Source organism: Ensifer sp. Root127, from assembly GCF_001425225.1.
Classification (GTDB): domain Bacteria; phylum Pseudomonadota; class Alphaproteobacteria; order Rhizobiales; family Rhizobiaceae; genus Ensifer; species Ensifer canadensis.
In genome coordinates this window covers 114756-342908 of the sequence record NZ_LMDX01000001.1, presented here as the reverse complement: position 1 = coordinate 342908, position 228153 = coordinate 114756, and the positions used below count along the sequence as shown (strand labels likewise).

The window sequence follows — 228153 nt, the reverse complement described above, 5'->3', positions numbered from 1 at the left end:
ACATGTGGGACGATACGATGAAGACGATCTCGATGATCTTCGTCTGTACCGTGCTGTCGATCGCCATCGGCATACCGCTCGGCATCGTCATGTCGCGCTCGGACCGAGTCCAGAATGTCGTCAATCCGATTCTCGACGTGATGCAGACCATGCCGAGCTTCGTCTATCTGATTCCGGTGGTCATGCTGCTCGGGATCGGCAAGGTTCCGGGGCTGATTGCGGTGGTGATCTACGCCATCCCGCCGATGATCAGGCTCACCAACCTCGGCATCCGCCTCGTCGACAAGGATGTGCTGGAGGCGGCAGACGCCTTCGGCTCCTCGGGCTGGCAGAAACTGAAGAATGTGCAGATGCCCTTGGCGCTACCGACGATCATGGCCGGCATTAACCAGACGATCATGATGGCGCTGGCCATGGTGGTCATCGCCTCGATGATCGGGGTTCAAGGGCTCGGGCAGCCGGTGCTGAAGGCGATCGCCAACCAGTACTTCACGCTCGGCATCTTCAACGGCCTGGCCATCGTCGGCATCGCCATCATCTTCGACCGCGTCAGCCAGGCCTATGGCCACCGGCTGCAGAAGCATCGCGAGATCGTTCACGGCTGAAAATGACGGTACCAAGCAACAGAGTGGCCCGGAAGCTTTCGCTTCCGGGCCATTTTCCGTTCTGATCCTTCACGCCTTGCGCGGTGAAAGGATGCCGGTCGAGAGCGCCACGCCGACCGCCGTGACAATGGCGGCGACAATTTCGAACGGGCCGATCTGTTCACCGAGAAGAATTGCGCCGCCGAACATTGCCAGTACCGGGGTCAGCGCGGTGAAGGCGGCGGCCTGAGTTCCGCCGAGGCTGCGAACGGCCACGCCATAGGCGACCATCGCGACGAGGCCCGAGAGCAGGCCCTGGCTGGTGATTTGCAGCGCGATCTCCTTCAGCGGAACGCTTGCAAGCGTGCTGCCGAAGATGCCGGCAAGCAGCAGGTGGATAAGAAAAGACCAGACGGCGATCAGTGCACTGCCTTCGAGCGGGCTGAGGCCGGAGCGCCGGAAGGCGTGGGTATAGATCGCCCAGAGCGTGGCTGCCGCCGGAAGGAGGGCGTAGCCGGTCCAGCCGGTGCCAGTGGTGCCGGCAAGGCTGCGGGCGAGCAGAAGGGCAACGCCCGCAACGATGGCGGCAAAGCCGACGATGCGCATCCGGTCTGGACGCTCTCCGAAGAGGGTGATGCCGATCAGCGCCGTCGCCAGCGGCATCGAGCCCCCGAGCAGCACGCCGACCGAAGAGGCGGGCGTCGCATGGATGGCGAAGGCCGCGACCTGAAAGAACAGCGCGCCGGAACCAGCCACCATCAGGAGAAGCAGGAGCAGCGGAAGCTTGCGCGGCAGGAGCCCGATCTTGAGCCAAACCGGTGCAAGAACCAGCGCAGGAACGCCGTAGCGGATGAGGCCGAGATCGATTGTGCCGAGTGCGGTGCCGGCGGTATGCCGTGTCGCAAGAATCCACCCCGCCCAGATCAGGACGGTGACGAAGGCGCCGGCATAGCCGGCGGCGACAGGCGTGGCGTTGCCGCGATCGAGTGTGAGCGCAACCATCTGATTTTCCTTCCCGATTTAAATGCCCACAATCGCTTGGGCCTGGGAAGAAGATTACTGCCTGGGGGCGGGGCATGTCCTTGCGATTTATGCTTCAAATGGCCCATGGTGCGCAATCATATGCCAATACGGCCTCACTGGATTATCAACTATGCCAAGTCTAGATAAATTCGATCTCGCGATTCTCAAGATCTTACAGGAGGACGCGCGGGCAACGAACGTGGAGATTGCCGAACGTGTCAATCTGTCGCCGTCGCCATGCCTGCGGCGCATCCGCAATCTGGAGAAATCGGGGATCCTGCGCGGTTATCGGGCCGACATCGATCGCAAGGAAGTCGGGCTCGGCCTGACCGTTTTCGTGGAAATCAAGGTCGGCCAGCACAGCCGCGAGAATGCCCAGCGTCAGCAAGAGGCGCTGCTTGCCATTCCCGAAGTTGTCTCCTGCTTCCTGATCTCCGGAAATGCCGATTTTCTTGCTGAGGTCGTCGTCGAAGATCTCTCCGCCTATGAGACGCTGCTGACGGAGACATTGCTGGCCATGCCCGGCGTGACTGACATCCGTTCCAACTTCGCCATCCGCTCGATCAAGACAGGTGGTCCGCTCAAGCTGCCGGAGTGACGCCGAAGCAGGTCGGCGACGTTGCCGCCCTGCAGACAAAGGTGGGCAGCGACGGTGAATTCGAGCGCCCGCCGACGCGGGTTCAAGGTTAAGTTTTGGTAAGGCTCTGGAAACGGCGCCGATTGCGATTATCTCATCGCAGTGGACGCCCGTGTGCCACGGCAATGGAGCCTGTAAGCCTTTCATGAAAATCAAAGCTATCTTCAATCGGGATGGTGGGACCTTCCGAACGACGGACATGGCGGCCTATGGCAACAGGGTTGAGGCGGTCTTTCGCGATGCGGGTCACCAGATCGAGATCGCGACCGTCTCGGGCGCCGAGATGCAGGAGACCCTGGAAAAGACCTGCCGGCGCGACGATCTCGACGCAATCGTGGCGGGTGGCGGCGACGGTACGATTTCGGCAGCCGCGGGCGTTGCCTGGAAAACCGGCATGCCGCTTGGGGTCGTTCCTGCGGGGACGATGAACCTTTTTGCGCGCACGCTGAAATTGCCGCTCGATATCTGGAAGGTGCCGGAAGTTCTGGCGCAGGGCACGATCATCGACGGCGATATCGGCAGCGCCGATGGCCGAGCCTTCGTCCACCAGTTCTCGATGGGTCTGCATGCTCGCATGGTGCGCTACCGCGAATCGTTCAGTTTTCGATCGCGCCTGGGCAAGATCACGGCGAGCACACGCGCTGCGGTCGGGGTCATTCTCAATCCGCCGGATTTCGAGATCGAGTTCGACGTGGATGGTCACCATGAAAGCCGGCACGTTTCGGCTGTGTCCGTGTCGAACAACCCGTTCGGGCGCGATACGCTGATGTATGCTGATGACGTGACCGCCGGCCATCTCGGCTTCTACACGGCACCGCCGTTGAGCCCGCCCGGCGTTGCCAAGCTTGCGCTCGACGTGCTGCGCGGCAAGTTCCGCGACAATCCGGTTATTACCGAGATGAGCGGCCATGCTTTGGACCTGCATTTCCCCAAGGTCGACCGGAAGATCAACTGCGTTATCGATGGCGAACTTCTGCCAATGGGCCGCGACGTCGCGTTGAGGATCCATCCCGGCGAACTCAAACTGCTCGTCGGCGCCGACCGGTCTAGTTCGTGACCCCGGGTCAGTCCCTGACCCAGAGGTAGCCGAAAGTGTACCGGTCTTCAGCCTTGCCGTGCAGGTAGGGCAGGGACAGAACCTGTGGCGTTGCCGACGTCGTCGAAAATCCACGCGTTTTCATGGCGTTTGCCAGCGCCTCGGGCAGGATTGGCTCCGCCTTGCCGTCATCGCTCCAGACGACGAGCAGCGGCAACGATGCGCTGGCCGTCCCTGCGTCAAGATAGCCGGGGGTGAGCACGGGAGCATCGTGAAGGTGCGTGCGAAGGTTGCCACCGATCAACCTGTCTTTCGCAAGGATCAGGGCCGGTTCGCGACCCCCGAGCTTAACGACCGCTTCGGCCAGCGTGGCGTAGGGAATGCTCAATCGCGAATATTTGCCGAAGAGCGGCCGCACGATTGCGCGGGCGGAAACCACCATCAGCGTAGTGAGCACGATGAAGGCCACGAGCCACAGGAACGGTCGAAGTTTAAACGCGGCATCGACGCCAGCCGCTTCGACCTTGAGGCAGAGATAGAGCGGCAGGAGAATCAGGAAGAGCACGAGCCACTTTTCCCGGATATGCGTGGCTCCGACCCCCAGAACAATCAATAGGACTGCCACGAGGCAGATTGCAAGCATACGGCCGACAACGCGAGTCCATTGGCTTTGCGCCGACCAAATCGCAGGAATGCTCTTGCGGAATATGAGTCCGAACACGATCAGCGGCACGATACCGCCGCGGATCGTGGCGGCAATGAGCGAAACCACGCCGCCGAACGCCTGTGCGAGGCGGCCTTCGGAATGGGCCTCGCGCATCTCAAGAAAGGTGTTGTTTGAGGCGGAGCCGAGGTTTTCGAGGATCCACCAGCCATGCGGCAAAGCGATCAGTGCCGCAACCAACAGCGAGACCAGGATACGCCAGTCGAAAAGGCGCTCGCGTAGCTTGGGTTCCGGCAGAATGGCAAGGACGGCAGCGGCGGGTACAAGCGCAAAATTGTACTTGGAGATGAAGCCGATGCCGACAGCAAGGCCGGTCAGCAGATAGGCCGCGAGACTCGGCCGGACCAATGTCCGCAGGAAGCCGTAGAGAAACAGTGATACGGCGAACAGTGCCGCGACCGTATGGGAAAGGTCACGCTGCGCAAGTAGGAAAATCGGCGGCAGTGTCAGCACGCCGAGCATGGCAATCAGCGCCAGGCGCTTTTCTGCAAGGACTTCGCGCGCGGCGAAGCCATAGAAGAGACAGCAAAGAAACAGAAGCAGGTTCTTGAGCACCGTCATCGTCGCGAGAGACGGTCCGAAAACGGATGCAAGCCCGTATTGCAGCCAGTTGTAGAAGGGCGGTTGCGCGCCGTAACCGAGCCGCAGGAACTGCGACACGAATGCCTGCTCCGCCTCGTCGATTTCGAGCGAATTCGAAACGGCGAGACGCAGGCTGATGCAGAGCAGGAAATAGCCGGCGAGTAGGGCGGTGACGAGGTTGGGTCGCCGCTCGACGAACTCAAACATTCGTTTGATCCCGTACAAAGACCTCACGCACGATATAGCTGGTGGTTTCGTCGTCGCGGAAATAGGCACGCGCCATCATCTCGGCGAGAATGCCTGTTGTCACGAGTTGCACCGACGACAGAAACAGCATCACGCCAACGATCAGCATCGGGCGGGTGCCGATGTCGTTGCCGAGAAGGAACTTGTCGAAGGCAAGATAGAGCAGGATGAGGACGCTCGCCGCCCCGGCTGCAAGCCCGATCGAGCCGAAGAAGTGGCCCGGGCGCGCCTTGTAGCGCATGAAGAACAGAACCGAAAGCAGATCGAGGATCACGCGGAAGGTGCGCGAGATACCGTATTTCGAGTGGCCATGCTGGCGCGCGTGGTGGGTCACCGGCATTTCGCCGATGCGGCTGCTGGGTACGACCCCTGCGACCCAGGCGGGGATGAAGCGATGCATCTCGCCCATCAGCTTGACCTGCTTGATGATCGAGGCGCGGTAAACCTTCAGGCTGCAACCATAGTCGTGCAGCCGGACGCCGGTGATCTTGCCGATTAGCCGGTTGGCGCACCAGGACGGGATTTTTCTGAGCAACAGCCCATCTTGACGATTCTTGCGCCAGCCGACGAGCAGGTCGAGTTGCCGCTCCTCGATTGCTTTGACCATAGCGGGAATATCGACCGGGTCGTTCTGCAGATCACCGTCGAGTGTGGCGATCAACCGGCCGGACGCCGCGTCGATGCCGGATTGCATGGCGGCGGTCTGCCCGAAGTTCTTCTGCAGTTCGATGATTTTCAGCTGAAGATCGGGGCGACAGAGCGCCTTCCTTGCATTGGTGAGCGTGCGATCGGTGCTGCCGTCATCGACCAGGATCAGCTCCCAAGGGGCTGAAAAATTCACCATGGCGTCACTGACGCGCGTGATGAGCGGCTCAATGCTGTCCTCTTCGTTGAAGACTGGGATGACGACGGATAGCTCGATGGGCAGCATGGGATCGCTCGTGCATTCGGCGCGCCTTGCACGAGCCGGAAGAATAGGGGTGCGCTTACATAATCATTTTCTTGCACAGTTATCGGTGATAACCAACGTGCAAAGTTGTGTTTCAACACGGGAAATCGGCGTCTGATGAATTCTGGCTGCGAGTTCGAGCGGCGATCGTGGCTGGCGCGCAACCGTGTGACGCTGATATCGGCCGCGGCGATTGTCGCCTATGCGGTTTTTGTCCAGTGGATCTGGGGCTGGCGAACGCTGCTCGATCAATGGACGAAAATCGGCGTCGGTTCCGGGCTCGCGGCCCTGATACTTCTTGTCGCCACCTATTTCATTCGCTGCTATCGCATCTATGATTATTTCCCGGCGGAAACGTCAGGCCGGTTTCTGGCGCTGTTTCGCGTCACCCAAGTCCACAATCTCCTGAACATCATGTTGCCTTTTCGCGCCGGAGAGACGAGCTTTCCACTGTTGATGCGGTCGGAATTCTCCATCCCGCTGGCGCGGGGGACCGCGGCACTTCTGGTCATGCGGCTGCTCGACCTGCATGCCCTGTTGACGGTCGCCGCAGTCGGCCTGGTTTTTGGCCGCGGATCAGGCGTCGCCTGGGCGCTCTGGATCGCGGCGCTGGTCGCGCCACTTCCGTTCTTTCTGTTGAAGGATCGCGTTGTCGCCCTGGCGCGGCGGTTGCTGCCGGCAAGACTGGAATCGATCGTCGAAGAGCTGGATACAGGTCTGCCCGGCACGACAAAGGCATTCCTCAGGGCCTGGGCGATGACCATTCTGAATTGGGCGGTCAAGGTGGTGGTTCTCGCCTGGGTTCTGGCGATCATGGGTGTCGCGCCGCTTGCTGCCTGTTTTGGCGGGGCTCTTGGCGGCGAACTCTCCTCCGTCTTGCCGATGCACGCGCCGGCGGGCGTCGGCACTTATCCCGCAGCGATCGCCGCCGGCGCCGTTTCTTTCGGAGCAGGGGCGGACCGCGCAGCGCTGGAGCAATTGGCCGGCGCCGGCGTCAACGCGCATCTGCTGATCATCGTGTCCGCTGTCGCGGGCACGATGCTGTCGATGCTTCTGCAGAGAAAGCCGTAGGCGCCGTCACGGTTACTGGAACGACGTCTCGTAGAAGCTTCTGAGCTTGCGGGAGTGCAGCTTCTCAGGCGGCATCGCCGCAAGTTTCTGCAAAGCGAGGATCCCGATCTTCAGATGCTGGCTGACCTGTGTCCGGTAGAAGGCTGTTGCCATGCCCGGAAGCTTCAACTCGCCGTGAAGCGGCTTGTCTGAAACGCAAAGCAGCGTGCCGTAGGGCACGCGGAAGCGGAAGCCGTTGGCCGCGATCGTCGCCGATTCCATGTCGAGTGCGATCGCGCGCGCCTGCGACAGGCGCTTGACCGGTCCGCGCTGGTCGCGCAGTTCCCAGTTGCGGTTGTCGATGGTGGCAACGGTGCCGGTGCGCATGATCTGCTTGAGATCATAGTCGCGGTAGCCGGTGACCTCCGCCACGGCGTCCTGCAACGCCACCTGCACTTCGGCAAGTGCCGGCAGGGGGATCCAGACCGGCAGGTCGTCGTCCAGCACATGGTCTTCGCGCATATAGGCATGGGCAAGAACATAGTCGCCGAGGCGCTGGCTGTTCCTGAGCCCGGCGCAGTGCCCGAGCATCAGCCAGACATGCGGGCGCAGCACGGCGATATGGTCGGTGATCGTCTTGGCGTTCGATGGGCCAACGCCGATATTGACCATGGTGATGCCGCCGTGGCCCTTCTTCTTCAGGTGGTAGGCGGGCATCTGCGGCAGGCGGGCGAGCGTATAGTCCGTTTCCGGCTTGTCGGAACCGGCAGGCGTGATGATGTTGCCGGGCTCGACGAAGGCCGTGTAGCCGTTGCCGCCCTCCGCCATCTGCTGGCGCGCCCAGGCGCAGAACTCGTCGATGTAGAACTGATAGTTGGTGAACAGTACGAAGTTCTGGAAATGCGTCGCACTCGTGGCCGTGTAGTGGCTGAGGCGGGCAAGCGAATAGTCGATGCGCTGCGCGGTGAACGGTGCAAGCGGGGAGGGTTCGCCCGGGCCAGGTTCGTAGGAGCCGTTGGCGATCTCGTCGTCGGTCGTCGTCAGATCAGGTGCGTCGAACAGGTCGCGTAGCGGAATATCGATGGCTTCGCCCGCCGACGCTTCGACGTGGGCGCCTTCGCCGAAGGCGAAATGCAGCGGGACCGGGGTGGAGGATTCGGACACGGTAATGCCGAGGCCGTGATTACGCATCAGGTGCCCCAACTGTTCCTTCAGATAGTGCCGAAACAGTTTTGGTCGCGTGATCGTCGTGGTGTAGACGCCCGGTGCGCTGACATAACCGTAGGACAGGCGGGAATCGACATGGCCGAAGCTGCTGGTCTCGATGCTGACCTGCGGGTAGCAGGCGCGGTAGCGCGTCAGGGTCACGCCGTTCTTGCCCAGCCCCTCGAAAGCCTCTGTGAGGAACCGGGTATTGCGATCGTAGAGCGCCTCCAGGCAATCGACTGCCGCCGCCGGATCATCGAAGAACTGCGGCTCGAACGGATCGGGTGTGGAGACGGAAAGGACGGAGTGTGAAGAGATTCGCTTGTTCATGTCGCATTATAGGCTGAGGCCTCTGACAAGCAAACGACAAGATGCTGGCATGCACAACCGCGTCTGGCAGAACAACTTTACAGCGTTGCGCGTCAGATATGACGCGCAAAGGACGCTGTAAAGCTTTAAACTCTCTGCATAAATGCCTTTAAGGCATTATGCAGAAGCGGTCTTAGCGTGGTCCAGCAAGGATGAGGGCGCTGCCTATGAGCGCGACGACCATTCCGGTCAGATCCCAGCGATCGGGCCGCACGCCTTCGGCAAGCCACAGCCAGATGAGTGACGCGGCGATATAGACCCCGCCGTAGGCCGCATAGGCTCGGCCGGCTGCCGAGCTGTCGATCAGTGTCAGCAGCCAGGCAAACAGTGCCAGCGACGCCATGCCCGGGATCAGCCACCAGATCGGCTTGTCGAGTTTCAGCCAGGCCCAGAAGGCGAAACATCCTGCGATCTCGGCAAGGGCGGCAAGGGAATAGACGGCATAGGCTGGCATCGATAGCAGATCCTTTCAGCCGTGAAAGGACAGGAAGGCGCTCGGCGATGCAAGAGAGACAGGCAAATTAAAAGGCGCCGGTGGCGCCTTCGGTCAGCTCATGGATTGACGCTGCAGCGTCACGAAGAGAACGAGGCCGGCGCCCTGCTTGCCGATGCCGAGGCCATTGGCCTTGCTATAGGCGAGCGCCCCAACCGGCGCCATCAGCAGGCTGGCAAGTGCAAGAACACGCAGCGAGAGAAAGGCGGATGTGGAAAGGGCGGCCAGCATGTCGGTTTCTCCCTTAGAGCTTGGCTTGGCAGTATTGCGCTGTATGCGCTGTGCAATCCGTCAGCGAGCCGAGATAAGTGTTGCTGCGGCGACGTTCGGTATCTGCGCTGACTGCGGCCGCGAGGGTCATCGCAAAAACAACCATAAGAAGGCTGATAATAGTGAGGCGCCGAGCAAGAATGTCCATGGTTCTGTCCGTTGGTCTGGAGGCGGTTCAAATCGATTGAGCGTGTTTTCGCACAACCAAACTGAACTCTTGCTGATACGGTCGTTCATCTGGCGTTCATCTTGCGATTGAAATAGCCGCCGTTCTCGCGGGGCAGGGCGCGCGCCCAAGCCAACGATGCGGCAGATGGGCGGTCTTTGGCAGGCGGCTGGATGCGCCTGACATTTCAAAAACAAAACCCACCGAAAATATCGGCGGGTTTGTCAACGCTCTGGGAGCGACCCCGATGGCCACCCTTTTGTATCGATCTTAAAGCGCGTCGCGATCTCGCGATTTAAGTTCTTGTTTTACGCATGCCGTTATCGCAAACGCGCGGCACACTTTTGCGCGACATGCTCTAGCTAGAGGCGCGACCAGGTCTGCGATTTGCAGAGAATCTTGAGCACGCAGCCCTTCATCTTCAGCGAGTTGCCGCTGACTGCACCCGAGCCGCTATAGGTCTTGTCGGTTTCGGGATCGGTGATCTCTCCGGAATAGCTGCCATCCGTGCCGGACAGGTTGCCGATCCGCTTGCCGGCGTGTTTGCCAGTCTTCAGCGTGACGCAGAAAGCGCCGCCGCAAGGGGCAATCTCGGCCGTAGCGCCGGTTGCGGTCTTCCAGTTGCCGACGATCGGTTCGGCGGCAACGGCCGTTCCGACGACGCCAAGAGCGAGAGCCGCGGTCATGAACAGGGTACGGTACATTCATTCCTCCAGATAGAAGTTGCCGGCGCGGTCCGCTTCGCCGGCATCTCTGCAGATATCCTCGTTTGAAAGGCAGTCTCCTCACCGCCGCGCGCACGATAGCTTACGCGTACGTAAAGGTAAACTGGCTTGAACAAGGCCGTTTATGCTTTTTCTTTGCCGGGTTCAGGCGGAGAAAAATCGAGGAAGGACGGCGTTGGCAGGCCGGGTGCTTGTTTCGTGGTTACCGTTTGGTTGAAATCGGCAGTTGAATATTTCGTAAATTTTTATTCGAATGCGCCGGATTTCCGGCCTTTCGATGTTTAACAAAAACTCAAGTTTACCAAGTGTTTGGACTTTGTTTGTCGCAAATTAATCATGCATTTTAAGCGCGTATTGAAGGCCGTGCTGCATAGTAAGACCCATAAGACGAGCGGAGAAATTCACCCCGCCAAATGACCGAAGACGACGCTGCAAAAGATGGCGCGGTTCGGAAAGGCCCACAAAGAGGCGCGGTCGAACAGGGACCAAAAACGAATGCTGATCTGGAGCATGGTCCGCCTCCAAAGGGCGGGCCGCTTCGGAAAACCAACCAGGCAAAACAGGGACAAGACAATGGCACGCTTTGATATGCAGGTTGCTTCGAATACCGCGATGGGTGGTGAAAACCAGGCGGACGTGTTCTGCGAAATGGGTCTGGCCTATGCGACCGGCCGCGGTCGGCCGGTCGATCTGGTGGCCGCCCACAAATGGCTGAACATTGCCGCGATCAAGGGCTGCGACCGCGCCGTTGATCTGCGCGCTGACCTCTCGATGACCATGAGCAAATCCGACCTCGCAGCCGCGCTTCGTGCCGCCCGCGAATGGATGACCGTTCACTGAACGACAAGGCGGGAGCAAGCTCCCGTCCAGCGGCGCCCGCCAGCGCGCAGGCGCCGGAGATGAAGGCCTATTGGCCGCCTGCCAGTTTGGCCAGAACCTGCGGCAGGGCAGCTTCAAGCAGATCCATCTCCGCTTCCGGCCCGGTGCTGACGCGAATGCAGCGATTGAGCGGGGCTACGCCGGGCATGCGGATGAAGATGCCGTGGTCGCTCATCAGTGTATCGACGATCGCACGCGCATAGACCGCGTCCCGTCCACAATCGATCGCAACGAAATTGGTCGCAGAAACGAGCGGCGACAATCCGTTGCGCCTGGCGATCTCTGCGATGCGTTCGCGCGAATGCGCGATCCTTGCCGTTACCGAGTTCAGATAATCCTGATCCGCAAGCGCCGCCACCGCCGCCGCCACGCCGATCCGGTTCATCCCGAAATGATTGCGGATCTTGTCGAATGCCTGGGCAGTCCCGGGCGTGGTGATGACGTAACCAACCCGTGACCCGGCAAGGCCATAGGCCTTGGAGAAGGTCCGAGTCCTCACGACATTTGGCATGTCGATCAAGCTGTTGATGGCGGGTAGGGCCTCAGCAGGAGCGGTTTCGCAATAGGCTTCGTCAAGAATGAAGAGCGTTGTTTCGGGCAAGGCCCTGGCGAACTCGACGATGCGCTCGGCGTCCCACCAGCTTCCCATCGGATTGTCAGGATTGGCGAAATAGACGAGCGGGGCGTTTTCCTTTTCGACGGCTGCAAGCAAGCCATCGAGGTCCTCGCGATCGCCGACATACGGCACCGTCACCAGCCGGCCCCCGTGACCGACGACGTGATAGTTGAAGGTCGGATAGGCACCGAGCGATGTGACGACCGGCATGCCGGGTTCGATGACGAGCCGCACGATCTGCCCGAGCAGGCCATCGATGCCTTCGCCGATCGCAATGTTGGCGGCAGGGACACCAAGCCGGGCAGCCAGCGCCTGCTTCAGATCATGGTTTTCCGGGTCCGCATATTTCCACGTTCCCGTTGCCGCCTCTCGCATCGCCTGCACGACGCTTTCAGCAGGTCCGAACCCGCTTTCGTTGGCGCCAATACGGGCCGCGATGGCGCGCCCGCGCTGGCGCTCAATGGCCTCAGGCCCGACGAAGGGAATGGTGGAGGGCAGGGATTGGATGAGCGGCGTGAAGCGAGAGAATGCGGACATGCTTTATATAAGGCCCCGTTCGAACAAAGTTCGCGGAACTTAACCCATGCTTCGGCAATGCGGAATCGCCTTGATGAGAAAGCCGTCGCGAATTGTTGCGTTTTGACGCCCGTTGCGCCGGCCGCAGAGGCATCAGCGGCGCTTGGGCGTTTTTGCGTTCTGGCCGGTAAAGAATTCCTGGCGGATGATCTCGCGCAGCAGGCTCTGTTCGATCGGCTTGATGAATTGCACGCCGACGCGATCGCCGTTGCGATAGACCTCGGCGCAGCCGATGCGGAGTGCTGTGCCGATGATATGGAGATAATAATGCTGCGGCAGGCCGATGGTGGTCTGCACGGCAAAGCTGGCGCCACCGCGGGAAATGTCGATCATCCGACAGGTCCTGACAGACACGCTGCCAAGGCCCGGCTGCACCGTCGTCAGGGTGGCGGCATGGCCGATGGAAAAGCGTTCGTAGCGACGCTCGTAGAACGGCGAGGGCACGCAGGAATACATCGTCTGCTGCATCTGTCATTCTCCGCCAACGCCGGATCGCGAAATGCGATCATTGCCAAACTCGGCCTTCGATCGTGGGCAACTCATTCGCCCACGCTTAATCCTCGCGTGAATGCCGAGGTAAGTCGAGTGCAGTTTCGGTTGAGAAGTTTGCAATCCCCTGAAGGAGTTCGATAAAAATCTAACATCGGTCATTTTCCGTGTACCGGAGCCGGCCACAATCAAAAGCCACCGCTTGAAAATTGCATGCGGATCAACCGGCTGATGAAATCGGGCGCCAGCAGCATGTTGAAGCGCACGCCGAGTTCCGCGCCGCTGCGGTGGACCTGGGAACAGCCGATCTCTTCCTTGAATCCGTCGATCTCGAGGAAGAAGTGTTTCGGCACGATCAGTGCGGCATTGAAATCGAGCATGGCGCCGGCGATCGAAATGTGCCGCAGCAGGCATTGATATTTGGTCTTTGCCTTGAGGTGCTGGCCAATGATGAGAATCCGGCAGGGACGCTCAATAAAGTAGTGTTGATACGTCGTTGCCAGCTGTCCTGGCTTCGCTTCCGCGACGTGCATTTTCATCGACATGGCAAACTCCGAGAACGCATAGCCTTTCATTGGCGCAGGAAACGCATCAGGCTCGGCCGGAATCACCCGGAGCAAGCGATGCGGCGTCCGGGTTAAGATCGCCTGCTTGCTTCGACCTTGCGGCGGCGCAGACGACGAGCCACCTCAAAAAATATGGCGATCGGAGACATTGAAAGCCCCTGGCTCATACGTAATAGTTTCATTTGGGCATGATTGTGGGGCGTTGGCATCGTCCCGAAGTGCCGTCATTGGGGTTGTGCGCCTCCTCAATCCTGCTCCCGAGGAGTTGGTGGATAAGGGGTGACGCCGGAGGGAAGAGCATGTTTTCGGGGCATTCGTCGCGCTGGCGGTCGTTCGTCATTCTTTTGGTGGCGGTGTCGGCGTTTGCGCCGGCCGAGGTCTTGGCCGCAAAGCGCGTTGCCCTGTTGATCGGCAACGAAAAGTACGAAGCGACCTCGCAACTCAACAATCCCGCCAATGACGTCGAACTGATGAAGGCTTCGTTCGAGGAGGCCGGCTTCGATTCCGTCACCACCGTTCATGACCTCGGGCGCCAGGACATGGTCAAGGCGCTGCGCGATTTTGAAGATCTGGCGACGGGCGCCGACGTGGCGATCGTCTACTATTCCGGCCACGGCATGGAAATGAACGGCCAGAACTTCCTGCTGCCGACCGATGTGCAATTGAAGACGGACAAGGATATCGAGGACGAGGCGATTGGCCTTGATCGGGTTCAGCGCTCGCTCGAGGGCGCAACGAAGCTCAAGCTGGTGATACTCGACGCCTGTCGCAACAATCCGTTCGAGCAAAGCATGACGCGCTCGATCTCGACGCGCGCAGTTTCGCGGGGCCTGGCGCGTGTCGAGCCGGAATCGGCCGACCTGCTTGTCGCTTTCGCTTCCAAGGCCGGAACAGTGGCGCTTGATGGCGAGGGCAAGAACAGCCCGTTTGCCACCGCACTTGCCAAATATCTCACCGAGCCGGGTGTCGATGTGCGAATCGCCTTGGGCAAGGTCCGCGATGAGGTGGTTTCGGTCACAAACCGCGGTCAGGAGCCCTTTGTCTATGGGTCGCTTGGCGGTGCGCAGATCTTCCTGAATATAAAGGAAGTGAACATCAACATCACGAATAACGGCGAGCAGCTCTCGCCGAACAGCCAGTCGGCTGCCGCTGCCGACTGGCAGAACATCCGCGATCTCGCCGACAAAGACCTGATCGATGCCTTTCTCGCCAAGCATGGGTCCGATCCCGTCTACAAGATGTTGGCGGAGAAGAAGCTGAAGCTCCTGGCCGAGGCGGAGCAGATGTCGAGCGTGACCCCTGACGAGATCGCCTGGGATGCCCTCAAGCAATCGACCGATGCCGCCGCGCTGACGCGGTTCCTCGAGCGCTATCCCGACAGCAAGCATAAGGCAGAGGCCGAGCAGCAGATCGCCGCCCTCGAACCACAAAAGGGCCTCAACATCTCGCAGACCGGCAAGGACACGCAGGCTTCGCGCGACTGCTATCTGCTGGCAGGTGAACCTCAGTCGATGCCCGGCTTCGTTGGTGTGAATTTCTTGAAGCTTGATTCCGCCCGCGCACTGACGGCCTGCGCCCAGGCGGTCAACGAAAACCCGGATGACATGATGCTCGTCAATATGTTGGGCCGGGCACAGGATGCCGGACGCGACTATGTCGAGGCACGCCACAATTATCAAAAGGCCGCCGACGGCGGCAATATGTACGCGTTGACCAATCTGGCATGGTTCTCCGTTTACGGCACCGATGGCGCCGTCGATGTCGACCAGGGCCGCCGGATGTTCGAGCAAGCAGCCAAGGCCGGCAATGCCTATGGCCAGGCATCGCTCGGCTGGCTCTATCGCGAGGGCTATGGCGGCATCGCCCAGGATTATGATGAAGCGGCCAGATGGTACCAACTGGCCGCCAACCAGGGTTACGCCAACGCGATGGCGACGGTGGCCTGGTTCTACAGAGAGGGCCTCGGCCTGCCCAAGGACCTGACGCAGTCGCTGTCGTGGTACAAGAAGGCCGCCGAAGGTGGCGACGTCAACGCGATGTCGTCGCTCGGTTGGGCCTACCAGAACGGGCTCGGCACCGAGCAGAACTATGTCGAAGCCAAGACCTGGTATGAAAAGGCGGCCAATGTCGGGGATTCCTATTCCATGGCATTGCTCGGCTGGTTCTACGATATCGGCACCGGCGTCACCCAGGACTATGCTCAGGCCCGCACCTGGTACGAGATGGCGGCGAATGCCGGCAGCGCCTACGCCATGGGAAATCTGAGCCGCCTTTATGACTATGGCCTGGGCACCAAGGCGGATGCGAAGGAGGCGGTGCGCTGGGCGGCAGCCAGCATCGAGGGCGGCGATCCGGCCAAGCTTCAGGAGTTGAAGTCCCAGCCGAGCAATTTCACGCCGGCCTTCCGCAAGGAAATGCAGGCGCTATTGAAGGATCGCGGTTTTTACAGTGGTCCTGTCGACGGGGACTTTGGCGCGGCAACGCTCGATGCGATCGATAGGCTTTCGCGAAAGTCATAGAAACGTGCTGGTGAAAGCTACAGCGCCACGCGTCTTATTAGACGCGCAAAGGTCGCTGTCGCACTTTGGATTGCTGCATGTTTTTATCCTTAAATCGAATACGATCTAAGGAAACATGCAGTAGGCTCGGTCCTGTTCGTCTCGCATTGCTGCCGCTCTCGACCACAGTCGAACCGCTGCTTCCCGTGAGTCTTCGGCCGCGTGAGGGGCTTGGTTCCCCCGGTGCCCACATGAAAATGCGATCATTTCCCGGAAACCGACAAAAAAATCTTGCATTGCCTGCGGTCTGACACTAGTCAGGCGCTAACGGAGAGGTGGCCGAGTGGTCGAAGGCGCTCCCCTGCTAAGGGAGTATACCCGGAAGGGTATCGAGGGTTCGAATCCCTTCCTCTCCGCCATTTCCCGTTTGTTGATTTCATTGAGTCTTCTGACGCCTCGGTTCGGGTTCGTACCCACCCATGTACCCGGGGCTATTCATGTATCTCACCCGTCGCGACAACGGTTTTCGCTTCCAGCGCCGTATCCCGAAACACTTGGTGCCGATTCTCGGTGCGTCTCCGATCCGCCTTCATCTCGGTAGGATTCCCGCCCGCAAGGCGGCGCTGATCGCCCGTTTACTTGTCAGTCATTCCGACCGGCTATTCCACGGCCTCGTTCGAAACGGGTGCCGATCCATGCCAGACAATACCGATCCCAGAGATGCGATTATCGCCGAGCTGCAGCGGCAACTAGCCGAAGTCATGGACGAAGCACGCAAGGCAGTGGAGGCCACCGAGCAGGCGATACAGGTGCAGGAGAGCTTCCATGCCGCCGAACTGGAGCAACAGGCGAGCGAGATGAGGGTCGCCGCTCTCGAACGCGAGAACACGCTACGGCGCGACGTGAATGCGGTCTACACCTCGTTCATGGACACGCAGGCCACGGTTCTGCAAACTCTTGAAAAGGCAAAGGCCGAACGGAACGCCGCCTCAGTCACTCCCAAACTGGAAAGTCTGTCGGAGAAGATCGTATCCCTGAATGCCGCGGTGGCAACGAGCCTAGACGGCGGATATGTTCGGCCGCTCATGTCGGTTGCGCTGGACCAGTGGCACCGTGAGATTCGTGTCAATCAGGGGATCGCCGAGAAAAAGACCGATACGGATTATAACCGTCTCAAGGATTTCGTGGCTTTCGCCGGCGACAAGCCGGTCAACAAGTATCGGTTCTTCGACTTCCAGAAGTTCGCGAATCTGCTGGCGATCGTTCCCTCGAACTACAACAAGATTCCTGAACTGCGCAGCAAGACGCGGGAAGAAGCCGCAGCCTACAATGCCAGCCTGTCTCCGGATCAGCGACTGGAAACTCTGTCTATCACGACCATCGAGACGAACTATTTTTCGCCGTTGCAGGTGTTCTTTCTGGACGTCGCCGCCGAATACGAATTCCGTTCTCCGCTGGTCGACGTCAAAATCCGCATCCCCAAGTTCGTCAAGGGCAAGACGGTACGCCGCCCGTTTACGATCGAGGAATTGAACCAGTGGTTCCCTATCGCAGCCATCGAGAAGAGGGCGGATATGAAATGGATACCCTTGCTTGGGGCGATTCTGGGGGCGCGTGTCGGCGAACTCGTACCGTTGCAGGGCAAAGACGTCTATCGTGTCGAAGGGGATGTATGGGTCATCGACCTGACCACGGACCTGACCGACGACGGAGGGGAATCCGAGGAGCGCCAGGTCAAGAACGCGAGCAGCCGGCGCATCATCGCGCTTCCAGATATCATCGTTCGCACCGGCTTTATCGATTACGTGAATACCCGCCGGCCCGAGGACAACCTTTTCCCCGCCTGTTTCTACCATGGCAAGAAGCGGGTCGAAGACCCCGCGGGCGCAGCGTCGAAGCGGCTGAACGGACAATTGCGGAAGGTCGGAATTCATCGCGCGATTGAAACCACCTTCCACTCGACGCGCCATACCGCCAAGGACATCATGCGCCTTGCCAAGATCGACGAGCGCATTCACGACAAGCAGACGGGACACGCGAACAAGACGGTTTCGCGGGGCTACGGCGCGAAGACACTGCTGCGCGAGGAGATCGAGGTCTTGCGGGCGTTGTCCCTTCCGGAAGGGCTGGACCTTTCTCCCTATTTCGTTCGCTGAACACTCCATTGGCGCTTGCGTCATGCGCCGCCGGCTCCGAGCATAGAAAAAGCCGCGGGTCACAGGGCTGGAACCCTACCGCGGCTTTCTCGGAGATTGTTCAATGAAAGTAAACGGCGGCGACGCAATTGTAAAGATAACTGACCCTACGCAGACAGGTGCGGGGCAATCGACTTATCGGAACCCAGAACTTACGGGGCAACCCCTGCTCGGTTTCGAAACACGCTACGCAGAGGCCCGGCGCAAGGCCGCCGAAGCTAGGATGAAGCGGAAAACCGCAAGTAAGCCCTCCCGCATTGTCGCGGGCGAACCCGACACGAACCGCGCCCGACAGGAGGCCATCGAACTTCGGCGGGCCGTACAACGGCGGCTGGAAGAGGGATTCGAGCTACCTTTCGGTAAACAGGTCGCCGGCCGTTGGCGTGATCCGTTTACGGAAGAGGGCCTGCGCTCGGAAGACAACCCGGTCCTGAAACTGTTCGTTTCGCTGGTGCCGAAGGGCGGCGCGGCGCGGGCCTCGAATGAAAAGGCAACGTTGGCGGTACAGACGCGGTCGAAACTGCTCACGCTCGACTATCCCTACATCGAACTCAACAAGACGTTCCTTGGCGCGCTGCGCATCGATTGCGACGGCGTCTTCGTCTCCCCGGACCATCTGTTGTATGCGCTTGAAGAACTGGTCGAGGCCGGCGCGATTCCCTGTTTGCCGCATATCATCGTCGGCGACCGCCTTGCGGACGGCAGCTATCATCGACCGCACCTGATCTTTCTCCTGCCGCCCGGAAGCGCTGTGTGGAAATCGTCGGACAAGCGCTGCCGCGGCGCTGTCGTGCAGCTGTTCCTCGGCGTCTATCACGGCCTTGTCAAGGCGTTGCTCGGACTAGGTGCCGATCCGGCCGCGCCGGCGGCAACCATGCGCATGAAAAATCCGCTTTCACCGTTCTGGCACACGCTGACACCGAACCGGCACACCATGCCGACGCTCTCTGACTATGCCGACTGGGTCGATACTCGGACGGGCCGCGAGGCGCTTGTCCGTCATGCCGCGTCGATCCAGTCGGCGATGGACCTTACGCCCTCGAACCTGGCGTTCAACACACTGCGCGATCGGGCGAAGGCGCTGCTGATCGAATGGCATTTCGCCGCGGACGCCCGCATGACCGGTTCGAGGGCGGCGCTTGCCGATCATCTTCATGCCGCGCTCGACGATCATGCCCGGACGATGGACCTCGACGATACCAGGCTGCCCTATATCGTCGCCAAGGTCGCCGACCATCTGGCCCTCGATTTCGACGCTACGAAGCTGCAGGGCAAAAAGAACCGTAAGCGCCTGCTGCACGTCGTCGAAGGCATGAGGCGCGTCCAGGATCGGCAGAAGGCCGGCGCGGACTATTCGAACGGCGTGCGCCGCGAGCGGAGTCTCGAAAAACTGGTCGCGGCCTATGCCGTCATGCTGGAGCGGTCGGAAACGCTCAGCCCGGAGAAGCTGGCGTCTAGGGCCGGCGTGTCCCGATCGACCGCCTATCGGCACTTTGCGGCCTGTCAGCAAATTTGTGCGATCGGGTGTATAGATAAAAAGGTAGGCGACGCCCCGTGCGCCGATCATCGTGAAAAGGCGCAGGGCGAAACGGCCAATGGTGAAACGCCATACGGGAACGCCGACCCTGAAGGCACCTTCAGAGAGGACGGCCTGGTTTGTGATCAACCGGAGACCGAAGACGACGATCTCCGGTTGATCGAGGAGCACGAGACCTGGATCGCGGTGCAGGAAGGGCGGAATTCGGGCCGCCAGATGCCCTTCGGCAGCTCGGATGTATCCGACATCGTTTTTGACGATCACTCCCATCTGGCGGTCACGGAAACCGCAAATTCGGCCATGGTGCAGGAAGTGTGGCGCTCATTGGCGCTGGCCTAGTCCCGGCCATGAGTCTCATGTCGGGGGGCGGGATCGTTGGGGGCGCTCCGATCCGTCCAGTCCCGCCTTCGCAGCCCGAGGCTCGGCTATGCCTGCGCCCGCGCCAGCCGGAACCGGACGGCTCTCCACGCCGGAAGAGGATGGTTCGAAAGTCGAAGTGAACGCCTCGAAACTCGAAAGGCCGATCGTTCGGGGTTCGAACCATCGGCGATGTTGAACGCCGCGGCATCACGGACTTGTTCGTGACGACGGGGACCACGTTGGCGATCGTGAGCCCTGCGCCCAACAGTTCGAAATTCGAGGCGTTTACTTCGAATTCCGAATTATGCGACCGTTTGAGCTTCGAACGGATCGTTTCGAGTTTCGAAGCATCGGATGGACGGAGTTCGAAATCGGCGGCGGTCGATCCCGGATCGCGGCGAACGCGACCTCCTGCGGCAGCCTGCTTCCCGATTTCGTCACGCGCGAATTCCCGAAGTCCCGCCAGATCGGCGGCGCTATGCTGACTTCTCCGATACGCTCATCATCATAGAGGCTTCGATATCGAAGACGACGCCGGTGGCGATCGTGCGAACGTCGAATTGAAGACTTCGAAAGTCGAGACATCTTCGAATGGTTCGAAACCCGAACCATCGATGTTTTCGAGACACCCCGCCCGGTCGGAAAAGGGCGGAATCGGTCGTTAAAATTCGAGATGTAACGTTAGGAACTGGTCCGGGGTAAATCCGGACGTTCCTGGGCTCGATTCTGGCTTTGCAATAAACTCATGCCATTGAAGTGGCGGGAGAAAGGCGCGCGGAAATGAGGTCGAAGTCGACAGTCATCGAAGGACCGGCATTCCGCTTCATTGTCGAAGAGGTTAATGAAACCGATCGCGCCGGAGGCGTTCTGATGTATGTGGCGTCCATGTATCTGCAGGTCCGTGGATCGTCCAAGCTGCACCTCATTCGCCGTTCCCGCGTTCCCGGTTCAGCCGCAGACCTCGTCCGCGACGCCCGGCTTGGCCGGGTGGATGTTGGCGTCCTGATTGCGCCTGCCGCCTGAAACCAGCCTGCCATTTGCGCCGGCGGAATTCCGAACCCAAAATTCCAGAAGACAATGAGGGAAGCCAGCAATGCCTTGTGCCCACACAAGGCGACTGGTCAGGGGGAGAAACCTCCCCCGTGAACCCCCTCGACGGCATGCCGATTAAGGGAATTGGACTTCGATGCGCGACAGGATCATTCGTATTCGAACGACGACGGAGGAACTGGCTCGAATTCAGGACCTGGCCCGATCGCGCGGTCTGTCGATTTCCGAAATGCTCCGCCGTGCGGCCCTTGGTGTCCGGATGCCTGCCCGAGGATTCGATCAGACCAACATAGTGTTACTCACCCAGACGCTCGGCGAGCTTGGCCGGATCGGCGGTAACCTCAATCAGATTGCCCGGCGAGCGAATACTGGAAGGCTTGCAGGACACGACGCCGAACTCACCCAGACGCTTGCAGGAATTGACGGACTGCGCGACCGAATTCGCGAGATCGTCCGATGATTGTCCAGAGCACCCGCATCGGTCGGAAGGGCGGTGTTCGATATCTCGCCCGGCATTTGCTCGACAAGTTCGAGGAGAACGATCGCATCGAGGTTCTGGCTGGCGACAGGAGCGCGCTTCACGACGCCCAAGCGCTCGCCGAGGTCAAGCAATGCAAGTTCAGCGTCCGCCATTTATCGGTTTCGCCCGAACGCGAGATGACGCCCGTAGAATTGTCGGAGTTCATCCGGGCGATTGATGCCGAGTTCCGCATTGGCCCGGATCGACCGCGCCTTGTGGTTCGGCACGTGAAGAAAGGCCGATCCCACTTTCACGTCGCCGTTGCCGAAGTCGACCCGACGACGTTGCGCGTGCTGGATTGCCGGCACGATTACGCCAGGCTGGAAGACCTCGCCCGTCGCTACGAAGAAGACCATGGCGAGACCGCGCAGCCGTCGCGCGCCGAGCGCCGCGCCAGGCGCACGGAAGGGTTTTCCGATGTATCGCGGAAACGCGCCGAGAGAGTCGCGCCGAAGTTCGACCGTGCAAGACTTCGCCAGGCTGCTGCGCGCGGCTACGCGGCGTTCGTCCAGGAAATCGGCCACCAAGGTCTTCAGATAGCAGACGGCGACAAGGGACTGATCCTGATCACGCCGGCCGGCGCAGTCGTGGCGGCGGCCAATCGCGCCGCCGGCATGAAGCGCGGCGAATTCCAGAGTTTTCTACAGGGAGGAATCGAGAATGAACGACTTATCGGAAGTCAGACCAGGGTACCTGAGCGCCCTCGCGACGGTGGAAAGCAACACAGCGCGCCTGCTGCCGCTTCTCTCGCTGCTGGAGACGCCGGAACAATCCGACCGGATCGGTCAATTGCTGGAATTGCTCGGCCTGATCCTGGACGCCCAGCACCAGCAAGCGAACGCATTGAAAGACCTCACCACAAGGATCGATCGGCTGCCGCGGCGATAGGGCGGCTTTCCCGGGAGGCGCTGTTTCTGCACCGCCTGACCAGGCTGGACCTCGATGATCTTCTCCGGCGTGCGCGGGAATTCGCGGCGTCGATCCGTTCAATGTTCGAACCCGAACGGGATCGCCTTGCGCGGCAGATCGTCGAGGCGAAACGAACGCGGAAATCATTTCCGCCGGCGGAGGCCCCGCGACCTTCTACTCCGAGCTATGATTTCCGATGGAGGGTGACACCATGAACAAACCTGATCTGAAGACGCCGAGGAGGAAGAGACGTCGTACCTGTTACGACCGGCTGCGCGCCCGGATCATTAGCGCCCGTCGTGCGCGTCGGGCCAATCCGGCGACATCGGCAGCCGCGCAGTTGCTGGCGATCTTTACCGTCATGGTGGGGCGGACGCCACTCACGCCACCGGCATCCGTCAGGTATGCCGCCCCTTCTGTCTCTCCGGCGTGGGCGGAGCGGAAGCAATTGGCCCAACACCTTGGAGTGCCTATCCGCTACGTCGAGATCACGATGGCACGCGGCGAAGTTCCGTATTCCGTACTTTTCCATCACATCCGGGGCGGCGGCGCGTTGCGGCGCGACGCTATGCGGGTCCTGCGCACCCGTGCACCGGAGGCATCGATCGACTGGCTCGACCACGTGGAAGTCACGGGCCGCTGGTCCGACCTTCTGTTGTGCTTCGTCCGCAGCGAGTACGAAGAAGACACCGACATCAAGCTTTTGCAGTCAACGATCGCCTGGCTCGACACACTTTCCCCCCACCGAGACATTGTCGGGCCGGCGGAAACCGGAACAGGCATGGGCAGCGGCCTTGCCCCCAGCCCCAGCGGCAAGGACTCTGACCCGACGAACGATGAGGGCGGGCCGAAGGGGCGCAGGCCGTGAGCCCACCGCCATATCCACGAAATCCATATCAGGAGAACCTACGAGTGTCTAAAACTAAGCCGAACTGGAAACTGATCGAGCCCTTTATAAAGGCTGTGCACGATCTCGAATCCGCGATTGCCGAAGCCGACCGCATCGGAGATCGGGCGTGGGATTTCGAATGTAGCGCCGGCGAAGAAGGACTTGGGCCATCTGGCAACATGGCATTTCAGCATTTACACGATGCCCTTGCAGAGCTTCATCAGGCCCGCAAGGCGGTTGCTGCCGCCCAAGATCATCTTAGAAAGATCGCATCGAAGCCCTGAATTTCCCTGCGTCATTGTTCGCACATGACGACTCAACTTCCGTCCGCTATTGATTGACCCAAACAATCTCCGATCCATCGACTTGGAACCGGAACAAGAACGGGCATGGGGAAGACGTCGCATGAATGCCGTCGAGATCGAAGAAGCGGTATCCGAACTTGCAGGTAAGCCGTTCGACGCAGGCGAGTTCCCGTTCGCCTTCCTCGCCGCGTTTGGCAATAAGGAAGTCACGATCAAGCGGCTGAGGACTCCGTCGGCGAATTCCTCCGACGTCCTTGGTGGTGTCCTCCAGAAGAGCAACATTCACGTCGCGACCTGTGCCGCGGGGGCGGTCGGCGAGACCCTGGTTGCGCTGCGCGACAGCCCCAAGACGACCTCGAACAAGGCAAAGTTCATCCTGGCAACGGACGGCGTCTGGTTCGAAGCCGAAGACCTGACCAGCGGGGAAACGGTTGCCTGCGCCTATCTTGAGTTCCCGGACCATTTCGGTTTCTTCCTGCCCTTGGCGGGTATCACCACGGTCAAGCAAATACGGGAAAGCTCGTTTGACATCCGCGCCACCGGCCGATTGAACAAGCTCTATGTGGAACTTTTGAAGGACAACCCAGATTGGGCTACGGCGGCGCGTCGTCCAGACATGAACCATTTCATGGCGCGGCTGATCTTTTGTTTCTTCGCCGAGGACACGGATATCTTCAACGGCGAAGGGGTATTTACCGCAACCATCAATCAGATGAGCGACCGTGACTCCTCGAATACCCATGAGGTCATCAGCACGCTTTTCCAGGCCATGAATACGAGGATCGAGAAGCGCTCATCGGAGAAATTGCCACGGTGGGCCGACGTCTTCCCATATGTGAATGGCGGCCTGTTCTCCGGCAGCACCGAAGTGCCGCGCTTCAGCAAGATTGCCCGTTCCTACCTGATCCATATCGGCGGCCTGAACTGGAAGATGATCAATCCCGACATCTTTGGCTCAATGATCCAGGCGGTCGCGGACGACGAGGAGCGCGGCGCGCTGGGGATGCACTACACCAGCGTGCCGAACATCCTGAAGGTCTTGAATCCGCTATTTTTGGACGACTTGCGCGACAAGCTTGCGGAAGCTGGTGAAAACTCACGGAAGCTCCTTAACCTACGCAATCGCATGTCCCGCATCAGGGTTTTCGATCCAGCCTGCGGTTCCGGGAACTTCTTGGTGATATCCTACAAGCAGATGCGGGAGATCGAGGCCGAGATCAACAAACGTCGAGGTGAGACGGACCGGCGGACCGAAATTCCTCTTACGAATTTCCGAGGAATAGAATTGCGTGATTTCCCTGCGGAAATCGCACGCCTTGCTCTTATCATAGCTGAATATCAATGTGACGTTCTGTATCGTGGCCAGAAGGAAGCCTTGGCCGAGTTCTTGCCTCTTGATGCCGAGAACTGGATAGTATCAGGCAATGCACTGAGGCTCGACTGGCGGAGTATTTGCCCTCCGACTGGAGCAGGAGTGAAGCTGCATGCCGAAGATTTGTTTCATACTCCTCTCGATCAGTCCCAAATAGACTTCGATAATGAGGGAGGTGAAACCTACATTTGTGGAAATCCTCCTTATAGGGGGAATGCCAAAAAATCTGATGAGCAGAAAGACGACCTCCAATTTCTGTTCTCGGGGAAAATAGAAAAGTGGGGTCTGTTGGACTATGTGTGCGGATGGTTCTTCAAGGCACATGAGTACGCCAAGGTCACCGAAGCGAAGTTTGCTTTCGTAGCAACGAACAGCGTCGTCCAAGGCCAACATATCACGAGCTTCTGGAAACCGCTTTTTGAGCAGGGTCTAAAATTTGTATTTGCTGTTCGGTCTTTCAGGTGGAGCAACCTGGCGACCAATGATGCTGGTGTTACTGTCGTTTGTATCGGAGCAGGCCGCGACGCGCCATCGCCCGTAATCTTTGATGGCGACATCAAGATGAGTGTCGTCAATATCAATGCGTATCTTTTACCCCAGGATAACTATTGGGTGGAAGGTAGCTCCAAACCCATTTCCAGCGTCTCGACAATGATTAAGGGAAATTATTATGGCGTTTCTGACCATTTAATATTCGATACATTTACGAGAGGCGAGTTCGTAAAGTTGGGCTTGGATTCGGATTACCTTCGCAAATTCTACGGCTCGACAGAGGTAATCAACGCCAAGCCACGGCATTGCCTTTGGTTTGAGGAAGCGCCTCATCGAAGCGTTCTCGAAACCGGGGATATCGCGAAACGTATAGAAGTGGGAGCACAAGTACGGTCTAAGTCAAAAGATGCCGTCGCGAACGGAATGGTTAAGCGACCCCATCAATTTAGGGAAATGTACAGCGCGAAACAGCATGTTTTGGCCGTTCCTGTGGTGTCATCGGAGAACCGAGATTACCTGCCGATAGACCTTCTTGATAAAGGCTCCGTGCTGTCGAACAAATGCTTTGCGCTGTACGACGCTCCTTCTTGGAACATGGCGATCATCGCTTCGCGCCTCCATTGGGTATGGATAGGCACGGTTTGCGTTCGGATGAGAACCGATTTCTCATATTCAAACACGCTTGGTTGGAACACCTTCCCGGTGCCTCCACTCACCGAGAAGAACAAAGCCGACCTTACCTGCTGTGCAGAGAACATACTTTTAGCTCGTGAAGCACATTTTCCGGCAACCATTGCCGATCTTTATGACCCTAACACGATGCCGGCCGATCTGCGTGACGCCCATGAACGCAATGACGAGGTCCTGGAGCGCATCTATATCGGCCGTCGGTTCCGGAACGACACGGAACGGCTCGAAAAGTTGTTCGAGCTCTATACAAAAATGACCGCTAGTGACGGCAGGAACCGCAAGGCGGCTCGCAAATGAGCGGCGGAACGAACTACAAGCCGGGCGGTGATGCGCAGGCAATTGCGCGGGTCGCTAAGGAGTATTACGGCAGCTTCCGCAATATGTTCGAGGTTCACAATTGGTCAGAGCGTGGCAATCATATGATGACTGCCCAGCAGTCGCGCGTCGTCGAAGCATACGGTTCAGTTCGGGCCTTCGAGGAGTCGCACCGCCGAACGACAGGTCTGATGTTTCCGATGGAAGCGATATATTCAGACCCGCCGAATGTCTGGCTGACCAGCTTTTACGGCTTCGGTCCATGGAACTGGGGCTTTCTGGGTTTTACACAGGAGAACGCTCGGCGCAGCTTCATTGAAAGCAGCGCACCTGGGGCGTTGGTCGTGATCTACGGGGCGAGCAAAGCTGCGGATGATGAGCGCTACAACGTCATTGGAGTCTTGCAATGCTCCCACGTGACCGGTCACGCGCAGCAGTTTATGCCCCCGGAGGAATGGCAAAAAAAGGAAACCAATCCCGATAGCAAGGGAAAGTGGAACTATGCGGTCAAGGTGGAACGCGCCTGGCGAGTGACGCCCGAGACCCGTATGCCGGTCAGGGAGTTTGCACCGGATGCCACTGCCAATGAGGCGTGGCAACACATTGGTGCCCGCGGCGAAAAATTAAATCGAAAAGAGGCGGACCATATTCTGAAGCTCGATCTTCAGGAGGTGGACGTCTACGGCCAAACTGCGCTCTTGCACGCCGCTCCAGGGAGTGCGCGGGAGATACTCGCGCCCAGCAGAGCCGGTCCGGTTTCACAGAGCGCCTATACGGTGCGCGAGGCCGAGGGGCCGAAACATCTCTACATTCTGAGTTTGTCGGGTGATGCGAACGCCTTTCTGGGAGAGCCGGCAAGGGGGCACCTTATCGTGAAGGCTGGATTTTCACGCAGCCCCAAGTCCAGACGTGACTCGCTCAATTCTGCCTTTCCGAATCTCGCCTTCAAATGGGAGGTCTTGCATTCCGGTCTCGAACGTGGGCTAGACGCATATCCCACATCGGCGCACGCCTTGGCTGGCGAGAAAGCGATGCAGAGGGTGCTATGCGAGGCACCTCACGCGCGATCGCTCGGCGGAGAGTTCTTTCTGGCAGACCCGCATCAGGTTGCCAAAGCATGGGAGGCAGGAAACAAGGCTGCCAGGGAGTTCAAGCAATGAATAGAAAGACTATCCCTTCAGTTTCGATGAAGACGGCCGGGACGGGGGCTTCGACCAAGGCCAATGAACTTGGCATGCGGACGATGCAGGAGCGTGCTTATGAGCGCCGTGGTGAGCAATACCTGTTGATTAAGTCGCCGCCAGCATCAGGCAAATCCCGTGCATTGATGTTTATCGCACTCGACAAGCTTCATAATCAAAATGTCCGAAAAGCCATCATTGTCGTTCCCGAACGGTCGATTGGCGGCAGCTTTGCCGATGAGCCACTTTCGAGCTACGGCTTCTGGGCCGACTGGACGGTGAAGCCCCAGTGGAATCTCTGCAACGTCGCCGGCATCGAAAACACGTCCGTCGCCAAATCGAAGGTCAAGGCCGTTGGTCAGTTCCTTGAAAGCGAAGATCGGGTCTTGGTTTGCACCCACGCGACGTTTCGATTTTCTGTCGAAGAACTCGGAATCGAAGCCTTTGATGACTGCCTGATCGCGGTTGATGAGTTCCACCATGTCAGCTCCAACCCGGACAACAAGCTCGGCTCGCAGTTGGGGCAGTTTCTTTCCCGGGATAAGGTGCACCTCGTCGCCATGACGGGGAGTTACTTTCGTGGCGACGCCGAGGCCGTACTAGCCCCCCAGGACGAGTCCAAGTTCGTGACCGTGACGTACACGTACTATGAACAGCTGAATGGCTACGATCATCTGAAGTCTCTGGATATCGGCTATTTCTTCTATTCCGGCCGCTATCTCGATGCGATTACCAAAGTTCTCGACGCCGCCCTCAAGACCATCGTGCACATCCCCAATGTCAACTCGCGCGAGAGCACAAAGGACAAGGTGAAAGAGGTCAACGAGATCATGGATGCGCTCGGCACCTGGGAAGGCGAAGAGCCCAAAACCGGGTTCCACCTTGTTCGCCTGCCCGACGGACGTCTCATCAAGGTCGCCGATCTCGTCGATGACGAGCCGGCACGGCGCGATAAGGTCGTGTCCGCGCTGAAGGACCCCAACCATAAGAATGACCGCGATCACGTCGACATTATCATTGCGCTCGGCATGGCTAAGGAAGGCTTTGATTGGATTTGGTGCGAGCATGCGTTGACTGTCGGCTATCGCGCCAGCCTCACCGAGATCATCCAGATTATCGGTCGCGCCACCCGCGACGCTCCCGGCAAGACGTCTGCGCGCTTCACCAACCTGATCGCCGAGCCGGATGCGAGCGAAGAGGCCGTCGTCGATGCCGTTAACGATACACTCAAGGCCATCGCAGCAAGCCTCCTGATGGAGCAGGTGCTCGCGCCGCGCTTCAACTTTACGCCAAAGAACGCCGAAAGCGGGCCGCTGCCAGACTTCGATTATGGCGAAAAAGGTTATGATCCCAAGGGTACGAATGTCGGCTTCAATGAGGCGACCGGCCAGTTCCATTTCGAGATCGGCGGCCTCGTGACGCCGCAGAGCAACGAAGCCAAGCGCATCTGCCAGGAAGACCTCAACGAGGTCATCACGGCGTTCGTTCAGGACAAGCCCGCCCTAGAGAAGGGATTGTTCGATGACGAGACAGTGCCGGAGGAGCTGACCCAGGTCCGTATGGGCAAGATCGTCAAGGATCGCTATCCGGAACTCAGCGACGTCGATCAGGAAGCCATTCGGCAGCATGCCATCGCCGCTCTGAACCTGACGCAGAAGGCCAAAGCCGTCGCCGCAGAATTGGAAGAATCCGGGCAGTTGACGGGCGGTTCCGCGCTCATCGACGGAGTTCGGAAATTCGCCATGGACGTCCGCAATCTCGATATCGACATGATCGACCGGATCAATCCTTTCGAGGCTGCCTATTCAATCCTGGCGAAGTCGATGAGCGAGCAGACCTTGAAACAGGTCGCCGCCGTGATCGCCAGCAAGAAGATCAGCATTCCCTACGAGGAAGCTCGCGACCTGGCATTGCGCGCCAGGAAGTTCATGCAGGATCGCGGTCGCGCACCCGACATCACATCGGCTGACGCCTGGGAAAAGCGTATGGCGGAAGGGGTTGTCGCCCTGAAGCGGCATGTAGAGCAGCAGAAGAATGGTTGATATTTCCGACGACGACCTCCTTGCCGAACTCGGGGCGGCACCGGAAGCCAAGAAGCAAAGCGCGAGGACGCCACGCGAAGAACGGATCATCGCCGGATTTGAAGACATCGTCCGGTTCCGCGAGGAGCATGGCCGTGTGCCTCAGCACGGAGAATCGCGCGACATATTCGAACGCCTCTATGCCGTCCGGCTCGATCGGCTGCGCGAACAGGAGGATTGCCGATCGCTGCTTCGGTCATTCGACCGGTACGGTCTGATGGCCGCAGCCGCCCCACCCAAGGATGAAATCGAGGACCTCGATGACGACGCCCTGCTTGCCGAACTCGGGGTCGAGCCGTTGGGTGACGTCGATCTTACCGAACTCACTCACGTGAAGCCTCGCGCAGAAGTCCGCGCTGCCGAGGAAGTAGCAAACCGGACGCCTTGCGATGACTTCGACAAGTTCAAGCCGCTGTTCGCCCAAGTGCAAAGGGAAATTGAATCCGGCAATCGCCAGACACGTCCCTTCGAGTTGAAGGCTGAAATTCGCCCTGGTGCTTGGTTCATCGTCGGCGGACAGAAGGTATATGTCGCGGAAATGGGAGAGCAGTTTACAACCGAGCATGGGCGAACAGACGCCCGGTTGCGCGTCATTTTCGACAACGGAACCGAGAGCAACATGCTCATGCGCTCGCTTCAGCGTTCGCTGAACAAGGACGAAGCCGGCCGCAGAATAACAGACCCCGTTGCAGGACCGCTCTTCTCCGGTGAGCAGACAGATGGGGATATGGAGAGCGGCACTATCTATGTGCTCCGGAGCAAATCAGACCATCCGGTCGTCACCGCGAACCGGGACCTGGTCCACAAGATCGGCGTTACCAACATGTCCGTCGAGCAGCGGATCGCTGGCGCTCGGCTTCAATCGACATATCTGTTAGCTGACGTCGAAATCGTGGCCACCTACAGGCTGTTCAACATCAACCGGTCCAAGCTGGAACACGTGCTGCACCGCGCCCTGTCTCCTGCCAGGCTGGACCTTACCGTCAAGGACCGCTTCGGCAACCCGGTAAAGCCGGAGGAATGGTATCTGGTGCCGCTGCACGTCATCGATGAGGTGGTCGAGAGGGTTAAGGACGGATCGATTACGGGGTATGAGTACGATCCGACCGAGGCGCAGTTGAAGGCAGTTGGGTAGTGAGTTCAAGTCGCAGCGGAGTCGTGGTGAAAGGGGCGATGTCATGAACTCAATCGACGCACATTGCTTTTCATGCGGCTACGATACTTTGTTGCTGATTGGTGGCCTGATGTCGAATCATCATGTGTATTCGTCTGGGCCGATAAGATGCGACGGATGCCAAGCCATAACGACGGCAAACTACAAAGCCCTGCCGTTGACCTGCGGGGTCTGCAAATCGTCAAACGTGTCACCTATGCGCGACCCCGCGAACTGGTTAGGTGACGATGATCCGGATGCTGGAGCATGGGCCGGGAGCTTGTTGCCCGCGTTGGGGTCCCGCGGCCATGACCACCTAGACTTGCCCGGTCACTACAAGTGCCCCCAATGCGGCAAGTTTGAACTGCGTTTTGGGACGAACTATTCCGGGCACGGCTATATGAGTACCGATTAAATTTTCGCATCCGGCGGTCATCCCTTCAGCGCCAATGAGGACCTGAAGCAACGTGGGGCCGCCTTGTGGGAGGGGAAATGGCTTTTAATTCCGGAGTATATGATCCACACCGTAAGCCCGATAAGGTCACCGAGAACAAAAAGCGAGAGAAAGAACGGCAAGAGTTCTTCAATGAACTCTCGGAGGAGAATCCGAGCGGGAACCCCATATTTAAAGAAGGAGAACGGCCGTTCACTCTAATATTCACAGAACGCGTCGGAAAGAAGAAAAAAACAAAAAAATTGAATAAAAAGAATATGTTGAAACAGAGCGTGAAGCGATCAAAACGGAGGGGATAGATCGATGACTAAGCAGTCACCCTGAGGAGTTCAGTACGAATCGGCGGACATCGGATGGCGCTCGGGTTGAAGGCGAGACTAACGGCAGAGGACGGCTCATGAATAGATTGAAAAAGGAAGCGCTGAAGCGTTACCACGAGGCTAGGAAGGGCCTGACGCCCGAGGAGATCGCAGTGGTGGACGCCCACGAGGCTGCGGAAAAGGCCCTCGCCGAGGACGTGCAACAAATGCACCGGCGTCTTTTCCCCGAAGAGTATGATTTCTTTTACGACGATAGCGTCGACGCAAAGCGACGTGCTTGCCCGTCACCCATGGCGAATCGGAATTGAGATCAGTCTTTCGCCGCTTAGCTCAGTCTCGCCATCCCAACGATACGCGCAGGGTTGATGGTGGTAATCGAGGCACAGCGCATTTGACGTTTCCAGCACCGGTTGACCAAGGCGCTTGTAGTGCCCAAAGAAGACGGGCTTTTGGTCAGCTTTGTAGAAGTCGATTTTCATGACTTCTGTCACCGGCGTATCAGGCAGGTCAGTTGGGTTCGGAACCGAAAGGGCTGCCGCGCGCCATGTTTCCGCACCGGGCTGCCACCAACTCAAACGTACAGCGCTGCGTTCGTGGTTCTTGATGTCGCGGAATCTATATGGTGAGGGCAGTTCCGCCTCTGGTCCTTTCAGGGCCGTCAGCACGGCCTTCGCAAACGGCGTTGCCTGATCTTCGAATGCCAGTTCCTGCAGATCGGATCGCTGCAATCGCCCATCGGGGTTTCTCTTCCGAATCGTTTCAATGTTTTCGCTATCCCAGCAAGCGTGGATCAGTCTCAAACCTGGTAAATCCAGGAACACTGGAAGAGTGAGGAACCATTCAAGAACATCCCGTGTCTGGGAATGGCCCAGAGGAAACTCGTCCAGAAACGTCTGGTGCTGCAGTGTGTTCTTGGCGTTATGCGCCCGCATATACCCGTCATTCGTCCCATCGGAGTTTGCGCCCGGCTCATGGTAGAGCAGGGCATTCAGTTCGTGATTGCCCAAGATCGCCACGGCGTGACCACGTTGTTCCATCGCACGGACCAACGAAATGACCGCAGCGTTCTGTGTTCCCATGTCGATGAAGTCGCCGAGGAAAGCAGCAATACGTCCTTCGGGATGAGCCCAGGCTTGTTCTGTTTCCCGATACCCCAGATGGACAAGTGTTCGGGTGAGGCGATCGATATCAGCGTGAATGTCGGGAATGATGTCGATGCTATGGGCATGCGCGGACAAAGTATGCCTCCAAAACAATCTGCGTTCGAACATAAGTGAAAATGCCGGGCAGCCAAGGTCAATCCAGGCTGCGCGTCACCCGTGTCGCACCTAAACAAATTTCGTTGACGGAGGGAAGGCGGGCCCTTAATTTCACGGCGTACCCACGAATGTACCCAAACCGGCGTTTTGGCGACTCGTGAATCAATGGGTTACGGCCAACTTGGCGGGGACTCCCTTCTTCTCCGCCATCACCTTCCAAGGTTGAATTTTCCCACTCGTCGCATCTCGGTCATCGGCTGATGGGTCTCGTCTTTACCCATGTGACATCGGTCTAGTCGCGAGCGGGAAAACACTCGCAGCGCCATTCGCGCCAATGTTCATGAATCTCCTCGGCTTTTCTCCGCTCAGAATCAGGCGCTGCGCACGATCAACTGCGAATCTCGCAAATTGATTCTGGTGATTCCCGCTGTCGGAGGGGCAACCCGCAATGTCGATTCTGAGAAATGTGGCGATGCAGCACGTCGCTCCTTCCAAGGAATTTGGCAGCCGGACCGGCGTTTCCCCCCAATTTGGGCCGCTTTCTGCCTCTTTCTGAAACAGGAGATGCCACTTGTCCTTACGCTAAGCTCAAGGGAATAAAGGCTTTTCTTAATCCTTTGTTAATTTTCTCGGGCCGCATGCGGCGATTTTGTGTCGTTTCAGCAACAGGGTTCGGCGAAGGGCGAGGCAAAGCACGCGATCTCATCAGTTGGACGTTGCGCCGATGACCGCGTCTTGTATTTTCAAATCCGGAAGCAAGGGCGGTTGATCGTCCGACTTCTTGAACGTTGGGGATGGGGCAGGGAACGCTGTCCTTCAGCAAAATACCCAGACCCGTTTGAAACTTTTGACTGGAGGTCAGAAATGAACATCAAGAGCCTTCTTCTCGGCTCCGCTGCAGCTCTCGCAGCAGTATCCGGCGCACAGGCAGCCGACGCAATCGTCGCCGCCGAGCCGGAGCCCATGGAATACGTTCGCGTTTGCGACGCTTTCGGCACTGGCTACTTCTACATCCCGGGCACCGAAACCTGCCTGAAGCTCAGCGGCTTCATCCGCGTTCAGGGCTCGTTCGGTTCTGAGGCATCGCAGAGCCGTTACAACCAGGCGAACCATGACTTCGACGGTGACGGCTTCAACGATCAGTCCACGTCGGACTGGGATGTCTTCTCGCGCGCTTACGTCGCATGGGATGCCAAGAGCGACACCGAGTACGGCACGCTCACCGGCTTCTTCGCTGCTGAATTCAATGCCGACAACGACACCGACTCTGGCGATAGCGACTTCATCGACGTTGATGAAGCCTACATCCAGCTCGGTGGCCTGAAGGCCGGTTTCTTCTACAACTGGTGGGATAAGGGCATCAACGGCGAAACCGACACGCTCGGCAACGTCACCGAGTTCAACTCGATTGCCTACCTCTATGACGGCGGCACCTTCCAGGCCGGTATCTCGATCGACGAGCTCGAAGGCTGGTCCACCAAGGCAAACGGCGTTGGCATCTCCGGTATCGTTTCGGCTTCGCTCGGCGGCGTTTCCTTCGACTTGCTCGGCGGCTACGACACCGAGTGGGAAGAAGGCGCGATCCGCGGCTTGCTCTCTGCAGACCTCGGCCCGGGCGTCTTCCAGCTTGCTGGTATCTGGGCTTCGAACCCGAACACCTACTGGGCTCAGTCTGAGTGGAGCGTTGCTGCTTCGTACCGCTTCAACGCAACCGACAAGCTGGCGATCACTCCTGGCGCTCAGTACTTCGGTAGCCTGCAGGATTCCGTCAACAGCTTCGGCGGCGACGATGCATGGCGCGCTGGCGTAACGGTTGACTACAAGATCACCGAAGGCCTCGCTACCCGCGTATCGGTTCAGTACGAAGATGAAGACAACGGCGACGACCAGGTATTCGGCTTCGTCCGCCTGCAGCGCGACTTCTAATCTGATCTGACCTCGGTCAGTTTAGAGAAGCCCGGCTTTCGAGCCGGGCTTTTTCGTTTGGCGCTTTCCATAAAGGAAATGCGATCTCAGGCGGGAGCGCAGGCGCGCGTTCGCTGCTACAGCGCCGCGCGTCCTATTAGACGCGCAAAGGTCGCCGTAGCACTTTGAATTGCTGCATGTTTTTATCCTTAAATCGAATAGGATTTAAGGAAACATGCAGTGGTGAACAAAGGCGGCTATGGCATGCCTGGGGCCGTCGAGATGCAGCAGCGGTGCATGGCCTTGTCCGGCGGCTGTCACGGTCGTCAAGTTGGGATGCCTGCTCTTCATCTCATCGACCGTGGTGCTTGACAGCAGCTTGGAATGTTCGCCGCGAACGACCATCATCGGAAGCCCGGTAAAGGCGTGGAACTGGGGCCAAAGATCCGGCAGCAACATGTCCGACGTCAGCGCCTGCAGTTGTGCCGCAATTGCTGGATCGAAGTCGACGACAGGAATGCCGCCTTCGTCGCGATAGATCGCCCTTGCCATCTGCAGCCATTCGACCTCGTGAAGGATCGGGAAATCGTCTCCGTGTATGGCTTTCAGGTAGTTGGGCGCTGCGGTCCAACTTACCGGTCCGGTCCCTGTGTTGAGATAGTCCCGGATCCCGAGCAATCCCCCGATTTCGATGACAGGCCCGATGTCATTGAGCACGGCCCCTGCTATCAAGCCGGGGGCCAGGCCGATCAAATGGTGCAGGATCAGCCCACCACGTGAGGTGCCGATAAAAATTGCCTTTTCAATAGCGAAATATGCGCACGCGGTGATGACGTCGGACGTTTCGACTGCAACCGTATAGCGACTCTTATCGCCGTCGCGTTCCGAATTCCCGCGGCCACGGTAGTCCAATGAGATAACGGGGTGCCCGCCTCCCGACGACGATGCAAGAAAGGTGGCAAGTTGGTGAAAGTCTCGGCTGTTGCGCGTGAGCCCTGGCAGGCAGATAACCGGAGTTGCCGCTCGTGGCTGAGGCCCAGGTCCGTAGGCCCGCGCGTAGAGCTGCAATCCGCCAACCCCGGGGAAGCGATGTTCCCGAAACGCATCCGCCCCATACTCGTTCATTTCAGCCTCGCCCTCCATCTGCACCCGGGCGGATCGTAGCCATTGAAACGGAAACGGCAAGCAGGCGGTCCGGCGTTCAGGGAATGAAAGGACTCGCCGCTCGCGCTACCTTTTGGACCGCGAGATCGCCGGTCACAGGCTTTAAAACCACGTTTTCGCGCCGATACCGGAGCAGCGGAAACATTGGGAGGGTGCGAGGGGCCGCCGCCCCATCCAGTCTTTTCAGTAGGGCGAATTGCACTGCCGCCGCGGACCACCATAAGGCTGATACGTGTTGTCCCAGGCTCGATAGGACCGATATCGGGCGTAGCACCAGCTGGTATGTGAGCTGCCGCCGGCAACTCCCGGACGGTTGTAGTATCTTGGCTGGCTCAACAAGCCGCCTATGATCGCACCGGCCGCAAGTCCGCCGATGAACGCGCCGGCATCATTATCGTGGTCCCGATAGTATCCGCGGTAACCATCGCGATAATGGCCATGTCTGTCGCCGTAGTAACCGTGCCGGTTGTACCGATAGCCACGGCCGCAATAGGGGAAACCACATCCGCTAGCACTCTTCCGCGCTTCACCGCGCTCGTACGGGAATTGCGCCGGTTGGACATCGGTGGCTTGAGACGCAATCTTCGGGGCGATCGGAAATGCTTGTGCTGGCGGAACGCCACTCATTACTGTCACCACCGACAGGGCGATAACTGTTAACGTCTTCATTGCCTTCACCATTTTCTTCGGGGAGGATGGAACCTTCAAGAAGGGAAATGCGTGACATCGTACTTTGTGCCGCCTTCTGCTATCACGATTATTTGATCATCTCCATTTGTCAACGATAACGACGAACAACCAATCTGAACCTACAGCGCCGCGGGTCTTATCAGACGCGCAAAGGTCGCTGTAGCACTGTGAATTGCTGCATGTTTTATCCTTGAATCGCATACGATCTAACGAAACATGCAGTAGCGTTTCCCGTTGGCACGGGTTCATAGAAGCGCGCTATCTCTTTGTTTTTATGCGATGTCTGACGCACCACCGCTGCGCACTCTTGCTGGAATTGCGCTAAGGTAACTGTCGTCCCATTCTAAGGTCGGCGACTATGTCAGCGCCTTGACCGAGCCTGACCTTGTAGACCTGATAGTTTTCCATCACGCGCTGGACGTAGTTGCGCGTTTCCTGGAACGGGATGCGCTCAATCCAGTCGACGACCTCGTCGATCGGTTTGCCGCGCGGGTCGCCATAGCGGCTGAGCCAGTCCGGTACGCGACGCGGGCCGGCATTGTAGGCAATGAAGGTGAGAATATAGGAACCACCGAAGCTGTTGATCTGCTCGCCGAGATAATGCGCGCCGAGGGTGGCGTTGTATCCGGCATCGCTCGTCAGGCGCTCCTTGGAGTAAGCAAGGCCGTAGCGGCTGGCTACCCCTTTGGCGGTGCCGGGCAGCAGTTGCAGCAAGCCGCGCGCGTTGGCCGTGGAGACCGCCGCAGGATTGAAGGCGCTTTCCTGGCGCGCGATCGCGTAGGCGAGCGCCTTGCCCGAGCCATCGATGTTGGCGGTCGACGGGATGACGCCGACGGGAAAAGCGAGTGCAGCGACATCGATGCCACGGCCAAAGGCGGTCTTGCCGATCTGGAGTGAAAGCTGATGATTGCGGGTCTTTTCGGCGCGTGCCGAAAGGATCGCCAGTTCGCCGGGGCTCGTCAGTTCTTCCGCAAGTGCCCGATAGATGCTGTCGGCACGCCAGCCGTGACCTGCCGCTTCCAGCCGTGCGATGGCGCGAACCGCCTCGCGGTTTTCGAAACGGGCACGGTCTTCCGCTGAAGGGGCGGGATAGGTAACGTTGAGTGCCTTGTGGCCGAGCCGCGCAGCGGCGAGTTGACCGTAGAAGGTGCCTGGAAAGCGGGCGGCATTGGCGAAATAGTCCTTGGCATTGCCCGGTCCGCCCGCTTCCGCCGATCGGCCGAGCCAATACCAAGCGCGGGACGCCGAAAGCGGCCGGTTGGAAACATCAAGGATCCGTCGGAAATGCTGCGATGCTGCGGCCGGATCTTCCATGCCGCGCAGCGCGAACCAGCCGGCGTGAAACTCTGCATCGACGATATCGGTCGCCTCGGTTGCCTTGTGGTTTGCGGCAACTCGGTAGGCGCCGCGAAAATCCCCCTTGTCCAGCAAGCCGCGGCTGACGATCCGTTGTTCGGTCCACCATTCACCGGGATTGACCAACGCGTCCTGATCCCTAGGCATCGTGGCCAGCAGCTTGGCGGCCTCCGCATATTTGTCCTGCTTACGCAGGCTTTCGATACGGATGAACAGATAGGCCGGGTCCTTATGCCATGAGGCGTCGATCGCCGATATCAGCGCAGGGGCATTGGTGCTGGCGCGGCTGACGGCGGCCCAGGCGCGATAGAGCGACTGCGCCTTGCCGAGATCGCTGAAGCGTTCGGCCTGCTCGACGCGGTTGCGATAAAGCAGCATCGTCATCCGCCGTCTGTGGTCGGCAACCGTCAGCAGGCCGGAAAATTCCGACAGGATCTGCGTTTCCACATCCTTGTCGAGCCCCTGCTTGAACCAGAGCGCGCGCAGCCGCGTTGCTGCGGTCGCACTCTGCCCCTGTGCCACCAGCGCGCGGGCAAGGATGATCGTCCCTTCCGTGGTTTCGGGCTGCGTCTGCCCAAAGGCGGCAAGAATATCGGGGGCTGCCGGGTTCTCGCGGTAAAGTGCGCGCTCGGAATGGGCGCGAAGCGATTTGAGGCCCGGCCACCCCTGCAGTTCGCGCTGGGCGTCGGCGATCTCGTAGGAGGGGACGCCACGTTGCCCCGATACGGCGATTGCCCAAGTCAGAATATGACGATCGAGCGTGCCCTCGTGCATGCCGTTTCGAACGGTGATCGCCTTGGTCGGATCCTTGTCGGAAAGCGCATCCAGACCGACCTTCAAGCCGCCCTGAATGGGCGATACCGTCGCCGGGATCGCGCCGGTGATGTCCTTACCCGAAACGCGCCCGACCTTGTCGGAGATTGCGGGTTTGCTGCCCGGTACCGGCACTGTGTTCGAGGCTTCGGAGGAGAGGGCCGACGAGGCCAGAAGCGCTGTGCCGATCATGGCGGCGACAGGCAGAAGAATTGATCCGCGCATCAAGAGCCCCGTGTTTCCCCGTGTCTCACATTCATTTGCCGCCGGATTGCCTAACGAAAGGTTACCGGGGTTTATAGATCACAGCAATCGCACCGCCGCCACCTTAGCACCGGGTGGCGAGCCTCAAGGATTATGCGGCTTGAACGTCAAGCTTTTACGTGAAAACCGGCATGAAATGCCGTGTCACGGCGCTTGCCGCAGCCCCCTCACATGATTATGGTGCGGCAGTTTTTTAACCGTCGATTACGGCCAAAGCGTGAGTGTATGCTCGTCCTTTGAGCCGTCAGGAGTTGTGCATGTTCAAGGGTTCCATTCCCGCTCTCGTAACACCGTTCACCGCCGCCGGCGCGGTGGATGCGGAAGGTTTCGTCGCGCATGTGGAATGGCAGATAAAAGAGGGAAGCTCCGGTCTCGTGCCCGTCGGCACGACAGGTGAATCCCCGACCCTTTCGCATGCCGAGCACAAGCAGGTCGTCGAGCTCTGCATCAAGGCAGCCGCCGGCCGCGTGCCGGTAATCGCAGGCGCCGGCTCCAATAACACGACCGAAGCCATCGAGCTTGCGCAGCACGCCGAAAAGGCGGGTGCGGACGCGGTGCTCGTCGTTACACCCTATTACAACAAGCCCACGCAGAAGGGCCTGTTTGCCCACTATTCGGCGATTGCCGAGAGCGTGAAGCTGCCGATCGTCATCTACAATATCCCCGGTCGCTCCGTCGTCGACATGAGCGTCGAAACCATGGCCGCGCTTGCCAAGGCCCATTCGACGATCATCGGCGTGAAGGATGCCACCGGCAAGATCGAACGCGTATCCGAGCAGCGCATGGCCTGCGGCAAGGATTTCGTTCAGCTTTCCGGCGAAGACGCAACGGCGCTCGGCTTCAACGCCCATGGTGGGGTCGGCTGCATTTCGGTCACGGCAAATGTCGCGCCGCGGCTTTGCGCCGAATTCCAGCAGGCCACCCTTGCTGGCGATTATGCCAAGGCACTGGAATATCAGGACAAGTTGATGCCGCTGCACAAGGCGATCTTCATGGAGCCTGGCCTGTGCGGCGCCAAGTACGCGCTGAACCGTCTCGGCCGTATGAGCCGCGCGGTTCGTTCGCCGCTGCTTTCGACACTGGAGCCGGCAACGGAAGCCGCAATCGACTCGGCGCTCAGACATGCAGGATTAATGAACTGATGGCACCCAAGGGAAGCCAGCGCACGGTCAAGAAGATTGTCGCGGAAAACCGAAAGGCCCGCTTCAACTACGAGATCGTCGACACCTACGAGGCCGGCCTGGTTCTGACCGGCACCGAGGTGAAGTCGCTGCGTGAAGGCAAGGCAAACATCGCCGAATCCTACGCCACCGACGAGGGCGGGGAAATCTGGCTGATCAATTCCTATCTGCCGGAGTACCTGCAGGCAAACCGATTCAACCATGAGACCCGCCGCCGTCGCAAGCTGTTGCTGTCCAAGCGCGAGGTCAACCGGCTGCAGGGGGCCGTCAATCGCGAAGGCATGTCGCTCATTCCGCTCAAGATCTATTTCAACGATCAGGGCCGGGCGAAGCTCGAGCTGGCGCTCGGCAAGGGCAAGAAATTGCACGACAAGCGTGAAAGCGCCAAGGAGCGCGATTGGAACAGGCAGAAGAGCCGACTGCTGAAAGAGCGCGGCTGAACGCAGCCGCACTCTCGCCCCGACGCCCTGCCTAAAAATTTTTTTCGTTGTTTGGCGAGTGACTGGTTCGCTCAGATCCCAACGGGGTCGGCTACCGGCTCGACATGTTGCCGGGGAACGCGTTCCGATGGGTCACGGCCGATTTCGGCCCGCAGCGTGACGAGATCGATGAAGTGATCCGCCTGTCGGCGCAGGTCATCGGCGATCATCGGTGGCTGGGTCGACATCGTCGATACCACCGAAACCTTGCGACCCTTCCGCTGCAGCGCTTCGACGAGCGTGGTGAAGTCGCCATCGCCCGAGAAGATCACCAGATGATCGACGGTTTCTGACTGTTCCATGGCATCGATCGCAAGTTCGATGTCCATGTTGCCCTTGATCTTGCGGCGACCGAGCGAGTCCGTGAATTCCTTCGCAGGCTTGGTCACGACCTTGTAACCGTTATAGTCAAGCCAGTCGATCAGCGGACGGATCGACGAATATTCCTGGTCTTCGATGAGAGCCGTATAGTAGTAGGCGCGTAGCAGATAGCCACGCTTTTGAAATGCCTTGAGCAGTTTGCGATAGTCGATGTCGAAACCGAGGCTCTTCGACGCGGCGTAGAGGTTGGCGCCGTCGATAAAAAGAGCGATTTTCTCGCGAGGGTCAAACATCGTTATTCCTTTTTGGTGCGCATCACATTCGGGTAAGCGGCCCGTCGGCGGATGCGCGAAAATACGGCGATTACATTAATAATTGCTGATATTGCAAATAATGTAGTTAACCACTTGCATTATTCCAAGCGGCGGCACGCGAATATAGCTAGTTTTAGCAGTTGCTGCAGTTCGTCCACATCGGAAATCTGCAGTTTCTACCAGGCGTTTCCGGTTTGTATTAGAAAATGCAACTAGGGTGTGTGAATACAAAGTCCAGCCCGTCCGCGTCGCATTTTATCACGCAGTAAAGGATGATGTGAGCGCTCCGTGCAGGAAAAACTTGAACTTATGCTGTTTTGATTGTATCCGGGCGGCTAATTCCAGAAATCGGAGCCGACGAGGCCGTCATCCGGCGGCCGTTCCGGTCTCGTGTCGTTAATCCGTGCTGCGGCGATGATCGCCGCGCTTTGAGCCCAAAAGGACAGGCAATGGCCCGCGTCACCGTCGAAGATTGCATTGACAAGGTCGACAACCGTTTCGAACTCGTGCTGCTCGCCAGCCACCGCGCCCGCCTGATCTCGCAGGGCGCAGCGATCACCATCGATCGCGACAATGACAAGAACCCCGTCGTGGCTCTCCGCGAAATCGCCGACGAGACGCTCTCGCCCGGCGACCTCAAGGAAGACCTGATCCACTCGCTGCAGAAGCACGTCGAAGTGGACGAGCCCGAGCCCGATCCGGCTTCGCTGGTGCAAGCCGATGCCGACACGACTTTTGCCGAGACGGCGGAAGACGACGACCAGCCGGAGGCAATCACTTTCGACCGCATGTCGGAAGAGGAACTTCTGGCCGGCATCGAGGGCCTCGTGCCCCCGGAAAAGAGCGACGACTACTGAGATCCGTAACGGAACAAGCGTTCCCGCGTGTTTTCAAAGCAGTGCGCCACTCGTATGATTGGCGCACTTTTTTTATTGTCTTTTCCCATGGAGCCGCCAGCGAATGATGCGCCAGTACGAGCTCGTTGAGCGCGTTCAGAAATACAAGCCCGACGTCAATGAAGCCCTGTTGAACAAGGCTTACGTCTACGCGATGCAGAAGCACGGGCAGCAGAAGCGGGCAAGCGGCGACCCCTACATTTCCCACCCGCTGGAAGTGGCGGCGATCCTTACGGAAATGCATCTCGACGAATCGACGATCGCAGTCGCGCTCTTGCACGACACGATCGAGGATACGACCGCGACCCGGCAGGAGATCGATGATCTCTTCGGCGAGGACATCGGTGCGCTTGTCGAGGGCCTGACCAAGATCAAGAAGCTCGATCTCGTCACCAAGAAAGCCAAGCAGGCGGAAAACCTGCGCAAGTTGCTGCTCGCGATCTCCGACGACGTGCGCGTCCTCTTGGTCAAGCTTGCCGATCGTCTGCACAACATGCGCACGCTCGACCATATGACGCCCGAGAAGCGGGCACGCATCTCCGAAGAGACGATGGACATCTATGCGCCGCTCGCCGGCCGCATGGGCATGCAGGATATGCGCGAGGAGCTCGAAAACCTCTCGTTCCGCCATATCAATCCGGAGGCCTTCGAAACCGTCACCCGCCGCCTGGAAGAGCTGTCCGAGCGCAATGAAGGCCTGATCAAGAAGATCGAGGACGAATTGACTGAGCTGCTCCAGACCGAGGGGTTGAAGGGCGCGCAAGTCAAGGGGCGGCAGAAGAAGCCCTATTCGGTCTTCCGCAAGATGCAGTCGAAATCCCTGTCCTTCGAGCAGCTTTCCGACGTCTGGGGCTTTCGTATCGTCGTCGACGATATCCCGTCGTGCTATCGCGCGCTTGGCATCGTGCACACCCGCTGGCGCGTCGTGCCTGGCCGCTTCAAGGATTATATCTCGACGCCAAAGCAGAACGATTACCAGTCGATCCATACGACCATCGTCGGCCCGTCGCGCCAGCGCATCGAACTGCAGATTCGCACGCGCCGGATGAACGATATCGCCGAATACGGTATCGCCGCTCACTCGCTCTACAAGGACGGCGAGGGGGTCTCGACGGAAACCGCCCTGTCGCCGACCTCGAACGCCTATTCCTGGCTGCGGCGCACGATCGAGTCGCTCGCCGAAGGCGACAACCCGGAAGAGTTTCTCGAGCATACCAAGCTCGAGCTTTTCCAGGACCAGGTGTTCTGCTTCACGCCGAAGGGGCAGCTGATTGCGCTGCCGCGTGGCGCGACGCCGATCGACTTTGCCTATGCGGTCCACACCAACATCGGCGACACCTGCGTCGGCGCCAAGATCAACGGCCGCATCATGCCGCTGGTCACGCGCCTCAACAACGGCGACGAAGTCGAGATCATCCGTTCGGGCATCCAGGTGCCGCCGCCGGCGTGGGAAGAAATCGTCGTCACCGGCAAGGCGCGCTCCGCCATCCGGCGCGCGACGCGCGCTGCCATCCGCAAGCAATATGCCGGCCTCGGCTATCGCATTCTGGAGCGAACCTTCGAGCGCGCCAGCAAGACGTTTTCACGCGAAGCGCTGAAGCCCGCGCTGCATCGGCTTGGACATAAAGAGGTCGAGGATGCGATCGCGTCGGTTGGCCGCGGCGAACTGTCGTCGCTCGACGTGCTGCGCGCGGTTTTCCCCGACCATCAGGACGAGCGCGTCACCGTCAAGCCGAACGCCGACGATGGCTGGTTCAACATGCGCAGTGCCGCCGGCATGGTGTTCAAGTTGCCTGGCCGATCCAAGGAGGCGGGCGAGCCGGCGCAAGCGGAAGGTCCGGAAGCGCTGCCGATCCGAGGGCTCTCGGGTAACGCCGGCGTGCATTTCAGCGCGGCGGGTGCAGTTCCGGGCGACCGTATCGTCGGCATCATGGAGAAGGACAAGGGGATCACCATCTACCCGATCCAGTCGCCGATCCTGCAGAAGTTCGACGACGAGCCGGAGCGCTGGATCGACGTGCGTTGGGATCTGGACGAGGCCAACAGCAGCCGCTTCATGGCGCGCATCGCCATCAGCGCCTTGAACGAGCCGGGCACGCTGGCGGAGGTCGCCCAGTCGATCGCGACGAGCGACGTCAACATCCGCTCGCTTTCCATGGGGCGTGTGGCTGCCGACTTCAGTGAGTTGCAGTTCGATCTCGAGGTCTGGGATCTGAGGCAGCTGAACCACCTGATCACGCAGTTGAAGGAATTGCCGAGCATCTCCACGGTCAAGCGCCTCTTCGAGTGAAGGGGCGCCGCTCGACTTTCGCATAGCTGCCGAACCGTCACCACCGGCGCCGTTGCTTCCGCCTTCCGTCGGGGTCTCGCCTTGGCAGGCGGATCATGACCGGCACTTTCTTCTTCTTGCCTCCGTCTGTCTGGCCGTCCGTGAGGGTTGGCGATACTCGCATTCGGCGGTGAAGTTTGGGCCTGTGCGCGTCCGTTTTGCGCAGTTGCCTTCAAAACAGGCAGGTCGGGGCTTGAAAAACGGCAAGGCATGCTTGTTGCGCATGGCTGCTGTCTCTTCCTGGCTCTGGTGGAACAGTGACCTCTAAACTATCTTCTGCATGGGAGGTAAACGAAGAGGTTTGCCATGTTAAATCAGTTGAAGAAGATCACCCGCGCTCTGCGCGTCGCCACTCAGGAAGAGCGCGAGCTCGCCTATCTCAACGGTTCGGTCGATCGCATCGATCTCGAATACCGTCAGCGCCAGATCGATCGCGGCCTGTTCCGCAACGGCTACTAAGCCGCTGCCTGTTCCCGCATGATGGCGGGAATGGCGAGCCATGCGCCAGGCGAATGGCTCAATCGTGATCGCTGCACCACACGCCAGCGGGTTGCAAGCAAGGGGCATGACGCCTATCTTGCGGCCTTTAAACAGGCGGACACGCCGTCTTGTGCCGACTGGCGGTTTCAAGATGCGGTCATGACGGCATAATGTTATTCAGACGTAGAAAACCGGTCACGATATCCGAGAGGCTTCGCGCGCTTTTATGGCCGCGCAAGGGCTTTCGGCGTGGCCCGAGATACATGGCGCTGCGCATCCTGCGCCTGTCGTCGTCACCGCACTCGATTGCGGTCGGGGTCGCTGCAGGTGCCGCGTCCTCCTTCACGCCCTTCTTTGGGCTGCATATCATCATCGCGGTCGCGGTTGCCTCCGCGTTCTCCGGCAATCTGCTTGCGGCAGCGATCACCACGGCGCTTGCCAACCCGGTGACCATCCCGATGATCCTGACCGCGTCCTACGAACTTGGCACGGTCATCATGGGACCGCAGGCGTCAGGTCCCGCAACCGGCGCGGACGTCGCGCATATGGTCGAGCACCTCGAATTGTCGGCGCTTTGGGGGCCTGTGTTCAAGCCTATGCTCATCGGATCGGTTCCGCTTGCCGCCGCCGGCGCACTGATCTTCTATCCTCTTGCCTATCAGGCAGCCCGTCTTTTCCAGTCCCGCCGCAGGCGCGCGCGCGCGTCCGGTGCAAGGTCCACATCATGATCATCGGTATCGGCAGCGACCTCATCGACATCAGGCGCATCGAAAACTCGCTCTCGCGTTTCGGCGAGCGTTTCGTCAATCGTTGCTTCACCGAGGTGGAAATTGCCAAGTCCGAAGGTCGCAAGAACCGCGCCGCCTCCTACGCCAAGCGCTTCGCTGCCAAGGAGGCCTGTTCCAAGGCGCTCGGCACCGGAATAGCGCATGGCGTCTTCTGGAAAGACATGGGCGTCATCAATATGCCCGGTGGCAAGCCCACGATGCATTTGAGCGGTGGTGCTGCCGAACGGCTCCAGGCGATGGTGCCCAAGGGGCATCGGGCGGCAATCCATCTGACGATTACCGACGATTTCCCGCTGGCGCAGGCCTTCGTGATTATCGAAGCACTCCCCGTTGCCCCGCCAGAGGGAACGGTTTAGAGCATTCCGTTGAGAAATCCGGGCGTGCCCGATTGCAGGGGGCAGAGCGCCCTTGCAGCATGGATACAGAATTGCGCATCCGCCGGTGAGGCTGGAACCGAAAGCGCGAATGACAGTTGATTGAGCGGAGCGCCTATCCAGCGCGCCGATGACAAAGGAAGACAGCAGCGTGGCAGAAAAGACAGAAGCGAAGCAGAGCGGTCTCTGGGAGAATGTGAAGGTCATCATCCAGGCGCTGCTCCTGGCCGTGGTCATTCGCACCGTCTTCTTTCAGCCCTTCACCATTCCGTCGGGCTCGATGATGCCGACCCTGCTTGTCGGCGACTACATCTTCGTCAACAAGTTCGCCTACGGCTACTCCAAGTATTCGCTGCCGTTCTCGCCGGATCTGTTCTCGGGCCGAATCTTCGCCAGCGAGCCGGAGCGCGGCGACATCGTCGTCTTCCGCTTTCCGCCAAACCCGGACATCGACTACATCAAGCGTCTGGTCGGCCTGCCGGGCGATCGCATCCAGGTCCGCAACAGCATTCTCTACGTCAACGACAAGCCGATCGATCGCGCGCCTGACGGTGTCTTCCGCGCCGACGATCAGTACGACACCGGTGGCGACGTTCCGGTCTACCGCGAAACCATGGACAATGGCGTTTCCTATGACACGCTCGATCAGTTCCCGGATTCGCGCGGTGACAACACCCGCGAGTTCATCGTGCCCGAAGGTCATTACTTCATGATGGGCGACAATCGCGACAACTCGGCCGACAGCCGCTTCGACGTCGGCTTCGTGCCGGCCGAGAACCTTGTCGGCCGCGCGAGCCTGATCTTCTTCTCGCTCGGCAATGACGCCTCGTTCCGCGAGATCTGGAAGTGGCCGGCGAACCTGCGCTACGACCGCCTGTTCAAGGCGGTCGAATGATGAAGGCGCGGTCGCTAAGCGCGGAGGATCGGGCCAAGCTCGAGGCCGTGATTGGCTATCAGTTCAGCGAGAAGGAACGGCTCGATCGGGCGCTGACCCATTCCAGCGCCCGCAATGCCAGGGGATCGAACTACCAGCGGCTCGAATTCCTCGGAGACCGTGTGCTGGGGCTTTGCGTCTCCGAGCTTCTGTTCCAGACCTTTCGTGATGCCAACGAGGGCGAACTTTCGGTGCGGCTGAACCAGCTCGTCAGCGCCGAGAGCTGCGCCCTGGTCGCCGACGACCTGGCGCTGCACCAGTTTATCCGCACCGGTTCCGACGTGAAGAAAATCACCGGAAAGGCGATGATGAATGTGCGCGCCGATGTGGTAGAGTCGCTCATCGCCGCCATCTATCTCGACGGCGGGCTGGAGGCGGCGCGTAAATTCGTGCTGCTTCACTGGAAAGAGCGGGCGACCCGTGCCGACGGCGCCCGTCGCGATGCCAAGACCGAATTGCAGGAATGGGCGCATGCCAAGTTTGGCATTGCGCCGACATATCGGACGGACAACCGCTCCGGCCCCGACCACGACCCGCGTTTCACGGTGACCGTGGAGGTTGCCGGCGTTGCGCCCGAGACCGGGACGGATCGATCCAAGCGCGGCGCCGAGCAGGTGGCCGCGACAAAATTGTTGGAACGCGAAGGCGTGTGGCGGAAAGTCTCCGCCGGAAATTGACGGAAAACATGACGGATATGGAAAAAGATACGGCCGCCGAAAGCGCGCCGACCCACTCTGGTTTCGTGGCGCTGATCGGCGCCACCAACGCGGGAAAATCGACGCTGGTCAACCGCCTCGTCGGCGCCAAGGTTTCGATCGTCAGCCACAAGGTTCAGACGACCCGGGCGATCGTGCGTGGCATTGCCATCCACGACAACGCACAGATCGTGTTCATGGACACGCCGGGCATCTTCAAGCCACGGCGCCGGCTCGACCGGGCAATGGTGACGACGGCCTGGGGTGGCGCCAAGGACGCCGATGTGATCATGCTCCTGATCGACAGCGAGCGTGGCCTGAAGGGCGATGCGGAAACGATCCTTCAGGGCATGAAGGAAGTCCACCAGCCGAAGATCCTGGTTCTGAACAAGATCGACCAGGTGCGACCGGAGGATCTGCTGAAGCTTGCAGCGGCGGCCAACGAGACGATCAAGTTCGAGCGCACCTTCATGATCTCCGCGCTGACCGGCTCGGGCTGCAAGGATCTGATGGATTATCTTGCCGAGACGCTGCCGGAAGGTCCCTGGTATTATCCGGAAGACCAGATCTCCGACCTGCCGATGCGCCAGCTCGCGGCCGAAATCACTCGCGAAAAACTGTTCCTGCGCCTGCATCAGGAACTTCCCTACGCCTCGCATGTCGAAACCGAGAAGTGGGAAGAGCGCAAGGACGGATCCGTTCGTATCGAACAGGTGATCTACGTCGAGCGCGAAAGCCAGAAGAAGATCGCACTCGGCAAGAATGGCGATGCGATCAAGGCGATCTCCACCGCGTCGCGGAAGGAAATCTCCGAAATCCTTGAGCAGCCGGTGCACCTCTTCCTGTTCGTCAAGGTGCGTGAAAACTGGGGCGATGATCCCGAGCGCTTCCGCGAAATGGGTCTTGAGTTCCCACGCTGATCGGCCAGTATTCTCAATACCGCTAACGCCGCTCGCCAGCCCTGCTGGCGGCCGGCTCCTCTCGGAGGGTGAACTTCGGGCTGCCGGGCATCTGCCGAAACGACAGGCGGGACTTGTCTCAGGTCAAGGCGCCGGTGCCCCAACCGTACGCTCCCTCAGTGACAAACGAGATTGGATAGGAACCGCTACTGCATGTTTCCTTAAATCCTATTCGATTTAAGGATAAAAACATGCAGCAAATCAAAGTGCTGCAGCGACCTTTGCGCGTCTAATAAGACGCGCGGCGCTGTAGGACGCCGGCTGTCTTTTTGCCAGCATCGGCCCGATCATCTCGGCACGGTTAGTCCAGACGTAGCCCGAGAAGTTCTCCGGCACCAGTTCAAGATCTTCCGCGCTATCGATGCCCGTGGTGAAATCTCCGCCGGCATAGGGGCCGAGCAGGATGATCTCGCTGCCGGCTGATTTCATGCGCTGTGCAAAACGGTCGGGCCAACCCCACAGCCAGGGCGCATAGTTTCCCGGAACGATCACCAGCGTGTTCTGGCAGGCGGCCGGAACGACGCCGGTCCAGCCATAGGCGATGTAGCGGGCGAGGCAGCCGACGACAGAGTTCCTGTCGTAACCACGCAGGCCCTTCACCAGCTTCAGCGCTTCCCGCGTCGGCTCGCCGCCGCCATAGACCCCAAAGACGGCTTGCCGCCATTCCGGATGTGTTTCGAGCAGGGCGGCGAGCGCTGCGCCTTCCTCGGCCCGGCGGCTCTTGAAATTGACGAGAAACTGGCGATCGGGCAGGGCGGTGAAAACCTCCTCCAAGGTCGGCATGTGGCCGGTGCCTTTTCCGCGGAACGGAAAGGTCTTGCCGCCGTCGGCGGTATAGCCGTAGCCGATGTCGAGCGATTTCAGCACCGTCATTGGCGTTTCCTCGGTGACCCCTTTGCCTTCAGTGCGGCAGTCGAACGTCCAGTCGTGGAAGACCGCGAACTGCCGATCGGGCGTCAGGTGGATGTCGAGTTCGACGACCGCAGCGCCGGAATCGAAGGCGGCCTGCATTGAGGCGACGGTATTTTCGAGGTGATCGTGCCGTGGCTTTTCGATGATCTCGGCCGTGCAGGTATCGTTCCCCACGCCCGCTTTCGGATAGGTCTGGTGGATGCCGCGATGCGCGAGAATCTTAGGCGGGCCCTCGGGGGGCGTTGCCAGCAGGGACGTGTTGAGGAGCCAGACGACGGCAGCAAAAAGCACGGCGACAATGACGAATCTTTTCATCCTGATTCTCCCTCTCGCGACCGGGATTGCTCGACAATGTGGCGCTACCGTGATGCTACGCGCTGGGCGTGTGGGCTGTGTAATGCGAACGATCTGTCAACCGGCCGCCGAATTGACCGGCACGCGCCCGCGTGTGAGTGAGTTGGCATTCCCCGTAGGTTCAGGAGAGAATTCATGCCGCAGCTCGTCGATGGAAAATGGGTCAAGGGTGACGTTGCTGCGAGCGAGATGAAGGGTGGCGCCTTTTTCCGCGAGCCGACCCGTTTCCACAGCTGGATCACGGCCGATGGCGGCCCCGGCCCGCAGGGGCAGCCAGGTCTTCCGGCGGAGGCCGGGCGCTTTCGTCTGTTCGTTTCGTACCTCTGCCCCTGGGCGTCGCGCACGATCGCTTTTCGCAATCTCAAGGGACTGCAGGACGTCATCGGGCTTACCGTCTCCGACCCGCTGCTAGGCGAGGATGGTTGGGTCTACGACGAGCCTGTGGACGCTGGCGGGCGTGTTGGTCTGATCCGTTATCATCACGAGCTCTATACGGCGAGTGATGGCCATTACACCGGCAAGGTGTCGGTCCCCGTCCTTTGGGACATGAAGGAAGGGCGCATCGTCAACAACGAATCCGCCGACATCATCCGCATCCTGAATTCGGCTTTCGACGACCTGACCGGCAACCGCCTCGATTTTTACCCTCAAGCGCTGCGTGCGGAGATCGATCACTGGAACGACCCGATTTACGAGCGCGTCAACAACGGCGTCTACCGCGCCGGGTTCGCCAAGTCTCAAAGCGCCTATGACGAGGCCGTCACGAGCCTGTTCGGGATGCTCGACGAGCTCGAGCGCCACCTGGCGGCCAATCGTTACATCGCCGGCGAGTACCTGACGGAGGCCGATATCCGTCTGTTCGTGACATTGATCCGGTTCGATGCGGCCTACCACGGCGTCTTCAAGTGCAATCTTCGCCGGATCGAAGATTATCCGGCGCTTTCCAACTATCTGCGCGAAATCTACCAGTGGCCCGGCATCGCCGAGACGGTGCGCATCGACCATATCAAGCGAGGCTATTACGGCATCGCCCACGTCAATCCGACCCGCATCGTGCCTGTTGGTCCCATGCTCGATTTCACCCGGCCGCATGACCGGCATTCCCTACCGGGTCGCGGGGTCGTCGGAGCTGAGGCCAATTCGGCCGATTTACTAAGCAAACAAATCTTTGAGGGGGCATAAAAAGCCCATTGCCAATCGTTTGAAGCTTACTAAGTTAGTGTAAGTTCTGATGGATAGGAGCCCGATGGCGGCTGGCCTGGCGAATTTCCGGCAGCGCGCGCACGAGGAGCGCCGCATCTGTTCCGGATACCATGAGGCCACGCCAGAGCCGGTTTTCGCCGCTTCCGGAATTAGGTCGCGTCATGCCCCTGCGTTCCGCATCATTCTTCATGCGCGCCGCAACGCTTTCCCGGAAGCCCCGATAGAACCGGCCCCGTCGCCGCTCCTACGCAGCAGGACACAGGATGTGTCTGGCAGGGGTTGGATATGAATGCGGCATTGTTGAATTTGCTTCGCCGTCTGGTGCGCAAGGGCAATCTGACGGTGTTTTTTTCTGCGGGTGAGCAGGTCATTCTGGGTGACGGCTCGGGAAAGCCGGCAACGATCCGCATTGTCGATGCGGAAGCTGAAAAAGCGATCGCTATCGACCCGGGGCTTCGTTTCGGCGAGCTTTATATGGATGGCCGCGTCGTCATCGAGGACGGCGACATTTTCGATGTGCTCTCGATAGTAAAGGAAAACGGTCTGGAGAACGCCGCGACTGTTCCCAACACGCTGGTTGCTCTTCAGCATGTGTTGCGCCAGCAGGTGAAGAGCCGCATGCCGGTCAATCGCAACCGGCACAATGTCGCCCATCACTATGATCTCGATCGCAAGCTCTTCAATCTGTTCCTCGATCAGGACTGGCAATATTCCTGCGCCTATTTCGAGCCGCCGGGCATCTCGCTCGATGAGGCGCAACTCGCCAAGAAGCGCCATATCGCCGCCAAGCTGCTGCTTGAACCCGGGCAGAAGGTGCTTGAGGTCGGCTCCGGCTGGGGCGGGATGGCGATGTATCTTGCGGAATCCTCCGGCGTCGAGGTGACGGGCATCACACTCAGCGAAGAGCAGCTGAAGATCTCGCGCGAGCGGGCGGCCAAGCGAGGCTTGTCCGATCGTGTCCGCTTCGAGCTTCAGGACTATAGGACGATGCAGGGGCGGCAGTTCGACCGCATCGTGTCGGTCGGTATGTTCGAACATGTCGGCATCGGCAATTACGGCCGATTCTTTCGCAAGATCAGGGAATTGTTGAAGCCTGAGGGCGTGATGCTGTTGCACTCGATCGGGCAGGTCTACAAACCCTGGGCGACCAATCCATGGATCGAGAAATACATCTTCCCCGGCGGTTACATCCCGGCGCTTTCGGAGGTTCTGCCTTCCGTTGAAAAGACCCAGCTTCTCGTCAAGGATATCGAGATCCTGTCGATGCACTATGCCTGGACATTAAGGGCGTGGCGGGAGCGTTTCCTCGCGCGGCGCGAAGAGGCGGTAAAGCTGTTCGACGAGCGCTTCTTCCGGATGTGGGAGTTCTATCTCGCCGCGTCGGAGACGGCCTTCCTGCATGACAAGCACTTCATCTTCCAGCTGCAGCTGTCGCCGTCGCTCGATACGGTGCCTTTCGCACGCGGTTACATCGAGGCGAAGGAACGGGAACTGATGGAATTCGAAATGACCCGCCCGCCGCTTGAGCTGGTGGATATTTAACGCATGTCGCCCGAAAGTGCGCCGCGGTTTCGGTGCAACGACATCCTTAGAAAACACAGGTCGAGCGCACCTCTCCTGTGGAGTTCCGGTTTCGCCACGCAAGCCTTCACTTGGCCTTGAAGACCTGCGCCTTTATGGTCGCCGACTGAAAACAGGAAAGACGGATCCCACCATGGCCAGCCCAGCAAAACCCATCGCCGCCATCATTGCCAGCGAGATCAAGGCGTCGACCTCCCAGGTAATCGCCGCGGTGGAGCTGCTCGATGAGGGCGCGACGGTGCCGTTCATCGCGCGTTACCGCAAGGAAGTGACCGGCGGGCTCGACGACACGCAGCTGCGCACGCTGGCTGAGCGTCTGACCTATCTGCGCGAACTGGAGGCAAGGCGGGGTTCGATCATCGAATCGATCCGCGGACAGGGCAAGCTGACCGACGAACTCGAAGCCAAGATCGCCGCGGTGGAAACCAAGGCCGAACTCGAAGATATCTATCTGCCCTACAAGCCGAAGCGGCGCACCAAGGCGGAGATCGCCAAGGAGCGGGGCCTTGGGCCGCTTGCCGAAGCTATTCTCGCCGACCGGACGGTCGCACCGGCTGACCGCGCCGCAAAGTTTCTGACGGCAGATGTGCCCGATGTGAAGACGGCGCTTGACGGCGCGCGCGACATTATCGCCGAAGGCATGGCGGAGAATGCCGACCTGCTCGGCCGCCTGCGCAATCACATGAAGGGCGCGGCGTTCCTGCGGGCCAAGGTCGTCGACGGCAAGCAGGCGGCGGGTGCCAAGTTCTCGGACTATTTCGATCATTCCGAACGCTGGGCGACCACACCGGGTCACCGGGCGCTTGCCATGCTGCGCGGCTGGAACGAGGAGGTGTTGTCAGTCGATATCGTCGTCGATCAGGACGATACGTCTCCCGTCAAACCGGTCGAGCGCATGATTGCGGCCGCCTACAATGTCGGCGGACAGCTGCCGGGCGACAAATGGCTTTCCGAGGTTATCGGTTGGACCTGGCGCGTGAAGCTGTCGATGTCGCTGTCTCTCGACCTGATGCGCGAGCTGCGCGAACGGGCGGAAGAGGAAGCAATCCACGTTTTCGCCCGCAACCTGAAGGACCTGCTGCTGGCCGCTCCGGCCGGCTCGCGCGCGACGATGGGGCTGGATCCGGGCATTCGCACCGGCGTCAAGGTCGCCATTGTCGATGGTACCGGCAAGCTTTTGGAGACAACGACCGTTTATCCGTTCCCGCCGAAGAACGATGTCCGCGGCACGCAGGCCGAGCTGGCATCGCTGGTCCGCAAGCACAAGGTCGAGCTGATCGCGATCGGCAATGGCACCGGCAGCCGCGAGACGGAGAAGCTTGTCGCCGACATGCTTGCCCAACTGCCGGCGCCAAAGCCCACCAAGGTCATCGTGTCCGAAGCCGGTGCTTCGGTCTATTCCGCCTCGGAGACGGCCGCACTTGAGTTCCCCGGTCTAGACGTCTCCCTGCGTGGCGCCGTCTCCATCGCCCGGCGCCTGCAGGACCCGCTGGCTGAGCTCGTCAAGATCGAGCCGAAGTCGATCGGCGTCGGCCAGTATCAGCACGATGTCGACCAGTCGAAGCTCAACCGCTCGCTGGATGCGGTCGTGGAAGACGCGGTGAACGCCGTCGGTGTCGATGTGAATACGGCATCCGCACCGCTGCTTGCGCGCGTCTCCGGTCTCGGCAAGTCTTCGGCAGAAGCGATCGTCGCACACCGCGATGCCGCCGGACCGTTCGCCAGCCGCAAGGAACTCTTGAACGTCGCGCGTCTCGGCGCCCGCACCTTTGAACAGTGCGCCGGCTTCCTGCGCATTCCTGATGGCAAGGAGCCGCTCGATGCGTCGTCGGTCCACCCGGAAGCCTATGGTGTCGCCAAGAAGATCGTCGCGGCCTGCGGGCGCGATGTGCGCGCATTGATGGGCGACAGCGCGGCGTTGAAGCAGCTCGATCCGCGTGTCTTCGTCGATGAGCGTTTTGGCCTGCCGACGGTGAAGGACATTCTGGCCGAACTGGAAAAACCGGGCCGCGACCCGCGCCCGAGCTTCAAGACCGCGACCTTCGCCGAGGGCATCGACGACATCAAGGATCTGAAGGTCGGCATGCAGCTCGAAGGCACCGTGACAAATGTTGCCGCCTTTGGCGCCTTCGTCGACATCGGCGTCCATCAGGATGGCCTCGTTCATGTTTCGCAGCTTGCGGACCGGTTCGTGAAGGACCCCCATGAAGTGGTCAAGGCCGGCGACGTGGTTCAGGTGCGGGTGACCGAGGTGGATGTACCGCGCAAGCGCATTGGCTTGACCATGCGCAAGGACATCGGTGCCGATACGGGCCGCGAGGCGAGGGCGCCGGCATCGAACAACGGCAATCGCAGCGCGCCAGCGCGTCCGCAGAAGCCGCAGCAGCCGTCGCAGGGCGCCTTTGGTGCCGCGCTCATGGAAGCGATGAAGCGCAAGTAATACGGGTCGCCCAGAAGTCGTATCGGTTCCCGGGTTACTCTCCGTAAATTAGTCAATTGTAATATACGGATTGCTCCGCCATACTGATCTCGTGGCGGCACTTGTATCGTGTCGCGAGCAAGTGCCGATCATAACAATGCCGGTCAACGGCGGATGAGGTCAGCGGAAACTCCTTTTCCGCCGGGTTTCCCGGCGAAAGGAGGTGCGTCATGGGACGCAATATGATCCGTGGCCTCGCTCGAGCCGTCATATTGGCGGCCGCGGTGACGGCACTTCCAAACCCGGCAAGTTCGCAGGTGATGGCGAACTGTGCCGCGCGATCCGAAGTGATCGAATTTCTCATGCGACAGTATCAGGAAAAGCCTGCGGGGATCGGATTGATCAACCCGCATGCGGTGATGGAAATCTATGCCGCCGATAGCGGCACCTGGACCCTGATCGTCACGGATGTCACCGGCCGAAGCTGTGTCATCCTTGCCGGCAAAAGCTGGGAGGCACTGCCGCCCCAGCCGATACCGAAGGCATAGAGCATGTCGCGCAAAAGTGTGCAGCGGTTTTGCGATAACGACATGCGGCATAACAGGAAACTTTAAGTCTGTCGCCGCCTGTCGCAGACGATCGCCGGGCAGGGCGCCCGGCGTTAGATTCCGTGTCTTGCAGCCCTCACTGCGGCCGGCCGACGCTGGCATAGGCAAAGCCGTGCTTTGCAACTTCGTCGGGGCGATAGATGTTTCTGAGGTCGACCAGTACCGGCGCCTTCATCACGGCTTTCAACCGGCGGAAGTCGAGCGCGCGGAACTCGTTCCATTCGGTCACGATCACCAGCACGTCGGCCTCTGCGGCTGCCTCGTACGGATCCTTGGCGAAATCGAGACCGTCCATCAGTTTCTTGGCGTTTTCCATGCCTTCCGGATCATAGCCGACGACATGGGCGCCGGCGTCCTGCAGGGTCTGGACCACGGTGATGGCCGGGCTGTCGCGCATGTCGTCGGTGTTCGGCTTGAAGGTGAGGCCGAGGACGGCGACCTTGCGTCCGCGTACATCGCCGCCGGCAGCCGCGATAACCTTGCGGCCCATGGCGCGCTTGCGGTTGTCGTTGATGGCGACGGTGGTCTCGACCAGGCGCACGGGGCTGTCGAAATCCTGGGCGGTCTTGACCAAGGCCAGCGTGTCCTTCGGGAAGCAGGAGCCGCCATACCCAGGACCCGCATGCAGGAATTTTCCACCGATACGGCCGTCGAGGCCGATGCCGCGGGCAACGTCCTGCACGTTGGCGTCGACCTTCTCGCAGAGATCGGCCATCTCGTTGATGAAGGTGATCTTCATCGCCAGGAAGGCGTTGCCGGCGTATTTGATCAGTTCGGAGGTGCGGCGCGAGGTGAAGACCAGCGGCGCCTGGTTGAGGTAGAGCGGACGGTAAACCTCGGTCATGACGTCGCGGGCGCGCGCATCATCGTCGGCAAGACCGATGACGATGCGGTCGGGGCGCTTGAAGTCCTCGATGGCGGCACCTTCGCGCAGGAATTCCGGATTGGAAACCACGGCGAAATCCGCCTCCGGGTTGGTTTCGCGGATGATGCGCTCGACCTCGTCGCCGGTACCGACCGGAACCGTCGACTTCGTCACGATGACGGTGAAACCCTTGAGGTTGACGGCGATCTCGCGCGCTGCGGCGTAGACATAGGAGAGATCGGCATGGCCGTCGCCGCGACGCGACGGCGTGCCGACGGCGATGAAGATCACGCCGCTGTCGGCGACCGCCGAAACGAGATCCGTGGTGAACGACAGGCGGCCGGACTGGACATTGCTCGCGACGAGATGGTCGAGGCCGGGTTCAAAGATCGGGATGCGCCCCTGCATCAGGGCATCGATCTTGCTTTCGTCCTTGTCGAGGCAAACCACGTCATGGCCGAAATCGGCAAAACACACACCCGAAACAAGGCCGACATAGCCGGCGCCGATCATCGTGACTTTCATCTGCTCTTCCTTTTGTTGCGAGAGCTTCGCTTATGCAAAGTGTGGCGACGGCAGTCGTCGCCGATGGTTGCCTCAGGCCTGCCGGGCCGGCGAGCCAGCCTTCTCGGAGCGACCGTAATATTCGTCATACCAGGCTGCAAAGCGCGCGACACCGTCTTCCACCGAAATCGACGGCTTGAAATCGGTGAGCGCCTCAAGCAGATCCGGAGACGCATAGGTGCGTGGCACATCGCCCTGCTGCATCGGCAGCATGTTGCGAAGCGCCGGGCGACCGACTGCCTTTTCGATCGTCTCGATGAAGGTCATCAGTTCGACCGGCTGGCCGCCGCCGATATTGACGACGCGGAATGGCGCCTGCCGCGACAGCGTGTCCTGCGCCTTTTCGGATGGCACCCGGTTTTCCTCCGAGGGGAGGACATGCGAAAGCCTGAGGATGCCTTCGACGAGATCGTCGATATAGGTGAAGTCGCGGCTCATGCGGCCTTCGCCGTAAATGTCGATCGGCCGGTCGTTGTGGATGGCGTCGATGAACTTGAACAGCGCCATGTCGGGCCGACCCCAGGGGCCATAGACCGTGAAGAAACGGAAGGCCGTCGTCGGCACCTTGTAGAGATGGGCATAGCTGTGCGCCATCAGTTCCATCGATTTCTTCGTCGCCGCGTAGATCGTCATCGGCTCGTCGGCCCGGTCTGTCTCGGCGAAAGGGATCTTTTCGTTGGCGCCGTAGATCGATGAGGTCGAGGCCAGCATCAGGTGCTTGGGGCCGATTTCGCGCGCCAACTCCAACATGTTCCAGGAGCCGATGAGGTTGGAATCGACATAGGCCTTGGGGTTTTCCAGGCTGTAGCGGACGCCGGCCTGGGCAGCCAGATGGATGATGACCTCCGGCTCGGCAAGCTCTGCGGCGTGGTTCAGCGCATCCCGGTCTTCCAGCATGCCGACGACCGCCTTGAAGCCGTTCGAGCGGGCGAGGATCGCGTGGCGCTGTTCCTTGAGCGTGACGTCGTAGTAGGGCGTCATTCCGTCGAAGCCGACGACGAAATGCCCTTCGTCGATCAGTCGCTTTGCAAGATGAAAGCCGATGAAGCCGGCCGTGCCGGTGATGAGGTAGCGCAAGACGATATCCCCAGATTGCGTTGTCGCGCGTTCATACGAAGAAAGCAGGGCAATGGAAAGCCGAAACCGTCATTCCGAGGGGCGGTCGAGCCCTTGCTGAAGGGCGGAAAGGATCGACATCGCCTGGCCGGCATACTGGCTGATCCAACGATTGTGGATGGCCTGGATCGGCATGGCGTTGAGGTGGTTCCAGCGCTCGCGGCCCTCACGCTGAACGATCACCAGATCGGCGTCTTCGAGAACTCTTAAATGCTGCATGACGGTGCAGCGATCAAGGCTGTCAAACTGCTCGCAGAGCATGCCGGTCGTCTGCGGCTCATCCTTCAGGGCGTCGAGGATCTGTCGGCGCAGGCCGTTGGCGAGTGCCTTGAAAACAAGGTCATCTTTCGAATCGGTTGACATGTTATATTTTTATAACATATGCTGTGTCAGCACAATGGGAGAAGAGGTCATGTCTTTCGAATTTCGTGTGAATGGACGCATCGACCGGCCTGTCGCCGAGGTATTCGATGCCGTGGTCAATCCTGATCAGATCAGCAAGTACTTCGTCACCCTTGGCGGGGTCAGTGGGCCCTTGGTCGCCGGAACAACGGTTACCTGGTGGGGCAACGTGCCGATAGAGGTCGAGGCCGTGGAACCCCACGAGCGCATCGTCCTTCGCTGGGATGCGATGGTGGAGAAGGAGGAGGAGCCTTATCGCACCAAGGTCGAGATGCGCTTCCAGCCACTCGAGGACGGCGCCACCATGGTGACGATCGCCGAAACCGGCTGGCGCGAAAACGCGCGCGGACAGAAGAGTTCCTACATGAACTGCGAGGGTTGGTCGCAAATGCTGGCCTGCATGAAGGCCTGGCTCGAATACGGCATCAACCTGCGCCAGGGCTACTACGTCAGCGAATTGTCCGGGCAGCCCGCAACCGAGCCGCCGCTTTAAGGGAGATCACACGATGACGATTACGGGTGGTATCAACATCGCTATGAAGGTGCCGTCGCACCAATATGAGGCGGTCGTCGCCTTCTACCGCGACACGGTCGGTCTCGAGCCTTTCGACGAGAAGGCGCCGGCCAAGGGTTTTATCCTCGGTCCTAACAGGCTTTGGATCGACGAGGCGCCGAATTACAGCCAGGCGGAGGTGTGGCTCGAACTCTTCACCGACGACCATGAGGCCGCACTCGGCGGGCTTGCCGAAAAAGGCGTGGTGCGCTGCGATGCGGTCGAGGATCTCGGCGAAGGCTTTCGCGGCGGCTGGATCATGAACCCGGCCAACATTGTGCACATGCTGCGCACGCCGGACGCCTGGTAGGCGCCCGGCAGCGGGATTAGTAGGCGAACGGCTCGCCGGCGTTTGCCGGCGTCGACATTGGCGCGAGCGTCTCATTCATCGGCGCTTCCGCCTGCAGCACGACGACGCGCGAATCCTTCGGCACGCGGCTGTAGAGATCGATGATATCAGGGTTGAAGAGCCGGATGCAGCCGCTCGATACCGCCTTGCCGATCGACCAGGCCTCGGTGGTTCCGTGGATGCGGAACAGCGTGTCGCGGTCGCCCTGGAAAAGGTAGAGCGCGCGCGGCCCAAGCGGGTTGCGCACGCCCGGTTCCATGCCGCCGGCAAGCGGGCCGTAGCGTTCGGGTTCGCGCGCGACCATGCTGGAGGTGGGCGTCCAGCGCGGCCATTCGGCCTTGCGGCCGATACGGGCTTCGCCTTCGAATTCCAGGCCGGCCTTGCCGACCCCGATACCGTAGCGCATCGCCATGCCGCCGTCCTGGACCAGGTAGAGGAAGCGATTCTGCGTGTCGATCACGATGGTGCCGGGCGGCTCATGGGTCGCATAGGCAACCTGCTGGCGCAGATAGCGCGTATCGACCTTCCTGATATCGATGGCGTCGAGCGGAAACTTTTCGTCCGGCTTCGGTCCATACATCGCGACATAGTAGGGATCGGGTCCCTTCGGCTTCGCCGGTCCGCCGCTGGTCACGCAGCCTGCGAGCGTGGACGTGGCAAGAAGGAGGGCGAAGAGCTGCGCCAAGCGGCCGGCGCTGTTCCGGGACACACACATAATCGGGTCAATATTCCTGCTGATTGCATTTCGGGAGGGAGCGGACGTTGCCGCCGTGTACGGCCGTTCTAATGCCAAACATGGCCTCGGGGAGGCAAGAGCGCGACGGAATTGAGGCAATTGGTGAGTGTCACCGAAAGGCGACAGTGCGGAGGTCTGCGTGAAAGCGCTAGATCGCGATGCCAGACTGGCATCATCGCTTGATCCGCTTTCCATCGCGGGTGTATGCCTTTTTCATGCAATGGAGCGATCAGGCCATCATTCTCGGGATCAGGCGGCACGGCGAAAGCTCGGCCATCGCCGAAGTCATGACTGCGTCGCGGGGCCGGCATCTTGGCATGGTGCGGTCCGGCCGTTCGCGCACCATGCAGCCCGTCCTTCAGCCGGGAAATACCGTCGAATTGACCTGGCGCGCGCGGCTCGATGAGCATATGGGCGAGTTCCGCATCGAGCCGCTCGAACTCCGGGCGGCGCGGCTGATGGAGGCGGCCACGTCAGTCTATGGCATCCAGGCGCTGGGCGCGCTTTTACGCCTGCTGCCGGAGCGCGATCCGCATCCGCATCTCTATGAGGCGCTGGCCGTCATCGTCGATCACCTCGAGGATCCGGCCGATGCCGGTGAACTGTTCGTGCGCTTCGAACTTGCCGTTTTGAACGATCTTGGTTTCGGGCTTGATCTGACCGAATGCGTGGCGACCGGAACGCGCGAAGACCTGGCCTTCGTGTCGCCGAAGTCGGGCCGGGCCGTCTGCCGCGCAGCCGGCATGCCCTATGCCGACCGCATGCTCGCGCTGCCGGAGTTTCTCGCCGTCGAAGCGCGAAGTGCGGCCGACTATGACAGCCTTGCCGCCGCCTTCCGCCTGACGGCCTTCTTTCTCAACCGCCATGTCTATGAGCCACGCGGCCTCAAGGTTTCGTCCGCGCGCGATGGTTTCGTCAATGCGGCGCTCAAGGCATTGAGGCCTTCTTCTTCAGCCGCGTGATCGACAGCGCCGCGCGTCCGATCGGGCGTGTGAAAGAGGCTGTCACACCTCAAGGGAGTTTGCATGTTTCAAGAACTTTTCCCCGGCATGCCTGTATCCGGCATCGGCGTGCTTCCGCTGGATCGCGTTGCGCGCGACGGCGGCCTCAAGGTCATGCAGGATCTTTTGAAGGGCGACCTGCCGGCGCCGCCGATGTCGGCAACGCTCAAGTTTGGCCTGACCGAGGTCGAGGAGGGGCGGGTGGTCTTCAAGGGGCTGCCGACCGAGGAGCATCTGAACCCGCTTGGAACCGTGCATGGCGGCTGGACGGCGACGGTGATGGATTCGGCGCTGGGATGCGCAGTGTTCACGATGATGAAGCCCGGCGAGGCCTACACCACTGTCGAATTCAAGGTAAACCTGGTGCGGCCCTTGCTGCCCGGCATGGGCGAAGTCTTCTGCGAAGGCAAGATCGTCCACCGTGGCCGCACCATCGCCACGTCGGAGGCCTGGCTGCGTGATGCTGGTGGCAAGCTTCTGGCGCACGGGACGGAAACCTGCGTGATCTTCCCGATCGACAATCTGCGCCGATAGCAGTCGCCCTTTCCCCGACGCTGCAACGATCGTCGGCGCTCACATGGGCGCCGGCGGAAGTCGCATACGTGAGTGGGATGCCGTTGGCTGTGCCTCATAGCTGCTCGGCTGTCGCGACGCCGGCGCATCACGTGAATGAAACTTATACATTTCCGCGAAGAGATTGGGGCTCTCAACCGTCTATGCCTTTGGCGGTCGTGCAAAACTCTGTATGGTCGCGATCGGCCTGCGAATATTGCCGCCAGGGGAAAACATGATTGAAGTTATTGCCTTAGTCGCTTTTGTTCTGGCGCTCTCCGCCTTTTTCGGCGGCAGGAAGACAGCAGAACGGTTGGACAGCGAAGTCGCCGCGCTCAAGAAGGAGATCGCGCGATTGACGGCTGCGGCCGGGCTCACAGCGCCGGAAGGCGATATCGCGTCGGAGCAGGCGGCAGCGCTTTCTGAACGCTCCGCCGATGCGGTGACCGACGATGATGAAGGCGTCGATGGGCTCTCGGCGAGCGCTCGCGAAGGCGCAAGGATCTTCGGCAATGCCGAACCGACCGAGCCCGAAACCGCATCCGACGAAGCCGTGGCCGCGAGCGTCGAGGCGACCTCCGTCGATGCAGCGCCATCCCGGCAGGTGGAAAGCCTGGAAAGCCGTCTCGGTGCCCGCTGGGCCGTCTGGGTCGGCGGCATCGCACTGGCGCTCGGTGGCGTCTTCATGGTCAAGTATTCGATCGACGCCGGTCTTCTGAGCCCTGCCGTCCGGCTGACGCTGGCCGCACTCTTCGGTTTGCTGCTGGCTGCGGCTGGCGAGGTCATTCGCCGTCGCGCCGTGCCCGTTATCGCCAACGAATTCCAGAATGCGATGATCCCCGGCATCCTCACTGCCGCCGGTGCCGTCACGTTGTTCGGGGTCGCCTATGCGGCTTATGACATCTATGGCTTCATCGGCACGGCGACGGCCTTCGTGCTGCTGGCGATGATTTCGCTCGCAACCGTCGGCCTGTCGTTGCTGCATGGGCAGGCGCTGGCCGGCCTCGGCTTGCTTGCCTCGCTGATCACACCGTTGCTGGTATCGAGCGATGAGCCGCGCCCCTGGGTTCTCTTCGGCTTCCTGTCGGTCGTGTGGCTCGCGACCTTATTGGCGTCGCGGTTGCGGCGCTGGATGGTCGTGCCGACGCTCGCCAATGTCGGCATCGGGCTCTGGGGGCTTGCCTATGTCACCGCGGTATCGCCCTTCGACGCGCTGCCGGTCGCCTTTGCGCTGCTGGTGATGATCCTGGGTGTCGGGCTGGTCTGGCCGGGTGCGATGGACACCGATGCGCCCAGTGAGCCGTTGCCTGAGCCGACGAACCGCCCGATTGCGGTTGCCGGCCCGTGGGAGAAGCTCTTCACGCCGGCCTATGCCGCCATCAGCGTTTCCGCGGCCATTGCCGCGACCGTGCTCGCTCTGATCTTCATCAGCCCGGCCGTCAGCGCCGTGGAATATCCCGTCAAGGAGTTCTTCGTCGTGGTCGCGGCCCTGGCCGCACTCGGCGCATGGCGGACGAATGCCGTCTATCCGGCCCTGCTGTCTGCCCTCGGCGCGATCGTCGGCATCGGCAGCCTGACGGCGCTGAGCGGCGTCCTTGCCTATCTCGACTCTTCGCTTGCCGGTGTTGCGCCGGAGATCGTTCTGCCCAGCCGAACCGCGACGCTGACGGCCTTGCTGCTGGCAACGCTGTTCGTGCTGTTCGGCGCATTCGTGCTCACCCGCCGCCTGCGCGAACACCCGCAGTTCGCTATCCTGTGGGCCGGCATTGCCGCCGTCGTTCCGGTTGCTCTGACCACGATGTCATTCCTGATGACCGGCAACTACACCTTCGATCTGCCGCACGGCCTTTTCGCGCTCGTTGTCGGTGGTGGTCTGCTGGCGCTTGCCGATTGGCTCTATCGCCGTGACGGCGAAGCAGAGGGCGTGGATATCGCCTCGAGCCTTCTGGTTACCGGCTCCTTTGCGCTCTTCGTGATCGCCTTGCATGCCTGGACCGATGGCCTCGTCACCACCCTGGCGATTGCGCTGCTTGGGACTGCCTATGCCGGCGCGACCCGTGTTCGGACCTGGCCAATCCTGCCCTGGATGACCGGCGCAGCGGCGATCGTCGTTCTTGGCCGTATCGCCTGGGAGCCGACGATCGTCGGCGCTGAAAACCTCGGCACCACGCCGGTGTTCAATGCGCTGTTGCCGGGCTACGGCATTCCCGCGCTCTTGCTTGTCGCCTCTGCCTATCTCGTCCGATCCTGGCCGGATGTGCGTGTGCGCAACCTGCTGCAGGCCCTGGCGAGCCTCTTCGTGCTGTTGACGCTGGCGATCCTCGTTCGCCATGCCATGAACGGTGGCGTGCTCGACAGCGCCGTACCGACGCTTGGCGAGCAGTCGATCTACACGTTGCTGGCGATCGGTGCCTCGGGTGTGTTCATGACGCTGGACATGAAGTCACCAAGCCCTGTCTTCCGCTACGGCGGCATGGGGCTTGGCGTGTTCTCGATGCTCTCGGTTCTCTCAGCGCATCTCTTCGGGCTCAATCCGTATTTCAGCGGCGAACTCTTGGGGGCCATCCCGTTCTTCGATCTGCTTTTGATCGGCTATCTCCTGCCGGGCATCGGTTATGCGGGCCTTGCCTGGTATGCGCGCGGCAAACGACCATTGCCCTACGTCATGGCGCTCGCCGTCAGTGGCGCGATCCTCGCTTTTGCATGGGCAACGCTTTCCGTCCGGCGCCTCTGGCAGGGGGAGAACATCGTGGACTGGAAAGGCTTCCTGCAGGGTGAGACCTACACCTATTCGGTCGTCTGGCTGGTGCTCGGCGTGCTGCTTTTGGTGTTCGGCTCGCGCTTCAATGCCAAGAGCATTCGCATCGCCTCGGCCGTGCTGGTCTTCATTGCCGTTCTGAAGGTCTTCCTGATCGACATGTCCAATCTCGAGGGCTTCCTGCGCGCGCTCTCCTTCATCGGGCTCGGCGGCGTTTTGATCGGCATCGGGCTGTTCTACCAGAAGATCCTTTCGGGCGTCGGCGTGACGCGGCAGTCGTCTGCTGCGCCGACACAGCCGCAATAGGTTGATGCCATGACTCGTAATTTTGCATTGGCGGCGGCATTCGCGCCGCATGCTGATCTCGCCGCCGTTCTCCTGCCGCATGCTTTTGCGGCAGATGACGGTTCGCATGATGCATCCCACCTGATCCGGGTCTGGAAGAACGCCGCCCGCATCCATGCCGAAGAGGGTGGTGACGAACGCGTGCTCTCCGCAGCCGTGTTGCTGCACGATTGCGTTTCTGTCGAAAAGAACTCGCCGCATCGCACGCAGGCCTCAAGGCTTGCGGCTGAAAAAGCCGCCGACATCCTGCGCGATCTCGGCTGGTCGGCTGAAGCCATATCGTCCGTCGCCCATGCAATTCTCACCCACAGCTTTTCGGCCAGCATCACGCCCGAGACGATCGAGGCGAAGATCCTGCAGGATGCAGACCGACTGGATGCGATCGGCATGGTCGGCGCTGCCCGCTGCTTCTACATCGCCGGGCGCATGGGCAGCGGCCTTTACGATCCGCTCGATCCGCTGGCAGAGGATCGAGAGCTCGACGACAAGGCCTTTGCCATTGACCATTTCGAGACCAAGCTGTTCAAGCTGGCCGATGGATTTCAGACGGCTACCGGTCGCAGGCTGGCGCTCGAACGCCAGCAACGGCTGCGCGATGTGCTTGCCATGATGCTGGATGAAATCTAAGCCTTTCAATCCATTACCGCCGTCCTGTGAATCAGATCGCGAACGGCCTGAATCTGTTTCTCAACGTGGAGCGTTTTCGATGAAGGTGACCGGACTGAACATTCATCCGCTGAAGAGCGGCCGGGCGATCCCGCTTGAGACGGTCACCGTCAATCTCGATGGTTTCGAGGGCGACCGCCGTTTCATGCTGGTGGAGCCGGATGGGCGTTTCATCACCCAGCGCGAGCTGCAGACGCTGGCACAGGTCGAGGCAAACCACATTGATGGCGGCGTGCAGCTGAAGATGGGCGACAAGGCACTCATCGTGCGCTTCGATCCTGACCAGCGGCTCGACGTGCGCGTCTGGGCAAGCGACGTCGATGCGGCAGTGGCCGACGATGCAACAAACGAGACGCTGTCGGGCTGGTTCGGCCGGCCCGTCAAGCTTGCCCATATGGATGCTTCGGCGGAGCGTTTCGTCGGTGCCGAGTGGGCCGGCACGGCAGCACCCGTCGGTTTTGCTGATGGCTTTCCGGTGCTGATCACCACCACAGGCTCGCTTGCCGATCTGAACCGTACACTTGCGGAGAAGGGGCAGGAGCCCGTCGGCATGGACCGGTTCCGCACCAACATCCTGCTCGATTGCGATGAGGCCTGGGACGAGGATTTCTGGGAGAGCCTGGAGATCGGCGGCATCCGCTTCGATTTCGTCAAACCCTGCGCCCGCTGCATCATGACCACCCAGGACCAGATCACCGGCGAACGCATCGGCGGCAATCCGATCCAGGGCCTCGCCGAAAAGCGCATGTCGGCCGACCGCCGCGTGGCGGGCGTGCTGTTCGGTTGGAACGTCGTGCCGCGCGGCGAAGGAACCTTGAAGCTCGGCGACGAGGCGCGGATTGTCGACCGGCGCCGGGAGCGCTGGCCGATGAAGGTGCGCGCTTCCTGAACCGGCGGAAGCCACCTACGATCTCCGCCTCAGAACCAGGGCGTTACGCCGAGCAGCTTTGCCCCGAGGTCCGAGAGGTTGGCGGGCGTGGCGTTGTGCTTTTCCCATTCGCGCGGATCGCCCGGAAAGGCGTCGCGCTTCGGATGGTCGAGCTCCCGCCAGAGCCGCACGCGTTCTTCGCGTTCGGCTCTGTTGTTCCACTTGGCTGGATGCATGGAGATGTACTGTGCCATGCGAACCCTGCCATCGGAATGGTTGGGCCGGACGCCGTGGGCAAGCAGGCTGTTGAAAATCATCAGGTCACCTGCCTCCATCTCGATATTGACGGTCGAAAGGCCTGACATGTCGGGGTGCATGGGGTCTCTGTCCGCCGGTTGGGTCTTTTCCCAGGTGGCGAAGTTTTCAAACAGCTCAGGAACACACTGAAAGCCGCCGACATCGCCATCCTGCTTCTGCAGGCTGAGCACGCCCTGGACGCCGATCGGCAGCGGACGGATCGAGGTGTCGACGTCCCAATGAATGAAACCGTTGGGATTTCCCTTGACCCTTTTCGGCGGGTTGAGGTTGGCGCGGTCGATCGTCACCCAAAGATCCTCCCGGTCCCAGATATCGACGAAGGCACCATAGATGCGCGGTTCCTGGCGATTGTCCCAGAGATATTGGTGATTGTAGATCTCCAGCATGCCGGTGTTGTTGAGTTCCTTCATCTTGTGTTCGCGGCGCTGCGGCGCGTACCAGGTCGAAGGGTCGGCTGGATCCTTCTCGTCGAAGCGCCAGAGCAGTTCGACGAGCCGCTCGACATTGGCTGCCGGCACGGCCTGCCGGACGATCACGTAACCCTTGGTGATCCAGTGCTGCCAGTCCTCCTCCGAGAGCACGCGCAACGGAAGGCGCTTCTTGATGTCCTTCAGTTGGGTTTCGGCGGCGGCTGTGGGGTGGCTGTCTCTGAGCATGCGCAAGGCCTCCTGTGCATCTGCGTCTTTCTGTCGATGCAGGCAGATTAGGCGTTCCGTGGCTGGCATGTTGCCTTCGTACGGCAAAGATTGGTACTAATCTGGCGTCATGATCCAGATGAGCGCAATATGAAGGCCGTTCTGCAGAAGATCCCAAGGCCCACGGAAGCATCCTCCATCCTTCTCGACCGACGGCTTGACGATTGCATCCCGTTTCAGTGGCATCACCATCCGGAATTCGAGCTGACCCTTACGCTGAACTCGCGCGGCCAGCGTTTCGTCGGCGACCACATCGGCACCTATGATGATGGCGATCTCGTGCTGGTCGGGTCGAACCTGCCGCACACATGGCATTCCGCGTCCAAGGTCGATGAGGGGGCGCCCCATGTGGCGCTGGTACTCTGGTTCCACCCGGAATGGGTGGAGCGGATGCAGGACGGCTTTGTCGAGCTCGGTGGCGTGCGGGCAATGTTCGATCGCTCCGCGCCCGGCCTGCAATTCTCGCAAGGAGCAGCCCGTCGCGTTCGGCCGCTGTTCGAGCGCCTGCGTACGCTCGAGCCTGAAGAGCGGTTGCCGGATGTCCTTGCGCTGCTGACGATCCTTGCGCGGGACGAGCATGTAACGCCATTGTCTAACCGGGTCGTCGCGCCCTCGGGCAGGGCCGTCGATCGTGGTCGCCTCGACCGCGTGCTCGATCACATCCACCTCACCTATGCCGAAAGCCCTTCGATGGACGAGCTTGCGGATATTGCCGCCCTCAGTCTCTCGGGCCTGCACCGCCTGTTCCTGCGCCATCTCGACATGCCGATCTCGGAGTATCTGATGCGGCTGAGGATCGGCGAGGCCTGCGCGCTTCTATCCGGCTCCGGAAAATCCATCGCTCATGTGGCCGAGGCGGTCGGCTATCGCTCGATCGCCAATTTCAACCGGCAGTTCAGGGTCCAGAAGGGTATGACGCCACGACTGTTTCGCCAGCGGTTTCAGCATGTCCGATGAGTGGCTTCCGGCCTCATCAATTCCGGTGATCGCGTCGTCAATTTAATTGGCTTTTATCTATTTTAGCGTCCGCGTAGGGTCGCGCTTCGTCATCAGGAGAAAACCCATGTCCGCCATTTCGGGAGCATCCGCGCCGTCGAGCGTTCGCCAGGAAATGCCTTGGCTGATTATTGTCGCCGGCTCGCTCGTTGCGATGCTCACCTTCGGTCCTCGCTCGGCGATGGGCTTCTTCCAACTGCCGATGCTTGCCGAGACCGGTTGGGACCGCACGACCTTCGGTCTGGCAATGGCGTTGCAGAACCTCTGCTGGGGGCTGAGCCAGCCCTTCTTCGGCGCGATCGCCGACAAGTTCGGCACCTGGCGCGTGCTGACCATGTCGGGGCTTCTCTACGCCTCCGGCCTGTTCATCATGGCCCACGCCAATGCGGCGATCTGGTTGCACATCGGTGGCGGCGTCTTGATCGGCATGGCTGTCGGCTCCGGTTCGTTCGGCATTCTGCTCTCCGCATTCGCCCGCAACGTCACGCCGCACCAGCGCTCCATGGCCTTCGGCATCTGCACGGCGGCAGGGTCCGCCGGCATGTTTCTGTTCGCGCCTCTGAGCCAGGGGCTGATCTCCGCCTATGGCTGGTCGGACAGCCTTGTCTATCTCGGGGTGTTGATGTTGCTGGTGCCGTTGTTCGCCATTCCGTTGCGTGGAAACGCTTCCTCCGGCCGGCAGACGGAAGCGCAGTACAAGCAGTCGATCGGTCAGGCGCTGAAGGAAGCGCTCGGCCACAAGAGCTACCTGCTACTGGTCTCCGGTTTCTTCGTCTGCGGCTACCAGGTGGCCTTCATCACCGCGCATTTCCCTGCTTATATCGGCGACATCGGCATCGACGCCCGCTATGCGGTAATCGCGCTGGCGCTGATCGGGTTCTTCAACATCATCGGCTCGCTGTCGGCCGGCTTCATCGGCCAACATTATTCCAAGCCCTATTTCCTGGCGCTGATCTACATTGCCCGGTCGGTCGCGGTCACCGCCTTCCTGCTGCTGCCGCAATCGCCGACCTCGGTCATTGTCTTTGCAATCGTCATGGGCTTGCTCTGGCTTTCGACCGTGCCGCCGACAAACGCGCTCGTTGCCATCATGTTCGGGACACGCCATCTCGGCCTGCTCGGCGGCATCGTCTTTCTCTCGCACCAGGTGGGTTCGTTCCTGGGCGTGTGGATGGGCGGATACCTCTATGACCGCTTCGGCTCCTATGATCCGGTATGGTGGCTAGGCGTGGCGCTCGGCCTGTTTGCGGCCGTCGTTCATTGGCCGATCGAGGAGAAAGCCGTTCCCCGGCCTGCCATGGCCTGAAGAAATCCGTGAACGGGGCGTCGCAAAATGCGACGTTCCGTTCTTGAATTCTGTCACAAAACTTTCTAAATCAATCCATGCGGCTTTGCCGCTTTTGTTTTGGTTCAATTATGCTCATTTTGAGCATAATTGAAGAGCCGCCCAGGAGAGGGGCGGAGAGGAGATCTCGATGACGCGCCTTGACACCCGCACGCAGGCCGTGGCGAACCCGGTTCTTGTAAGCGCCGCCCAGCGCTTCGGCGTCATCGAAAGACCCGAGCTTGCTTTCACACCCGCAGTCGCGCGCGAGACGGAGCATCTTTACGAGAAGGTGAAGGATTTCATTCCGGCGATCGAGTGGCCGGTCTATGCGCCTTACGTTCACGCCATCAACCGGCTGAAGAAAGAGCGCAACGCCGTCATCCTCGCGCATAACTACCAGACGCCCGATATCTTCCATTGCGTCGCCGATATCGTCGGGGACTCGCTGCAGTTGGCGCGCGACGCCAGCAAGGTCGATGCCGAGATCATCATCCAATGCGGCGTTCACTTCATGGCGGAGACCTCCAAACTGTTGAGCCCGGAAAAGACCGTGCTGATCCCTGATGGAAAGGCCGGCTGCTCGCTGTCGGAATCGATTACCGGCGCGGATGTACGGTTGCTGAAGCAGCGTTACCCCGGCGTTCCCGTCGTCACCTACGTCAACACCTCCGCCGACGTGAAGGCCGAGACGGATATCTGCTGCACCTCGTCGAACGTGCTTGCGGTCGTTGAGAGCTTCGCATCGGACACGGTGCTGTGCATCCCGGACGAATATCTGGCCATGAACGTCGCACGCCAGACCAACAAGAAGATCCTGACCTGGAAGGGCCACTGCGAGGTGCATGAGCGCTTCACCGCCGCCGAACTGCTGGCCTACAAGGAAGCCAATCCGGGCATCGAGATCATCGGCCATCCCGAATGCCATCCGGATGTGATTGCCGTTTGCGATTTCGCCGGCTCGACATCGGGCATGATCAACTACGTCAAAGACCACCGGCCGTCGAAGGTCCTGCTCGTCACCGAATGCTCGATGGCATCGAACATCCAGGCCGAGATCGAAGGCGTCGAGTTCATCAAGCCCTGCAATCTCTGTCCGCACATGAAGCGCATCACGCTGCCGAAGATTCTCGACAGCCTGCTCACCATGACGGAAGAGGTTCTGGTCGATCCGGCGATCGCCGATCGGGCGCGCCTTGCAGTCGAACGCATGGTCAACCTCAAGCAATAACACCTGCCGGGCGAAGGGCCCGGCATACAAGCATGCGCTGGAGGAGAGCCGCACCATGCTGAGAGATCATTTCCGTCCGCAATCCTTCAACGGGATTGACGATATCGTCATCGTCGGCGGCGGCCTTGCCGGCCTCTTCTGCGCGCTGAAGCTCAGCCCCCGGCCGGTAACCATTCTCGCCGCCGCACCGATCGGCCACGGCGCCTCGTCGGCCTGGGCGCAAGGGGGGATCGCTGCGGCGATGAGCCCGGGCGACACTTTCGAGAAACACGTCGCCGACACGTTGACGGCGGGGGCCGGCATCGTCGACGAGAAGATGACGCGCATGATGGTGGCCGAAGGTCCCGCGCGCATTCACGATCTGCTGGAATATGGCGTACCCTTCGACCGCGATCTCGAAGGCAAGTTGATCCTGTCGCGCGAAGCTGCCCACTCCGAACGCCGCATCGTGCGCGTCAAGGGCGACATGGCCGGCAAGGCGATCATGGAAGCGCTGATCACGGCTGTGCGCAACACCCCGTCGATCCGCATCATCGAAGGCTATGTGGTCGAAGAGCTGGTGCGCGAAGGCCGCTTCATCTCCGGCGTCATCGCCCGGCCGGATGCCGGCCAGGCGAAGAAGCGCGTTTCGTTTCCGGCGCGGGCCGTGGTTCTGTGTTCCGGTGGCATCGGCCACCTCTATGCGGTGACAACCAACCCTTGGGAAGCTTGCGGCCAGGGTCTCGGCATGGCGGCGCGGGCAGGGGCGATCATCGCCGATCCGGAATTCGTCCAGTTTCACCCGACGGCGATCAACATTGGCAAAGACCCGGCGCCGCTTGCGACCGAGGCGTTGCGTGGCGACGGCGCCCAGCTTATCAACTCGGCCGGGCATCGCTTCATGCTTGACATTCACCCGGACGGCGAGCTTGCCCCACGCGACATCGTCTCGCGCGGCGTGTTCGCCGAGGTCCAGGCCGGTCGCGGCGCCTTTCTCGATTGCACCAAGGCGGTCGGCAAGCATTTCCCGGACATGTTCCCGACAGTCTATGCCTCGTGCATCGGTGCCGGCATCGATCCGGTGACGCAGCCGATCCCGGTCGTACCGGCGGTGCACTACCACATGGGCGGCGTGCTGACGGATGCTGAGGGCCGCACCTCGATCGACGGTCTTTGGGCAGCCGGCGAAGTGACGTCGACCGGCGTGCACGGCGCCAATCGGCTGGCCTCCAATTCGCTGCTGGAAGCGGTGGTTTTTGCCGCCCGCATCGCCGAAAACATCAAGGGCACCCTGCCGACGCCGCAGCTTACCCAATGGGGCGACAATGCCGGCGAAAACGACGACCCGGTCACGGTCGAAGACAGCCCGCAGCTCACGATCCTGCGCAGCCTGATGAGCGACTGCGTCGGCGTGGTGCGCACGCGCGAAAGCCTGTTGCGGGCGATCCGCGAAATTTCGGCGCTCGAGCGCGACAACACCCGCATGCGCTTCACCAACATCATCACCACCGCCAAGCTGATCGCCGTCGGCGCCCTTCGCCGCACCGAGAGCCGTGGTGGCCACTACCGCGCCGATTGCCCGACGGAACAGCCGGAATGGCGGCGCAGAACCTACCTGACGCTTGCGGAAGCGAACCGTCTGGCGGCCGACGTCGCGGAAGCCGAAACGGCCTGAGCATGGCGCGCAATAGTCACTTGAGAATAGAGACAGGACCAACGACCAGATGACTGCAGCCCTTCGCCCCGAACTGCCCGCCCTCATGGTCGAGGATCAGGTGCGTGCCGCCTTGCTCGAAGATCTCGGTCGCGCCGGCGACATCACCACCCTGTCGACGATCGGGCCGGAACTGTCGGCAACGGCTGGCATGAACGCCCGCGATCCCGGGGTGATTGCCGGGCTTGAGCTGGCGCGGACAGCGTTCCGCTTCGTCGATCCGTCCATCGTCTTCGAGGCTCTGGTTTCGGACGGAGATCGTGTGACACCGGGAACGGCGATTGCCCGCATCTCTGGTCGCGCCCGCGGGCTTCTGTCGGCCGAGCGCGTTGGCCTGAACTTCCTCATGCATCTCTCGGGCATTGCCACCTACACCGCGAAATTTGCCGACGAGATTGCCCACACGCGCGCAAAGGTCTGCTGCACCCGCAAGACGATCCCTGGCCTGCGCGCGCTGGAGAAATACGCCGTGCGTCTCGGCGGTGGCTCCAATCATCGCTATGGCCTCGACGACGCCGTGCTGATCAAGGACAATCACATCGCCGTCTCCGGCGGCGTTGCCGGCGCCGTCCATGCGGCGCGCGCCTATTGCGGTCATCTGGTCAAGATCGAGATCGAGGTCGATGGCCTCGACCAGATGCGCGAGGCGCTGACTGCGGCACCGGACGTCATCCTGCTCGACAATATGGGACCGGTGCGCCTGCGCGAAGCCGTCGCCATCAACGCCGCCCATTGGCAGCTTGGCGACGAGGCCTATGCCGCAGACCCGCGGCGCACGCGCCTGGAAGCTTCCGGCAACGTCAGGATCGACACGGTACGTGCCATCGCCGAGACCGGCGTCGACTATATCTCGACCTCCAAGATCACCATGGCCGCTCCGACGCTCGACATCGGTCTGGACGTAGCGATCAAGCACTGAGGCGCTCCGACGCGTAAGCGCCGCGATAATGCTTGAAGCGCGCCGCATAGGGCCCTGAATCGATTCCGGTTTAAGGAGTTGTTTAGTGGCCGTCGGCGCAGTTGAGGCCGACGCTAGCGCTGCATGATGAAGGGGCAGACGACGCGTTTGTCGATGGTGATCTCCGTGCCGCAGTCATAGCGACAGATCTTGAACTGCCCTCGCATGTCCTGGCCGTTGAGGTTGCAGATCGTCACCTGGCCGCGGCCCATCTGGTTGTTCTTGAAATAGTCGGGGATCGCCTTGTTCCCCTGCGGGTTCGGCAGGAGAGGCTGGTCCGTCAGGAGGCTGGTGAGCAGCGCAAGCGCAAGCAGCATGTGTTCTTCCCTAAAGCATTTCCAGAAAAAGTGCGGAGCGATTTTCCGTTCGGAAATGCGTTAAAACAAAGAGGTAGAGTGCTTCTTTGACTCCGTTTCAACCGGAAGCGCTCTAGCCGGCCACAGAGCCGGCACCATATCCAATTGAACGAATGTAGCGCGCATTGGCCGAAGTGTTAGATGCAGTCCGCACATTAAACCCGCCGCAACGATGTCATCGCCAGCATAAATCCCCAGTCGTTTCTGCCTGCGCGTTTCATGCGGAGGATGAGCGGCCGCCCACCTTGAGGCCGGGTGCGGGCCGTTCGTCGAGGATTTGCCGGCGGAAGCGGAACAGCGCCGCAGGCCTGCCGCCGGTCGACGCCAGCGTCATGCCGGTCGGCTCGACCAGCTCCGCACCTTCGACCAGACGCCGAAAATTCTGCTTGTGCAGGTGGCGGCCGGAAATGGCCTCTACCGTTGCCTGCAGATCGGTGAGGGTGAATTCGGGCGGCATCAGTTCGAAAATGACCGGCCGATATTTGATCTTGCCGCGCAGGCGGGCGATCGCCGTTGCGACGATGCGGCGGTGGTCGTGGCGCATGGCCTGCCCGGCGGCAGCGTTGTCCTGCTCCCGGCTGCGGCCGTCAATCACCGCTTCGCGCACGAGACCGGCCTCGTAGAGCAACTCGTAACGCTCCAGCACCCGTTCCTCGTCCCAGGGGAAATCGTCGAGGCCGAAGGCAAGCCGGATGCGTGCGCGCCGCTGCGCGCTTGGCGCCATGCGCTCGTCGTCTGATGTGGCAAGCTCCCACCGCGAGAGCGCGGGCAAAATCAGCTGGTCGAGGATGGCAGGGCGGCCCTGCCGCCAATCCTCCCACGGCAGGTAGCCGTACCAGTCGCGCCAGTGCGCGCCGGCCTCGGCCAACCGCTCGGTGTTCTCGGTATCGGTTCGCGTCAGGGCGAGATAGCCGACCGAGACCATGTGCTTGCCTTCTTCGCCCGGCAGGCGCTGCCGTCCGCGGTCGCCGAAGGTGTAGAGCTGCTCGATATAGCCGAGCTTGAGCGCCGTGCGTTTTTCCACGCGGTCGCGCAGACTGGTCTCGAAGGTGCGGTGAAGAGCAGGGTCGAAGGGGCCGAAGGGCAGGCTGTCCCTCGCGTCGCCATCCGCCTCGTTGACGGCCAGGATGCGCGGGCTGCGGCTGACGACGGCAACGATGGCCGCGTTGAGACCGATTTCGACGGTGACGGCCCGCATCTCAGTCGCCAACATTGGCTCCCTCGGCTACAAGCGGCAGCACGAAGGGAACATTGCCGTCCGTGTCCGCACCGCGGCCGATCGAGCGTACGGCAGCGACCAGCCGCCCGCCGCGCGACAAGACAGTGTCGCCGATTTCGACAAGCCGCGTATTCGGCGTCGCATAGGGAGAGGCGAACCGCAGCCGCTCGACCAGTTCTCGGTCGTCCTGCTCAGGCTCCACCGCAAGGGCGGCGATAAGGGCAGCGGCCGGCGACCTCGAAACGCCCATCCAGCAATGAACGAGCATCGGCCGCGAACGGTCCCAGCCCTTGGCGAAGGCGACGATCTGCTGGACGTGCTCTTCCTGCGGAGCGATGAGCCCACCGGTACCGGCGAAGCTGATATCGTTCATTCCCAGCGTCAGGTGCCGCGCCTTGGCAATGACGGCCGGACGGTGGAAGTCCTGGCCCTTGGCGACCAGGCTCAGCATCTCGGTGCAGCCGTGGCGCACAGCCATCTCGGCGATGCGGGCAAGCGGCGATACGACGATCTGGGGCATCTCAGGCATCCACCTTCGCAGCGGCGCGTTCCGCCTCGAGCGTGGCAAAACGCTCGGTAAACAGACGCTGGGCCTCTATGGCCGGCAGGGGGGCGATCAGCAGGCTGTCGCGGGTGATGCCGCGCGGCTGCCCGAAGAACTTTCGCGCCTCCTCGGTCGAAAAGCCGGCAAGCGCAGTCGCCTCGAAATAGGCGGCAATATGATCTGCCTTCTTGATCCGGTCCTTCAGATCCTTGGCGCAATGGGCAGGCAGACCGAAGCGCAGGTGAATGGCGCTTTCCAGCCTCTTTTCGACCAGCTTGTAGCCGCCGCCGACCACGGCCTTGAAGGGGGAGATCATATCGCCGATCACATACTCCGGGGCGTCATGCAGCAGCGCCATCAGGCAGTCGTCGGCGTTGCACTTGTAGCTCCGGCGAAAGATGTCCTCGACGATGAGGCTGTGCTGGGCGACGGAGAAGGCGTGGTCCCCGGCCGTCTGGCCGTTCCACCGGGCAACGCGGGCAAGACCGTGGGCGATGTCGGTGATCTCGACATCGAGCGGTGACGGGTCGAGCAGGTCGAGCCGCCGGCCGGAGAGCATGCGCTGCCAGGCGCGTGCCGAGGTCACGCGCTTGCCTCGTCGGCGGTGGTTGGGAAGGCAAGCCCGGTCCATTCCGGCAGGGTCAACGTCACAGTCACGTCGCCCGCGAGCAGGTCGACGCCGTTGGCCATCGCTTCGCCGGCCTTATCGATGCGCACGATCGCGAGGGCCGAAGTGCCACGCACTGTGCCGAGCGTGCCGATCGACTTGCCGTCTGCCGTTATCGCTGTGCCGGTCGGCGGGAGCGCCGATGCACCGGCGACGATTACGACGCGACGGCGCTGCGTGCCGCGGTGCTGCATGCGCGAAACCACTTCCTGACCGACATAGCAGCCCTTGCGGAAGGAGAGCGCACCATTCTTGTCCATTAGCACATCATGCGGGAAGGCGTCCTGCAGCGCATAATCGGGGCCGGAAACGGCAATGCCGGAGACGATCCGGAGTTGGTCGAGGTCGGCATTAGAGGCTGAGTCCGCTTCGCTCTCACCATAGAAGCGGAAAACGGTGGCGCCGGCCTTCTCGAAGCGGTGGTCGCGAAATCCCTCGGCCAGCGGCTCGTCGAAGGCAATGACAGTGGGTGTGGAGGTGTCGAGCGACAGGGTCACCGCCGAGCGCAGCTTGTACATGGTCAGCCGCTTCAGAAGCGCTTCGGCCTGATCCGCAGTCGTTTCCAGCCTGAAGCCGTCGCCGTCGCGGGAAATCATGAAATCGAACAGGATCTTGCCCTGCGGCGTCAGCAGCGCGCCTGGCCTCGCCTCGTCAGGGGCGAGGGCATCGAGATCGGTGGTGATCAACCCCTGGAGAAGATCTTCCGCATCCTTGCCGGAAACGGAGACGATCGCGCGGTCGTCGAGGCGAACTCTGGGCATGGCTCGATTCCTGTTCACATTGCCGAACAGGTAGGATGTTCAGGGATGAACGGCAAGCGTATCGCCGGCGCTTAGAGCACTTCATCTTTAAACGGAAGCAATTCTGTTGGCTCAAAACGGCCGTTCCACACGAAGGATGGCGCTGAGCGATGCGGATCCATCGGGCAAGCCATCCGACACAGTGGGCGGCCGTTTTCAGCCAACCCTAAGGGCCGGATGAATTTCGGCCATTACCGGCGGCGGCCGTCTCGACCGCAGCTTCTGCTGCGCTCTTTGCCAGCCGCCTTGGTCCTGGCCGAAATTCCTTCCGGCAGAATGCTTCTGTTTAAAGATGAAGTGCTCTAGTCGCCGGCGATGAAAAATTTCCACTTCCCGTCGGGCATGATGCCGACACGATAGAAGTTGTAACTGCCGAATTCTTCCATGTCCGCGAAATCGCCTGCCGTCACCAGCCGGAAGAGGTCGACTTTCTCAGGGGCGGTCAGCGAGGCCAGCGGCTTTTCGGCGAAATAGGGCCAGACATAGGCTTCCTGTGGCGTACCTTTGTCGACCTGGACGAAGCTGGTCGAAAGAACGTCGAGCAGGATTGCCAGGATCTCGACGCCATCCTGGTCGCCCGACAGGCTTTTCAGGATCGCGATCGGATCTTCATCGGCGCTGACGCCAGTGACCTGGGTCTGGGTCGGGCCTTTGCCGAGCAGGGGCCGCAGCCGCTCGATATCGCCGGAGGCAGCCGCCTCGACGATCAACTCGCGCATGCGCGCCACAGGCGCCGGTATCTTGGAGACGTCGCTGAGCACTTCTACGGGTTCGACCGTCTTCGGCTCTTCGGCGGCCTGATCTTCCTTCGTTATGGTAACCGTCTTTTTGATCAGCGGGTCCGGCATCGGGATTTCGAGCGGGAGCTTTTCTTCCTGATCCGGTTCGTCGTCCACAGGTTCGGCTGGCGGAGGAGGAGTATTCTGGTCGCTTGCGACTGCGTTGGGCGCTTCCTGCAATTCGCTGAGCGCGAATGCGGGCGACATCATAACCGGAACGCAGAGAGCGACACCGGCCAGAAGCAGCGTAACAAGGCGAACCGGAGAGGTCCGGTTGGCATGGTTCCGGCTCATAAGGGCAGTCCTGATATTACTGAAGCGAGCGTTGGGGCGAAAATTCACCGGCGAGCATGCGCTCGCGAAGCGAATTGAGCATCGCTTCCGCACCTTCTTCACCATGAAGCCGAACGGTTTCCCGCATGGCTAGAGCGATGGCCGCATCGGCGATGATTTCTGGCTCGATGCCATCAGCCATGCCGTCCGCCCAGGCCTCGTTCTGGTGTTCCAGCGCTGCCTGCATTTTCTCGTGGACGATCATGTCATCGATGTCGGTCAGGCTTGGTTCCATCATTCGTTCCATGCGACTTCCATTGCTGCAAGTGGCTCACTTTAACGTCGTCCGGCTGAACCCCAACTGAACGACTGTGACCCGGTTGTCACTTCTTACCACTCTCTTAACGAACTTAGCAGCCTTTTCCCGAAACGACACGGGGTCGTGAGAAAAGAGGTTAATTTATTGCTAATTTCCAAAGCGAGCGACGATTTCTGACGCAAGTGTTGCTCCTTCGGCACGATATCGCTGTTCCGCGACGATCGCCGGCTGCGTGCAGGTCGTGTAGACAGAGGCAAAGGTGCGATACCCCCGGTTGAAGGCGGCGGTCATCCGCTCGCGCCTTTTTTCCTCGTTGGCCGTTTCCTTGTCGATCAGCTGCTGCATCGAGCGCCGCCAGACATCCTCGGGCTCTTTTACGCAGAGATTGCGCAGATAATGGACCGATCCAAGCACCTCGGCGAGGCGAATCAGCCGTTGGTCATAGGGTGTCGGCTTCTCCTCGACGACAGCAGGTGCGGGCGCTTGCGTCTGCGTCTTGTCCTGCGGAGGTGCAGCCGTCTTCTGCGACGCAGCGGCCGTCGCCGTGGCAAGCAGCAGTGTTGTCACAGTCAGGCGGATGATGGTCGGGCCGAATGTCATCATCCCTTCAAGTCCGAATCGACGGCTGTTTCAAGGCATCCGCCCGTCTTTGCGTTGGCTGCAGCCTGGGCGGCCAGTTTTTCCACGCATTCGCGAACACTGTCGGGAATGGGAAGCGCAAAGATCTTGTCCGGCGTGAACCATCCGAGGCCGGCTGCGTCGTCGCTGGCAACAGCGACAGCCTTCGCGTCCGCCTGCGCCTTGAAGACGGAGAGGAAGAAATGCCGACCCTCGGATTCTTTGCCCGGCAGATCGTAGGTTTCAAACAGCACGGGGTTGTCGGCACAAATGCCGGTCTCTTCCTGCAATTCGCGCAGGGCCGTCTGCTCCGGCGTCTCTCCCGGCTCGGCCCGGCCGCCGGGAAAAGCGTACATGTCGGCCGACGGCGGATTGGCGCGCCGCACAAGCAAGTAGCGGCCATCGCGTTCGAGAATGACGGAGGAGGCGAGTTCGGGCTGTTTCGGCATGATGGAATCAATTTCGATCGGTATCGTTGACCCATCCTACGTGAAGTGCCACATCCATGTCATGTGCGGACGTTTTGCGCTGACGGCGACCCCGGAAGAATTGATGGAGCTGTTCGGCCTGCTGGAAAGCGACGACTTTCCGGTGCGCTTCAATATTGCGCCGACGCAGCCGATCATCGTCGTGGTCGCCGCGGATCGCGCCGGGCCGGGCAGCAATCTGCCGGAGCGCAAGGCCCTTCTCGTTCGCTGGGGCTTCACGCCCGGCTGGGTCAAGGACCCCAGGGACTTTCCGCTGCTGATCAATGCCCGTGCCGAGACGGCGATCGAAAAGGCATCGTTTCGCGCCGCGATGCGCCATCGGCGCGTTCTCGTCCCGGCATCCGGCTTCTATGAATGGCATCGCCCCGCAAAGGGCAGCGGCGAGGCGTCGCAGGCCTATTGGATCCGTCCTCGAAAAGGGGGCATCGTCGCCTTTGCCGGCCTGATGGAGACCTGGTCTTCCGCCGATGGCTCCGAAGTCGACACTGCTGCAGTGCTCACCACCAGCGCCAATCCCGCGATTGCCCCCATACATGACCGCATGCCGGTGGTGATCCAGCCGGAAGATTTCGCCCGCTGGCTGGATTGCAAGACGCAGGAGCCGCGCGACGTCCTCGATCTGATGGTGCCGGCGTCGGAGGATTATTTCGAAGCGATCCCTGTATCCGACAAGGTCAACAAGGTGGCGAATGCGGGGGCCGATATCCAGGAGGCGGTCATCCCGCAACTGGTGCCGAAAGCGCCCGTGAAGGACGACAAGAACGGGGACAAGCCCGACGACGGGCAGATGTCCCTATTCTGAATCTCATGGGTACTTAGGCCGTCTGCTTCTTCAGCTTGGCGGTGGGCTTTGCCTTCACCTGCAGGGCAGCGGCCAGCACGGCCTTGAGACCAAGCGGACGGTACTGTTGAACCAGATCGGCGGGTGTCTTGGCGATGTCGGTGGTCTTGGCAGTCTTCACGTGCATGCACTCCTTGATGCTTTTCCTGGACCGGAAACGCCTCGTTCTCGCTTGCCTACTGCATGTTTCCTTAAATCGTATCCGATTCAAGGATAAGAACATGCAGCAATTCAAAGGGCTACAGCGACCTTGGCGCGTCCGATAAGACGCGCGGCGCTGTAGGCGACAACGACGCTCCTCCTCATTTTCTCCGGAGACAGGAACCGTGGCGCAGGGCCAAGCTGCACCGCGAATCTCTTTCCCGCGTGGCGATCCCAGATAAGCCAAATCGTGACAAATCCATGACCATGCCTCAGCTTGGATAGTTGGCTGTGCTTCGCATGCGGCTCACCACTTGACCGGCGCCATGCGACGCGCGATAAGTGTGGCCATGAAAACGGTTACCTGCATTATCTGCCGGAAGATTATTCGCTAGCGCTTCGCTGGCCTGGCCGTTTTCGTCTCCCGAAATCCAAGATGACAAACGTGCGGGCCTCCCGGGCGCCGTATTTCTGACGGTCGCATGCGTATTGGAGATTTGGAATGGGCGGAGTGCCGACACTTAAGCTGTACAACACGCTGACGCGGGAGAAGGTCGATTTCCGGCCGATCGATCCTGACAATGTCCGCATGTATGTCTGCGGCCCGACCGTCTACGACTATGCCCATATCGGCAATGCGCGTCCGGTCATCGTTTTCGATATCCTGTTCCGGCTGCTGCGCCATGTCTATGGGCCGCAGAGGGTGACCTATGTTCGCAACATCACCGACGTCGACGACAAGATCAACGCGCGGGCCCTGCGCGACTATCCCGGCCTGCCGCTGAACGAGGCGATCCGGCATGTGACCGAGAAGACCGAGACGCAGTTCCTCGAAGACGCCAAGTCGCTCGGCTGCCTTGATCCTGATGTCGAGCCGCGCGCCACCGACAATATTCCGCAGATGATCGACATCATCGACAAGCTGATTGCCAAGGGCCATGCCTACAAGGCCGGTGGCGAGGTGCTGTTCGATACCAGATCGATGCCGGATTACGGGCAGCTTTCCAAGCGCAATCTCGACGAGCAGCAGGCCGGTGCCCGCGTCGCCGTCGAGGTGCACAAGAAACACCCGGGCGATTTCGTGCTCTGGAAACTCTCGGCCGACAACGAACCGGGCTGGGAAAGCCCATGGGGCAGGGGGCGTCCGGGCTGGCACATCGAGTGCTCGGCCATGAGCGGGCGTTATCTGGGCGAGGTCTTCGATATCCACGGCGGCGGGCTCGATCTCATCTTCCCGCACCACGAGAACGAGATTGCCCAGTCGCGTTGCGCTCACGGCACGGATGTGATGGCGAATGTCTGGATGCACAACGGCTTCCTGCAGGTCGAAGGCCGCAAGATGTCGAAGTCCGAAGGCAACTTCGTCACCATCTACGAATTGCTGCACACCGAAAAATTCGGCGGCCGGAAGTGGCCGGGCGACGTGCTGCGCCTTGCCATGCTGATGACCCACTACCGCGAGCCGATCGATTTCTCGATCAAGCGCCTGGAGGAGGCCGAGCATCTGCTGTCGAAATGGCCGGTGCCGGGCGACGCCAAGGGCGAGGTCGATCCGGCCATCGTTACGGCGCTGTCCGACGACCTGAACACGGTGGCGGCGGTTCAGGCGCTGCATGCGCTGGCGCAGAAGACCGCCAGCGATCCAAGCCTGAGGGGCAGCTTTGCCGCCAGCGCGTCGCTGCTCGGCATCGTGCCGCAGGCGGTCGAACTCGACGAGGCCGTCGTGCACGAAGTCGATGGCCGCGTCAGGGCACGTCTCGAATTGCTGAAGGCCAAGGATTTCGCTGCGGCCGACAGAATCCGTGACGATCTGCTCGCCCAGGGCATCCAGTTGAAAGACGGCAAGGACCCGGCGACTGGCGAGCGCCTGACGACCTGGGAAGTGAAGCGATGAAGACGGCCTGCCATCCCCTATTGCCCTTGGATGCCGACGGTGTCCGGGCAGGGGACGGCGGTCGCAGCTTGACGGCATGAGGAGAGGCGCATGAAGGAGGAGTTCGTGCAATGATCGATCATACTGGTATCTCGGTTGCGGATTTCGACAAGGCGAAGTCGTTCTACGACGGGGCGTTTGCGCCGCTTGGCGCCTCCCTCCTGATGATGGTGCCGGCCGAGCACACCGGCGGCGTTAAGGTCGGCGGTTACGGTCGCGAACGTCCGGTCTTTTGGTTGCATGAGGCGGCCGCAGGTCCGGGCAGGCACTATGCTTTTACCGCACGCAGCCGCAGCGAAGTCGATGCCTTCTACGACGCAGCTCTTTCTGCCGGCGGCCGCGACAATGGCAAGCCGGGACTGCGCCCGCACTACCACCCGGATTATTATGCCGCCTTCGTCTTCGATCCCGACGGCAACAACATCGAGGCGGTCTGTCATGTGTCGACTTGAGGAGACGTTGCGATGAGTCTCGACAACAGGCCGTATCATACCGGCGGCTGCCAATGTGGTGCCGTGCGTTTCCGCGTCGAGGGCGTTCTCGGCGACGCTTCCGTCTGCCATTGCCGCATGTGCCAGAAGGCGAGCGGAAACTTCTATCTGCCGTTGGTGTCGGTGCGTGGCGCTACCGTCAACTGGACGCGTGGCGAGCGCAAACGCTTCCAGTCGTCCAATTTTGGCTGGCGTGGATTTTGCGGTGATTGCGGCACGCCTCTAACCTATGAGGCGCCCGATGGCATGGCGCTGGCGATTGCTGCCTTCGACGAACCTCAGGGGATCGTGCCGACAATCCAGTGGGGCATCGAGGCTAAGCTGCCCTATGTCGATCAAGTGCCTGAATTGCCGGGGGAGGAGACGTTGGCCGATGCCGACGCCGTGGCATTCCTTGCCGATCTCGTTTCCTACCAGCATCCTGATCATGACACCGAAACCTGGCCCCCGGAGGACGAGAAATGACCGATACAGTGCGAACAGGCGGATGCCAGTGCGGCGCGGTCCGTTTCCGCATTCGGGGACAACTCGGCCGTCCGTCGATCTGCCATTGCCGCATGTGCCAGAAGCAGTTCGGCGCCTTCTTCTCGGCGCTGGTGACAGCGCCGAAGGATGGCGTCGAGTGGACGCGCGACGAGCCGAGCTACTTCCAATCCTCGGTCAATATCGATCGTGGTTTCTGCCCGAAATGCGGCACGCCGATGATCTACCGCCATCCCGGCGGCATGGAAATCGCCATCGGCACGTTCGATGATCGCAGCGATCTGGCCCCGCAGATACAGGTTAATTATGCCTCGCGGCTCCCCTGGGTCGAGACCATCTTCGACCAGCCGGTGCTGACGGATCCGGATTTCTATAGCAGGCAGGAGAGTGTCATTTCCTTCCAGCATCCCGATCACGACACCGAGCAGTGGCACCAACCGGGAGTGTTCCGATGACGATTTCGCGCATCTTTACCGGCGGCTGCCAGTGCGGAGCGATCCGCTACCGCGCCGAAGGCGTGCTGGCGGATGCGCATATCTGTCACTGTCGCATGTGCCAGAAGGCCGCCGGCAATTATTTCATGCCGCTCGCCAACATCGCGCGCGACAATTTCGACATCACCCGCGGGCAACCCTCATGGTTTCGCTCCTCGCATCTGGTGCGCCGCGCCTTCTGCCACGATTGCGGAACGCCGCTCTTCTATGACATGCCGGACGAGGATTTCCTCAACATCGTGCTCGGCTCGCTCGATGATCCAGACGATCTGCCACCGGTTTATCAGTCTGGGGTAGAATCGCGCATGGTTTGGTTCTCGCGGCTTGCGAAGCTTCCCGAAAGGCAGACCGACGACGGCACCGAGCTTTCCGCCACCCGGCACCTGCTCGTGCTCGAAACGAACCGCCAGCATCCCGATTACGATACGGTGCACTGGCCACCGATGAGAGACTGAAGATGACTGCTCAATTGCGTACGCTCTACCCGGAAATCGAACCCCATGCGTCGGGTCACGTCGACGTCGGCGACGGTCATTCGGTCTATTGGGAACGGGTAGGAACGCCAGGCGCAAAACCGGCGGTGTTCCTGCATGGCGGGCCGGGCGGCACGATCTCGCCCAACCATCGCCGGCTGTTCGATCCCAAGCTTTACGACGTGACGCTGTTCGACCAGCGCGGTTGCGGCATGTCGAAGCCGCATGCGGAGATCGAAGCCAACACCACCTGGCACCTCGTCGCCGATATCGAACGTCTGCGCGAGATGGCAGGGGTCGAGAAATGGCTGGTGTTCGGCGGCTCCTGGGGATCGACCCTGGCACTCGCCTATGCGGAAAAGCACCCGGGTCGGGTGACGGAACTGGTGCTGCGCGGCATCTATACCCTGACCAAGGCCGAGCTCGACTGGTACTATCAGTTCGGCGTCTCGGAGATGTTTCCGGACAAATGGGAGCGGTTCATCGCGCCGATCCCGGAGAATGAGCGGCACGAGATGATGCGTGCCTATCACCGGCGCCTGACCAGCGACGACAGGGCGACGCGTTTGGCAGCTGCCCGGAGCTGGAGCATATGGGAAGGTGAGACGATCACGCTGCTTCCGGAACTGTCGACCAGCGGCCGTTTTGAGGAGGACGAGTTTGCCGATGCCTTCGCGCGCATCGAGAACCACTTCTTCGTCAATGCCGGCTGGATGGACGACGGCCAATTGCTGCGGGATGCCCATCGTCTGCATGGCATCCCCGGCGTGATCGTCCAGGGCCGCTACGACATGCCATGCCCGGCAAAATATGCCTGGCAGTTGCACAAGGCCTGGCCCGAGGCTGAGTTCCACCTGATCGAGGGGGCAGGGCACGCCTATTCCGAACCCGGTATCCTCGACCGGTTGATCCGCGCCACTGACAAATTCGCCGGCAAGACCGAATAACGACTGAGCATTATTGGAAACGAGCCATGACCAGGGAACGCATCTACCTCTTCGACACGACGCTACGGGACGGGCAGCAGACGCCCGGCATCGACTTTTCCGTCGAGGACAAGATCGCGATTACCACCCTGCTCGACGATTTCGGCATGGACTATGTCGAAGGCGGCTATCCCGGGGCAAACCCGACCGATACGGAGTTCTTCAAGCGCAAGCGCACGAAGAAGGCCTCCTTCGTCGCCTTCGGCATGACCAAGCGCGCTGGCGTTTCCGCCTCGAACGACCCGGGCCTTGCCGCCCTGCTCGAAGCAAACACCGACGCGATCTGTCTCGTGGCCAAGAGCTGGGATTACCACGTGGCGGTGGCGCTCGGCTGTTCCAACGAGGAAAACCTCGACAACATCCGGGCTTCCGTCGCAGCCGTTGTCGGCGCCGGCCGCGAGGCCATGGTCGACTGCGAGCATTTCTTCGACGGCTACAAGGCGAACCGCGCCTATGCGCTTGCCTGTGCGCAGACTGCCTTCGAAGCGGGCGCACGCTGGATCGTGCTTTGTGATACCAATGGCGGCACCCAGCCGCACGAGGTGCGCGAGATCGTTTCGGCTGTTATCGCCGCCGGTGTGCCCGGCGCCAGTCTCGGCATCCACGCCCATAACGACACGGGGCAGGCGATAGCCAATTCGCTTGCAGCCGTCGAGGCCGGCGTCCGCCAGATACAGGGAACGCTGAACGGCATCGGCGAGCGGTGCGGCAACGCCAATCTGGTGACGCTTATCCCCACCCTCGCGCTGAAAGAGATCTATTCCAGCAGGTTCGAAACGGCGATCGATTCCGACCGCCTGCAGGAACTGACGAAGCTCTCGCATGCTTTCGACGAACTATTGAACCGCTCGCCGGACATGCAGGCGCCCTATGTCGGTGCCTCGGCCTTTGCCACCAAGGCCGGCATTCACGCCTCGGCGCTTCTGAAGGATCCACGCACCTACGAGCACATCGCCCCTGAAAGTGTCGGCAATCTGCGCAAGGTCATGGTGTCCGACCAGGGCGGCAAGGCGAACTTCATCAACGCGCTGAAGCGGCGGGGGATCGTGGTTGGCAAAGACGATCCCAAGCTCGACAAGCTGATCGCGATCGTCAAGGAGCGCGAGGCGACCGGTTATGCCTATGAGGGCGCCGATGCGAGTTTCGCGCTGCTGGCCAGCCGCATCCTCGGGACGGTGCCGGATTTCTTCCACGTCGAAAGCTTCCGGGTGATGGTCGAACGTCGGTTCGACGCCAACGGTCATCTGAAAACCGTGTCGGAAGCGGTCGTCAGGGTCGTCGTCGATGGCGAAACCATGATGTCGGTGGCCGAAGGCCACGGGCCGGTCAATGCGCTCGATCTGGCCCTGCGCAAGGACCTCGGCAAATACCAGTCGGAGATCGAAGACCTGGAGCTTGCGGACTACAAGGTCCGTATCCTCAACGGCGGGACCGAGGCGATCACGCGCGTTCTGATCGAATCGACCGATGGCACGGGCGCGCGCTGGTGGACGGTCGGCGTCTCCGACAACATCATAGATGCCTCGTTCCAGGCGTTGATGGACAGTATCATTTTCAAGCTGTTGAAGAATCGCGACCATGTCGGACTGATCGCCGCCGAGTAAGCGCCTGCTTCAGGTGAGGGAGAGCATAGGCACCCCGCTGGGCGTCGTTGCTCTTGCCTAAAGTATGAGCAAAATTCACCATCCGTTCACGGAAATGAATTGGTGCATTGATGGTCATTGGAGTACGACGCCCCATGGAAGGGTTCGTCGGCCGGTAAGGCTGCACCTTCGATTGCGACCGGAGCGGGCGTCATCGCCAAGACAGCCTCCGGCGACTACATCAGGAAAAATGTCATGGCCGAGCCGAACGCGAAAGTACCCGCAGAAAACACCGATTCCGCCAAGGGCTTCGCCTTTGCGCTCACGGCCTATCTGCTCTGGGGATTCCTGCCTTTCTTCATGAAGGCGATCGCCCATATCCCGGCGCCGGAAGTGGTTGCGCACCGCATCGTCTGGTCGGTTCCGCTCGCGGGCCTCGTGCTGGTGTGGCTTGGGCGCACGGAAGACGTCAAGGTCGCCCTTCGTTCACCGCGCATGTTGCGCATGGCGGCTCTCACTGCCGTGCTCATCACCATCAACTGGGGTATCTATGTCTGGGCGATCGGTGCTGGTCGCGCGATCGAGACGGCGCTCGGCTATTACATCAATCCGCTTTTCTCGATTTTCCTCGGCGCTCTGTTGCTGAAGGAAAAGCCAAGCCCGGCGCAGATGGTGGCGATCGCGCTGGCCGCTGCCGCCGTTGGCGTACTCGCCTTCGATGCCGGCGGTCTGCCCTGGGTGTCGATCGGGCTCTGCCTCTCCTGGGGCTTCTACGCCTTTTTCCGCAAGACGCTGCCGATCGGGCCGAACCAGGGCTTCTTCCTCGAAGTGCTGCTGCTCAGCGTTCCAGCGATCGGCTACATCATCTGGCTCGAGGCGACCGGCCAAGGGCACTTCGGCGACACGGGCATGACTGACGTGCTGTGGCTGATGTCCTGCGGCATTGTCACCGCGATCCCGCTGATGATCTATGCCAATGGCGCCAAGCTGCTGCGGCTGTCGACCATCGGCATCATGCAGTATATCGCGCCGACGATGATCTTCCTGATTGCCGTCTTCGTCTTCCACGAGCCTTTCGGCACCGCAAAGCTGATCGCCTTCGCACTGATCTGGGCCGCATTGGTTATTTATTCCGGCGCCATGCTGGCACAGAGCCGCGCCCGTCGCGCCGAACAGGTCAGCCCGGCCGAATAAGACACTACAGCGCCGCGCGTCGTGTTAGACGCGCAAAGGCCGCTGTAGCACTTTGAATTGCTGCATGTTTTTATCCTTAAATCGAATGTGATTTAAGGAAACATGCAGTAGGCAAGAATGGAAAAAGGCGCGTCCGTCAGGCGCGCCTTTTCTGATTTTGGGGGTGTAACACAGGCCTAAAGGCGGGAGATGATCTCGGCTTCGCCTTCGCGGCCGTTTGCGCCGCTAGCGGCCGCAAGGATCGCCGGCACGATGTCCTCGGCCTTGTCGACGACAAGCGGCTGGACGAGGTGGGCCGTGTGAACGAAGCCTTCAGCGCGCATGTGCTGCAGCAGGTCCAGCATCGGCTTCCAGAAATCGTTCATGTTGCCGAAGACCATCGGCTTGCGGTGACGACCGAGCTGCGCCCAGGTCATGATCTCGACGATCTCTTCCAGCGTGCCGATGCCGCCCGGCAGGGCGACAAAGGCGTCCGCCCGCTCGAACATGGTGTGCTTGCGCTCATGCATGTCGGCGGTGACGATCAGTTCGTTGAGCTGGCCGAGCGAATGGCGCGTCGCTTCCTTGTCCATCAGGAATTCCGGGATGATGCCGGTGACCTCGCCGCCATTGGAAAGCACGCCGCTGGCGACCGCTCCCATGATGCCGCGCGTGCCGCCGCCATAGACCAGACGCAGGCCATGGTCGGCGATCGAGCGGCCGAGCGCGCGGCCGGCTTCCATGTAAATCGGGTCGCGCCCGGGCTGCGAACCACAGTAGACGCAGATGGATCGAATCGTGCTGGTTTCAGTGCTCATCCGGTCAAAAAGCATTGCAGCGCAGCAAGGGTCAAGAAAAATGAGGGGAAAGCTTGGTTCGCGGCGCCTGCAGCAGGGGCGGCTGCTTGTCTGCTACACTAGGAAACGCTAGCAATTTCAGGGATCGATTGAAGAAATTGGGCGGGTAGCTCGCAGTTGCGCTATAATGACCGCGCAAGCCCCGCGCCTTAGGCCGATGAGAGGGCATGCGCGGAGCGTCGCTCCGCTCCTGTGGAGAGTGGCATGATCAAGAACAAGGCCGGCTGGGTGGCCCTTACTGTCCTTGCGGCAGCAACAGCGTTGATGGTTTTTGTAGTTCAACCGAATTTGCGTGACGGCAAGGAAGCCTCGGCCGATGGCACGGCAAACGCTCCGGCCCAAACCGGTGACGCGGCATCGTCGACCGGCGGGCCTCAGCCCACTTCGGACTCGGCGAAGTCCGATGACGCCAGCAAAATGGCGGAGCCGCAACAGGCGGCAAGCGCCGCTGACGCGAAATCACCGGTCGAGGATGCATCTATTCCCGGTTTTGACGTGCTGCGCGTCGAGCCCGATGGTTCGACCGTTGTTGCCGGCCACGCCGCACCCGGTTCCAAGCTGGAAATCCTCAACGGCGCGACGATCGTCGGAACGGCTGATGTCGGCGTGACCGGCGATTTCGCCGCCGTCTTCGACAAGCCGCTTCCGGCCGGGGACTACCAGCTGACCCTGCGCGCGGTCGGCGAAGACGGCGTTGCCAAGAATTCGCAAGAAGTCGCAACGGTTTCCGTTCCAAAGGACCCGACCGGCCAATTGCTTGCCATGGTCTCTAAGCCCGGCACTGCCAGCCGGCTGCTCACCACGCCTGACGCGCTGGCGGGCGTTGCGCAGACGGCTGACGCGCCTGCTTCGCAGCCGGCCGCGGCGACATCCGCCGATGTGGCGTCTGCAACGCCGCAGACGACGAGCGACGCAACGGCGGCAAAGCCAAACGGCGCTGCAGGGCTGCAGGTCACCGCCGTCGAGATCGAGGGCGCCAAGATGTTCGTCGCCGGTAGCGCAAAGCCCGGTGCCGTCGTTCGCATCTACGCGGACGACAAGCTGCTCGGCGAAATGAAGGCGGATGACAAGGGCCACTTTGTCGTAGACGGTCAGATCGACCTTGCGGTCGGCAGCCACATCATCCGTGCAGACATGTTGAGCGAGGACGCAAGCAAGGTCGTCATGCGCGCATCGGTGCCGTTCGACCGCCCGGCCGGTAGCCAGGTCGCAGCTGTTGCCGGCCCGGTTTCGGCCGCCGCGACAGCCGGCCTCGACGGGCTGCGTGCCGAAGCCGGCAAGGCGCTCGCGCTGCTGAAGGGGCTTTTCTCCAATGGCAAGGTGCCGACGGGCGAGCAACTCGCGGCAGCACGCTCAGCAAGCGAATTCGCACTGAAGTCGCTGGCCGATTTCAGGCTCGCCGACAATTCCGATCAGGCGCTCGCAGGCGAGGTCGCCCGGACAGCAAAGGCTGCTGCCGATGCGCTGGCCGTGCTGAAGGAGGCCCCGCAGGATGCCTCAAGTGTCGCTGCGGCCCTAACCAAGGTCGAAGCCTCGGTCGGTGCAATCCTTGCTGAACGCGGCAGTGTCACGCCGGCGGTTGCCAACACCATCGCATCGGGCGAGATCGCCGAGGCTTCCGGCGCGTCGAAGGTCAAGGGTGCCGGCAGCTCGATCACCAATGACGTCGCCGCTGCGCAGCCTTCCATGGCCTCGACTGAAACCCAGGCTCAGCCGGCAACGGTGGAGCAGGCGCCGCTGAAGGAAAGCAAGAGTTCCGTGATCATCCGTCGCGGTGATACGCTCTGGCAGATCTCACGGCGTGTCTATGGCGCGGGTGTTCGCTACACCACGATCTACCTCGCCAACCAGGCACAGATCGAAAACCCCGATCGCATCCGCCCTGGCCAGGTCTTCGGCGTTCCCGATCAGGCACTTTCCGATGAAGAATCGCGCGAAATTCACAAGAAGCACATGAAACACGAGCAATAGGCTGTTCATCGACATCATCGCATTGCGGCAGTGTCGACGGAGACCTATTTGTCAAAGAAGGCGGCGTCTTCAACGAGACGCCGCTTTTCATTGGATGGCGATGATGTGCCCCGATGTCCTTGCCCAAAGGTTCGAGGCGCGGAGCCGCAACTGCGCGACGCCGGTGGATTGGCATGACCGTCCGCCCGGGCGTGCGAAAGAGTGAAGGCGGATCAAGACGTGGCACCTCAGAACCAGACGAAGACGATTTCCGCCGATACGAGCAACCCGTTTCGAACCATCGTCAACCTGTGGCCCTACATGTGGCCTTCAGATCGGGCTGATCTGAAGCTTCGAGTCGTCTGGGCGACGATCATCCTGGTGATTGCCAAGGTCGTCCTCATCCTCGTTCCTTATTTCTTCAAGTGGGCGACGGATGCGCTGAACAACAAGCCGGATGCACTGGGCTTCCTGCCGCAGTTCCTGGGCGGCGCAGTCATGCTGGTGCTTGCCTATAACCTCGCGCGTTTGCTGCAGGCGGGGCTCAACCAGTTGCGCGACGCGCTGTTTGCCAGCGTCGGGCAGCATGCGGTCCGGCAACTCGCCTACAAGACCTTCGTGCATATGCACCAGTTGTCGCTGCGCTTTCATCTCGAGCGACGCACCGGCGGCCTGTCGCGCGTGATCGAGCGCGGCACCAAGGGCATCGAGACCATCGTTCGCTTCACCATTCTGAACAGTGTACCGACGCTGATCGAATTTTTGCTGACCGCCGTGATCTTCTGGTGGGGCTACGGTTTCAGCTACCTGCTGGTCACGGCCATCACCGTCTGGCTCTATATCTGGTTTACGGTCAAGGCGAGCGACTGGCGCATCGCCATCCGCCGCTCCATGAACGACAGCGACACCGACGCCAACACCAAGGCGATCGACTCGCTCTTGAACTTCGAGACCGTCAAGTATTTCGGCAACGAAGAAATGGAAGCCAAGCGCTTCGACAGATCCATGGAGCGCTATGAGAAGGCGGCGACCCAGGTCTGGACCTCGCTCGGCTGGCTCAACTTCGGCCAGGCGATGATCTTTGGCGCTGGCACGGCAGTCATGATGGTCATGTCCGCGCTCGCGGTGCAGCGCGGCGAGCAGACGCTCGGGGACTTCGTCTTCATCAACGCCATGCTGATCCAGCTGGCCATTCCGCTCAATTTCATCGGCTTCGTCTATCGCGAAATCCGCCAGGGGCTGACCGACATCGAACACATGTTCGATCTGCTCGACGTCGAAGCCGAAGTGGTCGACCGCCCGGATGCGCGGCAGCTCGCCATTGCAAACGGCGCCATCGCCTTCAAGGACGTGCACTTTGCCTATGATGCAGCGCGACCGATCCTGAAAGGCATCAGCTTCGAGGTGCCTGCCGGCAAGACCGTTGCCGTCGTCGGCCCGTCGGGGGCCGGCAAGTCGACGCTGTCGCGGCTTCTTTATCGCTTCTACGACGTGCAACAGGGCACGATCACTATCGACGGGCAGGACGTGCGCGGTGTGACACAGAAGAGCCTGCGCGCCGTGATCGGCATGGTGCCGCAGGACACCGTGCTGTTCAACGATACCATCGCCTACAACATCCGCTACGGACGCGTTTCGGCAACCGAGGAGGAGGTTGTCGCTGCGGCTGAGGCGGCACAGATCGCGACCTTCATCCAGTCGCTTCCCGAAGGGTTTCAGGCAATGGTCGGCGAGCGCGGCCTCAAGCTTTCGGGCGGCGAGAAGCAGCGTGTCGCCATCGCCCGTACGATCCTGAAGGCACCGCCGATCCTCATCCTCGATGAGGCAACTTCCGCGCTCGACACGCGCACGGAACAGGAAATCCAGTCGGCGCTCGACGTGGTTTCCCGCAACCGCACGACACTGGTTATCGCCCACCGGCTTTCGACGGTCATCAATGCCGATGAGATCATCGTGCTCAAGGATGGCGTCATCGCCGAGCGCGGCACGCACGGGGAACTGATCGATCGCGACGGACTTTATGCTTCCATGTGGAGCCGCCAGCGCGAGGCGACCCAGGCGGAAGAACAATTGAAGCGTGTGCGCGAGAGCGACGACCTCGGTATCGTCACGCGTGGCGAGCCGGCCCTATGACGGCCATGTCTTGTCGCTGATCGCGACGCGTTTTGTCGCTGTCGGGCGGGCAGCGTTGCCGCGGGCGGCATTTCGCGCTAGGTCACGTTCCACAGCAAATTTGGAGTAGAGTTCATGAGCTTGGTCAATACGGTGCGCAACACGCTGGTCCCGGTGCACAAGGAAGGCTATCGCTTCATCGCGATCTTCTTCGTCGCGTCGCTGGTGCTGGGCTTGCTGTGGGAGCCGCTGATGTGGATCGGCTTCCTGCTCACCGCCTGGTGCGCCTATTTCTTCCGTGACCCCGAGCGCATGACGCCGATCGACGACGATCTGGTGATCAGCCCGGCCGATGGCCGCGTTTCGTCGATTGCCATGGTTACGCCGCCGGAAGAGCTGGGTCTTGGTTCCGAACCGATGCTGCGCATCTCGGTCTTCATGAACGTCTTCAACTGCCACGTGAACCGTGCGCCGATGACCGGCACCATCAGCCGCATCGCCTACCGCGCCGGCAAGTTCGTCAACGCCGAACTCGACAAGGCCAGCCACGAGAACGAACGCAACGGCCTCGTCATCCAGACGAAGCATGGTGAAATCGGCCTCGTACAGATCGCCGGTCTGGTTGCCCGCCGCATCATCTGCTGGAAGTATGAAAACGGCTCGCTCGACGCCGGTGAGCGTTTCGGCCTCATCCGGTTCGGCTCGCGCCTCGACGTTTTCCTGCCTGATGGTGTCGAGCCCCGCGTCAGCCTCGGCCAGACCGCGATTGCCGGTGAAACCGTGCTTGCCGAATTCGGCTCGGCCAAGGGCCCGGTCATCAGCCGTCGCGCATAAGGAGCCCCTATGGAAGGTCCTCAACAGGAAAACCCAGCCGAACCGCCGAAAGTCGCGGGCGAGGCGAACGGTTCAAGCGATACCGGTCGCGGCCCTCGACTGCGCGAGATACCGCTGCGCCTGATGATCCCGAACATGATCACCGTGCTGGCGATCTGCGCAGGTCTCTCCGGCATTCGGCTCGCCTTCGAAAACCGCATCGAGCTCGCCGTTGCCATGGTGTTGCTTGCGGCCTTTCTCGACGGTATCGACGGTCGCGTCGCGCGCCTGCTGAAGGCGACGTCGAACTTCGGCGGCCAGATGGACTCCCTCGCCGATATCATCAACTTCGGCGTGGCGCCGGCGCTCGTTCTCTACGTCTTCATCCTGGATCAGGCCCGCTCGATCGGCTGGATTGCGGCGTTGATCTACGCGATCGCCTGCGGCCTGCGATTGGCCCGCTTCAACGTCATGGCCGAGCGCCAGTCCAAGGCAGCGTGGCAGTCGGAGTATTTCGTCGGCGTGCCTGCGCCGGCGGGTGCCATGCTGGTGCTGCTGCCGGTCTATCTCGGCCTGCTGGGCTTGGCACCTGAGCGCACCTTCGCGCTGATCGCATCGGGCTACACCGTGCTGATTGCCTTCCTGCTGGTCAGCCGTCTGCCGGTCTGGTCGGGCAAGTCGGAAAACAGCCGCGTTCGCCGCGATCTCGTCCTGCCGGTCATTCTCGTCGTCGTCTTTTATGTCGCGACGCTGATGACCTACACCTGGGAGACAATGGCGGTGACGGCGCTTGGCTACCTGATCACGCTGCCGTTCGGCGCGCGCTCGTGGCAGCGCAAGTATGGCGGCGACTGGCCCGCCCATCCCGCCCATGGCGGCGACGGCCTGCCGGGCGACAAGGTCGACTGAAGCATGTCGCAAAAGTGCGCGGCGGTTTTGCGATAACAACATGCGCAAAACGAGAGCTTAAAGCGCGGTAAGCGAATCCTACAGCGCCGCGCATCTTATTAGACGCGCGGCGCTGTAGCGCTTTGAATTGCTGCACATGCAGTAGAGATCGCGGCGCGCATTAACGCTGAATGTCAGCGCAAAATAAAAAGGCCACCGTGGAAACACGGTGGCCTTTTTGATCTCGGCTTTGTGGTGACGTCACTCCGGCAGGCGGTAGTCGACGATCTTCTTTTCGCGAACGATGTAAAGCTTGCCGGTCTCGGTCTGGTCCGGGCCGACCAGTGGCAGAAGCTCCGCCGCGACCTCGGAGGGGTGCGGCACGGTCTCCGGATCTTCACCGGGCATCGCCTGGGCGCGCATCGCGGTGCGGGTTGCGCCCGGATCGACGCTGAGGATGCGCAGCGGTAGTCGCTGTGTCTCTCCGGCCCATGTGCGGGCGAGCGCTTCGACGGCGGCCTTGGAGGCAGAGTAGGGGCCCCAGAACGGCTTGCACTTGTGGGCAGCGCTAGAGGAGAGAATGAGCGCACGTCCGGCATCGGACTTGATGAGCAACGGCTCGAGCGTGCGGATCAGGCGCCAGGTGGCATTGACGTTGATGTTCATCACCTTCTCGAACACCTTGGCCTCGACATGGCCGATCGGCGAGATGGTGCCGAGCACGCCGGCATTGGCGACCATGATGTCGAGTTTGCCCCAGCGCTCGTTGATCGCGCCGCCGAGCTTGTCGATCGCAGCCATGTCGGCGAGATCGAACGGAACGAGCGTTGCCGAGCCGCCGACCGCCTTGATCGCGTCATCCAGCTCTTCGAGGCCACCGACGGTGCGGGCGCAGGCGACGACGTGGGCGCCAGCCTTGGCGAGTTCGAGGGCCGTGAAATAGCCGATACCGCGCGATGCGCCGGTGACGACGGCGACCCGGTCTTTCAAATTGATCGTCATTTTATTGTCTGATTATCCGTTGCTGGCGAGAACCGAGAGTTTGCGGACATTGCTGGCGCCTTCCTGGTCGAGAAGGCGGGTCGGATAGTCCCCGGTGAAATAGTGATCGGTGAACTGCGGCGACTTGAGATCGCGCTTGATGCCGCCCACAGCCTCGTAGAGGCCGTCGATCGACAGGAACTCGAGCGAGTCCGCGCCAATGAAGCGGCACATGGACGCAAGGTCGGCATGCTGGTTGGCGAGCAGCTTGTCGCGGTCCGGCGTGTCGATGCCGTAGAAGTCCGGATGGAAGATCATCGGGCTGGCAACACGCACATGCACTTCGCGTGCACCGGCATCGCGGATCATCTGCACGATCTTGACCGAGGTGGTGCCGCGAACGATCGAATCGTCGACGAGCACGACGCGCTTGCCCTCGATCATCGCGCGGTTCGCCGAGTGCTTCAGCTTGACGCCGAAGGCGCGGATCTGCTGCGTCGGCTCGATGAAGGTCCGGCCGACATAATGGTTGCGGATGATGCCGAGCTCGAAGGGAATGCCGCTCTGCTGTGCGTAGCCGATTGCGGCGGGCGTACCGCCATCGGGAACCGGGACGACGACATCGGCCTCGACAGGGGCTTCCTTGGCCAGGTTCTGGCCCATGTTCTTGCGCGCCACATAGACGTTGCGGCCGCCGACGACCGAATCCGGACGGGCGAAATAGACGTATTCGAACAGGCAGAGCCGCTCCGGTTGCGGAGCCAGCGGCTTGCGCGAATCGATCGAGATCGAGCCGTCGGGCTGGATCTCGCAGATGATGATTTCGCCATTCTCCACGTCGCGCACGAACTTGGCGCCGATGATGTCGAGTGCGCAGGTTTCCGAGCAGAAGATCGGCTTGCCGTCGAGGTCGCCCATGACGAGCGGGCGGATGCCGTGCGGGTCGCGGGCGGCGATCAGCTTGGTGCGTGTCAGCGCCAGCATCGAGTAGCCGCCCTCGACCTGCGCGATCGCATCGGCGAAGCGGTCGGTGGTCGAAGCGTGCTTGGAGCGGGCGATGAGGTGGAGGACAACTTCGGTGTCGGAGGTCGACTGACAGATGGCGCCGTCCGAGATGATCTGGCGGCGCAGCGTCAGGCCGTTGGTGAAGTTGCCGTTATGGGCAATCGCGATGCCGCCTTCATGCAGCTCGGCAAAGAGCGGCTGGACGTTGCGCAGCGCCACTTCGCCTGTCGTCGAGTAGCGCGTGTGGCCGATGGACATGAAGCCCGGGAGCTTCGCGAGCGTTGCGGGATCGGTGTAGTGATCGCCGACGAGACCCATGCGCTTTTCGGTGCAGAACTGCTTGCCGTCGAAGGTGACGATACCGGCGGCCTCCTGGCCGCGATGCTGGAGCGCATGCAGGCCGAGCGCCGTCAGCGCCGCCGCATCCGGGTGCCCCAGGATGCCGAAGACGCCGCACTCTTCGTGCAGGGTATCGCCATCGAGTTCGTCATGGATTTCCGTGGATCTCAGATCGGTCATCACAGTCGCCTTTGCTCCGTGCCGGTGCGCATATCGTGATCAGGCCCGCCGTCTTCAAGCGATCTTAGCTGAAAACGGACACAAGCGTTATTCCCAAAAGGACAAAGCCCGCGCAGCGGGCTTTGTCGGCAGTTCTTCCATGTCTCAGCCGTTGGTGGCCGGGGCGTCGTCAACGGGCGCCTGGTCGGGCGAACCCGACGGTGCCTGTCCGGGCGTGCCGGCCGGGGTCTCGCCTTCGCCTTCGCCGGTCGTGTCCTTGCCGCGCAGGCGGTCGAGGATGGTGGCGTCGGCTTCCTCGGGCAGAAGCGCGATCAGCTTGTTGCCGAGATTGTCGAGAAGCGGCTTGGACTTCGCCTGCGTGACCCAACCCGGCTGCTGCTGCGGAGCGACCAGCCAGTTGAAGAACAGCATGGCGACGACCACGAGCAGGATGCCGCGCGCGGCGCCGAAGAGAAAGCCCAGCGTGCGGTCGAGCGCGCCGATGCGGCTGTCGATGATGAAATCGGCGACGCGCATGGTGATGAAGGAAATGATGATCAGCGCAACCAGGAAGATCACTGCCGCCGAGCCGATCAGCGCGACCGTGTCGCTGCTGGTATACTGCTTGGCATAGGGCAGGAGGTGCGGGTAGAGGAAGTAGGCCGCCGCCGCCGCGCCAACCCAGCTGGCAACCGACAGGACTTCGCGTGAGAAGCCTCGGACCATTGCCAGGATTGCTGAAAACAGCGCGACGCCGAGAACGATACCGTCGAGAATTGTAATGGGCATTTTGTCCTTACTCCGAACCCGGTTCGTCCGGGTCTCCTCAAGCCTATCCGCCGTCGGCCCTGCCTGATGTTCAGGGCATTGTTATGAGCCTGCTCAGAAGGCGTCCCGTGGAGCCGCTTGCAGCACCCGCACCTTCAATCTGCATCCTCTGCCGGTCTCAAGGCGTTTCGCGATCCCGCGATGCGCGCCACCAGATCCGGCAGGCTTTCCAACTCGCTCCACCGGCCATTGCCGTTCTTCGGCAATTCGGTCGAGGCAGCTGGCAGAACAGCCTGCGAGAAACCGAGCTTCTCGGCTTCCTTGAGGCGTTGAGCGGTATGCGCAACCGGCCGGATGGCGCCCGACAAGCTGACTTCGCCGAAATAGACGCAATCAGCCGGAAGGGCAAGCCCGGCAAGCGACGAAACCAGTGCGGAAGCCACAGCCAAGTCGGCGGCAGGCTCGGAAATTCGGTAGCCGCCGGCGATGTTGAGGTAGACGTCGTGCTGCCCGAGCCGCACGCCGCAATGGGCTTCAAGCACCGCAAGGATCATCGAGAGGCGGGCGGAGTCCCAGCCGACGATGGCACGGCGCGGCGTGCCGAGCGAGGTCGGCGCCACCAGCGCCTGCACCTCAACCAGGATCGGCCGTGTTCCCTCCATGCCGGCAAAGACGGCGGCCCCCGGCGATTTTTCGTTGCGCTCGCCGAGGAACAGTTCCGATGGATTGGCGACCTCGCGCAGACCCTTGTCCGACATCTCGAAGACGCCGATCTCGTCCGTCGGCCCGAAGCGGTTCTTCACTGTTCTCAAGATGCGGTAGTGATGGCCGCGGTCGCCTTCGAAATAGAGCACGGCATCGACCATGTGCTCGACCACGCGGGGACCGGCGATCTGGCCTTCCTTGGTGACGTGGCCGACGAGCACGACGGCGGTTCCCGTCTGCTTAGCAAAGCGGATCATCGCCTGCACGCCGGTCCGCACCTGGGTCACCGTGCCGGGCGCCGAATCGACGATGTCGCTCCAGAGTGTCTGGATCGAGTCGATGATGACGAGATCGGGGCGCTTGCCCTCGGCAAGCGTCGCGAGAATGTCCTCGACGTTGGTTTCAGCTGCCAGCAGCACGTCGCTGTCGGCAGCACCCAGCCGTTGGGCGCGAAGGCGCACCTGGGCCACGGCCTCTTCACCCGAGACATAGATGACACGGTGTTTCTGGCGCGCAAGGGCCGCTGCCGCCTGCATCAGCACTGTCGATTTACCGATGCCGGGATCGCCGCCGATGAGGAGGGCAGAGCCGCGAACGAAGCCGCCGCCGGTGGCGCGGTCGAGCTCGGATATCCCGGTCTGGATGCGCGGGGCGTCCTCGATTTCACCCGATAGCGTGGTGAGCGCAACCGGGCGCCCCTTCTTCGGCGCGCGGGACGGGCCGCCGCCGATGCCGGCTGTCGGGTCGTCCTCGATGATCGTGTTCCATTCGCCGCAGCCCTCGCACTTACCGGCCCAGCGGGTATGGATGGTGCCGCAGTTCTGGCAGACGAATTGTGTGCGGGCTTTCGCCATCGGCAACGACTTTCACAGTGCGGAGACTTTCGACGTGCCGTCTGTGGCGGCACTGCCGGTGATCGGAGAATCACTTTTGCCTTCACATAATGCCGCGAAACGCGGAACAAAAGGTGATTTTCGACGACGGACTGTAAAGTATCGGTGCGAAAGCCGGCTCAGACCGCGCCGATATAGTGGCGGTCGTAGCGATGGCCGAGGCTGGTCAGCATCTCATAGCCGATCGTGCCGCCGGCGCGCGCCACGTCGTCCAGTGCGACATGCCGGCCGAACAGCTCGATATAGTCGCCGGCGCGCACCGCGTTTTCCGGCAGGTCGGTGACGTCGAAGAGGCTGAGGTCCATCGTCACCCGGCCGACATGCGGCACCTTCTCGCCGTGCAGAAAGCCGAAGGCGCCCGAAGGCGTCGCCTGGCGCAAGGTCACGCCACCGCCCGAGACGGAGCGGTGATAGCCATCGGCATAACCGACGGCGACGGTGGCGATGCGGCTGTCGCGGTTGAAGCGGGCAGACGCTCCGTAGCTTGCGTGCCCGCCGGCGGCGACGTTGCGTACCTGAATGATGCGGGCTTCTGCCGTCACGACCGGCTTCATCGGATTGGCGACGTCATTGACCGCTTCGCCGCCATAGACGGCGATGCCCGGGCGCGTCAGGTTGAAATGGTAGTCGTCGCCCAGGAACACGCCGCCGGAGTTTGCCAGGCTGGCATCAACGCCTTCGAATGCAGCAGAGGCTTCGCGGAAGCGTTGCAACTGATAACTATTGAGCGGGTTGCCCGGATCGTCGGCGCAGGCGAGGTGGCTCATGATCAGGACCGGCGAGAAGCTCGCCGGGCGGGCCGGATCGTTGGCAAGAGCGACGGCTTCTTCGACCGACAGCCCCAGGCGGTTCATGCCGGTATCGACATGCAACACGCAAGGGTGGTCGCCGCGCTCGGACAGCGCCGCCATGAAAACGGCAAGCTGCTCCTCCGAGTTGATCACCGGCACGAGATCATTGTCGAAGAACAGCACCTCATTGCCGGGCCACATGCCGGCCAGAATGTAGATCCGGCCTTCCGGCACCAGCGGCCGCAGGTCAGCACCTTCTTCCGCATTGGCGACGAAGAAATCGCGGGCACCGGCGGCGTAAAGCGCTGGCGCCGCCTCGTCGATGCCGAGGCCGTAGGCATCCGCCTTCAGCACCGCAGCGGCACGGGCCTTGCCCGAGCGGGCATTCATCGAGCGCCAGTTGTCTGCCAATGCGTTGAGGTCGATCGTGAGCCGGTTGGAGGCGGAGAGGAATTCTGGACTGAGCATGCCTGGCACTCTGCGTGGACGATGAAGGACCAATACAGCCAACCACGCTTGCCCGCAAATGCCGTCCTGTCGGATGGCGGCATTCGGTTGGGCGGCGAGGGCGAAGAGCACTTTTATGCAAGACGCTGGTCGTGGCGGACGTTAGGATCGCCACATGCACACGATTTCGCAGGAACAGGCCATCGATGTCATGCCGCTGGAAGGCGCGGAGCGGACCCGATTCTGGCGGGACCTCCGGTTCGATGGCATGGAATGCCTGACCGCGACTTTCATTACGCACGAATTTGCGCCGCACGCGCACGACACCTTCAGCATCGGCGCGATCGAGGCCGGCTCGCAGATCAGCAAGATCAGGGGCGAACGATCGCAAGCGGGGCCCGGCGACTTCTATCTCATCAATCCAGACGAGATCCATGACGGTCACCCAGGTGGTAGCGGTTACCGCTATCGCATGGTCTATCCGAGTACCGAATTGCTGGTGAACATTCTGGAAGATGTCACCGGGCGGCCGTTCAAGGGAACGCCGTCCTTTTCCAAGCGCATGCTGTGCGATCCGGATCTGGCCCACTCCTTCTATCACGCCCACAAGGCGCTGGAGCACGCGACTGGCGCGCTCGAAGCCGAGGAACGCATGTTCGGCGTGCTCGCCACCATGTTCGAGCGGCACGGCAGCACGATCATCGTGCCGGTCGAAACGAAGGAGCAGTCCGCGGTCCAGCGGGCGCGCGACTATCTGACCGAGAACTACGCGCAGGATATCGGCCTGGAGGAGCTGGCCAAGGTCGCGGGCCTCAGCCGGGCGCATCTGATCCGCGCCTTCCGGCGCCAGTTTCACATCACACCGCATGCCTTCCTGACTGACAAGCGCGTGCGGGCGGCAAAGACACTGCTGCGGCACGGCTGGTCGGCGGTCGATACCGCCTATCAGTGCGGGTTTGCCGATCAGGCGCATTTCAGCCGACACTTCAAGGCTCGAACCGGCGTCACGCCCGGCGCCTTCCGCGCCGGTTGATCACTTTCGTTCAATACGCCCCGCTCGGGCCGGTTTAGGTGTGCTCCGTTCGTTATCGATCGGGAGGCATGAACATTGAGCGACACGGGATTCGGTCCAGACTTTCGAGCCGGAGCCATGGCGATGGCGCCGCTCATCGTGGCGGTCATGCCGATTGGGCTCGTCTTCGGCGCAGTTGCCGCCGGCAAGGGGCTTTCGGGCGCGGAGGTGACATTGATGAGCGCGCTGGTTTTTGCCGGCGGCTCGCAATTCGTGGCCATGGACATCTGGACGCATCCGGCCTCTTGGGCGGCACTCGCTTTCTCCGCCTTGCTGGTCAATGTCAGGCACGTGCTGATGAGCGCGTCGCTCGGCGCCAAGCTCCAGGGGTTCTCAGGCCCGACGAAATACGCCTCGATGCTGCTGCTTGCCGACGAGATATGGGCAATGGCGGAGATGCGCGCGAAAGAGGGCAGGCTGACGCCCGCCTGGTTCGCGGGAATCGCCGTGCCGTTCTACTTCGTCTGGGTGACGACAAGCCTTGCCGGCGCGTTGCTGGGGGCCTTCCTTGGCGATCCGAAGGTGACGGGGCTCGACTTCGCCTTTCCCGCGGTTTTCATCGTGCTGGTGATGGGTTTCTGGAAAGGCCGTGAGACCGGGGTTGTGCTTGCCGCAAGCGCCGCTGCCGCGGTGCTGACGCATCAGTTTCTGCCGGGTGTCTGGTACATCGCCGCTGGTGCTGCTGCCGGGGTTGCGGTCGCGCTTCTTGCCGGCCGTAGCCAGGAGGTGCACGCATGACCGTCGATCCGAACACGCTTCTGGCCATCGTCGCCATGGCAATCGCAACCATTGCCACCCGCATCGGCGGCCTGGTGCTCATTCGGTTTGTGACGATCGGAGAAACGCAGAAGCGGGCCCTGGAGGCGATCCCGCCGGCCGTGTTGATGGCGGTGATCGCGCCGACGGCGCTGGTCACCGGGCCGGCGGAAACGATCGCTACGGTGGTAACGGCACTCGTCGCCATGCGGTTGCCGTTGCTCGCCGCTGTCGCGGCCGGCGTCGTGACCGTGGCGATCTTCAGAATGTTGCTGGGGGCGTAAAGACGCCCCCCGACTTTCTCAGTGTTCTTCGTATTGGGTGAAGGACGGATCGGCCAGATCGGTAAAGCGGGTGAATTCCGACTGGAAGGCGAGCTTGACGGTGCCGGTCGGTCCGTGACGCTGCTTGGCGATGATCACGTCGGCCGTGCCCTTCACCTGTTCCATCTTCATCTTCCACTCGTCGTACTTCGGATCGAATTCGTCGCGAGGCTCGAGGTTCTTCACGTAGTATTCCTCACGGAACACGAAGAGCACGACGTCGGCGTCCTGCTCGATCGAGCCCGATTCGCGAAGGTCGGAGAGCTGGGGGCGCTTGTCTTCGCGGCTTTCCACCTGACGGGAGAGCTGCGACAGCGCGATGATCGGCACGTTCAGCTCCTTGCCGAGTGCCTTCAGGCCGGTGGTGATCTGGGTGATTTCCTGCACGCGGTTGTCGCTCGATTTGCCCGAGCCGGTCATCAGCTGAATATAGTCGACGACCAGGCAATCGAGGCCGCGCTGGCGCTTGAGGCGGCGCGCACGGGCGGAGAGCTGGGCGATCGAGATACCACCGGTCTGGTCGATGAACAGCGGAACTTTCTGCATCATCTGCGAGCAGGCGACGAGCTTTTCGAAGTCGGCTTCGGAGATGTCGCCGCGGCGGATCTTCGAGGAGGAGACTTCGGTCTGCTCGGAGATGATACGCGTTGCCAGCTGTTCGGACGACATTTCGAGCGAGTAGAAGCCGACGACGCCGCCGTTCTTGGCCTTGAACGAACCGTCCGCCTGAACCTCCGGGTCGTAGGCGGCGGCAATGTTGTAGGCGATGTTGGTGGCAAGCGAGGTCTTGCCCATGCCGGGACGTCCCGCAAGTACGATCAAGTCCGAGCGCTGCAGGCCGCCCATGCGGGCGTCGAGCGACAGGATGCCCGTCGAAATACCCGACAGGCTGCCGTCGCGCTCGAACGCCGCGCCAGCCATGTCGATGGCAAGCGCGACCGCATCGTTGAAGGACTGGAAACCGCCGTCGTAGCGGCCGGTTTCGGCGAGCTCGAACAGGCGCCGTTCCGCGTCCTCGATCTGGCCCTGCGGCGGCATGTCGAGCGGTGCGTCAAAGGCGATATTGACCATGTCCTCGCCGATGGTGATCAGCGAACGGCGCAGCGCCAAATCGTAGATTGCGCGGCCGTAGTCTTCGGCGTTGATGATCGAGACGGCGCCGGCGGCAAGGCGGGCAAGATACTGCGCGACCGTCAGGTCGCCGACCTTTTCGTCGGCCTTAAGGAAGGTCTTGATCGTCACCGGGTTGGCGGTCTTGCCCATGCGGATGATGTCGCCGGCAACCTCGTAGATGCGGCGATGCAGGGGTTCGAACAGGTGGACCGGCTTCAGGAAGTCCGAGACGCGATAGAACGCATCATTGTTGACGAGGATCGCGCCGAGCAGCGCCTGTTCGGCTTCAAGGTTGTTCGGCGCCTCGCGGTAATGCTGGTCCGATTGGTCCTTGCCGATAGGGGCGAGCTTTCGCGCTGCGTCGTTCATGGTCGTTCGTCTCTGCCTCTTCTGGTGTGCACCCGGTTTGCTGTCTGCGTCTCTGCGGGTCAAGTGCAGCAGTGCCACAGTCGCAGACCATGTGGCGCGGCCCATCGCATTTGCCCGTTGTTCGACTGATCCACAGGCCGACATCACGAAAGTGCAAAAAATAAAGTCCGCATGAAGAACGACGTTGACGCCGCGAATCGCTGCAATCGGCGACTGCGCCAATTCTAGCGCCGTTTGCCCCCTCTCAAAACGCCGTCTTGAAAATTGCCTTGGGATGGATTAGATAGGAGCAGAATAATTAGCATGCTACTAATATGGAAAAGGTACTATGTATCAGCCCATCGTCAATCGCGAACTGTTCGACGCCTTGTCGATGGTCAATCGTAAGCTGCGGGCTGTCTTCGATGCCAGGGTGAAGGAGCGTGGCCTGACCCTGGCTCGGGCGAGGGCGCTGTTTGCGCTAACCAAGAAGGATGGCTTGAACCAGCGCGAACTGGCCGACGAACTGGATATCGAGACGCCGACGATCGTGCGCCTGCTGGACGGAATGGAAAAGCAGGGTTTCATCGAGCGCAGGGTCGAGGTGTCGGATCGCAGGGCCAAGCAGATCCACATGACCGAACTTGGGCGCACCATCGCCGACGAGATCCTGAAGCTTGCCGACGAGATCCGGGCAGAAGTGCTGCAGGGCGTCGGTGAAGACGAGGTCGCGGCGGTGCTGAAGGTCGTGCGCACCATCGCCGATAACGTTCAATCGCTGGCGAAGGAATGACATCGATGAGTGCCGCCGCAAGGCCCGCAGCAAACGACAACAGGACAGCCCTTGGCGACGACGAGGCGGAGGCGCCCTCTGGCGAGCCAGCACAACAGCAAGTCACGGCCACCGCAACGATGCCCGTGCCACGGCCGATGAGCGTTGCCAGGTCCGCGACCTACGTCGTCTGCTCGGCGCTACTGTTCCTCACCCAGGGCCTCGGCATGAATCTGGCGCTCGCCAATCTTACCCAGCTGCAGGGATCACTTTCCGCCACCTCGATCGAGGCCGCCTGGCTTTCGGCAGCCTACATGGCGCCGAATGTCTCTCTCTCGATCGCGCTCGTCAAAATCCGGGCGCAATACGGACTGCGCCGGTTCGCAGAAATCGGCATTGTCGGCTTTGTTATCGTTTCGCTGATGAACGTCTTTGTTTCCGATCTGCAGTCGGCGATCGTCGTTCGCTTCATCAGTGGCATCGCGGCGGCCCCCATGTCGACGCTCGGTTTCCTCTACATGCTGGAGGCCTTCCTGCCGGCGCGCAAGCTGACGGTCGGTCTTGCCCTGGCGCTGACCTGCACGACCATTTCGGCACCGATCACCCGGCTGATCTCGCCGAAGCTGATCGAATACGGCCAATGGCATGGGCTCTATACGCTCGAGATGGCCCTGGCGCTGATGGCGCTGCCGATCATCTACCTGCTGCCGCTGACGCCGGTGCCGCACGCCAAAGTGATCCAGCGCACCGATATTCTGAGCTACCTGCTGGTGGCTGTCGGCTTCGGCTGTATCGCCATCGTGCTGACCATGGGGCGGCTCTACTGGTGGTTCGAAGCGCCGTGGCTGGGTGTGCTCCTGGCTGTGGCGATCGTGGCGCTGACCAGCGTGGTGCTGATCGAACTCAATCGTGAACTGCCGTTGATCGACGTTCGCTGGCTCGCCTCCAGGGAGATCCTGCATTTTACCGCGGTGCTGCTGGTCTTTCGCCTTGTCGCCTCGGAGCAGTCGGCGATCGCGGCAAACTTCTATCAGCTGCTCGGATTGCAGTTCGAGCAGGTCGCGACGCTTTATTGGGTCATTCTCGGCGCATCGATCGCCGGCGGCCTTTTGTGCGCCGCACTAATGAATCCTGACCACGCCGAGTTCGTGCATGTTCTGGCGCTGAGCCTGCTGGCTGGCGGTGCCTATATCGACAGCCAGGCGACCAATCTGACACGACCCGAGCAGATGTATATCAGCCAGGCCATGATCGCCGCCGGAACCGCTCTGTTCCTGCCGCCGGCCATGGCCAGCGGCTTCAAGGCGGCGCTGATGAAGGGGCCGAGCTACATTCTCAGCTTCATCGTCATCTTCCTGTTCACCCAAAGCATCGGTGGCCTGATCGGCACCGCGACCTTCGGAAGCTTCGTCACCCTGCGGGAGAAGTTCCATTCCAATGTGCTGGCCGAGCAGATCGTGATGTCGAACCCGCTCATCGCCCAGCGCCTCAGCCAGCTGGCCGCAAGCTATGGCCGGGTGATCGGCGACAGGACCTTGCTGAACGGCGAGGGCGTGGCGTTGTTGGGGCAGCAGGTTACCCGCGAGGCCAACATTCTCGCCTACAACGATGCCTTTCTGCTGGCGTCCGGCATTGCCCTTTGCGCGTTGGCCGGTCTGCTGGTGCATATCCTTTACAAGCGGATCGCGGCGCGCCTTGCGCCTCCCGCACCCGCCTTCTCTTCTTGACGAACAGAGTTGACGACCATGCTGAAATCCTTGCGCTCACCCACCACGATCATCGTCTTGCTCGCCGGCCTCTCGGGCCTCGCCCTGGTTCTCTATGCCTGGCGACTGCCGCCGTTCCCCAGTTCCGTCGAGATGACGGAGAACGCCTATGTCAGGGGTTACCTGACGGTCATGAGCCCGCAACTGTCAGGTTATGTCGCCGAGGTGCCGGTGCACGACTACGAGGAGGTCAAGGCCGGGCAATTGCTCGTCAGGATCGACGACCGGATCTACGCCCAGAAACTGGCCCAGTCAGAGGCGACACTTGCCGCCCAGAAGGCATCGCATGCCAATTCGCGTCAGCAGGAACTGTCGGCCAAGGCCGGTATTGCTGCCAGCGCAGCACAGCTGGACAGCGCGAAGGCTGCGTTCAACAGAGCGAGCGCATCTTGGGACCGAATCCGGCCGTTGGCGGAGAAGGGCATCTCGACACGCAGCGAAGCCGATCAATCGCGCGCAGCGTTCGAACAGGCACAGGCCGCCGTCAACCAGGCCGAAGCGGGGCTGGAGGTTTCGCGCCAAGCACTGGCCACCACGCTTGGCGCCCGTGCCGGTCTGCAGGCTGCCGTTGCCGGCGCCGAGGCCGCCGTCGAACTGGCCCGGATCGATCTGGAAAACACCCGGATCGTCGCTCCCCGTGACGGAAAGCTCGGCGAGATCGGTGCGCGCCTCGGCCAATATGTCACCGCCGGCTCGCAATTGCTCGCCGTCGTGCCGCATGATGTTTGGGTGCTTGCGAATTTCAAGGAAACGCAGCTCGACGGCATGAAGGCCGGCCAGCCGGTGACCATTTCGGTCGATGCGCTGCAAAGGAACACGCTGACCGGGCACATCGAGCGCTTTGCGCCTGCCGCCGGCTCCGAGTTCAGCATCATCCGCCCGGACAACGCCACCGGCAATTTTACCAAGGTCGCCCAGCGCGTGGGCGTCCGGATCGCCGTCGATCCCGGCCAGCCGCTTGCCGATCTCTTGTCGCCCGGCCTGTCGGTCGTCGTACGTGTGGACAAGGATGCAGCACCTGTGGCCGAGCTTGCCCACAGCTGAAGTCAAGCCGACAGCAAAGAAAAAGCCCGGGTCCAAGGATCCGGGCTTTCGCATTCAGAATGGCCTGTAAGGCTTATTCTTCTTCGCCTTCGAATTCGGCTTCCGGGTTGAAGAAGTCTTCCGGCTTCAGGGCATCTTCGTCAACGCCGTAGATGGCGTCGGCCGAGGTCAGGCTTTCGCCCTTTGACTGGCGCTCAGCTTCTTCAGCCGAACGGGCAACGTTGACTTCAACCGCGATTTCGACTTCCGAATGCAGGTGCAGCGTGACGTTGTGCAGGCCGATCGACTTGATCGGGTGGTTCAGGTCGACCTGGTTGCGGCCGATGTTGAAGCCTTCTGCAGCCAGCACTTCGATGACGTCGCGAGCGGCAACCGAACCGTAGAGCTGGCCGGTTTCGCCAGCGGAACGGACGATGATGAAGGACTTGCCGTCGAGGTTCTCGGCAACCTTCTGGGCTTCCGACTTGCGCTCGAGGTTACGGGCTTCGAGCGTCGAACGCTCGGATTCGAAACGGGCCTTGTTAGCAGCGTTGGCGCGCAGTGCCTTGCCGAGTGGCAGCAGGTAGTTGCGTGCGAAGCCGTCGCGAACCTTTACGGTTTCGCCCATCTGGCCGAGCTTTGCGATACGTTCGAGAAGAATGACTTGCATGTTCGTTTCCTTTCAGAGTTCAGTTTTCGTTGGTCAGTTTTTTTCCACCGGGGTGACTGCGATGGTGCGTCGCGTATCGGTCAGGCCCGTGAGGAGGAAGAAGATTGCCGGGATCGTGAACACGAGCACCGACAGGTATGCGATCCACAGCACGGGAAGCCGCCAGGACTTGCCGCGCGTGCGGAAATGGAAGGATGCGAAGCCGGCGAGCAGGAAGCCTGCACCGAAGGTTCCGCAGACCAGCGCGCCGATCGTGGCAGGCGCGCCACCCAAGAAGGTCAGGACAAGGCCGCCGAGAAAGATGAAGATCGCATTGCGGTGCATGCGCAGCGTCGACGGAATGTCTTCGCGGGGGCGCAGCGACCGGCCCGACATCTGCACGATGCGGGTGGCGACATAATAGGCGGAAAACAGCATCACCACCCAGACGGCGCCCTGGATGAGCGGCAGCGCCAGCGTGAAGATCGACTTGATCTGGGAGATCGCCGCAGCATCGGGGTTGTAGAGCGGTTCCTGCGCCTTCACCGCCTGAATGACGATGTCGACCATACGGTCGGACACATCAGAATCATATCCGACGATGAAGCCGACGATGATCATGCCCGCGGTCACCAGGCCGGCGAGGTGGCTGAGAATGTCGGAAAGCGGGTACCAGGCAAGCGCGCCATCAGGTCCGCCGAGCTCAGTGGCCGGGCGCGCCAGATTGGCGAGATGGCTGAGCCAGCCGGCCGGAATGAGCGTCACGACGAGAATCAGCAGCGCGAAATAGGGCGAGACCAGAGCGGCGGCAGTAGCGCCGGCGCTGACGATGGCCGTGATGGCGGCCGCATTGCCCCAGCCAAGACCGGCAATGAGAATGGGAAGCGCCGAAGCGGCATAAAGAACGATCGCAAGCGACGACTGCGTATTCGCGCCCATCGACAGAAGGGCAGCGGTAAAGCCGGCGAGAACGCCGGTCAGCAGCGATGTCTTGTTCAACTTGTTCACGTTCGCTGTCCTGCTTCGTGCAGTTAGGGGATGGCCAAAGGCTCAACCCCAACATGGGATTTCCGAGTGTTTCCACACGGGTTCCGATCCGCGCCCAACGCGGAAGGGAGAGGGCAAGGCGATCACCCAAGGGGAGCGCCTTGCCCTAGAGTCGGTTTCCGTTGAGTCAGGCGACCAACGGAACGTCAGCCGTTCTTACGAAACGACGTAGGGCAGCAGGCCGAGGAAGCGGGCGCGCTTGATCGCCTGGGCGAGTTCGCGCTGCTTCTTCTGGGAAACGGCCGTGATGCGGGAAGGAACGATCTTGCCGCGCTCGGAAATGTAGCGCTGCAGAAGACGGATGTCCTTGTAGTCGATCCGCGGAGCGTTTGCGCCCGAGAAGGGGCAGGTCTTGCGGCGACGGTGGAACGGGCGGCGAACCGGAGCGGAAGAAACTTCAGCCATTGTCTTTAATCTCCTAAAGCTTCTTGATTAAGCGCGGTCTTCGCGCGGACGACGCGGGCGGTCTTCGCGGTCGCCACGGTCCGGACGCGGACCACGGTCACCGAAGCCACGCTCCGGACGGTCGCCATCGCGGCGCGGACGGTCGTCGCGGTCGCGCTTCTGCATCATGGCAGACGGGCCTTCTTCGTGCTTCTCGACGGCAATCGTCATGTAGCGCAGGACGTCTTCGTTGATGCGCATCTGGCGCTCGATTTCATGAACGGCCGCTGCCGGAGCATCGATGTCCATGAGAACGTAGTGAGCCTTGCGGTTCTTCTTGATGCGGTAGGTGAGGGACTTGAGGCCCCAGTTCTCGACGCGACCGACCTTGCCGCCGTTTGCTTCGAGCACGCCCTTGTACTGCTCGACGAGACCGTCGACCTGCTGCGGCGTGATGTCCTGGCGGGCCAGGAATACGTGTTCATAAAGAGCCATTGTGGCTTACCTTTCTTGCGTTAATCAGCCCGGACATCGGCGGCTAAGCCTCAACGACTGTTCTTATTGGCTGACAGGCAGCCGGCAAGAAAGTGTTGTATCGAGACGGTCGAGAGCGGAGACACGGGAGGCCGGAAAGACTTGCAATCCTAACGGCTCCCCTCGAGGAAGCCGGCCCTCCGTTCAGCCACCAGCCAGAAGACCGGGCATTTCGAACAGCGCGCTTATACGCATATTTCATCGAAAGGCAAGGCTTGCGCGGTCTTTTCGCCACGCTTTGCCCTTTAAGCGGCTCCCTTGAGCTTCTTCCACTGGCGCAAACGACCTCGCGCATTGGCATAGGGCGAGGACGTGTTGAACTGGATCATCCGGCCGAGCGGCCATTTGCCGTACCACGCCTGTCCGTAGAGGGTCTGATCGTCACGCGCCTCGATCAGTGCGACCAATGCGTCCTTGCTGGCCGCGAGGCGAGACAGGAGTTCCGAAGGCGGGAGCGCTCGGTAGTCGCCGTAGAATTTCTGCGCGAGACGACCGAGCTCGTTCCACTTGTACCCCGTTTCCGGAAAGTCGACCGGCAGACCTTGCTCGTCCCATTCGATCCATTTGACCACCAGTTCGCCCCAACCGGTGAGGTAGGCGACGAGGTCGCCGACGCTCATCATCGTGCCCTTGGCGTGTCCATCGAGCGATGGTTCGGCGAATCCCGCCGGCGGAATGCCATCGAGTTCGCGCTCGAGCTTGGCGAATTCGGTCTCGATGGCGTTCAGCAATTCCGCTTTCGTCTGGGGCACGGCCATCTGCTGTTTCGCGCTCAGATCGGCATCGGATAGAGCCGGTGCAGGCGACGAATGCCGTTCATGACATCCTGCGACAGCGTCATTCCGGCAGCGCCGAGATCCGTCTTCAACTGATCCATCGAGGTTGCGCCGATGATGACGGACGCCATGAACGGGCGGGCGAGGCAGAAGGCGATCGCCAGTTGCGACGGGTCGATCCCGTGTTCGCGGGCAAGCGCCACGTAGCCGGCGACGGCCGGTTCCTGGTGTGGCGTGAAGCGACCGCCGAGATCGCCGTTGATCGCAAGGCGCGACCCAGTCGGCCTGGCGCCGTCAAGATACTTGCCGGTCAACAGGCCGGCGGCGAGCGGCGAATAGGCGAGCAGCCCGACGTCCTCGTGGTGTGAGAGTTCGGCAAGGTCGAGGTCGTAGGCCCTATAGAGAAGATTGTATTCGTTCTGGATCGAGGCAACGCGCGGCAGCCCGTGCCGCTCCGCCATGTCGATCAGCTTCATCGTGCCCCAGGCGGTGTCGTTGGACAGGCCGATCGCGCGTACCTTGCCTGCCTTCACCACGTCGCCGAGCTTTTCGAGGATAGCCTTCAGGTCGGCGGCCACATGGGCCTTGTTCTGCTTGGCGGGCTCATAAGACCAGGCGTTGCGGAAATGGTAGTGGCCGCGGTTCGGCCAGTGGATCTGGTAGAGATCGATGTATTCGGTCTTCAGCCGCTTGAGGCTGGCGTCGACCGCCTCGCCGATGCCCTCAGGGGTGATCGGGCCGCCGTTGCGGATGTAGGGGCGGCCGGAGCCAGCGACCTTGGTGGCGACAACGACGTCGTCACGGCGGCCGCGCTCGCCCAGCCACTCGCCGATGATGCGCTCGGTATTGCCGTAGGTTTTGGCGGAAAGCGGGGTCGTCGGGTAGAGTTCGGCGGTGTCGATGAAGTTCACGCCTTTGTCGAACGCATAGTCGAGTTGTTCGTGCGCCTCAGCCTCGGAATTCTGAGAGCCCCAGGTCATTGTGCCCAGGCAGATTTCGGAAACCTTGATGCCGGTCCGGCCAAGCGTGTTGTAACGCATGCAGTGATGGTCCTTGTGAAAGGCGAGCCTCGACCCGGGAGGAAAGGGGTGCCCGCGGCAGAATTGGGTGAAGGCCGCAAGCCCAGGGGACGGTCGATCGGGCAGGGCGGCGATGCGCGGCAAACTTACGCCTTGATTGGCGAAGATCAAGGGCAAAAGGCCGGCTGAAGCCCGCAAAGCCGGGCCCGCGCGCTTGACTCGCCGGTCAGGAATGTGAATGGAGAGGAAAACCAGGGAAGGGACAATCCCATGAGTATTGCATTCACGTTTCCGGGCCAGGGCAGCCAGGCTGTCGGCATGGGCAAGGATCTGGCGGACGCGTTTCCGGAAGCAGCGGCAGTGTTTGCCGAGGTCGACGACGCGCTCGGCGAAAAACTCTCCGAGATCATGTGGAACGGCCCCGAGGAAACGCTGACGCTGACGGCGAACGCCCAGCCGGCGCTGATGGCGGTATCGATGGCGGTGATCCGTGTGCTCGAAGCCAAAGGCCTCGATCTGAAGAGCAAAGTCTCGTTCGTGGCCGGACATTCGCTCGGCGAATATTCGGCGCTCTGTGCCGCCGGAACCTTCTCGATCGCCGACACCGCGCGCCTGCTGCGCATCCGTGGCAACGCCATGCAGGCGGCCGTGCCCGTTGGCAAGGGCGCGATGGCGGCCATCATCGGTCTTGAGCATGCGGACGTCGACGCGATCTGCCGCGAAGCTTCTGCTCTCGGCTCCTGCCAGATCGCCAACGACAATGGCGGCGGTCAGCTGGTGATCTCCGGCGAGAAGGCGGCCGTCGAAAAGGCTGCGGCACTTGCATCCGAAAAAGGCGCCAAGCGCGCGCTGATGCTGCCGGTCTCTGCGCCCTTCCATTCGAGCCTGATGGCGCCTGCCGCCGAGGCAATGCGTGAAGCGCTTGCCAAGGTCGAAAAGCACAATCCGTCCGTGCCCGTTATCGCCAACGTCCTGGCCGCTCCCGTCAGCAACGCCGAAGAGATTGCGCGCCTTCTCGTCGAGCAGGTCACCGGCCAGGTTCGCTGGCGCGAGACGGTGGAATGGTTCGCCGCCAACAACGTCACGACGCTTTATGAAGTGGGCTCCGGCAAGGTTCTTACCGGGCTTGCCCGCCGGATCGACAAGTCAGTCACCGGTATTACTGTCAACACGCCTGCCGATATCGACACCGCGCTCTCGGCGCTTCTGGCCTGAGTGCTCCAGTTATAAGGAATCAATCCGATGTTCGATCTTTCCGGCCGTAAGGCTCTTGTAACCGGTGCATCCGGTGGTATCGGCGAAGAAATCGCCCGCATGCTGCACGCTCAGGGCGCAATCGTCGGCCTTCACGGCACGCGCATCGAAAAGCTCGAGGCGCTTGCCAACGAACTCGGCGAGCGTGTCCAGCTGTTCCCGGCCAATCTTTCCGATCGCGCCGAAGTCAAGGCGCTCGGCGAAAAGGCCGAGGCTGAACTGGGCGGCGTCGACATTCTCGTCAACAATGCCGGCATCACCAAGGACGGCCTTTTTGTTCGTATGAGCGACGACGACTGGGACAATGTTCTGGAGGTCAACCTGACCGCCGTGTTCCGCCTGACCCGCGAGCTGACCCATCCGATGATGCGCCGCCGCTTCGGCCGTATCGTCAACATCACGTCGATCGTCGGCGTCACCGGCAATCCCGGCCAGGCCAACTACTGCGCCTCGAAGGCCGGCATGATCGGCTTTTCGAAGTCGCTCGCCCAGGAAATCGCCACCCGCAATGTCACGGTCAACTGCGTTGCGCCCGGCTTCATCGAGAGCGCCATGACCGGCAAGCTGAACGACAAGCAGAAGGAAGGCATCATGGGAGCGATCCCGATGAGGCGCATGGGCACCGGTGCCGAGATTGCATCTGCCGTCGTTTATCTCGCTTCGAACGAGGCAGGCTATGTCACCGGCCAGACCATACACGTCAACGGCGGCATGGCAATGATCTGACGAGGTGTCCGGGGCCTGCATGCCACGCACGCGAAACGGGCGTGATCTTGGCCTGCAATGCTCCGGCACACCACCGGCCAAATGCCTGAAATTCAATGTTGAGCAAGCGATTGTCAGGCATTTTCGCACTTTGCGGCAGACTTAAACCGTGTTAATCGGGCCATGACTGTTAGCAGTCGACCGGCCCCGCCAGGTGTCCGGCAGCCTTGGCTGCCTTGGGTTTGCCGCGGTTCTGGTTGGATGGATTGCCCGTTGGACCGTCTTGGTCTATCAGGCTTATTGAGAGTACCGGTGCCAGAAAGGCGCCCAGAGAAACGAAGGTCGAGGAACTCCGACATGAGCGATATCGCAGAACGCGTAAAGAAAATTGTTATTGATCATCTTGGCGTCGACGCCGAAAAGGTCAGCGAAGGCGCAAGCTTTATCGATGACCTCGGCGCGGACTCGCTCGACACCGTCGAACTGGTCATGGCATTCGAAGAAGAATTCGGCGTCGAAATCCCGGATGATGCCGCGGATTCGATCCTGACTGTCGGCGACGCCGTCAAGTTCATCGAAAAAGCTCAGGCCTGATCTTTTGCGATCAAGCCATTGGCGGGCCGCGTTCAGCGGCCCGTAATCAGCCCAGGGGAAGTGGGCTGTCTCGCGCTGGGCGCGGGTTTTCGATCAGCAAAGCGGTCCCGCATTTCCCTCTGATCGTTGCTACAAGAACTTAAAATGGATGCACGGATCGGGTTCGTCACGCGTGGTCCGATCCGGCTCTGAAATTGAACAGTCAGGGTGGGTCGCGGACTATGAGACGTGTCGTTATCACCGGTACCGGCATGGTATCTCCCTTGGGTTGCGGAACCGAGGCAACTTGGGCGCGCCTGATCGCGGGCGACAATGCTGCGCGCAAGGTCACGGAATTCGAAGTCGAAGATCTGCCCGCGAAGATCGCGTGCCGCATTCCGTTCGGCGATGGCTCGAACAACACCTTCAATGCCGACGACTGGATGGAGCCGAAGGAGCAACGCAAGGTTGACCCCTTCATCGTCTATGCGATGGCCGCTGCCGACATGGCGCTGGCCGATGCCGGCTGGAAGCCCGAAAACGACGAAGACCAGATTGCAACCGGCGTCCTGATCGGTTCGGGCATCGGCGGTCTCGAAGGCATTGTCGAAGGCGGCTATACGCTGCGCGACAAGGGGCCTCGGCGCATTTCGCCCTTCTTCATTCCCGGCCGTCTGATCAACCTTGCCTCGGGTCAGGTCTCGATCCGCCACAAGCTGCGTGGTCCCAATCACTCTGTGGTCACCGCCTGTTCGACCGGCGCCCACGCCATCGGCGACGCAGGCCGCCTGATCGCGCTCGGCGATGCCGACGTCATGGTTGCCGGTGGCGCCGAATCGCCGATCTGCCGTATCTCTTTGGCCGGCTTTGCCGCCTGCAAGGCGCTATCCACGCAGCACAATGATGATCCGCAGAAGGCATCGCGTCCCTATGATGTCGACCGCGACGGCTTCGTCATGGGCGAGGGTGCCGGCATTGTGATCCTTGAAGAGCTGGAACACGCCAAGGCGCGCGGCGCCAAGATCTATGCTGAAGTCGCCGGCTACGGTCTCTCTGGCGATGCTTACCACATTACCGCGCCGTCCGAGGATGGCGACGGTGCCTACCGCTGCATGCAGATGGCGCTGAAGCGCGCCGGCCTGACGGCGGCAGACGTCGACTACATCAACGCCCATGGCACATCGACGATGGCCGACACGATCGAGCTTGGCGCCGTCGAGCGGCTGGTCGGCGAGCATGCCTCGAAGATCTCCATGTCGTCGACCAAATCGGCGATCGGCCACCTGCTGGGCGCCGCCGGCGCTGTGGAAGCGATCTTCTCGGCGCTGGCGATTCGCGACGGCGTCGCACCGCCGACGCTGAACCTCGACAATCCCTCCGTCGAGACCAAGATCGATCTCGTACCGCATGTTGCGCGCCAGCGCGAAATCAACGTCGCGCTGTCGAATTCCTTCGGCTTCGGCGGCACGAACGCTTCGCTGGTTCTGCGCCGCTACACCGGCGTTTGATATTGCCGAATTATCAACGGGGCGATGCATGTCACTGGCCCGTTGATCCTGCTTTTGCCGCATTGCTCGCTACAAGCATGTAGCAGGAGGACGTGTCGGCCCTTTTCAGGGATTGGCGCTGCCTGACGGCTATGTTCGCGCAAGGCACATCTGACAGTTTGTTGTATCGCTATTGCCGGGCGCATGCTGGCTGTCTTCGAGCGAAAACGCCGTTGACCGGCGGGTGCGCCGAGACCATTTATTCCACTGCCAATCCAAGGGGATGGCTGCGGCTCAAACGTTTTGTTTTATACCTGCCACGGTCCAGGCCGAAATTCGCACCGCGGCAGCTAGAATGAGGATGCGAATTTCGGGTTCGGGACAATCGTGAGCGACTCAAACGAGAACGGCGCGGCGCAATTCGGCCGCAGCGACACCGGGAACAACGGGCCGATCATTCCGAAATCGGCCAGCGAAGCCTTGCGCCCCGAGAAGGCGCCGCAGCCGCCTACGAAGCGTTCGCGCAAGGCGCGCAGCCAGGTCGTGATCTTCCTGAATTTCGTCATGACCGTTATCGTCTTCGTCGCGCTCGCAGCGGCCGGTACCGTCTATTATGCGATGCATCAGTACGAAAAAGCAGGCCCGCTCGAAGCCAACAAGAACTTCATCGTCAGAAGCGGCGCCGGTATCAGCGAGATCGCCAGCGGCCTCGAGCGTGGCAACATCATCACCGATGGCCGCGTCTTCCGGTTCGTCTCGGAGGCTTATCTGGACAACGACACACTGAAGGCCGGCGAGTACGAGATCAAGGCTGGATCATCGATGCAGGAGATCATGCAGCTCCTGAAATCCGGCAAGTCCATTCTCTATTCCGTGTCGCTGCCGGAAGGTCTGACCGTCAAGCAGATGTTCCATCGCTTGTCCGATGACGAAGTCCTCGTCGGCGACCTGCCGCAGGAGCTGCCTGCCGAAGGTTCGCTGAAGCCTGACACCTACAAGTTTACGCGCGGCACCAAGCGCGTCGAAATCGTCCAGCAGATGGCGGCTGCCCAGAAGGCGCTTGTCGACCAGATCTGGGAAAAGCGCGATCCGAACCTCCCGGTCTCGACTGTCGAGGAGTTCGTGACGCTTGCGTCGATCGTGGAGAAGGAAACCGGACGCGCCGACGAGCGCCCGCGTGTTGCCTCGGTCTTCATCAACCGGCTCGACAAGGGCATGCGCCTTCAGTCCGATCCGACGATCATCTACGGCATTTTCGGCGGTGACGGGAAACCGGCGGACCGGCCGATCCTGAAGTCGGACCTCGATAAGGATACGCCCTACAATACCTATATCATCAAGGGCCTGCCGCCGACGGCGATCGCCAACCCGGGCCGCGCCGCACTTGAAGCCGTTGCCAATCCGTCGCGCACACCGGAACTCTACTTCGTGGCCGACGGCACGGGCGGCCACGTCTTTGCCGTGACATTGGATGAACACAACGCCAATGTTCGCCGCTGGCGCAAGGTCGAAGCCGAAAAGGCAGCCGAAGCGGCAAAGGCCGCCCAGGACGCGGCAACGACGGCACAGCCTCAGTAACAACGGCCTGCATTGTGGACGGACTTGTCACGGCGCGGATATCCCTTGCGGGATACCGCGCCGTCGCCTTATTGCTTTTCCAGAAAATGCCACGGAGGTGAGGATGCCGCTCCAATCGATGACCGGCTTTGCCCGGAGAGAAGGCAGCAGCGGCCGGCATCGCTGGGCCTGGGAATTGCGCTCCGTCAACGGCAAGGGCCTCGATGTCAGGCTTCGCCTGCCGCAGGGACTTGAGCGGTTCGAGCCGGATGTGCGCCGGCTCACTGCAGAATTTTTCTCAAGAGGCAATCTGCAGATCAGCCTGTCCGTCAGTGGAGCGGAGAGCGCTGTCGAAGCGGTGGTGAACCAGGCGGCGCTGACGGCTGTCCTGACCTTGCGCGAACAGCTCGGAGACCTCGTCGATCCCGCACCGCTCAAGTTCGACACGCTGCTGGCGATCCGAGGCATTGTCGACTTCCGTGAGCCCGAGGAGAGTGAAGCGCAACGCGCGTCCCTCGACGACGATATCATGACGGGCCTCAAGCTTGCTCTCAGCGATCTGCGCAGCATGCGCGCCGAAGAGGGCGGGGCGCTCTGTCAGATCCTGCTGGCGCAGGTCGGCAGCATCGAAGCACTGACGGCAACAGTCGAGAATGATCCCTCGCGCAGCCCGGGGGCGATTGCCGAAAGGCTGGCGCAGCAGGTGGCGCTGGTGATGGGCAGCGGCTCTTCGCTCGATCGCGACCGGCTGCATGCCGAAGTGGCACTGCTTGCGACCAAGGCCGATTTGAGAGAGGAGCTGGACAGGCTTGGCTCTCATATTGTCGCTGCCCGCGACCTCTTGTCGAAAGGCGGGCCGGTCGGCCGCAAGCTTGATTTCCTGGCACAGGAATTTAACCGCGAATCGAATACGATCTGTTCCAAATCGAATGCGGCAGTGGTCTCCGCCGCCGGCATCGAGTTGAAAGTGGTGATCGATCAGTTCCGCGAACAGGTTCAAAATCTGGAGTAACGCATGAAACCGGCGACCCCTTCGCCCATCAAGATCGCCCGCCGCGGGCTGATGCTGGTCATTTCCTCACCCTCGGGTGCGGGAAAGTCGACGATCGCGCGCAATCTGCTGGAAGCCGATCCCGATATGAGCATTTCGGTAAGCGTGACCACGCGTCAGCGCCGTCCGAGCGAAATTGATGGACGGCACTATCACTTCAAGTCTATCCGCGAGTTCGAAGCATTGCGGGCGACCGACTCGCTGCTGGAATGGGCTGAGGTTCACGGCAATTTCTACGGCACACCGCGCGACGCCGTCGAAGCGGCGATGGCTGCAGGCCGCGACATGCTTTTCGATATCGACTGGCAGGGCGCACAGCAGCTTCAGGAGAAGATGGCCGGCGACGTCGTCTCGATCTTCATCCTGCCGCCGTCGATGGCCGAGCTGCAATCGCGGCTGCATCGTCGCGCCGAGGACAGCGAGGAAGTGATCGCCACGCGTCTGGCCAATTCACGTGCAGAAATCGAGCACTGGCGCGAGTACGACTATATCGTTCTCAACGACGATCTCGACCGCGCCTTCTCGGCGGTACGCGCCATCGTCGAGGCCGAGCGCCTGCGCCGAGATCGCCGCCCGGGCCTGTTCGAATTCGTCAATGGACTTCTGACGGAAAACCCGTTCTGACCGGAGGCATGGCCGGCAATGCCGGCCATCCGTAGATATTGCTATCGCGGGTACGTTTGCCGCTCCCGCAAAGCCGCAGCGCCCTTTCGGGCGACATGCGCTAGAGCGTTTCCGGTTTAAGCGGAGTCGCAGAAACGCTCTATCTCCTTGTTTTTATGCATTTCCTGACGGAAAACCGCTTCGCACTTTTCCTGGAAATGCTCTAGAGGCAGTTTGCCAGCCGACAGAATTCTTCCACGGAGAGCGTTTCGGCGCGCCGCTGTGGATTGATGTCGGCTTTTGCCAGCAGCGTTTCGCCACCAAGCGGCTTCAGGCTCTGGCGGAGCATCTTGCGGCGCTGGCCGAAGGCGGCGTGCGTCACTTTCTCCAAAGACGACACCGCGCAGGGGATCGGATTGGCGACCGGCTCCAGATGCACGACCGAGGATGTCACCTTGGGCGGGGGCGTGAAGGCCTGCGGCGGCACGTCGAAGGCCATGCGGGCGTTCGTTCGCCAGCCACACAGAACCCCCAGACGCCCGTAATGATCGTCGTCAGCGTCGGCCACGATCCTCAAGCCTACCTCGCGCTGAAACATCAGTGTCAGCGACTGCCAGAAGGGCGGCCATGTCTTTGGCAGCAGCCAATTGACCAGAAGCTGCGTGCCGACATTATAGGGCAGGTTGGCGATGATCTTGACCGGGCCACCACCGGTGATCTCCTCAAAGTCAATCTTGAGCGCGTCACCCTCGATGACATCGAGACGGTTCGGATAGTGGCCGGAGATTTCGGCAAGCGCCGGCAGGCAGCGCGCGTCCCTTTCGATCGCCACTACCTTCTTTGCGCCAAGTGCTAGGATTGCTCGCGTCAGGCCGCCCGGGCCTGGGCCGACTTCGATGACTGTCACGTCCTCGAGCGGGCCGGCCGTCCGGGCAATCTTCTGTGTGAGATTGAGATCGAGCAGGAAGTTCTGCCCGAGCGCCTTCTTGGCGTCGAGGCCATGGCGTTGGATGACATCCCGAAGCGGCGGGAGCCCGTCGAGAGCGGCCATCAGACGATAACTCCTGCGGTATTGTTGGAAAGTTCTGCCGCGAGCTTCAAGGCTGCGAGCAGGCTGTCGTCCCTGGCAATGCCCTTTCCGGCGAGGCTGAAGGCGGTGCCATGATCGGGCGACGTGCGGATGAAGGGGAGGCCGAGCGTGACATTGACGCTATCGTCGAAACCAAGTGCCTTGGCGGGGATGAGCGCCTGGTCGTGATACATGCAGATCGCCACGTCATAGGTCGCACGCGCGCGGTCGTGAAACATCGTATCGGCGGGCAGAGGCCCGGTTGCATCGATGCCTTCGGCGCGCAGCCGTTCGACGACCGGACGGATAATGGCATCGTCTTCGGCGCCCAGCGCTCCACCTTCGCCGGCGTGGGGATTGAGCCCGGCGAGTGCCAGCTTCGGCCTGTCGAGGCCGAAGCGCGTGCGAAGATCCGCCGCGGTAATGGTGCAGGTTCGATAGATCAGATCTGCCGTGAGCTGGGCGGGCACGTCTTTCAGCGGGATGTGGATGGTCACCGGCACGGCACGAAGCTTGGGGCCGGCCAACATCATCACCGGCAACAGGGGCTCGCCGGTGGCCTTCTCCGCGAGATCAGCAAGGTATTCGGTATGGCCGGGGAAGCGGAAGCCGGCTTCGTAGAGCACGGCCTTGGCGATCGGGTTCGTGACGACGGCTGAAGCCTCGCCATCCATGACCAGCTGTACCGCTGTGTCAATCGACCCCGTTACGGCCGGAGCGTTGGCAGAATCGGCCTCGCCAGCAATGACGGGAGAAGGGCAGCGCACCGGCAGAACGGGCAAGGCGTCGGCAAAAATGGAGACGGCATCCCGGCAATCGGTCTCGCGGATCGCAACCGTATGCCCGAGCAATGCTGCCCGCGCCGCGAGAACTGTGGGGTCACCGATGAAAAGGAATGGCGGGGTCGCGCGTTCACGGCGGCCAAGCCAGGTGGTCAGGCTAAGGTCGAGTCCGATCCCGGCAGGATCGCCCATGGTCAGGGCAAGGGGCCCGCCGGTCGTGTCACGCATTTTTGCCCGCTGATCTTACTTGTTGACGATCTGCGCCTTCTTGCGCAGTTCTTCGAGGTACTTTTCGCTGTTCGGGTCTTCACCGCCGGCCTTCTTCTTGCCGATGTCCTCGGCGCGGAAGACGATTTCGGCTGCGGTGTCGTCATTGACCTGGCGCTTCTTGCAGATCGCCAGGAATTCGACGCCCTTTTCGGTCACGCGTGTTCCCGTCGTGTTGCCGTCGCCGGCCTTCTCGACGAGCGGCTTCCACTCGTCCGGCAACTGCTGGACAAGCATGCGGCCGAGATCGCGGATAGAAACGTCACGGTAGTTTGCCGCGAAAACCTTGGCGGTATCGCATCCCGGGAACTGACCACGCGCTGCGTTGGCTTCCGCCTGACGCTTGCCGGTGATGGCGCCGCGCTTCTTCTCCGGAATGACGAAGATGACCTGCTTGAGATAGTATTCCGTTGTGACCGGCTTGGTGCCTCCGCCTTCCATCATGCGCTTGACGAGATCAGCGCCTTGCAGGCGACTTGAGTTGCCGAAACGGAAGTTGACGGCGCGAGGCCAGCTCATCTGCACCGCGATGAACTGCTTGAAATGGTCGGAACCAACGCCGGCTTGATCGAGAATCTTGCCGAGCTGCTCCGGCGAGAGCTTGTTGCCGGCTGCAAAGCGCGCATAGGCCGCGTCCACGTCCTGCGTACTGACCGACTGGCCGATCCGCGCGATCTCGCCACGCTTAAGCACCTCGTCGACGAGCTGCTTCTTGGCTTCTTCTGCGCCACCAGCCTGGCGTTGCAGGCGAAGGAAGGCGACGCGCTTGGCAACGTCGCCGGAGGTGATCACGGTGTTGTTGACCGTTACCGTCACCTGGCTTGCAGCTTGCGCGCTGGCGCAAACGGCAATGCTCAGGCTGCCGGCCAAAGCCAGTGCCGAAAGCGTCCTCAAGATCGACATTTTCCCGCCCATCATCTTTTCCTGTCCTTCGCGCGGGCGAAGCCTGGTGCTTCGATCCGCAGCCCGGCTCACGCCGTTGTTCTATCTTGTCGGAGGGAATGCATAATACATGCGGCCAAACGATGACAAGACCGTTTGGCCGGCCCGACAGCGGGCAGAGGGGCAAACATGTGGCGAATGCCCCTCGGATCGAAGCGTATCAATAGTAGTCCAGCTCTTCGAACTTCGTGTCGCCGACATTGACGTCGCCAAGCGTACGGAAGCTGATGCGGGCGCCGATCGACCAGTCGTTCGCAATCGTGTTGTCGGTATCGCGTTCCTGCTTGTAGACGAGCGAGAACAGCGTGTCTTGATCGTCATAGGTGATGCCGAAGCCATTGCGCGAGATGACATCGTTGTTGATGTCGTAGGTTATCGCGCCGAAGACGGACCAGTAATCGTGGAACCTGTAGGCCGCCGCGGTCTGGATTTCGTCCTGGTTGTCGAGCGAGCCGTAAAGCGGCTGCGCCTCGATGCGCGTATAGGTCATTGCCGCCTGCCAGGTAAGGCCAAGATACCCCACGGTGGCATCGGCGCGACGCAGCGCCAGGTCCTCTTCATCGAGACGGCCGGAAAGGCTGGCCATAAGGCCAGACGGCGCATCGACACCGAACATGGCGACGTAGTCGGACCGTGTGCTCTCGAGGCCCGAATTCGCTCCCGCCTGGACCAAGTCTTCCGTTGCGAACGAGTTCAAACCGCCAAGCTGGTAGGATTGGCCGACGATGCCGCGCAAGCCGTAGCCGCTGTCGAATGTCCCGGTATAGCGAAGACCGACGTTGGCGCGCGTGCCGCCTTCGATGCGGTCGAAGCCGGAGTACTTGTCGCGATCAAACAGGTTCGTCGCGTCGAAGACAAAGCTCTGCGCATCTTCGTTTGGCAGGCCACCGGGATGCTGCTCGTCGGGACGGGCATAGATCTGGGCGATCGGCTCAAGTACGTGGCTGCTGTTGTCGCCGACGAAGAGGATCGGATAGCGCGCTTCGAGGCCCGCCGTCAGCATCCGCCGCGTCGCGGCGTCGCTGTTGTCATAATCCCCGGCATAACCAGGCCCCGGATCCGTCATGTTCAGGCCGAGCGCATCACCGCGCGCGGCAAGCAACGGCGTCAGCACGAACCCGCCCGGAGCAATGTAGGTACGCTTCCATTCGAGTTCGGCCGTGAGGCGGTGCGACGTGCCCTCGAGACCTAGGTACCTGTTGACGTCTGGAACGGCGTCAAGGTCAAGCCGGTTTCGCTTGATGTTGGTGAGGTTCACCGTCGCCGAAAGTTCGCCTCCCAATACCGGCTCTGGCGCCTTGTAGGAATAATCCAGAACCTGCGCGGTAGGCTGCTGGTTTTCAGCGATGCTGTTCGGATCTGCGTCCTGGATATCGAAATAGAAGGCGCGCAGGTCGAAGAAGTTCCGCTTGCCAAGCCCGGTCAGATACGCCTGGTTGACGTAGGTCGTTCCGTCGAAAGTCGACAGTTCGTAGGTCTTGGCGAAGTTGTTGTCGGATTGGACGAGGACGTTCCAGCCGAAGCTCCAGCGCGGATTGATCTCGAATACGCCCCTGGAAGCGACCATGCCGCGGTTCGTTTCAAGCGCGTCGACCGTACCAGGCGTGAAGCGGCTCTTGTCGAGCTGGCTGATGCCGGCGAAGCGCAAGGTGTGAAGGCCGTTGTGGAAGCTCTGGCGAAACTCGCCTTCGAGCAGGAAGCCTTGGCGGCTCAGGCCCGTCACGGTGGCGGTCGCGTCCATATAGGGCGAGATCGCCCAATAGTAGGGGACGCCCACGCCTGCGCCGAGCTTCTGTGTGTACTGAAACTGCGGGAACAGGAAGCCGCTCTTGCGCTTGACCGTATGATCAGGCAGTTCCATCACCGGAATATAGGCGATGGGCTTGCCAAAAAGCTCGAAACGGGCGTTTTCCAGCCGTATCGTCCGCGTACGTCCATTCTGGACGACGCGCTGGGCCTTGATGTGCCACAGCGAACGGTGATCGGGCTTCGTCGTGCAGGGCGTGCACGCGGTGTAAACGGCCTCGTTGAGGATGAATTCTTCGCCGTTCCGCCGTTCGCCGCTGGTCGCAGCAAGCCGTGTCAGATCGGTCGTCTCTATCCGCAAGGCATCAATGAAGCCGTTGCCGAAGTCATCGGTGACGTCCATCTTTTCGGCATAGACGACATTGCCGCCCGGCTCGATCAACTGGATTTCACCGGTGGCATGAATGCGGCCCGATTTCTGGTCGTATTCGACCTGTCGGGCCACCATCTTGTAGCCGCCGTAATCGATCTGCACGTTGCCGCGCAAGATGACCTTTTCGGCGTCCTTGTTATAGACAAGCTCATTGGCGGACAGAAGCAGCTTGGCATCTTCCGGCATGTTCGGGCGCAGCGAATCAAGGCGCTCCGACGTCTGCTGCGCGAGCGCGGGTGCACTCATTCCCATGGCAAGTGTCTGCAGCGCCACTCCTGCGAGCAGGGCAGCGTTGATCAGCTTTGTACGTTTGCGGTTGCCTACCGCCACTAGCCATCCTCCTGATTTAAAAGAATCGTCGAGCCCAGCGCCATCGCTACAACAACTGGCAACCAGGCTGCAACGAAGGGAGGTACAATACCGCTGCTCCCGAATGCTTTGACAAGCACGGTGACGACATAAAGCACGAAGCCCGACAGGATTCCACCGAGAATCACCGAGCGCGATTGGTTGAACCGGCTAAATTTCAGCGACACGCACGCAGCGATCAGCGTCATGGCGACAAGCAGCAGCGGCAGTGACAACAGGGAGTGGAATTGGGTTTCCATGCCGTTTGTGGAAAAGCCGAAGGAGCGCGCCACCTCGATCTTCCGCGGAAGGTCGAAAAACTGAATGGAATCAGCCTTTGCAAGCCTTTCCTGAACAAACTCTGGCTTCAGATTCGTGCGGAGTTGTGCCGTTTGCAGACGGCGAGGCAGCTGTCCGCTGCTTGTTTCCGTTACGCCATTAAGAAGCCAGTAACCATCTTCGAGTTTAGCGGAGGCGGCATCCTGTCTCAGAATGATCGAACCCTGTGGATCAAAGTGGATGACGGTGACGTTCAGAAGTGTGGTGCCGCCATCCTGAACCGAGCGTGCGCCGATGATCGTATCGGTGCCTTCATAGATCTGTCGCAGCCAGGGAATCGAGCCGGCATCCGAGGTGCGCGATGACCCGAGGGCAGCAAGCAGGGTCTCTTCCTTCTTCGTGCCCCAGGCTGCGAGCGGGTTTAGCGCAAGCACGGCGAGTACGCCGAACAGGAAGGCGCCAAGCACGAACGGGCGCAGGAACTGCCACACCGAAATGCCCGCGGCGCGGGTAACCACGAGCTCGTAGCGGCGGTTGAGCGAGATCAGAGCCGCCATCGCCGAGAAGAGTGCCACGAAGGGCACGGTTTGTTGCAGGATGGTCGGGATCCGGAACGCGCTGATCAGCAACGCGCCGGTGACCGAATAATGCGGAAGGTTGGACAGGCGGCTCGCCTGTTCGCTGAAGTCGATGATGAAGACCAGCGAAAAAATGCCGACCAGAAACCAGAAGGTCGTGACAGCATAACGGGTCAGAAAGTAGCGGCCGAGTGTGGTGAAAATCATGATGCGTTGCTCCCGTCAGATGAGGGGCGCACGAGGCGAAGGCGAACCATCAGCTCGGACAGCTTTTCCTGCCAGGTCATCGGAATGTCGAGACGCCGGTTGCTGGCGAGTTGGTGAATGGCGAGCGCTCCGGTCGCAAGGGGCACGATATACATCAACGGAACGAACCAGACGGAATCCTCGGCGCTGTTGCCCGCATAGAACGTCATCCATCGGATGACGAGGGCAGAGCCGAGTGCGCTGACCATCGGATGGACGCGCGCCTCGCGGTGCGAGCGTGCATCACTGCAGAAGACAAGCGCGATCAGGCCGAACACCAGCGGGAACGTCCATTCCGTCAGGCGGCGGTGCAGTTCGGCGGTGAAGGCAAGCGGGTTGCCCTGGTAGACAGAATCATTGGGATCCGGATTGAAAAGATTGGGAAGGTCGCGATCCTTGGCGCGTATCGTCGCTTCGCGGGTCGCCTTCGTCATGTCGGCCAGATCGAAGGCGTAGGAATCGAATTTGATGATCGACACGCCGCCGTCCGGCAGTTTGCGTTGGACTTCGCCGTCCTTCATGACCAGCGCCGAGCTTTTCTCGTCCACGGCACCTTCGCGCGCATAATAGACGAGCTCGAAAGCCGGGTTGCGCGAATCGGCAACGAAAATCCCCTCAAGCACACCACCGCCGCGCCGGCCGCCAACCTGGACATAGAGGCCGTCAGTAATCTTGCGGAAGGCGTTCTCCTGGACGACCGAGGAAAGCAGGTCGGCGTTGGCCGTTGCTAGCATCTTGCGCACAGCGACGCGCGAATAGGGCTCGACAAAATTGTCGACCACGAACGACAGGACGCTAAGGCCAGCGGCGAGATAGATGATCGGCCGGATGATGGTCATGCGCGAGCTTCCGGCCGCGTTCAGCACCGTCAGCTCCGAATCGGTATTCATCGTCGTGAGCGTCTGGGTTACGCCGATCACCAGGGCGAAAGGCAGAATGATCGGCACGACCGACGGCAGAATGAGCGTTGCCAGCTTCAGGAAGGCGAAGACGGACTGCCCGCTATCGGTAACCAGGTTGACGTTGGTCAGGGCCTGCGTCGTCCACACGATGCCGAGCAACGGCAAAAGCGTAGCGAGGAACATGGTCAGGGCACGCCGGAAAATGTAGCGTTCGATCAGCTTCATGTCCGTTTCCGGTCCAAATCCATGCTCATGTTTCTGTGCCGCACCGCCGCATCGAAACGCCTGTTGCTGCCGCCGCCATCAGCGGGAACCGAGCTTCCGTCTCACGTCCGGCGCTGCTCAAATCGTAAAGCAACTGGGATAATTTAAGACGAAGAACCTCGGTTAACCGCATGTAAACATCTGCGGGCATCTTGCCAAGCCGTTGAAAAGCGAGAAGGGTGCCGACCACAGCTTTGACGGTGGTAGACGCAGCGAATGTTTGTCACTGTCACCCCCCGGTAACAGGGCGGGTCGTGTAAGACCGAAAAATGCCCGGAGTTTTGTAATGTCTATGAAATTTGAGTTCACCTTCGCCAAGTCCCATCGCCCGGCGGGTGGTGTTGCGGTCCTCCTGAAAGCCGCCGCAGGACAGGCGGCGGGCGCCGATGTCGCCGATCCGGAAGGCGTGCTGGCCAAGGCGGCGAAGGTCAAGAAGTTCAGCGGCAAGGCATTCTCCACCCTCGATATCATTGCCCCGCATGGCTCGCCCGCGGACCGGATCGTGGTTCTTGGTCTTGGTGACACCGATGCATTGACCGATCACGATTGGCTGAAGGCAGGCGGCGCGGCAGCCGCAAAATTGCGTGGAGCCGACAAGGCCACGATCTTCATCGACGTCCCCGACCTCGATGTCACCGGCAAGGCGGCGGCCGACTTTGCGCTCGGCATGGAAATGAACGCCTACAGCTTCGACGGTTACAAGACGAAGAAAGCGGACGACGATGCCAAGCCGGCAGGCAAGCCGGTCAAGGTGACGATCGTTACCGGCGCGGTGATTGCAGCGAAGAAGGCTTTTGCGACGGCGCAGGCGGTCGGCGAGGGCGTATTTCTCGCCCGCGACCTGGTCAACGAGCCGGCAAACGTCCTCGGTCCGCTGGAGTTCGCCGCCAAGGCGAAGGAGCTGGAAAAGCTCGGCGTCGAGGTGGAAATCCTCACCGAAAAGGAAATGAAGAAGCTTGGAATGGGTGCGTTGCTCGGCGTTGCCCAGGGCTCGACGCGTCCGCCGCGGCTGGTCGTGATGCAGTGGAAGGGCGGCAAGTCCAAGGATCGCCCGGTCGCCTTCGTCGGCAAGGGCGTCGTGTTCGACAGCGGCGGCATTTCGATCAAGCCCGCGGCCGGCATGGAAGAGATGAAGGGCGACATGGGTGGTGCTGCCGCCGTCACCGGCTTGATGCACGTGCTCGCTGCCCGTCACGCCAAGGTCAACGTCGTCGGCATCATCGGGCTTGTGGAAAACATGCCGGATGGCAGCGCACAACGCCCAGGCGACATCGTCACCTCGATGTCAGGGCAGACGATCGAGGTCATCAACACCGATGCCGAGGGACGTCTCGTTCTGTGCGATGCACTTTGGTATTGCAACGACCGCTTCAAGCCGCAGGCCATGATCGACCTTGCGACGCTGACAGGCGCCATCATGGTTGCGCTCGCGACCCATCACGCCGGCCTGTTTTCGAATGATGACCGCCTGGCCGGCCAGCTGTTGGCCGCCGGCATTGCCACGCAGGAGCGCCTCTGGCGCATGCCGCTCGGCAAGGAATACGACAAGATGATCGACAGCAAGTTTGCCGACATGAAAAACACCGGCGGACGTCATGGCGGCGCGATTACGGCGGCGCAGTTTCTGCAGCGTTTCGTCAAGGATACGCCCTGGGCGCATCTCGATGTCGCCGGAACCGCCATGGGCTCGCCGACCGACGAAGTCAATCAATCCTGGGGCTCCGGCTTCGGCGTTCGCCTGCTCGATGAGCTGGTCCGCGCGAGCTATGAGTCCTGAGCGGCATCGTGAGCCGCGGTGAAGGTCGTGGAGAGATCGGTGTGATCGAGGTCCTTTTCTATCACCTGACGGAATCGAAGCTCGAGGACGCACTTCCACCGCTGCTCGATAAAAGCGTCGAGCGCGGCTGGAGGGTGGTGGTGCAGACGGTCGATGCCGAGAGGCGCGATGCGCTCGATACGCATCTCTGGGTTTACAGGGACGAAAGTTTCCTGCCGCACGGGACAGATGCCGGGGAACTCGCTGCCGAGCAGCCGGTTCTCCTGGTGGCGGACGATGGCAATCACAATGCCGCAACCGTTCGCTTCGTCGTCGACGGTGCCAACCCGCCACCGGTCGATACTTACGAGCGGATCGTCTTCATGTTCGACGGCTACGACCAGGAACAGCTCGAAGCCGCTCGCGGTCACTGGAAGCGGCTGAAGGGTGAGGGCCACAACCTCACCTATTGGCAACAGAACCGTGACGGACGCTGGGAAAAGAAGGCCTGAGCGACGCAAGAACGGCTTCAAGAAGACAAAGCCCGCGGCAAACCGCGGGTTTTGTTTTTCGATCCTGTCCGGACGCCTAGTCGTGGAAGGCTTCGACGAATTTGCGTCGGCCGAGCATGAAGGCATCGGCGACATGGCGCAGCGGCGCCAGATCGACGTCCGACGTCTTGGCCCTGATGATTTCGGCGAAGCGCTTGTAGAGCATCGGATATTCCTGCTCCGGCTCCTCATGCACAATCTTGCCGTCGACCGAGAGCTTTGCGCCACCTTCCGAAAGCACCATTTCGCCTGATGCGGTCTGCGCGACGATGTCCCAACTCTGTTTACCGGTCTGGCGCCAGTCGAACTCTGCCGAAACCGCCAGCTTGTTCGCGTCGGTGAAGGCGATCGTGGCGGCGATCGGGGCGTCGCGGTTCTCCGGGAATTCCAGCGTGGCTGCGGTTATGAACAGCGGCCGTGGCAGGATATGCGTTACGATCGACAGCGCATTGATACCCGGATCGAAGATACCGAGGCCACCGGCCGCCCAGATCCATTCCTGATTCGGATGCCAGTGCCGCACGTCCTCCTTCCAGATGATCTTCACATCGTGGATTGCGGTCGCGGTGAGAAACGACTTCGCTGCCTCTACTGCCGGTGCATAGCGCGAATGCCAGCTTGCAAACAGTGACAGCCCCTTAGATGCAGCCAGAGCCTCCAGATCCGCGACTTCGCTCAATGTGGCGCCTGGCGGTTTTTCGAGGAAGACATGTTTGCCGGCCTCAAGGGCCGTGCGCGCGGCCTCATACCGGTATTGCGGTGGCATGCAGAGCGATACCGCGTCGATTGCGGGAACGGCCTCCAGCATCGCTTCGATCGACTTGAAATTATCGATGCCATCGACGGTGCCGTGGCGGCTCGCCGCAGCAATCAGGTGGTAGTCGTCGTTCTTGGCAATGGCCGGCAGGTGCTGGTCACGAACGATCTTGCCGACGCCGACAAGCGCGATTTGAATTGGAGGCATGGTGTTTCGCTCATATTAGTATGATTTATTGTCGGTTCTTGTAGCAGATTGCGCGGCGCGGGCAAGCACTGCCGAAGAGACGCGAGCCCGGTTTGCTGAACGCCAAACAAACGGCAACGGACCCATTCTTTCTGGCCTCCTGTGCCCTACAGCGCCGCGCGTCTTATCAGACGCGCAAAGGTCGCTGTAGCACTTTGAATTGCTGCATGTTTTTATCCTTAAATCGAATAGGATTTAAGGAGCATGCAGTAGCTTCTACAATCCATGATGCCAATCCACATGTGCAGCAAACGCGACACGCGCGGTGACCGGCAGAACGAGGAGAGATTATGCACCACGAAATCCGCCATGCCAGCCGCCACGAACTCGATGCCATCATCGATTGGGCGGCCCGCGAAGGCTGGAACCCGGGGCTCGACGATGCGGCGGCATTCTGGGCGGCGGATCCGGAAGGATACTGGGTGACGGAGCGCGAGGACAAGCTCGCAGCCGCCATATCGCTGGTGCGCTACGACGAGAACTATGCCTTCCTTGGCTTCTACATAACGGCACCGGATTTCCGCCGGCAGGGTATCGGCGGCCAGATGTGGCAGCACGCCTTGGCGGCGGCGGGACAACGCATTGTCGGTCTCGACGGTGTCGTTGCCGAGCAGGAGAACTACCGGCGGTCTGGCTTCGTTCTCGCCCACGCCAATATCCGCTATGGCGGCATCGTCGACGCGGTCGAGCCTCCGGGTACGGACCTGGTGGAGGTTGCGCCGATCCACATGCCGATGCTGATCGACTACGACCGTCGCTTCATGCCAGCCCGGCGCGACACTTTTCTCACCGAATGGCTGAGACCGGGCCGTACGCGACGAAGCGTCGTGCTGCTCCGGGACGGTGCGATTGCCGGCTACGGCACCTTGCGCGCCTGCCGGCAGGGCTACAGGATCGGTCCGCTCTTTTCCGAAAGCGAGACGGCAGCCGACCTGGTGTTTCGAAAGCTGGCTGCGACGGTGAAGGGCGAGGAGATCCACCTGGACATTCCCGAGCCGAATGCCTCGGCGCGTGCGCTCTGCGAGCGCTACAACATGAAACCGGTTTTCGAAACGGCGCGGATGTATCGAGGCGTCGTGCCCGATCTGCCGCTCGCCCGCATCTACGGCATCACCACCTTCGAACTCGGCTGACCGGCGACGTGCCGGGACAGCCATTTCGAAAGTGTCGGATCAGATGGCCATCGCCTCTTCGTACTCGGACGAGAGCTCGAGCCATTGTTCCTCGGCATGCGCAAGTTTGTCGACTGCGTCGGAGCGTTCCTTGGCCTTCTGCGCGGCCTTCGCCGGCGACTTTTCGTAAAGCGTTGGGTCGGCGAGTTCAGCGTCGAGCGCTTGAATCACTTTCTCCAGCTTTCCCGTCAGCGATTCGATTTCGTTGATCTTTTTTCTGAGAGGTGCCAGCGATGCGCGCTTGTCCGCGTTGGCCTTGCGCTGGTCCGCCTTTGACAGGGAATCGTCCGCTCCGGCTGCCTTGGGTTTGTCCTCCTTGGCCTTAGGGCCGCCGACGATCAGGCTCCGATAGTCTTCCAGGTCGCCGTCGTAGCTCGTCACCGTTCCGTCCCGCACGAGCCACAGCCGGTCGGCGGTCGCCTCGATCAGGTGGCGGTCGTGCGAGATCAGGATCACGGCGCCGGAATAGTCGTTGAGCGCGGTGATCAACGCATTGCGGCTGTCGATATCCAGATGGTTGGTCGGCTCGTCGAGGATCAGCAGGTTGGGCGCGTCGAAGGCAGCCAGCCCCATCAGCAGGCGTGCTTTCTCGCCGCCCGAGAGGTCCTTGGCAGGCGTTTCCATCTTCTCGGTCGCCAGGCCCATCTGCGCCACGCGGGCGCGCACCTTGGCTTCCGGTGTTTCCGGCATGCGACGACGCACATGTTCGACGGCGCTTTGGGTCGGGATCAGATCATCCAGCTGGTGCTGCGCGAAGAAGCCGACCTTGAGGTTCGGCGCGATCTTCAACTCGCCGAATTCTGGCGCCAGCCGCCCGGAGATGAACTTGGCGAAGGTCGACTTGCCGTTGCCGTTCGAGCCGAGCAGCGCGATGCGATCATCGGTGTCAATCCGCAGGTTGAGGCGCTTGAGGATCGGGTTGCCGGGCTCGTATCCGACGGTTCCGCCGGTGACGGCGATAATCGGCGATGCGGCCTCTTTCTCCGGCTCTGGGAAGGAGAAGCCCTGAACGTGATCCTCGATCACGGCCGCAATCGTACCCATGCGCTCCAGTGCCTTGACGCGGCTCTGCGCCTGGCGGGCCTTGGTGGCCTTGGCCTTGAAGCGGTCGATGAAGCTCTGGAGGTGCTTTCGCGCCGCGTCGTTCTTGGCCTTCGCCTTCATCTGCAACTCGTCGGCTTCCGCCTTCTGTCGCTCGAACTGGTCGTAAGGCCCGCGATAGTAGGCGAGCTTCTTCTGGTCGAGATGCACGATGGCGTTGACCGCCGTGTTCAACAGATCGCGGTCGTGGCTGATGATGATGACGGTGTGCGGATAGCGGCGAATGTAATCTTCGAGCCAGAGCGTACCTTCGAGGTCGAGATAGTTGGTCGGCTCGTCGAGCAGCAGCAGGTCCGGCTCGGAGAAGAGAACGCCTGCGAGCGCCACGCGCATCCGCCAACCGCCGGAGAAGGAGGAGGCAGGGCGCAGCTGCGCTTCGTGATCGAAGCCGAGGCCGGCGAGAATGCTCGCCGCACGCGCCTCCGCCGAGTGGGCGCCGATATCGGCGAGCCGGGTCTGGATTTCTGCAATACGGTGCGGGTCGGTCGCGGTCTCCGCCTCGGCGACCAGCGCCGTGCGTTCCTTGTCCGCCTTGAGCACGATCTCGATCAGCGGTTCCTCGGTGCCGGGCGCTTCCTGTGCGACCTGGCCGATCCGCGCATTCTTGGGCAGCGAAATTGTGCCGGCTTCCGAAGCGAACTCACCGGTAATGATACGGAACAGCGTCGACTTGCCGGCACCGTTTCGTCCGACTAGCCCGGCCTTCGTGCCCGCCGGAAGCGTCACGGATGCGTTTTCGATGAGGAGACGGCCCGCGATGCGGGCGGAAAGGCCGGAAATCTGGATCATTGCGGCCTTTTGCCCGGACTTGAGCCGGAAGGCAAGAGGTGCGTCGCGACTGCAGTTTCGGCCCGGCGCGTGGATGTCTGGTTCGCGGATTTCAAGGGGCCATTGTTATCAATTCATGAACAACGCGTTCCGACAATCGATACTACACATCCTCATCGTGAGGGACCATCTGTTTAAGCGAAGGGCAGCGAAAGCTCTTCCGACCGCCTCGATCGACTGAACGCCATCGGCAAGGCCACCGCGTTCCAGGAAAGACCGATCCGGCCAAACGTAGTTTTGATGAAACCCTCGTTCAAGCGAACGAGCCTCCCAGGAGCAAAGACGATGAAAACCACGATCCACACCGCACTCGCCGCAGCTCTCGTTGCAACAGCCGTTCTCGGCGGCGCCTCCGCCGCCTTTGCCGGCGGCAGCTATTACGAAGGCATCAGCCCGACCCCGCTGTTTACCGAACGCGCTCCCAAGGCCGCCGGTAGCTCCGCCTTGAACATCCGCGGTTCGGAAGCCGGATATGTCGACCGTACGTCCACCGGCTCGGTCCACAATTACGATGCCAGGCCGCAGGTTGTTCAGGGCGGCGAAGGCGAATACTACCAGGGCATCTCCCGCTAAGGCGCATTCCGTCTCCGGTCATGGGGCTTCCAGCCCCATGACGCTCCATCCCCATCAAGGAAAACTCCCATGAAAAAGTCCATCGCAACGCTTCTCGTTGCAGCGGCAACGTTGGCCGGCGCATCCACCGCCTTTGCCGGCGGCAGCTACTATGAAGGCGTCAGCCCGAAGCCGCTCTTTACCGGTCGTGCAGACGCTTCGGCAGGTGCCGGCGTGTCCGCAAACACCGTCGACGGTGGTGATTACTATGCCGGTATCGAGAACAAGGCGGTTGACGCCGCGGCGACAGGCGCGATTGCCAACGGCAATGCGAAGGCCTTCGGCAAGACCGGTCAGGACAGTCAATAACCCACGCCAAACGGACGACCAGATAACCCGGTCCCGCCAAGCGGGGCCGGGTTATCTCGTTTTGGCGTTGCCAATGAGGTGATTTGCCATGACAGAAAAAATTCACGTCGCTGAGCGGCTCTTCGAACTCTACCACTGCGTCCACCGCCTGGTGAACGCGTCCATGAGTGAAGAAGGCGTCTCGCTCGCGCGCAGCAAGTTCCTGTTCTATCTCAGCGAACTCGGTCCATGTCGCTGCGCCGACATCGCTTCGGCACTCAGCTTTGCCCCGCGAACCGTCACTGAGGCGATCGACGGACTTGAGCGCGACGGGATGGTCGTCCGCGAGCCGGATCCCGAGGACCGGCGAGCAAAGATCATCTCGATTACCGACCTCGGCCGGGCCGGCCTCGAAGCGGCGCTCCGGCCACGTCGTCAGATGATCGAAGAGCTTTTCTCGGCGCTCGATGACAATGAGCGCACGGATCTTCATCGCCTGCTCGGTCGGCTGGGTGACAAGGCTTGCGAAATCGGCACGAGCCGGATGGCCGTGCATGAGCGGCAGTCAGAAGCGGCATGAACCCTGGAGATCGCGACGCGCTTTAGGCAGCGTGCGGCGAATAGATCTTCGCCCGTTTGCCGCCAAGCTCCGGCGTATAGGCAAGAATTCCCGAGCGCGATCCCGTTCGGGCGGCCGCAAGCGCCAGTTCGGCCTGCTGCATGACGTCGGCTGGCGTCGCCATCGGCTGGGCCGTCGCGATGCCGGCCGAGAGCGAAAGGGTTTCGGTCGTGAAAGCACGGCCGGGCAGGGCGACGCGCAGCGCCTCCACCGATTGCTGGATGCGCTGCGCAATTGCTTCGGCGTTCTCCTCTGTGACGTCGCTGCAGAGGAACGCAAATTCCTGGCCGCCGACGCGTGCGACGAAGTCACTCTTCTTGATCGACTTGCGAAACAGCGTCGAAAGTTTGCCGAGCGCCTTTTCTGCCGCGCTGCCGCCGTGCTGCTCGGCGATACCGCGCAACCCCTCGACTGACACGACAAGCAGGGCAACCGGCTCGGTTATGCCTTCGGCTTCCAGCATTGTTCTCAAACGCGCCGCCAGGGCCAGGCGATTGGGCAGGCCGGTGGCGGGGTCGCGGGTCAACGGTTTGCGGCTTTCGGCGAACTCGCCTTCCAGCGCTGCAAAGCGCTCGGCGCTTACCTGCAAGGCTGTTTGAAAAGCCTGTTCTTCATTCATCAGCAGGCCGGCCGCATCCCGCAACCTCGCTGCGTCGTCGGCAAACTCCGACAGGCCGGCAACCGGGTCGGCGACCAGGCGGTCTTTGAAGCGGTCGAGCTGGCTTCTGAAGGCGTGTTTCTGCGCCAGGCTGTGCCTCAGCTGCAGAGCAAGTTCGCTCAGGGCCTCCTGTGCTGCTGCCCTTGCCCTGTCGGCGGCAAGTGCCCCGTGAGCCACCAGATGATGCTTGAGGCCGAGTTCGTCGAGGGCGTCCTGCTGCGGCGTGGCGCCGAGCGCCGCCAGATCGCGCGAAAGCTGCGGTAGCCGGCCGGACAAGGCTTCATAGACAAGTTCATAGTTGCGTGGCAGTGCCGCGATGCCAAGCTGAGACATGGATTGCGCCACCTTCAAAATGATGGTGGTGCTTTTCGTCTGCGATCGGCCGGTGTTCGCGGCAACTTGCCTGGTCATTCCGTGGTCGTCCTCGATGCCTGTATGGGATCCGAAAACACTATGGCGGCGCTGCGTTTAAGGGAGTCTGAAGATACCAGGCGCGATACCAGATCTGCCCGGTATGGTTGTCGAAATCCCACCGCAGGAGGGACTGGCGCAACCGATTGGAGCGGAAAGTCGAAAGTTGCTGTTTTAGTTCATGTTTATAGTTGACGGAGCTTGTCAACAATTATATCCCGCCTTGCTAAATCGGGCGGGAGGCTCGAATGCAGAGTGATGGTTTGACAATGCCCCCTTCATTCATCGCGGATCTTGCGGCGTGGGGCGAGCGTCCCGCTCTGGTTCTTCCCGGTCGGCGTTTCGTCAGCTACCGCGACCTGCACGAAAGGGTCGACCGTCAGGTCGCACTTTTTCCGCGCACCCGCGCGCTGATAAAGCTTGAGCCCGAACTCTCCGAACATGCCATCATTGCCTATCTCGCAGCGCTTAAGGCCGGACATGTGGTTGCCATGCAGGCGCCGCGCGCCGCCGGCACTGCGGCCTGGACGGACATGTTCGAACCGGACTGTGCCTATTGCCGGATCGACGGCCGTTGGCGAACCGAACATCTGGGGGGCAGTGACAAGCCGTTGCATCCGGACCTCGGCCTCCTGCTGTCGACCTCTGGCAGTACCGGGTGCGGCAAGGCGGTGCGGCTTTCGGCTGGCAATGTTTCGGTCAATGCCCGCTCGATTGCCGAATATCTGGAGCTTGGCGCCGACGATCGCAGCTGCTTGATCCTGCCGCTGCATTACTCCTATGGCCTTTCGGTGCTGAACGCCCATCTGACTGTCGGCGCCAGCCTTTACGTTCCCAGCGGCTCGATCCTTGATCCAGGATTCCTTGACGGTCTTGCGGCCAGCGGCTGCACCAATCTTTCCGGCGTGCCCTATTCCTATGAACTCCTGGAAAAGGTCGGCTTTCGCGACCGTGCGTTCCCGCAACTGCGTTTCATGACGGTTGCCGGCGGACGTATGGCGCCGGAGCGCGTTCGTGCCTATGACGAGCATCTTCGCGCCCAAGGCGCCGCTTTATTCGTCATGTACGGTCAGACCGAAGCGACGGCCCGCATCGCCTATGTTCCCCCCGCGCGGCTCAAGGGCAATGAAGACCGGATCGGCGTCGCCATTCCCGGTGGCATGCTATCGATCGCGGATGATGAGGGGCGAGCGATTGCCGGTGCCGGTGTCGCCGGCGAACTTGTCTATCGCGGCCCCAATGTGATGATGGGCTACGCCTCGTCGCGGCAGGACCTGGCCCGCGGCGCAGACCTTGACGAACTGCATACGGGCGACCTGGCGGTCCGCGAAACCGATGGCCTTTTCCGCATCGTTGGACGCATGAAACGCATGTCCAAGATCGCTGGCCTGCGCATCGGCCACGATACCCTCGAGCACGCGCTCGAGCGGCGCGGTGTTGTGGCGGCAATCGTCGGCGATGACGAAGGGCTGCATGCCTTCTTTCAGGGCGAAGGCCGACTCGAGGACGTGCGCCGCCTGCTCGTTGCCGCGAGCGGCCTGACACTTGCCCACATCATGGCCACGCACGTGCCGGAAATCCCGAGGTTGCCATCGGGCAAAGTCGACTATGGTGCCCTGAGCCTTGCAGCAAAGCAGGCGATCGCCGCCGGCCACGGCGATCGCGAAGGTATCGAAAGCCTCTTCCAGCAAGTGTTCTATCCTGCACGGGTGAAGCCGGAGGATAGCTTCCTCTCGCTCGGCGGAGATTCGCTGCGTTTCGTGCAGCTCTCGATTGGTCTCGAAAAGGCGCTTGGACAGGCTCCGGAGATGTGGGAGGCCATGCCGATCGCAACACTTGCGGCGCTGGAAAAGCGAGAAACGGCGACGGCAAGGATCGGAATGGATCTGATCATCCGTGCCTTGGCTATATTGCTCGTCGTTCTTCACCACGAAACCCTGTGGCCGCTGCCGGGCGGATCGGCTGCCATGGTTATCCTTGCCGGTTTCAGCCTCGCCCGATTCCAGATGGGGCCGCTTCTGGCCGGTGGTGGCTTGGCTATTCTGCGACCACTCACGCAGATCCTCGTGCCCTATTATCTCATTGTCGGCGCCTATGCCGCCGTTTGGGGCGAAGTCCCCTGGGCATCGATCTTCCTTGTCGGCAATTTCGGTTTCGCCGATCCGGAGACCCGTGGCATGGTGCCCTACCTCTATTGGTTCATCGAAGCCTATTGCCAGATGATGCTGGTCTTCGTGGCGCTGTTCGCGATCCAGCGCTTCCGGCGGCTTGCTGCTCGGCAGCCCTTTGCGATGGGCATGCTGTTGCTCGGCGTGGCGCTGATCGCCAGGCTGGCCTTGCCGATACTCTGGCCGATCGGCAACCGGCAGATCTTCACCTTGCCATGGATCTTCTATCTCGCTGTGATCGGCTGGTGCGCCGCGATCGCCGAAACGCATCTGCAGCGACTGCTTCTGGTGGTCGCGGGAGCTGGCGCCTTCCTGTTTTTCGGCCTTTACGAGGGCGTCTGGATCGGCACGAAGATCAAGTATCTGCTGTTGATCGCCGTGCTCGTTGCTCTGGTCTATGCGCCGCGCGTCAGCGTTCCGCGCTGGGCAGCGCAGCTGGTGCTGCCGCTATCGGCTGCCGGCTTCCATATCTACATCCTGCACCGTTTCGTGCCGGAGCTGTTGATGACGCCGCTGCAGCCGCATCTCCCAACGGTGCTCTTTTCCACAGTCTCGATCGCAGGCGGCATCGCGCTTGGCCTCGCCGCCTGGCTCTTGCAACGCCAATTGCTCAAGGCGGCTGTGAACGGAAGGCCCAAGCCCGGACTGTCGCTTAATCATCTGCGGCCGAGTGCCAGATGGGCTGTTTTAGTTCGCCCACTTTTCGCCTTCGGTCCACAAAAAGAACGCGAGATCCAGCACAATTGATGGACGCCCAAGCGCTGTCAGCGTCGCGTGCACCTGGCCGCGGTGATGGGTCTGGTGATTGAAGACGTGGGCGAGCGTTGGCCCGAGCTTCTGCGTGACGATCACTGGTGAGCTCAGCGTCGTGTAATTGAAGGTGGCGGCAAACCGCGCCTCATCGAGCCCGTAGATCCAGGCAATCATTCGCGCATCTTCCCGTTCGCGTGCGCTGGTAAGGCTGGCGAGATCTTCATGGAGCATCGTATCCAGCGCTGTCGGCGCGTCGCCTTCGCCGGTGAAACGTTTCATCCAGATCCGATCCGCGGCAAGGATATGATTGAGCGTCGCAAGCGCTGACCCGAAGAATGCACCCTTGCTCTGCCTCAGTTCGCTGTCCGGAAGTTCTGCGGCCGCTGCGTAGAGCCGGCGGTTGGCCCAGATGTTGTAGTCGGCGAACATGCGAAAATGATCGAGCATCTGTTTCTCCTTCGTGGTCGCGAAGTTAGCGCAGATCCGCATTCCTGTGGCGAATGCCACCCATGAAATTTAATCATTTGATCGTTCGATCCGTCTGGCGTCGAATGAGGTGAGACGATCCAATTTTCGCCGGGAGATCACGTGAGCAGGAAACTCTATTCGCTTTGCGGTGCCGACAGGGCCCGACCTTTTTCACCGCATGTCTGGAAGACCAAGCTGTCGCTTGCGCATAAGGGGCTCGACTTCGACGTCGTTCCGATCGGCTTTACCGAGATCCCCAAGGTAGAGGAAGGCGCCACCAAGCTCGTGCCGCTTCTGCGCGACGGCGACCGGCTGGTACAGGACAGTTTTGAGATTGCCGTCTATCTCGACGAGAACTACCCGGATCGGCCGTCGCTGTTTGGCGGACCGGGCGGCATGGCCATGGCCCGCTTCATCGAGGGCTGGTCGCAGACGACGCTGCATCCGGCAATCGCTCGCATCATCATCAAGGATATTCACGACAGGCTCGATCCGGTCGATCGGGTCTATTTCCGCGAAAGTCGCGAGGCGCGCTTCGGCACTTCGCTCGAAGCGGTGGCTGAAACCGGAGGCGCGGCCCTTGCGACCTTCTCCGACAAGCTTGAGCCGCTGCGCCATATGCTGAAGTTTCAGCCCTATCTCGGCGGCGAGCGGCCACTCTTTGCCGACTACATCGTCTTCGGTGCGCTGCAATGGGCGCGTATCGTTTCGCCGCAACGCCTGCTTTCCCAAGGCGATCCGGTCACAGACTGGTTCGAGCGTTGCCTCGACCTGCACGATGGCATCGGCCGCTCTGTGACAGCGGCGTGAAACCCGCAAGGCTCGCGGCGAATCGTGAGTGAACCCCCTTGTTTTGCGCGGAATTGGCGGCTAATGAACCGCCACTTCTCAAGAAAACAAGGGAATTGAGCCAATGGCGATTGAACGTACCTTTTCGATGATCAAGCCGGACGCAACGAAGCGTAACCTGACCGGCGCCATCACCAAGATGCTCGAAGACGCCGGCCTGCGCGTCGTTGCTTCCAAGCGCGTCTGGATGAGCCGCCGCGAAGCTGAAGGCTTCTACGCCGTTCACAAGGAACGTCCGTTCTTCGGCGAACTCGTCGAGTCCATGTCTTCGGGCCCGACCATCGTTCAGGTTCTCGAAGGCGAAAACGCCATCGCCAAGAACCGCGAAATCATGGGCGCCACCAACCCGGCAAACGCTGATGAAGGCACGATCCGCAAGGTTCACGCCCTTTCGATCGGCGAAAACTCGGTTCACGGTTCGGACGCTCCGGCAACGGCTGCTGAAGAAATCGCATACTGGTTCTCCGGCACCGAAATCGTCGGCTGAATTCAATATCTGCATTTCCGGCCATAACGGCTTGAAATCACTCGATTGAACCGGAGCGGAAACGCTCCGGTTTTTTCATATCGGGCACTTTGCCGTTTCAAAATGCTCCGGCGCCTTGCCGTCCCGGAAGACCGCCGGATTCTTGTCGTATGCCGGACCCTCGACCAGTGGCTTCGCCGGCAAGATATCTTGGTCGACATCGGAGGTGACGGTGGTCTCCAGTTTCTGCAGCGTTTCGCCCGCAGGTCCTTTCACCTCGATCGTCACCGCATAGGGCCTTTCCTTTTTCACACAAGTCAGATCGGGACTTTCCAGCACCACTCTGTCGAGCTTTGGAAAGAGCTTGCGCGTCACCTTGAGCGACTCGCCGCCCACCGGGTTCTCGAATGTCGCGATGACAATGCTACCCTCGGGCACGGGCTCCGTCTTCTGGAGCGTGATCGTGTAGACGGCATAGGCGAGGCGGTAGTTGAAGATGAACATCTTGCCAGTCAGCTTTAGCGGATCGGGGCCGGTCTCCCGTTGGCAGCCGGCGATCAGCATCACCGTCATCATGGCCGCAAGCGTTGCAATCGTCCGTATTATCATTGTGCCTCCTCCTTGCTGCGGCGATAGTGACGCTTGGCCTTGCTGCGGTTGCCGCAGACGGCCATGTCGCACCAGGTCCGGCTGCGGTTGCGGCTCCTGTCCAGAAATAGCCAGCCGCAATTGGGGCAGATCTTCAGCCGATCGGGTTCGGGATTGGCGACGAGGCTGAGTGCGGAATGGGCCGTAGCGGTGTCGAGCGCGACTGCGTCTCCACCGTTGCCGGCACCACGCAACACCGCGGCGATCGCCTCGAGCAGGTCGGCCATCAAGTCTACCCGCTGCTCGGCCTCCGCCTGCGCCCGAAAATGCCGATCCGTTGCCTCGCGCAACGTCAAGAGCCTGGTGCGGTTCGGCTCGGCAACGGGCAACAGCGTGCCAAAGCGTTGGCTCTCGGCGCAGAACCGGTTGGCGGCTCCGGCGAAGCCGTCGAGCGCCGGGACGTCGGCAAAGCGATCGATCCGCCTCGCGGGATCAAAGCGCAGGATGACGGAGTTGGCGACATCCAGCGCCAGCGCGCCGCCGGCAAATCGGTGTGCGGTCCAGGTGAAGGTCATGAACAAATCCTAACTGGTAAATGTGATTTTACCAGTTATATTGATGTTGTCACGCTCCCGGATGCGCCATGCTCTATTTCCTGCAGCAGATCGCCAATGCCGTCCCTATCGCCGCGCTCTATGCTGCGCTGGCATTCGGCTATGCCATCGCCTTTGCCGTGACCCGCCGGGCCGATCTCACCTACGGTGCTCTCTTTGCCTTCGCCGGCCAGATGTTCGTGCTGTTTGCCAATTTCGGCTGGAACCAACTGTGGCTGGTGCTGCCGGTAGCGCTCGGCCTCGGCGCCGCAGCGGGCCTCACACTCGGCGTCGGGGCAGGGCTTGTCGCCGGGCGCTATGTGATGCGCCCGCTTGCATTCTCGTCGGCCAACACTGTCGTCGTCGCGTCGCTTGGCTGTCTTCTGGTGCTGATGGAGACCGCGCGGCTGGCGTCGGAAACGAAGAGCCTGTGGCTGCCACCGTTTCTGAACGGCAACATCGTCTTCTGGTCCGATGCCAAGTTCCCGGTGACGCTGACGGTGATCCAGTTGCTCAACACGCTGTTGATGGTGGCGCTGGTCGCGAGCGGTCACTGGTTTCTGGCGCATAGTCGCGCCGGGCGGTCGTGGCGAGCGGTGTCAGAGGATCGTGGCGCTGCTGCCCTGTGCGGCATCGATGCGGCGCGTGTCTATATCGCCGCCTATGGCGCCGCGTCGCTGATCGCCGCCTGCTGTGGCATCCTGGCCGCGTCCTACTATGGCAACATGGATTTCGGCACCGGGCTAACCTTCGGGGTCAAGGTGCTGTTCATCGCGGCGATCGGCGGCCAGACCTCGCCGCTTTGTGCCGCGCTCGGTGCAGCAGCGATCGGCCTGCTCGAAACGCTCTGGGGCGCGTATGGCCCGATCCTCTGGCGGGATTTCGCGATCTTCGGCTTCCTCGTCATCGTGCTCGCGGTGACGCGGCAGGAGAAAATCATCCCCTGATGTCAGCGTTTCCAGCGATCACGCGCCGTGTCGTCGGCATCCTTGGCGCTGACCCAACCGCCGGCCGTTCCGTCGCTCGAGTGCTCCTTCTTCCAGAAGGGAGCGGAGGTCTTGAGGAAATCCATGATGAAGTTGGCGCCATCGAAAGCCGCCTGCCGGTGCGGCGAGGCGGTGATCACCAGCACGATGTTTTCGCCGGGATTGATCTTGCCGTAGCGATGGATCGCCGTTGCCGCTTGCAGCCCGAAGCGTTCGACCGCCAGCCTGCAGATGCGTTCGATTTCGGCTTCGGCCATTCCAGGATAATGCTCTAACTCGAGAGCGGTCAGCGTGCCCGCTTCGTCGCGGCAGAGGCCCGAAAACGTCACAACCGCCCCGATGTCAGGGCGGCCGGAAGAGAGCTTGGAAACCTCGGCCGAAAGATCGAAGTCCTCGCGCTGCACGCGCACGGTGACGGCCGCGCCCATGGCGTCAGCCACCGGTCATCGGCGGGAAGAGAGCGATCTCGCGCGCGCCGGCGATCGGTTCGCCATGCTCGACATGCTCCTGGTTGATCGCTGCGCGGATGACGTTCTGGTGCTCGAGCGCCGTCTCGTATTCTTCCCCAAGGGTTTTCAGATGCGCAAGCAAATCGGCAATGGTGACGACGTCGGCCGGGACTTCCAGCGTTTCCTCACCCTTGCCAATGCGTTCGCGCACCCAAGAGAAGTAGATGAGATTGACGGTGCTCATTCGTTGACCACATGTTTCAGGCCGGCGCGGAAATAGTCGTAACCGCTGTAGAGCGTGATCGCCGCGGCAATCCACAGCAGAACGATACCGGCCTCGGTCGTATAGGGCAGGATCTTGTCGCCAGCGGGGCCGGCCAGCAGGAAGACGATCGCCACCATCTGGATCGTCGTCTTCCACTTGGCGATGCGGGTAACCGGGACGCTGACCTTCAGCGCTGCCAGATACTCGCGCAGACCCGAAACGAGGATCTCGCGGCACAGAATGATGATGGCGGCCCAGATCGACCAGCCGGCAATCGTGCCGTCGGCGGCAACGAGCAGCAGGATCGAGGCGACCAGCAGCTTGTCGGCGATCGGATCGAGCATCTTGCCGATGTTCGAGGTCTGCTTCCAGATGCGGGCGAGATAACCGTCGAAGAAGTCGGTGATCGAGGCGATGGCAAAGAGAGTGACCGCCGTCCAGCGCGCAAAATCCGAACTGTGCAGCCGGCCTTCGACGAAGAAGCAGAGCACGATCAGCGGCACGATCAGGATTCGGAAATAGGTGAGCAGGTTGGGGATGCTGTAGGCGACGGGCGTGGGCATGGATTCGGGTTCTCTGTCTTCCTCGGAGGTACAGAATGACTTTGCGACCCTCAGGTCAACAAATCATTGTGCGAAGGTTGTCATAATTGGCGCATCTCACCTGAACGCCCGGTGAATTGCCACTGCATAATTCCTTAAATCGGTATCGATCGGGGGGCGAAACGATGCGGCAAGGTTGAACCATTACAGCGTCTTCCGCGTGTCCTCTTCGACATGCTGCGCTGCAACGGTCATTTTGCCGCGTCCTCATGGAAATGCTCGTAGACCAGCCGGGCGACCGCTTCGGAAATGCCGTTGACCGCCATCAGGTCGTTCATGCCGGCGCGGGAAACGGCCTTGGCGGTACCGAAATGGGTGAGCAATGCTCGCTTGCGCGTCGGCCCGATACCGGCAATCTCGTCGAGCGGGTTCTTGACCATCTCCTTCTTGCGCCGCGCGCGGTGGGAGCCGATGGCAAAACGGTGCGCCTCGTCCCGTAGGCGCTGGATGAAATAGAGCACCGGATCTCGCGGCGGCAGGGTGAAGCTGTCGCGCCCGAGCGCGAAGAAACGCTCGCGCCCGGCGTCGCGGTCGACACCCTTGGCGACGCCGATCGCCGTCACGCAGTCTTCGACATCCAATTCCCTCAGGATCGTGCGGACAGCCGTCATCTGTCCCTGGCCGCCGTCGATCAGGATGACGTCCGGCCAGGCCGGGAAGGCTGCATCTTCGGCGACCTCGGCAGTCCGGTCCGGTTTGCCTTCTTCCTTGAGCAGGCGCGAGAAGCGGCGGGTCATCACCTCGCGCATCATGCCGAAGTCGTCGCCGGGCGTGATGTCGGTCGATTTGATGTTGAACTTGCGATACTGGCCTTTGACGAAACCTTCAGGGCCGGCGACCACCATGCCGCCGACGGCATTGGTGCCCATGATGTGGGAGTTGTCGTAGATCTCGATCCGCCGTGGGGCGCGTTCGAGCTTGAACGTTTCGGCAAAACCTTCGAGCAGTCGCGACTGCGACGCGGTTTCAGCCAACTTGCGGCCATGCGCCTCGCGGGCGTTGGCAAGCGCGTGATCAACAAGATCCTTCTTTTCGCCGCGTTGAGGCACCTGGATCGACACCTTGTAGCCCGACTTTTCGCTGAGCGCCTGGCCGAGCAGTTCCTGCTCCTCGACTGCCTCGCACAGCAGGATCTGCCGCGGACAGGGCTTGTCGTCGTAGAACTGCGCGAGGAAGGCCGAAAGCACCTCTGCCGTCGGCAGCGATGGGTCCGCCTTCGGGAAATAGGCGCGGTTGCCCCAGTTCTGCCCGGTGCGGAAGAAGAACACCTGGATGCAGGAGGTTCCGCCCTCGTGGTGGATCGCAAAGACGTCCGCCTCTTCGACGCCGGCCGGGTTGATGCCCTGGTGGCTTTGAACGTGGCTGAGTGCTGCGAGCCGGTCGCGATAAAGTGCGGCACGTTCGAAGTCGAGGTTTTCCGCAGCCTCGCCCATCGCCGCCGCAATCGTCGCTTTCACCGCCTGGCTCTTGCCGGAGAGGAAGTCCTTGGCCTCGCGCACAAGTTCGGCATAACCCTCATTGCTGATTTCGCCCGTGCAGGGCGCCGAACAGCGCTTGATCTGGTGCAGAAGACAAGGACGCGTGCGTGTCTCGAACACACTGTCGGTGCAAGTTCTCAACAGAAAGGCGCGCTGCAGCGAGTTGATCGTGCGTCCGACGGCGCCCGCCGATGCGAAGGGGCCGAAATAATCGCCCTTTCGGCTGCGTGCGCCGCGATGTTTGTAAAGGGCGGGCGCACGGCTGTCGCCGGTGACCAGAATATAGGGAAAGGACTTGTCGTCGCGCAGAAGCACGTTGAAACGCGGCCGGAGCCGCTTGATCAGGTTGGCTTCAAGCAGAAGCGCCTCGATCTCCGTGCGGGTGGTGACGAACTCCATGTTCGCCGTTTCGCGAATCATCCGCGAAATACGGTTGGAGTGGCCGCGCCCCTGGGCGTAGTTGCCGACGCGCTTCTTCAGGCTGCGTGCCTTGCCGACATAAAGGACGTCGCCGGCCTCATTGAACATGCGATAGACGCCAGGGCCGTTCGGCAGCCGCTTGACGAAGGCCTGGATCAGTTCGGCGCCCTTGAGGCCCACGACCTCGTTGCGATTCTCCGCCCACTCGATCGCCGGGCCTGCGGGCACGCCTTCAGGCGCCTCGATCAGGTCGTCGTCGTCTTCGATGTCATTGCCGTCATAAAGGATGCCGCCGTCAGTCGGCACGCGTCCGTTCATTCCACTATCTCCCTGATATCAGGCGTTTCCCAGGCGAGGTGCTGGCCGCCATCCAGCGCGATCATCTGTCCGGTAATCGACGGCGTGTCGAAAAGGAATCGGATCGTCCGCCCGAATTCGCCGAGCGCCGGACCGCGCTTGAGGATCACCGCATCGACCTGAGCCTGGAAATCGCGAGGATCCTGCCGCTCGTTCGGCAGTGTCGGCCCGGGGCCGATGCCGTTGACGCGAATATCCGGCGCAAGTGCCTGAGCCATCGTTTGTGTTGCCGTCCACAGTGCGGACTTGGACAACATATAGGAATAAAAACGCGGGTTTGGAGACCAGACGCGCTGGTCGATCACATTGACGACGAGGCCGGAGACGCCGCGTGGCAGCTGGCGGGCAAAATCGCGGGCGAGCAGGGAGGGTGCTTTTACATGCAGGGCGAAATGCCGGTCCCAGACGGCTTCGTCGAAAGCGTCGAGGCTATCCTTCTTGAACAGCGAGGCATTGTTGACGATCAGGTCGATCGGTCCGAGCGCTTCGTTGGCTTGCGCCATCAGCGCCAAGGTTTCCTGTGTGTCGGTAAGGTCCGCCTTCACGGCAACGGCTGCGACCCCGGTTTTGACAAGCGAAGCCGCAAGCGCCTCCGCCTCATCGAGCGAGCCATTGGCGTGGATTGCGACCGCGAAGCCGTGCGCCGCGAGGTCTTCAACTATAGCCTTGCCGATCCGTTTGGCGCCACCGGTTACGAGTGCCGCCTTCAGTGATTTCTTCACGTTTCATCCCGCTTTTCGAATCTTCGCGCCAGCGGACGAAGATATAGGCAAGAAACGCCGCCCTGAAACTCTCCCTGACGATTCATTTCGCAAAAATTAATGGAATTCGCGTAAATTGTATTATTTTGAAGCCATATAGTATATCTTTCGTTAATCTTGAAAGATGGTTAATAAAACTCCTGTGGCGTGAAAGCAACATCAAACTTTGGGCGTGATTGTGCCACCAAAATTTCACATTTTGGCTCTTGTGAATCCTCATTTGCTGGCCAATTTCAGCTCAACCGGGCGGGTTAATTGAAAGTTGTCCGATGTTTCATTGCGGGATCCCAACCCTCGAGGCATCGGTTCGTAAAGGAGAATATTTATGCGTACGTTCACCACCACCCTCATGGCTTCGGCCGTATCCCTCATCGCCTTCCAGGCCGCCCACGCTGCAGACGCGATCGACGAAGTTCCGGCGGCTCCGGCGGCTGAATACACCGAGCCGGCTGCGAAGAACTGGTCGGGCGCTTATGTCGGTGGTACCGTTGATTGGCGCCATGGCGAAGCCGACGCGACCGGCAACAACCCCGCGGTTGGATTTGGCGGCGGCCTCTATGGCGGCTACAACGTTCAGAGCGGCCAAATGGTTTACGGTGGTGAAGCCGATATCGGCTACGCCGGCAACGATTCTCATTCCAGCAACCGCAGCGTTACGCAAGGTGTGAACGGCTCGATCCGCGGCCGCGTCGGTGTCGATCTGAACCCGGTCCTGGTTTACGGCACGGCCGGTCTCGCCGTCGGTAACGCCAAAGTTAGAACTCAGGCTGGCGCCGACGACAAGACCATGGTCGGATGGACGGCTGGTGCTGGTGCCGAAACCTTCGTGACGGACAACATCACCGCCCGCGTTGAGTATCGCTACACGGACTACGGCTCGAAGGACTTCCATATGGGCGGTACGAGCGTCTCGACCGGTTACGATGAGCAGAGCGTTCGCGTCGGTATGGGTGTGAAGTTCTGATCGGCTTCTGCCGGATCAAAGAAAGAAGGCCGGGGTGACCCGGCCTTTTTTTATGCTTTGAATTTGGAATAATCCGGAAAGTGCTTTTCGAACTTCGCCGGCCAGTTCTTGAGCTTGGCGCGACCCCGCTGCCATTCGCCGCTGAAGCGCAGCTCAATGTAGCGCAGCAGTGCCGCGAGCGCGAAATGCCCCGCATGCAGCTTGGCTCCGGTCTTGGGTAGGTTTTCGTTCAGATGGTCGAGGCCGCGTTCGATCTTCGTCCATTGCATGTCGATCCAGGGCTGATGGACCTTTTCCGGCGGGTGGATGCGCTTCTCGTAGACGATCGCCAGCAGGCAGTCACAAATGCCGTCACACAGCGCCTCGAGGATTTCGATATCCAAGCGCTTGCCGGCATTCTTCGGGTAGAGCTTGCCTTTCGTTCCCCGGTCGATGAAGTGCATGATCGTGCGGCTGTCGTAGATAGACTTGCCATCGCCGGTAATCAGCGTCGGAATCTTGCCGAGCGGATTGCTGCCGATAAGCTCTGGCGAGTTGGCATTGGTATCGGTCAGCACGCTTTCAACCGCAAACCCGGCATAATGCGCGGCCATGCGGACCTTGTTGGAGTAGGGGGATGTGGGCGAGTAGAGTATTCTCATCGAGCATCTTTCACTTTCGCGCGCACCGCCCGAAATCGAGTACGGAAGGCCACACGCAGTTTCAAAACATAGGAGCGGCTCCCGCACCCATTGGCAAGGTATCGGCCTAGGATGCTGGAGGCAGTGTCACGGTGTCTCTTCGGCAGGCCTGGCGATCCACTTCGGGGCAGGGCCGGAAGCTCAGCGCCTTGTCGAAGCAGATCCTGATTTCCTCCAGCCGCTTGCCCTCGCAGGTAACAGCGACGGCGTTTGTCGTCATGCCCGGATTTCTGGCCACGAACGCGGCCTCGATGGCGCTGACGGACATCGAATTTTCGCGACGCGCAGCACCGAGTTCCGCCGGCAATGCAACGCGCTCGCGCGCTGCACGTGTCACGGCGAAATAGTCCTGCTGGCTGAGGCCCGAGCAGGTGCCATGTTTGCGCCATTGATGGCCGATCAGCCCCATCGAAGGAATGAGATCGAGATACTGGCGGCCGAGCGCTTCCGGCACACGATCGGATTGGCGCGTCGGGCAGAAATCGGGGTACCCTCGCTCATCCTGCGGCCACAGCCCATGTACGATCAGCCCGCGGTTGCTGCCGATCTTGCACTGTCCGATTTTGCCTGATGGGTCGTTGTCATCGCACCAAGTCGGCGACCAAGAGAGTGAGAGGACGTAGAAATCAAAGCCCTGGCCGACGGGGAGGGCGACATCCGTTTTTGTGTGGCCTGCAGTTTGCAATGGCGGCTTCTTCTCGGCGCTGTCTTCGCTGCAGCCGACAAGTGCCAACACAACGAAAAGCGCCGGCAGGAGCCGGCGCTGTCGGCAATACCTCGGCATGGTCAGCGAAGCGAAGCGCAATGTGCGCCGTAGACATACCAGGGATCGAGGCCGCCGACGCAGAACTCGATGCTCCGGCCGATGCCGGCAAAGCCCCAGTTGCGCTCGATGAGATAATAGAGCGGCCGCTGGTCGCCATCCGTCATGACGGCAGTCGCGCGGCAATACTCGCGCTCGACGCGGTGCGTGTAGTCGCGTAGTTCCAGCCGGTTCTGGCCCATGTTGCGGATCTCGGCGATCGAGAGATTGGCGTGCAGATAGTTCGCCGCCTTGTATTCGAACCGCGAGGTGATGAAGCCGAGAACCGAGGCGTCGCCACAGACGCCCGCGCTATAGGACGTCGGCTGGTCGCGGTAGGTCCCGAGATAGTCGGCCGCCGAAGCGGCGGGCGCTGTCGTGGCGGCGAAGGAAAGCGAGGCCAGAAGCGTTGCGGCGAGCTTGCGAGTCATGGGCGTCTCCCTGGATCGTCTCGCAAGATTGCGGCTTTAAGAGCCTTTCAGTCAAGGCCCCGAGTTGCTGCTTCTTCCCCACGCAGCCAGAAGCAGCGTGCCGAAGCGAAACGGTCTTGTCCGAGCCGGGTTTTCAAGAAGGGCAACAGCACGTCGAGTTCACTCTTGAGCGTGAAGGGTGGGTTGACGATGATCAGGCCCGAACCCGACAATCCCGTGGTGTCGCGGTCGCTGCGCACGGCAAGCTCGGCGCAGAGCATTTTCGGGATGTTGAGCGCCTTGAGTGCCTCATGGAAGGCCTTGATCGGCGCATTCTTCTTCAGGGGGTACCACAGGCAGAAGGTGCCGCCGGCAAAGCGTCGATAACCCCTGGCGAGGCCGTCGGCGAGCCGTTCGTATTCTCCCTCGATCTCGAAGGGCGGGTCGACCAGGATGAGGCCGCGCTTTTCCTTGGGCGGCAGGTGAGCGCCAAGCGCCAGCCAGCCGTCAAGCTCGGTGATCCGGCTCTGGAAGTCGCCGTCGAAGAGCCGGTGCAGCGTCTCGTAGTCATCAGGGTGCAATTCCATCGCCGACAGACGGTCCTGCGGGCGAAAAAGCATGCGAACCAGCTTCGGAGAGCCGGGATAACGCGTCAGCTCCGAACCGGTGTTGAGCTCGCGAACGGTCGCCAGATAGGGTTCGAGAATAGCTGCGACCGGCGCTGGCAGATCACCCTCGAGCAGCCGGCCGATGCCGTCGCGCCACTCGCCGGTCTTCTGCGCTTCTTCGCTCGACAGATCGTAGAGACCGATGCCGGCATGGGTGTCGAGAACCCGGAACGCCTTCTCCTTTTGCTGGAGATAGGTGACGAGCCGTGCCAGCACCGCATGCTTGAGAACATCGGCGAAATTGCCCGCGTGATAGATATGCCGATAGTTCATGAGGGCCGCCGATGGCTGTGATCAATTGTTTCGATGGATGCGCGTTTGGCTCTTTGAGCCCGATTGTCGATGCCATATAGAAAAGCCATGAACGTTGCGACCCCCATCAAAGCAGAAAAGTCGATCGGCCACTCCGTCTGTCCGCACGACTGTCCCTCGGCTTGCGCGCTGGAAGTGGACCTGACGGCCGAAGGCCGCATCGGCCGCGTGCGCGGTGCCGCCGCCAACACATACACCGCTGGCGTCATCTGCGCCAAGGTCGCGCGCTATTCCGAGCGCATCTATCATCCTGACCGGCTGATGGTGCCACAGCGGCGCGCCGGAGCGAAGGGCAGCGGCAACTGGCAGGAGATTTCCTGGGAGGCGGCACTCGACGAGATCGCCGACCAGTTCGTCAGGGCCGAGCAGAAGCATGGGGCCGAAGCCATCTGGCCCTATTTCTACGCCGGTACCATGGGGCAAGTGCAACGCGATTCCATCGACAGGTTGCGCCACGCCAAGCGCTATTCCGGCTTCTTCGGCTCGATCTGCACCAATATGGCCTGGACCGGTTTCTCGATGGCAACCGGCTCGCTGCGCGGCCCCGACCCGCGCGAGATGGCGAAGTCCGACTGCGTGGTGATCTGGGGGACAAACGCGGTCGCCACCCAGGTCAACGTCATGACCCACGCGGTGAAGGCCCGCAAGGATCGCGGCGCCAAGATCGTCGTCATCGACATCTACGACAATCCCACGGTCAAGCAGGCCGATATGGGCCTGGTGCTGAGACCGGGCACGGATGCGGCGCTCGCCTGCGCGGTGATGCATGTCGCCTTCCGCGACGGTTATGCCGACCGCGCCTACATGGCCGAATTCGCCGATGACCCGACCGGGCTCGAAACGCATCTGAAGTCGCGCAGCCCCGAATGGGCGTCGGCGATCACCGGTCTGTCCGTCCAGGAGGTCGAGGCGTTCGCGAAACTCGTCGGCACGACGCCGAAGAGCTTTTTCCGCCTCGGTTACGGCTTTACCCGCCAGCGCAACGGATCGGTGGCGATCCATGCAGCCGCCTCCGTTGCCACGGTTCTTGGATCGTGGAAGCACGAAGGCGGCGGGGCGTTTCATTCCAACAACGACATCTTCAAGCTCGACAAGCGTGAGCTTGTCGGCACCGCATTCCACGATCCTGATGTGCGCATGCTCGACCAGTCGCAGATCGGGCGGGTGCTGACCGGCGATGCCGAGGCGCTGCGCCATGGCGGCCCGGTGACGGCGATGTTGATCCAGAACACCAATCCGGTGAACGTCGCCCCGGAACAAAGGCTGGTGAAACGCGGGTTCCTGCGGGACGACCTGTTTGTCGCGGTGCACGAACAGTTCATGACCGACACGGCGCAGCTTGCGGATGTCGTGCTGCCGGCGACGATGTTCCTGGAACATGACGACCTTTATCGCGGCGGCGGCCATCAACACATCCTGATTGGGCCGAAGGTGGTGGAGCCGCCATCGACCGTGCGCACCAATCTCTTCGTCATTGAGGAACTGGCGAGGCGCCTCGGCGTCGCCGATCATGCCGGCTTTGGGTTGAGCGAGCGCCAGCATATCGACCGGCTGCTTGCCAACTACGGCATCGGCTATGACGAGATGAAGCGCGAGAAGTGGCTCGACTGTCAGCCGGCGTTCGAGGACGCGCATTATCTCAAGGGCTTCGGTCATCCCGACGGCAAATTCCGCTTCAAGGCGGACTGGACCGGCACGCCGGCGCCGAACCGTCCCCCGAAGTCGATGGGTCTGCAGGGGCCGCATGCGGCACTGCCTGAGTTCCCTGATCATGTCGACCTGATCGAGGTCACGGATGCGAAACACCCCTTCCGTCTCGCTACCTCGCCGGCGCGCTCTTTCCTCAATTCGACCTTCGCCGAGACCCCGTCGTCGATCCAGAAGGAAGTCCGCCCGATGGTAATGATGCATGCGGATGACGCCGCCTCACTTGGCGTCGGCGACGGTGATATCGTCAAGCTCGGCAACCAACGCGGCGAAGTGCGCCTGCATGTGGTGGTCGGCGGCGGCGCGCGGCGCGGCGTGGTGATCGCTGAAGGCCTGTGGCCGAACGGCGCCCATCTCGACGGGGAGGGCATCAATGTGCTTACTGGCGCCGATGCAGTTGCGCCCTATGGCGGCGCGGCTTTCCATGACAACAGGGTCTGGGTGAAACCGGCACCCTGACTCTAGCCACCGGATGCCTTCATGAGCGGCGACCATCAACATGCGGATGTCAGCAACACGCCAGTCTCGCGTCTCTGGGGTGCGCTCGGGCTGACGGGCGGCTTCATGCTGGCCGAGGTCGTCGGCGGCATTCTGACCGGCAGCCTGGCGCTGATCTCGGATGCGATGCATATGCTGACCGACGCGGCGGCATTGGCCATCGCGCTGGTCGCCATCCATGTCGGCCGCCGGCCGTCGGATCTGCTGCGCACCTACGGCTATGCCCGCTTCGAGATTCTCGCGGCGGCCTTCAACGCCCTGCTGCTGCTCGCCGTCGCCTTTTACATTCTCTACGAGGCCTGGCAGCGCCTGTCGCTGCCGCAGGAAATCCAGTCGGGCGGCATGCTGCTGATTGCCGTCATCGGTCTTGTCGTCAACCTGATCTCCATGCGGCTTCTGACCAGCCACAAGGACGAGAGCCTCAACGTCAAGGGCGCCTATCTCGAGGTCTGGTCGGACATGCTCGGGTCGCTGGCGGTGATAACAGGCGCGGCGATCATCTGGTTTACCGGCTGGCAATGGGTCGATTCGTTGCTCGCCGTTGGTATCGGCTTCATGGTTTTTCCGCGCACCTGGGTGCTGCTGAAGGACTGCGTCAACATTCTGCTGGAAGGCGTGCCGCCTGGCATGCGCCTGGCCGATATCCATGCGGCAATCACGACCGTGCCCGACGTTGCCTCGGTGCATGATCTGCATCTCTGGGCGATCACCCAGAGCCAGCCGTCGCTGACGGCGCATGTCGTTCTGGCGGAAGAGGCCGACGGCGAGACGGTGCGGCGTGCGATCGAACAACGGTTGCGCGACGAGTTCGACCTGCACCACACGACCTTGCAGATGGAACGCGAAAGCTGCGCCCCTTCGGAACACATTCACTGACGGTCGACTGCGACCACATCCTTTCCTCTCCCGACCAAGGACCCCGCCATGACGAACCACCACGATCCCCGTGTCAGGATCATCGAGCGGCGCACGCTCTCGGACGGTTTCATTCATCTGGAAGAAATCACCCTTGAGCAGGACATGTCAGGCGGCGGCACGGCGACGCTCACGCGTGAAGTGCATGATCACGGCAGCGCCGCGACCATCCTGCTGTTCGATCCGAGGCGTGAGAGCGTCGTGCTCGTCCGCCAGCTGCGCGTGCCGGTGCTGCTGCAGGGCGATCCCGCCTATATGATCGAAGCGCCGGCCGGCCTGCTCGACGACGATACGCCTGAAGTCGCGATCTGCCGTGAGGTGCTGGAGGAGACCGGCTACCATGTCGACAAGGCCACTCACCTCTTCGATGCCTATATGAGCCCCGGCGCGCTCACCGAGCGCACCAGCTTCTTCGTTGGGCTTGTTGATGTCACAGAAAAGGCCGGTGATGGCGGCGGCCTGGCGCATGAGGGCGAGGATATCGAGGTTCTCGAAATTCCCTTTGATGAAGCGGTCGCCATGATCGCGACCGGCGAGATCTGCGATGCCAAAACCATCATGCTGCTGCAGTGGGCCCAGCTGAACCGCGGCAAGCTCACGGCATAAGACCTTGTTTTATAAGAGAACAATACATTACGGATATTTCACTTTTTGATCGTTCTCGGGTAGGCTACAGCGCTGATGTCTTCATCAATGACATGGGCAACCCATGACGTCCTCCCTTACGGAACGTGCAGCCAACGACGATCAGCAGATCGAGGTAGGATGGAGACCCTTTCTGCGCCGTAACCGGCGCTATCTGCAGGCACTTGCGACATTGCTGGTGATCGCCCTCTTCGGGTTGGCGATCTTTCATCTGACCTCCGAAGTGCAGTACGGCGACGTGGTCCAGGCGCTTGCAGATACCAGCTGGACCTCTGTCGCCGCGGCGGTGTTCTTCACCGCCTTGAGCTTTTTCGCGCTCACCTTCTACGATGTCGGCGCGCTTGATTACGTCAGGCGCAAGCTGCCCTATGCCGATGTCGCGTTGACGGCGGCCTGCGCCTATGCGGTCGGCAACACGGCCGGCTTTGGCGCCTTGAGTGGCGGCGCCATCCGCTACCGGTCCTATTCGCGGCTGGGCATCGAGCCGGAAAACATCGCCCGGATCATCGCCTTCGTGACGCTCGCCTTCGGCCTTGGGCTTTTGACGGTCACGTGCCTGAGCCTGCTCGCCGTCGGCGAATATGTGGCGCCCTTGACGGGTCTTAACCCCTTCTGGCTGCGGATGATCGCGGTTGCCATTCTCGGCGTCGTGCTCGCTGTCTTCGTCAAGGCGCGTGACGGTCATGAGGTCAGCCTCGGGCGCTTCACACTGCGCCTGCCGGATTCGCGCACCTCCTCGCGCCAGTTCCTCGTCACGGCGCTGGATCTGGCGGCATCGGCGACGGTGCTCTACGTGCTGCTTCCGGCGGGCACAATCGGTTGGCCCGCCTTCCTGGCGATCTATTCGCTTGCCGTCGGTATCGGCGTTCTCAGCCATGTTCCGGCCGGGCTCGGCGTCTTCGAGGCGATCATCATCGCCACGCTCGGTCACAGCGCCGATGTCGACACGATCCTCGGTGCGCTGGTTCTCTACCGTGTCATTTATCACGTGCTGCCGCTGCTGATCGCGATCGCGGTTGTCATCGGCACCGAGCTTCGTCAGCTTTCCGGCCATCCCGTCGCCTCCAGCGTGCGCCGTATCGGCGGCCGTATCACGCCGCTTCTCCTGGCAACACTCGGCATCGTGCTGGCGATCATGCTGGTGCTGTCGAGCGTCACGCCGACGCCGGATGAGAATCTCGCCTTCCTCGAGGGTCTGCTGCCGCTGCCGATCGTCGAGGGCGCGCACTTTCTGGCAAGCTTGCTCGGCCTTGCGCTCGTCATCGTCTCGCGCGGGCTCGCACAGCGGCTCGATGGCGCCTGGTGGGCGTCGGTCGCAATCGCCGTTGCCGCACTGCTGCTTTCGCTGATCAAGGCGATCGCGCTGGTCGAGGCCGGCATGCTTGCCTTCTTTCTCGTCGGTCTCCTCGCCAGCCGCCGTCTGTTTGTTCGGCCGGCTTCGCTCTTCGGCCAGGCGCTGACGCTGCCGTGGTTGACGGCACTCGGGGTGATCTGCCTGGGTGGGCTGGTCGTCCTGCTGTTCGTCTATCGCGACGTCGAATACAGCCATGAACTCTGGTGGCAGTTCGAATTCTCTGCCGAGGCGCCGCGCGGCCTGCGTGCGCTTCTGGGTGTGACGATCGGCGCCAGCGCTGTTGCCATCTGGAGCCTGATGCGCCCGGCGGCCTCAGGCGCGGAGCCGGCAACCGACGATGCCATGGAGCGGGCATTGGCGATCGTCGAGGCGCAGGACATGTCCGATGCCAATCTGGTGCGCATGGGAGACAAGAGCCTGATGTTTTCCGCCGATGGTCGCGCCTTCATCATGTATGGCCAGCGCGCCCGCTCGTGGATCGCGCTGTTCGACCCGGTGGGGCCGGTCGATGCCTGGCCGGAACTGATCTGGCAGTTCTTCGAGAGGGCCCGCGCCAGCGGCTGCCGCGCGGTGTTCTATCAGGTTTCGCCACTTGGGCTCGCCTACTATGCCGATGCGGGACTTCGCGCCTTCAGGCTCGGCGAGCTCGCCCATGTCGATCTCGCCCGTTTCGAGATGAAGGGCGGCAAGTGGGCCAATCTGCGCCAGCAGGTCAGCCGCGCCCAGCGCGACGGGCTGGAGTTCAAAATGGTGGCTCCAGCAGACGTTCCGGCGATCATGGGCGAATTGACGGCGATTTCCGATGCATGGCTTGCCCATCACAATGCCAAGGAAAAGGGTTTTTCGCTTGGGGCTTTCGATCCTGAGTATCTGGCCGAACAGCCGGTCGCGATCCTCACCTACGAGGGACGGATCGTCGCCTTCGCCAATATCCTGGTGACGGCAACCAAGCAGGAAGGCACCGTCGATCTCATGCGCTTCTCGCCGGATGCCCCCAAGGGATCGATGGATTTCCTGTTCGCGAAGGTGATGGAATATCTGAAGGCCGAGGGGTACCGGACCTTCAATCTTGGCATGGCGCCGCTGTCTGGTATGTCCTCGCGCCAGATCGCGCCGGTCTGGGATCGGGCAGGGCGAACCTTCTTCGAGCACGGCGAACGCTTCTACAATTTCAAGGGACTTCGCGCCTTCAAGTCGAAGTTCCACCCCCATTGGCAGCCGCGCTATCTCGTGGCGAGCGGCGGCATCAATCCGATCCTTGCCTTGATGGATGTAACATTCCTGATCGGCGGCGGCCTCAAGGGAGTGATGAAGAAATGATGCGGATCCCGATGATCTGGAAGCCTCTGGCAGGTGCCGCCCTTCTCGCCATCGCGACGGTTGCACCGGCTTTAGGGCAGGAGACGGCGGCGACCTACGACACCGGCATGATCCCGGCACCCCATATCCTCGTCCCGAAGGACAAGGCATCCGCCCTTGTTGTTCTGCTGTCCAATGCGGATGGCTGGAGCGACAAGGAAGATGCGGTCGCTCGCGCCCTTGTCGACGACAAGGCGGTCGTCATCGGTATCGACCTCAAGGCCTATCTTGCCTCGCTCGCCAAGGACGACGGCGACTGCATCTACACGGTGTCGGATATCGAAGCGTTGAGCCAGCAGGTCCAGCGCGTCCTCAAGAGCGATGCCTACCTCCCGCCGATTGTGGCCGGGGTCGGAGCGGGCGGGGCCATGGCGCTGGCCATCGCCGCACAGACGCCGGCTGCGACCATCGGCCAGACGCTTGCGGTCGATCCGGAGGAAGGCGTTGCGCTGACGAAGCAGCTCTGCACGCCGGCGGAGAAGACCTTGAAGGCCGATCGCATGGTGTACGGCCTGACGGACGGTGCCCTGCCGGACCCGATCTCCGTCGTCTTTACGCCGACGGCATCCGACGACGGCCGAAGCCATGTGGCTAAACTCATCGAAAAACACCCTGATATCACGCAGGAAGACAGCGACGACGAAGCCTATGCGGCGCTATCAGGTCATCTGACGGATCTGATCGACAGCGAGAGCGCGGCAGACAATCCATTCGGCTTGCCCCTGACGGTGCTCGATACCAAGCCGACACGCGACACCATGGCGGTGATCTATTCCGGCGATGGCGGCTGGCGCGATATCGACAAGCAGGTCGGAGACGTCCTGCAGCAGCAAGGTGTCCCTGTCGTCGGCATCGATTCTCTGCGTTATTTCTGGTCCGAGCGCGAACCGCAGGCGACGGCCGACGATCTCGCCAAGGTGATGAGCTACTATCGCAAGCGCTGGAACGTCCGCAATGTTCTCTTGATCGGTTACTCCTTCGGTGCCGATATCCTGCCACGCACTTTCAATCTGCTCCCGCCCGCAGAGCGCGCCCATGTGCGGCAGGTCACGCTGATGGCGCTATCGCATCAGGTCGACTACAAGATTTCGGTGCTTGGCTGGCTTGGCGCGGCCGGGCAGGGCGATGGCGGCGATCCGCTCGACGATATCAAGCACATCGACCCCTCTTTGGTGCAGTGCATTCACGGCACCGAGGAAGAAGACGACGCCTGCCCTGACCTGAAGGGCGCGGGCGTCGATGTCGTCGCGATCGAAGGCGGTCACCATTTCGACGAGGACTATCCCGCCTTGACCCGGCGTGTGCTCGACGCGCTCGACCGGCGGTTGGCTTCGGCAAAGTAGTGGTGGTTTATACGGCCGGCGAAATCAGAGTTGAAGACGCGGGCACGGGACTGATGCCCTGCGTGACGACCCGTCCGTCTTCCATCCAGGCTTTGCCTTCCGCCAGCAGCCTGAGCGCCATCGGATAGGTGCGGTGCTCGACCGTCAGCACGCGAGCGGCAAGGGTGTCGGCCGTGTCGCCGTCGACAACCGGTACGACCGCCTGCGCGACGATCGGACCCTCATCCATGCCCTCGGTGACGAAATGCACCGTACATCCCGCCACTTTCACGCCGGCGTCAATGGCGCGCTGATGGGTGTGGAGACCCGGAAAGAGCGGCAGAAGCGACGGATGAATGTTGATGATCCGGCCTTCGTGGCGCTGGATGAAGTTCGCCGACAACAGCCGCATATAGCCGGCAAGGCAGATAATATCGGGAGACAGCCGCTCGAGTTCGGCAAGGACCGCCGCCTCGTGCGCATCCTTGCTGTCGAAATCCTTGCGAAGGAACGCATAGGTTGGGATGCCGAGCGCTGCAGCCTTGGCAAGGCCTCCGGCATCGGCCTTGTCGGCAATCACTGCGACGATCTCGGCCGGAAAACCAGGCTCGGCGGCAGCTTTGGCCAGCGAAAGCATGTTGGAGCCGCCGCCCGAGATCAAGACGACGACTTTTTTCCTGCCTGCCGTCACGTCGTTCATCATAGGGCGAGGCTGCCCTTGTAGATCGTGCCATGCGCGCCTTCGGCGCGGGCAACCATGCGGCCGAGCGTGAAGACGGTTTCGCCCTCGGCTTCCAGCACGGCTGCAACGTCCTGCGCCTTTTCCGCCGGAACGACGGCGATCATGCCGACGCCGCAGTTGAACGTGCGCAGCATTTCGTTGGCCGCGACGCCGCCGGTCTGGGCAAGCCAGGAGAAGACCTTCGGCGCCTTGATGGCGTCGAGATCGATCTCGGCTGCAAGATGCTTCGGCAGCACGCGCGGAATGTTCTCGGGGAACCCGCCGCCGGTGATATGCGCCAGCGCCTTGATCGAGCCGGTTTCGCGGATCGCCTTCAGGAGCGGCTTCACATAGATGCGCGTCGGCGTCATCAGGAGATCGGCAAGCGTGCCTTCACCAAACGGGGCAGGTGCATCCCAGGCAAGACCCGACAGCGCGACGATCTTGCGAACGAGAGAGTAACCGTTGGAGTGAACGCCTGACGATGCAAGGCCGAGGATGACGTCGCCTTCACCAATGTCACCCGCTGGAAGCAGCTGGCCGCGTTCGGCCGCACCGACAGCGAAGCCGGCAAGGTCATAGTCGCCTCCGGAATACATGCCCGGCATTTCCGCGGTCTCGCCACCGATCAATGCGCAACCGGATTGGCGGCACCCGGCGGCAATGCCGGCAACGATTGCGGCACCCTGATCGGGATCGAGCTTGCCCGTGGCGAAATAGTCGAGGAAGAACAGCGGCTCGGCACCCTGGACCACCAGGTCGTTGACGCACATGGCAACGAGGTCGATGCCAACGGTGTCGTGCTTGTTGGCGTCGATGGCAATCTTGAGCTTGGTGCCGACACCGTCATTGGCGGCAACGAGCACCGGGTCGGTGAAACCGGCGGCCTTCAGGTCGAACAGGCCGCCGAAGCCGCCGATCTCGCCGTCGGCACCCGGGCGCCGGGTCGAGCGCACATGCGGCTTGATTTTCTCCACCATCAGATTGCCGGCATCGATATCCACGCCTGCGTCACTGTAGGTGAGGCCGTTCTTTCCCGACTGGCTCATGCTGGTTCTCCAAGGCTGGTCGCGCGACAGGTATTTTGCGGATGCGATTGGCACGATGGGCAAGGGAGTGCAAGCCGACAGCCTGCCTTCTCGGCCTTTTTTCAACATTTTGCCCATATCCCACCGGCAAGAACGGTATGGAGGGTTCAATTTACCGGGCTGAGAAGCACGCGGACTTGACCGGTGCGCGCCACGCCACCTATCTCCTCATACAGAATATGATGCGGTAAAGGCATGCTTGGCGTGTTACGGGGAACACCATGGACATAAAAGTCAGCGGTTCGGGACTACAGCGCCAGGTTATCTTCTGGCTGCTGGTGCTCGCCGCCTTCATCGCCTTCCTGATGGTTTTCAGCTCGATCCTGCTGCCGTTCCTCGCGGGCATGGCACTGGCCTATTTCCTCGACCCGGTCGCCGACCGCCTTGAGCGCCTCGGCCTCAGTCGGCTGATGGCGACGGTGGTGATCCTCATCGGCTTCGTGGTGATCTTCGCCCTGTCGCTGATGATCATCATCCCGGTGATCTTCACCCAGGCCGCCGACTTCATTCAGAAGATGCCCGGTTACATCTCCAAGCTGCAGGCGCTGTTGACCGACAGCCAGTCGACGCTGCTGCCACAATGGCTGGCGGACCAGATGACGGCGATCAAGCAGAATTCAGCCAAGCTTTTGGAGCAGGGCGCGAGCTTCCTCGGCACGTTGTTCCAGCAGCTCTGGAACTCTGGCATGGCGCTGCTCGACATTCTGTCGCTGTTCGTGATCACGCCGGTCGTCGCCTTCTATCTGCTGCTCGACTGGGACCGGATGGTCAACCGGGTCGATAGCTGGGTTCCGCGCGACTATGTCAGCGTCGTCCGCCAGATCGCCCGGGACATGAACACGACGATCGCCGGCTTCGTTCGCGGCCAGGGCTCGCTCTGCATCATCCTCGGCCTTTACTATGGCATCGGCCTGTCGCTCGTCGGTCTCAATTTCGGCCTGCTGATCGGCCTCTTTGCCGGCATGATCAGCTTTATCCCCTATGTCGGATCGATGGTCGGTCTGGTGCTGGCCGTCGGCGTCGCGCTTGTACAGTTCTGGCCCGATTATCTCTGGATCGGGCTTGTCGCTGCCATCTTCTTCAGCGGCCAGTTCCTCGAAGGCAACATCCTGCAGCCCAAGCTGGTGGGCAAGAGCGTCGGCCTGCATCCGGTCTGGCTGATGTTCGCGCTTCTTGCCTTCGGTGCCCTCTTCGGTTTCGTCGGGCTTCTGGTTGCGGTTCCCGCGGCCGCCGCCATCGGCGTGCTTGTTCGCTTCGGCATCCAGCGATACCTTGATAGCGATCTCTACCATGGGCATGGAAAGGTCGCGGCGAAGAAGGCAAAGGGCAGTCAGCCCGGCTGATAGTCCCATCCTTGTCCCGAGTACAGCATGACAAAACGTCCCTTCGAACAACTGCCTCTGGCATTCGACCACGACCCGGCAACGGGTCGTGAGGATCTGCTCGTTTCCGATCGGTTGAGCGCGGCGATCGCGATCGTCGATCACTGGCCAGACTGGCCGTCGCCGGTTGTCATCATCGCCGGCCCGATCGGTTCCGGAAAATCGCATCTCGCCAGCATCTGGAAGGAGAGGGCGGGCGCGCGGGCGATCCACCCGGTTGCGGACTCGGATGTGGCGTTGATCGCCGCCAACGGTCCTGTGCTGTTCGAGGATGCCGACCGTCAGGGGTTCGACGACACCACCCTGTTTCATGTCATCAACAGCGTTCGCCAGCATGGCACGGGCCTCTTGATGACCTCGCGCCTGTGGCCGATGTCCTGGCCGGTCGTTCTTCCGGACCTGCGCTCGCGCCTGAAAGCAGCAACCGTCGTCGAGATCGGCGAGCCCGACGATGAGTTGTTGACGCAGGTATTGATCAAGCTCTTTGCCGATCGCCAGCTTTTCATCGACGAAAGGCTCGTCGGCTATATCGTCCAGCGCATGGAACGCTCGCTCGAGGCTGCCCAGACGATCGTCGAACGCATCGACAGGCTGGCACTCGCCCGCGGCGTCAAGCTGACCCGATCGCTTGCCGCCGAAGTCCTGGAAGAGCTTGGAAATCAACGCCATTCCGATTGATTGTCACAGTTCCGTCGTCAAACTGTTATAGTTCCTGCATGCGAAGAAATGGGGTCTGACCGGTAATGGATAATGCGACGTCTGCGGTGAATGAGAACAAACAGGCCGCGGAGGAGCTAGACCTGCTCTCCAGCCCGGAACGGTTCATCAATCGCGAATTTTCGTGGCTGCAATTCAATCGCCGCGTGCTTGAGGAGACCCTGAACACGGCGCATCCGCTCCTGGAGCGTGTCCGCTTTCTGTCGATTTCGGCCGCCAACCTTGATGAGTTCTTCATGGTGCGCGTCGCCGGCCTCGAGGGCCAGGTGCGGCAGGGGCTCGCCATGCGGTCGCCTGATGGCAAGACGCCGGCCGAACAGCTCGAAGACATCCTCAAGGAAATCGACAACCTGCAGATGGAGCAGCAGGCGTCGCTCGCCGTCCTGCAGCAGTATCTGGCCAAGGAGGATATCCTCATCGTCCGCCCGGCGTCCTTGTCGGCGCAGGACAAAAGCTGGCTTGCCAACGAATTCGACCAGGCGATCTTTCCGGTGCTGACGCCGCTGTCGATCGACCCGGCGCATCCGTTCCCGTTCATCCCGAACCTCGGGTTCTCGATGGGCCTGCAGCTCGTCAGCAAGACCGGCCGTGAGCCAATGACGGCGCTCTTGCGCCTGCCGGTGGCGCTCGACCGCTTCATCCGCCTGCCCGATTTCAAGAACGTCATCCGCTACATCACGCTCGAAGACATGGTCAGTCAGTTCATCGAACGGCTGTTCCCAGGCTACGAGGTCAAGGGCTCGGGCACGTTCCGCATCATCAGAGACAGCGATATCGAAGTCGAAGAAGAGGCCGAAGATCTGGTGCGCTTCTTCGAAACGGCGCTGAAGCGTCGTCGTCGCGGATCGGTGATCCGCATCGAGCTCGATTCGGAAATGCCCGCTTCGCTGCGCCAGTTCGTCGTTCAAGAACTCAGCGTTCCGGAAAACCGCGTCGCCGTTTTGCCGGGGCTTCTGGCGCTGAACACGCTGTCGGAAATCACCAAGGCGCCGCGCGACGATCTGCGCTTTGAACCTTACAATCCGCGCTTCCCCGAGCGCGTGCGCGAACACGCCGGCGATTGTTTTGCCGCGATCCGCGAAAAGGACATGGTGGTCCACCACCCCTATGAGTCCTTCGACGTCGTGGTGCAGTTCCTGCTGCAAGCGGCGCGCGATCCGGAAGTGGTCGCCATCAAGCAGACGCTCTACCGTACCTCGAACGACAGTCCGATTGTGCGCGCGCTTGTCGACGCTGCCGAAGCCGGAAAGTCCGTGACGGCGCTGGTCGAACTGAAGGCCCGCTTCGATGAGGAAGCCAACATCCGCTGGGCGCGCGACCTGGAGCGCGCCGGCGTGCAGGTGGTCTTCGGGTTCATCGAACTCAAGACCCATGCCAAGATGTCGATGGTGGTGCGTCGCGAAGAGGGCCGGTTGCGCACCTATTGCCACCTCGGCACCGGCAACTACCATCCGGTCACGGCGAAGATCTACACTGACCTGTCATTCTTCACCTGCAACCCGGTCATCGCCCATGACATGGCGAACATCTTCAACTTCATCACCGGTTACGGCGAGCCGGAAGCCGGCATGAAGCTGGCGGTTTCGCCGCACACGCTTCGCCCCCGCATCCTCAAGCATATCGAGGAGGAGATCGAGCACGCCAAGGCCGGCCGGCCTGCGGCGATCTGGATGAAGATGAACTCGCTCGTCGATCCGGAAATCATAGACGCGCTCTACAAGGCAAGCCGTGCCGGGGCTGAAGTCGACCTGGTGGTACGCGGCATCTGCTGCCTGAGGCCGCAGGTGCCGGGGCTGTCCGACAATATTCGTGTCAAGTCCATCGTCGGCAGATTCCTTGAACATTCCCGCATATTCTGCTTCGGCAACGGTCACGGCCTTCCATCGGAGAATGCGCTTGTCTATATCGGCTCGGCGGATATGATGCCGCGAAATCTGGACCGGCGGGTTGAGACGCTTGTGCCTCTTATCAACCGGACTGTGCACGAACAGGTACTTTCGCAGATCATGCTGGGCAATCTCATCGATAACCAGCAGAGCTACGAAATTCTTCCCGACGGTACGTCTCGCCGGATGGAAGTCGGCAAGGACGCCGAACCTTTCAACGCGCAGCACTATTTCATGACCAATCCCAGCCTCTCCGGCCGGGGTGAAGCCCTGAAGTCCAGTGCACCGAAGCTGATTGCCGGCTGGAAGAGCAGCTGGCACAAGTAAAACGGAATTGCATGGTCGAATCTGAAGCGCAGGGGCGTCTGCCCGGCATCCGCCCGGTTTCCGTTGTGGATATCGGCTCCAACTCCATTCGCCTTGTCGTCTACGAAGGCCTGAGCCGCGCTCCGGCCATGCTGTTCAACGAGAAGGTCATGTGCGGTCTGGGCAAGGGCATCGATGCCACCGGACGCATGGACGAGGAGAGCGTCGAGCGCGCTCTCCGGGCGCTGCATCGCTTTCATGCGCTGTCGCAGCAGGCGCGTGCGACCTCCATGTATGTTCTGGCCACCGCAGCCGCTCGCGAGGCGAGCAACGGACCTGCCTTCATCGAGAAGGCCGAGGCGATCCTCGGCCACAAGGTGCGCATCCTCACCGGCGAAGAGGAAGCCTATTTCTCCGCCATGGGCATCGTCAGCGGCTATCACGACCCTGATGGAGTGGTCGGTGACCTTGGCGGTGGCTCGCTGGAACTTGTCGAGGTCAGCGGCACAAAGATCGGCAAGGGCATCACCCTGCCGCTCGGGGGTATCCGCCTCTTCGAGCATAGCGGCGGCTCGCTGCCGAAGGCTCGCACCTGGGTGCGCAAATTCATGAAAAGCTCGCCGGTGCTGAAGACCGGCACCGGCCGCACCTTTTATGCCGTCGGCGGCACCTGGCGCTCGATCGCCAAGCTGCACATGGAAATCCGAAACTATCCGCTGCATATGATGCAAGGCTACGAGATCTCCTACGACGAGGCGATGGCGCTGCTGCCGGAGGTGATCGAGCCGAGGAACATCAAGCCATCGGCCTATGCGACGATCTCCAAAAGCCGCCGCAGCCTGCTTCCCTTTGGCGCGATCGCGATGCAGGAAGCACTGTCGATCATGAAGCCGGAGCGGATTTCGTTCTCGGCGCTCGGCGTGCGCGAAGGCTATCTCTTCTCTCTGCTGAACGAGAGCGAGCGTGCGCAGGATCCGCTGCTGACCGCCGCCGGCGAAATCGCCATCCTGCGGGCGCGTTCCCCCGAGCATGCCCGCGAACTTGCCGACTGGACCGGCCGCATGGTGCCGTTCTTCGGCGTCGAGGAAACCGAAGAGGAAAGCCGCTATCGCCAGGCTGCCTGCCTGCTCGCCGATATCAGCTGGCGCGCCCATCCGGACTATCGCGGTCTGCAGGCGCTGAACATCATCGCCCACTCGACCTTCTCCGGCATCACCCATGCGGGGCGGGCCTATATCGCGCTCGCCAACTACTATCGCTTCGAAGGCCTGAACGACGATGGCGCGACCGGCGCACTGACCGGCATTACCACGCCGCGACTGCTGGAACTGGCGAAACTGCTCGGCGGCCTGCTGCGCGTCGCCTATCTGTTCTCGGCGTCGATGCCGGGCGTGGCGAGGAATTTGACCTTCCGCAAATCGTCCCTGCCGGATGTCGATCTGGAGATCGTCGTGCCTGCGGCCTATTCGGAATTTGCCGGCGAGCGCCTCGACGGACGGCTGCAGCAGCTCGGCAAGCTGACCGGCAGAAGATTGGCGTTCCAGTTCGAGAGCTGAACGCACTCAGATCTTTGACGAAGGGGCGCGCGGACGCAAATCCGCGCGCCCTTTTTTGATTATTCGGCTTTCAAGAATTCGCCGACTTCGAGCAGAACGAACTCGTTGTCGTCGGCCTTATCAAGCGCCCGGCCGGCCGAGAACGGCAGGTTGTTGTCATTGCCGACGATGATGTGCGTGTCATCGACGCGATCGACGTTTTCGATCGTCACGAACGGCATGTCGTAATAGCCGTCACCACCGCCCTGGCGCTTCTTGTTGTCGGGGTCGGCGATCTTCAGGAGGTCGATGTAACCGATCTTGCGGACGGCCTTGCCGACATTGCTGTCATCGAAGGCAATCTTGTAGACACGTTTCACCTTCGAGCCGACGGCAAAGCAATCCGGCTTCGGATCCTTCGGATCGGCGCAGGCCTTGTCGAGCGTGCCCGCGCCGTTGTCGCGTTCGATCACCAGTGCCGTCTTGTCGTCGAGCATGTTGAAGTCGCCGATTGCCTCGCCGCCTTCGGCCAGCGGATAGAGCCAGCTGCGGCCCGTCCAGGCCTTGGCTGCGACATCGAGTTCGATGACGCGTAGTGTCGGACGGCCATCGGCCTGTTCCACGGTTTCGCTGTCGGTCCAGATCGGCCCTTCGAGCAGACCGTAGAGCTTGGAGCCGTCCTTCGACAGTGCCATGCCTTCATAGCCGCCGGAGCGCTTCAGGTTGAAGGCGGGTGTCTTCTTCGACGGATCGCCCTGCAGTGTCAGGGTCGGATTGTCGGGCGACATAACCGGCTTGCCGTCAACTGTTGTCGCGATGACGTCGGTCAGCTTGCCGTCGACATCGAATTTCAGGATATAGGGACCGAATTCTTCCCCGACCCAGAAGCCGTCGGCGACCGGCTGGATCGACTCAACGTCGAAGTCAGCGCCGGTCAGGTAGCGCTTGTCGGAACCTTCCATGACGATCGGGAAGGGGGCCTTGCGGTCCGGGTCGGTGAGGAACAGTGTTTTCAGCGCCTCGACCTTGCCGGCGTCCCAGTCCATCTTCACGTGGTGCAGCATCAGCATGGCATCGGTTGAGTTCAGCTTGTTGCCGAAGCCGTTGTCGGAAAGGCTCCAGAAGGTGCCGTCTTCCATGGCCCTGATGCCGGAGAAGCCCTGCATCGGCTGGCCGTTGAACGGCAGTGAAAGGCCGGTCGGGCGCACGCCATCCTTGCCGGGCACGGTGCCGAGCGCGTCAGCGCGCTTGCGGTCCGCCGTGGTGAATTTGCCCGATGTCTTCAGGTATTCCGGTGCGTCGGACGGTGCTGCCAGGATCGTGTTTGCCGGTAGGATCGCATGTGCCTTCAGGGTTGCGGGAAAGGCCTTTTCCTCGGCCAGGACGGTCGTCGTCATCAAAAGTGTGAGCGCCGCAGCGGCGAGAAGCGTTTTGGTCATGAAAGTCACCGTGGGTTGGATGCCAAAGTACGGGAACCCGATAGGCGGCTTTGATGACGGTTGGGTGATGCTTGGCTTACAGGCTGGCGAAGCTTTGATGACAGACGAAAGGCGCTGCGCCCGAGGGGAGAAACTCGCCGAGTTCGAATTGTTGCGCGTGACCGGACACTGGTTCCGGGCCGCAACGACCCAGCGGCGCCGGTGCTTCAGCCGGCGAGCGCCAGGCTCGCCCAGCGCCCGGGCGTTACACCGTAGGCACGTTTGAAATGGCGGGTGAAATGGGCCTGGTCGGCAAAGCCGGTTTCGAGCGCGGCACCTGCCAGGCTGTGACCGGCGGCAATCATCCGGCGCGCCTGCTCCAGCCGCCGCATCAGAAGGTAGCGGTGCGGGCTGGTGCCGAGAACCTTGCGGAACTGGCGGGCGAGGGTGAAGCGATCAAGGCCGCTGACGGCCTCGAGTTCCTGCGAGCCGACCGGGCGATCGAGGTTGGCTTTGAGATAGTCCGTCGCCTCGAAACCGCCCGCTTGGCCGACCTGCCGGCAGCCTTGCTTGTCGTGCCGGCATGGCGGCACAAGCCTTCTGCAATGCGTGTAAGAATGTCGTCGAGCGCGAGTTCGTCAATACCGCCGTCGAGATCCATGACGGCCTCGCCGATCGCCTGGCGCAGGGCCACGTCACCAACAACCGGGGCGGCTATGATGGGCAAGGCGCCGCCACTGTCGCCAAGCGCCGCGATCAATCGCTCCGGCTGCAGATACATCATCCTGTAGCGAAGCGTCGCTTCCGTGCCCGCGCCGCCATCGTGCAGTTCGTCGGGGTGAATGATGATGATGCTTCCAGGCGTGCTGTAGCGGCTCTCGCCACGATACTGGAAGGTCTGGATGCCGCCAAGCGTCACGCCAAGCGCATAGGTGTCGTGGCGATGCGGCTCGAAGACCTTGCCGTGCAGCCGGGCCTCGATGCGCTCTATGCCGTCCACCGGTGCCGCGACGCGGATGCCATCGCCCGGCGATCCGCACAATCGTTCAAGATTGATCGCTGCGTCCTCGGTTAAGGCCTCCTTGGGCACGCCCTGATGTCCTGAAATGGAGATACCCGTCATGTTCGACACCAAGTTTGCGATCGTTTTGCGCGACGATCTGGCCACCTGGCAGAAGCTGAACGTCACCGCGTTTCTGGTAACCGGCATCGCCGGGCAGAAACCGGCGATTATCGGCGAACCCTATCGCGACGGCGCCGGCCACATCTACAACGCTCTGAGCGTTCAGCCGATCATCGTGTTATCGGCAGATGGTGCGACGCTTGGCAATATTCAACGCCGTGCGATCGAAAGGGAAATACAAACCTCTGTTTATGTCGATGCGATGTTTTCGACCGGCCACGACAGCGCCAACCGCGCGGTCTTCGCCGAAACGCGACCCGACGGCGCGAAGGTCGCCGGCATCGCCATTCATGCCGACAAGAAGCTGGCCGACAAGATCACCAAGGGTGCAAAACTGCACGGTTGACGGCTAATTGACAGCCACTGGCGGTGCAGGCGTGCCCCCGGCCCGAAGCGCCAGGACGCCGAGCTTCTGCCCGCGTCCCTTCACGGCGTGCTCGCCAAGATCTTCCACGCGGACATAGTGCGGCAGCCGCATCTTGCGGGCGAGGTCGGTGGAAATCAGCACCTGATGGTTCAGTGACTTGCACAGGCCTTCGAGGCGAGCGGTGGTGTTCACCGTGTCGCCGAAATAGGTGATCTTGTGTTTGTCGACGCCAATTTCCGCGGCGACGATGGTGCCGCCATGAAGCGCTGCCCGTAGGCGCGGAACCTCGCCGAACTCCTTGCGCCAACGGTGGGCGCCGGCTTCGATCTCTTCGAGAATGTCGAAAACGCAGTGCACGCAGGCGGCGTTTTTGACAGCACGGTCGAAGGGCCAGGTAATCACGGCCGCGTCGCCGACATAGTCGTCGATCGCGCCGCGATAGCGCAGTACGGGGTCGGCAAGTGTTGCAAACAGCTTGCTGAGATATTCCTGCATCCTGAGATCGCCGTATCGCTCGGCATAGGCGGTGGAGCCGGCAAGATCGATGAAGAGGAAGACGCGCTCCTCCTGCATCGGCTTGCGATAGCGCCCGGTCAAAAGGCTCAGAAACACGTCACGGCCCAACAGTTCGCGCACGCGAAGCGCGAAAACGATCGAGCCCGAGACCGCCAGGGCGAACAGAAGCGCCGTGCTTGAGGGGACGACCGCGTCCTTCCAATCCGCGTCTATTTGCCCGCTCATCTGCATCAGGAAGCCGGCGACGCCGTAGCCCAGCTCGATAAACACCAGATAGACGGCGATCGAAGCGAGGAAGAAAGCGGGCGTCGAATAGGAATGGATCTTGCGGTTGAGACGCCGGAGAATGATGCGCCGTTCAAAGGCGAGGATCGGGACGCAGACGCACAATGCGTACGTGGCGCCGATCAATCCGCCGCCACCGTCGAAGGCGATCGTCGCATAGATGGCGCCGGCGCTACTGACGATCAACAGCAGCAAAATTCCCTCGAACATGGAGAAACGCCAGCGCATGCGGAAGAGCCTCGAACCCGGACAACGAAGAAAAAACGCGTCGGACACCCTGGTTGTCGCGTCACGCGTCAGCGCTCTGATGTCTGCTCGACGCGATTGCGAATCAGTCCCGCTGCAGGGCCTTGGCTAGAGCCGGATTCGGGCGGAAAGTTGTTGTCCGCCCGTCCGTTTTTCAGTCACCGATTTCCATCGCTTCGATCTTCTTGTCGACGAAGCGCAGAGCCACTTCACCATTGATCAATTTCAGTGCCGTATCGCCGAACAGCTCGCGCCGCCACCCCTTGAGCGCGCCGACATCGGCGTTCTCGCCCTCGGCGGCGATCTTGTCGAGATCCTCGCTGTTGGCGATGATCTTGGCAGCCACGCCCTGCTTCTCGGCGATCAGCTTCAACAGCACCTTCAGCATTTCGGTGGCGGCGGCTGCGCCTTCAGGTGTATGGCTCTGCCGCGGCAGCCGTGGCAGGTCGGTCTTGGGGATGGCGAGCGCTTCGTTGACCGCCTCGATCAGCGCAGCCCCGGCGCTCGATCGTTCCCAGCCCTTCGGAATGGTTCGCAGCCGCGCCAGCGCCTCGGTGTCCTTCGGCTGCTGCTGCGCGACTTCATAGATCGCATCGTCCTTGATGATACGCCCGCGCGGAACGTTGCGGTTGCGTGCCTCGCGTTCACGCCAGGCTGCGACCTTCTGCAGCACGGCAAGCTCGATCGGCTTCTTGACGCGCATTTTCAGGCGCTGCCAGGCATCGTCCGGGTGCAGGTCGTAGGTATCGCGGGCTTCGAGGATCGCCATTTCCTCGGAAAGCCATAGCGAGCGGCTTTCGCGCTCGAGCTGCGCATTCAGGTACTGATAGATGTCGCGCAGATGCGTGACATCGGCCAGCGCGTAATCGAGCTGTTTCTCGGTCAGCGGCCGCCGGCTCCAATCGGTGAAGCGCGAGGACTTGTCGATCTGCTCGCCCTTGATGCGGTTGACGAGCTGGTCATAGGAGACGCTGTCGCCGAAGCCGCAGACCATGGCCGCAACCTGGGTGTCGAAGATCGGATGCGGAATCAGATTGCCGAGATGGAAAATGATCTCGATATCCTGGCGCGCGGCATGGAAGACCTTGATCACGTCGGGGTTGGCCATCAACGCGAAGAACGGCGTGAGATCGATGCCCTTGGCCATCGGGTCGACGATGACGGCCATATCCGGGTTTGCCATCTGGATCAGGCAAAGCTCTGGCCAGAAGGTGGTCTCACGCAGGAATTCCGTGTCTATCGTAATATAACTTGAGCGGGCCAGCTGCTGGCAGGCGGCCTCTAGATCTGCGGTTGTTTCAATCATCGGATTTAAATCACTGTGGCAAAAATGCGGCTAGGTTTTTCGTGTAGCCCTTCATGCCATCCGTCACAATCGAAAATCTCAAACCACCTTGAAATAACCGGTCATGCCGGTCTTCTGGTGCTCGATGATGTGGCAATGGAACACCCAATCGCCAAGATTGTCGGCGACGAGCGCGATTTCCGCCTGTTCGTCGGGCAAAAGCAGGATGGTGTCCGTCGGTGGTGGCAGGAAGGTCCGCTTGTTCGAATTGAGAATTCGGAAGCTCATGCCATGCAGGTGGATCGGATGGGCATGCGGCGTCCGATTGGCGATCTGCAGGACATAGCTCTTGCCGAGCTTCATCTCCTCGATCGGCGCGATCGGATCGGGCGTGTCGCCCGGCCACGGTACCTTGTTGATTGCCCAGAAGGTGTAGCCGAGCGAGCCGCAGATCGACGGCGTCGCCTTGTGTTCTGCCGTGGCCGTCAGATCGATCGGAACGCGAGTGGCAACCGACAGGTCCGCCTCGGCGATCGGATTGGCGGGAAGGGCAGCCACATCGCGGATATCGCGCTTCAAGGATTGGCCCGTTGCGCGGAAATTGGCGATCGTCCAGGGATGCGAGCCACGCAGATTGCCGAGCTTCACCGTCGCACCTTCGTTGTCGGGCATCCTGACGACGAGGTCGATGCGCTGGCCCGGGCCGACGTCGTAGCGGTCGAGCGGGAAGGGCTTGTCGACCGGATTTGCATCTAGCGCGACGACCATGGCCTCCGCCCCCTCCAGGCCGACCGTATATATCCGCGTGACATCCGTCGCCGCGATACGGACCCGCACGAGGCCGCCGGCCGGCGCGTCGTAGCTCGGCTCCTGCTGCCAGTTTGCGGTGCGAACCGTGCCGTAGGTGCCGCCGCGCGCAGCGTCCCTCGGTTTGAACGGGTCGATGAAAACGCCGCCTTTGCCGAGCCGCCAGTCGCGCAGGTTCAAGACGATCTCGGCGTCGAATACTGGATCATCCGGGTTCTCGACGACGATGACGCCGGTCAGCCCGCTTCCCATCTGCGTCAGCGTATTGCAGTGGGGGTGATACCAGAAGGTGCCGGCATCCGGCGGCGTGAAGATGTAGTCGAAGGGATCGCCCGGATAGACATAGGGCTGGGTCATCTCGGGCACGCCGTCCATGGCATTGGGTATGCGAAGTCCGTGCCAGTGGACAGTCGTCGGTTCGTCGAGCTTGTTGATCAGTCTTGCGGCATAGGGCTCGCCCATGCGCATCCGCAAGACAGGCGGCATGCCGTTAGTGGTCGCATCGCCCAGCCCGTAGGTCATCACCTTGGGTGTCACGCCATCTGAGGCGATCTGTGCCTGCGTCAGCTGTGCCGTCAGGACCTGCGGATCCGGTGCCGCACCGGCGCGTGCCGCCATGCCGGCTCCGAATGCGAAGGCGCCTCCCAAAGCGGCAGAGCCCTGGAGGAACGTACGGCGGCTGATCAGGGACATTTTGGCAATCTCGGCAACTGGATAGGACGACTGCTCGGTTTTTAAACCTGATCGCCGCAATCAGCAATTCTTTGCCGCAGGCACATCTTGCCGCAGGTTGGTATCAGTCGTCTTTGCGGGCGTGGTTGCCGCCGGCGAGCTTGTTGAAGAACGATGAGGTCCGCAGCAGGTTGCGGAAAGGCATGACGCGCGCTTCCGCGGGAACGCCGCTGCGCGCTGTCATGCGCCTGACCGTGTAGAGCATGAAGAGGAAGAGGATCGCGGCGGTATAGATGAACAGCGCCTGCGGACCGAAAATTTCGAGCAGGAAAGAGGCAAACAGCGGGCCGATGATGGCGCCGAGCGACCAGAAGAACAGCATGCCCGCCGATACCAGCGCATGCTGACCTTCCGCCGCATGGTCGTTGGCATGGGCCGAACAGAGCGAATAGAGCGGCATGGCGAAGGCGCCGAAGAGGAAGATACCGGCGAAATTGAGCCACTCATCATTGCCGGCGCCAAACGCAAGGAAAAGTCCGGCGAGCAATGATCCGAGGGTGGCGATCAGGATGATCAGGCGCCGATCGATCTGGTCCGAGTAATGGCCGAGCGGATATTGCAGCACCACGCCGCCGATGATGCCGGCGCTCATGAAAGTGGCGATTGCCGTCACCGAGAGGCCGATCCCCTGCGCGTAGATGGGGCCTAGCGAGCGGAAGGCGGCGTTGGTGAGGCCGACGACGATGCAGCCGACGGTCGCGAGCGGCGAGATGTTCCAGAGCGCCTTGACGTCGAAGCGGATCGCTTCCGGCGCCACCGGGCTCGACCGGTCGGCAAAGGAAATCGGCACGAGCGACAAAGTCAATGCCATCGAGATGATCGCGAAGAGTTCGAAGCCGCCGATACCGACGCCGGGAATGATATATTGGGCCGCGGTGACCGAGCCGAGATCGACCAGACGATAGACGGAAAGCGTGCGCGCGCGGTTAGTATTGGTGACGCTGGCATTCAGCCAGCTTTCGACGGTCGCAAAAAGACAGGCGAAAGCGATACCGGCGACGAGCCGCATCAGGAACCACATGAACGGATTGATGATCAGCACCATGGCGATCGCCGCCGCCGACGCGATCGCTGCCATCGCCGAGAACGTGCGGATATGGCCGATCGAGCGCAGGATGCGCGTGACATAGACGCAGCCGAGCGCGAAGCCGATGTTGTAGCCGGCGCCGATGACACCGATCAGCGAGGTCGAAAAGCCTTCTTCCAGCGCCCGCAGCGAAATGAAGGTGCCTTGTAGTCCGTTGCCACCGATGAGGATGCCTGCGGTGACGAGAAGCGGAATGAGCGGACGAATTTGCGACATGGGGCAGGCGACTTCCGAATGGTGCTCGCGAGTCGGATAAGGCGGACCCATTATGTGTAGCGGCGCATTCCCGTGGCGCACAGTCGCGAATTGTGACGATATCCGTTCTTTTCGCGCCGTTTGGGCGAATGCACTTGTCCCAAGCCCATGAATAGGGTCGAACTTGTCCCGGTTGAGCGGCGCTTCCCTCGGGGAGCGCGGAGGTCTCGGCTTGACAAAGCCGGCGCATCATGCGCTTTTCCGCCCGATTTTGATCATGTTGCCGCGCGCCGTTCCGGCGAGCCTGCGCGGCGCTTTGCAATTCCGGGATAACACCATGCACCGCTACCGCAGCCACACCTGTGCCGCCCTCCGCAAGTCGGATGTCGGCTCCACCGTTCGCCTTTCCGGCTGGGTCCACCGCGTCCGCGACCATGGCGGCCTGCTCTTCATCGACCTGCGCGATCATTACGGCATCACCCAGGTCGTCGCCGATCCCGATAGCCCTGCCTTCAAGGCCGCCGAGACCGTCCGCGGCGAATGGGTTGTCCGTATTGATGGCCTCGTCAAGGCCCGTATGGACGACACCGTCAACAAGGGCATGCCAACAGGTGAAATCGAGCTCTACGCCCAGGAGATCGAGGTTCTCTCGGCCGCCAAGGAACTGCCGCTGCCGGTGTTCGGCGAGCCGGACTATCCGGAAGACGTGCGCCTGAAGTACCGCTTCCTCGACCTGCGCCGCGACACGCTGCACAAGAACATCGTCAAGCGCACCCAGATCATCTCGTCGATGCGCCGCCACATGGGCGACGTCGGCTTCACCGAATACACGACCCCGATCCTGACGGCGTCGTCGCCGGAAGGCGCACGCGACTTCCTCGTGCCGTCGCGCATCCATCCCGGCAGCTTCTACGCGCTGCCGCAGGCGCCGCAGCAGTACAAGCAGCTGCTGATGGTCGCCGGTTTCGACCGCTACTTCCAGATCGCGCCGTGCTTCCGCGATGAAGACCCGCGCGCCGACCGCCTGCCGGGCGAATTCTACCAGCTCGACCTCGAAATGAGCTTCGTCGAGCAGGAAGACGTCTGGACGACGATGGAGCCGGTGATCCGCGACATCTTCGTCGAGTTTGCCGACGGCAAGCCGGTGACGGAAAAGTTCCCGCGCATTCCTTACGACACGGCGATCCGCAAATACGGTTCCGACAAGCCGGACCTGCGCAACCCGATCGAGATGCAGGCCGTTACCGAGCACTTTGCCGGTTCAGGCTTCAAGGTCTTCGCCAACATGATCGCCTCGAACCCGAAGGTCGAAGTCTGGGCCATCCCGGCCAAGACCGGTGGTTCGCGCGCGTTTTGCGACCGCATGAACGCCTGGGCCCAGAGCCAGGGCCAGCCGGGTCTCGGCTACATCTTCTGGCGCAAGGAAGGCGAGAAGCTCGAAGGCGCCGGTCCGCTTGCCAAGAACATCGGCGAGGAGCGCACCGATGCGATCCGCACCCAACTCGGCCTCGATGATGGCGATGCCTGCTTCTTCGTCGCCGGCGACCCGTCGAAATTCTACAAGTTTGCAGGCGAAGCCCGCACGCGGGCAGGCGAGGAACTGAACCTCGTAGACCGTGACCGCTTTGAATTCTGCTGGATCGTCGACTTTCCGTTCTACGAATGGCTGGAAGACGAAAAGAAGATCGACTTCGCCCACAACCCCTTCTCGATGCCGCAGGGTGGCCTCGAGGCGCTGAACAGCGAAGATCCGCTGTCGCTCAAGGCCTACCAGTACGACATGGTCTGCAACGGCTTCGAGATCGCGTCCGGCTCGATCCGTAACCAGCTGCCGGAAGTCATGGTCAAGGCGTTCGAGCTGACCGGCAAGTCGCAGCAGGAAGTGGAAGAGCAGTTCGGTGGTCTCTACCGAGCGTTCCAGTACGGCGCGCCTCCGCATGGTGGCATGGCCTTCGGCATCGACCGCGTCGTCATGCTGCTGGTCGGCGCCAAGAACCTGCGCGAGATCTCGATCTTCCCGATGAACCAGCAGGCTGTCGATCTGCTGATGGGCGCGCCGTCCGAGGCGACATCAGCCCAACTGCGCGAACTGGCGCTTCGCCCGATCCCGCAGAAGAAGGACTAAGGTCCGAAGCGATCAAAGAAGCAACGGACCCGGCAGCGCTCGCTGCCGGGTTTTTTCATTTCGGCAATCCAAGGGCTTACGGCTGGGCATAGAGCGCGTCGCGAACGCCCCGGGTGAACTCGGTGCCGTCCGATTCCTCGGTCTGACCCACGCCAACTCGCAGCCGATGGCGCTAGCCCGTTGATCCTAGAAATCCATTCCGGGTCCGCCCGGCAGTTGCGCGACGCCATCCTTTTTCGGCTTTTCGGCGATCATCGCCTCGGTTGTGACCAGGAGCCCGGCGACTGACGCTGCGTCCTGCAGAGCGGCGCGCACGACCTTGGCCGGATCGATGACGCCCATTTTGAACAGATCGCCGTATTCGCCGGTCTGAGCATTCCAGCCGTAAGCGAAATCGGTTTTCTCACGCAGCTTGCCGACGATGATAGAGCCTTCGGCGCCGGCATTCTCGGCAATCTGGCGCACGGGCGTCTCGATTGCACGCCTGACGATCTCGACGCCGACGCGCTGTTCCGCATTGGCAGTCTTGATATTGTCGAGCGCGTTGACGACCCGAAGCAGGGCGACGCCGCCGCCCGGCAAGATGCCTTCCTCGACGGCCGCGCGCGTCGCATGCAGCGCGTCATCGACACGGTCCTTCTTTTCCTTCACTTCGACCTCGGTCGAGCCGCCGACGCGGATCACGGCAACACCGCCCGAGAGCTTAGCAAGCCGTTCCTGCAGCTTCTCCCGGTCGTAGTCGGAGGTACTCTCCTCGATCTGCGCCTTGAGCTGGCTGATGCGGCCACCGATGTCGGCCTTGGTGCCGGCGCCATCGACGATGGTGGTGTTTTCCTTCTCGATCATCACGCGTTTGGCGCGGCCGAGCGTTTCCAGCGTGACATTCTCAAGCTTGATGCCGACGTCGTCGGAAACCACCGTCCCGCCCGTCAGCACCGCGATATCCTCAAGGATCGCCTTGCGCCGGTCGCCGAAACCCGGTGCCTTGACGGCGGCGATCTTGAGCCCGCCACGCAGCTTGTTGACGACCAGCGTCGCCAATGCCTCGCCTTCGACGTCTTCGGCGATAATGAGCAGCGGGCGGCTCGCCTGGATGACCGATTCGAGGATCGGGATCATCGCCTGCAGGTTGGAGAGCTTCTTTTCGTGGATGAGGATGTAGGGATCTTCGAACTCGACCCGCATCTTCTCCTGGTCGGTGATGAAGTAGGGCGAAAGGTAGCCCCGGTCGAATTGCATGCCCTCTACGACTTCGAGTTCGATCTCGGCGGTCTTGGCTTCCTCAACGGTGATCACGCCTTCGTTGCCGACTTTGGCCATCGCCTCGGCGAGATATCGGCCGATCTCCGTATCGCCGTTGGCGGAGATGGTGCCGACCTGGGCGATCTCCTCATTATTGGCGATCTTGCGGGCGCGGACCTTAAGTTCGGCGACGATGGCGTCGACGGCGAGATCTATGCCGCGCTTGAGGTCCATGGGGTTCATGCCGGAGGCAATCGCCTTGACGCCTTCTTTCACGATCGCCTGCGCGAGCACGGTTGCCGTCGTTGTCCCATCGCCGGCAACATCGCTGGTGCGTGACGCCACCATGCGCAGCATTTGCGCGCCCATGTTCTCGAACTTGTCTTCGAGCTCGATCTCCTTGGCGACGGACACGCCGTCCTTGGTGATGCGCGGGGCGCCAAAGGACTTTTCGATGACGACATTTCGTCCCTTTGGCCCGAGCGTCACTTTCACGGCATTGGCAAGAATATCGACACCGCGCAGCATGCGATCGCGGGCATCGCTACTGAACTTGACTTCCTTGGCTGTCATAGTCGGCCTCCCTCAACACGAAACTCGCAGTCACGTGGCCAGCCATCACGAGATGGCTCCTGACGTCTTGGTCATTACATCTGCCTCGTCGGGCGTCTCCTCAGCGCCCCAAAGTTCATTCCTCGCCGTCATCCGGCGTCAGGATGTCGATCAAAGCCGCAACGCGCCCGGCCGGCAGATGTCGTCCTTCGCCGATCAGCGCTTCGTCGTTGTTGACCCAGGCGATCGCTTCGGCGAGTTCGGCCGCACTGGCCCCGGTAGCCAGCAGCTCTGCCATCAGCGTTTCGTCGACCGGGCCAAGAATGGCGGTGATATCCGCGTGTTTCAGTCCCATGGCGTTCTCCTTCCGTGTGATCGGTCAGGAATGCGGGATGGAGTCTTGTCTTCAGACAGATGTAGATAGGCGACTGCTCGCGGGCATCAAGCAGATACGATCATAACATGGAACGCACGCGCGCGAAAAAGCCCGGCGGAAGTCGCTATACTTGCCATGGCCCGGTTCGGGTCACTCCGGTCGGAGCGAATTGTCGAGAAAGTACCACTGGTCGAGATTTGCCCGGATAACCGGCTCGATGGCGTTGTTCAGCATCAGGATATCGTCAAGCTGGCGTGCCCCGGGGCGCTCTTCGGGCGGGAGCCGGATAGGCGCCAGCGCGCGGCATTCGAAGCGGAAACCCTCGGTGCGCAGATTGTACCACGGGCAAATGGTGGCGCCGGTCATGCGTGCCAGACGAATGGCAATGGCAAAGTTTCCTTCGAGATGCGGCTTGCGGTCGAAGAATGGTCCGCGAATGAAGCCGCCAAAACCTTCGTCGCAGAACGTGCTGACGACGCCGCCATTCTTCAGGATCTTGATCGCCGGCCGAATGCCCTCGGCGCCCGGCGGCAGGAACCGCAAGCCCGCCTTGCTGCGGACGCGCTCGGCGATCCAGGCTTTGGCGCGGCCCTTGGGCGGGAGGTAGAAGGCATGGGGGTGGACATTGATGCTCTGCAGTACAGTCGGACCAACTTCCCAGTTGCCAAGATGCATACCGACGATGATGACCGGGCCGGCCTTGGCCGCTTCGCCGATAATGTCGAGGCCGTGCAATGTCAGGCGGTCACGGTTGTTTTGCAACCGGTTCACGACGGAGAATTCGGTCATCAGCCGACCCTGTGCCCGGCAGTTCTCGCGAAAGAGCGCCGCCTGCTCGGCCTCGTTGAGATCGGGTCGCAGTGCGCGGATCGTTTCTTGCGCACGCCGTGATGCCACCTTGTGGAAACGCGGCACGGCAAACAGACCAAGGGCTGCACCAAGGTTGGAGCAGGCGTCCATCGGCAGGAGTTTCATCCCGAAATGCCCGGAGAGGTGCGCGAGGTTCCAGAGATTGTCCGTCACCCAATAGCGCCAGAAGGCGCGGAAGCCTTCGCGGCCGGAAAGGGCATCCACAAAGGAGGGCCGCCCTTCGCTGGCGAATGTCCACGCCTTTCGCTTGGCGATTCTTTCGGCCTGGCTCGGCTCTTCAGTGGTCATGGGATGCTTTCTGCCGTCGATGAAGGGTCACCGGAAGCCCGCCCTTTGGCCGCAGCGTCAGGCGGCAGATGGGCTCGACCTTGTGGCCGTCGACGACGGTCACCCGGAACTGCTGTGCAATGATCGCCAGGCACAGGATTGCTTCGGTCAGGCCGAAATGCAAGCCCGGGCACACGCGTGGTCCGCTTGCAAACGGAATGTAACTATAGGGCGTCGGGCGACGTCCGCCCATGAAGCGGTCCGGGCGGAAATGGTGCGGGTCCTCAAACAGGCTTTCCGTTCGGTGGAGAAGCCACGGGACGATCAGAACGAGCGATCCGCGTTCAGCGGCGATATCGCCGATCATTTCGGCTTGGCGCGTTTGGCGCGCGAGAATGGGGACGGGCGGATAGAGGCGAAGGGTCTCTTCAATGATGGCCTTGCACCATTCGAGTTGCGGTACGTCGTCGATCGTCGGAACGCGATCGCCGCAGACACGGCCAATCTCTTCATGGAGCGCCTTTTCCACCCATTTGGCGCGAGACAGCAGATACCAGGCCCAGGTCAGCGTGGCGGCTGTCGTTTCATGGCCCGCCATGAAGATGGTCGCCGCTTCGTTGCGCAGGGCAACCAGGTCGAGTTTCAACTCCGGGTTTCGTTGTTGTCGACGGATCAGCAGCTCAACCATCGAATTGTGATCGCCGCGACCTTCCAGGTGATCCTCGACCACCTTGTCGATGATCTGATGGATACGCTTGACCGAGCGGCGAAGCGTCGGCGTTCGCAAGATCGGTAGCCCGTCGTCGAAACCGAGGAAGTAGCCGAGGTTGATCGAATCGACCAGCGATTGGTAGCTCGTGAAGCTGTCGGTGACCGCCGCAGCACTGTCGTCGCCGAGCTGGTTTCCAAAAACGCTGCGGGCAATGATTTCGGCGGTCAGTCCAGCCATTTCGTGCAGGGCGTTGACTTGCGTGCCGTCCGGCATCCCGTTCCAGCGCTCGACCAATTCGGTGGTCGTGCGCTCCATCACCGGACCGAAGGCCGGCACTCTTTTGGCATGCACGATGTCGGCGACCAGGGGACGCCGCTGTTTCCAGGTTTCGCCGTCCGAGATGAAGAGGCCGTCGCCCAAAAGGAACTCGAGCGCCCGGCGCATCTGCGGGCTCTTGCGCTCGAAGTTCTCATGACGCTTGACGACGACCTGACGGATGAGGTCGGGCGAGTTGACCAGAATGACCTGCCGGCCGATCAGCCGGATCTGGGAAACCTTCTCGGTAAAGTCGTTGTTTCGCCAGATGGATAGGAAATCTGTTCTCGCCTGAAGCAGAAGTCTGAGGGGCTTGCCTGGTGGGCCTGCATAATATTCGGCGCGCGCAGGCTCAAATTTTTCTTCCGACAGCTCTTCCCTGAACTTTACCGGTTGATGGAACCACCCAGCCATTGACGTCCGATCTGTCGAAAAAAGAGAGATGATTACTTCTGCGTTCGGCGTTCAGTTCAGCTGGTTGTTCGCAAGAAAACGGCTCTCCAAACAGGAAATCCGCCGCTTGTATTCTTAGCTGTTCTTCCTTGGATCGAAGTCGTCAGCGTGGATTTGTTTGGCTGTCGGTATCGGTATGCGGTCGAAAAAGTCGCGCAGAAAGAGGTGTCAGGCAAAGCGCCATTCAGGTCTTACGCTTGCAAGTCATGCTGAAAAAAGATGCAGTCGCCCGCGAGAGGCGCGCCAGTAATAGTGGCTGCGCGGACATGGGGAAGCAAGGCAGGCGAAATAAAACGGCGCACGGAAATGCGGGTTTTCAACCGAAAAGCGCGGGGCAACAGCTATTCCAGTACGCGCCGGCCGGCTTGATCGTCCGTTTAACCGGCAGCGCCGGCACCGGGCGCCGATGCTAAAACGCCGGCGACTTCGATGACAACAGTGTCTTGCGAAGTCGCCGGCGGCGATTGTCAGACTATGACTTTAGCGATCAATCGTTCGCCGTCACCTTGACGCCCAGCACCGAAGGGATGGTGTTCGGCGCGCCCATTGCCGCACCCATGATCATGGGGAACGGCACCGGCTTTTCCGGTGCGGCGGTGATCGTCAGGCTCTTCGGGCCGTCGAGATAGGTGTTGACCGCGGACGATACCTGATTCTGCAGTTCCGGCACGTTGAGCTGCGCCATCATCAATGGAACGAGGCCCTTCAGCGATTGGGCCAGCTGATCGCCGGTAACGCCCTGCTGCGAACCCGCATAGTCGAGCGCCTTCTTGGTGATGGAGGCGTCGTCGAAGCGGACCTCGGCGCTGTTGAAGGTCAACTGCTGCATCAGCCCCATCATAGCAAGGCCCATGGCCTGATTGGCCTCTTCCTTGTTCGGGTTGGCTTCTGCGGTCTTCATGGCTTCCTGGAGCGACTTCATGAAGGCAAGCGTGTAGCCCGAGATGTCGACGGCGAGGTTCAGCCGCCCGACATTCTTGAAGTCGAAGGCATATTCTTCCAGCGCGACGTTGCCGCTTTCGATTTCCCAGCTGCCCTTCATGGTCACGGCGCCATCAAGCTTGGTCAGGCCGAGCTTCTCGATGGCGTCCTTGGTCTTGGGGTCTTCGACTTCGGAAAGGTCGGCCTTGAGGCCGGCAGCCGTTGCGTCGAAGTCAAAGCCGGCATCGTTTTCCTGGCGGGCGAGGTTTGCTTCGCTGCTTTCGAGCGAGAAAACTTCCTTGCCTTTGGCGCTGACCGTGATCGGGCCGGTGCTGGCGCTCTCGTAGAGCAGGATATCGTTGATCGTGCCGCCGGCCGGGTTGGCGGGGATCGACAGACCCGAAACGAGAATATCCTTGACGGCGAAGCTGCCCGCGTCCTGCGTGACATTGACGTCGGGGAAGGAGACGGTCTCGGCATAGTAGCCGCCGCCTTCGGTTTCTTCGACGCCTTCAAAAGTGATGTCGCCGATCTTCAGCGCGTCGCCGGGCTGGCCCGCGAGTTTGACCTGGACGCCCGAGGCCGTGACGGTGTCGCCGCTGACTTCGGCCTTGTCGAAGGTGAGCGTGGTGCCGTTCGAGTTCGTCGCCGCATCGAGCTTCTTCATCATGTCCGCACCATCAAGCGCGAAGGCCGGGCCGGTCAGGGTCAGGAGTGCGGCGCTGGCCATCATCAGGCGGATCTTGCGCGTATGCATCATTGTGGAGTTCCTTCGTGAAAATATTTGATTGTTTAGCTGTGTTGAAGAAGCGGTGTCGCTAATCTGGTTCATATCGGCAAGCTGCGTCAACTGAGGTGGACAGCCGTGTCGGCCGACGAAATATGCCGTGCCTATGGCTCCATCTCCCCTCAGTTCGCGTCCCGCAATGTCCCCCTCGCAAATCATCCAAATCAACAGCAGCCGAACCTAATACGAAACAGGGCGAAATTATATTCGCTTGATGAAATCACACAGCTTCCGCGCCCGGATGCTTTCCAGGGCGTTACTGGTGGCGATCGCTCATCCATGGCATAACCGTCTAAGCGTTGCATGAACATTGCAGCGCCCGGTCTGCGCCGTTCAATAGCGCGCCGGCGGCGACTTGTGGTTCTCCACAGCGCGATCCCCTGAAATCCTTGATGTTCCGGGTTTGTTGCGCTAGCAAGAACATATGGGACAAAGCCTTACTCCCCCGTCTGGCGGGGATGATCATATTCAGCCGGTTGACCTGAAGGCGGCGCTGGAAGAGCGTTACCTCGCCTATGCCTTGTCGACCATCATGCATCGCGCGCTTCCTGATGTCCGCGACGGCTTGAAGCCGGTGCATCGACGCATCGTTCATGCCATGAGCGAGATGGGGCTCAGGCCGAACACCTCGTTCAAGAAATGCGCCCGCATCGTCGGCGACGTCATGGGTAAGTTCCACCCCCATGGCGACGCCTCGATCTACGACGCACTGGTGCGCCTGTCCCAGGAATTCGCGATCCGGTATCCGCTGGTGGACGGGCAGGGCAACTTCGGCAATATCGACGGCGATAACGCCGCTGCCATGCGTTACACCGAAGCGAAGATGACCGACGTCGCCTCGCTTCTGCTTGAGGGCATCGATCAGGACGCGGTGGATTTTCGTCCCACCTACAACGAGGAAGACCAGGAGCCGGCGGTGCTTCCCGGCGCCTTCCCGAACCTGCTTGCCAATGGTGCGACCGGCATTGCCGTCGGCATGGCGACATCGATCCCGCCGCACAACGCCCATGAACTGTGCGACGCAGCGCTGCATCTGATCCGCCATCCCGAGGCGACCGTCGAGGATCTGCTCTACGATCCTGCCAATCCGCAGCGGGGCGGGATCGAAGGGCCGGATTTCCCGACCGGCGGCATCATCGTCGAAAGCCGTGCGAGCATGGCGGAGTCCTATCGCACCGGTCGCGGTGGCTTTCGCGTGCGGGCGCGCTGGGTTTCGGAAGAGCTCGGTCGCGGCGGCTACCAGATCGTCATCACCGAGATCCCCTATCAGGTCCAGAAGTCGCGGCTGATCGAGAAGATCGCCGAACTGCTCGTTGCGCGCAAACTGCCGCTGCTGGAGGATATCCGGGACGAATCGGCGGAAGATATCCGCATTGTGCTGGTGCCGAAGAGCCGTTCCGTCGATGCCGGCATCCTGATGGAATCGCTCTTCAAGCTGACAGAGCTTGAAAGCCGCATCCCGCTCAACATGAACGTGCTGTCGATGGGACGCGTGCCGCGCGTCATGGCGCTCAACGAAGTGTTGACGGAGTGGCTTGCTCACCGCCGCGACGTCCTGCAGCGTCGTTCGCGCCACCGCCTGGCTGCGATCGAGCGGCGCCTCGAGATTCTTGGCGGTTATCTCGTCGCCTATCTCAATATCGACGAGGTTATTCGCATCATCCGCGAGGAGGATGAGCCGAAGGCCGTGATGATGGAGCGGTTTTCGCTCACCGACCTCCAGGCCGAGTCGATCCTCAACATGCGGCTGCGCTCTTTGCGCAAGCTGGAAGAATTCGAGATTCGCACGGAGTTCGACGCGTTGTCGAACGAAAAGGCCGAGATCGAGGCGCTGCTCGCTTCCGAGGAGAAGCAGTGGCAGACTGTCGCCTGGGAAATCGGCGAGGTGAAGAAAAAGTTTGCCAAGGCGACCGAGATCGGCAAGCGGCGCAGCACCTTTGCGGATGCGCCGGACGCCGACATCGAAGCCATCCAGCAGGCGATGATCGAGAAGGAACCGATCACCGTCGTCATCTCTGAAAAGGGCTGGATCAGGGCGCTGAAGGGCCACATCTCCGATACCTCGACGTTGCAATTCAAGGAGGGGGATGCGCCCAAGGTGGCGTTCCCAGCGCAGACGACCGACAAGATCCTCGTCTTCACCACGGGCGGCAAGGTTTATACGCTCGGCGGCGACAAGCTGCCCGGCGGTCGCGGTCATGGCGAACCCTTGCGCATCATCGTCGATATGGAAAATGACCAGGACGTGCTGACGGCATTCGTGCACGACCCGGCGAGAAAGCTCATCGTGGCCTCTGTTGCCGGTAACGGCTTTGTCGTGACGGAAAGCGATATCGTCGCCAATACCCGCAAGGGCAAGCAGGTGATGAATGTCGCCAACAACGATGAGGCGAAGTTGGTTGTTTCCGTCAAGGGCGACCATGTCGCCGTTGTCGGCGAAAACCGCAAGATGCTCGTTTTCCCGCTGGCGCAGATTCCGGAAATGGCGCGGGGCAAGGGCGTCCGGCTGCAGCGCTACAAGGATGGCGGCATCTCCGATATCCGCTGCTTTGCAATCGCAGACGGCCTCGTCTGGGAAGACAGCGCCGGCCGCGTCTTCACCAAGGGCAAGGACGAACTGATTGAGTGGCTGGCCGATCGCGCCTCTGCCGGTCGCGTCGTGCCCAAGGGCTTCCCGCGCAGCGGCAAGTTCAGCGGCTGATCCATCGCTGCCTGCGCGGCTTGGCTGCGCAGGCCGATACCCATCTGCTTCTAAAGCAATCTGAAATTTAGTAGAATGCCCCGTTTTCGGCGCTTGAAAGCAACGTGCGGTCGTGGATCAATAATCGTCCAACAGGATGAAGACCATGCCAAATTCTGCTGCCCTTGACGACATTCTGCTCGCACTCGCGAATCCGGTTCGCCGGCGGATATTCGAGATATTGCTCGGCGGAGAAACGCGGGTTGTCGAGGTGGCCGCCGCCGTCGCCGTGACGCCGGATGCACTCGAGCAGCACCTGCGCATCCTTGAGGAAGCCAGCCTGGTTTCGCGTCTACCTGCCCGTGATGGCGAGGCCGTGTGCGGCAATCCCGCACCTCTTGATGTCGCTGCCGCCTGGATCGACATGAACCGTGCGCTTTGGTCGATGCACAGCCAAGTGGCGTACTCTTTGGAGGGCGGTAGAACGTCAGCCTGACGAACCTTCGCTGACAATCGTTATTTCGCCGCCTTGCGGACGGCCGCTACCTATTCGGGGCAGGGCAGAGCCGCGCGGACGGGGCGGCTGCGCATCTGCCAGAGAGAGTGGCCGATAAGCGCAAGGATAAGGACGGCGCCGCCGGCAAGCGTCTGCGTCGTCGGGCTTTCGGCGAAGACAAGCCAGACCCAGATCGGTGCCAGGATGGTTTCGAGCAGATAGAACATACCCACTTCCGGTGCCGACAGGAACCGCGGCCCTGTTGCCAGACAGAAGAAGGCAAGCGGGATCATCACCAGGCCGTTGAACAGGATGTATTGCGGAGCCGCGATCGCGAAGCCGCCGGCAGGCAAGAGCAGAAGCGCGACTGCGGCCGGAAAGATGGCGGTCACCAGCGGCACCAAAGCCATGTCGCGGCCGCTTGCCCGGCTGATGGTGATGGCGCTGGCGAGCAGGAAGGCGGAACTTGCCGCCATCGCGTCGCCGAAGATATGGCCACTTTCAAGCCCGTCCTGCACGATCAGCCCCACGCCGATCACCATGGCTGCCATCGTCACGAGCGTTGCGTTGGAAGGGCGTTCCTTCAGGAAGATCCAGGAAAGCAGTGCCGCGAACATCGACGTGAAGGCAAGAATGAAGACGACGTTTGCCGTTGACGTGTTGAAGACGGCCAGCAGGAACGTGCACGAGTTGATGCCGTAAAACAGACCGACGACCAGCCCGGTCTTGCCCGGAATGAGTGAGATCTTGCGGCGAAGCAGCCGATTGAGCACGAACCATGCCAGGAGGCCGATGAAGAAAGTCGAAAGGCTGCGCACCGCGAGCAGCGACCAGACCTCGCCGCCGGCGGATCGGATGAGCGGAATGTCGAAGGAGAGAGCAAGGCCGCCAAGGCCGGTGATCGCAAGTCCGCGCCGGTGCAGCGCGGCATCAGTGGAAGGGTTCAATTTTCAATCCGTTTCCGTCGAGGGCATTTCTGAAGGAGCGTCAGGACCATCGTAGCGCTCCCAGCCGCGCGGCATAAGATGCTCCTGCGGCAAAAATTTCGTCTTGTATCCCATCTTGCGCGACCCCTTGACCCAATAGCCGAGATAGACATGCGGGAGGCCGCGCTCCTTGGCGCGCCGGATATGATCGAGAATCATGAAGGTGCCGAGCGAGCGCTCCTCATGCGCAGGGTCGAAGAAGGAATAGACCATCGAAAGCCCGTCACCCATGCGGTCGGTCAGCGCTGTCGCGATCAGCGGTCCGCGCGCTCTCTCGCTGATGCCGTCGCCTTCGGTCCTTAAGCGATACTCGATGATCTTGGTGTGCACATGGGTGTCTTCGACCATCATCGCATAGTCGAGAACCGACATGTCGGACATGCCACCCTTCTGGTGTCGTCGGTCGAGATAGCGGCGGAAGAGGTTGTACTGTTCGCTCGACGGCTCGGCCGGATATTCCGATGAGATCACGTCGCTGTTGGTCGCGAGCACGCGGCGCATCGACCGGCTCGGCGAAAATTCGTTGGCGAGAATTCGAACGGAAATGCAGGCGCGACAGGTTTCGCAGGCGGGCCGATAGGCGATGTTCTGCGAGCGGCGGAAGCCGCCCTGGGTCAGGAGGTCGTTGAGCTCCGGTGCGCGCTCGCCCACCATGTGGGTAAACACCTTTCGCTCCATCTCATTCGGCAGATAAGGGCAGGCTGCCGGTGCAGTGAGATAGAATTGCGGAGACGGTGTGGTCTGTGTGTTCATCGAGTGCGGCGGTCACTCTTCGCGCGGTTGTTCATGACAGTAGCATGGCGGAAGAATGGAAAACGTCAACTCACACGTTTGGGGCGGTCGCCCCTTGCGCGCGGATTGTTCGTCGTCGATTGCTTCGGCAGGGTTCAGTAGGTGTCGCGACGGACCGTTACGGTGCCAATCAGCAGATCGTGCAGCAGGCGGCTGCGATCTGTAAACAGTCCGATCAGCAGAATCAGCGGCGTCAACAGCGCGTTGGCGATCCAGAAGATGACGAGATGCACGATCGCCGTCAGGAAGTCCATTGGTCGTCCGTCAGTGCGCGCAATCGCCAGTCCCATCATCCGCATGCCGGGCGATGCCTGCTCGCGGCCGCCCACGGTCACGCCAAAATAGAGCATCGCTACCAGCGCAAAAAGCACGGGATAGAGCAGGAAGCCGAGGCCGAGCGTCAGGATGCCGAGGAAGAACACAACGACGGCGGCCGGGATCCACAAGAGCGCGATGATGACATAGTCGAGAATGAAGGCGAACACCCGCCGCGACAGCACACCCTGATAGGCGCGCCAGTCATTGCTCGGCAGCCGCAGTTCTTCGTTGTGCATCGTCATCTCTATAGGCCCCGCATAGTTGTAAGCTCGATATGGGTTGGCATTGCGTGCAAAACAAGGATTGCCCGCCACGCGCCGCCTGCAGTTTGCAAAGGTGAGGGCGTTACCGCCCCTTGGCCAGGATCCTTGCGACCTCGATGGCGAAGTAGCTGAGGATGCCGTCGCAGCCGGCGCGCTTGAAGGCGAGCAGCGTTTCGAGCATCACCTTCTCGCCGTCGATCCAGCCATTGGCGGCCGCCGCCTTGACTTGAGAGTATTCGCCCGACACCTGGTAGGCGAAAACCGGAAGGCCGAAGGCCTCCTTCATGCGCCAGCAGATGTCGAGGTAGGGCAGGCCGGGCTTGACCATCAGCATGTCGGCGCCTTCCTCGACGTCGAGTGCGGCGTCGCGGATCGCCTCGGTGCCGTTGGCCGGGTCGATATAATAGGTCTTCTTGTCGCCCTTGAGCAGACCGCCGGTGCCGATCGCCTCGCGATAGGGACCGTAGAAGCCGGAAGCGAATTTCGTCGCATAGGCCATGATGCCGACATTCTGGTGGCCCGCCGCGTCGAGCGCCTGGCGGATCGCACCGATGCGACCGTCCATCATGTCGGAAGGCGCGATGATATCGGCGCCGGCGTCGGCCTGGCCGACAGCGGCCCTGGCGATCGTCTCCACCGTCTCGTCGTTGACGATTTCGCCATCGCGCAGGATGCCGTCGTGGCCGTGGCTGGTGAACGGGTCGAGCGCCACGTCGGTTATGACGCCGATCTCGGGCACGGCCTTCTTGAAGGCGCGCGTCGCCTGGTTGATGAGATTGTCGGCGGCAAGGCTGTTGGAGCCGGTCTCGTCGCGCAGCGACAGATCTATATTGGGAAAGGTGGCGATTGCCGGGATGCCGAGATCGGCGGCTTCTTTCACCGCTTCCACCGCCGTGTCGATGCTCATGCGGTTGACGCCAGGCATGGCATCGATCGGCTGCACGATGTTGCTGCCCGGCACGATGAAGATCGGCCAGATCAGGTCGTCGACCGTCAGGCGGTTTTCCTGCACCAGCCGGCGCGTCCAATCGGCCTTGCGGTTGCGGCGCATGCGGCGGTGTCCGGTAATCCTGTCCACAAGATTCGTCCTGTCGTTCATCGCGCCGCGCCTTTCCTTGGAAACTGTGAGGTGGCATGCGCTTTATCATGTGGGGGCCACGCTTGGAAACCGCGCCGCGCACGACCGGCCTGCGGCATTTCTTCCCCGTCGCCAATCGACAAAGGGGGGGGAGGGGCTTCCTTCGTGCTGGCGGATGGCGTCGACCCGCCCTATCTTGCCGCCCATGCTTCATGATTCTGCCCATGTGCCGAAACCATCGCTGACCGAGATCCTTTTCGGTCTGTTCCTGCGGCTGGTGTCGGCCTCGTGCTTCTGGTTCGCGCTGAACTATTGGGCCATGCTGATCGGCTTCTCCCATGGCGGTGCCGGCCGTTTCGATCTATTGACGCCGGAGTGGCGGGCAGCGGCTACCGCGCTTGCCGTGGTCTACCCCGTGGCTGCCCTCGGGCTGTGGCTGCTGGTCTCCTGGGGACCGGTGGTCTGGGTGGTAGCGGCAGCGATCGAAATCGCGATGTACGAGTTCTATCCCGTCAGTTTCGGCGCCCGTCCGTTGCTGATTGCGCTGCACGGGGCCGTCGCCGTTACCTTCATCCTTTTCAGGGCCGCGCTGTTCTATCAACGCTACCGGCAGGCGAGACAGGTAAGAGTTGATTCACCCTGAGACAGACTCGCCGAATGGTAAGCTCATGTTAAGGCTGCGGTTTAAGTAGAATTTTAGACGTATTCGATAGGGTCTCACTCAAGGCGGGAAGACAAACAGACACCGCCAAACAAAACAGTGAGGCAGTCAAATGAACACGAAGATGAAGCCGCAGGTCGCTGCGCCCCGAGACCCTCAGGAAGAAACCATCCGCGGTCTCTACATGGAATCCCTCCACCTCGTCGAGCGTCTGCACCGCCGTCTGCTCGACGTTATCAAGGACGAGTTCGACCGTCAGGGTCGCGACGATGTCAACGCCGTCCAGGCTCTGTTGCTGTTCAACATCGGCAACTCCGAGCTGACCGCCGGCGAGCTTCGCTCCCGCGGCTACTACCTCGGCTCGAACGTCTCCTACAACGTCAAGAAGCTCGTCGACCTCGGTCTCATCAACCACCAGCGCTCACGGGTCGACCGTCGTTCGGTCCGCATCAGCCTGACGGAAGACGGTCAGGAAATCGCCGAAACCGTCGCCAAGCTCTACGAGCGTCACATCGGCTCGATCCAGAAGGTTGGCGGCATCGGTTCAGATGAGTTCACCCAGATGAACAAGCTGCTGCAGCGCCTCGATCGCTTCTGGAACGACTCGATCATGTACCGCCTGTAATCGGCGTCGCTTACCTCCAGTTCAATGGCCGGACGCAATCCTTGCGTGTCCGGCCTTTGCCGTTTTTCGGTCCCGGCGATGTTGCCGAAAGGCCGCAGTGGGCCCAAGCAAGAGGCGTGCCACATGCCTTCGGCCGCCGCCCGAGACACGAATTGGCCATATTGGTGTGACAGCGACGAGAGCATGCGGTAGGTGCGCCCACGTGTTTTCATCGATGTGGTTTCGTTTCGCGTACGCCTGCCGGATGAGGGACCTCGCTCGCGGTATCGTGAAATGCGAGGGCAGGGTGGCTCGTTGGTTGACCTTTGTTAACCACGATCGTGTTAGGGCTCCGGCAACATGCGTGCCTGCGCATAGGGCGCGTGCCAACGCATTGGGATGGTAGGAATATGTCGAAAAAGAATGGAATTGATGCATTCTCGCGCCGTGCATTTCTGCGCTCGGCCGCAACCTTCGGTGCCGTCGCTTGCGCGGGAGCCGCGGGCGCACAGGACGCCCTGAACGAGATCATCAATTCGCCACGCCGCGGCTCCTGGGACGACCAGTACGACGCCAAGGCATCGCGCACGGCGACCACGGTCGTGTCCAATACGCCGGTCTTCGGCCCGGAGACGATCAGCCATGTCCAGCAGGCGATCTTCGACTATCAGAACATCGTTTCGTCAGGCGGTTGGCCGATGGTGGCAACCAGCCTCAAGCTCGAGATCGGCGTTACCGATCCTTCGGTGCAGCAACTGCGCCAGCGCCTGATGGTTTCCGGCGACCTGCCGCGTTCGGCCGGCATTTCGTCGCAGTTCGATTCCTACGTCGACGGCGCCGTAAAGCGCTTCCAGGCCCGCCACGGCCTCCCGGCGGACGGCGTCATTGGCGAATACACGCTGAAGGCCATCAACGTTCCGGCGACCACCCGTCTCGGCCAGTTGCAGACCAATCTCGTGCGCCTGCAGTCGATGTCCGGTGACCTCGGCCGCCGCTACGTGATGGTCAACATCCCGGCTGCCTACATCGAAGCTGTGGAGAACGGCCGCGTCGCGCTGCGCCACACCGCCATCGTCGGCAAGATCGACCGCCAGTCGCCGATCCTCAATTCCAAGATCTACGAGGTCATTCTCAACCCCTATTGGACCGCGCCGCGCTCGATCATCCAGAAGGATATCATGCCGCTGATGCGCAAGGATCCGACCTACCTGAAGCGCAATGCCATCCGCCTGTTCGATGGCAGCGGTGGCGAAGTGTCGCCAGAAACGGTCGACTGGAATGCCGAGAAGGCGCCGAACCTGATGTTCCGTCAGGATCCGGGCAAGATCAACGCGATGTCGTCGACGAAGATCAACTTCCACAACGAGCATCAGGTCTACATGCACGATACGCCGCAGCAGGGCCTGTTCAACAAGCTGATGCGTTTCGAATCGTCCGGCTGCGTTCGCGTCCAGAACGTTCGCGACCTTTCGAGCTGGCTGTTGAAGGAAACACCCGGCTGGTCGCGCCAGCAGATGGAAGCCACGATCAAGACCGGCGTCAACACTCCGATCACGTTGGCCGAAGAAGTTCCGGTCTTTTTCACCTACATCACCGCCTGGTCGGCGACAGATGGCGTCGTCCAGTTCCGCGACGACATCTATCAGCGCGATGGCGCGACAGAACTTGCACTGCAGACGCCCTATGGCGTCGAGCAGTCCTCCGGCTCGGTCGAGCAGGACGCTCTGCCGCAATAAGCAAAGTCGGGACAATAATTTGAAAAAGCCGCGCTTGCCTTGGCAGTGCGGCTTTTTCGTTGGTCCATGGCTGCGATGTTTAGGCGCGGCAGATGGGGGAAATGACGCAAACCGCACAGCGGATATTGCTCTCGCCGTGCGAGGAAGCTAAAGAACTGCCACCTTTGAGAGGAGCCTCGCCCGATGCTTGCACAGAACAATGATGCCTTCTTCACCCGCTCTCTCGCCGACAGCGATCCGGAAATCTTCGGTGCGATCGAAAAGGAGCTGGGTCGCCAGCGCCACGAGATCGAACTGATCGCCTCCGAGAACATCGTTTCGCGCGCCGTGCTCGAGGCCCAGGGCTCGATCATGACCAACAAATATGCCGAGGGCTATCCGGGCAAGCGCTATTACGGCGGCTGCCAGTTCGTTGATATCGCCGAGGAATTGGCGATCGAGCGTGCCAAGAAGCTCTTCGGTGCCAAGTTCGTCAACGTGCAGCCGAACTCCGGCTCGCAGATGAATCAGGCCGTGTTCCTGGCACTCCTGCAGCCAGGCGACACCTTCATGGGTCTCGACCTCAATTCGGGCGGTCACCTGACGCACGGCTCGCCGGTCAACATGTCCGGCAAGTGGTTCAACGTGGTTTCCTACGGCGTTCGCGAGAGCGATCACCTGCTTGACATGGACGCCGTCGCCGAGAAAGCGCGCCAGCATAAGCCGAAGCTGATCATCGCCGGCGGCACCGCCTATTCCCGCATCTGGGACTGGAAGCGTTTCCGCGAGATCGCCGACGAAATCGGCGCCTATCTGATGGTCGACATGGCGCACATTGCCGGCCTCGTTGCCGGTGACCAGCATCCGTCGCCGGTTCCGCATTGCCACGTTGCAACGACGACCACACACAAGTCGCTGCGCGGCCCGCGCGGTGGCATGATCCTGACCAATGACGAGGATATCGCCAAGAAGATCAACTCGGCGGTCTTCCCGGGTCTCCAGGGTGGCCCGCTGATGCACGTCATCGCCGCCAAGGCCGTTGCCTTCGGCGAAGCGCTGCAGCCGTCCTTCAAGGACTATGCGGCCCAGGTCGTCAACAACGCCCGCACGCTTGCAGAGACGCTCAAGGCGAACGGCCTCGACATCGTTTCCGGCGGCACCGACAACCACCTGATGTTGGTTGACCTGCGCAAGAAGAACGCGACCGGCAAGCGCGCCGAGGCAGCCCTTGGCCGCGCCTATGTCACCTGCAACAAGAACGGCATCCCGTTCGATCCCGAAAAGCCGTTCGTCACGTCGGGTGTCCGTCTCGGCACTCCGGCCGGCACGACGCGTGGCTTCAAGGAAGCCGAATTCAAGGAAATCGGTGAACTGATCGTCGAAGTGCTCGACGGCCTCAAGGTCGCCAACTCCGACGAAGGCAATGCTGCCGTCGAAGCGGGTGTGCGCGAGAAGGTGATGAAGCTCACCGAACGCTTCCCGATGTACGGCTACATGTGATCGGCTCATCATGCGCTGCCCCTATTGCGGTTCCGAAGACAGCCAGGTGAAGGACAGCCGTCCGGCAGAGGACGGCAACGCCATTCGTCGTCGCCGTATCTGCCCGGATTGCGGTGGTCGCTTCACGACCTTCGAACGGGTGCAGCTGCGTGAGCTGATGATCATCAAGAAGACCGGTCGGAAGGTGCCTTTCGACCGGGACAAACTACTGCGGTCTTTCGAGATCGCACTGAGAAAGCGCCCTGTAGATCGCGACCGCATCGAGCGGGCAGTTTCCGGCATCGTGCGACGGCTCGAAAGCTCCGGCGAGACCGAGATCCCTTCGGAAGAGATCGGCCTGCAGGTGCTGGAAGCGCTGAAGAGCCTCGACGATGTCGCTTTCGTCCGCTACGCATCGGTCTATCGGGATTTCTCCCACGCCGAAGATTTCGAGAAGGTCATCGCCGAGATCAGCGCCAAGATTGCGCGCGACCCCGGCGAATAGGAAAGCGCCCGGATCGCCATGGCCAATCCCACCCGTGAGGACGAGAGGTTTATGGCGGCGGCGCTGCGGCTGGCACGCCATCATCTCGGACAGACATCCACAAACCCATCGGTCGCCTGCCTGATCGTGAAGGATGGCATTGTCGTCGGACGGGCGGTAACCGCCAGCAGCGGTCGTCCGCATGCGGAAGCCCAGGCGCTTGCCGAAGCCAGAGAACGGGCGCGGCGCGCGACCGCCTATGTCACCCTCGAACCGTGCTCGCATCACGGCAAGACGCCGCCCTGCGCCGATGCGCTTGTCGCCGCCGGCGTTGCCCGTGTCGTCATCTCGATCCTCGACCCCGATGAACGCGTTGCCGGCCGCGGCGTCGTGCGTTTGCGCGATGCTGGAATCACGGTCGATATCGGCCTACTGCCGGAGGAGGGGCATCGCGCGCTCGAAGCCTATCTCATGCGGCAGGTCAGCAAACGTCCGCATGTGACTCTCAAGCTTGCCATTTCTGCCGACGGCATGATCGGCCGCAAAGGGGCTGGACAGGTCCGTATTACCGGTCCGATTTCCAGGGCGCAGGTTCAGATCCTCAGGGCGCAAAGCGACGCGATCCTGGTGGGCATCGGTACGGCGACCGCCGACGATCCGGAATTGACCGTGCGTCTTCCCGGACTTGAAGACCGCTCGCCCGTCCGCATCGTTCTCGATCGACGCTTGGACCTTTCTCCCGGATCGAAGCTCGTGCGCTCAGCACGCGATGTCCCGCTGATTGTCGTCTCCGGCGAGCCGTCGGGGCAACCGGAACTGGAGCCGGCTGGCGACCGGGCTGGCCGCCGCGCGGCGTTGGAGGCCGCCGGTGTCGAGGTGCTGGAAACCGGATCGGTCGCCGATCTGCTGACAGCGCTCGGTTCTCGCGGCATTTCCTCGCTGCTCGTCGAGGGTGGTGCCGTTGCCGCTCGTGCTTTCCTGGAGAGTGGCCTCGTCGATCGCATCCAGATCTATACCGGTCCGCAACAGATTGGCGAAAACGGTATCGCGTCCCCATTTGATCGGAAGTCCGTTCCTGCCGGCTTCACGCTCGTCAATTCCGCACGATACGGCGACGACCTTTTCGAAGAATACGAAAGAGAGAACTGATGTTCACAGGCATTGTCACTGATATCGGTACCGTTGACGCCGTTACGCCGCTGAAGGAAGGCGTGAAGCTGCGCGTCGCCACCAATTACGATCCGAAGACCATCGACATGGGGGCGTCCATCGCCCATTCCGGCGTTTGCCTGACGGTCACGGCTTTGCCTGATGGTGGCAGCAACGAGCGCTGGTTCGAGGTCGAGGCATGGGAGGAGGCGTTGCGGCTGACGACCATAGCCGGCTGGAAGAAGGGCACACGCATCAATCTCGAGCGGTCACTGAAGATCGGCGATGAACTCGGCGGCCATCTCGTTTCCGGTCATATCGACGACAAGGCCGAGATTCTCTCGATCGAATCTGAAGGTGATGCTGTCCGGTTCCGGTTGCGTGCACCAGCGCATCTGGCCAAGTTCGTTGCGCCCAAGGGGTCCGTCGCACTGGACGGCACGTCGCTTACAGTCAACAAGGTCGATGGCGCCGAGTTCGACGTGCTGCTGATCCGGCATTCGCTTGAGGTGACGACCTGGGGCGAACGCCAGGCTGGCGATTTCGTCAATTTCGAAGTCGATACGATGGCGCGCTACGCCGCCCGCCTTGCGGAGTTTCCCGCGCCGAAGGCTGAATAGGCGATCGCAGCCGCCGAGACCCGACAAGGTGCACCACCTCGAATGTGGAGATGGTGCACCTTTTTAGGTTGACCGCGCGCGGTTCAACGCACGTATAGGGTGAGGCTTCCGTTGGCACTCTGCACAGCGCCCGCTATATTGCCCATTTCGACGTTCTTGGCCTTCAGCGCGGCGGCTAATCCAGCGTTGCTGTTGACCGCCGCTTGCAAGGCGGCGCGCTGTTCTGGCGTCGCATGCTCGATCCACATGCGTGTCTGATCTTGTTCGCTCAGCGTACCGACATCGACGATGGTGAAGTTGTCTCCCTTGAACTCTTGCACCGTCTTCTCGATTTCAGCCGGCCATTCCATTTTGGCGTCTTGAGCGTGGGGGATAGCTGCGAAGGCGAGGGAAGAGAAAGCAGCAATGATTGATAGCTTGGCAATGCGATTCATGGTCATGCTCCCTGGTTGTTTGCGGCGCAGTAACCGGTAACCTGATACCCGAACATATTACCCAGTGCGGGTTTCTGGCGGGCCTGCTGGGGATGCGCATGGCAGTCGCCAGCGGGCTGTATTACGGGTGACTTACCCGCAGCGAAATTTGTTGGACGTCGACTGATCAGGTGGTGTTGCCTAAGGTTATAATTCGCCTCCACCCGAGGCCCAGCAACCTTACTTGCGATCTAGGCGTTTGGCAATTCAGGATTGTTTACGTTGCCAAATTCGCAGGCATTTGCCCCAAATGGGCCGTGGCACCAGCAAGCGGTCGTTGCCGTTCAAACATGATCACATGGGTTCCGTGATAGGACGTGCGCCAGAATTCCTTAAAGCCATGCTTTTCTGCGACGCGGATCGAAGCATTGTTGCCGACATCGATGATGCAGGTCTTCCGCAACTTCGGAAACTGTCGGTCGGCCCATTCGAGCGCGGCGGTAACAGCCTCGGTTGCAAGCCCCTGGCCATGTGCCTTGGGCGAAAGCGCCCATCCGGTTTCCATGGTTCCTTCGAGCGATGGCGTGATCAGCCGATGAACGTCATGAAAACCCGCTTCTCCGAGAAAGGTGCCGGTCGCTCGATCCTGGATGGCGAAGAAGCCGAAGCCGAAATAGTGCCACATGCCGACCTGGCGCAGGAACCGCGTCCAGGACTGCTCTCGCGTGTAGGGAACGCCGCCGACGAAACGCGTTACCTCACTGTCGGCAAACAGGGCGGCATAGGCCGTGAAGTCGTCACGTCGATAGGGACGCAGGACCAGGCGTTCGGTCTCGATGATAGGAACACTGTGCATGTTTTATCCACTGCTATTGGTTTGGAAAGGGGATCAGATGCCGGGCTCGCCGTCCCAGTAGTCGACGGCACTTTCAGGCCTGCCGGTGAACTGGAACCGGCGTTCGCCGCCGGCCGTGCGCGTCCTGGCGTGAAACTTTCCGGAATCCGGGTATTCGCAGATCTCGGTTGCGGCCATCGTCGAGATGGAGAGATATTTGAGCGGCACGGTTCCGGTGTTGATCAGGTGGTGTGCCGTCTCGGGGCCGCCGGCAGGTGCGCCCAGGATGTCCCCAGGCCCGACAGCGTAGCGCTCGGCGCCGAACCGATAGGTGCCTTCGCCTTCGAGGATGACGAACAGTTCCTCTTCCACATGATGGTTGTGGAACGGGCAACCGGATTTGCCCGGTGGCACTTCGCCATAGCCGATGCCTAGGTCTTTCAGCCCCAGCCGGCCGCCGAAAGACGCGTCGCGTGACTCGAAAAACGTGCCTTCCGACCAATGGTCGAGGGCAAGATCCCTCGGGTTGATGATGGGTTTGTTGGTGTCCGCCATGTATTCCTCCCTGGCGCTATCGGCGTCGCACGGGGCGACCTTAGTGGCTCCTCCGTGTCGCGCTTGATTTTTGGTCTGCCGACAATCGGTCAGGTGTCCGGCGGCGGCCATTCGTTCTTACGGGAAAATTTGCATTCGAAACGTGAAGAAAGGCGCGTGGCAATTCTGTCTTCAGGCAGGGGCATGGGCGCCTCGCGAATGGTTGAGGAGCGCGTGGTGAACCTGGCCGAGGTGGGCGGCGACATTGACGCAAAGGCTGCGGATCTCTTCCGTTGCCGCCAGCAGATCCGGCACCATGATCGTCATCATGCCGGCCGATGATGCCGAGCGCACGCCGTTATGGCTGTCCTCAAGCGCAAGGCAAAGCTCGGGCGGGACATCGAGCCGCCGAGCAGCCGTCAGGAAAGGTTCGGGATGCGGCTTGCCCAGTTGGTAGTCGCCGTGAGCGACGACGACAGGGAAGCGGTCGAACAATCCATGAAGGCCGAGGTTTCGCTCGACATCGTGATGCTCTGACGATGTGGCGATCGCAAAGGGAATGCCGAGGTCTTCCAATAGGTCGATGAGTTCGACCACACCCGGCTTCAACCGCAGTTCGGTCGTTGTCAGGGTATGGAAGGTGGCGGACGCCTGCCGCCAAAACCCGTCGAGATCGAAGTCTGCTCCGAAATGTCTGCTGAGTGATTGTCGCGTCGCTTCGCCGGAAAGCCCTATGGTCGCGAGATAAAGCGACAGCGGCATGATCTGCCCGAGCGCCTGCGCAGTCGTAAGCATCGCGTCGCGATAGAGTGCCTCGGTATCGAAGAGCAGGCCGTCCATGTCGAAGACGACGGCCTGAGGCATACTGGGCAGACGAATAGATATCGACGGATCGACATCATGCATTAGGGACAACCTTCGCTCGACTTCCATTGTCCGGGCCGGCTTTCTCTCCGGCCAGGCGTTGTGTAAGGTTTGATTATTGTCATTGTCGGCAACGCCTGGCTACCCCCTCAAGCGTGACACAAGCGTACCGCCCCATCTGGAGCGGGCAGGGCGCTACCGGCGTGCGACGCGGCAAAAGGGCGCCGAGAGCGGAATTTGCTTGCCATTCGACGCCGGTCATGGTTTGACCGCCGCCTCAGCCGGTCGCACCGGCGCAGAAATCTCAAGACAGGTGACCCATGGCGAAGACCAAGGCTGCCCACATCCTGATTGTGGAAGCACGCTTCTATGACGATATGGCCGACGCGTTGCTCGATGGCGCCAAACATGCGCTGGATGCAGCCGGCGCGACCTATGATATCGTGACAGTTCCCGGCGCACTCGAAATCCCGCCGGCAATCGCCATGGCGCTCGATGGCGCGGACGACGGCGGCACGGGCTACGACGGCTTCGTCGCGCTCGGCATGGTCATTCGCGGCGAGACCTATCATTTCGATATCGTCGCGAACGAATCCTCGCGTGCGATCATGGACCTCGCCGTCAGCGAAAGCCTTGCCATCGGCAACGGCATCCTGACGGTCGAAAATGATGATCAGGCCTGGGCGCGGGCGCGCCGGTCGGAAGGCGACAAGGGCGGCTTTGCAGCGCGCGCTGCGTTGACGATGATTGAACTGAAGAACAAATTGGGCACGGAACAGTGACGAACACCCCCTCGGATCAGCCGTTGAAACAGGCTAACCAACGCGGCGCGGCGCGTCTCGCGGCCGTGCAGGCGCTCTACCAGATGGATATCGGCGGCACCGGCGTGCTCGAAGTCGTCGCTGAATACGAAATGCACCGCCTCGGCCAGGAACTGGACGGCGATACCTATCTGAAGGCTGATGCGTCCTGGTTCCGCTCGATCGTTGCAGGCGTCGTGCGCGATCAGCGCAAGCTCGACCCGCTGATCGGCTCGGCATTGCAGGACGACTGGGCGCTGTCGCGGCTCGATTCCACCGTTCGTGCCATCTTGCGCGCCGGGACATTCGAGATGCTGGAGCGCAAGGACGTGCCTGTTGCGGTGATCGTCACCGAATATGTCGAAATTGCCAAGGCTTTCTTCGGAGACGACGAGCCGAAGCTGGTGAACGCCGTTCTTGACCGAATTGCCCGGCAGGTTCGCGGCGAACCCAAGAAGTAGCGCGGCCATGGTTGCGGCTGCCGTCGATGATATGGGCTCTGCCCTTCGCGAAGCGCGCCGCAACGTTTTCCTTCTAACGGCGGCGCAGGCGATCCTTGGCGTCGTCGGCCCGATCTGTTTTGCCGTCGGCGGCGTTGCCGGCTATCAATTGCTGGCAGACGACAAGTCGCTGGCGACAGCACCTCTGACTGCCTACAACGTCGGCATGGCGCTCGGTGTCATTCTCGTGGCAACGCTCTCGCGCCTCATCGGCCGACGCTTCGCCTTCATGGTCGGCACCGGGATTGCGTCGGTAGGCGCCGCAATCGCCGCGGTTGCGCTGTTCCGCGAGAGCTTCTGGCTCTTTGCCTTCGGTCTTGCCATTCTCGGCTCCTCCAACGGGTTTACACAAAAGCTGCGCTTCGCGGCCGCCGATGCTGCGCCGTCCTTCTACAAACCGAAGGCGATATCGTGGATCCTGGGCGGCGGCATCGTTTCCGCGATTCTCGGCCCACAGATCGTCATTTTCGCCGGTGATCTCTTCGCGCCCGTTGCCTTTGTCGGGGCCTTCATCGCCTTGCTGCCGGTCTGCCTGCTGGCCGCATTCTTCTTCGCGCCATTGCGTCTGCCGGAGCAGGGGACCGTGGCTAGCGAGCATCATGGCCAGGCCGCCCGCTCGCTCAGTGAGATCGTTCGCAACCAACGCTTCATCACCGGCATGGTCTGCGGCATATCCAGCTACGCGCTGATGACATTCATGATGACCGGTGCACCGGTCGCCATGGTCGTCGGCTGCGGCTTTTCCACCGAGCTTGCCACGCTCGGCATCCAGTGGCACGTGCTCGCAATGTTTGCGCCCAGCTTCTTTACGGGGTGGCTGATCACACGCTTCGGCGCCGAGCGCATCGTCGCCTGCGGGCTGCTGCTGCTCATGGCCTGCGCGGCCGTCGCCCACATGGGTCTGGAACTCTGGAACTTCTGGGGCGCTCTGGTGCTTCTCGGTCTGGGCTGGAATTTCGGTTTCATCGGCTCGACCGCCATTGTTGCCGGCAGTTATCGCCCACAAGAGGCCGACAAGGTGCAGGCCTTCCACGACATCATCCTCTTTACCACCGTCGCGCTCTCGTCCTTTGCCTCTGGCAAGGTTCTCTCGGTCTATGGCTGGGATATGCTGAACGCCGTCGTCTGGCCGGTGACATCAGTCTGCCTTCTTCTGCTCTTCTTGCTGATGCGTACTCGTCCCAGCGTTGCGGCCTGAGCCACCGCTTTTCTCCAAAATCTTCCGTTCGCAAAGGTCCGCCGGTAGTTAGTTTTCCGGGGCTTGACGATCTTTCGTTGCAACCGCACTCTGGCCGCGCCGTGAGGGGTGCTGCTTGAGGAGGTGGTGCGTGATTCGCGGATTTGAGGGGCCTGCGGCCGGGAGTGAGTCCGCGGGTTGAAACGGAGGGTAATGCGAAATGACCATTTTGTTGGGCGTTATCGCATGCGGGTTGCTCGCGGTGGCTTATGCCATCTGGGCAACACGGTCGGTGCTTGCCGCCGACCAGGGGAACGCCCGCATGCAAGAAATCGCAGGCTACATTCGTGAGGGGGCGCAGGCCTATCTCACACGTCAGTACAGAACCATTGCCATCGTCGGCGTCGTCGTTTTCATCGGCGCCTGGGTTCTACTTTCTTCCGCAGCCGCGTTCGGCTTTCTCGTTGGGGCAGTGCTTTCGGGCGCTGCCGGTTTCATCGGCATGCACATTTCCGTTCGCGCAAACGTGCGCACCGCGCAGGCGGCTTCGGTCAGCCTCGCATCCGGCCTCGATATTGCCTTCAAATCCGGCGCGATCACCGGCCTTCTCGTCGCAGGCCTCGCCCTGCTCGGCGTATCGGTCTATTACCTCATCCTGACAGCAGGTCTGGGTCACGAGCCCGGTTCGCGTGAAGTGATCGACGCGCTGGTGGCGCTCGGCTTCGGCGCATCGCTGATCTCGATCTTTGCCCGTCTCGGCGGCGGCATCTTTACCAAGGGTGCTGATGTCGGCGGCGACCTCGTCGGTAAGGTGGAAGCCGGAATCCCGGAAGATGATCCGCGCAACCCTGCGACGATTGCCGACAACGTCGGCGATAATGTCGGCGACTGCGCGGGCATGGCGGCCGACCTGTTCGAAACCTACGCTGTCTCGGTGGTCGCAACCATGGTGCTGGCTTCAATCTTCTTTGCCGGCACGCCAGTGCTCTCGACCGTGATGGCTTACCCCCTGGCGATTTGCGCGACCTGCATCATCACCTCGATCATCGGCACCTTCTTCGTCAAGCTCGGCAGCAACAACTCGATCATGGGCGCTCTCTACCGCGGCCTGATCGTGACGGGTGCGCTGTCGATCGTCGGCCTGGGTGCGGCCACATCGCTGACGATCGGCTGGGGTTCGATCGGCACCGTCGCGGGCCAGGATATTACCGGCTGGAACCTGTTCCTGTGCGGTATCCTCGGCCTCGTGGTCACCGCATTAATCGTGGTCATCACCGAATACTACACTGGCACCAACAAGCGCCCGGTGAACTCCATCGCGCAGGCGTCGGTCACCGGTCACGGCACGAACGTCATCCAGGGCCTTGCAGTCTCGCTGGAATCGACGGCATTGCCGGCGATTGTCATTGTCGGGGGCATCATTTCGACCTACCAACTGGCCGGCCTGTTCGGCACCGGGATTGCCGTAACCGCGATGCTTGGCATTGCCGGTATGATCGTTGCACTCGACGCCTTCGGTCCGGTGACGGACAATGCGGGCGGCATCGCGGAGATGTCGCATCTGCCACCGGAAGTGCGCAAGTCTACCGACGCGCTCGATGCCGTCGGCAATACGACGAAGGCCGTAACCAAGGGCTATGCCATTGGCTCGGCCGGGCTCGGCGCGCTGGTTCTGTTTGCGGCCTACGCCAACGACCTCAGCTACTTTGCCGCCAATGGCGACAAATATCCGTACTTCGCTGATGTCGGTCAGATCTCCTTCGATCTCTCGAACCCCTATGTCGTTGCCGGACTGATCTTCGGCGGCCTCATTCCCTATCTCTTCGGCGGCATCGCGATGACGGCCGTCGGGCGTGCGGCAGGTTCGATCGTCGAGGAAGTGCGCCGCCAGTTCCGCGAAAAGCCGGGTATCATGGCCGGCACGGAAAAGCCGGACTATGGTCGCGCGGTCGACCTGCTCACCAAGGCGGCGATCCGCGAAATGATCGTTCCGTCGCTGCTGCCGGTTCTGGCGCCGCTCGTCGTCTATTTCGGCGTGCTGTTGCTGTCCGGCTCGAAGGCATCCGCTTTCGCGGCACTTGGCGCGTCGTTGCTTGGCGTGATCGTCAATGGCCTGTTCGTGGCGATCTCGATGACCTCGGGCGGCGGCGCCTGGGACAACGCCAAGAAGAGCTTTGAGGACGGTTTCGTCGACAAGAACGGCACTCGGCACCTCAAGGGCTCCGAAGCGCACAAGGCGTCGGTGACCGGTGATACTGTCGGCGATCCCTACAAGGATACGGCAGGCCCCGCGGTGAACCCGGCAATCAAGATCACCAACATCGTGGCGTTGCTGCTTCTGGCAGTCCTTGCCTGATCCTATCCCCAAAACGCAAAAGGCCCGCGGAACATCGTTCCGCGGGCCTTTTCTTTGCGATCGGGTGAACTTAGTTGCCGAAGTCCTTGAACAGGCTTCGCGCTGCAGCCTGTCCGGCGCCGGGGCCGGTCAGCAACTGGCCGAGGAAGCTCGTTTCCTTGCCGCCGGTCGGCGTCGTACGCGTCAGCATGTCGAAGACCTTGCCGTCCTTGAGCGTGTAGTGCGCGAGCTGGCTGACCGTGCCTTCCTTGTCGAAATAGACGGCAAGAATCGACTGGTCGACGAGCTGCGGCTTCATGAACGCGACAGGCCGTTTGCGGGTCTGCGAGATGTAGTAGAATACCTCGTTGTCGAAGGTCGCGGTCGTCGACGGTGTGCCGAGCGAAAGCATGACCTGTTCACGGCTGGAACCGACCGGAACGAGATTTAGCGTTTCCTGGTCAACCACATAACCCTGGTGGAGAACTTCACCGACATTAGCGGACTGGCAGGCGGAGAGAGCAATGGTGCTAACAGTCGCTACGGCCGCAACTCGGCCTAGGACCTTCAAATTTGTTCTGAAAAACCGCTTCGTCAACGACAGCTCCCTTTGGAGTAACGATGGCATATCCGCCATTGCAATTCGTGCATGCTTCGGTAAACCAGCTTCGGCTATCATGCAACAACGTCATGGGCGCTTGCGCGCATTTCGAGAAAGCCAAAGCTGGGCTTTGTGATGATTTTTGGACTGTTCAAAAGAAAAAGCGGCAATATTGCGATTGTCGAACGGCAATATGCATTGTTGACCGCGGCGGCACGTCAGCCGCACCTCTATACGGACCTCGACGTGCCCGACACGGTGATGGGGCGTTTCGAGATGCTGTCGGCCGTGCTGATCCTTTATTTCCGGCGCACGCGCGGGTCGGCGCGCGCCGGCCAGGAGATCGCTCAGGAGATCGTCGACGCCTTCTTCGAGGATGTCGACCATTCGATCCGCGAGCTTGGCGTCGGTGATGCCGGCGTGCCGAAGAAGATGAAGAAGCTGGCCGGAATGTTCTATGGCCGGCTCGAATCCTATGCGGCGGCACTCGAAGGTCGAGATGCGTCCTCGCTTGCTGCGGCGCTGAAGCGTAACTTCTATCCGAAGGGCGATCAGGGTGAGCCGGGGATGGATGGCCTGGCTGCCTATCTCCTCTCTGTCGAGGAGCGGCTCGCGACTGAACCGGAAGAGCGCGTCGAAACCGGCCAGTTGCGCATCCCCACCGCCGGAGAGTAAGAGACGCCATCGATGCCCGTGCGCCCTTGAACCTGGCGTGCGGCACTATCCGCGAAGAGCGTGCCGGCAACGGCGCCCGCGCGAGGAAGGATCTGATCATGAAAGACGATAGCCGACCGGCATTCTCCTACCCGGTGAAGGTCGGGCATATCTCGGCCAATGCCGTGACCGTGCGGCTCTCGGCAAACGAGAGCGAACGGCAAGCGCTTGCCGAACTCTGGGATGTGCGCGAAGTCCTGTCGCTTTCAGCGGATCTGCAGATCGCGCGCTGGAAGAAGGACGGTGTCAAGATCAAGGGTGACGTTACCGCTCGGATCGTGCAGTCCTGCGTCGTGACCCTCGAGCCAGTCGAGGCCGATATCAAGGAATCCATCGATTCTATCCTCGTACCGGAAGGATCGAGGCTCGCCCGCCAGGCCAGCAATGATGGCGGTGAGATGATCCTCAGCCCCGACGGCCCCGATATCCCCGATACCTTTACCGGCGACACGATCGATGCCGGCGTCGTCGTCAGCGAGCATGTGGCGCTGGCGATCGAACCTTATCCGCGCAAACCGGGCGTGACTTTCGGTGCGCGCATCGAAAGCACGGCGGCCGACGACGAGAAGCCGAACCCGTTTGCAGCGCTGAAGGACTGGAAAAAGGACTGAGGCCGCCAAAGCCTCCCCTACAATTCGGTTGTCACGCGGGCGAAAAGCAGTATTTTGGCCCGACTCCGGCCAAATGAGCCGCCGCAGCGACCTGCCGCGTGCCTGGCTCAAGCGTCAGAAGCAATATGTATCGTCGTTGCGTTCGAAAGCGTGCGCCACGGCAGCACGTGTTGTGTGGCAGGAAAAAAGGATAAGACACGCGTGGTCAGAATTTCTCTTGACGTGATGGGCGGCGACTATGGTCCTGAAGTCGTCATCCCGGGCGCCGCACGGGCGCTTGAACGTCATCCGGACATAAGGTTTGTCCTGTTCGGCATAGAAGCGCAATGCGCTGATATCTTGGCCAAACACCCCAAGCTCAAGGCCAATAGCACCTTCCACGATTGCGAGATCGCAGTCGCCATGGATGAGAAGCCGAGCCAGGCGCTGAGGCGCGGCCGCGGCAAGTCGAGCATGTGGCGGGCGATCGATGCGATCAACGCCGGTGAGGCCGACGTCGTCGTCTCGGCCGGCAATACCGGCGCGCTGATGGCCATGTCGGTCTTCTGCCTGCGCACGATGCGGGGCATCCAGCGCCCGGCGATCGCCGCGATCTGGCCGACGCTCAAGGGCGAGAGCATCGTGCTCGACGTCGGCGCCACCATCGGTGCCGATGCGCAGCAGCTCATGGATTTCGCGCTGATGGGCGGCGCCATGGCACGAGCGTTGTTCGAGATAGAACGCCCGACCGTCGGCCTGCTCAATGTCGGCGTCGAAGAAATCAAGGGCCAGGAAGAAGTCAAGGAAGCCGGGCGCCTCATCCGTGACGCCAATATCGAAGGCTTCGATTATTACGGTTTCGTCGAAGGCGACGATATCGGACGCGGCACCGTCGACGTAGTTGTCACCGAGGGCTTCTCCGGCAATATCGCGCTCAAGGCCGCCGAAGGAACGGCGCGACAGATCGCCGAATATCTCCGCGCGGCCATGTCGCGCACGCTGATGGCCAAGATCGGCTACATCCTGGCCAAAGGTGCCTTCGACCGCCTGCGCGAAAAAATGGACCCGCGCAAGGTTAATGGCGGCGTCTTTCTCGGCCTCAATGGTGTCGTGATCAAGAGCCATGGTGGCGCCGATGGCGAGGGCTTTGCGGCCGCTATCGACGTCGGCTATGACATGGTGAAAAATGGCCTGAAGGCGAAGATCGAGATCGATCTGGCGAAGTACCATGGCGCCGAGCCGCCGAGCGCGCTTCCCGCCGGCATGAATGATGAGGTTTGAATAAATGATCCGTTCCGTCGTTCGCGGCTTCGGTGCAGCGTTGCCGAAGCGCATTGTCACCAATCAGGAGCTGGAATCCAAGGTCGATACGTCAGACGAGTGGATCGTGCAGCGCACCGGCATCCGCCAGCGCTACATCGCCGGCGAAGGCGAAACCACGGCGTCGCTTGGCGAGGCCGCTGCACGCGCAGCACTGGACAATGCCGGGCTGACGGCGGCTGATCTCGACCTGATCATTCTGGCGACGTCAACGCCAGACAACACCTTTCCGGCAACTGCGGTCAACATTCAGAACCGGCTCGGCATGCACCATGGCGCGGCCTTCGATCTGCAGGCGGTCTGTTCGGGCTTCATCTACGCGGTAACGACGGCGGACGCCTATATCCGTGGTGGGCTGGCAAGGCGTGTTCTGGTGATCGGTGCCGAGACGTTCTCACGCATTCTCGATTGGTCCGATCGCACGACCTGCGTGCTCTTCGGCGATGGCGCTGGCGCGATCATCCTGGAAGCCCAGAAAGGCGAGGGCACGATTGCCGATCGCGGCGTGCTCACTGCCAAGTTGCGCTCCGATGGTGCGCATCGCGAAAAGCTTTATGTCGATGGCGGACCATCGACAACGGGTACCGTCGGCCATCTCAAGATGGAAGGCCGCGAAGTCTTCAAGCATGCCGTCGGCATGATCACCGACGTGATCGAGGCCGCCTTCGAGGCCACGGGAACGACGGCGGAAGACATCGATTGGCTCGTGCCGCACCAGGCCAACCGCCGTATCATCGATGGTTCGGCCAAGAAGCTCGGCATCCCGCTCGATAAGGTTGTGGTAACGGTCGATCTCCATGGCAACACCTCTGCCGCGTCCATTCCGCTGGCTCTGAACACCGCGGCGGCGGACGGCCGGATCAAGAAGGGCGATCTCGTTCTGCTTGAAGCCATGGGGGGTGGCTTCACATGGGGCTCCGTTCTGATACGCTGGTAAAAAATGCTGAGGCAACGCAGGCGCTTGACCGCAAAAGGCAAGGGCAATAGTCTTCGGTCGCTGATCGGCGTGCCAGACATCGGTGGGGGAAGATGAGCGGAAAAACAGTAACACGAGCAGACTTGGCTGAGTCGGTTTTTCGCAAGGTGGGTCTGTCTCGTACAGAGTCTGCCGAGTTGGTGGAAACCGTCATTGACGAAATATGCAACGCAATCGTGCGTGGCGAGAGTGTGAAACTATCCTCCTTCGCGACCTTTCAAGTTCGCGATAAGAACGAGCGCATCGGCCGCAACCCGAAGACCGGTGAGGAAGTGCCGATTTCGCCGCGGCGGGTGATGACCTTCAAGGCGTCTAACGTCCTGAAGCAGCGGGTGTTGAAATCGCATCTGAGCCGCAAGGCCAAGCTGAAGCCGGCCTCTCCCGTATCGTAAGCGGAGGTCGGCAACCACAATGTGGTTGAAAACCCATCCATAAGCCGTTGAAATGGAGCCGATTCGTGCGATCATCGCACGACATCGGTTCATTGCGCTTAGGCTTGCCCTGAGTCGCATGACATGGAATGGGAACGAAATGGAAAAAAGCCCCGACGCTTTTCGCACCATCAGCGAGGTCGCCGACGATCTCGATCTGCCGCAGCACGTCCTGCGCTTCTGGGAAACACGCTTCCAGCAGATCAAGCCGATGAAGCGTGGTGGCGGCCGGCGTTATTATCGCCCTGAAGATGTCGACCTGCTGAAGGGCATCCGTCACCTGCTCTATGATCATGGCTACACGATCAAAGGCGTGCAGAAGCTGCTGAAGGCCAACGGCAACAAATTCGTGGCGGCGATCGCCAGCGGCGATCTGGCGACGGTTGAGGCCCTGGCCGCCTCGAGCAACGAGGAGCCGCTACCGCCGAAGGCCGGCTTGTCCGACGAGGATCAGATCGTCGGTCGCGCCAAGGCGCCAGCCAGCCGCCGCTTTTTCTCCTTCGGTGGCGGCAATGACGACGTTCCGGAAATCTCTCTCGGCAAGTCCTCCTCCGTCGGCAAGGAAGATCGGGCGCTGCTTCAAGAGGCGCTTTACGATCTCCTGGAATGCAAGCGTTTGCTTGATCAGGCGCGGTAACTGGCGCCTGCTGATTCGGCAGCGAAGGTTGCGCGTCGGCGAGGCAGAGGCGCAGGCCGCGAAAGTAGAGGGGCTGTGCAGGTCACGCCGGAGGATTGCGGCAACTACGCCGGTCCCGAGCTGATGAAGCACGCCTCGATCCTGTCGCATAGTCGAATCACTTCACCGATGCAGGTGCGCGCTAAGGGTGTTCTTTGGGTGTCCTTTGATGGACTGCACAACTCCTTAAATTGACGGTGATTCAAGGGGGCTGCGGCGGGCCTTTAGCCGTGACTCATTCGACGTACACCCGTCGGCGTTCGCCTGAGAGCGAGAGCTGATCGCAAAGGGACCCCAGGGCCTGAGCTATTTTGCGCGAGGTCCTGATGGTTCTGGAAGATCGCGGATAGGCGGAAAGCGGTCCTGCATGTCAGGCAGCGTTCAGATCCGCAATCTCGCCGAACTGGACCAATAGGCGAGGGCTACTCATGTCGCCGCTTTCTTCGTCCACCTGGACAGCATAGGCGGCGACGCCGACATGCCTCGGCGCCATAGCCGCCGCAACCTTCTCTGCCCCAGCCGCGGTCGTGGCGGCACGCATCTCGCCGGGCGCGAGCCCACCGCGAACGCGTTTAAAGGGCATGATGATAAATTTCTCTGACATGGCAAAGCCTCCAATTTGTTCTACAAATGTTCTGATGCTGGTCAGAAGTCAACGGCTTAATTCTGCGGGAGACCAATCGCTCGTTTGCGCTGCAGAAAGACGGGCCTAGCTGGGTTGCCAGCCCTGTGAAGGGAGGGGCGAAGCGGCGGTGTGGCGACAACCGTTGCCGGCAGTGACCGCCGCGTTCACATGGAGTGTATTCTAGACCGACAATCGCAAAGTTTTGACCTGTGGGACTTCTCGTCCCATTTTCCACTTATCCACGCCGTTTGTTCCTTTTTCCTGCCGGGCCCGAAATTCCCGCTTGCGCTCTAAGCGTTGAGAATATAGGGATTTCCTCGGTCCGGAGCGTAGCGCAGCCCGGTAGCGCACTTGACTGGGGGTCAAGGGGTCGTGGGTTCGAATCCCGCCGCTCCGACCATTTCAATCACCAAGCCCCCAAGGGGTGATTGATAAATTCCTTCGTTTGTTGATTTTCCGTTGTCGCCAACTAGGCGGCTATACGGCGCCGCCAACTCACCCGTCTGAGCGTCAGAGGCCGAAAATCCGATACCTGGTCTTACGCCTGGCATCGTTCCAGCACATGCGGAATAGCATCAATCGGCTGTAGAGGGATGCGGGAGGAAGCTTGTCTTTGAGCTTGTAGCAGCCGATCGTGTATTGCCAGCGAGCTCGAATTTTTGCTGTGATGGATGTCACCATGTATTTTTTGTCCGAACCGGATCCCTCGGTGAATTCGTAGACAGGGCCGTCGGTGTAGGCGACGAGGTCGCGAACGACGAACTCCGTGACGACATAGGAGCTGAGCGCCCAGACCGCGCCTTCGTGCCACCGCTTGAGAACGATCTCGTCGGCTGCAGCAGACCGGAAGACGCCGTAGATCCACTCGGACGGATACATGAGATTCCGCGGGGCTCGGCCGCGTACGTAGCGTTCCTTGAAACGGAAAATGTCCTGGTTCGGCTTGGCGTGTTTTACTTTTGTGCCGTCGACGCGCTCGACGTTGCCCACGGCCAGCATTTTACTTGGATCCGCATCCAGCGATGCGACGAGTTCCTGCAGGAAGTCGGGTGTTGACGTGTCGTCGCACGCGCGAAGGCAGAAGTATTCGCCTTCGCATGCGCCTATTCTGAACGCCTTGGCAAATTGCTCGAGCGCGCTCAGAAAATTGGCGTTCTGAATAACGGAAAATCGCGGATCCCTTGCGCAAAATGCTCTGGCGATCTCTAAGGTGTCGTCGGTCGAGCCATTTTCCAGGATAAGTGCCCTGAAATCGGACAGGGATTGGTCCGCAATGCTCTGCAGACTTCGCTCAAGCGTTTTTGCGCCGTTGTGGACCGGAAAGACGACGACGATCTTGGATTTTTCAGGCATGGCTACACGTGTTACCGTCTGGGCTCAGTTGGAGCAATTGGCGTAATGAAGCCAAGGTCGAGCAACTGCTGCGAGCCGGTAAACTTCAATGAGTCGTCGGACTGTAGCTGCAGCGTCCCTTTTTTCGCGATGACATCCGTCATCTTCGAATACGCAGCCGCATTGTCGAAATATTGCCCGTCGCGTGCAGCCTCCGTTATTTCCTTCTCGTAGTCTGAGAAAAACTTGAAGTGGAGCAGGGCGCCCATCATGCTCGCGAAGTTTCTCCGATATGGAAGCGGTTGATGTATGCTGGGGCCGAAGCGACAGTCATCGTCCCAGTATATCAGGGGGTACTTGATGAGTTCGAGGTCTGCGTCGAATTCTCGTTTGCGCGCTCCGCCCTTGATTGAAATCGCCCGTTTGGTTGTAGACAGCGTGTACCCGGAGCTATCGAGGTGGTCCGCGATTTCCCAAGGCGCGCGCGAGCTCAGCAGATTGGCGTCCGCTTTAGATAGGTCGATGGGATACATATCGAGCATGGGCGCCGGCAGTCTCAGCGCGCCTGCCTTTTCAAGACAGTGTATAACAGACCAGAGTGTCCTGGTTTCGAACCCGTCATAGACGAGGAATTCATCGGAATCGACATTGACGTACCACCTTGGGCCGCCATAGAGGCCCAAAAGTGTCTCGCGCCATGCTCGGCCGCGGCGTGCGTCCTTGTAGCGGACAGGCGAAACCCACAGGTCCACATCGTCCTGTTTGAGGAGGAATTCTCTTGTTCCGTCCGTGGAGACGTCGTCCACGCAAATGAAGCGCGTTACACCTAGCTGCCGATAGTGCGAAAGGAATGCGGGAACCAGCTTTGCGTCGTTGTGCGTCAGGAAAACAAGCGGAAGTTCGTCGGGATATAGTGACGTTTGGCCGTGATGACTGACGCAACGCAGGCTAACGGATGTCGCTTTGCGCCGTTCGCGCCGTTCGACCTTCAGCGTTTCATACCAAGTGGAGAGACGCTCCAGTACCCCCCTGTCAGCGATCGAAGTCGCGTCGGCTTGAGCCCTGAAGGGATAGTTGATTTCGGCCATTCCCGCCCCAGTATAGCTTCCAGATATTATTTCGACTTAGATGAAAAGCTACGGTTTCGCAATGTTTGCGGTATGCCTACATGTCGTCATGCAGGTCGTCGTCCCAAAACCGTGTTATGTAATCAGGCGGTTACCCTGATACGTCGTCGTTCCGCCAGCTTCCAATAGAGCATCTCGGTTTGGTCGAGCATCGCGTCGAGCGTGAAGCGCTCCTTGAGGCTGTCGGCTGCCGCCGCGAGCTTCCTGAAGGTGGCTGGCGTAGCGGACGCAGCCATAGTCTTGGCAAGCTCCGAGATATCGTCGGTATTCTGCACGATGAAGCCGTTGTGACCATCCTCGATCACGGTTCGTGCGCCGCCGATATCGCTGGCAATGATCGGCTTTCCGGCCGCCGCCCCCTCCAGCATGACGTAGGACATCGCCTCGTAGCGGCTCGGCATGACCAGCACATCGAAGGCAGGGGCCGCTTGCGGACCTGTGAATGCGGATGTCAGATGCATCCGGTTCTGTAGGCCGCTCTCGGAAATGGCGGTGCGAACCGTGCCTTCGAGCTCGCCGGCGCCAACCATGACGAGATGACTGTCTTTCACCGTCGCGGCGATGTTCTTAAAGGCGGCAACGAGCCGTTCGGGTGCCTTCTGCGCGGTCAGCCGGCCGATGAACCCGAAGACAAATGCGTTCGGCGCAATGCCGAAACTAGCCCTTATGGTCGTTGCCATATCCCGTGAGGGCGGAGCAACGCCATTGACGATCACCGACATCCGCTCCTCCGGCATGTATAGCGAAACGGCGTGGGAGCGCTCGTCGTCGGACACACAGATGAGATGGTCGGTATAGAACCAGGCGAGACCCCATTCGATCGCGCCATAGATCAGCCTGCCGCCGCGTCCCAGTGTCGGATCCAGCGTACGGAAAGCGTGCGGCGTGTAGATGCGCGGCAAATGGCGACCGGGCAAGCGCAGGCGCGTCAACGCTCCGGCCTTGGAGCTGTGGCCGTGAACGATATCGAAAGGGCCATGATCGCGCATAATACGACGCAGCGTCAGGAAGGCTGGGATATCGGTGGGCCCTGGGGCACGCTTCATGTCGACGGCGTGAACAGCGGGAAGGCCAATAGCCTTCAGCTCGCGCACGAAACTTTCCTCGGCTCGCACCGGTGAGTAGACCGCCTCGACGTGATGCCCGCGGAGATGCATGCCGCGGCAGAGATCGATGAAATGCCGGCCCGATCCGCCACCGCTCGGCTCGAGGACTTCGAGCAGGCGCAGCGGCGCGGCGGCGGGGCGATTTGGCAAAGGATATTCCATGTTCATTGCTGCCATCCGGCCCGCATTGTTCGACGATGGCGGTATTCGAGGGCGGCACATCCCCAGATGATGCCGAGAAGCATGTAGAAATGACGCCAGTGATCGGTATCGATGACATTGCCGACGCCCACATGACCGATCAGCGCGACCCAGGCGATCATCAGATAAACCTGCCAGGGGCGCTCGAGCAGCAGGAAGCGGAAACCGAGCGACAGCGTCCAGATGATAAGCGTGACGTAGCTGACGAAACCGAGCCAGCCGTAGGATGTCAGCGACTTCAGCCAGACGTTATGTTCGTCCTCGGGAAAGATCGTGCTGAAGACCATCGGACCGATGCCGAGCGGTTTCTCCATCGACATCAGGAAACCGATGCGGTGACGGTCGAAGCGGCCGAGGTGGCCGCCGTCATAGTCCTGCACGAGCTGCGAGCGGCTGGAAAAGAGCGTTGCCACCTGCTCCGATTGCAGCGCGGCCAGCAGGGCGCCGACAACAAAGACACCGCCGACCAGGGCGACGACGAGGATGCGCAGGCGGAAGAGGCCGTTGCGCTCCTTGAGCAGCATCACGAAGACGAAGGCAACCACGCAGAAAAGGTTGAGCGCCCATGCAGCACGCGAGAACGACAGGAACACGCCGAGCGCCAGCACCAGAAGCGCGGCGATCTTGGGCGGGGCCTTGTGGATCGGCTGCGTCAACAACCCGTGGATTAGATAGAGTGCGGGAACCGACAGGAATGGGCCGAACACGTTCGGGTCCTGGAAGGCGCCTTTGGCCCGGTCGTAGAGTGTGAAGTTTTCAGCGCCCGGGATTGCGCCGAAGTAGCCGAGAATACCAAGCAGGGCGGTCAGGACGGCAGCCGTGACCCAGGCGTTGAAGATCAGCCGGAGCCGCTGATAGCGATCCTCGATGATGGCGGCGTAAAAGACCGCCGACAGCGCCAGAAATCCGGAGACCGCCATGTACATCGGCCCCTTGGTCAGGTCGACCATCGTCATCAGCGACAGGATCCCGCCGATCATGAACAGGGTGAGCAGAGTAAGAAGCGGCGCGACATAGCGCGAGATTTTCAGGCCGAAGAGCGCCCAGAGCCCAATGAGGACCACCAGGAATAGCTCGTAGGGCGCTGGTTCGGCAATCACGAAACCCGACAGAAACACCACAAGCGCAACCAGCCATGAGCCGAAGAGCGAAAGCGCGGCGAGCTGGGGTCTAAAGACGATCGGCGGTGGTGTGTCGACGGTGCTCAATAGGCATTTTCCGTGTTGAGCAGCCGGAACGGTGTCAGGAACAGGATCTTCAGGTCGAAGAGCAGCGACCAGTTCTCGATGTAGTGGAGGTCGAAGGCCGTGCGCAGGCGGATCTTGTCGTCACTGTCGATCTCGCCGCGCCAGCCGTTGATCTGCGCCCAGCCGGTGACCCCGGGCTTGACGCGGTGACGGGCGAAATAGCCTTCGACGACGTCGGAATAGGTGCGGTTCTGCGTCTGCGCTAGCACGGCATGCGGGCGCGGGCCGACGAGCGAGAGCTCGCCCTTGAGCACGTTGAAGATCTGCGGCAGTTCGTCGATCGAGGACTTGCGGATGAAACGCCCAACCGGCGTGACGCGGGGGTCGCCCTTCGTCACAGCGTTGCGGGCGCTCGGGTCGCTCAAATGCGTGTACATCGAGCGGAACTTGTAGACCTCGATGGTCTCGTTGTTGAAACCGTGGCGCTTCTGCTTGAAGATGATGGGGCCGGGCGAGGTGGCTTTGACCGCGATCGCAGCCCCCAGCATCACCGGCCACAACAACACCAGGGCGACGATGCTGAAGAAGATGTCGAAGCCACGCTTGGCGACGGAATCCCAGTCTGCGATGGGTTTGTCGAAGATATCCAGCATCGGCACTTCACCGACGTGGGAATAACTGCGCGGCCGGAAGCGCAGGTTGTTGGCGTGCGCTGCAAGACGGATGTCGACCGGCAGTATCCAGAGCTTCTTCAGGAGCTGCAGGATGCGTTTCTCCGCCGTCAACGGCAGCGAGATGATCAACATGTCGATGCGCGCCAGGCGCGCGAATTCCACCAGCTCGTCGACCGTTCCGAGCTTGGGGTAGCCGGCGATGACATTCGGAGACCGACGTTCGTCGCGATCGTCGAAGATGCCACAGATCCTGATGTCGTTGTCGGTCTGATGTTCGAGTGTGCGGATCAGATCCTTGGCCGGCTGGCCGCCGCCGACGACGACGGCACGACGCTCCATCGTTCCGTTGCGGGCCCAATGCCGGATGGAATAGGCAATGAATGCGCGTTCTGCCACGAGGAAGAGCGCACCGGCGACGAACCAGCCGCCGAACCACACACGCGAATATTGATGACCGGACTTTAGAAAGAAAAGCGCGATGGCAATGCCGCCGAATGCGATCGCCCAAGAGGCGAGGATACGCGGAGTAAAGCGCAACCAGGCGCGAAGAGCAGGGACCTGGTAGGTGTCGGCGATCTGCATCGCGGCAACGGCTAGTGCGGAGCCACCAACGAGGATCGTCAGGTAAAGCGGCAGCTGATCGAAGCCGGGCTGCACATAAAGCGCATTGATGGCATAGCCGATGGCGAACAGTGCGCAGAACTCGAAAAGACGCATCAGGCCCATGATCATGGCGGGCGAATAGGTGTCTGCGCGGAATTGTTCGGCAATCTGTCGGGCGAGGGGGTTGAGTTCCGTCGACGGTTCGTCACCGGCTTTTTCGTCCGGCGCACGGGTACGGATCTCCGAAATCTTCTTGCGAAGCGCTTCGGGGTCGAAGGCTTCCGACCGCTTAAACTCGTTCATGGCTTCCTTCCGGCACTGAAGTCCGCACGGGATAGCAGAAAGCCACTAAGAAACGCTTACGTTGCAACCTGAGGCCTTATCGGAGCCGATTGGTCCCGGCACAAATCCCGGTAGAGCCGCAGCACCTCCGCCGTCATGACCGAGGCCGCGAAGCGGGACTTGAATGTCTTCGGGTCGGGCATCACGCGCGCGGACCAGTCCTTCTCGACGATTGCAGAAGCCATGATCGTGGCAAGTGACTGCGCGTCTGCCGCTTCGGCAAGAGCTGCGCTGTGCTTGCCGAGGATTTCCGGTATGCCGCCGACGCGGCTGGCAATCACCGGCTTTTGCGCCGCGAGCGCCTCGAGCACGATATAGGGCATGGATTCTGCCCGGGATGGAATGACGATGTTTCGTGCCAGCGCAAAGGCTTCGCGGGCGTTCATGGCAGGGCGCATGGTGATCCGTCGCCCGAGGCCCTGCTCGAACGTGAGGTCGCGGTATTCTTGCTGCTGTGGGCCGTCGCCGACCATCAACGCCGAGAGCGGCCGCCCGACAAGCCGTTCCGTGCGGGCAAAGGCATCCACAAAAAGATCGGGACCCTTCAGGTCCCGCATCATGCCGATATAGAGGAAGTCGACCGCATCCGGCCGCGCCTCTACGGCCTCGAACTCGCGATCGTCGATGCCGTTGTAGATCAGCTCGTAGTGCTCGCGCGGCTCGCCGACCTTGGAAAAATAAGTCTGGCGCTCGAAGTCGCAGACGAAGACGAGCGCGTCGGTCAGGCGTTCCTGAAGCCGCTCCAGCGGGAAGACGATCCGCCCGACAAACGACTTCGGGCTGTAGTGGAGACTGCCACCGTGCGGGGAATAGAGGCGGGCTACGCGATACCTGTTGACCCGCAAGGCTGAACCGATGAGGCGGGCTATGGCGCCACCTTTGGCGCCGTGCCCATGCAGCACATCCGGTTGCAAACTTCTGATTTCCTTGTAACAGCGCCAGAGCGCGGCAAAATCCCTTGGGCCGATCGAGCGATGGATCGGCATGCGGACGAGGCCCAGCGCCAGATAGGGCCGGATTCCGTCGAAGAGCGAATCCTCATAGGATCCGCCAGTGGTACTGTCGCAGAGGATGCCGACCTCATGACCCGCCGCCGCGTGCGCCTCCGCCAGCTCGCGCACATGGCGGAAAATACCACCGACGGGCGATCTGAAGCAGTGAATGATGCGCAAGGGACGCTGCGGCTGCATCGAGATCAGAACAGCCGTTCGCGAATGTAAATCGTATCGCCAGCCAGTACGGCATCGGTAATCGGCACGCGACCGGTGATGATCCGGCCGTTGATTTTACGCGTGACGTCGGCGCTGGCCTGGTTGGCCCGCGGCGAGAAGCCGCCGGCAACCGCAATCGCGTTCTGTATCGTCATTCCCGGCACATAGGCATATTGTCCTGCCTGGCCGACTTCGCCCATGATGAAGACCGAGCGATAGCGATCGACTTCGATGGTGACATCCGGATCGCGCAGATAGCCCTGTTTCAACTTTGCGGCGATCATGCCTTCGAGTTCGGGCAGCGTGTGGCCGCGCGAGGCGACGGTGCCGATCAGCGGAAAGGCAACATAGCCTGCCTGATCGACCGTGTAGGTACCACTTAGGCCTGCCTGCTCGAATACGTTGATGCGCAGCCGGTCGCCGCTGTCCAGCCGATAGGGCTGGATCGTTGCTTCGCTGAACGCTTTGGGTGCCGGCTGATAGCTTGTGCAGCCGCCGAGCAACATCGACAGTGCTGCCACCGTAATAGCGAGACCCGTCTTCATACCTGCGGTTGACATGCTGCTCTTCGGCTCCGGAAACGACCACCTCTCTCGCCGTTATCGATCCGTTAGGGTTAATAGCTGGTAAACTCGCGGTAGAATTTTCAACGGGGGACCTGCGGCAGAGGAGGGGCGAAATCGCCCAGAGGTTGAGCAGCCATTAACCCTTGCGTTACCATGTTCATTTACCTTCCAGCGAGATTTTAAGGTTCGGAGCCAGAAGCATGTCGGGAAACGGCAGCGGACAACAGGATGTGGATATCGATCTCGGCGGGCTGTTCCGCGCCGTGTGGGATCGACGCGTCAAGGTATTGCTCGCCACTGCGTGTGTTGCAGCGCTCGCTTTCGGCGCCGCGAAGATGATCGCACCGGACTATCAGAGCGAGACGCGCGTCCTCATCGAATCGCGGGAGCCTGAATTCAGCGGCTCCAACCAGAACGCGCAGACAGGGTCCGACCGCGTCTTCGACGAATCCGGCATTCTGAGCCAGGTTCAGGTGCTGCGTTCGGCCGACCTGATCAAGCAGGTCGCGCGCAACATGAAGCTACACGAGCAGAAGGAGTTTGATCCTTCGGCCGCACCTTCGGCGGTTTCCGACCTGATGGTCATGCTGGGCCTGAAGAAGAACCCACTGGAAATGCCGCCCGAAGAGCGGGTGCTGAAGGAGTTCACATCGAAACTGCAGGTCTATCAGGTCGAGAAGTCGCGCGTGATCGCGATCGCCTTTACCTCGAAGGATCGACAGTTGGCGGCTGCGATCCCGAACGAGATGGCAAAGGTATTCCTTTCGCTGCAAAGCGGCGCGAAGCTCGACACCAATTCTGAAGCCAGCCGTTGGCTTGAGCCGGAGATCGCCAATCTGCGCGAGAAGGTGCGGGATGCCGAAGCCAAGGTGGCGGCCTATCGTTCGTCGTCCGATCTGTTGCCAACCGGCGAGACCACGAATTTCGCAACCCGGCAACTCACGGATATCTCGACCGAGCTGACCCGCGTGCGTGGCGAGCGGGCTAATGCCGAGGCGCGCGCCGAAGGTGTGCGGGCGGCGCTGGCGAGCGGCCGCGAGGCTGATACCATCGCCGACGTCGTTGGTTCGCCGATGATACAGCGCCTCAAGGAGACGGAAGCAAACCTGCAAGGGCAGGTGGCTGACCTTTCGACCACGCTTCTGGACGGCCATCCGCGGCTGAAGGCCCTGAAATCGCAGGTCGAAGGTATCAGGGCGCAGATCCGCTCAGAAACCCGCAAGATCCTCAGCAGTCTGGAAAACGAGGCGAAGGTCGGCGAGTTGCGCGAGCAACAGCTGACGCAGCAGCTCAACGCGCTCAAGGCCAAATCGGCCCAGGCCGGCGAGGAAGAGGTGGGCCTGCGTGCACTCGAGCGCGAGGCGACCGCCCAACGGCAACTGCTCGAGACCTATCTGGCGCGCTATCGCGAAGCGACGTCGCGCACGGTCGAGAATGCAACGCCCGCCGATGCGCGTGTCATTTCAAGCGCGGTCGTCCCCACCGGCGCCAGCTTCCCGAAGGTGATGCCGATCACCATCGTTGCGGCACTTGCGACCTTTCTTCTGAGCTGCATCATCATCATGCTCGGGGAGTTGTTCAGCGGTCGTGCACTGCGGCCGGTGTCAGTCGGTGCCGAGCGGCCGCCGGCACGTTCGCGGCCGGCCATTGCCGCCGTCGCTGCTGCTGCTGATGGTTTCGATGAGAAGAAGCTCAACATCTCGCCTGCATTGAACGACGCCATCGATCTGCCACCGTTGGCGCCACTGGCCGAGGACGAGACGGACGATGTTGTCGACGACCCGAGCGGCGAGACGGCCGAACCGGATTTCTCGATCGAGGCGGTTGCCGATCACCTGCGTGAAAACGCAGTGCGGATCGCAATCTCTGTTTCGCCCGGTGGCGACGAGGGGTCGACGGCGACGGTGATGCTGGCGCGTCTGATCGCGGAGGAAGATCGCAAGGTCGTGTTGATCGACCTCACAGGTTCGGCCTGCCCGACCCGCCTGATGGCGCGTTCGGCGCAACTGCCTGGCATCACCAACTTGCTGGCCGGCGAGGTGGCGTTCACCGAAACCATTCATGCCGATCGGTTCTCCGACGCGCACATCATTCCGCAAGGCGATGCCGATCCGCGGCTCGCAATGCGCGGCATCGAGCGCCTGCAGATGATCATCGATGCGTTGACCAATGCCTATGATCTGGTGCTGGTCGAATGCGGACCGGCCGACGAGGGAGCCGTCGACAAGATTGCCCGCCGCGACGGCGCGGAAATCATCCTGTCGGCGCCGGCGGTTAGCGAAGAGAGAATCATTGAAGTCCTGACCGGCTTCGGCGAGGCCGGCTACCGGGACATCGTGTTGATGACTGGGCGGGGTGAACCCGGCCCGGATTATCCCGACCGCCACGCGGCCTGAGCCGAGGCGCGCTAACGGCGCTGCTTATTCGCTATCGATCTCGCCGGTCTGTCGATCGGTCTTCCGCTTGCGGCTCCGCACCCGCTGGAAGAATGAATAGGCGGCCCTGTTGGCCTTGATCGCCACTTTCGCCTGCACCAATGCCCGGTGGTAGCCGGCTGCAAACCGGCCGCGCACCGTCAGCGGCAGGACGATGTCCCTGAGCGGCGTCTCGACTGTACACCACGAGCGTTTGTAGGGCTGGTCTCCGACGCCGAAGTCGAAGAGCGCCGCGCCCTCGCCGCAAAGCCTTTGGATCATTCTGTAGAACAAGAGCTCGCCCGGGCTGGCGTCGCCTGCCAATTCCTGGTCGATGGAGCCGAATTGACAGATGACATGATCGGCCTTTCGCGACAGACTGGCGACGGCCACAATCCGCCCGCCATGTTCGCCTTTAAGGCGGATGGCATTGAGTTCGAGCAGTCGTTCGTCAGCTGCGCCGCAACTGCCCGCGACTGCGTGAAAGAACGTTCTGGTCGGGGCGCCCTGAAAGACATCGGGAAGTCCGAGAGCTGCAAAACGAGTGGCCTTCTGGCGAAAAAAGACGTCGAGCAACGACCGCGCTTCGCAGGGATCCTGCGCAATGACGTAGTCGTACCCCCCGAGAGCCTCGAGCCGCCGCTCGGAGATCCGCATCTTCTTGCGCCGCCGTTTGGCATTGACCTGTGCCAGCGTGCGTTCGAAGCTCGAAAACAGCGGCAGCTGAAACGAGGAATTCTGGTTCTTGATGCCGGGTAGGTTCGCAAACGGGCTTGCGGTTCCGCGCCAGGCAAGCGGCGTCTTTTCGAGCGCCACGAGATCGACTTTATGGCGCAGCCGATGAGTGAGTTCGCGCGCCAGTCGGTCAGCGAAGTCGTTTCGGGGAAGGGTCAGCGCATCTGCCGCGAAAAGTCCGGTATTGAGATTGCTGTGGGGCGCACCGACAAACCGCGCCGTGTTGAACAGGCGACCGGGCACGAATTCAAGAGGCAGGATGAACAGCAATTCGCCATCAAGGGCGCCGCGAACGACCTGCAACTCGCTGTCATGAGCCTGCGCCCATGCCGCGCACCAGTCGTAGCCTTGATGCAGGGAGTTGAAAGACAGCGCTTCCAGCGACCGCCATTCCTGCTCCAGCGGCGCCATCGTATCATGGATGGAGATCTCGAATCGGCTCATGGCGGCATCAGACCGGGACGCAGCGTGTGCGTCTCGATGGCCCGGCCGGCCGATGGTCAGATCTGTGTTCGTCATCGGCAAGGCCGTCCGGATGCTGGTTGCGGCTGCCATTCAACGGCAACTCCGCTACAATCCGTTTAATTCCTGAAATATGACTGCGACCTCCGGGCAACAACCGGCGAATGCAGTTAGCAAAGCATGAAGCCCGGATTGCTACCCACCGAGAAAACCTGTTGCAAGAGCTTGCGCCCATTGCAGGCGGTTTCGCTGCGCGGCAAGCCTTGCCATCGTCTCGTGCTGGTAGGGAACTGTGCGGAACGTGACACTCCAATCATTGCCAACGCTTTCGACGATGGCGTAGCGCGCATCCGGCGAGCCGACTTCAACCTTGTGGGCGACCGGGCTGTCGGCGTCATATTCAGGGCAACCAACGCTGCCGGGGTTGACTACGAGCCGGCCGTCCGCAAGGCGGATCGCTCGGGGAGTGTGCGTGTGTCCGCAGAGAATGACTGGTTGCTTGATGCCTGTAGCGAGGACTTCGATGGCGCTGCGCGCTGCCAGATGGACCACGCCCTCCGCCGTCAATGCTTCGAGCCAGTACGCCTCGTCGCTCGCAGGCGTGCCATGGCAAAGAAAGAATGCATCGCGATAGACGAGGGTGGCCGGCAGGGTCGCTAGCCATTCAAGATGCCGAGGCTGCAATTCCGCATGGGCCGCGCGGTCGGACAACCCCATGCCGGTGGGATCGAGCGTCAGCAGGTATCGGTCATGATTGCCAGAGATCGAGGGGATGTTGCGCGCCATCAGGATATCGGCGGTGCGCGCCGCATTGAGCGGACCGCTGACATGGTCGCCGAGATTGACAATATCGGCGATCCCCAGCGCGTCGATATCGGCAAGCACCGCCTCGAGTGCAAGGTCGTTGCCATGGATATCGGAAATGATCGCAACCTTCATCGAGGTCCCCCTTGGCTCAGCGGTCTTTCGCCGGCTTTTCCATCCACTTGATGATCAGCATCGCCGGCAGCACCCAGAGCAGGCCGGTAAAGAAGAAGTACATCAGATGCACCCACCACGGCGCAGCGCCGAGCAGCAGTGACGCGAAGGTGACGGCGGCGAGCGCATAGACGATGACGAGGATGATGATCAGGATCGTACCGATCAGCTTTCTGAGACGTACGGGCATTTCAATTCTTTCAAATGGCGCGAGATCCGGCCGCGACGGCATGCCGCAAAGGGTTCGGCCTTGTTTTGCATGCCGCTCTGGTGCAAATCAACGGCTTTCCGGCAGGCGCGGCGATGAACCGCTCGCCGCCAACCCCGCGATACCAGAGGGAAAGCCATGGCAGGCGTCGAATTGGCGACAGAACAGATGCTCCGAAGCGAGATTGGCAGGACCGATCGCAACCGCCGGCAGATCCGCGGCTGGCTCGTCGTCGTTCTCTTTACGCTTTTTGCGCTGGTGCTTGTCGGCGGCGCGACGCGCCTGACCGAATCCGGCCTTTCGATCACGGAGTGGAAACCTATCCACGGTGTGATCCCGCCGCTGACGGCCGAGGAGTGGGAGGAGGAGTTCCAGCTCTACCAGCGCATTCCGCAATACCAACAGCTCAACAACGGCATGACCGTCGGCGAGTTCAAGACGATCTTCTGGTGGGAATGGGCGCACCGGCTGCTGGCGCGCACCATCGGCATCATCTTCGCCGTGCCGCTCGCCTTCTTCTGGCTGACGGGTCGGGTCGAACGCCGGCTGCGCTGGCCGCTGCTCGGCATTCTGGCGCTCGGTGGCTTCCAGGGTTTTATCGGCTGGTGGATGGTTTCGTCCGGTCTGGTGGAGCGGACCGAAGTCAGTCAATACAGGCTGGCGACCCACCTCGTCATCGCCTGTTTGATCTTCGCCGCCTGCATGTGGATCCAGCGCGGCCTTTGTCCGCATTCCGATGATGCGGCGCCGACGGATCGTTCGCGTCGGATGGCCGCCATCATCGCAATCATGAGCCTGTTCCAGATCTATCTCGGCGCGCTGGTTGCCGGGCTCGATGCGGGCTTCAGCTACAATACCTGGCCGCTGATGGATGGCGCGTGGATCCCGTCCGATCTTTTCCTGCAGCACCCCTGGTGGATCAATGTCTTCGAGAACCCGAAGACCGTGCAGTTCATCCACCGGATCGGCGCCTACGTGCTGTTTGCGCTGGCGTTGATGCACGTGATCGCCTCGGTGCGGGCGGCGCCGGAATCGACCCATGCGCGCCGCTCGGTATTGCTGTTCGTGCTCGTCTGCGTCCAGGCGATCATCGGCATCACGACGCTCCTGCTGCAGGTGCCGGTCGGCTGGGGCGTCCTGCATCAGGGCGGTGCGCTGGTGGTGCTCGGCTTTGCCATCGCCCATTGGCGCGGCTTCATCGGCGAATATCCGAAGCCGACTGCAATCGAGTTGCGCAACTAAAACCCACAATCGCAAAGAAAAACCCGGCGAACGTCTCGCCGGGTTTTTTCGTTTGCAATTGCTGTAACCGATCAGGCGGACAGCATCAAATCCATGTTCTGGACAGCGGCCCCCGAGGCCCCTTTGCCGAGATTGTCGAGCAGAGCGACGAGGTTCACGTGAGTTCCGCCAGGCGTGCCGAACACGAACAGCTTCATCGTGTCTGCTCCTGCAAGTTCCGTGGCGTCGATGCGGCCGAGCTTTTCGCTGACGGCCAGCGGGACAACGTCGACGATCGATTGGCCGGCATAGTGCTCGACGAGCGCCGCATGAATGTTCTCGATCGTCGCGCCGGAGGCGAGATCGTCGAGATAGAGCGGAACCTGAACGATCATGCCCTGCGGGAATTTGCCGACGGATGGCGCAAATACCGGTGCGCGGTCGAGCAGGCCATGCATCTTCATCTCCGGCACGTGCTTGTGCTTGAGCGTCAGCCCATAGAGGAAATGTGGCGCGCTGATGTGATCCGGGTTCGCCTCGTCTTCCATCTGCGCGATCATCTGCTTGCCGCCGCCGGTATAGCCGGAAACGGCATTGACCGTGACCGGGTATCCATCGGGCAGGATGCCGGCCTGACGCAGCGGCCGGATCACGCCGATTGCACCCGTCGGGTAGCAGCCGGGATTGGCGACGTGGCGGGCGTCACGGATCTTGGCGGGCTGTGTCTTGTCCATCTCCGCAAAGCCGTAGGCCCAGTCGGGAGTGATGCGATGCGCGGTCGACGTGTCGATGATGCGTACCCGGTTGTTGCCGGCAACCATGGAGACGGCCTCGCGCGATGCGTCGTCCGGCAGGCAGAGGATTGCGATGTCGGCATTGTTCAGAAGATCTTCGCGCATCGCGGCATTGCGTCGCTCGGCTTCCGGTATCGACAGGAGTTCGAGATCGCTGCGGCCGGCCATGCGGGTGCGGATCTGCAGCCCGGTGGTGCCGTGTTCGCCATCGATGAAGATCTTCGGTTTCATGATTTTCCCGTTCGTCCAGAAGGTTACGAGTCATTCCGGAATCAATCTGACACAGATTTGATTCAGTTTCTCAACGCCCCGTTCGCGCGTGAAGCGCCCGCCCGGTGGCGCGGTGGTGTTCATATATAAGCAGCGGCCGGAGCCCGCAACTGGGCGGCCCGCGCAAGCAACGGGCCGGCGACGCCGCGCCGCGCATTCCACGCTTAACCATGAATTGTGATTTACAACCCAGAGGTTGCCTTGTCGTCGGTAATTCTGCATCTGAGGCGCTGTCATAAAACTGTCATATGGGAGCAGAGGGTGAAATACGCGATCGAGCAGGCCGGGCGCGTGCTCAGGCATCCGCTGCCTATCTCGCTGGCGTTCCTGACGCTGCTCCAGGCCTTACACTATTTCGATACGCGGTGGCGGTTCGTGCCCTTCCTCGTCGCCGTGACGCTGGCGATCGCCGCACTGCTGTTCCTCTTGTCGCGCCGGCCGACTTTTTCGCTCTGGGCAGCGGGATTGACGGTATTGCTCATTGCGGCGATGTCGGAGGTCAAGTTCCGCCTCAAGGGTTTTTCCCTGCACGTTTTCGATTTCGCCTTTACCGGCCTTGATCGATCTGCGCTTTCCTTTCTGGTCGGCTCCTACTTCAATTTGTTGATTGCCGGACTGGCTGCGCTGGCCGCAGCATTCGTGTTCCTGGTCGTGGCATTCAGGAGCGACCGCCGGTCGGCTCGCTCTTTTGTCGTGCGCGCTTGCCTGTTTGTCATAGCGGCAGTCGGTGTTGTCGCTCTTTATCCGCAGAAGAACGGCGAGCCAGACTACGTCCATTACATCTCCGGTTATGACGCCTCGTCCTTCTTCGTGTCGATCGGCGATCTTGAGTTTCCGCTCGGGCGGATCGTCCTTGCCGGTCGACTGGAAAATGTCGAAGCGGAGGGGAAGCTCAGCGATGACATCAGCTGCGGCGTGGCGGCCAGCCAGCCCGACCTGTTTCTCGTTCTCAGCGAGAGCCAGACCAGCCCCAGCTATTTCCCGCAGGTAACGGTCCCTGAATGGATGAGTGCGTCGTTCCAATCACAGGACGGCCGGGTGCATCCGATGCAGGTCGAGACGTTCGGCGGCGGCACATGGGTCACGAATTTCTCCGTGATGACGGGGCTCTCCGGAGCAGATTTCGGCTGGCAGAGCCCCTATGTGACGCAGATCCTGGAAGGCCGGGTCAAGGCGAGCCTGCCGAGCCTCATGGCACGCTGCGGCTATCGCACCATCGCCGTGATGCCGATGCAGGCGAGCTTCGTCAATGAAGGGCCGTTCCTGACCTCGATCGGATTCCAGGAAATCGTCGATTTCGACGCAATGAAACCGGAGTCGCACTTCGTGCGCGATCGTTTCTATTTCGATGTCGTAGAACGAATTGTGCGCGAGCACCGCGAAAAGGATCGGCGACCACTGTTCATTGCCATGCAGACCCTTTTCCCGCACGGCCCTTACGACATGACGCTGGTGCCGCAAGACGCCTTGCCGGACAAGGCTTTCGCTCCGGATGCCCAGGTTGACGAATACCTGCGGCGTGTTGCATTGTCCAAACAGGACCTGCAGGATTTTCGGCGCGAGCGTGAACGGATGCCAGGCCCCAATGGCACGATCGTGCTCGATTTCGGCGATCACCAGGCGGTTGCCACCAAGGACTACCTTGCCGCCGGTACCCCGGGAAACAATGTCTTTTCCGACCTGGGATCGATTGCCTACAAGACCTATTACACTGTGCACGGCTACGGGCGCGATATCGATATGCGGCCTTTCGCCATACCGTTGGACGTCGGTTTCCTTGCCGCAAGCCTGATCGAGGCTGCGGGCTTGCCGACATCGCCGACGTTCGAGGCGTTGGCACGACTACGCGATGCTTGCGAGGGGCGCTATCACGCGTGTCCTGATCGAGCGCTCGTCGATCAGCATCTCCGTCAGCGTCAGGACGCCGGTCTGCTCAATCTCGATTGACGGAGCAGGAAATCAGCGAAGCGTCGAACGCTC

The 228153-nt window shown here is 61.2% G+C and carries 215 protein-coding genes, 2 tRNA genes and 3 pseudogenes (2 of these 220 running past the window's edge); 117 read left to right on the top strand and 103 right to left on the bottom strand.

From position 1 onward, the window contains the following. Window positions 1-605, top strand: the 3' portion of a protein-coding gene (locus ASD03_RS01610) for a proline/glycine betaine ABC transporter permease (RefSeq protein ID WP_025426359.1). Its footprint begins 283 nt before the window's first position; only the last 605 of its 888 coding nucleotides appear in the window; its start codon lies off the left edge, out of view; its stop codon occupies window positions 603-605. A gap of 69 nt (window positions 606-674) precedes the next feature. On the opposite strand, the gene ASD03_RS01605 is transcribed toward ASD03_RS01610, so the two are convergent. Then, window positions 675-1586 (bottom strand): DMT family transporter, encoded by a 912-nt coding sequence (locus ASD03_RS01605; RefSeq protein ID WP_025426360.1) that lies wholly within the window; start codon window positions 1584-1586, stop codon window positions 675-677. Window positions 1587-1737: 151 nt separating this feature from the next. On the opposite strand from ASD03_RS01605, the gene ASD03_RS01600 reads away from it, so the two are divergent. Together ASD03_RS01600 and ASD03_RS01595 are read left to right on the top strand one after the other, a co-directional pair. Then, on the top strand, window positions 1738-2205 hold the full coding sequence (locus ASD03_RS01600; RefSeq protein ID WP_025426361.1) for an Lrp/AsnC family transcriptional regulator: 468 nt from the start codon (window positions 1738-1740) through the stop codon (window positions 2203-2205). A 184-nt stretch (window positions 2206-2389) separates the two neighbouring features. Further along, window positions 2390-3301: a diacylglycerol kinase family protein gene (locus tag ASD03_RS01595; protein ID WP_025426362.1), complete on the top strand. Its 912-nt coding sequence runs from the start codon at window positions 2390-2392 to the stop codon at window positions 3299-3301. 7 nt (window positions 3302-3308) lie between these two features. Here the strand turns inward: ASD03_RS01595 and ASD03_RS01590 are convergent, their stop codons facing one another. Beyond that, window positions 3309-4793 carry a glycosyltransferase family 39 protein gene (locus ASD03_RS01590; RefSeq protein ID WP_025426363.1) on the bottom strand — a complete coding sequence of 495 codons (1485 nt, stop codon included), beginning with the start codon at window positions 4791-4793 and terminating at the stop codon, window positions 3309-3311. Next, the gene (locus tag ASD03_RS01585; protein WP_025426364.1) at window positions 4786-5763 is read right to left on the bottom strand and encodes a glycosyltransferase family 2 protein; all 978 of its coding nucleotides are present in this window, start codon (window positions 5761-5763) and stop codon (window positions 4786-4788) included. The genes ASD03_RS01590 and ASD03_RS01585 overlap by 8 nt, the downstream gene beginning before the upstream one ends. 135 nt (window positions 5764-5898) lie before the next feature. Here ASD03_RS01585 and ASD03_RS01580 point away from each other — a divergent pair, with 135 nt between their 5' ends. After that, complete coding sequence (locus ASD03_RS01580; RefSeq protein WP_025426365.1) at window positions 5899-6852, top strand: lysylphosphatidylglycerol synthase domain-containing protein; 954 nt, start codon at window positions 5899-5901, stop codon at window positions 6850-6852. 12 nt (window positions 6853-6864) lie between these two features. Here the strand turns inward: ASD03_RS01580 and ASD03_RS01575 are convergent, their stop codons facing one another. The 5 genes from ASD03_RS01575 to ASD03_RS01565 all read right to left on the bottom strand — a co-directional run bounded on the left by ASD03_RS01575 (window position 6865) and on the right by ASD03_RS01565 (window position 10039). Beyond that, complete coding sequence (locus ASD03_RS01575; protein WP_025426366.1) at window positions 6865-8367, bottom strand: AMP nucleosidase; 1503 nt, start codon at window positions 8365-8367, stop codon at window positions 6865-6867. 172 nt (window positions 8368-8539) lie between these two features. Then, the gene (locus tag ASD03_RS01570) at window positions 8540-8860 is read right to left on the bottom strand and encodes a YnfA family protein (protein WP_025426367.1); all 321 of its coding nucleotides are present in this window, start codon (window positions 8858-8860) and stop codon (window positions 8540-8542) included. 93 nt (window positions 8861-8953) lie between these two features. Further along, complete coding sequence (locus ASD03_RS38605; RefSeq protein WP_162174731.1) at window positions 8954-9130, bottom strand: hypothetical protein; 177 nt, start codon at window positions 9128-9130, stop codon at window positions 8954-8956. 13 nt (window positions 9131-9143) lie between these two features. Then, complete coding sequence (locus tag ASD03_RS39840) at window positions 9144-9317, bottom strand: hypothetical protein (RefSeq protein WP_025426369.1); 174 nt, start codon at window positions 9315-9317, stop codon at window positions 9144-9146. A 380-nt stretch (window positions 9318-9697) separates the two neighbouring features. Continuing rightward, a complete protein-coding gene (locus ASD03_RS01565; protein ID WP_025426370.1) occupies window positions 9698-10039 on the bottom strand; it encodes a DUF2147 domain-containing protein in 342 nt (113 codons plus the stop codon). Between the two features lie 594 nt (window positions 10040-10633). On the opposite strand from ASD03_RS01565, the gene ASD03_RS01560 reads away from it, so the two are divergent. After that, entirely contained in the window at window positions 10634-10900 is a 267-nt protein-coding gene (locus ASD03_RS01560; RefSeq protein ID WP_025426371.1) for a sel1 repeat family protein, read from the top strand. Between the two features lie 67 nt (window positions 10901-10967). Here ASD03_RS01560 and ASD03_RS01555 read toward each other — a convergent pair whose 3' ends face one another. The 3 genes from ASD03_RS01555 to ASD03_RS01545 all read right to left on the bottom strand — a co-directional run bounded on the left by ASD03_RS01555 (window position 10968) and on the right by ASD03_RS01545 (window position 13231). Then, entirely contained in the window at window positions 10968-12092 is a 1125-nt protein-coding gene (locus ASD03_RS01555; RefSeq protein ID WP_057212439.1) for a pyridoxal phosphate-dependent aminotransferase, read from the bottom strand. Between the two features lie 132 nt (window positions 12093-12224). Further along, a complete protein-coding gene (locus tag ASD03_RS01550) occupies window positions 12225-12599 on the bottom strand; it encodes a PilZ domain-containing protein (RefSeq protein WP_025426373.1) in 375 nt (124 codons plus the stop codon). A 209-nt stretch (window positions 12600-12808) separates the two neighbouring features. Further along, the gene (locus ASD03_RS01545; protein WP_244445421.1) at window positions 12809-13231 is read right to left on the bottom strand and encodes a hypothetical protein; all 423 of its coding nucleotides are present in this window, start codon (window positions 13229-13231) and stop codon (window positions 12809-12811) included. Between the two features lie 254 nt (window positions 13232-13485). Between ASD03_RS01545 and ASD03_RS01540 the strand changes: the two genes are divergently transcribed. The 6 genes from ASD03_RS01540 to mobC all read left to right on the top strand — a co-directional run bounded on the left by ASD03_RS01540 (window position 13486) and on the right by mobC (window position 21286). Further along, window positions 13486-15705: a caspase family protein gene (locus ASD03_RS01540; RefSeq protein ID WP_025426375.1), complete on the top strand. Its 2220-nt coding sequence runs from the start codon at window positions 13486-13488 to the stop codon at window positions 15703-15705. Between the two features lie 308 nt (window positions 15706-16013). Continuing rightward, window positions 16014-16103 (top strand) — tRNA-Ser (locus tag ASD03_RS01535). 78 nt (window positions 16104-16181) lie between these two features. After that, the gene (locus ASD03_RS01530; RefSeq protein ID WP_162250491.1) at window positions 16182-17840 is read left to right on the top strand and encodes a site-specific integrase; all 1659 of its coding nucleotides are present in this window, start codon (window positions 16182-16184) and stop codon (window positions 17838-17840) included. 262 nt (window positions 17841-18102) lie between these two features. Further along, window positions 18103-19755, top strand: a complete 1653-nt coding sequence (locus ASD03_RS01525) for a hypothetical protein (protein ID WP_057212434.1) — start codon at window positions 18103-18105, stop codon at window positions 19753-19755. Between the two features lie 801 nt (window positions 19756-20556). Next, complete coding sequence (locus tag ASD03_RS01515; RefSeq protein ID WP_057212430.1) at window positions 20557-20799, top strand: hypothetical protein; 243 nt, start codon at window positions 20557-20559, stop codon at window positions 20797-20799. A 163-nt stretch (window positions 20800-20962) separates the two neighbouring features. Continuing rightward, window positions 20963-21286, top strand: a complete 324-nt coding sequence (gene mobC / locus ASD03_RS01510) for a plasmid mobilization relaxosome protein MobC (RefSeq protein WP_057212428.1) — start codon at window positions 20963-20965, stop codon at window positions 21284-21286. A 173-nt stretch (window positions 21287-21459) separates the two neighbouring features. Here the strand turns inward: mobC and ASD03_RS40250 are convergent, their stop codons facing one another. Beyond that, window positions 21460-21870, bottom strand: coding sequence for a hypothetical protein (locus ASD03_RS40250; RefSeq protein WP_244494605.1), 411 nt, complete (start codon window positions 21868-21870; stop codon window positions 21460-21462). 136 nt (window positions 21871-22006) lie between these two features. Here ASD03_RS40250 and ASD03_RS40245 point away from each other — a divergent pair, with 136 nt between their 5' ends. The 8 genes from ASD03_RS40245 (at window position 22007) to ASD03_RS01465 (ending at window position 31815) form a co-directional block, all read left to right on the top strand. After that, a complete protein-coding gene (locus tag ASD03_RS40245; protein ID WP_244494604.1) occupies window positions 22007-22234 on the top strand; it encodes a hypothetical protein in 228 nt (75 codons plus the stop codon). 232 nt (window positions 22235-22466) lie between these two features. Further along, a complete protein-coding gene (locus ASD03_RS01500; protein WP_156407891.1) occupies window positions 22467-23123 on the top strand; it encodes a hypothetical protein in 657 nt (218 codons plus the stop codon). 44 nt (window positions 23124-23167) lie between these two features. After that, window positions 23168-23428, top strand: a complete 261-nt coding sequence (locus tag ASD03_RS01495) for a hypothetical protein (RefSeq protein ID WP_162250490.1) — start codon at window positions 23168-23170, stop codon at window positions 23426-23428. A 121-nt stretch (window positions 23429-23549) separates the two neighbouring features. Continuing rightward, on the top strand, window positions 23550-26300 hold the full coding sequence (locus ASD03_RS01490) for a DNA methyltransferase (protein WP_057212422.1): 2751 nt from the start codon (window positions 23550-23552) through the stop codon (window positions 26298-26300). Further along, on the top strand, window positions 26297-27478 hold the full coding sequence (locus tag ASD03_RS01485; protein WP_057212420.1) for a hypothetical protein: 1182 nt from the start codon (window positions 26297-26299) through the stop codon (window positions 27476-27478). Before ASD03_RS01490 ends, ASD03_RS01485 begins: the two co-directional genes overlap by 4 nt. Then, window positions 27475-29541 (top strand): DEAD/DEAH box helicase, encoded by a 2067-nt coding sequence (locus tag ASD03_RS01480; protein WP_057212414.1) that lies wholly within the window; start codon window positions 27475-27477, stop codon window positions 29539-29541. Before ASD03_RS01485 ends, ASD03_RS01480 begins: the two co-directional genes overlap by 4 nt. Further along, entirely contained in the window at window positions 29534-30715 is a 1182-nt protein-coding gene (locus ASD03_RS01475) for a GIY-YIG nuclease family protein (protein ID WP_057212413.1), read from the top strand. The genes ASD03_RS01480 and ASD03_RS01475 overlap by 8 nt, the downstream gene beginning before the upstream one ends. 869 nt (window positions 30716-31584) lie before the next feature. Beyond that, window positions 31585-31815, top strand: a complete 231-nt coding sequence (locus ASD03_RS01465) for a hypothetical protein (protein ID WP_057212411.1) — start codon at window positions 31585-31587, stop codon at window positions 31813-31815. On the opposite strand, the gene ASD03_RS01460 is transcribed toward ASD03_RS01465, so the two are convergent. Next, a complete protein-coding gene (locus tag ASD03_RS01460; RefSeq protein ID WP_057212410.1) occupies window positions 31792-32745 on the bottom strand; it encodes a metallophosphoesterase in 954 nt (317 codons plus the stop codon). The two genes, ASD03_RS01465 and ASD03_RS01460, sit on opposite strands and share 24 nt — an antisense overlap. 885 nt (window positions 32746-33630) lie before the next feature. On the opposite strand from ASD03_RS01460, the gene ASD03_RS01455 reads away from it, so the two are divergent. Continuing rightward, entirely contained in the window at window positions 33631-34692 is a 1062-nt protein-coding gene (locus tag ASD03_RS01455; RefSeq protein ID WP_025426376.1) for a porin, read from the top strand. 204 nt (window positions 34693-34896) lie between these two features. Here the strand turns inward: ASD03_RS01455 and ASD03_RS01450 are convergent, their stop codons facing one another. The 3 genes from ASD03_RS01450 to ASD03_RS01445 form a co-directional block, all read right to left on the bottom strand. Next, window positions 34897-35796, bottom strand: coding sequence for an alpha/beta hydrolase (locus tag ASD03_RS01450; RefSeq protein ID WP_025426377.1), 900 nt, complete (start codon window positions 35794-35796; stop codon window positions 34897-34899). A 222-nt stretch (window positions 35797-36018) separates the two neighbouring features. Further along, window positions 36019-36504: a BA14K family protein gene (locus ASD03_RS37285; protein WP_081788894.1), complete on the bottom strand. Its 486-nt coding sequence runs from the start codon at window positions 36502-36504 to the stop codon at window positions 36019-36021. A gap of 342 nt (window positions 36505-36846) precedes the next feature. Next, window positions 36847-38919, bottom strand: coding sequence for a lytic transglycosylase domain-containing protein (locus tag ASD03_RS01445; RefSeq protein WP_057212409.1), 2073 nt, complete (start codon window positions 38917-38919; stop codon window positions 36847-36849). A 296-nt stretch (window positions 38920-39215) separates the two neighbouring features. Between ASD03_RS01445 and dapA the strand changes: the two genes are divergently transcribed. Beyond that, entirely contained in the window at window positions 39216-40100 is an 885-nt protein-coding gene (dapA, locus tag ASD03_RS01440; protein WP_025426379.1) for a 4-hydroxy-tetrahydrodipicolinate synthase, read from the top strand. Next, window positions 40100-40579: an SsrA-binding protein SmpB gene (gene smpB, locus ASD03_RS01435; protein WP_025426380.1), complete on the top strand. Its 480-nt coding sequence runs from the start codon at window positions 40100-40102 to the stop codon at window positions 40577-40579. Before dapA ends, smpB begins: the two co-directional genes overlap by 1 nt. Window positions 40580-40650: 71 nt before the next feature. Here the strand turns inward: smpB and ASD03_RS01430 are convergent, their stop codons facing one another. Continuing rightward, window positions 40651-41232, bottom strand: a complete 582-nt coding sequence (locus ASD03_RS01430; RefSeq protein ID WP_025426381.1) for an NYN domain-containing protein — start codon at window positions 41230-41232, stop codon at window positions 40651-40653. Between the two features lie 470 nt (window positions 41233-41702). Here ASD03_RS01430 and rpoZ point away from each other — a divergent pair, with 470 nt between their 5' ends. From rpoZ to era, 8 genes and pseudogenes are all read left to right on the top strand, one after another. Next, window positions 41703-42110 carry a DNA-directed RNA polymerase subunit omega gene (gene rpoZ, locus ASD03_RS01425; RefSeq protein WP_025426382.1) on the top strand — a complete coding sequence of 136 codons (408 nt, stop codon included), beginning with the start codon at window positions 41703-41705 and terminating at the stop codon, window positions 42108-42110. Between the two features lie 103 nt (window positions 42111-42213). Next, window positions 42214-44439: a bifunctional (p)ppGpp synthetase/guanosine-3',5'-bis(diphosphate) 3'-pyrophosphohydrolase gene (locus ASD03_RS01420; RefSeq protein ID WP_025426383.1), complete on the top strand. Its 2226-nt coding sequence runs from the start codon at window positions 42214-42216 to the stop codon at window positions 44437-44439. A gap of 345 nt (window positions 44440-44784) precedes the next feature. Beyond that, window positions 44785-44937, top strand: a complete 153-nt coding sequence (locus ASD03_RS37275; protein ID WP_067698885.1) for a DUF3563 family protein — start codon at window positions 44785-44787, stop codon at window positions 44935-44937. A gap of 106 nt (window positions 44938-45043) precedes the next feature. Then, window positions 45044-45686: pseudogene (locus tag ASD03_RS01415) on the top strand (DUF2062 domain-containing protein). Then, window positions 45683-46102 (top strand): holo-ACP synthase, encoded by a 420-nt coding sequence (gene acpS / locus ASD03_RS01410; RefSeq protein WP_025426385.1) that lies wholly within the window; start codon window positions 45683-45685, stop codon window positions 46100-46102. The pseudogene ASD03_RS01415 and the gene acpS overlap by 4 nt, the downstream one beginning before the upstream one ends. Before the next feature lie 169 nt (window positions 46103-46271). Beyond that, on the top strand, window positions 46272-47015 hold the full coding sequence (gene lepB / locus ASD03_RS01405) for a signal peptidase I (RefSeq protein ID WP_057212552.1): 744 nt from the start codon (window positions 46272-46274) through the stop codon (window positions 47013-47015). Next, entirely contained in the window at window positions 47012-47731 is a 720-nt protein-coding gene (gene rnc, locus ASD03_RS01400) for a ribonuclease III (RefSeq protein ID WP_025426387.1), read from the top strand. The genes lepB and rnc overlap by 4 nt, the downstream gene beginning before the upstream one ends. Before the next feature lie 8 nt (window positions 47732-47739). Then, window positions 47740-48669 (top strand): GTPase Era, encoded by a 930-nt coding sequence (gene era, locus ASD03_RS01395; RefSeq protein ID WP_025426388.1) that lies wholly within the window; start codon window positions 47740-47742, stop codon window positions 48667-48669. A 240-nt stretch (window positions 48670-48909) separates the two neighbouring features. On the opposite strand, the gene ASD03_RS01390 is transcribed toward era, so the two are convergent. Then, window positions 48910-49935 carry a glycerophosphodiester phosphodiesterase family protein gene (locus ASD03_RS01390; RefSeq protein ID WP_025426389.1) on the bottom strand — a complete coding sequence of 342 codons (1026 nt, stop codon included), beginning with the start codon at window positions 49933-49935 and terminating at the stop codon, window positions 48910-48912. A gap of 174 nt (window positions 49936-50109) precedes the next feature. On the opposite strand from ASD03_RS01390, the gene ASD03_RS01385 reads away from it, so the two are divergent. From ASD03_RS01385 to ASD03_RS01370, 4 genes are all read left to right on the top strand, one after another. Then, window positions 50110-51156: a glutathione S-transferase family protein gene (locus ASD03_RS01385; RefSeq protein WP_057211459.1), complete on the top strand. Its 1047-nt coding sequence runs from the start codon at window positions 50110-50112 to the stop codon at window positions 51154-51156. 306 nt (window positions 51157-51462) lie between these two features. Beyond that, a complete protein-coding gene (locus tag ASD03_RS01380) occupies window positions 51463-52719 on the top strand; it encodes a cyclopropane-fatty-acyl-phospholipid synthase family protein (protein ID WP_025426391.1) in 1257 nt (418 codons plus the stop codon). 172 nt (window positions 52720-52891) lie between these two features. Continuing rightward, complete coding sequence (locus tag ASD03_RS01375; RefSeq protein ID WP_025426392.1) at window positions 52892-55198, top strand: Tex family protein; 2307 nt, start codon at window positions 52892-52894, stop codon at window positions 55196-55198. 209 nt (window positions 55199-55407) lie between these two features. Continuing rightward, window positions 55408-55725 (top strand): hypothetical protein, encoded by a 318-nt coding sequence (locus tag ASD03_RS01370; protein WP_025426393.1) that lies wholly within the window; start codon window positions 55408-55410, stop codon window positions 55723-55725. A 136-nt stretch (window positions 55726-55861) separates the two neighbouring features. Here the strand turns inward: ASD03_RS01370 and rkpK are convergent, their stop codons facing one another. The 3 genes from rkpK to ASD03_RS01355 form a co-directional block, all read right to left on the bottom strand. Beyond that, window positions 55862-57175 carry a UDP-glucose 6-dehydrogenase gene (rkpK, locus tag ASD03_RS01365; RefSeq protein WP_057212407.1) on the bottom strand — a complete coding sequence of 438 codons (1314 nt, stop codon included), beginning with the start codon at window positions 57173-57175 and terminating at the stop codon, window positions 55862-55864. A 72-nt stretch (window positions 57176-57247) separates the two neighbouring features. Continuing rightward, window positions 57248-58291 carry an NAD-dependent epimerase gene (locus tag ASD03_RS01360; RefSeq protein ID WP_057211454.1) on the bottom strand — a complete coding sequence of 348 codons (1044 nt, stop codon included), beginning with the start codon at window positions 58289-58291 and terminating at the stop codon, window positions 57248-57250. 69 nt (window positions 58292-58360) lie between these two features. Beyond that, entirely contained in the window at window positions 58361-58693 is a 333-nt protein-coding gene (locus ASD03_RS01355; RefSeq protein WP_025426396.1) for a helix-turn-helix domain-containing protein, read from the bottom strand. A 49-nt stretch (window positions 58694-58742) separates the two neighbouring features. On the opposite strand from ASD03_RS01355, the gene ASD03_RS01350 reads away from it, so the two are divergent. Next, window positions 58743-59225: an SRPBCC domain-containing protein gene (locus tag ASD03_RS01350; protein ID WP_025426397.1), complete on the top strand. Its 483-nt coding sequence runs from the start codon at window positions 58743-58745 to the stop codon at window positions 59223-59225. Window positions 59226-59238: 13 nt separating this feature from the next. Further along, the gene (locus ASD03_RS01345) at window positions 59239-59595 is read left to right on the top strand and encodes a glyoxalase/bleomycin resistance/dioxygenase family protein (protein ID WP_025426398.1); all 357 of its coding nucleotides are present in this window, start codon (window positions 59239-59241) and stop codon (window positions 59593-59595) included. Window positions 59596-59611: 16 nt separating this feature from the next. Here ASD03_RS01345 and ASD03_RS01340 read toward each other — a convergent pair whose 3' ends face one another. Continuing rightward, window positions 59612-60349 carry a L,D-transpeptidase gene (locus ASD03_RS01340; RefSeq protein ID WP_025426399.1) on the bottom strand — a complete coding sequence of 246 codons (738 nt, stop codon included), beginning with the start codon at window positions 60347-60349 and terminating at the stop codon, window positions 59612-59614. A 236-nt stretch (window positions 60350-60585) separates the two neighbouring features. On the opposite strand from ASD03_RS01340, the gene recO reads away from it, so the two are divergent. The 5 genes from recO (at window position 60586) to ASD03_RS01315 (ending at window position 66581) form a co-directional block, all read left to right on the top strand. Beyond that, complete coding sequence (gene recO / locus ASD03_RS01335) at window positions 60586-61332, top strand: DNA repair protein RecO (RefSeq protein ID WP_038576811.1); 747 nt, start codon at window positions 60586-60588, stop codon at window positions 61330-61332. 63 nt (window positions 61333-61395) lie between these two features. Next, complete coding sequence (locus tag ASD03_RS01330) at window positions 61396-61905, top strand: PaaI family thioesterase (RefSeq protein WP_025426401.1); 510 nt, start codon at window positions 61396-61398, stop codon at window positions 61903-61905. Window positions 61906-62158: 253 nt separating this feature from the next. Further along, on the top strand, window positions 62159-64987 hold the full coding sequence (locus ASD03_RS01325; protein WP_057212549.1) for a DUF2339 domain-containing protein: 2829 nt from the start codon (window positions 62159-62161) through the stop codon (window positions 64985-64987). A gap of 9 nt (window positions 64988-64996) precedes the next feature. Beyond that, the gene (locus ASD03_RS01320; RefSeq protein WP_025426403.1) at window positions 64997-65653 is read left to right on the top strand and encodes an HD domain-containing protein; all 657 of its coding nucleotides are present in this window, start codon (window positions 64997-64999) and stop codon (window positions 65651-65653) included. 79 nt (window positions 65654-65732) lie between these two features. Next, window positions 65733-66581 carry an MOSC domain-containing protein gene (locus ASD03_RS01315; protein ID WP_025426404.1) on the top strand — a complete coding sequence of 283 codons (849 nt, stop codon included), beginning with the start codon at window positions 65733-65735 and terminating at the stop codon, window positions 66579-66581. A 29-nt stretch (window positions 66582-66610) separates the two neighbouring features. Here ASD03_RS01315 and ASD03_RS01310 read toward each other — a convergent pair whose 3' ends face one another. Next, on the bottom strand, window positions 66611-67534 hold the full coding sequence (locus tag ASD03_RS01310) for a phytanoyl-CoA dioxygenase family protein (RefSeq protein WP_038576814.1): 924 nt from the start codon (window positions 67532-67534) through the stop codon (window positions 66611-66613). 129 nt (window positions 67535-67663) lie between these two features. Between ASD03_RS01310 and ASD03_RS01305 the strand changes: the two genes are divergently transcribed. From ASD03_RS01305 to nadC, 5 genes are all read left to right on the top strand, one after another. Further along, a complete protein-coding gene (locus tag ASD03_RS01305; protein WP_025426406.1) occupies window positions 67664-68530 on the top strand; it encodes an AraC family transcriptional regulator in 867 nt (288 codons plus the stop codon). Between the two features lie 106 nt (window positions 68531-68636). Beyond that, window positions 68637-69875: an MFS transporter gene (locus ASD03_RS01300; RefSeq protein ID WP_025426407.1), complete on the top strand. Its 1239-nt coding sequence runs from the start codon at window positions 68637-68639 to the stop codon at window positions 69873-69875. Between the two features lie 169 nt (window positions 69876-70044). Continuing rightward, window positions 70045-71124, top strand: a complete 1080-nt coding sequence (gene nadA, locus ASD03_RS01295) for a quinolinate synthase NadA (protein WP_025426408.1) — start codon at window positions 70045-70047, stop codon at window positions 71122-71124. A 55-nt stretch (window positions 71125-71179) separates the two neighbouring features. After that, the gene (locus ASD03_RS01290) at window positions 71180-72778 is read left to right on the top strand and encodes an L-aspartate oxidase (protein ID WP_025426409.1); all 1599 of its coding nucleotides are present in this window, start codon (window positions 71180-71182) and stop codon (window positions 72776-72778) included. A 49-nt stretch (window positions 72779-72827) separates the two neighbouring features. Next, window positions 72828-73736, top strand: coding sequence for a carboxylating nicotinate-nucleotide diphosphorylase (gene nadC / locus ASD03_RS01285; RefSeq protein WP_025426410.1), 909 nt, complete (start codon window positions 72828-72830; stop codon window positions 73734-73736). Window positions 73737-73849: 113 nt separating this feature from the next. On the opposite strand, the gene ASD03_RS01280 is transcribed toward nadC, so the two are convergent. From ASD03_RS01280 to ASD03_RS01240, 9 genes are all read right to left on the bottom strand, one after another. Beyond that, window positions 73850-74092, bottom strand: coding sequence for a hypothetical protein (locus ASD03_RS01280; protein ID WP_025426411.1), 243 nt, complete (start codon window positions 74090-74092; stop codon window positions 73850-73852). Between the two features lie 256 nt (window positions 74093-74348). Further along, window positions 74349-75329, bottom strand: coding sequence for an NAD regulator (locus tag ASD03_RS01275; protein ID WP_107028447.1), 981 nt, complete (start codon window positions 75327-75329; stop codon window positions 74349-74351). A 1-nt stretch (window position 75330) separates the two neighbouring features. Further along, window positions 75331-75870 (bottom strand): tyrosine phosphatase family protein, encoded by a 540-nt coding sequence (locus ASD03_RS01270; RefSeq protein WP_025426413.1) that lies wholly within the window; start codon window positions 75868-75870, stop codon window positions 75331-75333. 1 nt (window position 75871) lies between these two features. Next, window positions 75872-76480 carry an HD family hydrolase gene (locus ASD03_RS01265; RefSeq protein WP_025426414.1) on the bottom strand — a complete coding sequence of 203 codons (609 nt, stop codon included), beginning with the start codon at window positions 76478-76480 and terminating at the stop codon, window positions 75872-75874. Further along, window positions 76477-77322, bottom strand: coding sequence for a folate-binding protein YgfZ (locus ASD03_RS01260; RefSeq protein WP_025426415.1), 846 nt, complete (start codon window positions 77320-77322; stop codon window positions 76477-76479). The genes ASD03_RS01265 and ASD03_RS01260 overlap by 4 nt, the downstream gene beginning before the upstream one ends. Before the next feature lie 341 nt (window positions 77323-77663). Next, window positions 77664-78434 (bottom strand): hypothetical protein, encoded by a 771-nt coding sequence (locus ASD03_RS01255; protein WP_025426416.1) that lies wholly within the window; start codon window positions 78432-78434, stop codon window positions 77664-77666. Window positions 78435-78450: 16 nt separating this feature from the next. Continuing rightward, the gene (locus ASD03_RS01250) at window positions 78451-78720 is read right to left on the bottom strand and encodes a hypothetical protein (protein WP_025426417.1); all 270 of its coding nucleotides are present in this window, start codon (window positions 78718-78720) and stop codon (window positions 78451-78453) included. A gap of 159 nt (window positions 78721-78879) precedes the next feature. Beyond that, window positions 78880-79332, bottom strand: coding sequence for a TIGR02301 family protein (locus ASD03_RS01245; protein WP_025426418.1), 453 nt, complete (start codon window positions 79330-79332; stop codon window positions 78880-78882). Beyond that, the gene (locus ASD03_RS01240; RefSeq protein ID WP_025426419.1) at window positions 79332-79802 is read right to left on the bottom strand and encodes an NUDIX domain-containing protein; all 471 of its coding nucleotides are present in this window, start codon (window positions 79800-79802) and stop codon (window positions 79332-79334) included. Before ASD03_RS01240 ends, ASD03_RS01245 begins: the two co-directional genes overlap by 1 nt. Window positions 79803-79860: 58 nt before the next feature. Here ASD03_RS01240 and ASD03_RS01235 point away from each other — a divergent pair, with 58 nt between their 5' ends. Then, entirely contained in the window at window positions 79861-80640 is a 780-nt protein-coding gene (locus tag ASD03_RS01235; RefSeq protein WP_038576820.1) for an SOS response-associated peptidase, read from the top strand. 13 nt (window positions 80641-80653) lie between these two features. On the opposite strand, the gene ASD03_RS39625 is transcribed toward ASD03_RS01235, so the two are convergent. Then, window positions 80654-80800: a hypothetical protein gene (locus tag ASD03_RS39625; RefSeq protein WP_162174732.1), complete on the bottom strand. Its 147-nt coding sequence runs from the start codon at window positions 80798-80800 to the stop codon at window positions 80654-80656. Between the two features lie 522 nt (window positions 80801-81322). Here ASD03_RS39625 and cysS point away from each other — a divergent pair. From cysS to rarD, 8 genes are all read left to right on the top strand, one after another. Further along, on the top strand, window positions 81323-82714 hold the full coding sequence (gene cysS, locus ASD03_RS01230) for a cysteine--tRNA ligase (RefSeq protein ID WP_025426421.1): 1392 nt from the start codon (window positions 81323-81325) through the stop codon (window positions 82712-82714). 110 nt (window positions 82715-82824) lie between these two features. Next, window positions 82825-83205 carry a VOC family protein gene (locus ASD03_RS01225; RefSeq protein ID WP_025426422.1) on the top strand — a complete coding sequence of 127 codons (381 nt, stop codon included), beginning with the start codon at window positions 82825-82827 and terminating at the stop codon, window positions 83203-83205. Window positions 83206-83217: 12 nt separating this feature from the next. Next, entirely contained in the window at window positions 83218-83709 is a 492-nt protein-coding gene (locus ASD03_RS01220) for a GFA family protein (RefSeq protein ID WP_025426423.1), read from the top strand. Beyond that, window positions 83706-84182 (top strand): GFA family protein, encoded by a 477-nt coding sequence (locus tag ASD03_RS01215; protein WP_025426424.1) that lies wholly within the window; start codon window positions 83706-83708, stop codon window positions 84180-84182. The genes ASD03_RS01220 and ASD03_RS01215 overlap by 4 nt, the downstream gene beginning before the upstream one ends. Beyond that, window positions 84179-84676, top strand: a complete 498-nt coding sequence (locus ASD03_RS01210; RefSeq protein ID WP_025426425.1) for a GFA family protein — start codon at window positions 84179-84181, stop codon at window positions 84674-84676. Before ASD03_RS01215 ends, ASD03_RS01210 begins: the two co-directional genes overlap by 4 nt. Window positions 84677-84678: 2 nt before the next feature. Beyond that, window positions 84679-85641: a prolyl aminopeptidase gene (gene pip, locus ASD03_RS01205; protein ID WP_025426426.1), complete on the top strand. Its 963-nt coding sequence runs from the start codon at window positions 84679-84681 to the stop codon at window positions 85639-85641. 26 nt (window positions 85642-85667) lie between these two features. Then, a complete protein-coding gene (gene cimA / locus ASD03_RS01200; protein WP_025426427.1) occupies window positions 85668-87284 on the top strand; it encodes a citramalate synthase in 1617 nt (538 codons plus the stop codon). A 234-nt stretch (window positions 87285-87518) separates the two neighbouring features. Next, on the top strand, window positions 87519-88457 hold the full coding sequence (rarD, locus tag ASD03_RS01195) for an EamA family transporter RarD (protein ID WP_025426428.1): 939 nt from the start codon (window positions 87519-87521) through the stop codon (window positions 88455-88457). Window positions 88458-88633: 176 nt separating this feature from the next. Here the strand turns inward: rarD and ASD03_RS01190 are convergent, their stop codons facing one another. After that, the gene (locus tag ASD03_RS01190; protein ID WP_025426429.1) at window positions 88634-89254 is read right to left on the bottom strand and encodes a TIGR00730 family Rossman fold protein; all 621 of its coding nucleotides are present in this window, start codon (window positions 89252-89254) and stop codon (window positions 88634-88636) included. 243 nt (window positions 89255-89497) lie between these two features. On the opposite strand from ASD03_RS01190, the gene ASD03_RS01185 reads away from it, so the two are divergent. From ASD03_RS01185 to pssA, 4 genes are all read left to right on the top strand, one after another. Continuing rightward, window positions 89498-91264: a LysM peptidoglycan-binding domain-containing protein gene (locus ASD03_RS01185; protein WP_025426430.1), complete on the top strand. Its 1767-nt coding sequence runs from the start codon at window positions 89498-89500 to the stop codon at window positions 91262-91264. A gap of 219 nt (window positions 91265-91483) precedes the next feature. Continuing rightward, window positions 91484-93376 carry an ABC transporter ATP-binding protein/permease gene (locus tag ASD03_RS01180; protein ID WP_025426431.1) on the top strand — a complete coding sequence of 631 codons (1893 nt, stop codon included), beginning with the start codon at window positions 91484-91486 and terminating at the stop codon, window positions 93374-93376. A gap of 114 nt (window positions 93377-93490) precedes the next feature. After that, on the top strand, window positions 93491-94189 hold the full coding sequence (locus ASD03_RS01175) for a phosphatidylserine decarboxylase (RefSeq protein ID WP_057212405.1): 699 nt from the start codon (window positions 93491-93493) through the stop codon (window positions 94187-94189). Between the two features lie 9 nt (window positions 94190-94198). Further along, window positions 94199-95077 (top strand): CDP-diacylglycerol--serine O-phosphatidyltransferase, encoded by an 879-nt coding sequence (gene pssA / locus ASD03_RS01170; RefSeq protein WP_025426433.1) that lies wholly within the window; start codon window positions 94199-94201, stop codon window positions 95075-95077. Between the two features lie 240 nt (window positions 95078-95317). Here the strand turns inward: pssA and ASD03_RS01165 are convergent, their stop codons facing one another. From ASD03_RS01165 to alr, 5 genes are all read right to left on the bottom strand, one after another. Beyond that, the gene (locus tag ASD03_RS01165; protein ID WP_025426434.1) at window positions 95318-96058 is read right to left on the bottom strand and encodes an SDR family NAD(P)-dependent oxidoreductase; all 741 of its coding nucleotides are present in this window, start codon (window positions 96056-96058) and stop codon (window positions 95318-95320) included. A 12-nt stretch (window positions 96059-96070) separates the two neighbouring features. Next, complete coding sequence (purF, locus tag ASD03_RS01160) at window positions 96071-97561, bottom strand: amidophosphoribosyltransferase (RefSeq protein ID WP_025426435.1); 1491 nt, start codon at window positions 97559-97561, stop codon at window positions 96071-96073. Between the two features lie 144 nt (window positions 97562-97705). Then, window positions 97706-98329: a CvpA family protein gene (locus tag ASD03_RS01155; RefSeq protein WP_025426436.1), complete on the bottom strand. Its 624-nt coding sequence runs from the start codon at window positions 98327-98329 to the stop codon at window positions 97706-97708. Window positions 98330-98463: 134 nt separating this feature from the next. Further along, window positions 98464-99867: a DNA repair protein RadA gene (gene radA, locus ASD03_RS01150; RefSeq protein ID WP_025426437.1), complete on the bottom strand. Its 1404-nt coding sequence runs from the start codon at window positions 99865-99867 to the stop codon at window positions 98464-98466. 158 nt (window positions 99868-100025) lie between these two features. After that, a complete protein-coding gene (gene alr / locus ASD03_RS01145; RefSeq protein WP_025426438.1) occupies window positions 100026-101165 on the bottom strand; it encodes an alanine racemase in 1140 nt (379 codons plus the stop codon). Between the two features lie 154 nt (window positions 101166-101319). Between alr and ASD03_RS01140 the strand changes: the two genes are divergently transcribed. From ASD03_RS01140 to ASD03_RS01130, 3 genes are all read left to right on the top strand, one after another. Further along, window positions 101320-102177 (top strand): AraC family transcriptional regulator, encoded by an 858-nt coding sequence (locus ASD03_RS01140; RefSeq protein WP_025426439.1) that lies wholly within the window; start codon window positions 101320-101322, stop codon window positions 102175-102177. 123 nt (window positions 102178-102300) lie between these two features. Further along, complete coding sequence (locus ASD03_RS01135) at window positions 102301-102954, top strand: AzlC family ABC transporter permease (protein WP_051509157.1); 654 nt, start codon at window positions 102301-102303, stop codon at window positions 102952-102954. Next, the gene (locus ASD03_RS01130) at window positions 102951-103256 is read left to right on the top strand and encodes an AzlD domain-containing protein (protein ID WP_025426441.1); all 306 of its coding nucleotides are present in this window, start codon (window positions 102951-102953) and stop codon (window positions 103254-103256) included. The genes ASD03_RS01135 and ASD03_RS01130 overlap by 4 nt, the downstream gene beginning before the upstream one ends. 18 nt (window positions 103257-103274) lie before the next feature. On the opposite strand, the gene ASD03_RS01125 is transcribed toward ASD03_RS01130, so the two are convergent. Further along, the gene (locus tag ASD03_RS01125; RefSeq protein WP_025426442.1) at window positions 103275-104777 is read right to left on the bottom strand and encodes a replicative DNA helicase; all 1503 of its coding nucleotides are present in this window, start codon (window positions 104775-104777) and stop codon (window positions 103275-103277) included. Between the two features lie 328 nt (window positions 104778-105105). Here ASD03_RS01125 and ASD03_RS01120 point away from each other — a divergent pair, with 328 nt between their 5' ends. From ASD03_RS01120 to ASD03_RS01110, 3 genes are all read left to right on the top strand, one after another. Further along, window positions 105106-105549 carry a MarR family transcriptional regulator gene (locus ASD03_RS01120; protein ID WP_025426443.1) on the top strand — a complete coding sequence of 148 codons (444 nt, stop codon included), beginning with the start codon at window positions 105106-105108 and terminating at the stop codon, window positions 105547-105549. A gap of 137 nt (window positions 105550-105686) precedes the next feature. Continuing rightward, on the top strand, window positions 105687-107255 hold the full coding sequence (locus tag ASD03_RS01115; protein WP_225906190.1) for an MFS transporter: 1569 nt from the start codon (window positions 105687-105689) through the stop codon (window positions 107253-107255). An 18-nt stretch (window positions 107256-107273) separates the two neighbouring features. Continuing rightward, the gene (locus ASD03_RS01110) at window positions 107274-108338 is read left to right on the top strand and encodes an HlyD family secretion protein (RefSeq protein WP_025426445.1); all 1065 of its coding nucleotides are present in this window, start codon (window positions 107274-107276) and stop codon (window positions 108336-108338) included. Between the two features lie 73 nt (window positions 108339-108411). Here the strand turns inward: ASD03_RS01110 and rplI are convergent, their stop codons facing one another. The 6 genes from rplI to ASD03_RS01080 all read right to left on the bottom strand — a co-directional run bounded on the left by rplI (window position 108412) and on the right by ASD03_RS01080 (window position 112747). After that, entirely contained in the window at window positions 108412-108987 is a 576-nt protein-coding gene (gene rplI, locus ASD03_RS01105; RefSeq protein ID WP_025426446.1) for a 50S ribosomal protein L9, read from the bottom strand. 33 nt (window positions 108988-109020) lie between these two features. Next, window positions 109021-109974 carry a membrane protein gene (locus ASD03_RS01100; RefSeq protein ID WP_025426447.1) on the bottom strand — a complete coding sequence of 318 codons (954 nt, stop codon included), beginning with the start codon at window positions 109972-109974 and terminating at the stop codon, window positions 109021-109023. Window positions 109975-110169: 195 nt separating this feature from the next. Next, window positions 110170-110418 carry a 30S ribosomal protein S18 gene (rpsR, locus tag ASD03_RS01095; protein WP_025426448.1) on the bottom strand — a complete coding sequence of 83 codons (249 nt, stop codon included), beginning with the start codon at window positions 110416-110418 and terminating at the stop codon, window positions 110170-110172. Between the two features lie 27 nt (window positions 110419-110445). Continuing rightward, entirely contained in the window at window positions 110446-110892 is a 447-nt protein-coding gene (rpsF, locus tag ASD03_RS01090; protein ID WP_025426449.1) for a 30S ribosomal protein S6, read from the bottom strand. Between the two features lie 284 nt (window positions 110893-111176). Next, the gene (locus ASD03_RS01085) at window positions 111177-111689 is read right to left on the bottom strand and encodes a ClbS/DfsB family four-helix bundle protein (RefSeq protein WP_025426450.1); all 513 of its coding nucleotides are present in this window, start codon (window positions 111687-111689) and stop codon (window positions 111177-111179) included. Window positions 111690-111703: 14 nt separating this feature from the next. Further along, window positions 111704-112747 carry an aldo/keto reductase gene (locus ASD03_RS01080; protein ID WP_025426451.1) on the bottom strand — a complete coding sequence of 348 codons (1044 nt, stop codon included), beginning with the start codon at window positions 112745-112747 and terminating at the stop codon, window positions 111704-111706. 249 nt (window positions 112748-112996) lie between these two features. On the opposite strand from ASD03_RS01080, the gene fabD reads away from it, so the two are divergent. The 7 genes from fabD (at window position 112997) to gmk (ending at window position 119977) form a co-directional block, all read left to right on the top strand. Next, the gene (gene fabD, locus ASD03_RS01075; protein WP_025426452.1) at window positions 112997-113941 is read left to right on the top strand and encodes an ACP S-malonyltransferase; all 945 of its coding nucleotides are present in this window, start codon (window positions 112997-112999) and stop codon (window positions 113939-113941) included. Between the two features lie 27 nt (window positions 113942-113968). Next, window positions 113969-114706, top strand: a complete 738-nt coding sequence (fabG, locus tag ASD03_RS01070) for a 3-oxoacyl-[acyl-carrier-protein] reductase (RefSeq protein WP_057212403.1) — start codon at window positions 113969-113971, stop codon at window positions 114704-114706. Between the two features lie 336 nt (window positions 114707-115042). Continuing rightward, a complete protein-coding gene (locus ASD03_RS01065; RefSeq protein WP_003531676.1) occupies window positions 115043-115279 on the top strand; it encodes an acyl carrier protein in 237 nt (78 codons plus the stop codon). Between the two features lie 221 nt (window positions 115280-115500). Next, window positions 115501-116766 (top strand): beta-ketoacyl-ACP synthase II, encoded by a 1266-nt coding sequence (gene fabF / locus ASD03_RS01060; protein ID WP_025426454.1) that lies wholly within the window; start codon window positions 115501-115503, stop codon window positions 116764-116766. A gap of 366 nt (window positions 116767-117132) precedes the next feature. After that, window positions 117133-118323, top strand: a complete 1191-nt coding sequence (gene mltG, locus ASD03_RS01055) for an endolytic transglycosylase MltG (RefSeq protein ID WP_025426455.1) — start codon at window positions 117133-117135, stop codon at window positions 118321-118323. Between the two features lie 103 nt (window positions 118324-118426). Beyond that, window positions 118427-119314, top strand: coding sequence for a YicC/YloC family endoribonuclease (locus ASD03_RS01050; RefSeq protein WP_025426456.1), 888 nt, complete (start codon window positions 118427-118429; stop codon window positions 119312-119314). A 3-nt stretch (window positions 119315-119317) separates the two neighbouring features. Further along, entirely contained in the window at window positions 119318-119977 is a 660-nt protein-coding gene (gmk, locus tag ASD03_RS01045; protein WP_025426457.1) for a guanylate kinase, read from the top strand. Between the two features lie 202 nt (window positions 119978-120179). On the opposite strand, the gene rsmA is transcribed toward gmk, so the two are convergent. The 6 genes from rsmA to lptF all read right to left on the bottom strand — a co-directional run bounded on the left by rsmA (window position 120180) and on the right by lptF (window position 127773). Continuing rightward, window positions 120180-121007 carry a 16S rRNA (adenine(1518)-N(6)/adenine(1519)-N(6))-dimethyltransferase RsmA gene (gene rsmA, locus ASD03_RS01040; protein WP_025426458.1) on the bottom strand — a complete coding sequence of 276 codons (828 nt, stop codon included), beginning with the start codon at window positions 121005-121007 and terminating at the stop codon, window positions 120180-120182. Continuing rightward, on the bottom strand, window positions 121007-122035 hold the full coding sequence (pdxA, locus tag ASD03_RS01035) for a 4-hydroxythreonine-4-phosphate dehydrogenase PdxA (RefSeq protein ID WP_025426459.1): 1029 nt from the start codon (window positions 122033-122035) through the stop codon (window positions 121007-121009). The genes rsmA and pdxA overlap by 1 nt, the downstream gene beginning before the upstream one ends. Window positions 122036-122050: 15 nt before the next feature. Continuing rightward, a complete protein-coding gene (locus ASD03_RS01030) occupies window positions 122051-122992 on the bottom strand; it encodes a peptidylprolyl isomerase (protein ID WP_025426460.1) in 942 nt (313 codons plus the stop codon). Window positions 122993-123176: 184 nt separating this feature from the next. Beyond that, window positions 123177-125525: an LPS-assembly protein LptD gene (locus ASD03_RS01025; protein WP_025426461.1), complete on the bottom strand. Its 2349-nt coding sequence runs from the start codon at window positions 125523-125525 to the stop codon at window positions 123177-123179. Continuing rightward, window positions 125525-126607: an LPS export ABC transporter permease LptG gene (lptG, locus tag ASD03_RS01020; RefSeq protein WP_025426462.1), complete on the bottom strand. Its 1083-nt coding sequence runs from the start codon at window positions 126605-126607 to the stop codon at window positions 125525-125527. The genes ASD03_RS01025 and lptG overlap by 1 nt, the downstream gene beginning before the upstream one ends. Further along, a complete protein-coding gene (lptF, locus tag ASD03_RS01015) occupies window positions 126604-127773 on the bottom strand; it encodes an LPS export ABC transporter permease LptF (RefSeq protein ID WP_025426463.1) in 1170 nt (389 codons plus the stop codon). Before lptF ends, lptG begins: the two co-directional genes overlap by 4 nt. Before the next feature lie 325 nt (window positions 127774-128098). Between lptF and ASD03_RS01010 the strand changes: the two genes are divergently transcribed. Together ASD03_RS01010 and ASD03_RS01005 are read left to right on the top strand one after the other, a co-directional pair. Continuing rightward, on the top strand, window positions 128099-129589 hold the full coding sequence (locus ASD03_RS01010; protein ID WP_025426464.1) for a leucyl aminopeptidase: 1491 nt from the start codon (window positions 128099-128101) through the stop codon (window positions 129587-129589). A 41-nt stretch (window positions 129590-129630) separates the two neighbouring features. Continuing rightward, window positions 129631-130080, top strand: coding sequence for a DNA polymerase III subunit chi (locus ASD03_RS01005; RefSeq protein WP_025426465.1), 450 nt, complete (start codon window positions 129631-129633; stop codon window positions 130078-130080). 76 nt (window positions 130081-130156) lie between these two features. Here ASD03_RS01005 and ASD03_RS01000 read toward each other — a convergent pair whose 3' ends face one another. Then, window positions 130157-131083 carry a Gfo/Idh/MocA family oxidoreductase gene (locus ASD03_RS01000; RefSeq protein ID WP_025426466.1) on the bottom strand — a complete coding sequence of 309 codons (927 nt, stop codon included), beginning with the start codon at window positions 131081-131083 and terminating at the stop codon, window positions 130157-130159. Between the two features lie 329 nt (window positions 131084-131412). On the opposite strand from ASD03_RS01000, the gene ASD03_RS00995 reads away from it, so the two are divergent. Further along, a complete protein-coding gene (locus ASD03_RS00995; protein WP_025426467.1) occupies window positions 131413-132255 on the top strand; it encodes a GNAT family N-acetyltransferase in 843 nt (280 codons plus the stop codon). 39 nt (window positions 132256-132294) lie between these two features. Here ASD03_RS00995 and ASD03_RS00990 read toward each other — a convergent pair whose 3' ends face one another. Continuing rightward, window positions 132295-134184 (bottom strand): ABC-F family ATP-binding cassette domain-containing protein, encoded by a 1890-nt coding sequence (locus ASD03_RS00990; protein ID WP_025426468.1) that lies wholly within the window; start codon window positions 134182-134184, stop codon window positions 132295-132297. Between the two features lie 324 nt (window positions 134185-134508). On the opposite strand from ASD03_RS00990, the gene ASD03_RS00985 reads away from it, so the two are divergent. From ASD03_RS00985 to ASD03_RS00975, 3 genes are all read left to right on the top strand, one after another. Beyond that, window positions 134509-134796, top strand: a complete 288-nt coding sequence (locus ASD03_RS00985; RefSeq protein ID WP_025426469.1) for a hypothetical protein — start codon at window positions 134509-134511, stop codon at window positions 134794-134796. A gap of 69 nt (window positions 134797-134865) precedes the next feature. Next, complete coding sequence (locus ASD03_RS00980; RefSeq protein ID WP_025426470.1) at window positions 134866-135144, top strand: hypothetical protein; 279 nt, start codon at window positions 134866-134868, stop codon at window positions 135142-135144. An 88-nt stretch (window positions 135145-135232) separates the two neighbouring features. Next, window positions 135233-135703 (top strand): MarR family transcriptional regulator, encoded by a 471-nt coding sequence (locus tag ASD03_RS00975; RefSeq protein ID WP_025426471.1) that lies wholly within the window; start codon window positions 135233-135235, stop codon window positions 135701-135703. A 22-nt stretch (window positions 135704-135725) separates the two neighbouring features. Here the strand turns inward: ASD03_RS00975 and ASD03_RS00970 are convergent, their stop codons facing one another. After that, the gene (locus tag ASD03_RS00970) at window positions 135726-136811 is read right to left on the bottom strand and encodes a GGDEF domain-containing protein (protein WP_025426472.1); all 1086 of its coding nucleotides are present in this window, start codon (window positions 136809-136811) and stop codon (window positions 135726-135728) included. Window positions 136812-137059: 248 nt separating this feature from the next. Between ASD03_RS00970 and ASD03_RS00965 the strand changes: the two genes are divergently transcribed. Continuing rightward, window positions 137060-139726, top strand: coding sequence for an AMP-binding protein (locus ASD03_RS00965; RefSeq protein WP_025426473.1), 2667 nt, complete (start codon window positions 137060-137062; stop codon window positions 139724-139726). Here ASD03_RS00965 and ASD03_RS00960 read toward each other — a convergent pair. After that, the gene (locus ASD03_RS00960; RefSeq protein ID WP_025426474.1) at window positions 139667-140179 is read right to left on the bottom strand and encodes a DinB family protein; all 513 of its coding nucleotides are present in this window, start codon (window positions 140177-140179) and stop codon (window positions 139667-139669) included. The two genes, ASD03_RS00965 and ASD03_RS00960, sit on opposite strands and share 60 nt — an antisense overlap. A 141-nt stretch (window positions 140180-140320) precedes the next feature. Between ASD03_RS00960 and ASD03_RS00955 the strand changes: the two genes are divergently transcribed. Both ASD03_RS00955 and ndk read left to right on the top strand, forming a co-directional pair. Further along, complete coding sequence (locus ASD03_RS00955; RefSeq protein WP_025426475.1) at window positions 140321-141010, top strand: glutathione S-transferase family protein; 690 nt, start codon at window positions 140321-140323, stop codon at window positions 141008-141010. A 103-nt stretch (window positions 141011-141113) separates the two neighbouring features. Then, the gene (gene ndk, locus ASD03_RS00950) at window positions 141114-141536 is read left to right on the top strand and encodes a nucleoside-diphosphate kinase (protein WP_025426476.1); all 423 of its coding nucleotides are present in this window, start codon (window positions 141114-141116) and stop codon (window positions 141534-141536) included. Between the two features lie 75 nt (window positions 141537-141611). On the opposite strand, the gene ASD03_RS00945 is transcribed toward ndk, so the two are convergent. Together ASD03_RS00945 and ASD03_RS00940 are read right to left on the bottom strand one after the other, a co-directional pair. After that, window positions 141612-142091, bottom strand: a complete 480-nt coding sequence (locus tag ASD03_RS00945) for a hypothetical protein (protein WP_225906181.1) — start codon at window positions 142089-142091, stop codon at window positions 141612-141614. Window positions 142092-142120: 29 nt separating this feature from the next. After that, window positions 142121-142678 (bottom strand): CGNR zinc finger domain-containing protein, encoded by a 558-nt coding sequence (locus tag ASD03_RS00940; RefSeq protein WP_025426478.1) that lies wholly within the window; start codon window positions 142676-142678, stop codon window positions 142121-142123. A gap of 68 nt (window positions 142679-142746) precedes the next feature. On the opposite strand from ASD03_RS00940, the gene ASD03_RS00935 reads away from it, so the two are divergent. Continuing rightward, window positions 142747-143643 carry a branched-chain amino acid ABC transporter permease gene (locus ASD03_RS00935; RefSeq protein ID WP_025426479.1) on the top strand — a complete coding sequence of 299 codons (897 nt, stop codon included), beginning with the start codon at window positions 142747-142749 and terminating at the stop codon, window positions 143641-143643. A gap of 2 nt (window positions 143644-143645) precedes the next feature. On the opposite strand, the gene ASD03_RS00930 is transcribed toward ASD03_RS00935, so the two are convergent. The 5 genes from ASD03_RS00930 to ASD03_RS00910 all read right to left on the bottom strand — a co-directional run bounded on the left by ASD03_RS00930 (window position 143646) and on the right by ASD03_RS00910 (window position 147975). Continuing rightward, a complete protein-coding gene (locus ASD03_RS00930; RefSeq protein WP_025426480.1) occupies window positions 143646-144110 on the bottom strand; it encodes a molybdenum cofactor biosynthesis protein MoaE in 465 nt (154 codons plus the stop codon). Between the two features lie 4 nt (window positions 144111-144114). Continuing rightward, entirely contained in the window at window positions 144115-144375 is a 261-nt protein-coding gene (moaD, locus tag ASD03_RS00925) for a molybdopterin converting factor subunit 1 (RefSeq protein WP_025426481.1), read from the bottom strand. Beyond that, window positions 144372-144959 carry a CDP-diacylglycerol--glycerol-3-phosphate 3-phosphatidyltransferase gene (gene pgsA / locus ASD03_RS00920; RefSeq protein ID WP_025426482.1) on the bottom strand — a complete coding sequence of 196 codons (588 nt, stop codon included), beginning with the start codon at window positions 144957-144959 and terminating at the stop codon, window positions 144372-144374. Before pgsA ends, moaD begins: the two co-directional genes overlap by 4 nt. 230 nt (window positions 144960-145189) lie before the next feature. After that, window positions 145190-147214 (bottom strand): excinuclease ABC subunit UvrC, encoded by a 2025-nt coding sequence (gene uvrC, locus ASD03_RS00915; protein WP_025426483.1) that lies wholly within the window; start codon window positions 147212-147214, stop codon window positions 145190-145192. Next, the gene (locus ASD03_RS00910) at window positions 147211-147975 is read right to left on the bottom strand and encodes an SDR family oxidoreductase (protein WP_025426484.1); all 765 of its coding nucleotides are present in this window, start codon (window positions 147973-147975) and stop codon (window positions 147211-147213) included. The genes uvrC and ASD03_RS00910 overlap by 4 nt, the downstream gene beginning before the upstream one ends. Window positions 147976-148339: 364 nt before the next feature. Between ASD03_RS00910 and ASD03_RS00905 the strand changes: the two genes are divergently transcribed. Beyond that, entirely contained in the window at window positions 148340-148978 is a 639-nt protein-coding gene (locus ASD03_RS00905) for an outer membrane protein (RefSeq protein WP_025426485.1), read from the top strand. 50 nt (window positions 148979-149028) lie between these two features. Here the strand turns inward: ASD03_RS00905 and ASD03_RS00900 are convergent, their stop codons facing one another. From ASD03_RS00900 to ASD03_RS00885, 4 genes are all read right to left on the bottom strand, one after another. Next, window positions 149029-149619, bottom strand: coding sequence for a glutathione S-transferase (locus tag ASD03_RS00900; RefSeq protein WP_025426486.1), 591 nt, complete (start codon window positions 149617-149619; stop codon window positions 149029-149031). A 106-nt stretch (window positions 149620-149725) separates the two neighbouring features. Next, a complete protein-coding gene (locus tag ASD03_RS00895; RefSeq protein ID WP_057211525.1) occupies window positions 149726-150442 on the bottom strand; it encodes a ribonuclease T(2) in 717 nt (238 codons plus the stop codon). A gap of 2 nt (window positions 150443-150444) precedes the next feature. Then, entirely contained in the window at window positions 150445-150891 is a 447-nt protein-coding gene (locus ASD03_RS00890; RefSeq protein ID WP_025426488.1) for a hypothetical protein, read from the bottom strand. A gap of 47 nt (window positions 150892-150938) precedes the next feature. After that, window positions 150939-151811 (bottom strand): 23S rRNA (adenine(2030)-N(6))-methyltransferase RlmJ, encoded by an 873-nt coding sequence (locus ASD03_RS00885; protein WP_025426489.1) that lies wholly within the window; start codon window positions 151809-151811, stop codon window positions 150939-150941. Between the two features lie 69 nt (window positions 151812-151880). Here ASD03_RS00885 and ASD03_RS00880 point away from each other — a divergent pair, with 69 nt between their 5' ends. The 5 genes and pseudogenes from ASD03_RS00880 (at window position 151881) to ASD03_RS00860 (ending at window position 159671) form a co-directional block, all read left to right on the top strand. Then, window positions 151881-154016 carry a molybdopterin oxidoreductase family protein gene (locus ASD03_RS00880; RefSeq protein ID WP_057212401.1) on the top strand — a complete coding sequence of 712 codons (2136 nt, stop codon included), beginning with the start codon at window positions 151881-151883 and terminating at the stop codon, window positions 154014-154016. A gap of 21 nt (window positions 154017-154037) precedes the next feature. Next, window positions 154038-154928: pseudogene (locus ASD03_RS00875) on the top strand (cation diffusion facilitator family transporter); the annotation flags it as partial. 51 nt (window positions 154929-154979) lie between these two features. Beyond that, window positions 154980-155576, top strand: a complete 597-nt coding sequence (locus ASD03_RS00870; protein ID WP_025426492.1) for an NUDIX domain-containing protein — start codon at window positions 154980-154982, stop codon at window positions 155574-155576. A gap of 103 nt (window positions 155577-155679) precedes the next feature. Then, window positions 155680-158289 carry a bifunctional lysylphosphatidylglycerol flippase/synthetase MprF gene (gene mprF, locus ASD03_RS00865; RefSeq protein ID WP_057212396.1) on the top strand — a complete coding sequence of 870 codons (2610 nt, stop codon included), beginning with the start codon at window positions 155680-155682 and terminating at the stop codon, window positions 158287-158289. Next, complete coding sequence (locus ASD03_RS00860) at window positions 158286-159671, top strand: AcvB/VirJ family lysyl-phosphatidylglycerol hydrolase (protein ID WP_025426494.1); 1386 nt, start codon at window positions 158286-158288, stop codon at window positions 159669-159671. Before mprF ends, ASD03_RS00860 begins: the two co-directional genes overlap by 4 nt. Before the next feature lie 7 nt (window positions 159672-159678). Here the strand turns inward: ASD03_RS00860 and purN are convergent, their stop codons facing one another. Together purN and purM are read right to left on the bottom strand one after the other, a co-directional pair. Further along, entirely contained in the window at window positions 159679-160350 is a 672-nt protein-coding gene (purN, locus tag ASD03_RS00855; protein ID WP_025426495.1) for a phosphoribosylglycinamide formyltransferase, read from the bottom strand. Continuing rightward, window positions 160350-161420 (bottom strand): phosphoribosylformylglycinamidine cyclo-ligase, encoded by a 1071-nt coding sequence (purM, locus tag ASD03_RS00850; RefSeq protein WP_025426496.1) that lies wholly within the window; start codon window positions 161418-161420, stop codon window positions 160350-160352. Before purM ends, purN begins: the two co-directional genes overlap by 1 nt. Window positions 161421-161680: 260 nt before the next feature. Here purM and ASD03_RS00845 point away from each other — a divergent pair, with 260 nt between their 5' ends. The 4 genes from ASD03_RS00845 (at window position 161681) to ppx (ending at window position 167306) form a co-directional block, all read left to right on the top strand. Continuing rightward, on the top strand, window positions 161681-162802 hold the full coding sequence (locus ASD03_RS00845; protein WP_038575993.1) for an AI-2E family transporter: 1122 nt from the start codon (window positions 161681-161683) through the stop codon (window positions 162800-162802). Window positions 162803-162829: 27 nt separating this feature from the next. Beyond that, window positions 162830-163519 carry a DnaA regulatory inactivator HdaA gene (gene hdaA, locus ASD03_RS00840; RefSeq protein ID WP_025426497.1) on the top strand — a complete coding sequence of 230 codons (690 nt, stop codon included), beginning with the start codon at window positions 162830-162832 and terminating at the stop codon, window positions 163517-163519. Window positions 163520-163584: 65 nt separating this feature from the next. Beyond that, window positions 163585-165771 (top strand): RNA degradosome polyphosphate kinase, encoded by a 2187-nt coding sequence (locus ASD03_RS00835; RefSeq protein WP_025426498.1) that lies wholly within the window; start codon window positions 163585-163587, stop codon window positions 165769-165771. A gap of 11 nt (window positions 165772-165782) precedes the next feature. Continuing rightward, on the top strand, window positions 165783-167306 hold the full coding sequence (gene ppx, locus ASD03_RS00830) for an exopolyphosphatase (protein ID WP_025426499.1): 1524 nt from the start codon (window positions 165783-165785) through the stop codon (window positions 167304-167306). 59 nt (window positions 167307-167365) lie between these two features. Here the strand turns inward: ppx and ASD03_RS00825 are convergent, their stop codons facing one another. From ASD03_RS00825 to ASD03_RS40235, 3 genes and pseudogenes are all read right to left on the bottom strand, one after another. Next, on the bottom strand, window positions 167366-168724 hold the full coding sequence (locus ASD03_RS00825; protein ID WP_025426500.1) for an esterase-like activity of phytase family protein: 1359 nt from the start codon (window positions 168722-168724) through the stop codon (window positions 167366-167368). Window positions 168725-168930: 206 nt separating this feature from the next. Next, window positions 168931-169296: an AraC family transcriptional regulator gene (locus tag ASD03_RS40240; RefSeq protein ID WP_239637567.1), complete on the bottom strand. Its 366-nt coding sequence runs from the start codon at window positions 169294-169296 to the stop codon at window positions 168931-168933. A 74-nt stretch (window positions 169297-169370) separates the two neighbouring features. After that, window positions 169371-169826 (bottom strand): annotated as a pseudogene (locus tag ASD03_RS40235) (AraC family ligand binding domain-containing protein); the annotation flags it as partial. Here ASD03_RS40235 and ASD03_RS00815 point away from each other — a divergent pair. Next, window positions 169825-170232: a DUF2000 family protein gene (locus tag ASD03_RS00815; protein ID WP_057212395.1), complete on the top strand. Its 408-nt coding sequence runs from the start codon at window positions 169825-169827 to the stop codon at window positions 170230-170232. The pseudogene ASD03_RS40235 and the gene ASD03_RS00815 sit on opposite strands and share 2 nt — an antisense overlap. 3 nt (window positions 170233-170235) lie before the next feature. Here ASD03_RS00815 and ASD03_RS00810 read toward each other — a convergent pair whose 3' ends face one another. The 4 genes from ASD03_RS00810 to ASD03_RS00795 all read right to left on the bottom strand — a co-directional run bounded on the left by ASD03_RS00810 (window position 170236) and on the right by ASD03_RS00795 (window position 175427). Further along, window positions 170236-171282 carry an adenylate/guanylate cyclase domain-containing protein gene (locus ASD03_RS00810; RefSeq protein ID WP_025426502.1) on the bottom strand — a complete coding sequence of 349 codons (1047 nt, stop codon included), beginning with the start codon at window positions 171280-171282 and terminating at the stop codon, window positions 170236-170238. 172 nt (window positions 171283-171454) lie between these two features. Then, window positions 171455-172606: a ribonuclease D gene (gene rnd, locus ASD03_RS00805; RefSeq protein ID WP_038575996.1), complete on the bottom strand. Its 1152-nt coding sequence runs from the start codon at window positions 172604-172606 to the stop codon at window positions 171455-171457. A gap of 78 nt (window positions 172607-172684) precedes the next feature. Next, the gene (locus ASD03_RS00800) at window positions 172685-174085 is read right to left on the bottom strand and encodes a multicopper oxidase family protein (RefSeq protein WP_025426503.1); all 1401 of its coding nucleotides are present in this window, start codon (window positions 174083-174085) and stop codon (window positions 172685-172687) included. Between the two features lie 103 nt (window positions 174086-174188). Beyond that, window positions 174189-175427 (bottom strand): MFS transporter, encoded by a 1239-nt coding sequence (locus tag ASD03_RS00795; RefSeq protein WP_025426504.1) that lies wholly within the window; start codon window positions 175425-175427, stop codon window positions 174189-174191. A gap of 316 nt (window positions 175428-175743) precedes the next feature. Here ASD03_RS00795 and aspS point away from each other — a divergent pair, with 316 nt between their 5' ends. After that, window positions 175744-177531 (top strand): aspartate--tRNA ligase, encoded by a 1788-nt coding sequence (gene aspS / locus ASD03_RS00790; RefSeq protein WP_057212547.1) that lies wholly within the window; start codon window positions 175744-175746, stop codon window positions 177529-177531. A 186-nt stretch (window positions 177532-177717) separates the two neighbouring features. Here aspS and groL read toward each other — a convergent pair whose 3' ends face one another. The 5 genes from groL to ASD03_RS00765 all read right to left on the bottom strand — a co-directional run bounded on the left by groL (window position 177718) and on the right by ASD03_RS00765 (window position 183999). Beyond that, complete coding sequence (groL, locus tag ASD03_RS00785; protein ID WP_025426506.1) at window positions 177718-179346, bottom strand: chaperonin GroEL; 1629 nt, start codon at window positions 179344-179346, stop codon at window positions 177718-177720. A gap of 115 nt (window positions 179347-179461) precedes the next feature. Beyond that, window positions 179462-179680 (bottom strand): hypothetical protein, encoded by a 219-nt coding sequence (locus tag ASD03_RS00780; RefSeq protein WP_025426507.1) that lies wholly within the window; start codon window positions 179678-179680, stop codon window positions 179462-179464. Window positions 179681-179851: 171 nt separating this feature from the next. Next, window positions 179852-180859: a hypothetical protein gene (locus tag ASD03_RS00775; RefSeq protein ID WP_025426508.1), complete on the bottom strand. Its 1008-nt coding sequence runs from the start codon at window positions 180857-180859 to the stop codon at window positions 179852-179854. Next, a complete protein-coding gene (locus ASD03_RS00770; RefSeq protein WP_025426509.1) occupies window positions 180849-182279 on the bottom strand; it encodes a cytochrome P450 in 1431 nt (476 codons plus the stop codon). Before ASD03_RS00770 ends, ASD03_RS00775 begins: the two co-directional genes overlap by 11 nt. Window positions 182280-182805: 526 nt before the next feature. Next, window positions 182806-183999 carry a hypothetical protein gene (locus ASD03_RS00765; protein WP_057212394.1) on the bottom strand — a complete coding sequence of 398 codons (1194 nt, stop codon included), beginning with the start codon at window positions 183997-183999 and terminating at the stop codon, window positions 182806-182808. 451 nt (window positions 184000-184450) lie between these two features. On the opposite strand from ASD03_RS00765, the gene parC reads away from it, so the two are divergent. Together parC and ASD03_RS00755 are read left to right on the top strand one after the other, a co-directional pair. Then, entirely contained in the window at window positions 184451-186727 is a 2277-nt protein-coding gene (parC, locus tag ASD03_RS00760; RefSeq protein ID WP_057212392.1) for a DNA topoisomerase IV subunit A, read from the top strand. Window positions 186728-186863: 136 nt separating this feature from the next. Next, window positions 186864-187202 carry a helix-turn-helix domain-containing protein gene (locus tag ASD03_RS00755; RefSeq protein ID WP_025426512.1) on the top strand — a complete coding sequence of 113 codons (339 nt, stop codon included), beginning with the start codon at window positions 186864-186866 and terminating at the stop codon, window positions 187200-187202. A gap of 50 nt (window positions 187203-187252) precedes the next feature. Here the strand turns inward: ASD03_RS00755 and ASD03_RS00750 are convergent, their stop codons facing one another. The 4 genes from ASD03_RS00750 to hemB all read right to left on the bottom strand — a co-directional run bounded on the left by ASD03_RS00750 (window position 187253) and on the right by hemB (window position 190660). Next, window positions 187253-188149 carry a DMT family transporter gene (locus tag ASD03_RS00750; protein ID WP_025426513.1) on the bottom strand — a complete coding sequence of 299 codons (897 nt, stop codon included), beginning with the start codon at window positions 188147-188149 and terminating at the stop codon, window positions 187253-187255. Window positions 188150-188152: 3 nt separating this feature from the next. Next, window positions 188153-188941, bottom strand: a complete 789-nt coding sequence (locus ASD03_RS00745) for an arginyltransferase (RefSeq protein WP_025426514.1) — start codon at window positions 188939-188941, stop codon at window positions 188153-188155. 134 nt (window positions 188942-189075) lie between these two features. Further along, window positions 189076-189540 (bottom strand): RDD family protein, encoded by a 465-nt coding sequence (locus tag ASD03_RS00740; RefSeq protein ID WP_025426515.1) that lies wholly within the window; start codon window positions 189538-189540, stop codon window positions 189076-189078. 103 nt (window positions 189541-189643) lie between these two features. Next, window positions 189644-190660, bottom strand: coding sequence for a porphobilinogen synthase (hemB, locus tag ASD03_RS00735; protein WP_025426516.1), 1017 nt, complete (start codon window positions 190658-190660; stop codon window positions 189644-189646). A 184-nt stretch (window positions 190661-190844) separates the two neighbouring features. Here hemB and ASD03_RS00730 point away from each other — a divergent pair, with 184 nt between their 5' ends. The 7 genes from ASD03_RS00730 (at window position 190845) to ASD03_RS00700 (ending at window position 197351) form a co-directional block, all read left to right on the top strand. After that, complete coding sequence (locus ASD03_RS00730) at window positions 190845-191282, top strand: DUF6163 family protein (protein WP_025426517.1); 438 nt, start codon at window positions 190845-190847, stop codon at window positions 191280-191282. A 130-nt stretch (window positions 191283-191412) separates the two neighbouring features. Then, complete coding sequence (locus ASD03_RS00725; RefSeq protein WP_025426518.1) at window positions 191413-191925, top strand: MarR family winged helix-turn-helix transcriptional regulator; 513 nt, start codon at window positions 191413-191415, stop codon at window positions 191923-191925. Between the two features lie 389 nt (window positions 191926-192314). Further along, on the top strand, window positions 192315-193640 hold the full coding sequence (locus tag ASD03_RS00720; protein WP_025426519.1) for a murein L,D-transpeptidase: 1326 nt from the start codon (window positions 192315-192317) through the stop codon (window positions 193638-193640). A gap of 183 nt (window positions 193641-193823) precedes the next feature. Then, window positions 193824-195119, top strand: coding sequence for a serine hydroxymethyltransferase (gene glyA / locus ASD03_RS00715; protein WP_025426520.1), 1296 nt, complete (start codon window positions 193824-193826; stop codon window positions 195117-195119). Between the two features lie 10 nt (window positions 195120-195129). Beyond that, entirely contained in the window at window positions 195130-195603 is a 474-nt protein-coding gene (gene nrdR, locus ASD03_RS00710; protein WP_003529310.1) for a transcriptional regulator NrdR, read from the top strand. 18 nt (window positions 195604-195621) lie between these two features. Continuing rightward, the gene (ribD, locus tag ASD03_RS00705) at window positions 195622-196731 is read left to right on the top strand and encodes a bifunctional diaminohydroxyphosphoribosylaminopyrimidine deaminase/5-amino-6-(5-phosphoribosylamino)uracil reductase RibD (RefSeq protein ID WP_025426521.1); all 1110 of its coding nucleotides are present in this window, start codon (window positions 195622-195624) and stop codon (window positions 196729-196731) included. Continuing rightward, entirely contained in the window at window positions 196731-197351 is a 621-nt protein-coding gene (locus ASD03_RS00700; RefSeq protein ID WP_025426522.1) for a riboflavin synthase, read from the top strand. The genes ribD and ASD03_RS00700 overlap by 1 nt, the downstream gene beginning before the upstream one ends. 83 nt (window positions 197352-197434) lie before the next feature. On the opposite strand, the gene ASD03_RS00695 is transcribed toward ASD03_RS00700, so the two are convergent. From ASD03_RS00695 to ASD03_RS00680, 4 genes are all read right to left on the bottom strand, one after another. Then, window positions 197435-197785 carry a hypothetical protein gene (locus tag ASD03_RS00695; protein WP_025426523.1) on the bottom strand — a complete coding sequence of 117 codons (351 nt, stop codon included), beginning with the start codon at window positions 197783-197785 and terminating at the stop codon, window positions 197435-197437. Window positions 197786-198041: 256 nt separating this feature from the next. Then, window positions 198042-198620: a GNAT family N-acetyltransferase gene (locus ASD03_RS00690; RefSeq protein ID WP_025426524.1), complete on the bottom strand. Its 579-nt coding sequence runs from the start codon at window positions 198618-198620 to the stop codon at window positions 198042-198044. Window positions 198621-198653: 33 nt separating this feature from the next. Then, window positions 198654-199154 (bottom strand): cupin domain-containing protein, encoded by a 501-nt coding sequence (locus ASD03_RS00685; RefSeq protein ID WP_025426525.1) that lies wholly within the window; start codon window positions 199152-199154, stop codon window positions 198654-198656. Between the two features lie 171 nt (window positions 199155-199325). Next, window positions 199326-200039 carry an HAD family phosphatase gene (locus tag ASD03_RS00680; RefSeq protein WP_057211439.1) on the bottom strand — a complete coding sequence of 238 codons (714 nt, stop codon included), beginning with the start codon at window positions 200037-200039 and terminating at the stop codon, window positions 199326-199328. Between the two features lie 278 nt (window positions 200040-200317). Here ASD03_RS00680 and ribH point away from each other — a divergent pair, with 278 nt between their 5' ends. The 4 genes from ribH to ASD03_RS00660 all read left to right on the top strand — a co-directional run bounded on the left by ribH (window position 200318) and on the right by ASD03_RS00660 (window position 204830). After that, on the top strand, window positions 200318-200779 hold the full coding sequence (gene ribH / locus ASD03_RS00675) for a 6,7-dimethyl-8-ribityllumazine synthase (protein WP_025426527.1): 462 nt from the start codon (window positions 200318-200320) through the stop codon (window positions 200777-200779). Continuing rightward, on the top strand, window positions 200776-201258 hold the full coding sequence (gene nusB / locus ASD03_RS00670) for a transcription antitermination factor NusB (protein WP_025426528.1): 483 nt from the start codon (window positions 200776-200778) through the stop codon (window positions 201256-201258). Before ribH ends, nusB begins: the two co-directional genes overlap by 4 nt. A 31-nt stretch (window positions 201259-201289) precedes the next feature. After that, window positions 201290-202495 (top strand): MFS transporter, encoded by a 1206-nt coding sequence (locus ASD03_RS00665; RefSeq protein WP_038576864.1) that lies wholly within the window; start codon window positions 201290-201292, stop codon window positions 202493-202495. 199 nt (window positions 202496-202694) lie between these two features. Further along, on the top strand, window positions 202695-204830 hold the full coding sequence (locus ASD03_RS00660) for a sodium-translocating pyrophosphatase (RefSeq protein ID WP_025426530.1): 2136 nt from the start codon (window positions 202695-202697) through the stop codon (window positions 204828-204830). A gap of 70 nt (window positions 204831-204900) precedes the next feature. On the opposite strand, the gene ASD03_RS00655 is transcribed toward ASD03_RS00660, so the two are convergent. Further along, entirely contained in the window at window positions 204901-205407 is a 507-nt protein-coding gene (locus ASD03_RS00655) for an outer membrane protein assembly factor BamE (protein WP_025426531.1), read from the bottom strand. A 138-nt stretch (window positions 205408-205545) separates the two neighbouring features. Between ASD03_RS00655 and ASD03_RS00650 the strand changes: the two genes are divergently transcribed. The 6 genes from ASD03_RS00650 to ASD03_RS00625 all read left to right on the top strand — a co-directional run bounded on the left by ASD03_RS00650 (window position 205546) and on the right by ASD03_RS00625 (window position 210078). Continuing rightward, window positions 205546-206085, top strand: coding sequence for a ubiquinol-cytochrome C chaperone family protein (locus ASD03_RS00650; protein ID WP_025426532.1), 540 nt, complete (start codon window positions 205546-205548; stop codon window positions 206083-206085). 98 nt (window positions 206086-206183) lie between these two features. Further along, on the top strand, window positions 206184-206735 hold the full coding sequence (locus ASD03_RS00645; RefSeq protein WP_025426533.1) for a DUF177 domain-containing protein: 552 nt from the start codon (window positions 206184-206186) through the stop codon (window positions 206733-206735). A 201-nt stretch (window positions 206736-206936) separates the two neighbouring features. Further along, the gene (gene plsX / locus ASD03_RS00640; RefSeq protein ID WP_025426534.1) at window positions 206937-207995 is read left to right on the top strand and encodes a phosphate acyltransferase PlsX; all 1059 of its coding nucleotides are present in this window, start codon (window positions 206937-206939) and stop codon (window positions 207993-207995) included. A 4-nt stretch (window positions 207996-207999) separates the two neighbouring features. Beyond that, window positions 208000-208971 (top strand): beta-ketoacyl-ACP synthase III, encoded by a 972-nt coding sequence (locus ASD03_RS00635; protein ID WP_057211437.1) that lies wholly within the window; start codon window positions 208000-208002, stop codon window positions 208969-208971. A gap of 92 nt (window positions 208972-209063) precedes the next feature. Continuing rightward, window positions 209064-209402, top strand: a complete 339-nt coding sequence (locus ASD03_RS00630; protein ID WP_025426536.1) for an integration host factor subunit alpha — start codon at window positions 209064-209066, stop codon at window positions 209400-209402. A 139-nt stretch (window positions 209403-209541) separates the two neighbouring features. Further along, window positions 209542-210078, top strand: coding sequence for a MerR family transcriptional regulator (locus ASD03_RS00625; protein WP_025426537.1), 537 nt, complete (start codon window positions 209542-209544; stop codon window positions 210076-210078). 409 nt (window positions 210079-210487) lie between these two features. Here ASD03_RS00625 and ASD03_RS00620 read toward each other — a convergent pair whose 3' ends face one another. After that, entirely contained in the window at window positions 210488-210721 is a 234-nt protein-coding gene (locus tag ASD03_RS00620; RefSeq protein WP_025426538.1) for a hypothetical protein, read from the bottom strand. 344 nt (window positions 210722-211065) lie between these two features. Here ASD03_RS00620 and ASD03_RS00615 point away from each other — a divergent pair. Next, window positions 211066-211142 (top strand) — tRNA-Pro (locus ASD03_RS00615). Between the two features lie 110 nt (window positions 211143-211252). Here ASD03_RS00615 and ASD03_RS00610 read toward each other — a convergent pair. From ASD03_RS00610 to ASD03_RS00580, 7 genes are all read right to left on the bottom strand, one after another. Continuing rightward, a complete protein-coding gene (locus ASD03_RS00610; RefSeq protein WP_025426539.1) occupies window positions 211253-212095 on the bottom strand; it encodes a glycosyltransferase family 2 protein in 843 nt (280 codons plus the stop codon). Between the two features lie 11 nt (window positions 212096-212106). After that, window positions 212107-213162, bottom strand: a complete 1056-nt coding sequence (locus tag ASD03_RS00605; RefSeq protein ID WP_081788848.1) for a glycosyltransferase family 2 protein — start codon at window positions 213160-213162, stop codon at window positions 212107-212109. A 122-nt stretch (window positions 213163-213284) separates the two neighbouring features. Beyond that, window positions 213285-214475, bottom strand: coding sequence for a glycosyltransferase (locus tag ASD03_RS00600; RefSeq protein WP_225906178.1), 1191 nt, complete (start codon window positions 214473-214475; stop codon window positions 213285-213287). Then, window positions 214472-215716, bottom strand: coding sequence for an O-antigen ligase family protein (locus tag ASD03_RS00595; RefSeq protein ID WP_025426542.1), 1245 nt, complete (start codon window positions 215714-215716; stop codon window positions 214472-214474). Before ASD03_RS00595 ends, ASD03_RS00600 begins: the two co-directional genes overlap by 4 nt. Then, window positions 215713-217275, bottom strand: a complete 1563-nt coding sequence (locus ASD03_RS00590) for an undecaprenyl-phosphate glucose phosphotransferase (RefSeq protein WP_057211436.1) — start codon at window positions 217273-217275, stop codon at window positions 215713-215715. The genes ASD03_RS00595 and ASD03_RS00590 overlap by 4 nt, the downstream gene beginning before the upstream one ends. 56 nt (window positions 217276-217331) lie before the next feature. Further along, on the bottom strand, window positions 217332-218504 hold the full coding sequence (locus tag ASD03_RS00585) for a glycosyltransferase family 4 protein (RefSeq protein ID WP_025426544.1): 1173 nt from the start codon (window positions 218502-218504) through the stop codon (window positions 217332-217334). Window positions 218505-218509: 5 nt separating this feature from the next. Further along, window positions 218510-219085 carry a polysaccharide biosynthesis/export family protein gene (locus ASD03_RS00580; RefSeq protein ID WP_025426545.1) on the bottom strand — a complete coding sequence of 192 codons (576 nt, stop codon included), beginning with the start codon at window positions 219083-219085 and terminating at the stop codon, window positions 218510-218512. Between the two features lie 206 nt (window positions 219086-219291). Between ASD03_RS00580 and ASD03_RS00575 the strand changes: the two genes are divergently transcribed. Then, window positions 219292-221487 (top strand): exopolysaccharide transport family protein, encoded by a 2196-nt coding sequence (locus ASD03_RS00575; RefSeq protein WP_025426546.1) that lies wholly within the window; start codon window positions 219292-219294, stop codon window positions 221485-221487. A 24-nt stretch (window positions 221488-221511) separates the two neighbouring features. On the opposite strand, the gene ASD03_RS00570 is transcribed toward ASD03_RS00575, so the two are convergent. The 3 genes from ASD03_RS00570 to ASD03_RS00560 form a co-directional block, all read right to left on the bottom strand. Beyond that, a complete protein-coding gene (locus tag ASD03_RS00570) occupies window positions 221512-222684 on the bottom strand; it encodes a GNAT family N-acetyltransferase (RefSeq protein WP_244445405.1) in 1173 nt (390 codons plus the stop codon). Between the two features lie 213 nt (window positions 222685-222897). Further along, a complete protein-coding gene (locus ASD03_RS00565; RefSeq protein ID WP_057212390.1) occupies window positions 222898-223641 on the bottom strand; it encodes a metallophosphoesterase family protein in 744 nt (247 codons plus the stop codon). Window positions 223642-223657: 16 nt separating this feature from the next. Further along, the gene (locus ASD03_RS00560) at window positions 223658-223870 is read right to left on the bottom strand and encodes a DUF2842 domain-containing protein (protein ID WP_025426549.1); all 213 of its coding nucleotides are present in this window, start codon (window positions 223868-223870) and stop codon (window positions 223658-223660) included. Window positions 223871-224026: 156 nt separating this feature from the next. On the opposite strand from ASD03_RS00560, the gene ASD03_RS00555 reads away from it, so the two are divergent. Next, window positions 224027-225130 carry a COX15/CtaA family protein gene (locus ASD03_RS00555; protein WP_025426550.1) on the top strand — a complete coding sequence of 368 codons (1104 nt, stop codon included), beginning with the start codon at window positions 224027-224029 and terminating at the stop codon, window positions 225128-225130. Between the two features lie 71 nt (window positions 225131-225201). On the opposite strand, the gene argC is transcribed toward ASD03_RS00555, so the two are convergent. Then, on the bottom strand, window positions 225202-226134 hold the full coding sequence (gene argC, locus ASD03_RS00550) for an N-acetyl-gamma-glutamyl-phosphate reductase (protein WP_025426551.1): 933 nt from the start codon (window positions 226132-226134) through the stop codon (window positions 225202-225204). A 300-nt stretch (window positions 226135-226434) separates the two neighbouring features. Between argC and ASD03_RS00545 the strand changes: the two genes are divergently transcribed. Beyond that, window positions 226435-228120, top strand: a complete 1686-nt coding sequence (locus ASD03_RS00545; protein WP_057212388.1) for a sulfatase-like hydrolase/transferase — start codon at window positions 226435-226437, stop codon at window positions 228118-228120. A gap of 12 nt (window positions 228121-228132) precedes the next feature. Here ASD03_RS00545 and speB read toward each other — a convergent pair whose 3' ends face one another. Next, window positions 228133-228153 carry the 3' end of an agmatinase gene (speB, locus tag ASD03_RS00540; protein ID WP_025426553.1) on the bottom strand. Its footprint extends 942 nt past the window's final position, so only the last 21 of its 963 coding nucleotides appear in the window; the start codon falls outside the window, past its right edge; its stop codon occupies window positions 228133-228135.

Coding starts and splice junctions, on each gene's coding strand:
- ASD03_RS01605 (WP_025426360.1), bottom strand. CDS start 1,586: ATGGTTGCGCTCACACTCGATCGCGGCAACGCCACGCCTGTCGCCGCC.
- ASD03_RS01600 (WP_025426361.1), top strand. CDS start 1,738: ATGCCAAGTCTAGATAAATTCGATCTCGCGATTCTCAAGATCTTACAG.
- ASD03_RS01595 (WP_025426362.1), top strand. CDS start 2,390: ATGAAAATCAAAGCTATCTTCAATCGGGATGGTGGGACCTTCCGAACG.
- ASD03_RS01590 (WP_025426363.1), bottom strand. CDS start 4,793: ATGTTTGAGTTCGTCGAGCGGCGACCCAACCTCGTCACCGCCCTACTC.
- ASD03_RS01585 (WP_025426364.1), bottom strand. CDS start 5,763: ATGCTGCCCATCGAGCTATCCGTCGTCATCCCAGTCTTCAACGAAGAG.
- ASD03_RS01580 (WP_025426365.1), top strand. CDS start 5,899: ATGAATTCTGGCTGCGAGTTCGAGCGGCGATCGTGGCTGGCGCGCAAC.
- ASD03_RS01575 (WP_025426366.1), bottom strand. CDS start 8,367: ATGAACAAGCGAATCTCTTCACACTCCGTCCTTTCCGTCTCCACACCC.
- ASD03_RS01570 (WP_025426367.1), bottom strand. CDS start 8,860: ATGCCAGCCTATGCCGTCTATTCCCTTGCCGCCCTTGCCGAGATCGCA.
- ASD03_RS38605 (WP_162174731.1), bottom strand. CDS start 9,130: ATGCTGGCCGCCCTTTCCACATCCGCCTTTCTCTCGCTGCGTGTTCTT.
- ASD03_RS39840 (WP_025426369.1), bottom strand. CDS start 9,317: ATGGACATTCTTGCTCGGCGCCTCACTATTATCAGCCTTCTTATGGTT.
- ASD03_RS01565 (WP_025426370.1), bottom strand. CDS start 10,039: ATGTACCGTACCCTGTTCATGACCGCGGCTCTCGCTCTTGGCGTCGTC.
- ASD03_RS01560 (WP_025426371.1), top strand. CDS start 10,634: ATGGCACGCTTTGATATGCAGGTTGCTTCGAATACCGCGATGGGTGGT.
- ASD03_RS01555 (WP_057212439.1), bottom strand. CDS start 12,092: ATGTCCGCATTCTCTCGCTTCACGCCGCTCATCCAATCCCTGCCCTCC.
- ASD03_RS01550 (WP_025426373.1), bottom strand. CDS start 12,599: ATGCAGCAGACGATGTATTCCTGCGTGCCCTCGCCGTTCTACGAGCGT.
- ASD03_RS01540 (WP_025426375.1), top strand. CDS start 13,486: ATGTTTTCGGGGCATTCGTCGCGCTGGCGGTCGTTCGTCATTCTTTTG.
- ASD03_RS01530 (WP_162250491.1), top strand. CDS start 16,182: ATGTATCTCACCCGTCGCGACAACGGTTTTCGCTTCCAGCGCCGTATC.
- ASD03_RS01525 (WP_057212434.1), top strand. CDS start 18,103: ATGAAGCGGAAAACCGCAAGTAAGCCCTCCCGCATTGTCGCGGGCGAA.
- ASD03_RS01515 (WP_057212430.1), top strand. CDS start 20,557: ATGAGGTCGAAGTCGACAGTCATCGAAGGACCGGCATTCCGCTTCATT.
- mobC (WP_057212428.1), top strand. CDS start 20,963: ATGCGCGACAGGATCATTCGTATTCGAACGACGACGGAGGAACTGGCT.
- ASD03_RS40245 (WP_244494604.1), top strand. CDS start 22,007: ATGAACGACTTATCGGAAGTCAGACCAGGGTACCTGAGCGCCCTCGCG.
- ASD03_RS01500 (WP_156407891.1), top strand. CDS start 22,467: ATGAACAAACCTGATCTGAAGACGCCGAGGAGGAAGAGACGTCGTACC.
- ASD03_RS01490 (WP_057212422.1), top strand. CDS start 23,550: ATGAATGCCGTCGAGATCGAAGAAGCGGTATCCGAACTTGCAGGTAAG.
- ASD03_RS01485 (WP_057212420.1), top strand. CDS start 26,297: ATGAGCGGCGGAACGAACTACAAGCCGGGCGGTGATGCGCAGGCAATT.
- ASD03_RS01480 (WP_057212414.1), top strand. CDS start 27,475: ATGAATAGAAAGACTATCCCTTCAGTTTCGATGAAGACGGCCGGGACG.
- ASD03_RS01475 (WP_057212413.1), top strand. CDS start 29,534: ATGGTTGATATTTCCGACGACGACCTCCTTGCCGAACTCGGGGCGGCA.
- ASD03_RS01465 (WP_057212411.1), top strand. CDS start 31,585: ATGAATAGATTGAAAAAGGAAGCGCTGAAGCGTTACCACGAGGCTAGG.
- ASD03_RS01455 (WP_025426376.1), top strand. CDS start 33,631: ATGAACATCAAGAGCCTTCTTCTCGGCTCCGCTGCAGCTCTCGCAGCA.
- ASD03_RS01450 (WP_025426377.1), bottom strand. CDS start 35,796: ATGAACGAGTATGGGGCGGATGCGTTTCGGGAACATCGCTTCCCCGGG.
- ASD03_RS37285 (WP_081788894.1), bottom strand. CDS start 36,504: ATGAAGACGTTAACAGTTATCGCCCTGTCGGTGGTGACAGTAATGAGT.
- ASD03_RS01445 (WP_057212409.1), bottom strand. CDS start 38,919: ATGCGCGGATCAATTCTTCTGCCTGTCGCCGCCATGATCGGCACAGCG.
- dapA (WP_025426379.1), top strand. CDS start 39,216: ATGTTCAAGGGTTCCATTCCCGCTCTCGTAACACCGTTCACCGCCGCC.
- smpB (WP_025426380.1), top strand. CDS start 40,100: ATGGCACCCAAGGGAAGCCAGCGCACGGTCAAGAAGATTGTCGCGGAA.
- ASD03_RS01430 (WP_025426381.1), bottom strand. CDS start 41,232: ATGTTTGACCCTCGCGAGAAAATCGCTCTTTTTATCGACGGCGCCAAC.
- rpoZ (WP_025426382.1), top strand. CDS start 41,703: ATGGCCCGCGTCACCGTCGAAGATTGCATTGACAAGGTCGACAACCGT.
- ASD03_RS01420 (WP_025426383.1), top strand. CDS start 42,214: ATGATGCGCCAGTACGAGCTCGTTGAGCGCGTTCAGAAATACAAGCCC.
- ASD03_RS37275 (WP_067698885.1), top strand. CDS start 44,785: ATGTTAAATCAGTTGAAGAAGATCACCCGCGCTCTGCGCGTCGCCACT.
- acpS (WP_025426385.1), top strand. CDS start 45,683: ATGATCATCGGTATCGGCAGCGACCTCATCGACATCAGGCGCATCGAA.
- rnc (WP_025426387.1), top strand. CDS start 47,012: ATGATGAAGGCGCGGTCGCTAAGCGCGGAGGATCGGGCCAAGCTCGAG.
- era (WP_025426388.1), top strand. CDS start 47,740: ATGACGGATATGGAAAAAGATACGGCCGCCGAAAGCGCGCCGACCCAC.
- ASD03_RS01390 (WP_025426389.1), bottom strand. CDS start 49,935: ATGAAAAGATTCGTCATTGTCGCCGTGCTTTTTGCTGCCGTCGTCTGG.
- ASD03_RS01385 (WP_057211459.1), top strand. CDS start 50,110: ATGCCGCAGCTCGTCGATGGAAAATGGGTCAAGGGTGACGTTGCTGCG.
- ASD03_RS01380 (WP_025426391.1), top strand. CDS start 51,463: ATGAATGCGGCATTGTTGAATTTGCTTCGCCGTCTGGTGCGCAAGGGC.
- ASD03_RS01375 (WP_025426392.1), top strand. CDS start 52,892: ATGGCCAGCCCAGCAAAACCCATCGCCGCCATCATTGCCAGCGAGATC.
- ASD03_RS01370 (WP_025426393.1), top strand. CDS start 55,408: ATGGGACGCAATATGATCCGTGGCCTCGCTCGAGCCGTCATATTGGCG.
- rkpK (WP_057212407.1), bottom strand. CDS start 57,175: ATGAAAGTCACGATGATCGGCGCCGGCTATGTCGGCCTTGTTTCGGGT.
- ASD03_RS01355 (WP_025426396.1), bottom strand. CDS start 58,693: ATGTCAACCGATTCGAAAGATGACCTTGTTTTCAAGGCACTCGCCAAC.
- ASD03_RS01350 (WP_025426397.1), top strand. CDS start 58,743: ATGTCTTTCGAATTTCGTGTGAATGGACGCATCGACCGGCCTGTCGCC.
- ASD03_RS01345 (WP_025426398.1), top strand. CDS start 59,239: ATGACGATTACGGGTGGTATCAACATCGCTATGAAGGTGCCGTCGCAC.
- ASD03_RS01340 (WP_025426399.1), bottom strand. CDS start 60,349: ATGTGTGTGTCCCGGAACAGCGCCGGCCGCTTGGCGCAGCTCTTCGCC.
- recO (WP_038576811.1), top strand. CDS start 60,586: ATGCAATGGAGCGATCAGGCCATCATTCTCGGGATCAGGCGGCACGGC.
- ASD03_RS01330 (WP_025426401.1), top strand. CDS start 61,396: ATGTTTCAAGAACTTTTCCCCGGCATGCCTGTATCCGGCATCGGCGTG.
- ASD03_RS01325 (WP_057212549.1), top strand. CDS start 62,159: ATGATTGAAGTTATTGCCTTAGTCGCTTTTGTTCTGGCGCTCTCCGCC.
- ASD03_RS01320 (WP_025426403.1), top strand. CDS start 64,997: ATGACTCGTAATTTTGCATTGGCGGCGGCATTCGCGCCGCATGCTGAT.
- ASD03_RS01315 (WP_025426404.1), top strand. CDS start 65,733: ATGAAGGTGACCGGACTGAACATTCATCCGCTGAAGAGCGGCCGGGCG.
- ASD03_RS01310 (WP_038576814.1), bottom strand. CDS start 67,534: ATGCTCAGAGACAGCCACCCCACAGCCGCCGCCGAAACCCAACTGAAG.
- ASD03_RS01305 (WP_025426406.1), top strand. CDS start 67,664: ATGAAGGCCGTTCTGCAGAAGATCCCAAGGCCCACGGAAGCATCCTCC.
- ASD03_RS01300 (WP_025426407.1), top strand. CDS start 68,637: ATGTCCGCCATTTCGGGAGCATCCGCGCCGTCGAGCGTTCGCCAGGAA.
- nadA (WP_025426408.1), top strand. CDS start 70,045: ATGACGCGCCTTGACACCCGCACGCAGGCCGTGGCGAACCCGGTTCTT.
- ASD03_RS01290 (WP_025426409.1), top strand. CDS start 71,180: ATGCTGAGAGATCATTTCCGTCCGCAATCCTTCAACGGGATTGACGAT.
- nadC (WP_025426410.1), top strand. CDS start 72,828: ATGACTGCAGCCCTTCGCCCCGAACTGCCCGCCCTCATGGTCGAGGAT.
- ASD03_RS01280 (WP_025426411.1), bottom strand. CDS start 74,092: ATGCTGCTTGCGCTTGCGCTGCTCACCAGCCTCCTGACGGACCAGCCT.
- ASD03_RS01275 (WP_107028447.1), bottom strand. CDS start 75,329: ATGCGGGCCGTCACCGTCGAAATCGGTCTCAACGCGGCCATCGTTGCC.
- ASD03_RS01270 (WP_025426413.1), bottom strand. CDS start 75,870: ATGCCCCAGATCGTCGTATCGCCGCTTGCCCGCATCGCCGAGATGGCT.
- ASD03_RS01260 (WP_025426415.1), bottom strand. CDS start 77,322: ATGCCCAGAGTTCGCCTCGACGACCGCGCGATCGTCTCCGTTTCCGGC.
- ASD03_RS01255 (WP_025426416.1), bottom strand. CDS start 78,434: ATGAGCCGGAACCATGCCAACCGGACCTCTCCGGTTCGCCTTGTTACG.
- ASD03_RS01250 (WP_025426417.1), bottom strand. CDS start 78,720: ATGGAACGAATGATGGAACCAAGCCTGACCGACATCGATGACATGATC.
- ASD03_RS01245 (WP_025426418.1), bottom strand. CDS start 79,332: ATGACATTCGGCCCGACCATCATCCGCCTGACTGTGACAACACTGCTG.
- ASD03_RS01235 (WP_038576820.1), top strand. CDS start 79,861: ATGTGCGGACGTTTTGCGCTGACGGCGACCCCGGAAGAATTGATGGAG.
- cysS (WP_025426421.1), top strand. CDS start 81,323: ATGGGCGGAGTGCCGACACTTAAGCTGTACAACACGCTGACGCGGGAG.
- ASD03_RS01225 (WP_025426422.1), top strand. CDS start 82,825: ATGATCGATCATACTGGTATCTCGGTTGCGGATTTCGACAAGGCGAAG.
- ASD03_RS01220 (WP_025426423.1), top strand. CDS start 83,218: ATGAGTCTCGACAACAGGCCGTATCATACCGGCGGCTGCCAATGTGGT.
- ASD03_RS01215 (WP_025426424.1), top strand. CDS start 83,706: ATGACCGATACAGTGCGAACAGGCGGATGCCAGTGCGGCGCGGTCCGT.
- ASD03_RS01210 (WP_025426425.1), top strand. CDS start 84,179: ATGACGATTTCGCGCATCTTTACCGGCGGCTGCCAGTGCGGAGCGATC.
- pip (WP_025426426.1), top strand. CDS start 84,679: ATGACTGCTCAATTGCGTACGCTCTACCCGGAAATCGAACCCCATGCG.
- cimA (WP_025426427.1), top strand. CDS start 85,668: ATGACCAGGGAACGCATCTACCTCTTCGACACGACGCTACGGGACGGG.
- rarD (WP_025426428.1), top strand. CDS start 87,519: ATGGCCGAGCCGAACGCGAAAGTACCCGCAGAAAACACCGATTCCGCC.
- ASD03_RS01190 (WP_025426429.1), bottom strand. CDS start 89,254: ATGAGCACTGAAACCAGCACGATTCGATCCATCTGCGTCTACTGTGGT.
- ASD03_RS01185 (WP_025426430.1), top strand. CDS start 89,498: ATGATCAAGAACAAGGCCGGCTGGGTGGCCCTTACTGTCCTTGCGGCA.
- ASD03_RS01175 (WP_057212405.1), top strand. CDS start 93,491: ATGAGCTTGGTCAATACGGTGCGCAACACGCTGGTCCCGGTGCACAAG.
- pssA (WP_025426433.1), top strand. CDS start 94,199: ATGGAAGGTCCTCAACAGGAAAACCCAGCCGAACCGCCGAAAGTCGCG.
- ASD03_RS01165 (WP_025426434.1), bottom strand. CDS start 96,058: ATGACGATCAATTTGAAAGACCGGGTCGCCGTCGTCACCGGCGCATCG.
- purF (WP_025426435.1), bottom strand. CDS start 97,561: ATGACCGATCTGAGATCCACGGAAATCCATGACGAACTCGATGGCGAT.
- ASD03_RS01155 (WP_025426436.1), bottom strand. CDS start 98,329: ATGCCCATTACAATTCTCGACGGTATCGTTCTCGGCGTCGCGCTGTTT.
- radA (WP_025426437.1), bottom strand. CDS start 99,867: ATGGCGAAAGCCCGCACACAATTCGTCTGCCAGAACTGCGGCACCATC.
- alr (WP_025426438.1), bottom strand. CDS start 101,165: ATGCTCAGTCCAGAATTCCTCTCCGCCTCCAACCGGCTCACGATCGAC.
- ASD03_RS01140 (WP_025426439.1), top strand. CDS start 101,320: ATGCACACGATTTCGCAGGAACAGGCCATCGATGTCATGCCGCTGGAA.
- ASD03_RS01135 (WP_051509157.1), top strand. CDS start 102,301: ATGGCGCCGCTCATCGTGGCGGTCATGCCGATTGGGCTCGTCTTCGGC.
- ASD03_RS01130 (WP_025426441.1), top strand. CDS start 102,951: ATGACCGTCGATCCGAACACGCTTCTGGCCATCGTCGCCATGGCAATC.
- ASD03_RS01125 (WP_025426442.1), bottom strand. CDS start 104,777: ATGAACGACGCAGCGCGAAAGCTCGCCCCTATCGGCAAGGACCAATCG.
- ASD03_RS01120 (WP_025426443.1), top strand. CDS start 105,106: ATGTATCAGCCCATCGTCAATCGCGAACTGTTCGACGCCTTGTCGATG.
- ASD03_RS01115 (WP_225906190.1), top strand. CDS start 105,687: ATGAGCGTTGCCAGGTCCGCGACCTACGTCGTCTGCTCGGCGCTACTG.
- ASD03_RS01110 (WP_025426445.1), top strand. CDS start 107,274: ATGCTGAAATCCTTGCGCTCACCCACCACGATCATCGTCTTGCTCGCC.
- rplI (WP_025426446.1), bottom strand. CDS start 108,987: ATGCAAGTCATTCTTCTCGAACGTATCGCAAAGCTCGGCCAGATGGGC.
- rpsR (WP_025426448.1), bottom strand. CDS start 110,418: ATGGCTGAAGTTTCTTCCGCTCCGGTTCGCCGCCCGTTCCACCGTCGC.
- rpsF (WP_025426449.1), bottom strand. CDS start 110,892: ATGGCTCTTTATGAACACGTATTCCTGGCCCGCCAGGACATCACGCCG.
- ASD03_RS01085 (WP_025426450.1), bottom strand. CDS start 111,689: ATGGCCGTGCCCCAGACGAAAGCGGAATTGCTGAACGCCATCGAGACC.
- ASD03_RS01080 (WP_025426451.1), bottom strand. CDS start 112,747: ATGCGTTACAACACGCTTGGCCGGACCGGCATCAAGGTTTCCGAAATC.
- fabD (WP_025426452.1), top strand. CDS start 112,997: ATGAGTATTGCATTCACGTTTCCGGGCCAGGGCAGCCAGGCTGTCGGC.
- fabG (WP_057212403.1), top strand. CDS start 113,969: ATGTTCGATCTTTCCGGCCGTAAGGCTCTTGTAACCGGTGCATCCGGT.
- ASD03_RS01065 (WP_003531676.1), top strand. CDS start 115,043: ATGAGCGATATCGCAGAACGCGTAAAGAAAATTGTTATTGATCATCTT.
- fabF (WP_025426454.1), top strand. CDS start 115,501: ATGAGACGTGTCGTTATCACCGGTACCGGCATGGTATCTCCCTTGGGT.
- ASD03_RS01050 (WP_025426456.1), top strand. CDS start 118,427: ATGCCGCTCCAATCGATGACCGGCTTTGCCCGGAGAGAAGGCAGCAGC.
- gmk (WP_025426457.1), top strand. CDS start 119,318: ATGAAACCGGCGACCCCTTCGCCCATCAAGATCGCCCGCCGCGGGCTG.
- rsmA (WP_025426458.1), bottom strand. CDS start 121,007: ATGGCCGCTCTCGACGGGCTCCCGCCGCTTCGGGATGTCATCCAACGC.
- pdxA (WP_025426459.1), bottom strand. CDS start 122,035: ATGCGTGACACGACCGGCGGGCCCCTTGCCCTGACCATGGGCGATCCT.
- ASD03_RS01030 (WP_025426460.1), bottom strand. CDS start 122,992: ATGATGGGCGGGAAAATGTCGATCTTGAGGACGCTTTCGGCACTGGCT.
- lptG (WP_025426462.1), bottom strand. CDS start 126,607: ATGATTTTCACCACACTCGGCCGCTACTTTCTGACCCGTTATGCTGTC.
- lptF (WP_025426463.1), bottom strand. CDS start 127,773: ATGAAGCTGATCGAACGCTACATTTTCCGGCGTGCCCTGACCATGTTC.
- ASD03_RS01010 (WP_025426464.1), top strand. CDS start 128,099: ATGTCTATGAAATTTGAGTTCACCTTCGCCAAGTCCCATCGCCCGGCG.
- ASD03_RS01000 (WP_025426466.1), bottom strand. CDS start 131,083: ATGCCTCCAATTCAAATCGCGCTTGTCGGCGTCGGCAAGATCGTTCGT.
- ASD03_RS00995 (WP_025426467.1), top strand. CDS start 131,413: ATGCACCACGAAATCCGCCATGCCAGCCGCCACGAACTCGATGCCATC.
- ASD03_RS00990 (WP_025426468.1), bottom strand. CDS start 134,184: ATGATCCAGATTTCCGGCCTTTCCGCCCGCATCGCGGGCCGTCTCCTC.
- ASD03_RS00985 (WP_025426469.1), top strand. CDS start 134,509: ATGAAAACCACGATCCACACCGCACTCGCCGCAGCTCTCGTTGCAACA.
- ASD03_RS00980 (WP_025426470.1), top strand. CDS start 134,866: ATGAAAAAGTCCATCGCAACGCTTCTCGTTGCAGCGGCAACGTTGGCC.
- ASD03_RS00975 (WP_025426471.1), top strand. CDS start 135,233: ATGACAGAAAAAATTCACGTCGCTGAGCGGCTCTTCGAACTCTACCAC.
- ASD03_RS00970 (WP_025426472.1), bottom strand. CDS start 136,811: ATGACCAGGCAAGTTGCCGCGAACACCGGCCGATCGCAGACGAAAAGC.
- ASD03_RS00965 (WP_025426473.1), top strand. CDS start 137,060: ATGCAGAGTGATGGTTTGACAATGCCCCCTTCATTCATCGCGGATCTT.
- ASD03_RS00960 (WP_025426474.1), bottom strand. CDS start 140,179: ATGCTCGATCATTTTCGCATGTTCGCCGACTACAACATCTGGGCCAAC.
- ndk (WP_025426476.1), top strand. CDS start 141,114: ATGGCGATTGAACGTACCTTTTCGATGATCAAGCCGGACGCAACGAAG.
- ASD03_RS00945 (WP_225906181.1), bottom strand. CDS start 142,091: ATGATGACGGTGATGCTGATCGCCGGCTGCCAACGGGAGACCGGCCCC.
- ASD03_RS00940 (WP_025426478.1), bottom strand. CDS start 142,678: ATGACCTTCACCTGGACCGCACACCGATTTGCCGGCGGCGCGCTGGCG.
- ASD03_RS00935 (WP_025426479.1), top strand. CDS start 142,747: ATGCTCTATTTCCTGCAGCAGATCGCCAATGCCGTCCCTATCGCCGCG.
- ASD03_RS00930 (WP_025426480.1), bottom strand. CDS start 144,110: ATGGGCGCGGCCGTCACCGTGCGCGTGCAGCGCGAGGACTTCGATCTT.
- moaD (WP_025426481.1), bottom strand. CDS start 144,375: ATGAGCACCGTCAATCTCATCTACTTCTCTTGGGTGCGCGAACGCATT.
- pgsA (WP_025426482.1), bottom strand. CDS start 144,959: ATGCCCACGCCCGTCGCCTACAGCATCCCCAACCTGCTCACCTATTTC.
- uvrC (WP_025426483.1), bottom strand. CDS start 147,214: ATGAACGGACGCGTGCCGACTGACGGCGGCATCCTTTATGACGGCAAT.
- ASD03_RS00905 (WP_025426485.1), top strand. CDS start 148,340: ATGCGTACGTTCACCACCACCCTCATGGCTTCGGCCGTATCCCTCATC.
- ASD03_RS00900 (WP_025426486.1), bottom strand. CDS start 149,619: ATGAGAATACTCTACTCGCCCACATCCCCCTACTCCAACAAGGTCCGC.
- ASD03_RS00895 (WP_057211525.1), bottom strand. CDS start 150,442: ATGCCGAGGTATTGCCGACAGCGCCGGCTCCTGCCGGCGCTTTTCGTT.
- ASD03_RS00890 (WP_025426488.1), bottom strand. CDS start 150,891: ATGACTCGCAAGCTCGCCGCAACGCTTCTGGCCTCGCTTTCCTTCGCC.
- ASD03_RS00885 (WP_025426489.1), bottom strand. CDS start 151,811: ATGAACTATCGGCATATCTATCACGCGGGCAATTTCGCCGATGTTCTC.
- ASD03_RS00880 (WP_057212401.1), top strand. CDS start 151,881: ATGCCATATAGAAAAGCCATGAACGTTGCGACCCCCATCAAAGCAGAA.
- ASD03_RS00870 (WP_025426492.1), top strand. CDS start 154,980: ATGACGAACCACCACGATCCCCGTGTCAGGATCATCGAGCGGCGCACG.
- mprF (WP_057212396.1), top strand. CDS start 155,680: ATGACGTCCTCCCTTACGGAACGTGCAGCCAACGACGATCAGCAGATC.
- ASD03_RS00860 (WP_025426494.1), top strand. CDS start 158,286: ATGATGCGGATCCCGATGATCTGGAAGCCTCTGGCAGGTGCCGCCCTT.
- purN (WP_025426495.1), bottom strand. CDS start 160,350: ATGAACGACGTGACGGCAGGCAGGAAAAAAGTCGTCGTCTTGATCTCG.
- purM (WP_025426496.1), bottom strand. CDS start 161,420: ATGAGCCAGTCGGGAAAGAACGGCCTCACCTACAGTGACGCAGGCGTG.
- ASD03_RS00845 (WP_038575993.1), top strand. CDS start 161,681: ATGGACATAAAAGTCAGCGGTTCGGGACTACAGCGCCAGGTTATCTTC.
- hdaA (WP_025426497.1), top strand. CDS start 162,830: ATGACAAAACGTCCCTTCGAACAACTGCCTCTGGCATTCGACCACGAC.
- ASD03_RS00835 (WP_025426498.1), top strand. CDS start 163,585: ATGGATAATGCGACGTCTGCGGTGAATGAGAACAAACAGGCCGCGGAG.
- ppx (WP_025426499.1), top strand. CDS start 165,783: ATGGTCGAATCTGAAGCGCAGGGGCGTCTGCCCGGCATCCGCCCGGTT.
- ASD03_RS00825 (WP_025426500.1), bottom strand. CDS start 168,724: ATGACCAAAACGCTTCTCGCCGCTGCGGCGCTCACACTTTTGATGACG.
- ASD03_RS00815 (WP_057212395.1), top strand. CDS start 169,825: ATGTTCGACACCAAGTTTGCGATCGTTTTGCGCGACGATCTGGCCACC.
- ASD03_RS00810 (WP_025426502.1), bottom strand. CDS start 171,282: ATGCGCTGGCGTTTCTCCATGTTCGAGGGAATTTTGCTGCTGTTGATC.
- rnd (WP_038575996.1), bottom strand. CDS start 172,606: ATGATTGAAACAACCGCAGATCTAGAGGCCGCCTGCCAGCAGCTGGCC.
- ASD03_RS00800 (WP_025426503.1), bottom strand. CDS start 174,085: ATGTCCCTGATCAGCCGCCGTACGTTCCTCCAGGGCTCTGCCGCTTTG.
- ASD03_RS00795 (WP_025426504.1), bottom strand. CDS start 175,427: ATGTCGCAAATTCGTCCGCTCATTCCGCTTCTCGTCACCGCAGGCATC.
- aspS (WP_057212547.1), top strand. CDS start 175,744: ATGCACCGCTACCGCAGCCACACCTGTGCCGCCCTCCGCAAGTCGGAT.
- groL (WP_025426506.1), bottom strand. CDS start 179,346: ATGACAGCCAAGGAAGTCAAGTTCAGTAGCGATGCCCGCGATCGCATG.
- ASD03_RS00780 (WP_025426507.1), bottom strand. CDS start 179,680: ATGGGACTGAAACACGCGGATATCACCGCCATTCTTGGCCCGGTCGAC.
- ASD03_RS00775 (WP_025426508.1), bottom strand. CDS start 180,859: ATGACCACTGAAGAGCCGAGCCAGGCCGAAAGAATCGCCAAGCGAAAG.
- ASD03_RS00770 (WP_025426509.1), bottom strand. CDS start 182,279: ATGGCTGGGTGGTTCCATCAACCGGTAAAGTTCAGGGAAGAGCTGTCG.
- ASD03_RS00765 (WP_057212394.1), bottom strand. CDS start 183,999: ATGATGCATACGCGCAAGATCCGCCTGATGATGGCCAGCGCCGCACTC.
- parC (WP_057212392.1), top strand. CDS start 184,451: ATGGGACAAAGCCTTACTCCCCCGTCTGGCGGGGATGATCATATTCAG.
- ASD03_RS00755 (WP_025426512.1), top strand. CDS start 186,864: ATGAAGACCATGCCAAATTCTGCTGCCCTTGACGACATTCTGCTCGCA.
- ASD03_RS00745 (WP_025426514.1), bottom strand. CDS start 188,941: ATGAACACACAGACCACACCGTCTCCGCAATTCTATCTCACTGCACCG.
- ASD03_RS00740 (WP_025426515.1), bottom strand. CDS start 189,540: ATGACGATGCACAACGAAGAACTGCGGCTGCCGAGCAATGACTGGCGC.
- hemB (WP_025426516.1), bottom strand. CDS start 190,660: ATGAACGACAGGACGAATCTTGTGGACAGGATTACCGGACACCGCCGC.
- ASD03_RS00730 (WP_025426517.1), top strand. CDS start 190,845: ATGCTTCATGATTCTGCCCATGTGCCGAAACCATCGCTGACCGAGATC.
- ASD03_RS00725 (WP_025426518.1), top strand. CDS start 191,413: ATGAACACGAAGATGAAGCCGCAGGTCGCTGCGCCCCGAGACCCTCAG.
- ASD03_RS00720 (WP_025426519.1), top strand. CDS start 192,315: ATGTCGAAAAAGAATGGAATTGATGCATTCTCGCGCCGTGCATTTCTG.
- glyA (WP_025426520.1), top strand. CDS start 193,824: ATGCTTGCACAGAACAATGATGCCTTCTTCACCCGCTCTCTCGCCGAC.
- nrdR (WP_003529310.1), top strand. CDS start 195,130: ATGCGCTGCCCCTATTGCGGTTCCGAAGACAGCCAGGTGAAGGACAGC.
- ribD (WP_025426521.1), top strand. CDS start 195,622: ATGGCCAATCCCACCCGTGAGGACGAGAGGTTTATGGCGGCGGCGCTG.
- ASD03_RS00700 (WP_025426522.1), top strand. CDS start 196,731: ATGTTCACAGGCATTGTCACTGATATCGGTACCGTTGACGCCGTTACG.
- ASD03_RS00695 (WP_025426523.1), bottom strand. CDS start 197,785: ATGAATCGCATTGCCAAGCTATCAATCATTGCTGCTTTCTCTTCCCTC.
- ASD03_RS00690 (WP_025426524.1), bottom strand. CDS start 198,620: ATGCACAGTGTTCCTATCATCGAGACCGAACGCCTGGTCCTGCGTCCC.
- ASD03_RS00685 (WP_025426525.1), bottom strand. CDS start 199,154: ATGGCGGACACCAACAAACCCATCATCAACCCGAGGGATCTTGCCCTC.
- ASD03_RS00680 (WP_057211439.1), bottom strand. CDS start 200,039: ATGCATGATGTCGATCCGTCGATATCTATTCGTCTGCCCAGTATGCCT.
- ribH (WP_025426527.1), top strand. CDS start 200,318: ATGGCGAAGACCAAGGCTGCCCACATCCTGATTGTGGAAGCACGCTTC.
- ASD03_RS00665 (WP_038576864.1), top strand. CDS start 201,290: ATGGGCTCTGCCCTTCGCGAAGCGCGCCGCAACGTTTTCCTTCTAACG.
- ASD03_RS00660 (WP_025426530.1), top strand. CDS start 202,695: ATGACCATTTTGTTGGGCGTTATCGCATGCGGGTTGCTCGCGGTGGCT.
- ASD03_RS00650 (WP_025426532.1), top strand. CDS start 205,546: ATGATTTTTGGACTGTTCAAAAGAAAAAGCGGCAATATTGCGATTGTC.
- ASD03_RS00645 (WP_025426533.1), top strand. CDS start 206,184: ATGAAAGACGATAGCCGACCGGCATTCTCCTACCCGGTGAAGGTCGGG.
- ASD03_RS00635 (WP_057211437.1), top strand. CDS start 208,000: ATGATCCGTTCCGTCGTTCGCGGCTTCGGTGCAGCGTTGCCGAAGCGC.
- ASD03_RS00630 (WP_025426536.1), top strand. CDS start 209,064: ATGAGCGGAAAAACAGTAACACGAGCAGACTTGGCTGAGTCGGTTTTT.
- ASD03_RS00625 (WP_025426537.1), top strand. CDS start 209,542: ATGGAAAAAAGCCCCGACGCTTTTCGCACCATCAGCGAGGTCGCCGAC.
- ASD03_RS00620 (WP_025426538.1), bottom strand. CDS start 210,721: ATGTCAGAGAAATTTATCATCATGCCCTTTAAACGCGTTCGCGGTGGG.
- ASD03_RS00610 (WP_025426539.1), bottom strand. CDS start 212,095: ATGCCTGAAAAATCCAAGATCGTCGTCGTCTTTCCGGTCCACAACGGC.
- ASD03_RS00605 (WP_081788848.1), bottom strand. CDS start 213,162: ATGGCCGAAATCAACTATCCCTTCAGGGCTCAAGCCGACGCGACTTCG.
- ASD03_RS00600 (WP_225906178.1), bottom strand. CDS start 214,475: ATGAACATGGAATATCCTTTGCCAAATCGCCCCGCCGCCGCGCCGCTG.
- ASD03_RS00590 (WP_057211436.1), bottom strand. CDS start 217,275: ATGAACGAGTTTAAGCGGTCGGAAGCCTTCGACCCCGAAGCGCTTCGC.
- ASD03_RS00585 (WP_025426544.1), bottom strand. CDS start 218,504: ATGCAGCCGCAGCGTCCCTTGCGCATCATTCACTGCTTCAGATCGCCC.
- ASD03_RS00580 (WP_025426545.1), bottom strand. CDS start 219,085: ATGTCAACCGCAGGTATGAAGACGGGTCTCGCTATTACGGTGGCAGCA.
- ASD03_RS00575 (WP_025426546.1), top strand. CDS start 219,292: ATGTCGGGAAACGGCAGCGGACAACAGGATGTGGATATCGATCTCGGC.
- ASD03_RS00570 (WP_244445405.1), bottom strand. CDS start 222,684: ATGAGCCGATTCGAGATCTCCATCCATGATACGATGGCGCCGCTGGAG.
- ASD03_RS00565 (WP_057212390.1), bottom strand. CDS start 223,641: ATGAAGGTTGCGATCATTTCCGATATCCATGGCAACGACCTTGCACTC.
- ASD03_RS00560 (WP_025426549.1), bottom strand. CDS start 223,870: ATGCCCGTACGTCTCAGAAAGCTGATCGGTACGATCCTGATCATCATC.
- ASD03_RS00555 (WP_025426550.1), top strand. CDS start 224,027: ATGGCAGGCGTCGAATTGGCGACAGAACAGATGCTCCGAAGCGAGATT.
- argC (WP_025426551.1), bottom strand. CDS start 226,134: ATGAAACCGAAGATCTTCATCGATGGCGAACACGGCACCACCGGGCTG.